Raw genomic sequence first — 177,404 nt, 5'->3', positions numbered from 1 at the left:
ATCGAGGCGGGGATCGAGGAGATCATCTTCGTCACCGGGCGCGGCAAGGGTGCGCTGGAGGACCATTTCGACATCTCGTTCGAACTGGAAACCACGATGCGCGAGCGCGGCAAGTCGCTCGCCCCGATCGAGAAGACCCGCATGACGCCGGGTTCGCCCATGTATGTGCGTCAGCAGCAGCCGCTCGGGCTTGGCCATGCCGTCTGGTGCGCGCGGCATATCGTCGGCGACGAACCGTTTGCGGTGCTGCTGCCCGATGAGCTGATGGTCGGCACGCCGGGGTTCCTGAAACAGATGGCCGATGCCTATTACGAGCTTGGCGGCAATGTCATCGGCGCGCTCGAAGTGTCGGACGAGGACACGCGCAAATACGGCATCATCACCCCGGGAGAGCGCAAGGGCCGCGCGACCGAAGTCAAAGCGCTGGTTGAAAAGCCAGAACCCGGCACTGCGCCCTCCAACCTGATGATCCCGGGCCGCTACATCCTGCAGCCTGAGGTCATGACCATCCTGTCGGATCAGGAAAAGGGTGCAGGCGGCGAGATCCAGCTGACCGACGCCATGGCAAAGCTGATCGGGCAGCAGCCGTTCCACGGCTTTACCTTTGACGGCGAACGCTTCGACTGCGGCGACAAGTTCGGCTTCATCCTCGCCAATCTCAGCCTCGGCCTAAACCATCCCGAGATCGGCAGCGCACTCAAATCCGCCGCCGAAGCACGGATCGGCCAATAATCGCGGCAGGCGGGCACGACCACGTCGCGCCCGCCTGGCTACGCCTCAGGAGAAACCGCCATTTCGCTCCGTTCGCTCCGGCTGGCGCTGCGCGCCGCATCCTATGTCCCGCCCGCAGCTTTGCTTCGCCATGTGCGGCGACGGGTGCGCAGCAAGGCGATCCCGAAAATCAGCGAACGCTATCTGGCCGGAATCGAACGGCAGGCCGACCGCCTGCCCCGGACACGCACGAGGCACAACGCCCCGGCGCGTGACGCAGCGGCAGTGGCGGCGATGTTTTTCGAGGCAAAGCACGCCAAGAATGTGCCGCAATGCTTTGCCGGGCGGTTCACTTTCCTCAACCGCACGCATGATTTCGGCGGTGCCGAAAAGATCGACTGGCGGGTCGATATGGACGGCGGCAGCTATCAGCTCTGGCGCGCCAATCTTGCCTTTATGGGCTGGCTGTCACCCGCCTTCGACAGCGATCCGGAGCGCGCGCTTGGCTTTGCCGAAACGGTAATCGCCGGGTTTCGCGAACAGGCGCGGTTTCAGCGCTCGTCGGACTTTGCCGATGTGTGGAATTCCTATCCCGTCGCCCAGCGCATCCTGACGTTCAGCGCGATCCTGATCCGCCTTCCCGAACGCTATTCGGCGCGGAGCGAACGCGCAACGATCGACGCGTTTCTGCGGCTGAACGTCGCCTATCTGCTCGGCAATCTCGAAACCGAGCTTGGCTTCAACCATCTTGAGCGCAACCTGTCGGCGCTGGCGCTCTATGCGCTCGCCGCAGGAACCGTGCCGCCCGCGATCGAAGCCGCGCTGCACCGTCATTTCCCGCATGTCGTCGGCGAAACCTTCGGCGAGGACGGCGCGCAACTCGAACGATCGGCTATGTATCAGGCGCTGTGTATTCAGAGCCTGCGCATCCTGTCTGCGCTGGACATCTGGTCGGATGCGCAGGCGGCGCTTCTGCATCGCCGCCTGACCGGCGCTGAGGCTGCGCTTGCCGCGCTGACATTGGGCGATGATCGGCCCATCATGATGAACGATGCCTGGTTCGACGAAACACCGCGCACGTCCGCTGTGCTGAACGGCGCACCGACACCGGGCTTTGTCGCGCTGGAAGATGCCGGCTATGTCCGGCTGGCTGATGGCGATGTGGCGATGGTGTTTGACGCAGGGCCGATCGGTCCTGACGCCAATCCCGGCCATGGCCATGCCGATTTCCTGAGCGTTGAGCTATCGCTGGGCGCTGACCGGCTGATCGTCGACCCCGGCACGACCCATTATGCGCCCGACCGCCAGCGCGATACCGAACGCAGCTGGCATGCCCATAACGGCCCCACCATCGCCGACGGACGGCCGGTCGAATATCTGGGCTCGTTCAAGGTCGGGCGGCGCACCGCGGCGACGCTCGACGGCCATGGCGAGAACGGTGCCGGGCAATGGGCCGAGGGCAGCCTGTCGTTCGACGGAGCAACGGTCCGCCGCCGCGTGTCGCTTAGCAATGATTGCACGATCACGCTGCGTGACAGCTGGCACGGCGGTGCGGGATGGCAAAGCCGGTTGCTGGTCCCGGACGACTGGCAGGTCGAAGCATCCGATACCACGCAGATCCGCTTCATACGCGGCGATCGAACCGTCGTCTTCAGCGTGGAGGGCGGTTCGCTGTCGCTTGCACCGGCAAGCTGGACCTGCCGCTACAACGCCACATCTGCGGCGCATGCGGTGACGCTCACCCCGGCCGGCGATTCTGCCGCATTAATCATCCGCACCCGGTGACGCCCGGCGATCAGCCGCCCGATGCAGCGAGCATGGTCAGATCGCCGCCCAGCTCGTTATTCACCAGCGGCCTCTCCTTCGCAATCGCCGCCTGTGCTGACGCGCGGCCCGGAAACGCGCGGATATAGAATTCGAACCAGGCGACATATTGCTGGCCCAAAGCGGTATCGAGATCGAACATATCCTGCGGCGTCCCGGTCATCGCAGCGATCTTGTCGGTGGATACGACATTGTCGGTCGCGAACTTCACGAGCCGGTGCAGCGCGCCTCCGTCATCAGCATACAGATCGACGCCCGTATTTTTCACGATCGCGGCGGTCATCACCAGCGGCGCGGCAGCATATAGATGGTAGTGCGCAGCGCGCGTCTTGCGGGCGAGTTCAAGCGGCAGCGAACCGTCCGGACCGATTTGTGAAATGCCGATACGTGCCGATTCGACACCCCATCGGGTAAGCCCCTCATTGCCGACGTCCATCGCGACCGCAACCGCCGCGAGCCCGGCCCAATAGCGATGATTGTTCCGCACTGTATTGCCCGTCAGGCTGTCGGCATGGCTGCGCATATCGTTCGCCAGGCCGGTCAGCCACGCCCTGATCGCCGGATCGGGCGCATTGCTTTGCACCTTGAGATTTTTGACCTGTGCATAGGCGATTGCCCAGGCCGACAGTTGGACGCTGCGGATAAACTGCGTTTCGTTATCCACCATTTGTTGCATCGCCCCAGCGCGCGCCCAGTTGTCGAGCCATGCCAGCGCACACGCACCTGATTTCACATCGGCACCGCCGCTTGCGACATATTTGTTGGCATAGCGCGAAACGCCGTATGTGAATCTGTGGATCGGTTTCAATATGGCTTCGCGTTCCGCCTGCTTCGTCGCATCGATCTGCGAAAAGCTGTTATCGCCCGTGACGTACATGGACGGCAGCGACAGGCGCACGACCGCTTCCGGCGGGGCCGGGCAGTCCGGCACCGAGGCGATGTTCGCCGTTGGCTGCGCGAACGGCGCGCTATAGCCCGCAGGCTGCGGCGACGGAGTCGGAGTCGGGGCGGGAACTGGTGTCGGCGCCGGTGCCACGATCACAGGACTGGATTCCTGCGGAACTGCCGTCTTGCCGTCCGGGGAACCTCCGCCCCCGCATCCGCCAAGCGACAGCGCAAGCGCTATGCCCCCCGAGAGCATCGCTCCGCCTTTGAACCTTTCGGCAAGCGATCGCACCGGAAAGCGCCGTATGGGCAGAGCAACAAGAGAGACGGCCGAGCGGCGATGTGCTGCAGCCACAGGATAAGCCATGTGCGGTACCAGTGCTCAAACTATCAGAACACCGGCATAAAACCAGAAATAGCTTAATAAATATAAAACTCTGGGCCGTAAATATTCGTTAATACCTGTTAATTACGCATTAACTAAGTTGCATAACCCCGGATATTGCCATTTTTTTGTGAAACTACACTACCAACCGAGGCCAAAATATATTTGTAGTCGCATTATATAGTTTCGTAAGCATTGAACGACGTCGAAATAACTGGACGCGCTTTATGATTACATACGACATCGCGATGATGCCGGAATCGACCTCTCATTGCCGGTTCAGCGATTCCACTGTTCCGCCAAGCAGCCGTTCGAACATGCTTCCCTTATATCCCTTGCGGTAATTGATCGTTGCCTGTGCCACTTCCGGCAGCGGTTCGATCGGGTCGAACGTAGTCGTGGGGATGCAGGTCGTGCCATTCTCCCCTGCCCGCTGGATCAGCAAGGTCAGTTCGTTGACGTGCATCAGAAAATCGGGGCTGAGCGGTTGCGGGCGCTGCTCGACGATGGCGCGGACCATCTCTGCAATGCCCAGAAACTTGTCCTGAGCATAGATTTCGCGGCGACGAATGGCACTGACCAGACGCTGCTTCGCGCTAAGCTTCGTCCCCCGCTCGGCCTCGACCGAGTGACTCTTCCACTGGCGGAGCAGTTTAAGCGGCTGCCCGCCAATGCCGAACCGCCGCCCGAGGAGGGGCTGTTCGCGCATCGTATAGGCCTTGCGCGCGTTCAGGCTTACCGTGGAGAAGCGTTCGAGGAACACGGGCGACTGATAATGGCGATAGCTGTCGCCGGTCAGTTCTCCCTCCTCTCCGATGATCCGCATGCGATGGTCGCGCGGCGCGACGAAGCTGCACGTCACCCGCGCTGCCACACCATTGGCGAAGTTGAGGCAGGCAACGGAGAAATCGGGCGTGTCGGCCGGGTCGAGCGGCTTATCGGTGCGGTTCTGAACGAGCAGTTTCGAAAAAGCGGTTACCGAAATTGCCGGGCCGAACATCGCGCAGATCCAGACGAGATGATAGCCGACATGTTCAAAGGTGCACCCTTCCTGCAACTCTTCGACCAGCGGCCATGGCGCGCCGGTGGGGCTGCGCACATTTTCCGTGTTCATCAGATGGACCGGATTATCGTCCAGTTCGGCATAGACCAGCACAGGCTTGCCGATTGCGCCGTCGCGAACCGCCTTCCACATCGTGCTGACCGAATCGGAAAAGACGTTGCAGGGGGCGCCGGTGAAGACCAGCCCCTTCTCCGCCGCCAAAGCGAATAATTCACGCGACTGCTCTACCTCGGTCGTCAGCGGCTTTTCGGAATAAACGTGCTTGCCTGCCTGAAGCGCCCGCTTCGTGACTTCATAATGCGCATGGATATTGGTCAGGTTGACGACAATATCGACGCGCGGATCGGCGAGCAGACTTTCATAATCGGGATAGATGTTGAGGTCATAGTGGCGTCCCACCGTCGCAGCGCGCTTCGCATCGATGTCGAACACGCCGCAAATCTCGATCTCCGGATGCGCCCAGCGGGTGCGCATATAGATATCGAAAACAAAGCCCACCCCGACAAATGCGATGCGCACACAATCCCCCTTCACATGCGGATCGGCGCGTCTGCGCCCGACCGATATCGTAAATCCGTTAGCCCGTCAGTTCGACGCGGCGAGCATCGTAAGATCGCCGCCAAGTTCATTGTTACGTAGGGGGCGAACGCGTAAGATCGCTTTTTGCTCAGGCGCGCGGTTCGGAAAATCGCGTGCGTAAAATTCGAACCACGCAAGATTCTGCTGCGCTATAGAGCTGTTCAGGTTGAATACGTCCTGTCTCGCATGGGCGAGCGCTTCGATGCGACCGGGCCAAATCACCGCCTCGGTCGCGAAACGGACAAGCCGGTGTAGCGCGCCGTGCTGTTCGGCATAAAGATCTATGCCATTCGCGCGCGCGATCGCCGCCGTCATCACCAAAGGGGCGGCGGCATAAAGATGATAATGCGCCGCGCGGCTCTTCCGGTCGAGTTCCAACGGCAGGACCCCGTCCGAGGTCACCTGCGCAATGCCAACACGCGCCGATTCCAGCCCGAATGCGCCAAGAGATACGTCGCCTGTGTCCATCGAAACCGCGATCGCGGCCAACCCGGCCCAATAGCGATGATTGTTGCGCGCCGTGTTGTTGGTTACCCCGTTGACATGACTTCGCATGTCTTCCGCCGTCGAGCGGAGCCATTGGCGAATGGCATAATGCGGGGAATTGCGCTGCACTTGGAGATAGCGAACCTGACTATAAGCGAGCGCCCACCCAGACAGGTTCACGCTTCGGACGAACTGAGATTCATGTTCGGCCATATTCCGCATCGCCCCGGCGCGCGCCCAGTCGTTTAGCCAGACCAGTGCACAGCCGCCCGAATAAGTGTCCTTCCCCCCGCTTGCGACATATCTGTTCGCAAAGCGCGAAACGCCAGCGGTAAACTCACGAATGGGCGCAAGGCTTTCCGCACGCGCCATTTTTTGCGCCGCCACCACCTTCGAATAGCTCTCGTCGCCATCGGCATACATGGAACCAATCGTTAGTTTTATGGGCGCTTTTGGAGGAGGTGGACAACTTGGCAAATCAGCAATTGTCTTGTTAGGCCTCGCGAACGGCGCTTTCCAAAAACTCAGTTGGTCGCTGTTCTCAGTCGCGCGCGCAGCGATTGGACAGAGCAGAATGCCAGCGGCTCCAAATGCAGCTAAGAGCGTGCGCAAATAGGCGGGTGCCAAAAAGACCTTAACCACGTTCCAGCCTCGCTCGAACATCAACTATGGCGGGCTGCCCGCCCGAAAGTCCAACTGGCTCTGCACGCCCTCTCGCCAAATCTAGCACATTCCCAAAGGTTGTCCAACGCGGCCGCCCCCTAACCGATATCAGCGAGCACAGCATCATAATATAAAAATTATTAATAGGTACAAGGAAAGAGCCATTGAGAAAGAGATACTGCATCAACATCATCCAAGAGATAATGAATGGTACGCCACTTCCGAAAATACAGTAAATGAAAAATATGTAAAAGATCACGTATACAATAAGACCATACTCATATGCCACTTTCGCAACCGGCGTGTACATAGTATGAAGCTGGCGAAGCATCACGCCAGAACCGTATCCGACCAAGGCTCGATGAGTGGTCCCCTCGAACATACCCTCAACCACAAGAAGTTGCTGGGTAAATCGCATGTTCCCGCTACTTCCTTTCTCATTCAGTTCATCGGAACGCATCTCAATGTTTTGAAGCAAACCGGCTTGAAGCGCGACCACAGCGGCCACTGGAGTAACGATCAGAATTATCGGGATCAGCTTTGCTCTAAAGTAAAATAACATCACAGGCGCACATAAGATGACGCAAAGCATCCCCGTGCCACCAAAAGTAAGCAACAACGCCGATCCGAAAGCACCCATCCAAAGTAACCGTCTAAAAAAACAGAACTCAATAATTAGCCCAAATGCCATAAATTGGCTAATATAAGAGGCTTCTAGGAAAAATATTCCATTTGGCTTCATGTATTTAGCCCCCCACTCCAGAGGCTGGACATACACGTAATTGAACATGATTAGATTTTCTGGAATTATATGATCGAGGTTAGGCATTCCAATACCTGCGATCTGCAAAACCCAATCAAGAAAGACACAAAATGCCGCTACCAAAGCACCCTTCTGGAAATAAGATAAATATTTTACGTAACTCTCCGGCGAGATAGATACATTAAATATGTAAAAGAAGTAGATTACGAAAACGAACAAGAACGATGGAAGCTGAGAAGCCGGTCCAGACAGAATATTAGCAATGCCGCCGGCTACAATAAACGCTATGTATAAAAACACGCGGTTAAGATTGATCTTCAGGTCGCCCCATATCATCAAGCCCGCAATGAGCGCCGCCATAATAATTAACGTAAACTGAATAGCAGTACCCATCATATGGGCGCCTATTTTCATCGTCACGACGGCAAAGAAGAATGTACCTATCAACACTGTGACGAGCGTTTTTTCGGACATCTTCCTTGCATCAGTGGAGGCCGCTCCGTGAAAAGGAGCTTCCGGCGGGCCAGATTGTAAACGGCCAATCATAACAACCTCAATCCCAATGTCTGATGTGTAGTAAAGTCCTGAGGGCGCACTATGCGCCTTCTTGCCCGCTCAACTTCTGAACTGTTCATGGTGGCGTGGTAGAGCGCAACCATCAGCAGCGCCAGCGCGCGGAACACTCGAATAAAGGTTAGCCTGCAACTCAGAGCGTGTTGGCGCTTCTCGAACGCACTTAAAATCTCTTTGAGATCAATATCGCCGTTCTTCATCGAGCGTCGACCGCTACAGCATCAAAAATTCGAGCGATATCGCCATCATAATGAAAACGACTATCCATTATCGCCAGCGCCCGGGCTTTTACCGAAGGATACTCACCCCTTATGTTTCTTAAAAGTTCGATGATTTCGTCGGTATCGGCGCGCACGGTCCAGCCGGTTCCCATTTCTTCCACCTGATCGCCGGTTTCCGAGCCCGCTTCGGCAAGATTCGGAACGCCGAAATAGCCGCCCTCATACAGGCGGTTAGGAAGCAGCCACCCTCCGCTGGTACCATGTTTCGACAAATCGAAATCCCAATTGAGGTCGATCGTTCGATACACATCGTAAAGACCGGTAGGATACCAATATTCGCCGGTATAGATGATGTTCGGGATGCCTTCGAACGTGCGGAGAAAGGCTTCGGTCGAACAATAGGTGGCCTTGCCCGAAATCTGTACGGTAAGCCAGGGCAGTGCCTGAGCAATCCGGGCCAGCATTTCCGCCGATCGGGCGCAGCGCAACGCCCCTACCCAGCCGAGCACGAACCGGTCAGGGTCAAGTGACGTACGCGCGCGCGCCGGCGATCGCCATGCGGCACGGACTTCCGGGTCTTCCGGAAGAATATCCAGATCAACCTTGTTTTCTAAAAAGAGGCTTGGACCCTGATAACCAAGATACGGCTCGAAATAATTGCGCAAAAAGCCAGGCGAGGTAACGACAAGCAGCGCGCAGCGCCGCAGCATCGCGCGTTCCGCGGTGCGCATCGACCGCGCCGGTATCGAACTTTTCAGCAGGACACTGCGAACATCAAAGACATCATAAACGATGGGCGCATCGAATACGCCGCGCGCGCGCGCCATCAGCGCCAGCGCCAGAAGGTCCAGATTCCTGGCAATCACCAGCTCGACATCGCGCAACTTACTGCCGGCAGCGGCGATCTTGCCATAGGATTTCGCCATCACCCCCAGACGCTCGAGATAATGACCGTCCCGGAGCAGGCCGAGATCGACATTATCCCATTCGGGAACATAGGAGCTGTTATATCGCGTGCGACGGAAAGTCAGACCGACCAGCTCGGTAACTTCAGAAATTTGCCGCATGCGACGACGTACCGATGTGTGAGCCGCATCGAATCCGAAATAAGCGACCTTTTTCGGAACCCAGCCGCCGGTCTCTTTTTGTCCGCTAAGGATCATATCGTTTTTGCTCATGTCTCTCACCCGGATACCCTTTTCAGATCCGGCCCTTTTGCGGTGCGACGGCGGCATCCATCAGCGGCCTGCCCTTTCAAGATCGGGAGCCGGCGCTGCCGCCTCCGCAAGAGGCGCATTTTCCGCCTGTTCGCGATCCCGTGGTGTCGATTTCAGCCAGCGGCGTCCGCTGATCGTCTCGGCAATCCGCAGATCGGCGAGGTTGATCACATGGGTGGCGAGCAGCGCGACACACGCGCCCATCAGGCCGAACGGCGATGCGATCCAGAGGCTGAACAGCGCAACGCCCGCCGCGACAATCCGCGTCAGCAGCAGGATTTTGCTTTCCCGCAGGACGATCAGGAATGTCTCCGACGGCTGGTTGAGGCACATCAGGAAGAAAGCGAGCGCGAGCACCCGAATCTCTGCGACCGCATGGTCATAGGCATTGCTGAACGCGAAGCGCAGGATGGGGCCTGCGAAAATGGCGAGCAGGCCAAGATAGCCGCCGGTGATCAGAATCAGCAGCCGCCGGGTGCGCCCGACCGAATGGCGCAGTCCGGCAAGCCCGTCTTTCGCCAGCGCACGTGCCGCGCGCGGTTTGTCGAGCGAATCGACGGCGGTCACCATGCTCATCGCCGGGTTGGTCAGCGTCCGCGCGGCGGTATAGGCGGCAGCAGCGGTTGCGCCGCCGAAAATCCCCACCGCGACCACGACCGAACTGTTATACACCGCATAAGGAAGATTGGTCAGCGCCTGCCAGAAGGCGAAGCTGCGATTGCTCCACCAGATCGCAACCCCTTCGCCCACGCGCGGCCTGCCCGGATGTGCCGCGATCGTCGCGACAATCCCGCCGCCGACGCCCGCCACGACCCAGGAAAGCGACGCGATCGCCGCGCTGGTCGAGGTACGGGTAACCATATAGGCGGTCCCGAGCAGCAGAAGCATATAGACCAGCGAGGCGACGAACGCGGTCAGCGGCAGGTGCCGCTGATACAATACGCGCCGCCCGAATTCGAAGAACAGCAACGCGGGCGTCACGATGACCGTATGCGCCAGCCCCTGCACGAACCACAGCGCCGAAGGGCTGGTCAAAAGTGCCTTTGCCAGAAGGCTGCCCCCTGCCAGCACCGCAGCGATCACGCCGAGCGAGAGCAGGTTCAGCCACCACCAGCGCCCTTCCGCAGCGCGTTCGGCAGCCTCATCGCCGGTCGAATCAAGGATGAAGGGAAGGACGATCGCGGTGCGGTGCATCCCCAGCACGAAGAAGTGGATGCCGATCATCGTGCCGATCGACGCGAACCCTTCATGCGACAGGTTACGCGCCAGAATGACGTTTACGATGACATTCGCAACGCCCTGAATCCCCTGCTCCGCAAAGGAAGCCAGACGATTTTGCAGCTTTGCCAGCCGCTCCCCGAACGGCAGCATATGGGCCAGCCGGGTAACCAGTTCATCGATGCTGGCCATTCGCTTGTATCGACTCCGGCTACTGGCGCGTTTCTGCGGTAGCACTTAGCAAGTGCAGCATTACGCCCGCAAGTAGAGCAGCGCCGCCCAAAGCCGGAGATTATCGGCGCAAAGGCCCGATTTTGTACCAGAATGATGCGCCCCGCCGCCGGGGCGGGGCGCATAAAGGTCAGCCGGGAAGCGTATATCCGGCATCATGATGGAACGACCATTGGTCCGGCGTCAGCGCGGCGCCATAAACATGGATCGTTTCGACCTGATCGCCGTCATGGATATACAGATCATGGCCCTGTAGCGTGGCATAGGCTCCCTCGCCATATCCGACCAGGCGGATCGTATCGCCTGCTTCGAAGTCCATGATCTTGTCACCGGCAGCTTCACCGGCGCGGAAGACGAACATATCCTTGCCGGTGCCCCCATATAGTTGATCCGCACCGGCGCCGCCGTCGATGGTATCATTGCCCCCGCCGGCCCAGAGGCGGTTCGACCCCGCGTTTCCGACCATGATATTGTCGGCCCGGTTGCCGTTGCCGATCAGGTCGGCAGTTCCGACGAGCCGCAGATTTTCAAGGGTCGTGAAGAGCGTATAGTCGACCGAACTGACGACAGTATCGTTTCCGCCCCTGCCGTAATTGTCCCATTCGACGATGGTGTCGCCGGCATTATCGACATGATAGACATCGTTGCCGTCGCCGCCGCGCATCACATCCGCGCCCGCGCCGCCATCCATTGTGTCATTGCCCCAGCCGCCTTCGAGCGTATCGTTGCCCTTGCCGCCGATCAGCGTGTCATCACCCGACATGCCGTTGGCGTAGCCGCCCGCATCGTTGAGACGAATGACGTTGTCGCCGTGGTTACCGATCGCACGGTGCGAACCGTCGCCTGACTGGGTGAGGTTTTCGACATTGATCGGCAATGTATAGTCGATCGACGCGATCACCGTATCGTTTCCGCCCCTGCCGTAATTGTCCCATTCGACGACGGTGTCGCCGGCATTGTCGACATGATAGACATCATTGCCGTCGCCGCCGCGCATCACATCCGCGCCCGCGCCGCCATCCATTGTGTCATTGCCCCAGCCGCCTTCGAGCGTATCGTTACCCTTGCCCCCGATCAGCAGGTCGTCGCCGGACATGCCGTTGGCATAGCTGCCCGCATCGTTCAGCCGGATGACATTGTCATGGTAATTGCCGATTGCGCGATGCGACGCCGTGCCGGACAGCGTCAGATTTTCGACATTGAGGGGGAGCGTGTAATCGATCGAGCTGATGATCGTATCGATGCCGCCATTGCCGCCATTGGCCCATTCGACGACCTTGTCGCCTGCATTATCGACATAATAGGTGTCATTGCCGTTGCCGCCGACAAGCGTGTCGGCGCCGCGACCGCCATCGAGGATATCATTCCCCTCGCCGCCGCGAATTTCATTGCGCCCGTCATTGCCGACCAGCACATTGTCATGGCCATTGCCCCACAAATCCTGATTATAACCACCGGTAAGTGCTTTCGCGACTTCATCCGCGGCCAGCATGACGCTGGTCACTTCGGTGGTGCCGAACGCCTCAACAAAGGCGGCGCTGGCGGAAGGATATTGTCCCGAGCTCAGCTTGCCCTGAAATGCAGCGTCGGAGTTCCAGTAATTCTGGTACACCATATCGTGATCCAGCGCCCATTTGGCGACCAGCTTCACGAATTCGGCATTGTCGGCATTCAGACCCCATTCGGCAATCGCCGTGGGTTTGCCATGCTTTGCCGCGAAATCCTGCTGCCATTGCAGACCCCAGGGTTCACGCACGAACCAGTCGAACGCGCTCGCCGCGTCCTTTGGCGCCCATTCGACATTATAATAAAAGTCGATCCCGATAACGTCGACATAATCATCACCGGGATAAAATGCTTCCGAGCTCATGCCGGTATTGATGTTCGGCGTCCATTCGAACACGAACCGATCGGACACGCCGCGAAACTGATCGACGAAATGCTGATACGCGCCGACATAATTGTCGGGCTGACCGGCAGCACCCCATGGATTCCAGCCCTTGCTGTTCATTTCCCAGCCAAGGCGGATGTAAATCGGGCCATCGCCCGAAGAAAGACCGACCATCGTCTTTGCCAGCGCCGAATATTTGTCGTCGTAGCTTCCGGCAGCTGCGTCCTTCAGGTTTGCGCCCCAAGGGATAAGGCCGAGTGACCACATTTTTGGCGTATCGACGTCATGGAGTTGTTTGTTGACCCAGGAAACCGAGCTGAGCCAGTCACTCCAGCTGGCAACACCCTGATGAAGCTGAACGGCATCAAGCGGTTTTCCGAGCCATGACTCAGCGTCGGCAATCTCACCGCGACTATTCAGGATATAAACCGAGTTTGCAGTACCATCGGTGTTAAAGAAATTCTGTTCCAGCCAATTTTTCATGATGTCGCCGGCCATCGCGATACTCCCAACTGTTAGGATGTCCGACTTTCATGTAGCATCCGGTTACTTTTCAGCGCGCTAAGGGAGATGCTGAATTCCGGTTAACCGTAAAAAGGCGTTAATCGGCCGGAAACGAAAAAACGCTGTCCTACACGAACCTATTTGGTTATGCTCTTCTCGAATCATTGTTCGAAGGAGAACCGGATATGGAAGGACCGATGAAAATTCTGAACCCGTCGGGATATATCACGCAACATGGACTGGCGTTCGCCGATGCGACGGGTGCGGCGATTCCGGTCAGCGATGACCATCCCCTTCCCGTGTCGATTTCGCTGCCTTCCGCCCGTCCCTCACCGCTTTCGGGGACAACGAACCAGTCGATCCTGAGCAGCGGATTCGCGCCGGTGACGGACCGCCCGATCTGGCTGACGCTGAGCGGTATCTGGACCGGAACTGTCAGCGTCCGGCGGTCTTCAGGCCCGAAGGCACCGGCAGCGCCGCTGACGATCGGTGGAAAACCGTGGGGCATATTCGATCGCAATGCGATGGAGCCGATCGGCGAAGAGAGCATTCCGGGCGCCGTCTGGTATCTCGATATCGCGCTCGCCGGCGGCACGCTGACCTATGAGGTGCGCCAATGAGCATCGATATCGTGGCGCGCGCACTGGCGGCAAAGGCGCGGCCGGTGGATAGCTATCCCGGTCAGGTCGCAACCCGGTGCTACACCAACAATTTCGCCTCTCCCAGAAAACAGGCAAATGCCAATTCGATGCATATCGCGCGCGAGGCGATGTTTACCATGCCGCAAATCGCCTTTGCCAACTGGTATGTATCGACCGCCAGCTATGCCGAAACGGGCAGCGGCGGAACCGCGAGCTTTCAGGCGAAGATCCAGTATCCCATCGGATCGAAGTGGCAAACGGTGCGCTGGAACGGTGAGGACGGATCGCCGGTCGTAGCCGATGGAGCGACCTCGCCGCTCAGCGATGCCGGCGTTCCATTGGCGACGCCGATTCCCGATGGCGCGGCGTTTCTGATTCATGTCCACGCCGAGGGCGAGGTCGCGACCGTCCTTACATATTCCAGCGCGATCGATCGGCGGACGGCATATGACCGGATGACGCTTGCGACGTCCGGACTGGCGGACAGCACCAGCATCGACAATGTGCAGGACGGGGCGCTGATCACCCCTTGCGCGATCCTATATCCTACCCGCAAGCCGACCGTGCTGATCTGCGGCGACAGTCGCGGCTTCGGGTTCGGGGATATGATGGACGGATCGGGCGATCTGGGCGAGATGGCGCGAAGCATCGGCCCACGCTTAGGCTATATCAATGCCTGTCTGTACGGCGACCGGCTGGACATGTTCATGGCGGGCCATGCGCAGCGAGCCGCGCTTTCCGATTATTGTTCGCACATTCTGTGCAATTACGGCATCAATGACATGCAATCCCTGCCGCAACGCACCGCCGATCAGATCGAAGCGGATATTCAGGGATTTTGCGCGGTATTTGCCGATAAGCGCGTGTTCTGGAACACACTCACCCCTGCTTCGGACGGCAAGGACTGGCGCAGTCTGGCCGATCAGACGCCCCAGTCCGTGTCGCAGGGACAGCGTATCGCGCTCAACGACCATCTGCGGCGCAATGTCCGCGGGTCGAACGGAGCGCCGCTCGGCCTGACCGGCACGTTCGACAGCGCCTCGGTCGTCGAAAGCAGCCTGAACAGCGGCAAATTCGCGATCGGCAATGGCGGGCAGGCGATCACTGCGGACGGCCTGCACCTGAACTATATCGGCTATGCGATGATCGCCAATGCGACGGCGCTCGACACGGCGCGCATCGCACGCTGAACGGTCACTGGTCTGATGAGGGGGCGGCGGGTGAGGTCTTCGCCGCCCCGCTACCGCCGCCGCCCGGGGCGGACGACGGAGCAGAAAAGATCACGCGGCGCTCCTCCGGCGCGACATAGCTCGCGGCAGGTCCGTCAGCGGCGCTTCGCAACGACTGGGAATCGTTCATCGGCAGCAGCGGACGCCGGGCGGGCATTACGGAATCGGGGGCCTGCACCGGAGCCTGACCATCGGCAGGCGCGTCCATCCCGGTCCCGATCGGTGCGCCGCCAAAGCCGTTGCGCCAGTCGATCGCCGGTTCGCCGCCATGATAGCCGCGACCAAAGGCACCCGGCTGGCCCCAGCTGCCGGGCCAGCGCAGAAAGATATGGTGGCCGAGCACGGCAAGCTTCACCAGGTGCGGCGACCATAAAGGCAAAACATAATCGGCGTGATAATGGGTGGCGAGACCGACATCGGGTTCGACCCGCCCCTGAAGCGCAGCCGCCGCGAGTCCCTGCGCCAGTCGCCAGCCACCGGCCATCGGCGGATGCGCCAGCGAACCGTCGCAGGCAAAGGAAAACTGGCACCCGGTGCGCCGCTCCGCCCCCTGAAACACGACGCCGCACACCGTGTTGGGATAGGCGGGATGGCGGACGCGGTTGAGGACTACCTGAGCGACACCGCGCTGCCCGCTGATCGGTTCCCCCGCCGCTTCGTAATAAATAGCGGCGGTCAGGCAGTCGAGCGCGCGGGCGAAATCGAGATTGCCGGCGCGGCCCATGTTGAATGCGCGCGCGGTCCGCAACGCCCCCGGCTGAACCGGAATTTCGGCATTGCGCGCAACCGCGGTTTCAGCAGTCAGCGGGGCGAGTTCCGCCGGATCGGTCGCGACCGTATTTTCGGGCGCGATGGCGCCGGTCGGACGATCGGCGCTTGCGACGACCTGATCCGAAACGGCAACGTCGCGCGAATCCATACCGCGCATCACCATCATCGCCGATACCGCAGCGGCCACGAACATCGCCAGCAGGATCAGCGCAGGCACAAGGCCCGGCATCGGACGGCGAAACATCGCCGGATTGTGACCAGACATTGCTTTCAAAAGATACTCGTTCCCACCAATGGTGTATGCACTAGCTTGGTCCGTCAGCCACTTTGCGCTACGGGCCGGCGGGTTCGGGCTATAAAGGGTTTTTCGAATGAAAGCGGCGCTCATCATCGCAGCATTTGCGCTGCCTTTGTTTCAGGACGGTACAGCAGCAGCGCAGCAGACCCGGTCGGCACCATCGCAAAATCCGCAATCGGCTCCGGTCGCCGACCGACCGCTCGCCACCGCCCGGACCAGCGAGAATGCGGGATTTCTGACCGGCAATCAGCTGTATAGTCGCTGCACCGAGACATCGCCGACCAGCAGCTCGTTTTGCTTCGCCTTCATCGCCGGGGTGCATGACACGGTGCGCGCGTATGAAACCTGGCTGAAGATCCGCGAATTCTGTCCGCCCGCCGATGTGGCGCAATCTGATATGCGCAACAGCTTCATGGCATATGCGAAGCAACGGCCAGCCAGCCTGTCGGGACAGGCCGCGTCGGTCGTGGTGGCTGCGCTGAAAGCGAAATATCCCTGCCCGGTCCAATGAGCCCGGCCGCAAAGCGCTGAACTGATTTCCCCGGCTGAACGCCGCGCGCGTCATGCCCTCGACTGAGCGGGCGTCCAGGTCTGATAGGTCGCACCCTTCCACGAATCGGCGATTCCGAAGAACGTGGCGATCACTGCCACCAGAATTTGCAGGCCGACTGAGAAAGGCGACACGCCGAGCGTTCCCAGCAGCACGCAAATGCCGCCAAACAGCGCGCCACCGGCGAGGACGGCAAACTGACCCGAGAGGATCAGTGCAAGCGACAGCGACACCAGAAACACGGCAAGCGGGATCAGTCCGAACCAGCGCAGCAATTTGTGCGAGATATATTTATACATCTCGACGGTGCTGAACCGCTCGCGAATCTTCGGCCACAAATAGCGATGGGTGTTGAATGCGCGGCAGGCAATGCGGCGCTTGCGGCGAAATTCATCGGACGCGGCCGTGGCGTTCTTTTCATAGGCAATGACGTCGGGCACGAAAATCAGCCGCTTTTCGCGAATCGGCACGGTCATCGATACGGTCATATCGTCGAGCAGGTGCGGCGGGACCACCGGATACAATTCCCGGCGCGTCGCAAAGATCGATCCGTCGGCACCCATGATCGAACCGCAGCGTGATTCGAGGTTCTTGACCATTTCCTCGAGCCGCCAGTACAGGCCGCCGGCGCGCGCGGTCGCGCTGGCATCATCATTGGTGTAATGCAGCGATCCGGCCAGACCGCCCACCGAAGGATCGCTGAAATAGCGCCGCAGCGGCGGGATCGACGCCGGGTCGAGAATGACGTTCGCATCGGTAAAGATCACGACGTCCCGGTCGAGCTGGGCGACCATGTGTGCCATCCCCGTCGCCTTGCCCGTACGCTGCGTCGCAGCAATCGTTTCGACCACGTCTGACGCTTCGCGAAGAATATCGAGCGTGCGATCCGACGAAAGATCGCAATAGGCCATGATCCGCAGATCCGGATGCTCCGCTTTCAGGGCGCGAAGATTGTCGATCTTCGCCGGAAGCGACCGCTCTTCATTATAAGCCGCGAATACCAGCGCCAGCGACGGCGGCGTAGCGGCAGGATCGAGCCGCAGGATTCGTTCACGGAACAGCTTCAGCGTCAGCGGATAGAAAATATAGGGGTGAAGGAACACCGCCAAAGCGATTGTAGCAATGACAAACAGCATTCCCACCATCACCGGATTCCTTCTTTCCTGCCGCACCCGAAAAGAAATGCTGCACCGCGACAAAGCATTTCCGGAATCGGCCTATCCCAGCTTTCGCAGAACAGGCAAGGAGCGCAATCCCGAAATGGTCAATTTTTCGTTGAATCACTGTTCGTGAAGTGACGAGTTGAGCGACTGAAACAAAGGTTCCAGCCAATAACCAAGGCTGCTGCGCGATCGGACGGAAATCGAAACATTGGCAGGTGTACCGGGACGGAACAGTTTTCCGACACCCGACTTCGCCATCGTCTCCGGCGAAATCGATACATCCATTCGATAATAGCTTCGTCCGGTGCGTTCGTCCGTGACGGTATCCGCGGCGATCGACGATACCTGGCCTTCCATCACGGGCGCTGTTCGCCCCTGCGGCGTGGACAGGCGCAGCCGAACCTTCTGGCCCGGCCGCACCGACGTTCCCTCACCCGGCGCGACGCGCGCTTCGACGATCAGCGAGCGGTCGAACGGCACAACGTCGAACAGCGGTTCGCCTTCGCGGACCACCGCTCCGGGCGCGGAGATGCGGTTTGCGACGACTTCGCCCGACACGGGCGCGCGGACGACGCCGCGTTCGACCTGTTCGCGCGCCTTCTTCCATTGCGGCATCAGCCCGGCCAGCTCGGCGCGAGCATCGCTCAGCCGCTGGGCGATCGTCTGCGCATCATCGGCGCGTGCCTGAACGATCTGAAGCCGCGCCTCCCCCTCTCCGACGCGCAGCCGGTCGCGTTCTGCCGCCATCGCTTCTGCCGAGCCGGTCAGCCCCGCCTCATCGCGGCGCGCCTGAAGCAGGCGCATCCGGCTCGCATAGCCCTTGCTCGCAAGCGTTTCGACTGCCGCGCGCTCTTCGCTCATCAGGTCGCGCTGGGTTTCCAGCGAGCGCTGGCGCGACGCGCTTTCACGCCGCTGCTCCGACATTTGCGCAACCCGTTCACGAAGCACGGCATCGCGCGCCGCGCTGGCATGGCGTTCGGTATCCAGCGTGGCCTGCTCCACCTTCAGGGCGCGTTCGGCGAGCGCGCCATCCTCCCCCGAATAGCCAGAAAGCGCGGCACCCGGCGCAATCCGGGCAGCGCCCGACTGCTGGGCCTCAAGCCGCGCGATTTCGGCCTGAAGCGATATGACCCGCTCGGCCAGCGCGCGTTCGACGGCGCGCGCCTGCGCCAGGTCAAAGCGCAGCAATATCTGCCCCGCGCGCACCTTGCTGCCATCCCGGACCGTGACGGCCGCGACGGTGCCGTCGATATTGCTTTGCAGCGAACGCCGCTCGCCGCTGACCTTCACCACACCCGGCGCGGTCACGGCAGCATCAAGCGGGATCAGCAGCCCCGCGGCGAGCAGGCCGCCTCCGAACAGCCCGGCGAGAATAAGCCCGATCCGGATTTCCGGCGCTCGCCCTATCAATTCGACACCAGCGTGCCGTAAATCCTGCGGCGCGAGCGCACGGGGCGAAGCCATTTGCAACGATAGAGTCATCTCATGTCACCTTCGACGCATCGGCGTTGCGGACCTGCAACCGGCCATTGGGCGGCGGCGCGAAGCTGGTCATCGCTCCCGCCTTCAGCACCAGCAACTTGTCGAGCGAGGCCAGCACCTCGCCGCTATGGCTGCCGAGCAATACGGTCACGCGCTCGCCCCGCAGGCTGCTGAGCAGGCGGATCAGGCGATAACATGCCTCGGAATCGAGATTGGCGGTCGGCTCGTCGAGGATAAGGATGCGCGGGCCGCGATACATGGCGCGCGCCAGCGCGACGCGCTGGATCTGGCCCGCCGACAGGCCGGGTTCGCCGGTTCCGATCATCGTGTCATAGCCATCGGGCAACCGCACGATCATATCGTGCGCGCCGGTACGCATCGCTGCGGCAACCACATCGGCGTCGATCTTCTCAGCAGTGCGCTCACTCGATTCGGCCTCGAAACGGGCGATATTGTCCTTCACCGTACCGGGAAACAAAACGGCATTCTGCGGAAGAAAGCCGATGGCGCGGTTCAGCTGATGCGTCGGCCAGTGATCGAAGGCGAGCCCGTCGATCCGAACCGTGCCGCGCACCGCGGGCAGTGCGCCCGCCATGGCGCGCAGCAGCGTCGACTTGCCCGCACCGCTCAGGCCGACAACGCCGATCTGTTCACCGGGATTTACCGAGAATTCGACATTGGCGATCGCGATACGATCCGAACCGGGGGCAAGGACGGTCAGCCGCTCCGCCTGAAGCGCGCCTTCCGGTTCGGGCATCGTCGTGCCGGTCTGGATAGGAGCATCGGCCAGCAACTGTTTGAGATACGCATGTGAATCGCGCGCGTTACCAAGCGCCTGCCACCCCCCGACGATCTGATCGATCGGAGCCAGCACCCGACCGAGCAACAGGCTGGATGCAATCACCGCACCGCCCGAGATAAAACCGTCAATGGCGAGCAACCCGCCAAGGCCGAGCGCGCCGGACTGAATCGTCATGCGCAAAAATCGGGTCGCGCCGCTATAGCCGCCCGCCAAGAATGCAGCGCGCGCTTCGCTGTCGCGCCCTGCCGCCCGGCGATCGAGATATCGTTCGAGCAGACCCGGTGCGATTCCGCCGGCACGCAGATCATCCGCATGTGCCGCCAGATGCCCCAGCGCCACCTGCGCTGCCTCTGCCTGCGCCAGCGAATGGGTGCGCGGCGCATGCGAAGAACGCTGTCCGAGAATCGCAATGACCAGCAACAGCGCAGCCGAAGCAAGCCCCAGCACGCCGATCGACCAGTGCAGGAGGAAGGATGCCGCGACATATAACGGCATCAGCGGCAGATCGAAATAAACGGTGGCCAGCGGGCTGGCGATCACCTGACGCACCGTGTCCAGTCGGCGCAGCCCCGCCCCCCGGTCGGCGGCCACCGCCTGTGTCTTCGTGACGAGGCGCGCAGCAACGGCGGGTGCCAGCATCGCGTCGAACGCCCGACCCGCGCGCACCAATATCCGCGCGCGCAACCAGTCGAACAACGCCATCATCGCGAGGCTGGCCAGCGCAATAAGGCTAAGCAATGCCAGCGTTCCGACGTGACCCGATGCGACCGCCCGGTCATAGACCTGCATCATATAGAGGGTCGGCGTTAGCGCGAGCAGGTTCACGATGACGCTGAACAGCCCGACGATGAGCAGTGCGGGTCGCAACGCGCGCCAGGCAGCGCGCAAGGCCGTGGATGGCGGGGCCGTTATTTGGGGTTTCATAATGTGGACTCACCGCAACGCTGTACGAACGGTCCGCTTATGCGCCTCACAGGATTAAAAAGTCGTTATCCTTCAGCGGGTTCTTTGCCCGGGACTATTAATAGTTAACGCCGGGTTAACGTAGTTTCCTAAGTCAGGCTTAAATCGACGCAAGTACCCTGTTCGTCATTGTAGATGAGCGGACAGGTGCCGGTATGGGCGTGCGCGATTTTTTTTCGACGATTATGCTGGGAATTACGTGTGCACCGGCGCTCGCAACTGCCGCCGAATCGCCGCCACCTTCGATCCCTGCAGTATCGGTCGCCGAACCGCCCGCCGGCTATACGCAAATGTGTCGTCGCGACCCTGCGATATGCGAGGCCGCAAATTTTGCTGCAGTGCATGATAAAAATTGGACCGCAAAGTCCCTTATCGGCACATTGAAGCACGTGAACCGATCCGTGAACAGCGCGATTCGCTTCCGCGAAGACCGCAGCGAAAAATGGAATGCGGTACCGCTCACAAAGGGCGCGAGCGGCGATTGTGAGGACTATGCGATCACCAAAAGGATGCAGCTCCTTGCGCTCGGCTTCCCGGCGAATAAGCTTTATTATTCAGTCGCTTACGTGCCTCGCGCGGGGCTACATACGGTGCTGATCGCTAATGTCGACGGCACCGATCTGGTGCTCGACAGCCGCACGCCGTGGATCGAACGATGGTCCGACACACCCTATGTCTGGCTGTTGAAACAATCTGCGTCCGACCCTTCGATCTGGTACAGTACATTCCCCGAAACGGACGACTCTAATACGATTGCACTTGCAGCATTGGCGAGTTAACCGAATCCCCGGATTTTCGTATCGCGAGATATTTGGGGATTGCGTGTGAAGTACTGGCTCGTCCTGATCTGTTTGTTTGTGTCGGCGTGCGTCGGCAATCAGGCCTATCCGACCGCAGCGCCCGGCGCGGCTGCAGAGGATTCCGCCGCGGTTATCGCTGATTATCAGCTTGCCCCTTCGGACAAGGTCCGAATCGCGGTGTTCAACGAACCGACGCTGAGCGGCGAATATGTCGTCGGTCCGAACGGCAGCATCTCGTTCCCGCTGGTCGGCGAAGTCGAGGCGCAGGGCCTGACGGCGGCAAAGCTGGGCGCGACGATCCAGTCGAAACTGGCCAACGGCTTCATCAAAGATCCCAATGTTTCGGTGGAAGTCGTGTCGTTCCGGCCGATCTACGTGCTTGGCGAAGTCAATAAGGCAGGGCAATATCCCTATTCGGCGGGCCTTACCGTGCTCAACGCCATCTCCTCGGCCGAAGGCTTCACCTATCGCGCCCAGAAAAAATACGTTTTCATAACGCGGTCGGGAGCGTCGAAAGAGGTGCGGATGGAGGTCACTCCGTCGCTACGTGTCTATCCGGGGGACACTATCCGAGTCGCGGAGCGCTATTTCTGATATATTCGCGGTTCGCTTCGACCCGCCCCCGGCTTATAGAATCCACGCCTAAGTCACTGAACTTAAGGTGCTGGGAGTACATACATGAAGAAAGTCACTAAGGCTCTGACGCCTGCAGCGCTGCTGTTCGCTATGAGCGGCACGGTGGTGACCACCGCGACGGCACAGACCGTTCCCGCGCAACGGCGCACTGACACTATCGCGGTACAGAGCGACGCGCTCGTCCGACAGATATTGCAGAGCATCGCGCTGACGCCGAACGCCGATGCCGGGACGTTCGAAGCAAGGTTTGCGCTGATCGCGGATCGGTCGCCCTATGACTGCCTCGTCGTGCAGCGTGCGGTCCGGGATGCCGAAGCGGGGACCGAGAATGAAGAAGCAAAAAGGGCTTTGATCGCGCTGCGTTCCACCCTGTCGGCATGTCCGACTGGCACGGGCGCAGGCGGATCGGGGTATTTCGGTCCGAACGTCGCGCGCGCTGAGCTGCCCGACATTCAGACCGGCGGGGGGAGCGATTATCTGCCATGACGAATATGATTTCATCGCGTAGCCGGATGCGGCGGCTGGGAATGCGCAGCCTGGCCGGGTGCATCGCGCTTTGCGGCGTACCGGCTGCGGCGTTGGCGCAACAGGTCGAAAATTACGGGCCGTTTCTTGCCAGTCCGATCCCCTTCAGCGCGGATCGCGGTCGCAATGTGAGCGTGCTTGATCGCGAACGTCCGGAATATGAACCGACGGGGATTCCAGTCGGCGGGTTCATTGCCTTTCCCGAGGTGGTTACCGGCGTCGGATATTCGGACAATGTTCTGGGATCGGGCACCAATCGTCAGTCGGACGGTTTCGTCGCCTTCGATCCCTCCATCCGGCTGGAAAGCAACTGGGGGACCAATTCGCTTTCGATCGATGGCGGCGGAGTGTTCCGGCGCTTCTTCGACGTGACGAGCCGCAACGAAAACGGATATTTCGCCGATATCACGGGCCGCCTCGATGGCGAGCGCGGCACGTATCTGCTCGGTTCGGCCGGCGTTCGGCGGGCCTATCAGTCGCAATATGCAAGCGACATTCCCGCCAATACGCTGGGCAATATTTCCTATGTCCGTTCGCAGGTCCTGCTGCGCGGTCAGCATGAAATGGGCCGGTTTCGCATTTTGGGCGCTGCCAATGTCGTCGGTCTGAACTTCAGCGACGTGCGTTCGCTGGGCGGCGCGGTGATCGATCAGGATTTTCGGGACCGCACCTCGGCCATCGGCGCCGCGCGACTGGAATATGCCGTGACCCCCGATTTCTCCGTATTCGGCGAGGGCGATTATACCCATATCGCACATACCCGGAAAATGATCGGGACTCTTCCCAACCGCGATGGTGAGGAGTTCAGGCTGCTCGGCGGTGTCAGCTTCGATCTGACGGCGCTTATCCGCGCGCATATCGGCGCCGGCTATATTCAGCGCGACTTCCAGTCCGATGCGCAGTATCCGCGCATTAGCGGGCTCGCTTATGACACGCGCATCGAATATTTCCCGTCGGGCCTGTCGACCGTCACGCTGATCGCCAAGCGCGATATCGAGGAAGCCGTCACCTTAGGGATCAGCGGTTATTTCGCCAATACTGCTGCAATACGCGTCGATCATGAGCTGATGCGCAATCTTCTGCTCTACATCGACGGCCAGTATCAGCGTAACAATTTCAAGGACATCGACCGCATCGATAAGATTGCCCTGTTCGAAGGCGGAGCCAATTTTCTGGTGTCCCCCGACTGGGCCATCGGCGGCGGTGTCAATTATTCCAAACGAAAGAGTTCGGGCGCGCTTTCGGGTCCCGAATTCGATGAATGGCGTGCGACCTTGTCGCTCACATTCCGGCGCTAGTATTTTCAGGAGCTAAGTACGCCTATGAACAGCCAGGTCCCTGCGCCCGAATATCCACATCGCAGCTATCCGGCCAGTGAGGTCGGGGCGGGCGAGATTGGGTTGGTGGCGCTGCTCGATATCATCGCGCGGCGTTGGCTGCTCATCGTCGCTGTCGCGGCGGCCATCACGGTCGCTTCGATAGCGGTGTCGTTTGTAATGACGCCGCTCTATCAGGCCACGACACAGATCAAGATCGATCCTGCCGCGCGGTCGGTGACCGACGAACCGTCGCGTCAGACTTCGCCGCAGGCCGATCAGTCGCGTATTGATACGGAAGTAGCGATCATCCGTTCGCGCGAAATTGCCGCGCGCGTGGTTCGCGATATGAATCTCGTAAACGACCCCGAATTCCGGCCGGATTCGGAAACGGCTGCAAATGACAGTGCGGATACGTTCGACCGGGTTGTCGCCAATTTCCTGGAACATCTCGACGTCACGCGGGAATCCGACAATTACATTGTGACGGTTCACTTCCGGTCGAAAGATGCCGGGAAAGCTGCCAAAATCGCAAATGAGGTAGCGCAAACCTATGTGGCGAGCACGGTCGAAGATCGCACGAAAAACGCTTCCGAACAGGCGAAATTCCTTAGCCAGCGTTTGAATACGCTCGGAAAGGAAGTCGAAAGTTCGGAAAACCAGCTTGCGCAATATCGCTCGCGCGCCGGGATCGTTGAAGGCACGACTCAGGGCACGATCGCCGATCAGCAGGTAGGTCCGGTTGCCGTTCAGCTTGCCCAGGCCGAAAGCGAAGCCGCCGCTGCCACCGCAGACCTCAACGCTGCAAAAGCGCAGATTGCGAAGGGGCAGCTCGCAGCCGTTTCCAACGTGCTGGATTCGCCGGTCATCGCTGAGTTGCGCAGCCAGCGCGCACAGGCGGCACGCGAGCTCGCACAGGTTGAGGCGCGCTATGGCCCTCGCCACCCCGAATATGCGCGGGTGAAGAGCCAGATCGACGAAATCGATCGCGGACTTCGCGATGAAGCCGCGCGTATCGTGTCGGGTCTGCAATCGCGCGCTCAGGCCGCACGTGCACGCGCTGCCAGCCTTCGCGCCAGCATGAATCAGGTTCGTGGCGAGCAGGCGTCGAACACCCGCGCTGCAGTGACTGCCGATGCGCTGGAACGCGAAGTAAAGGCCAAGCAGCAATCCTATGACGAGATTGCGCAGACGCTTCAGCAGGTGACTCAGCAGCAGCGCGATCTGTTGCCGACCGCAGTCATCACGCAGGTGGCAACTCCGCCGCTCGATCCGTATTCGCCCAACCGTATCCTGTTCGCATCGATCGGGCTGATGATGGGCCTGCTGATCGGGTTCGGTTCGGCAGTGCTGCTGGAGCTTCTGTCACGGCGCATCCGCACTTCAACCGATCTTGAGCGTGAGGTCGGCGCACCCTTCCTCGCATCGATCCCGCGTCTGACCTCGCGTCAGCTGCGCATCGACGGCGAGAAGGTTTCGCCGGAGCAGTTCACCACGCTGCGCCCCATGTCGAGCTATGTCGAGGCGTTCCGGATCATCCGCAACTCCATCGTGCTCAGCGCGCACACGCCGCCCAAGACGATTGCGGTGCTTTCCGCCCTTCCCGGCGAAGGCAAATCGACCTCCTCGCTGTCGCTGGCCCGCGTCATGGCGCTTAGCGGCGACCGGGCGATCCTGATCGATTGCGATCTTCGTCGCGGTCGGCTCGGCGAGATGGTCGGTGCTCCCGACCGGCCGGGCCTCGTCGAAGTGCTTACCGGACAAGCGCAGCTTGCCGATGCGATCGTTCGCGACTCGCAGTCGAATCTGGACGTGCTGCCGCTTCGCGGTAAGAATTTCACGCCGGTCGATCTGTTCAGCGGCCAGAATATGCGCTCGCTGCTCGCGCAGCTTCGCGATCGTTACGACTTTGTGATCCTCGACACCGCACCGGTGCTGGCGGTTGCCGATTCGCGCATCGTGGCGTCGCTTTGCGATACGTCGATCTTCATCGCGAAGTCGGAAAGCACCCCGCCGCGTGCCGCGCGGGCCGCGGTCGATCTGATCCGCCATGACGGCACGATGATCGGCGGGACTGCATTGTCGATGGTGTCGCTGCGTAGTGGCCGGATGTCGGCTTCCGACCCGGCTTATTATCAGGCGAAATATCGCCAGTATCGCGAGGCGTGAGCCGACCGGCGATATTCGGACGTACAAAGCGGGCCGGAGGACGCGATTCCGATCGCAGCCTTCGGCCCGATCGCTTTGTGCTGATTGCAAGGATTGTCCTTGCCCTCGCCATGCTCGCCGCAGCGGTCATCACGGTGCGCGAATGGCATATTTCGCATATGGCGAAGCTTGCGCGATCCGCGCGCGATCAGCCGACCGAGAGCCGGCGGCGCGAACTTGCCGACCGCCTTTCCGGCTGCGCGACGGCGAATTCGGAACGCGTGCTCAGCGCCTGTATCACCGGCTTTGCCGCCCTCACCGAACAGGCGGCCTCCCCGGAAGAGGCATCCTCCTATATCGCGGCAGCGCTTCGTGCCGATACGCGGTTGCAGGGCCGCGCGCCTGATAATGGCGAGGTGCGCATTCTCCACGCGCTCGCCGCAGCCAATGCGCGCCATATGGGAGAGGCGGTAGCAGCGCTTGGCCAAAGCTATGCAATGCAGCGCTTCTCCCCGTCCGCCGGCATGTGGCGAATCTGGTGGGGCACGCATCACTGGAGCCGGCTCGACCCCGCGCTCCGCATTGCCGTCGACCAGGAAGCATTATGGTATGCCAGTCAGGGCCAGTCGCAACGCGAAGACGTTATCAATGCGGTAGCGGATACGCCTGCGTATACGGCGATTGCGCTTCGCCTTCCCGGTCGCGGGCTCGCCAATCGACCATTCGGGTCCGCGCCCGAATAGCCCGCGACAGCGCAATACCGCCAAGCCATGCGACAAAGGCCAGCATGGCGGGCACGTCGAGCGCGATATCAATCAGCCCCGCCGCTATTCCGATGACGACCGCCGTGCACAGCGCGACCATACGGACGTCATAGGCGACGCGATCGCGCAGGCTAAAAATCGGGATCGCCGCGGTCACGACGCCTGCCGCTGCGAACAGCGCATAGGGCCAGCCCCCTTCGATCGCCGCGTTCAGCAGGACGTTATGCGCAGCGCCGAAATTCCACCGGTGCAGGGCATCTTCCGGGGTCAGCGACGAAAGATTGGCCAGCCCGAAATTACCGAGGCCGACGCCGAACCACGGCTTTTGCAAGCTGAGCGCAACGAAATTCGCCATGTCCGTTACCCGCAGGTTGAAATCGCCCGCAAGCCCGTGAAATTTTCGAAGGACACTCCCGCCCAGCAGGAGCAGCAGAAGCATCGGCGGAACGATCAGAACGCCCAGCGCAGGGAGCGCGACAATCGCCCCGTGCCGCCATAGCTGGCCACCGCGTCGGGCTACCAGAACCAGCACCCCCAACCCCGCCAGCACCAACGCCATTCGCGATCCCGTAATCGCAATGGCGCCCGCACAGGCGCTGAATGCGGCCAGCGTGAGGGCAAGTTTCAGTGCAGCGTGCCGGTCGGCAGTGTGCATCGGATCGCCGAAGCGGATGGCGAGCGCCAGAAACTCGCCACAGGCAAGGACGCTGAGCATGGCGAGAATCGTGCCCGCAGTGTTCGCGTTGCGCAGCGTCAGCGCAAAGTGCGAATATTGCGAAACCGGCCCCCACAGGGCGACATAGGAAATACCGGCCGCTCGTAACGCGACCGAGATCGCCATCCACAGCAATCCCAGAATAACGATCAGGCGCACCGCGGATCGCCCAACCCCGGGCCGGGCCCCCATCGCAGCACCACCCGCAAACCATGCGACGGCCGCCGCCTGTCCGATCCATCGCGGCGCTATCGAATCGGTCGCCAGCCGGTCGGCAGGAAACATGTCGAAGGGGATTATAACGGGAAGCGCCGCCCAGATCAGCGCCAGAGCGAAGAATGAAAGCGGGAGGCGCAGCGCACGCCATATATTCGCCTCAGGCGGCGAAAGGGTCAGTATCGCCAGAACCGCAGCGAACGATGCCAGCCCGAAGGCCCCCGCGAGGAAATTGGTATTCGCGCCGAGAACGAACCAGCCGCCGACAAGCGTTAACGGCGCGATAAGTGCAAGGACGGCCGACCGTTCCTGTGTCAAATTGGGCATGCCTGTTCTGTTTCCTCTTCGGATTTTCGCCCGCTAACTATCTTAACCGGCGCATAAATTGCGCAAAACGGCCAGTTCGCAGTCTGGTGCGACGATCCGCCATGCGAAAGCAACCGGATCGGAAGCTCTGGTGTTAAGTATTTTCTTCATTCTAAAATCGTTATCGGATCGATAAGGACGATTAGCACGATGCCAAGACGTATTTCGACGATTCACGTCGGGATATCACCACGGCGCAGTGGCAAGCGTACGACAAGTGGAGGTTAATCGGTGTTCGCAGTAATTCTGGGCATTATCGCTGCGATTTTCCTCCTCATCGCAGTACATCCGTTCGCGACATATCCCATCTCGCTCCACCTGTTCGCGAAACGGCGCGATCGCCGGTTCGCCGATTTCGCAGGCCCTCGTCCGTCCTGCGCGATCTGTATGTCCGCATATAATGAAGAAGATGTGATCGTGGCGAAGGTCGAGCAGCTGATCGCTACGGCCGAAAAATACGGTCCGGCGACCGTCCATATCTATGTCGACGGATCGAGCGATCGCACTGCGGAACTTCTGGAACCCTATAAAGACCGGGCGGATATCGTCGTTTCGCAGGAACGCAATGGCAAGACCTATGGCCTGAACGTTCTGATCGAGCGTTCGCAAAGCGATCTGCTGATGTTCACTGACGCCAATGTCGAGGGCGATGAAGACACGCTTACCGGCCTCGCCCGCCCATTCCAGGATCCGAAGATCGGGTGCACCACGGCGCGGCTGGTCTATACCAATCCCGGCGAATCGGCGACCAGCTTTCTGGGCGCGCTGTACTGGCGAATCGAGGAATCGATCAAACAGATCGAAAGCGACACGCTGGGCGTCGTCGGGGTCGACGGTGCGAGCTTTCTTGTCCGGCGCAAGCTGTATCACGCCGCCCCCGCCGACCTGATCGATGATCTGTATGTCACGCTGAACGTCCTGACATCGGGCGCGACGGTCATTCGTGTTCCCGAAGTGGTGGTGCGCGAACGCAGCGCGGTGAAAGCGAAGGAAGAGTTTCGGCGCAAAATGCGCATCGCCTGTCAGGCGATGAACGTGCATCGCGCGCTCGCGCCCGCTCTTCGCAAACAATCGTTCCTCGTGCGCTATGGTTATGTCTCGCACCGGCTGATCAAATGGCTGATGCCGTATTGCCTGCTGATTTCCGCCCTTTGCCTGCTTGCCGCCATCTTTGTCGGTTTCGGCTGGATCGCCGGATGTGCCGTGCTCGCCGCCGGGGTGCTTGCGCTATTCGGCGGATCGAAGGGCGTTCCCGGCCTGTCGGTTCTGTATTCCGCCGTCCTTTCGCTTACCGGGGTCGGCATGGGCGTTGCGCAGTCTTTGCTCGGCAGGCAGCGCTATCGCACCTGGGAGCCCGCCGCTACGATCCGTAACGCTCAGGGTGCGCCGATGGACGCCCGGGGCGGAAATTGATCTTCCCGTTCGGTTGGGGAGGACGGCGCCGCCGCCCCCGAACCGGCAAGGGCGAACGGATCTACGCCATTGGCGACATACACGGATGCTACCGTCAGCTGCGCCGCCTGCTCGGCCGGATCGAAGCGCATCATGAGGCTTTGCCCCCGCCCGCGAGCCTGCGGGTCGTCCTGCTGGGCGACCTGATCGATCGGGGGCCCGATTCCGCACGCGTGTTGCGCTTCGCCGGTCAATTGTCGAACCGCACGCCCAATCTGGTTACCCTGATGGGCAATCATGAAGAACTGATGCTCGGCGCGCTCGCCGGGGATCGTGCTGCGCTCGACCTGTGGCGCGAACATGGCGGACGCGCAACGCTCGCAAGCTTCGGCTTCGACCCTGCGCGTCTCGACAGCGAACGGAACATTCGACTGCTCAGCGGGCAGATGCGTCTGGCGGTTTCGCAACCGATCATCGAATGGGTCCGGCGCCTGCCGCTATGGACCCGGTCGGGCGATTATCTGTTCGTCCATGCAGGCGTGCGCCCGCGCATCCCGCTTTCCCGGCAACAACCGGACGATCTGCTGTGGATTCGCGATGATTTTCTGCAATGGAGCGGGTCGTTCGGCGGTGCCACGATCGTCCATGGCCATAGTATCGACGAAGCGCCCCAATTGAGCGAACATCGCATCGGTATCGACACCGGTGCCTATCGGACCGGCGTTCTCACCGCGCTTTACCTCGAGGACGATCGGCAGGAATTTCTGTCGACCGCTTCCGACTGATCGCTCAACGCACGCTCGCGCGGCTTTCCTCAGCGATCCGGGCGGCAAGACGCAGCGTCAGTGCGATCAGCGTCAGGGTCGGATTGGCGAAGCTCGACGTGCTGAACGCCGCCGCCCCCGCAATATAGACGCCGCGCGTTCCGAACAGTTCGCAATTGGCATCGCAAACGCCGATCGCGTCGGTTTCGCCCATGCGCGCGGTGCCGATATGGTGGCCGCCAACCGGGACTTTGCGCTGCATCGCGATCTCATAATCGGCATCGCTGAAGCGGACCGACGCGGTATCACCGGCATTGAACGCATCGGCAACGAGCCGCAGCCCCTTTACCAGCCGCTGATGATCGCCTTCGGTCGTTCGCCAGTCGACCGATATGCGCGGGACGCCGTGCGCATCCTTGCTGTCGCCCAGCATGATGCGGCTGTCGGGATTGGGCTCCTGCTCGGCGTTGATGTCGAGCGGGTACAGATTGCGCGGATCGCGCAGCACCACTGAGGGCAATTTACGCTTCGCAAAGGTCCGCCGCCGGGCAAAGTCCAGCGTGAAGGCAGCCAGTTTCGGCCCGCCCAGCACCATATTGCGCAGATGCGCGCCCCAGAATGCGGCCGCACTGCCCCCCCGCTCCAGCCGCTTCTGATCCTCCAGCGAGGTAAGCTTGCGCGCATATTCGGGCACGATCCGGCTTTTCACCAGATACATTGCCGACAATACGGGGTGGCGATGGTCGGGATCGACGATATTGGCGTGATTGGGCCGAAGCACCAGCCCGGCAAGCTGATGCCGTCGCTGCGCTTCGGGCGACAGCCAGATATAGCGACGGCAGTAAATGCCTTGCGGGGAACGCTGATAGTCCATCCGCACCTGATCGACGGACTTTTCAAACCGGATTTCGCCCAGCTCGCCCTCGAAATGACACTGGTAAAAGCGCCCGACCAGATCGCGCTCATTGCCGAGGCCGCATGATTTGATCTCGTTCGAAATCAGCAGCAGGCGCGCGGTTTCAATGCCCCCGGCCGCGATGACGACGCGCGGCGAGGCAATTTCGGCCAGCGAGCCGTCAGGGCCGCGCACCCGCACGCCGCGAGCTGCAGATGCGTTGTCATTCGTGAGGATCTGCACGACCGGCGCGTTCAAAAGCACCGTGATCCGCGAGGATGCACGCAGCCTTTCGCGATAATGATCGCCGAAATGCAGCGGATTGCTGAACCGTTCGATCCGGTCGAGGACGACATCGTCGGATTCGATCCCCGGCACCATCGGCGCGGGCTCGCCGGGCAGCGCTTCGCCGGCAAGGAACGCAGCCGGTCCGGCCTGCGCATAGTCGAGCGCGCGCGGATAATGGCGCGCGACATCGTCATACCCGATCGGCCAGCGACCATGCGCCATCCAGGGGCGATCTTCGAAATCGATCGGGTCGAACGGAATACACCGCCCCCCCCAGACCGAGGTCGAGCCGCCAAAAACCCGGCGCCGAAACATGTCGACCGTGCCGTGGCTGGCAGGTTCGACCGCATGCGCGCGATAAAATTCCTGACTCGCCGTGCTGAACGCCCGGCCACCCGCCTCCAGCAGGATCACCGCCAGCCCCGCATCGGCGAGTTCGAGTGCCATGGTGATTCCCGCCGCGCCCGCACCGATGATCGTCACATCGGCCTTCAGATCCGCCGGAATCGATCCCTTTTGCGTATCGAAGATCATGCAGCGTGACCAGCCGGCGCAGCGGCGGAAAGCGCCTCAAGATGGGCTATCGACGTCGTTCCCACCAGCGCGTTGGACACGAGCGGGTGTTGCACGGCATTGCGTACCGCATCGACCGCGGTGACACCCGGCTGGGTCCGGATGACCTCGCGTGCGAACACAATATGTCCGCGTTCGCGGATGATCGCAGCGTCCGCATCGCGCATCCCGATAATGACATCCCAGGGAAGCTGAAGCAGGGTCAGCCCCTCCATCGTCAGCGCGGCCGACAGTCCCTCGGCATCATCGCATGAAACGCCGAAATGCCGGACCTTGCCCGCCTGCTTCAGCGCAGCGAGCGCCGCGCCCGCCGCCGGATCGGCCGCGACCGAGGCGGGCGGGCTGTGCAGCAGAAAGCCATCGACATAATCGGTCCGCAGGCGTCGCAGCGACGCATCCAGACTGCCCGCGAAGGACGATGGCGACCAGTCGAAGCGCATCGATTCTTCGCGCCGCGCGGTAACCGCATTGCCGCCGCCCGACCCGCCCTGGTTCCGGCGCGCGGCGAGCAGCGGACGAAGCAACGGCTTTAACGGACGCAGAGCGCGCATTTTCGCCGAAAAGCCGCGTCCCGTCTTCGTGACCACAAACGCTTTGTCGCGCTTGCCCCGAAGCACGGCGCCGATCGTCCGTTCGCTGTCGCCCTGTCCATAGATGTTCGACGTATCGAGCGCAGTAATCCCGATTTCGAGCGCGCGCTCGACCAGCGCACGGCTTTCGGCCATCGATCGCGGATTGTTGAACGACCCGATCCGGGCGCACCCAAGGCCAATCGGCGAAAGCGCCGTATCCAAGCCAGTTTCGATGCGCATCGATCGCTTCCCCTTGCGAGCAGAAATTCGGTTCACCGCCCCCGCGGGCGATGATCGGGGCGAGACTTCCAACCGCGCGCGCGCAACGTCAAGCACAACGACCGACAGGATGCTGCAACGCAGCGCCTTATCTGTCTTTTTTCGGGAAAGCTGCTGCGGTCCGCCTTATCGACCCGGCGTGGCGATCTGAGAATCGGCGGTGGCATAGGCGCTTACCCGATAGATTTTCATCCGCGCGGGGAAGTGCGTCTGCGCATCGGGTGCCCCCGGCCATTTGCCCCCCACTGCAAGGTTTAGCAGCATATAAGTGGGCTGGTGAAAATCCTTGTTGGGAACGCTCCGCTCGGCAATTCCATCGACATACCAGGTGATTCGCGATGGTTCGACCAGCACGCCGTAATCGTGCGGTCGGGTAACGTCATCGACCGGAAGCTCCTGTCCGTTCGGTATCTTCTTGCCGTTCCTGTCCGTATGGACCGTGGCGTGGATCAGGTTCCGCTCGCCGATCGTTTCGAAGACATCGACTTCCTGCTGCGGCTGAACCTTGCGACCGGGCTGAAACGGCGGAAGCAGCCAGAAAGCGGGCCACAGCCCCTTCCCCGCCGGAAGCGCCACGCGCGCCTCGAAATAGCCATAGCGCATCGTGAAGGACCGTTCTGTCGTGATCAGACCGGAGACATAGGAAAGGGATTTGGCCTGGGAATCGGCGGGCGCCACGCCCTTGCGCGCGACAAGGGTCAGGCTACCCGGTTTCCACGCATAGGATTTCCCCTGATCGGCGGGGCTGCCATAATATTGCAGTTCCTGGTTGGGCCGAAGCGTGCGAGTCTCCCAGGCTTTGGGCGACTTCGGCTCCTGCACGCCGAATGCATAATTGGTTTTCCAGCGCCCGGTCGGATTGCTGACCGGATCATAGAAATCGGGGCGCGCTGCGAACCGCTCCTCGAACACGAGGCGCATCGCGCTTTTGTCGATTCGCGCGGGGGCGGACGCCGTGTCGGGAGCATTGCCGACGCCAAGCGATGCAAGACCCGCGATTGCGACCATGAGCTGACGAATCATCGGATTTTCCTGTGCATTTAAGATGCGTGGGCAGTTCGCCGTTCGATAGTGCCGGCGATATTAACAACGGCTTTCACGCGCCCCCCCGACAACCATCGAAAACGTCAGGAAGGGGCGCAATTCGCCGCCTTTCCCAAACATCATGGCGCATCGCCCTATCGCCAGAGCGAGCCGCCACATTCGCGAATATAGGCCTGCGCCGCCGCCGATAGCGGCTTTCGCTTCGGCCGGTCGTCGCGGCGCAGCCAGGACAGGAAACGCATCGCCGCTTTCCCCACGCTTACCTCGCCTTTCACGCGGTAGAAAAGATACGGGGTGAACAGCACATAATTCAGCACATTTTCCGGAAACGGCATGTGCATCCATGTCATGATATATTTGTTCGAAAGCCGGTCGGTCTGGCTCTGCCGCTTCGGCTTGCGCCCTGCCGGATGTTCCAGCTCCTCGACACGGATATCGGGGACATAGCGGATTTTCCATCCGCCGTCGATGATGCGGAACGCCAGCTCGATCTCTTCGATCCCATAGAAGAATTCGGGATAGAAACCACCAACCTGATGCAGCGTTTCGCGCCGAAATCCGACGCAACCACCGACAAAGCGGAAGGTCAGGAAACTGTCTTCGAGATCGACATCCTTGCGCGTATGCGGAATGAGATCGACCCGCCTGCGCGTCTCGCCGCGCACGCGTTTGCGCGTCGATATGCAGCCGAGCTTCGGCTCCGCTTCGAAATAGCGCTCGAACCGGGTGAGGTAATCCGGCGTTTCCATCAGGACGTCATCGTCGACGACGAGGACATAGTCGCCCCGTGCGGCATCGATACCGATATTCCGCGCCGAAACGCCCCGATTTATCCCATCGCCGAAATATCGCGCTGACGGGAACTGGTCGAGCAGCCGCTGTCGGTCCGCCGCGTCCACATTGTTGTCGACCAGCAGCACTTCATAATCCTGACGCCCGCCATCATGGTCTTTCAACCGGCCGAGCACCTCCTCCAGAAGAAAGTCGCGGGCATAGGTAAGCACGACGATCGAAAAACGCGGCGCGCCGGCCATTGCACTGTTTTCGCTATTATTCTGGCCGCTGAGCACCAATTTACGATCCTTTGTGTCGCACCCGTTCGCATCGCTATCGTAAAAATACGACATTTGCCTTTCGGCAGGAACCGGTTCATGTTTGCAATGGTTAAATCTTCAGTAACCCTGCCAGTCTATAGAGCGGGGTACGCCGAGAGGAGTGGTTGTCATGAACAACGTTTTGAAAAGCCTGATTTCCGTCGACGGAGCCAATGGTTCGGCGGGTACAGCGCGTATCGGAACGCCCGGCCGGGGCAAGACGCGGCATGTCTATAATGTCTATCGCCACCCTGCTGACTCCGCGATGCCGAACCATAGCGGCAGCCTCAGTTCCACCGTTGCGCGTATGAGCATCGCAGTAGCATTCGGCCTGCTATGCTGGGCGTTGCTCGCGGGAATTGCGATCACGCTGTTCGGTTAATCGCGCGCAATCGCGAGCATTGATCGCCTGCGCGATCAATAGGACCCCTTGGCAAAAACGACGCTCGGCACAGTGACTGCCAGAATCTTCAGATTCATGGAGGTCGAACATTTGCGGCTATAGGCGACATCCATCGCAACACGGCGGCGATACGTCGTGTCGTTGCGGCCGCTCACCTGCCACAGGCCGGTAATGCCGGGACGGACGGCGCAATATTCGCTGAGATAGCGGCCATAGCGTTCCGCCTCGGCCTGAACGATCGGGCGCGGACCGACCAGGCTCATATCGCCGCGCAGCACATTGAACAGCTGGGGCAGTTCATCAAGGCTACTCTTGCGCAGAAAGCGACCGATGCCGGTGATTCGCGGATCGTTGCGCAGCTTGTGATCGCGCGCCCATTCGTCCCGCGCGGCTGCATCAACCGCAAGCAGTTCGCGCAGCCGTGCATCGGCATCGACCGCCATCGAGCGAAACTTCAGGCAATAGAAATCCTTGCCGCCGCGTCCGATCCGGCGATGGGCGAAGAGGATCGGCCCCGGATCCCCGACAAAAACCAGCGCAGCGATGACGATCATCAGCGGCGCGAAGAAAAACAGTGCAACGCTGGCCACCATAATATCGACAGCGCGCATCATGACCCGGTCAGCCCGATTCGAACGCGACGTAATGGCGGGTACAAAGACCGGTACTGCGTTCAGCTTCCCATGCATCACATTTCTCCAGCGCCCCTGTGCGCTTCCATGCAGTGCAGCAATACACCGAACCGAATAACATTTTAAGACAGGGGACGGCATTGAATCCAGACCGGCCCAAAACGAGACAAAACGGCCCCGCGTCAACTATTAACCGTTCAACGGTTGTTCGCGCGCGACAAACATGGCCCGCTTTGCCGTAATTGCCGCATTGCACCGTAGAATAGTGTTTCGACCAGAACGCGATACCGGGCGAAACGCGCCTCCGGTTTTCGGACCCTGTCGGATACCGTCGCATGTAAATGGGACTGAGGCGCGCGTGGACATTCAAACTTCAGCTTTGCCGCCCCCAATATTTCGGCCTTTTGCGGAAATGGACGGCGTCGCTACCTGTAGCATTCCCGACGACGAGCGGCATCTTCCTGCCGCCGATATGTAGCAATCAGGGCGGCGCCATATGCCGCGTTTCGCCCGGAAAGGAGCGACGATCCGTGTCCGGACCCGCGCGTACCAAACTCAGCCATCTCGACCGGCTGGAGGCGGAAAGCATTCATATTTTACGCGAGGTCGTTGCAGAGACCGAACGCCCGGTGATGCTCTATTCGGTGGGCAAGGATTCGGCGGTGATGCTGCACCTCGCCAAAAAGGCCTTTTATCCGGCACCCCCGCCCTTCCCGCTGCTCCATGTCGATACGACGTGGAAGTTTCAGGCGATGTACGAACTGCGCGACCGCGCGGCGCGTGAGGCGGGCATGGAATTGCTCGTCCATCAGAATCCTGAGGCGAAGGAAAAGGGGATCAACCCGTTCGACCATGGCGGTCTGCACACCGATATGTGGAAGACCGAGGGGCTGAAACAGGCGCTCGACAAATATGGCTTCGACGCAGCCTTCGGCGGCGCACGCCGCGATGAGGAAAAGAGCCGGGCCAAGGAGCGCGTCTTCAGCTTTCGCAGCGCCTCGCATGGCTGGGACCCCAAGAACCAGCGCCCCGAATTGTGGCACCTCTATAATGCGCGCAAGGCGAAGGGAGAGAGCATCCGCGTCTTCCCGCTTAGCAACTGGACCGAGCTCGATATCTGGCAATATATCATGGCCGAGGGGATCGAGATCGTGCCGCTCTATTTCGCCGCGCCGCGCCCGACGGTGGAGCGCGACGGCCTGATCCTGATGGTCGATGACGACCGTTTCCGCTTCCGCGAGGGCGAGCAGGTGGTCGAACGTTCAATCCGCTTCCGCACGCTTGGCTGTTACCCGCTGACCGGCGCAGTCGAAAGCGACGCGACCGACCTGTCGCAGGTCGTGCAGGAAATGCTGCTCACCACCACCTCCGAACGGCAGGGACGCGCGATCGATCATGATCAGGCAGCGTCGATGGAGAAGAAGAAGCAGGAGGGCTATTTCTGATGACGGTGCATGATTCCAGCTATCGCGTCGATTCGATGATCGCCGAGGATATCGACGCCTATCTCGACCTGCATCGCAACAAGTCGCTGCTGCGCTTCATCACCTGTGGCAGCGTGGACGACGGCAAATCGACGCTGATCGGCCGGCTGCTCTATGACTCAAAGATGATCTTCGAAGATCAGCTCGCCAGTCTGGAAGCGGATTCGAAGCGGGTCGGCACGCAGGGACAGAATATCGATTTCGCACTGCTCGTCGATGGGCTTGCCGCCGAGCGTGAACAGGGCATCACCATCGATGTCGCCTATCGCTTCTTCGCGACCGAAAAGCGCAAATTCATCGTCGCCGACACGCCGGGCCACGAACAATATACGCGCAACATGGTAACGGGCGCGTCGACCGCCGACCTTGCCGTGATCCTGATCGATGCGCGCAAGGGCGTGCTGACCCAGACCAGACGGCACAGCTATCTCGCGCACATGCTCGGCATCCGGCACATCGTGCTGGCGGTGAACAAGATGGACCTGATCGGCTATTCGCGCGAGCGGTTCGACGCGATCGTCGCGGACTATCGCGCCTTTGCCGGGTCGATCGGCATCGAGGATTTCACCGCCATTCCGATTTCGGGGCTGGCGGGCGACAATATCGCGAGCAAATCGTCTGACACTCCCTGGTATTCCGGCCCGACGCTGATCGAGCATCTGGAAAATGTCGAACTCGATGTGACGCTCGATCGGGACAAACCGTTTCGGATGAGCGTGCAATGGGTCAATCGCCCGCATCTCGATTTTCGCGGCTTTACCGGCATGATCGCCAGTGGGACGGTGCGCCCCGGCGATGCGGTGCGGATCGTGCCCTCCGGCCGCACCTCAACCGTTGCACGCATCGTGACGTTCGACGGAGATCTGGATGTCGCGGTTGCGGGCCAGTCGGTGACTCTGGTGCTCGCTGACGAGGTCGATTGTTCGCGCGGGGACGTCATCGCCGCTGCCGATGCGCCGCCGCAGTCCGCCGACCAGTTTCAGGCGCGGATCGTGTGGATGGATGCCGATGCGCTGCTTCCGGGCCGCGCGCACTGGATGAAGATCGGCACGCGCACGATCAGCGCAACGATCCAGCCGCCCAAATATGTTGTCGACGTCAACACCATGGCCGAATTGTCAGCAAAGACGCTCAGCCTCAACGATATCGGCATTTGCGAGGTCTATACCGACCGCCCGGTCGCGTTCGAACCCTATGCCGACAATCACGACCTTGGCGGCTTTATCCTGATCGACAAGGTAACCAATGCCACGGTCGGCGCCGGGATGATCGACTATGCGCTGCGCCGCAGCCAGAATGTCCACTGGCAGGCGATCGATGTGACCCGCGACGCCCGCGCCGGGCAGAAGAATCAGCGTGCCCGCCTGCTCTGGTTCACCGGGCTTTCGGGGTCGGGCAAATCGACCATTGCGAATCTGGTCGAAAAGAAGCTGCACGCGCTGGGCAAGCACACCTTCCTTCTGGACGGCGACAATGTCCGCCATGGGCTGAACCGCGATCTTGGCTTTACCGATACCGACCGGGTGGAGAACATCCGCCGCGTGGGCGAAGTCGCGCGGCTGATGAGCGATGCCGGGCTGATCGTGCTGACTGCGTTCATCAGCCCCTTCCGCGCCGAACGCGCGATGGTGCGCGACATGATGCCCGACGGTGAGTTCATCGAAATCTTCGTGAACACGCCGCTGGAAGTCGCTGAAGCGCGCGATGTGAAGGGCCTGTATCGCAAGGCACGTGAGGGCACGCTGAAGAACTTCACCGGTATCGACAGCCCCTATGAAGCGCCGCGCGACCCCGAAATCACGGTGGATACGGTGACCATGTCGGCGGAAGAGGCCGCCGATCTGATCGTCGAACGGGTGATCGGGATATGAGCGACACCAACGCCGATTCGCTGCTCGCCCGCCGGATAGCCGAAGCGGCGGGCAAGCTGCTGCTGACGCTGCGCGACAGCGGCATGTTCAGCGGCAAGGCGCTGGGCGATGCGGGGGACCAGATCGCCAATGCGATGATCCTGCGCGCTCTGGCACAGGAACGCCCCGGCGAGGCGGTATTGTCGGAGGAAAGCGCCGATTGCTCCGACCGGCTCAATTGCAGCCGGGTATGGATCGTCGATCCGCTCGACGGCACGCGCGAATATTCCGAAGGGCGCGACGACTGGGCGGTGCATATCGCGCTGGCGATCGATGGCCAGCCAGCGGTGGGCGCGGTTGCGCTTCCCGAAATGGGCATCACGCTGGCGACGGACACACCGCCTGCCCTGCCGCGCACCAACGATCCGGTTCGCATGGTGGTCAGCCGCACCCGCCCCGCCCCCGAAGCGGTCGCTATTGCCGAGCAAACCGGCGCGGAGCTGGTCCCGATGGGGTCAGCGGGCGCAAAAGCGATGGCGGTGGTGCGCGGAGAGGCCGACATCTATCTCCATTCGGGCGGCCAATATGAATGGGACAGCTGCGCCCCGATCGCGGTGGCGCGCGCGGCAGGGCTGCACGTCTCGCGCATCGACGGCAGTCCGATGGTTTATAACATGGCCGAAGTCTGGCTTCCCGACCTGCTGATCTGCCGCAAAGAGGCTGCCCCCGCCCTGCTCGCCTCGGTCCGCGACTTCGCGCAGGGAGCGAGATAGCCGCACGCGGTGCAGACCATTACCGGGCTTGAGGGTCGATGACGAGGTTCATGGTCACCCCCTCTCCGCCACGCGCACCGGCGTAAGCGGCACTTTCCGGGCAGCGCGGGGGCGATCGTCGGCACGACCATCGCCCCCGGTTGCTCCTACCAGTTCCAGATCGTCCCGTCGTTCAGGCGGGCGACGGGCAGATATGCCGGCTTGTAAGGATATTTCGCCGCCAGTGCCTCGTCGATATCCACACCGTGCCCCGGGCTTTCGCCGCAGATCAGATAGCCATCGTCAAACCGGTAATCATGCGGGAAAACAGCGTCGGTTTCCTCGGCATGGCGCATATATTCCTGAATACCGAAATTGGGGACCCAGCTGTCGAAATGCAGCGCACAGCCCATGGTAACCGGCGAAAGGTCGGTCGCGCCATGGCAGCCGGTGCGTATCTGATACAGGCTGGCGAGATCGGCAATCCGGCGAAGATGGGTCAGCCCGCCCGCGCCCACCACGGTCGCCCGGATATAATCGATCAGCTGGTTTTCGATCAGGTCCTTGGCATCCCAGATGGTATTGAAGATCTCTCCGACGGCAAGCGGCGTAACCGTATGCTGACGCACCAGCCGGAACGCCTCCTGATTCTCCGCCGGGGTGCAATCCTCCAGCCAGAACAGCTGATAAGGCTCCAGCATCCTGCCCAGATTGGCGGCCTCTTGCGGCGTATAGCGATGATGGCCGTCGTGCAGCAGATGATAGTCGAACCCATAGGTTTCGCGCAGCTTATCGAACAATTTGGGGATATGGTTCAGCGCCTTGCGCGTATCCCAGCCGGTCTCGCTGGGCAGCGCTGCATCGGCGGGCTCATAAAAAAGCGTGCCGCGCCCGACGCCATAGGCGTCCTTGATGCCGGGAATCCCGGTCTGCGCCCGGATCGCCTTATAGCCCATATCGATATACTGGCCGACCGCGTCGACGGTTTCAGCGATATCCCTGCCATTGGCATGACCATAGACCATGACGCGATCGCGGCTCTTGCCGCCCAGCAGATCATATAGCGGCATGCCGGCCATTTTCGCCTTGATGTCCCACAGCGCCATATCGACCGCTGCGATCGCGCGCATCGTCACCGGCCCCCGCCGCCAATAGGCGCCGCGATACAGATATTGCCAGATATCCTCGATCCGCCGCGGATCGCGCCCGATCAGGCACGGCACCACATGATCTTCCAGATAAGAAACGACCGCCAGTTCGCGCCCGTTCAGCGTCGCATCGCCGATGCCGTAGACGCCCTGATCGGTTTCGATCTTCAACGTGACGAAGTTGCGCCCCGGACATGTGACGATCACTTTCGCGCGGGTGATTTTCAAGCGATTCCCTTCCCAATTGACCCTAATATTGGACAGACAATTACAGTTTAGTTTGGTAAGGCCACATACCGCAAGTGCGATTGCGTAATTGTGACGAATTCCACGGCCGTGGTCGTCGCCGATACGATCGGGCCGGAGAACGCGAAACACTGTCGGGGCGAAACACCTGACGATGAGTTTCAATGTGGCCGGTTCGGGGTCAACAATATCTTCGATCGCATGCCGCCGATCGTGCCTGACAGCCGCAACGAGTTCAGCCGCCTGTCACGCAGCAACACGACGCCGGAACGGTATGATCCGCTCGGCCGCTATGTGAATATCGGGGTGAATGTGAACTTCTGATCGGACGCGGCGGGGGGCAATGCCCATCTCCGGTATCGGTGCAGCAGCAACCGGGTACGCCTCAGGGGGCTGGACCCGCCATCCTGTATCGCAAATATTCCTATACAGCCTTCCGCCCCGAAACGTGCTTTCGGGGCGGAATTTTGTTCAGCGAAAGCAGGCGCACCGTCTCCCCGCCCGTGTTGCGGCAATCCCATGCCATGCTGTTCCCGATCGCCGCCCCGGCTCCATGGCGGAACAATCCGGCGCACAGGCACCGCCTGCAATATGACCTTCGTCAGGCCATTCACCGTAAAGATGAAGGCAGGTCTGGCCCCGGTATGGAGCGGGTTCATATGGTATCGCGGCTCGCCCCCGGACGACGGCGCGGACCATCGGGCAACGCTTACTATCTTATCCGTAGTTCGCCCAGTCGCGAGCATATGAAAATGTCGATATGACAATAGCTTCAAACGGGAGGAAGTGAGACAATGCAGGCCGATTTTCGGATAATAGCGGATTGCTCGAACAACCTTATCGATTTGCAGATCTGCGGCTTCTATTCGCAGGCGGATGTCATACGGTTCTCCGCCGCCTATGATGATGCTCTCACCAGGCTCGATTGCGGTCCCAACGAACATCTCACCCTGGTGGACATGCGCGGAATGCAGATCCAGCCGCAAACCAGTGTCGGTGCATTTCGGGACATCTTGTCGGATCCGCACAAGCGATCCAGACGTCTTGCCTTTGTGGTGGCGACATCGCTTTCGCGGATGCAGATCAAGCGCGCCGCAGAGGGGCGCGATGCGCGTTATTTCACTGAGATCGAGGCCGCGCGTGCCTGGCTTCTGGACGAGGATGAAAGCGAGGTTCCGACCTGATTACGAGATCGGCCATCCTCGCTACATAATATGGCGAAGGATCAAAGCCTTGCCGATAAAGCGGCTGTATCGCGCCAAAAGCATGTTCGACATTTTGGAACGAATATGAAAGTACAAGCGCTCTGTGCCGGTCCCAATACGGCATATTGAGCGGGAACTGGAGGCCTTCCTCCCGTCAGAGCTGTGTTGCCACGATATTTGACGAGGTAGAATGAACGATCCGATCCTGAAAGAACCCGGAGAAGCACGGCAAGGACGCAGGATCGCAGTCAATCCTCCGGTTTTTTATATTTCGGCGGGACTGATCATCGCATTCGCCGCATTCGGCGCGATCTTTTCAAAACAGGCCGAAGGGCTTTTCACGACGTTGCAGTCAACGATCGTTGCGGATTTCGGGTGGTTCTATATCGCTTCCGTGGCGGGCTTTCTCGTCTTCGTGCTGTTCCTGATGTTCAGCCGCTATGGTGATATCAAGCTCGGCCCCGATGAGAGCGAGCCGGACTATAGCTATATCTCATGGTTTGCGATGCTGTTCAGCGCGGGCATGGGAATCGGCCTCATCTTTTTCGGCGTGGCCGAACCGATCGACCATTATGCCCTGCCGCCGGTGGGCGATGCGCGTACGATCGATTCCGCGCGTCAGGCGATGGTGCTGACCTTTTTCCACTGGGGGCTGCACGCCTGGGCGATCTATATCGTGGTCGGGCTGGCGCTTGCCTATTTCTCGTTTCGGCGGGGTCTGCCGCTCACCATCCGGTCGGCGCTGTACCCGCTGATTGGCAAGCGGATTTACGGGCCGATCGGCGATGCGGTCGATATTTTCGCGGTGTTCGGCACGATGTTCGGCGTCGCCACCTCGCTGGGCCTTGGCGTGTTGCAGGTCAATGCAGGCTTTGCGCACCTGTTCGGCATGCCGGTGAATGAAGGCGTTCAGCTGATCCTGATCGCGGTCATCACGCTGATGGCGACGCTGTCGGCGGGGCTGGGTCTGGACAAGGGCGTCAAGCGGCTGTCCGAAATCAATATCGTCCTTGCCGGCGCACTGCTGCTCTTCGTGCTGGTCGCAGGATCGACGGTATTCCTGCTGCAGGCTTTCGTGCAGAATCTGGGCGCATATCTCAGTTCGGTGGTCAGCCGTACGTTCCGCATGTACGCCTATGAACCCAATCCCTGGCTCGGCAAATGGACGTTGTTTTACTGGGGCTGGTGGATCGCGTGGTCGCCGTTCGTCGGCATGTTCATCGCACGGATTTCGCGCGGCCGCACGATCCGCGAATTCGTCACCGGCGTATTGCTGGTCCCGACGCTCTTCACCTTTTTGTGGATGACGGTGTTCGGAAACACGGCCATCGCGCTTGACCTTTCGGGCGCGGCTCCGATCGCGAAGACGGTTGAGAACAATCTGCCGGTCGCGCTGTTCACCGTGCTCGAACAATTGCCGCTGTCGGCAATCTCATCGGGCCTTGCGACCCTGCTCGTCGTCACTTTCTTCGTGACCTCGGCCGATTCAGGCGCGCTGGTGATGGATCTCATCACCTCGGGTGGAGCGGAGGACCCGCCGGTATGGCAGCGGGTATTCTGGGCGGTGCTCGCGGGGGCGGTCGCTGCGGTGCTGCTGGTAGCGGGCGGACTCGATGCGCTGCAGACCGCGGCGATCGCCAGCGCGCTGCCCTTTGCGATCATCATGGTGTTCATCTGCTACGGCCTGTTGCGCGCGCTTCAGATGGAGGGGCGTGAAACGATGATCGACCTCGCCATCGCGACTGAGGACGCCGCCAGCGATTCGACGATCAGCTGGCAGCAGCGCCTCTCGACGATCACCCGCAACCATAGCCGGGGCGAAGTCGCGGCGTTCCTTTCCGACACCGCGCGGCAGGCGCTGGATGCCATTGCCGCGCAGCTTCGCGAGAACGGACTGGAGCCCGAACTGGAGGTCGCGGAAGATAAAATCTCGCTCGTCGTACCGCATGGCGAACAGGGCAGGTTCAGCTATACCGTAAGGCTGCGCGGATTCCGTTCACCGAGCTTCGCCTGGGCGGAGACGCGCGCCAGCAAATCGGACGATCGCCAGCATTATCGTGCCATGGCGCGGACATCGGAAGGCGATCAGCCGCATGATGTGACCGGATATCGGCAGGAACAGCTGATCGACGATCTGCTGAAACGCTATGCCCATTTCCGCCATGCACGTCGGCTTGCCTGATACCACGAAGCGACGAGGACGACTCATCGCTTCGTGGTCAAGCCCGCGCGGCGCCTGAGCGAAACCAAAGCGCGATGCGTCAGCATCACAGCGCTTTGGTGTGAGAGGGCGAGCGATCAGACCCGGTGACCTTTGCGGCGCGGCGCGGTAAAGGGGCACCATGTCCCGATCCGATGTTCCATCCGACGCGCCGATCCGCGTCGCCGCGCTGTACCGTTTCGCGCGCTTTCCCGATCCCGCCGCCCTGCGCGCGCCGCTGTTGCAACTCTGCCTCGACCGGGGCGTGCGCGGCACGCTGCTGCTCGCGGGCGAAGGGATTAACGGCACGATCGCCGGGGCACCGGATGCCATCGACGCCGTCATCGCGCATATCCGCGCGCTGCCCGATTGCGCCGATCTCGACGTCAAATATTCGGGTGCGGAGGCGATGCCGTTCGACCGGATGAAGGTCCGGCTGAAGCGTGAAATCGTGACCATGGGCGAACCCGATATCGATCCGCTCCATACCGTCGGGACTTATGTCGATCCCAAGGACTGGAATGCGCTGATTTCCGATCCCGACACGATCCTGATCGACACTCGCAACGATTATGAAGTGGCAATCGGCGCGTTCGAGGGCGCGATCGATCCGAAGACCGAGAAGTTTCGCGACTTCCCCGCATGGTTTCGCGAACGGCGCGACGAACTGCTGGGATCGGGCAAGCAGCCGAAAGTCGCGATGTATTGCACCGGCGGCATACGCTGCGAAAAATCCACCGCTTTCCTGAAACAGGAAGGCGTGGATGAGGTATTCCATCTGAAGGGCGGCATCCTCAACTATCTCGAAACCGTGCCCGAGACGCAAAGCATGTGGGAGGGCGAATGCTTCGTCTTCGATCAGCGTGTGGCGATTCGTCACGGCCTTGCCACCGGAACGCATAGCGCCTGCGCAGCCTGTGGCCGCCCGGTGAGCGAGGCCGACCGCGCCTCCCCGCTCTATGTCGAAGGGGAAAGCTGCCCCGCCTGCTATGGCGCGAAAGCGGAGGATCGGGGAGCAGCGGCATGAGCGCGCTGCCGATCCTCTACAGCTTTCGCCGCTGCCCCTATGCGATGCGCGCAAGGATGGGCATCGCGATGAGCGGAATGCCATGCGAATTGCGCGAGGTGAAGCTCGCCGACAAGCCGCAGGCGATGCTCGCCGCCTCGCCCAAGGGGACGGTGCCGGTGCTGGTGCTGAACGATGGGCGGGTGATCGATGAGAGCATCGACATATTGCGCCACGCGCTCGACCTGAGCGATCCCGAGGGCTGGTTAGAACGCGACGATGCCGACCTGATCGCCGCCAATGACGGCCAGTTCAAGCACGATCTCGACCGCTACAAATATCCCGACCGCCATGACAGCGACCCGCACCACCATCGCGAAGCGGGGATGGCGTTTTTGCGTCACCTCGATACGCGGCTGGCCGAAAGCTCGAACCTGTGCGGCGACCAGCGCGGGCTTGCCGATGCGGCGATCATGCCGTTCGTCCGGCAATTTGCGGGCGTCGACCGCGACTGGTTCGATGCGCAGCCGATCCCCCATGTCCATGCATGGCTGGAGCGGCACCTGGCTTCCCCCCTCTTCGCGCAAATCATGCTGCGCGTGCCGCAATGGCAGCCCGATCAGGAACCGGTTCTGTTCGGCAAACATAGCTAGGGCATTTCGCCCACTTGGCGAAGGCACCAAGCGGCCCTAGTCAGAAGGCCATGGGGCTTGGCGCATATCGATCCGGCATGATGCGGGCGGCATGGATGGCCGCTGCCTGGCTTGCGCTCGTCTATGCCGTGCTCGTGCCGCAGGGCTTCATGACGGTGCGAGGCGCCGATGGCGGCGTGCAGATCGTGCTATGTTCGGGAAGCGGCCCGCTGTCGCTGGCGCAATCGACTGCGCACCATGGCGGCGCGATGATGCATGGCGGCCACCACGGCGGCGGAAAGCAGCATGACGGCGCGCAGCACGACCGGCGCTGCCCCTTTGCGGGTCATGCCGCCCCCGCCACGCCGGGCGAACCCGATCTTGCGCTTGCCCCGCCGGTAGCGGCCTATGCAGCGCTCCCTTCCCCGCCCATCGCCGATCTGGTTCCGGGACGCGGCATGCCCGCGCCGCCGCCTCCCAGCCGCGCGCCGCCGATGATCCTCGTTTGACCATGTAGCAGCGCAGCCGGCCGTGATGCCGGTTGCCGCCCCTTTCCCCTGATCCGGCAAATATCCGGATCGGACAAATGACGAGCATCAGCCTTATGACATCCCGCTTTTCCGGGCGCATCAACGCGCGCCATAGCCTCTCCCTGATCGGCGCGAGGCTGATCGCCCTTTCCGCCCCCTATGCCCATGCGCAGCAGGCGACAGCGCTCCCCGACATGGACGTAGGCTCCGACGCGCTGCCGCCCGCCGTGCCGCCGACCGACGCCACAATCACCCGCGACACGCTGAAACAGGCGGCTTCGCGCAGCAGCGACACCGCCGACATTCTCACCCGTCTGCCGGGCGTCAGCGCATTCGGCGCGGGCGGCTTTTCCAGCCTCCCCGTCATTCGCGGCCTCGACAATGGCCGGGTGGGCATCTTGGTGGACGGCGTGAAGATCGACGACGCCTGCCCCAATAATATGAACCCGCCGCTTTCCTATGCCGATCCGCAGACGATCGAGGCAATCACGGTCATTACCGGTGTCTCCCCGGTAAGCATGGGCGGCGACACGATCGGCGGCGCTATCCTGATCGATACCGGCGATCCGCGCTTCGCCAAGCAGGACGAGACCATCCTGACCGGCAGCCTGTCGGGCTTTTACCGGTCGAACGGCGACGGGTTCGGCGGCGCTGCGCAAGTCACGGCGGCAAACGACAAATTCAACCTGACCTATGCCGGTTCGTACACCCAGTCCGATAACTATGACGGCGGCGGCAAGGACGGCGTGGTCCGTTCGACCGAATATGCCAAGACCGACCATTCGCTTGCCCTCGCGGCCCAGACCGGCATCGGACTGTTTCAGGTAAAGGGCGGCACCCAGCGCTCCCCCTATGAGGGCTTTCCCAATCAGCGCATGGACATGACCGACAACAAGTCATGGTTCCTCAACGGTCGCTGGCAGAACTGGTTCGCATGGGGCGATGTCGACCTTCGCGTCCATTATCGTGACACCGACCATCGCATGAACTTCCTTGCCGACAAGGGCGGCACCGAAGACGGCGGCATGCCGATGAACACCGAAGTCCACAGCGCGGGCTATACGCTGAAAGTCAGCCTGCCCGTATCGCAGCGCGATACCGTGCGCTTCGGCAGCGAACTGCACCATGAATGGCTCAACGATTACTGGCCGCCGGTTGCGGGCAGCATGATGATGGGGCCGAACGAATTTGTGAACGTGAACGCCGCACATCGCGACCGGCTGGGCACCTATGCCGAATGGGAAGCGAACTGGACGGGCGACCTCACCACCACGCTCGGCATCCGCAACGATCAGGTCTGGATGAACACCGGCGATGTTCAGCCCTATGGCAATTCGATGATGCAGATGGCGGACATACAGGCGGCAGCAGCGTTCAACGCCGCCGACCATTCCGCGCATGACAGCAACTGGAGCGGCAGCGCGCTCATTCATTATCAGGCGGCAAAGGGTATCGCGCTCGACCTTGGCTATGCGCACAAGGTCCGCTCGCCCAATATCTATGAACGCTATACATGGGGCCGTGGTGCGATGGCGAGCACGATGATCGGCTGGTTCGGCGACGGCAACGGCTATGTCGGCAATCTGAACCTGAAACCCGAGCGTGCCGATACGGTGAGCGGCGCGGTGACGTTCAGCGGCGCGGGAGACACGCCGTGGACGCTGCGCATCGCCCCCTATCTCACTCATGTCGCCGATTATATCGATGTGGTGAAGCTGGGCGATCTGACTGATATGATGGGTATGCCCAACGGTTTCGTTCAGCTGCAATTCGCCAATCGCGAGGCGCGGTTCTATGGGGTCGATGTGTCGGGCGATGCGACGCTCTGGACCGATGCAGACGGCGGGAGCGCGCGCATCGGGCTGACGGCAAGCTGGCTGCACGGCCAGAATCTGACCGATGATGATCCGCTATATCACCAGATGCCGTTCAACGCCGGGCTGCATTTCGACTATACCGCGCCGCGCTGGGATGCGCATGCCGAATTGCACGCAGTGACCGACAAGGATCGCGTCGATCCGACCCGCAACGAACCGCGCACCAATGCCTATGCGCTGGTCAATCTGGGCGCGGGCTATACCTTGAAAGGGGTAAGGCTGGGCGTGGATATCAGCAACCTGTTCGACACCGCCTATGCCCCGCTGCTGGGGGGGCAGTCGCTCGGCGATTTTGTCGCGACCGGTGTGCTGCGCCCCGTGCCGGGCCGGGGTCGCAGCTTCAACCTGTCGCTCGGCACGAAGTTCTGACGCCCGTGGCGGCAGCTTCGGCCAGCCGCTATGCGGCGCCGCCCCGGACACGGCTCCGGGGCGGGCTGGCGGCGTTTGGCCTTGTCACGGGGCTTGGCTTGTTCGCAGGCCTTATGCCCGCCCGGCATGCGGCAAAGCAGCAGGAACAGGCGAAGCTGACGCTGTTCGACGTGCCGAAGGAGCGAAAGGAGGCGCCGCCCCCGCCGGTCCCCATTCAGCGACAGGCGGATCGGCAAAGTCAGTCTGCCGCTCCGCGGGCCGGCGCTACGCCACGGGCCATTGCGCCCACGCCTGCAAAACCGGCGCCTGCCCCGACGGCGAACATCCAGGCGATGCGCCTGTCCGTGCCGACCGGCGCACTTCGCCCGGCCGAACCGCCGCCGCCCCCTGCACCACCCGCTCCGCCGAAAAGTGACCGGGCGGCGCTGAGGGCCGATTATGCAGCGACTCTATGGGCGCATATCCGCATATATCGGCCGCGCGGCGTGCATATTCCGGGGACGGCGCGCATTGCCTTCACCGTTCGGGCCGACGGCACACTGGACGATGTGACGCTCGCGCTGTCGAGCGGCAGCGCCATGCTCGACCGGCTGGCGCTGCGCACGGTGCGGCGCGCATCGCCCGCGCCGCGCCCACCCGCTCAGCTCGCCGCAGATGCGTCCTTCACGCTGGATTTCAAATTCGATTGAGCGGTCAGCTCATCAGTCCGGCGGAACGCAAAGCGCGTTCGATAATCGCCGCGACGCCGTTGCCGCTCGTCTTCCGATCCGCTTCCTGTCGCCCGACCCTGCCAGCCGCGTTCGGCTTGGGACGCGCCGCAATTCCCCAGAAATCGGCGATATGGTGTGTCGAGGATATTCCGACCTCCAGCATATAGGGCGCGGCCTGACCCAGCGCCTCCTCGCCCCTGGTCGAAAGCGGGGTGCCGTGCCCCATATTCGTGATCGAATATTCCTCGATCACCGCACGCCCCTTGGCGTCGGTCCAGATGCGGTGCGGATAGCCGTCAACGCTATCCTCCTGCGCCGGACGATCGGCCACGCCATGCAGCGTGCGCCACTGCGACAGGATCGCTTCGGCATTGGCGGGAACCACGGTGGTATCGGCGGTACCATGCCACAGAGAAATACGCGGCCAGACGCCGCGATGCGAAGAAGCGTCGCGCACCAGATCGGGCAGCGCGTCCCTATCGGGGCCGCCCTGTCCCTTCATCCGGTCGAGCGCCTGCTGAACGCCCAGCGCAGTGCCATAGGGCAGTCCTGCGATAATCGCGCCACCGGCGAACAGTTCGGGATAGGTGGCGAGCATCACCGACGTCATCGCGCCGCCTGCCGACAGGCCGGTCACGAAAATGCGCGTTGTATCGATTGCATGGCGAACGACCATCGCATCGACCATCTGGCGGATCGACAGCGCTTCGCCCGAGTCGCGCTTCGTGTCGGAGCGGGTGAACCAGTTGAAACATCGATTGGGATTATTGGCCGCCCGCTGCTGGGGGAAGAGCAGCGCAAAGCCCGCCCGATCGGCGAGCGCCGACCAGCCCGATGCGCTGTCATATCCGGCTGCGTTCTGGCCGCATCCGTGCAAAACGACCACCAGCGGCGAAGCGGGCGGCAGATCGGCCGGAATATAGCAAAACGCATCGAGATCGCCGGGATTGGACCCGAAATCGGACAGGCTGGTCAGCCGCCCGTGATCGCCGAGAAGCGCGTCGAACCCGTCGCGCATCGCATTAAAATCGCGGATCGTTTGCGAGATCGAACCCATTGCGTCAGACTCCGTTTACTGTCGCACGGCTCCGGTCGCGGAGTCTTGCTGCGCTGCACAATATGGGGTGTGCGCTACGGCTGGCAAGAGCGATCGCGGGTTCGACCGCGGATTAGCTGCGCCCGCCCTTGCCCAGCGCGGTCTGCATCAATGCGGTGTTCTTACGATAAAGACTAGTCATCGTGGCGAAATCGGCCTGGACTTCGCCCATGCGCAAAAGCTGATCTTCCAGCGTGACATTATTGCCGTCAGGCTTGGTCTCGCTGGTCGACGAATCGAGGAAGATGTTGCTGCCGGCCAGCGGCGGCCGGGCGCCCAGCGCCGACATTCCGGGCGTGATGGCAACATGCGGCCGCGCCACCCGCGCCGCGCCGCTCGTGCGCACAAAGTCCGAAAAGTCAGGCGCAGCGACGTCACGCGCCTTATACGCCGGGGTTTCGCTGTTCGCGACGTTTTCAGCGATCACCCGCTGGCGATCGGCGAGGAAATGCATACGCTTTCCGATGCCGGCAAGAATGTCGGTCATGGTCAGAATCCCAGAATGGAGGTTGATGCGGAACTGCTGCTGAGCCGGTCGAGCGCGGCCTGATAATTGGCGAGCTGCGCATTTTCGCGTGCTGAACCGCCGCCGGCTGCGAAATTTTGCGGCTCGACGCGCGCTGCTTTCAGATCGTCCCAGTAAAGCGAGCGATACCCGGTCTGGCTGACCGAGATCGCGCTGTTAATCGCATCCAGCGCCTCGGCAGCGCTTTTCATGTCCTTGAGCGACAAGGTCATGTTGAGTTTCAGGCCGAAGGTACCGCCGGGGCGGACGGCCGGGGCCTTGGGATCGATAATATCATAGCCCTGAACGCGCGCAGTGGGCAGGCCGAGCTTTTTCAGGCCGTCGCGCCCTTCCGGTCCGGCGACAAATTCGATGTCCACGCCGGATTTGGGGCTGATCGTAAGCTTCGCACCGCCATCGCCGCGCGGCGTCGTGACCGTGCCCTTTCGGCCGACGATCCGCTGCACCTTGCCCATCAGGGTAGAGAGCGTCTCATCGTCATCGATCGTGATCGTGCGCAGCGCTCCGCCATCGACCCGCATCTGGAACGAATCCCCGCCGCGAAGGCTGGTTGCGGTGGTGAGCTTCATCGACGTTCCCGGCGTGATGGCACCGCGGCCAAAGCCCAGTTCGCCGACGCTGTTGGTTCCGCCCGACGACATGACGAGCCGTACCGGCTCGGTGCGCTGCCCCGGCGTGCCGAACTGCGTGATCTTGCCAATCGCGCCGCTGGTAGCATCCAGCCGCGCGACAAAGCCGTCGACGGGGCCGCTTTTTTCGGCGCCGATCGTTCCGTTGGTGCGTCCGCCGACATATAGCGTGTTGCCGCTATACACCAGGCTGTCGACCTGATCGGTGCCCTCGGTGCCGAGATAGGTCACGGCGAGCCCGCTGCCATCGCCGGCAACGCGCGCGACGAAGCCGTCGCCCGAACCGCTCAGCCCGTTGATCTGTGTACCGCCCAGCGCGGAAACGGTCGTCCCGCCGATCGCGATATTGCCCGATGCATCCACCGCAAGCGCGCGCGCGTCCGCCGTGCCGAGATCGACGCGTCCGGTCTCGCTCGAAAGATCACTGGTGTCGAGGAACCGCAGGCTGGAATTTTCGCCCTCGCGCGTCAGCGCGAGCAGCTTTCCGTCCGCACCCATCGCAAGCGATGTGATCTTCTCACTGGTGCCGGTATCGTAGCTCTGGCGCGCCGCGATATGGCCGGCCGAATCCACCTTCACGACATAGGCATCCCCGCCGTCCTCGCTCGATGCCTGTCCGCCGACATAGACTGAACCGTCAGCGGCGGCGACCACGCTGGTCGCGGTTTCGGTGCCGACCTTGCGGATCAGGGTCGCGAATTTCTCGTTCCCGCCGCCGTCATAGCGCGCGACCAGCATGTCGCCGTCGCTGTTCGTACCTTCGAACGCGCCGCGTACATTGCCCGCGACGACGACATCGCCATTATCGGCAATCGAAAGCGCCGCGCCGCTCGCGCTGCCTGCGGCGCCCAGGCTATGCTGCCAGACGACATTGCCGAGGCTGTCCATCTTGGTCAGATACAGGTCCTGATCGCCCGCCAGCCGCTGCGAGCCGAGATCGCCCGATGTCGTTCCCAGCACATAGCCGAACCCGTCAGCATCGGTGACCATCGCATCGGCCGTGGTCTTCACCGTCTCTTCGGGCTTCAGCCGGTCGTTGGCTGCGATCGTCGCCAGTGTCTTGCGGCTCATATCGCCCGACGGATCGTCGATCCGCATCACACGCGTCGATGTCGCGGTTTCCAGCCCGGTCATGCCGGTCGCGACCAGCACCGCATCGGGAGCGTCGATCTGATCCACTGAAACCTGTTCAATCGACTGGCGATTCGCCTTCAGCGTCCAGCCTTCCTCGACCTTGGTCGGTTCGAAACTCACCTTCCATTTGGGTTCGGTCGTGCCGTCTGCCTGCGTGACGGTATTGCCGTTCTCGTCGCGATAGGGAATCGCGGCGATCGCGTTGTTGATGAGCGTCGAGACGTTATCGAGCGTCGGCGGGTCGGTAAGCTGCGAAAGATCGACCGTGATCGTATCGCTGGCCGAACCGCGCGACAGCTTGACCTGAAACTTTTCAGTGCCGGTCAGGCCGCTCAGCACATCGGAGCGTTCCTTGGTCACTTTCTTGCCGATAAAGCTCGGCGAATAATTGCCCGTCCCGCCGTCGACGGTCGCGCTCTGCGCCCGCCGCACCGGCTGATCGAAGGCAAGGCTGAGCTTGTCGCTGGGCGCGGTCGACAGGAAATTCTCCAGATCGACCAGACCTTTCGAAAAAGCCTTGTCGTAATCAGCGCGATTGCTCTCGCCCGCCCCGGGCTTCGCCGCGAGTTCGGCGAGCGCGCGCAGCCGGTCGAGCGCTTTGTACGCTGTGAAGGCGGTCTGAACATCGTCGGGAAGCGTTCGCGCGCCGCCGGCCGGTTTGTCGATTACCGTGCGCATCCGCATAACGTCTTCGACCTGGGTGTAGAGCGACTTGGTGGCAGTCGCCATTTTCCAGGGCGGGGTGGTTTCAGGCAGGGTGAACTGTTCGCGCGCGTTGCGAACCGCCCGCGATTCGATCTTCAGACCGCCGCTCAGACCTCCCGAGCCGAAGGAGAACAGGCTGGAATTGCCGCCTAGCAAGGCAAGTCCCGCAAGCCCCGAATTGATGTTCATCATTACTGCTCCCTGCGACCGACCACCCGATCACCCCTCCATAATAGACGGGCACGCACGGGTTCCGACGCAGGTGGTCAGGAAAAACCCGTTCTCAGGGGAAAAAAGATCAACATGGCAACGCAGCTTATCGAACCGCCCGAACTGAAACGTTTCGACCCTCGCCAGCGCGCGGCCGCGCTGATGCTGGCGCTTGGGCAGAAATACGGTTCGCCGATATGGGACCAGCTTTCGACCGAAGAGATGAAAGAGCTGTCGAGTTCGATGGCGATGCTCGGCCGCGTCCCCGCCGCCGTGGTCGAACATCTGCTGGCGCAATTCGCCCATGACATGACCGCGATGGAAACCTGTCACGGCTCGTTCGAAACCACCGAACGCCTGCTCGCCGGTATCATGCCGCCGGACAAGGTGAAGGAAATCATGGAAGATATCCGTGGTCCTTCCGGCCGGACGATGTGGGACAAGCTGTCCAATGTCAGCGAAAGCGTCCTCGCCGGCTATCTGAAGAACGAATATCCGCAGACCATCGCGGTCATTCTCTCCAAGCTGAAGTCGGACCATGCGGCACGCGTTCTCGGCGTATTGCCGCGCGAAATCTCGGTCGATGTGGTACAGCGGATGCTGCGCATGGACACGGTTCAGAAGGAAGTGCTCACTCAGGTCGAAGCCACGCTGAAGACCGAGTTCATGGCCAATTTCGCGCGCGCCCAGCGCCGCGATCCGCACGAAACCATGGCAGAGATTTTCAACGCGATGGATCGTTCCACCGAAGAGACCATGCTCGGCGCGCTCGATCAGAAGGCGCCGGAATCGGCCGAACGCATCCGCGCGCTGATGTTCACGTTCGAGGATCTCGCCAATCTGATGCCGAGCGCAATCGCAGTGATCGCGCGTCAGGCCGACAAGCGCCAGATGGCACTCGCGCTGAAGGGCGCGCCGGAGGAGATCAAGAGCCTGTTCTTCTCCACCATGACCGAACGTTCGGCCAAGCTGCTGCGCGAGGATATGGCCGGCATGGGGCCGGTGCGCGCACGCGATTGCGAGGAAGCGCAAAGCGACCTTGTACGCCTTGCCAAAACGCTCGCGGATACCGGCGAGATCGTACTCGTCGATCCGAAGAGCGACGATACCATGATCATGTAAGGATCAATTCGATATGGAAATGTCCTTTCACACCCGCCCCTTCGCCTTTGACCGGGTCTTTGTCGACGCGCCCGCCGCACGTCCGGCCGAAGCGCCCGAAGCGATGTCGATCGAAATCGAAACGCTCCGCGCGGAACTCAGCCGGATGCGCGAAGATCATCATACCGAACTCGCCCGCGCCCGTGTCGACGGGTTCGAGGCAGGGCTGGCACAGGCACGCAATGAGCGCGAAGCAGCGCTGCTTTCAGCGGTGGATGCGATTCAGGCCGATCTGGAATCGATCGGCGGAACGCTCGACACCACCCGCGCCGAGCTGACCCGCGATGCAGCAGAGCTGGCGCTCGCTGCGGCGGGTCATATCGCAGGACGGGCGATCACCGATCAGCCTGTAAATGCGATCGACGATGCGATCGGCCGCGCGCTGGCGCAGGTCGCGCGCGGCACCGAACTTACGATCCGCATCCATCCCGATCTGGAGACGGATATTGCCGAGCGTATCGCCCGCCGACAGGCCGGTGATCGCCGGCGGCTCAACCTGCACGTCACGCCCGATCCGTCGCTTTCGCCCGGCGATGCGCGGATCGAATGGGATGAGGGCGGCCTGATGGTCGATCGCGCCGCGCGCGAAGCGGCGGTTCGCGAAGAGCTGGAAGGGCTGATGATGGCGGCACCCGGCCGCCCGAACTGATCCTTATTGCCTGATGCAACGTGCCGCCCCGGCTTCGGGGCGGCAAATTTTTCCTACCGGCAAAACCTGCCTCCTGCACTCCCTTCTATAGTTCATACACAGGGGACGCCACGCGCCGTCCCGAGTTTGAACCAGGGATCGCGATTTTGGAGCAGCTACGCAATCTTGTCGCCCAGTTGGGGCCCAAGCGGCTGATGATCATGGGCGGGGTGGCGGCAGTCCTTCTGCTGGCACTGGCCGCCGTCGCACTGCGCGGCGAAGACACCACCATGGGGTATCTATACACCGATCTCGACCCCGGATCGGCCGCATCCATCACCGAAAAGCTGAAGGCGCAGAACGTTCCGTTCGAACTGTCCGCCGACGGCACCGCCATCATGGCGCCGCAGGACAAGCTGGCCGAACTTCGCATGGCGATGGCCGGCGAACAGCTCGGCGGAAAGATCGGATATGAGGTGCTGGACGAGGAGCAGCCGTTCGGCGTTTCCTCCAGCCGCGCCAAGCTCAACGAAACCCGCGCAATCGAGGGCGAGCTGGTCAAATCGATCCAGAGCCTCGATCAGATATCGGCCGCACGCGTCCATCTGGTGATGCCCGAACGCGCCATCTTCGCGTCCGAAGAACGACCGGCAAGTGCGTCGGTGACAGTGAAGACGCGCGGACGCCTGCCGTCCGAAACGGTGAATGCGATCCGCTATCTCGTATCCTCCGCCGTTCCCGATCTTTCGCCTGACTCGGTGTCGATCGTCGATCAGAGCGGTGCGCTGCTCGCCCGTGCCGGTGAAGCCGGAACGGCGGGAAGCAGCGATGCCGATGAACGCCAGCTGCAGGTCGAAGGCAAGCTTCGCGACCAGATCGTCGCGCTGCTCGAACCGATCGTCGGTCAGGGCAAGGTCCGCGCCGAAGTCGCCGCGCAGATCGATCGCGACCGTACGCGGGAGGAAAGCAATGTCTATGACCCCGATACGCAGGTCATCGCGCATCAGGTGACGGTCGAAAGCAACAATCAGAGCAACGAACAGCAGGCGAACCAGACCGTCAGCGTCGGCAACGAGCTTCCCGAAACGCAGGATCAGCCCCCGGTGCCGGGCGACAAGAGCCAGTCGGCGCAGAACGAAACGTCCGAAGACACCACGTTCGCCAATTCGCTGAAGCACAGCATCGTCGATCGCGGCCCGGGCAAGGTTACGCGCCTCAGCGTCGCGGTGATGGTCGATGGCGGCGAAAAGGGTCTGCCTGAGGCAAAGATTCAGCGGCTTACCCGACTGGTCGAGAATGCCGTGGGCGCCGATGCGGAGCGCGGCGACAGCGTCGTGATCGAAAGCATGCCGTTCAGCGCGCCCGCCGACCTTGTCGACCCGAGCGAGGCATGGTGGGCCTTCCTCACCAGCGATCAGGTGACGGGCGTCATCAAGCTGCTGATCGTCGCCGCGGTCGGACTGGTGGCGCTGCGGATGCTGAAGCCGCGCCTGATGCCGGGCGAAGCACAGGCCGAACCGACGCCGGAGCTGCTCTCAGCGGACGAACAGGCCGAAATGCTGGCACTCGCCGATCAGGCGGCCGAAGGTGATCCCGAGGCGCTGCAACAGCTGGAAGCCCGCCAGAATGGCGATGTGCCGATGCTGGACCACGATATCGCCCTCGCCCAGGTCGACGGCCGGATCAAGGCATCCGCAATCAAACGGATCGGCGACATGGTCACCAACAGTCCCCCTGAAGCCGCAGCAGTGCTGCGCCAATGGATGAACGCATAATGGAGAGCCCGATGGACATCTCGAGCGAAACCCCCGGTTTCTCGCCGGAACCCGAAGCAGATGCCACCCAGTCCCAACCCCAGACCGACGAGCATATGGCGATGGTCGCGAACGAAGCCCCTTCTTTTGAGGAATTCGGCAATCCCGCAACGGATACGCCGGGCGACGCGCCCGGTGCGCTGGCCGCCGTGCATGACGTACCGGTAAAGGTTCAGGCGGTGCTTGGCCGCGCGAAAATGCCGGTCGGCGATCTGCTTCGCCTGCATTCGGGCATGGTGGTCGAACTCGACCGCCGCGTCGGCGAACCCGTCGATGTGTTCGTCAACAACCGGCTGGTGGCACGCGGCGAAGTGGTCATGATTGACCAGGCGCTGGGCGTGACGCTCACCGAAATCGTTCGGCCGGATCGTTGAGAATGAACGGCACCATCGTCAGGATGTTGCTCGTCGGGCCAAAGGGCGGCCCGTTCCGCGAAGCAGCCGAAATGGCGCGCGGGGCGGGTGCCGAGGTTCGCCTTGCCGACACCCCCGCTGATGCGCTGTGCGCGCTGCGTGACAGCGGCGCAGGCATGGTCATGATCGACGTCGAAACCGACGTTCCGGGCTTTCTGGCCGATCTGACTCAGGAACGCTTCGGCGTGCCCGTGCTTGCCTGCGGCATAGATGCATCGGCCGAACGCGCGGTCGCAGCGATCCGGGCCGGTGCCGTCGACTATGTCCCCCTTCCCCCCGACCGCGAACTGATCGCTGCAGCGATCCGCCAGATCGCGGTGCTGCCCGAAGTCACACTGATCGGCGAAGCGCAGAATTTCACCCGCGCGCTTTCCTTTGCCCGTGCCATGGGACCGGCGCATGCCCCGATCCTGATTTCGGGCGAACGCGGAACCGGCAAGCAGAGCGTGGCGCATATGGTCCATGCCGCATCCAATGGCGGCTGCTTCCACAGCGTCGAATGCGGCGGCGTTGCGCCTGACATTCTCGCCTCCGAACTGTTCGGCCATGAGGCGGGGGATTTTCCCGGCGCGCGTGCGGACCGACGGGGGGCCTTCACCACGGCGCGCGGCGGGACGCTGTTCCTTCGCGACATCGATCAGCTTCCGCCCTTGCTCCAGCACCGGGTGCTCAGCGCGATCGATGAGCCGGGTGCACCGCGCCTGATCGCCAGCAATTCGCGCGACCTCGGCGCGCTGGTCGAGGCCGGACGCTTCCGCGCCGATCTGCTCGCCCGCTTCGCGCTGGCCAGCATCACCATCCCGCCGCTGCGCGATCGCGGCAACGATATCGCACTGCTCGCCGAAACCTTCGTCGCCCGCTTTGCCGCGATGGAAAGCCGTGCGGTTCCCGCAATCGCCCCCGAAGCGCTGCGGCTGATTCAGGGCTATGAATGGCCGGGCAATGTGGCGGAGCTTCAGGAAGCAATGCACCGCGCCGTGCTGCTCGCGCACAACGGAGGCATCGATGCGGAGTCGATCGTGCTTGCCGACGGATCACGCATCCGGTCGGTGGAAGGCAATTCCGAAGCGACCGTCGAAGCGCTGGTAGGTCGCACGGTCGAGGAAGTCGAACGCGCGCTGATCCTCCAGACTCTGGAGCGGTGCAACGGCAACCGCACCTCTGCCTCGCAGATCCTCGGCATTTCGGTGCGCACCATGCGCAACAAGCTGAAGGCCTTTGTCGAAGCCGGTATTTCCACCATTCCTGCGGCGTAAAACATGGAAAAGCTGACTCAAATCCTCGGTCGCATCGGCGACAATCGCGACATGGCGCTGGCGATCGGCGTGATCGGCATCATCGCGATGCTGATCCTGCCGATGCCGGCATGGATGCTGGACCTTGGCCTTGCCCTGTCCATCACCTTTTCGGTGATGATCCTGATGACCGCATTGTTCATCGAAAAGCCGCTTCAGCTTTCCGCCTTTCCGACGATTCTGCTCGTCGCGACCATGCTTCGCCTCGGCCTCAACCTCGCCTCAACCCGACTTATCCTCGGCCACGGGCACGAGGGGCCGGAGGCAGCGGGCGGCGTTATCGGTGCGTTCGGCGAATTTCTGATCGGCGGTCAGACGGTGATCGGTCTTACGATCTTCGCAATTCTGGTGGTCATCAACTTCGTCGTCATCACCAAGGGTGCCGGCCGTATCGCCGAAGTCGCCGCGCGCTTCAGCCTTGACTCCATGCCCGGCAAGCAGATGGCAATCGACGCCGATCTGTCGGCGGGCATGATCAACGAGCAACAGGCAAAGGAACGCCGTCAGGAGGTCGAGGCCGAAAGCGGCTTTTACGGCGCGATGGACGGTGCGTCCAAGTTCGTGAAGGGCGATGCGGTCGCTGGCCTGCTCATCACCGCGATCAACGTCATTGTCGGCCTGATCATGGGCGTCGCCATTCACGGCGTGCCCTTCGGTCAGGCGTTTCAGAGCTATACGCTGCTGACCGTCGGCGACGGTCTGGTCAGCCAGATCCCGGCGCTGATCGTGTCGACCGCAGCGGGCCTGCTGGTGTCGAAGGGCAGCGTCGCGGGCAAGGCGGGCACGGCGCTCGGCGAACAGCTGTTCCGCTTCCCCAAGGCGTTCGGCATGGTCGCGGTGCTGATGGGCGCGCTGGCGCTGATGCCCGGCCTTCCCTTCATTCCCTTCGCCGCCTTTGCAGGAGCCTCGGGCTATGCCGCCTGGAAGCTCTCCAAGCTGAACGCAGAACGCGAACAGCGCGAACGCCGCGCAGCGCAGACCGCAGAGGCCGAAGCCGCCGAAAATGCAGAGGAACCGATCTCGCGCACGCTCGCCATCGACGCGGTGCGGATCGAGATCGGCTATGGCCTCCTCCCGATCATCAACGATTCGAGCCGCGAACCGCGCCTCGACGATCAGGTGCGTGCGCTGCGCCGTCAGATGGCGACCGAATATGGCTTCGTCCTGCCCTCGGTCCGCATCCTCGACAATATGGCGCTGAAGGCGAACGAATATATCATTTCGATCAAGGAGACCGAGGCGGCACGCGGCGAAATCCGCCTTGACCGGCTGATGGTCATCAATCCCGGCGGCGGCCCGGTCGGCATTCCGGGCGAAGCGACGCGCGAACCCGTGTTCAACCTGCCCGCTTTGTGGATTGATCGCGAGCTGCGCGAGGAAGCGAGCTTCCGGGGCCTCACCGTGGTCGATGCGGGCACGATCATCACCACGCATCTCACCGAACTGGTGAAGGACAATATCGCGGACATGCTGAGCTATACCGAGGTTCAGAAGCTGCTGAACGAAGTGCATACCGACTCGGCGAAACTGGTCGGCGATATCATCCCGTCGCGCATTTCGATTTCGGGCGTTCAGCGCATTCTGCAGAACCTGCTGGCCGAGGGCGTTTCGATCCGCGATATCCCGACGATCCTCGAAGGCATTGCCGAAGCTTCGCCCGTCACGCAGAATCTGACGCAGATCACCGAACATGTCCGCGCGCGGCTTGCCCGCCAGATTTCGGCGCAGCAGGCGCGCGAAGGATCGATCCCGATCGTTACTTTGTCGACCGAATGGGACACCGCCTTTGCCGAAAGCATTATCGGCCAGGGCGATGACCGGCAGCTTGCGATGGCGCCGTCCGCGCTTCAGGGGTTCATCAGCTCGGTGCGCGACACCTATGACCGGCTGGCGGGCGAAGGCGAAATTCCCTGCCTGCTGACCAATCCGACGATCCGCCCCTTTGTCCGTTCGGTCATCGAACGTGTCCGTCCGGCCACGGTGGTGTTGTCACAGAATGAAATCCATTCGCGCGCCCGGGTGCGCGCGCTGGGTTCGATAGGATAAGGAGCGCGACCGGATGGCCCCAAAGCCGCCTATCATGCATAATATGCAGCCTATTTCGCTCGTCGGCGCCCAAGGTGCGCCCGCCGCAAGCACCGGTTCCGCCGCCCCGACAAGCGGCGACGATGCCGGATTCGCAGCCCTGCTCGGCGGTACGGCGCTTACCCCGCCGGGTATAGCTACGGCCGGAACAGGAGCTCAGGCCGGAGGACAGGCATCCGCACAGGCCGGTCCGGTGCTGTCGATGCTGATCGGCCAGCCGCTCACCGACGCCGCCGCAATGTCCGGCACGGTGCAGGCCGCAGCGCCGCAAAACGCCGTGCCGCAGACGGTTTCGGCGGATGCCGGGACGACTACCCCTGCGGGCACCGCCGAAACCGAAGCCGTATCTCCAGCCGCGCCCGAAGCGGCGCTGCCGGACATGCCGATCGCCGCTGCTCCGCAAACCGCAGAGGGGGCCGTAACACCGCCCGCCGCTGCGCCGGGCAAACCGGGGAAGCCGAAGCTCGCCGAAACGACCGATGCGCCGATGCCGGCAAAGGTCCTGCCCGCAGATATGCAGGCGCAGGCGGCTGCGCAGAACGCGGCGAAAGCGAACGACGACGCTGCCGTTCCGGCAGCGCCGGTCGTCGCATCCAGGCCGAATGCCGAAACCGAGACCGCCAGACGCGACACGAAGTCGGCCAAAGCGGAAGATGCACCGATCCTTGCCGCCGTTGCTCCCGTTCAGCCGATGGTCGCGACCGTAGTGGCCGCAGCGGGTGTAAACACGCCCGCAGCCGCAAGCGACGGCAAATCGGCCGATAAGGCGCCGAAAGCCACAGCGGCGGTCGCACCTTCGCTCGTGGTGCGCACGGGCGATGGCGAACCCGCAGCCGTCGAACCCGGCACGAAGCAGGACGATACTGTCGGGAAATCCTTCGAAAAGCTTGCCTCCTCGACGAAGGTGGAAGGCAAGGACGCCGCCCCCAACGACAAGACTGCATCCGCCCAGCGCGACGCGGCGACTCCGCGCGATTTTTCGGCGGCGCTCGATCTTGCCCGCGCTCCGAACGGTCCCGATGCGCCGCGCCCGGCCGATATGAAGACCGCCGCCCAGCCCGTCCCCGCTCAGCCGCAGGATCAGGTGGTGCGCGCATCCTCGCTCGGGCAGGATATGGGCATCGCTTTATCGCGCCACGCCAATGACAAGGGCGATCAGGTCGTGACGCTGCGGCTCGATCCCGGTCATCTCGGCAAGATCGAGGTGCGGCTGGCGATGGATGACAAGGGCATGATGACTGCGCGCATTTCCGCCGACCATCATCACACGCTCGACCTGATCCGCCGCGACACTGACACGCTGGTCCGTACGCTGAACGATGCGGGCGTGCGCACCGATGCGCAGGGCTTCCGCTTCGACGGCGGCGGCGCATTCTCGGGCGGCCAGCAAAATGCCGCATGGGGCGGACAACAGGGCAGCGGACAGGGTCGCCACACCCCGTTCCACAGCGCCGGAACCGCATCCGACGATATCAATGATCCGCTCCTCGCCTCGCAGATGCAATCGCTCGGCATCGCTTCGGGCAGGGTCGACCTGCTCGCATAAGGAAGCACTATGACCACTGTTACCAGCACCACGCCGACCCCCACGGCGACCGACACGAAGAGCAATGCGTCGATGGACAAGCTGTTGTCCGACAAGACCATGTTCCTGAAGCTGCTGACCACCCAGATGCAGAATCAGGATCCGCTCAATCCGATGGACACGTCGCAATATACGCAGCAGCTGGTGCAATTTTCTCAGGTCGAACAATCGATCCAGCAAACCGGCGCGCTGAACGACATTCTGGCCAAAATGACCGGTCAGGATCTGGTTTCGGCATCTTCGCTGGTCGGCAAGACCGGTGCCTTCGATAGTGAAATCGCAGGATTTTCCGACGGCGCCCCGGCGAGCTGGAGCTATGCGGCCACGGGCGCACCCACCGAAATGGTCGCAACCGTGCTGGACGCAAAGGGCAACGCAGTCGCTGCCTGGCCTCTGGACAAGGCGAGCGGGACGATCCAATGGGATGGGAAACTTGCCGATGGCGGCACCGCAGCTGAGGGGTTGTACATGCTTTCCGTAAAGGCGACCGATAATTCGGGCGGCTCGGTCCCGGTCAGCGTCCATGCAAATGCGCGCATCGACGAAGCGATGCTCGACGGCAAATCGGTGATGCTAAAGGGCGCCGCCGGTGCAACCTATCCGTTCGGTTCGCTTATCGGCACCATGATCAAAGATTGACTATGGGTGCGCGACCGTCCGCATCGGTTCCGCCCTATGATGGTAATGGATCGGAGCCGATGGTCTGTGCCCCCTGTTTACCCCCGGCTCCGGTCCAACCCGACAATAACGATCGTCACGCCGCAGCCCTCGATTCAGCGCCAGACCTGAACGGGCATTACACGCTTGCCGAAGCGCAATTACAGCATCTTACCCGGCAATTGCCGTGGGGGTATCTGCTGCTGTGCGCCAGCACCACCGCGCTTGCGCTGATCTTCCACGGCAGCGCGCCCGCGCTGCTTACCTATCTGATACCCCTGCTCATCGTCGGTATCGCGCTCTCGCGCGCCATCTACTGGTTCAGCGCGTCCGGACAGAATGAGCAGGGTGAAGCCGGAGCAATCCGCCAGCTGCGACGCATCACCTGGCTCGCGCCGGTAGTCGGTGGCGTATCGGAACTCTGGGCATTGTCGCTCAGCGCATTCAGCAGCCATCCGCATCACGCATATGTGCTGGTTTTTTCGGGACTGTCGCTGCTCGGCATCCTGTTTTGCCTGATGCATGTGCCGCGCGCCGCGGTCGCCATCACGCTCAGCGTACTTATTCCGCTGATTGTGAACGGCCTGTGGCATCGCGATCTCACCCAGATCGCAATGACGATCAATATCGTGCTGATCGCGGCACTGGTGCTTCGCATGATGTTCGATTCGCATCGCACCTTCGTCGCGCTGATCCGTTCGCGGCGAGCGCTTGCGACCGAACGCCAGGAAGCAGAGCGGCTGAACCGCGAGAATCTTCGCCTCGCCCATACCGATCTGCTTACCGGCCTGCCCAACCGCCGCTCCTTCCTCGCCCGGCTCGAATCGCTGATCGAAGAACGCGAACGCGATAATCGGGCGCCGCTTTGCATCGCAAAACTGGATCTGGACAGTCTCCAGCCGGTCAACGACGCCTATGGCCATGAAGCCGGCGATCGCGTGCTGACAGAGGCCGGGCGCCGCCTGATGGAATATCAGCACAAAGGCGTTTTCGTCGCGCGACTGGGCGGCGACGAATTCGGCGTGATCTGCGACCGGTCGCAGACGGAGGGCGAGCATATGCTGCGCCAGATCACCACCCGCCTCACCCAGCCGGTGAATCTCGATGATATTCAACTCAGGATCGGCTGTTCGAGCGGCATTGCCGTCTATCCCGATCACGGCACGTCGGCGAACGATCTGTTCGCCCGCTCGGCGCATGCGCTGTACCATGTCAAAACCAATCGGCGCGGTGAATGCGCGGTGTTCAATGCCGTACATGAGGTACAGGTTCGCGATGCGCAGCGGATCGAAAATCTGCTCCATACCGCCGACCTTGCGCGCGAACTGACGGTCCAATTCCAGCCGATCTATGACTGTCGATCGATGACAGTCTCCAGTGTCGAGGCCCTTGCGCGCTGGCATTCGCCGCTTATGGGCGATATTCCCGCCGATAAGCTTATCGCCGCCGCCGAACGATCGGGCAGGATTCAGCAGGTAACGCTCCATCTGTTCGAAAAGGCGCTGGCCGCGCTTGCCATGCTGCCTTCGACAATCGATCTGTCGTTCAATCTGTCGAGCGAGGACATCGCCTCGCACGGCACCATGCGCGAGCTGATCTCGATGGTTCTCGCGACCCGTCAGCCGCCGAAACGGTTCATCTTCGAAGTTACGGAAACTTCGCTGGGTCGCGACCTCGATCTTGCGCGCGACGTTCTGGGGCGGCTGCGCGTACTCGGTATGCGCGTCGCGCTCGACGATTTCGGCACCGGCTATTCCACGCTCGCCACATTGCAGGACCTGCCGCTCGATATCGTGAAGGTCGATAAAAGCTTCGCTCGCGGTCTCGATTCTTCATCAGGAAAGCAGATTACCGGCGCGATCCGCAATCTTGCCCAGTCGCTGGGGCTGGAATGCACGATCGAGGGTGTCGAGAATGCGGCACAGCTTTCAGAGGCCATTGCGATGGGATATCGCTACGCACAGGGCTATAAGCTCGGTCAGCCGATGACGCTGGAAGCGTTGCTCAGTTCCCTGCCGGGCACGCTGGGCGCTCCCGTCCCGGGCACGCTGGCACGCGCCATTCGCTGACCGGACTGCGCGCACGTTGCCGGACGATCGCCTCGCATCACGCCGCTCCGCGCGACCATAGCATCACACGCCATCGGCCCCGGCCTCCGCCGGGGCGACGATTGTGGAAATGTACAAAGGCGCTAACACCATGCGTCGCCCCGGCGCAGGCCGGGGCCGGGGGCGTCTGCTCCCCAACCCAAGCCCGCCCTTCCGAGTAGCGCAGCCACGAAGCGATCCAGTGATGGCGCATACCGCTCTGGATTGCCGCGCCCTGTCGGGGCTCGCGGGTGACGTTGGTATGATAGCCTGGGATCGAAGCAGGTAGGTATCAGTCGGCCCGCCGATGCAGGTCGAATGGGGTGCACTGCCGATGGCGCTTTCGCCCCGCCTCGTTCAATGGACGGTGATCGGCGTGGAGGAGGCGATTGCCCGGCCATGTGCCGATACAATGCATAGTTCAGCAAACAGGCGATCCCACAGGCTTACCGGAATAGCCACCGGATCGACGGCATCCGCCTGTGCGATCTCGATCCGCCGCGCGTCACCCTGAAAGGCACTGAACGTGGCCGAATACGGCCCCCATGCCTTTTCTGCGGCAAGGCCTTCATTGCCCGCCAGCCGTGCCGCCATGACGAACCCGCAAAGCAGTTCGGCGCCATAATTGTCCAGCTTGACCATAGTCGGCGATTCAAGATCGCAGCGTTCCAGCGCGATTTGCATTCCCGTCGGACCATTTTCGATCCCCAGACGCAGGCGAACCCCGCTTGTGTCGACAAGCTCGCGGATCCGGATGAAATAATGGCGATTCATAGATGAATTATAGGCCCTGAACCGGCCTTCCGGGCCGCTTTTCGGCATGGAAGCGTAATAGTTCGCATGAGCGACAGACGCCGCCGGCGAGACAAAAAAAGACCGGGACGGATTGCTCCGCCCCGGTCCAGATTGCGATCTCGGTCATGCGACCGGAACCGCCTATACGCCTTAACGGAACAGCGACGTGATCGTCTGCGGAGCCTGGTTGGCGATCGACAGAGCCTGCACGCCAAGCTGCTGCTTGACCTGAAGCGCCTGAAGACGTGCCGACTCCTTGGCGAGATCGGCATCAACGAGGTTGCCGACGCCGCTTTCGATAACGTCCGACAGCTTGCTGATGAAGGACTGCTGACCTTCGATCTTACGACCGGCGGCACCCAGCGTGCTGAGCTTGCCGTTGATTGCCTTCGCCTGAGTTTCGAGCGTGCCGACCATCGTCTTCGCCGTTGCGGCGTCGCTGAAGGTCGTGCCGATCGCGGTCACGATTGCCGAGAAGTCCTGGTTGGCGACGTCGAGCGTCGAAGCAGTCGTATCGGTCGACTGCAGCGCGTTGACGGTGCCGCCCGAAGCCTTCAGCAGGTTCGTGCCGTTGAATTCCGACGAATCGATGATCGTGCTGATCTGCGATTTCAGAGCGTCGAAATCCTTACCCAGTGCAGTACGGCTGTCAGCGTCCAGACCCGCGTCCGAAGCTTCGGTTGCCTTCGCCTTCATCTGATTGACGAGGTCCGAAATCTGCTCGGCACCGGCAGTCGCAACGTCAACCGTGCTCTTGGCGCGGCTGAGCGACGAGTTGACGGCGGTCAGACCACCCAGATCGCCGCGAAGCGTCTGAGCAACCGTGTAAGCAGCCGAATCGTCCTTGGTCGAAGCAACCGAGAGACCGGTGTTGATGCGGCTCTGAGTCGTAGCAAGGCCCTTGTTGGTCGCGTTGAGGCTCTGAAGAGCGGCCATCGCGCCGACATTGGTGTTTACCGAAAAGCCCATGATAATATCCTTCTTGGAAGTAATGGCCGCTTCTGCAGCCATGGACCGAAGCGGCGGTCCGCCGACAACCTGCAGAAGTGAGGTCGCACTTCCATTTTGGGCGAATTATCGTTTTCCCGGTCGGGCCCGATGAATTTTTAATGGTTGCCGGTGTGTTAACGAAAAAGGGGCCGGCATTTCTGCCGACCCCTTCGTCTTTCTGCCGTGACGCGCCCGTCAGAACGGGAACAATGCGTCGTAGATTTGCTGTCCCCAGCGCGCCTGCTGCGCCTCTGAAAGCTGGCCGCGTCCGCCGTAGCTGATCCGTGCCTCGGCGATCTGCGAATGCAGGATCGAATTGTCGCGGGAGATATCCTGCGGCCGGACGATGCCGGTCACCACCAGTTCGCGCAGCTCGTAATTCACCCGCACTTCCTGACGCCCGCGAATGGCGAGATTGCCGTTAGGAAATACGCCGGTAACGATCGCCGACATCGTCATGTTGATCGTTTCCGAACGGCTGATATTGCCGCCGCCGCTCGATTTGGACGAGGAATCGGTCGAAGCGAGATTGCTGGGATCGATGCTGGAAGGCAGCAGTTTCTGCAGCCCCAGCAGCGAAGCGACGCTGGCGCTTTCCGAACCTGCACGCTGCCGCGTGGTAGTATTACCCACTTCGGCCTTATCCTGAATCTGAATGCGGATCGTCAGGATGTCGCCGACCTGGCTTGCGCGCTGGTCGCCCAGAAAGCTCCCGGCGCCCGGACGGAACAGCGATGCGCTGCTCGTACCGGCTGGCGGCGGCACCATCGGGGCGGTGACGACCCCGCCCGGTCCGATCACGACGCCGCCCTGCCCTTCGGCGTAATTGAGGCTGGGCATGCCGAGCGAAGGCTGGGTCGCGGGCATAACCACCGGTTCAGCGGCCGTCATTGCCGGCGCACGGCCCATCCGGCCCAGCGCGTCCATTGATGCACAGCCCGGCAACAGCGCGGCAAGCGCGACGATACCAATTACTTTTCGCATGGAATCTTCCTTATCCGCCGATCAGCACCGAACCGTCGGGTGCGACGACACCATCGAGCGTGCGATTGGTCGAATCCGTGACCACACGCACCATCTCTCCCTCGCCCGCGCTGGCAAGCGCCCGGCCCCGGCCGGTAATGACCAGACCGGCGCTCTTCACCACGATGAGCACCGGCTCACCGCGACGCACCAGCCGGGGGGTGATGACATCCATCACCCGGATCACCGAACCCGGTGCGATCGTACGCTTCGCCTCCATACCGCTGGCCGACTTCACATCGAGCGCGCCGCGCGCCAGCGATGCGGGCCGTTCTTCCAGCACGAAATCGCCGGCGTTCAGCACATCGCCGCGCATGACCGGATGCGCCAGGACCGCGACCTCGACCGTTTCCGGCGCCGCAATAGCGGGCGCGGCAACGGCCGGGACAAGGGCAAGCGCGAGGAGAAGCGCGCGGATCATCGCATCTGGCTCGTCGTGGACAGCATTTCGTCGACCGTCTTCACGACGCGGCTGTTCATTTCATAGGCGCGCTGCGCGGTGATGAGCGCGGTGATTTCGGCGACCGGATTTACGTTCGACGCTTCGATAAAGCCCTGCTGGATCGTGCCGAAGCCCGGATCGCCCGGCGTCGCGACGGTCGGCTGACCCGATGCGGCGGTTTCGAGGAACAGATTACCGCCCTGCGCTTCCAGCCCCGCTTCGTTCATGAAGGTCGACAGCTGAAGCTGGCCGACATTCTGAAGGTCCGGCTGACCAGCGACCTTTACCTGCACCTGGCCGGTTTTCGACACGGTAACGTCGATCGCGTCCTGCGGAATATTAATGCCGGGCTGAACGATCAGACCGTCCTGCGTCACCAGCTCGCCCTGATCCGACACCTGAAACGACCCGTCGCGGGTGTAGCCGGTTTCGCCCGAGGGCAGCGTGACCTGAAAAAAGCCGCGACCCTGAATGGCGAGGTCATAGCGATTGTCGGTCTGGCTCAGCGATCCCTGTTCGCTGATCCGATACACGCCGCCGGTACGCACACCGGTACCGATCTGAATGCCGCTGGGGATTCGGTTATCGGGACCGGACTGGGCACCGGGGCGCGACACCTGCTGGTACAACAGGTCCTGAAACTCGGCCCGCTGCCGCTTGAACGCGGTGGTGTTCATGTTCGCGATATTGTTCGAAATCACATCGACATTGGTCTGCTGGGCAAGCATCCCGGTGCCGGCGGTGAAAAGTGCACGCATTTCGAATTCTCCTTATCAGCCGAAGCGGCCGAGCTTGTCGATGGCGGATTTGCGCATGTCGCCCAGCGTTTCCGCCATCCGCATGCTGGATTGATACGCGCGCAGGATCGCGACCATATTGGTGGTCTCGACGATCGGCTGGACATTGGACCCTTCGATCCCGCCGCTGCGCAATTTGGTCTGTTCGGCGGTCAGTTCGCGGCCGCCGGTGCCGGTAAAAGTGCCGTCGCCACGCGGATCGACGCTGCCTTCATTGTCGAACACGGTGACCGCGATCCGGCCGATATCGCCGTCCGGCCCGCGGATCGTGCCGTCATCGCCGATGGTCAGGCGACTCGCCTGTTCGGGCGGAACGGTGATCGGACGCCCCCGCTCGCCCAGCACGCGCATCCCTGCGGCGTTGGTCAGCGACCCGTCCTGTTCGACCTTCAGATAGCCCGCGCGCGTATAGGCAGTGCCGCCGTCGGGCGTCTGAACGCTCAGATAGCCCGGCCCCTCGATCATCACGTCGAGCGGATTGTCGGTCACCTGAAACGTGCCCGCGCTGGTATCGTGAACAGTGCCGTAATCGAGCACCATCGACGTCGTGCGCGTCGCCGCGTCCGGCCCGCCGCTTTTTTCGACATATTCGTGGAAAAGCGGGTCTTCCCGCTTGAATCCGGCCGTCGAAAGGTTGGCCATATTATTGGACACAATGTCCATCCGGCGGCGCAACGCCTGTTCGTGGCTCAGCAATACATAGGATGTGACGTCCAAGGCAGCGGCCTTTCAAAAATCTGATCAGTTTTTTGCGACTAGGCAAAATTTGCCTGCTCACTCTCCTATAATAGGACCAAACTGCCGGTCCGGTCGCGGACCCGCGCAAAAGGAAACGGGAAATGAGCGAGGACACAGCAGAGGTTTCGAACCAGCCTGCCGAAGCAGTCGAGCCGCCGAAAAAGGGTAAGAAAAAGCTGATCATTGCCGCCGTGGGTGCGGTCGCGCTTCTGGGCGGCGGCGGCGGCGCTGCTTATGCCTTTCTCAGCAGCAGCAAAGCCGAACCGTTGACCGACGAGAGCTATGCGACCGAGCCGACCGACCATTCGGTCACCACGCATGGCGAGGAAACCTTTGTCGACGTACCCGCGATGATGGTGAACCTGCGCAGCACGGACGGCAGCGCCCGCTTCCTCAAAGTGCATTTCATGCTGGTGCCGGGGCCGCACACCACGTCCGATACGCTGAAGGCGAAGCTGCCCCTGCTGATGGATGCATATCAGCCGTTTCTGCGCGAATTGCGGCCTGAGGATCTGAACGGATCGGCAGCGGTGTTCCGCGTGAAGGAAGAGTTGCTGGTTCGCGCCGATCAGGTGCTTGGCCACGATCAGGTGAAAGACGTTCTTATTCAGGATCTTATTCAGCAATGAGTGACGATTTCGAAGATTTCCTGCCCGATCCGCCGAGCGGCGATTTCGATCCTGACATTCCGCTGGATCAGGCGGGCATTGACGCCCTGTTCGGCGATGTCGGTACGCCGGTAGAACCGAAACAGGGGCTGCGCGCGCTGATCGAATCCGACGTGGTCAGCCATGAACGGCTGCCCATGCTTGAGGTGGTGTTCGACCGCATGGTGCGCATCTTCGCGACATCGATGCGCAACCTTACCTCTGACGCGATCGACGTGAATCTGGAAGAAGTCTCTTCGGTCCGCTTCGGCGATTTCATGGGCCATGTCATGCTGCCTGCGATGATCGGCGTGTTCCGGGTCGAGGAATGGGAGAATTACGGCCTCATCACCGTCGAATCCGGGCTGATCTATTCGGTGGTCGACGCACTTCTGGGCGGCCGTCGCGGCGGCGATTCGATGATGATCGACGGGCGCGGGTTCACGACCATCGAAACCGATCTTGTCGGACGGATGCTTCGTCATGCGCTTGCCGATATGTCGAGCTCAATGGCGCCGATCACACCGACCACCGTGTCGCTGGAGCGGATTGAGACCAGCCCGCGCTTCGCCACGATCGCCGGGTCGACCAATATCTGCGCGGTCGCAACCTTCCGCGTCGATATGGACGAACGCGGCGGGCGGTTCAGCATCCTGCTTCCCTATGCCAGCATCGAACCGGTGCGCCACCTGCTGGGCCAGCGGTTCATGGGCGAGAAGCTGGGCCATGATAATATCTGGGAATCGCACATGGCGAACGAAATCCGCAAGACCGAGGTCACGCTCGACGTGGTGCTGGGCGAACGGATGCTGCCGCTGGCGCAGGTGCGCGATTTCGATGTGGGGCAGACGATTTCGCTGTTCCACGGTCCCGATGAGCCGCTGGAATTGCAATGCGGCGGGATTCCGCTGGGCCGGGCGCAAATCGGCCAACGATCCAACAACGTCGCGGTGCGACTGGTTTCCGACATCGCAAAGGGAGTGCAACCATGACCTTCACCCTGATCGCCAATATCGCAACGATCCTGTTGTGCGCCGCCGTCACGGTTCAGAGCGTGCGGATGATGCGCAGCCTGAACGCGGTGAAGCGCGGCGACCTGGCCCAGGTGGTCAGCGCGCTCGATCAGGCGACCATGCAGGCGCGGATCGTGATGTCGGAAATGAAGGGCACGCTGAAGCGCTGTTCGGATTCGAGCGATGCCCTGATGCGCGCGGAAGCGATTGCCGAGGAACTTCGCATGATGACCGAGCTTGCCGATGCAAGCGCCGAACGCCTGTCGCAGGTGCGCGACAGCGCACCCGCCAAGCCGCTTGTGAAGCCCAAAGGCGCAGCAAAGCCGCGCCGTGACACCGGCGATGCCGGAACCAAAGAAGCTGCGGCAAAGACCGCTGCGACGGAAAAGGAAGCCGCATGATCCGCCTTCCGCTGCTACCCCTGACGGCGGCGGTCAGCGCGCTTGCCGTCGTCGCCAATGGCGCGGCGGTTGCCGGTGACGCCGTCGGTCAGCCGCAGGAAACGCGTCTCGGTAACGAGATCCGGTCCGATATGAAGGCGCAGCAGAGCCGCGAGGCGCAGCGCCAGCGTGCGCTCGACCTTCGCGAACAGGCGCTGAAGGCCGCGCAGGCGCGCATGAAGCGCCAGCTTGACGAAGGTCAGGCAGCAACGGCACCCGCCGATGGTGCCGGCGGTGCGGCCGGAGGCGACAATCCGAGCGAGCAGCGTTTTGCCGATCTCGCCCGCATCTATCAGGCGATGAAACCGGCCAAGGCAGCGCTCGTTCTCGAAAAGCTCGACCCCGATGTCCAGCTGCGCATCGCCCAGCATATGCGGGAGCGCAATGCAGGATTGATCATGGCGGCGATGACACCGCAGGGCGCGGCTGCACTCAGCATGGGTCTGGCACGCGGTATTCCGGTCCGCGCAGAGCCTATGAAAAAGGCGGTGGATTGAGCGAGACTAAGAACATCACCACAGATTAGGCAATGTTACCGTATTTTTACGGGGGTGGCGTCTCACCCGAAAAGAGAAGATAGTCGGCGGTGCAGTAAAGGACACTATCCCTTCAGGACGCTTCAATTGGGGTCTGGTTTGCCCGCTTCTGATGACCCACGATCGCGGTCGCTGCGGCAGGCCGCGATTCTCGCGTCGGGCTTGATGTTGCTACGTGGCGATCCGGTGCTGCAGGAACGCATCCATATATTGATGGAGCGCACCGGCGCATCCATGGCCGGGGTCACGGTGATCGATCACGACACCTGCTGGCTGCCGATCTGCCACAGCGCGTCGCTGGAATCGATTTCCGTGTCGGAATCGCTCTGTGCGACCGTGGTTTCGCAGAACAAACTGTCGCTTATCGCCGACCTCACGACCGATCCCGTATTGGGGACCCATCCTGCCGTTGTCGGGCCGATGAAAGTCCGCGCTTATGCGGGCGTGCCGTTAAAAGGAATATTGGGCAGCGCGATAGGCAGTGTCTTTGTCGCTGATACCAAAGCCCGGTCGGATTTCGATGATCGGGTGATCGCCCTGCTGCATGTCGAAGCGGAATATATTCAGGACGAGATAAAGCTGGAACGGCGTCGCTACCGCACGCGCCATACCGTGGTGCCGCCGATGATGGAGCTTATCCGCGAGGCGATGCGCGCAGGCGACGACGAACTGGTCACCATGCTCGACAAGATCCTGCAGAGCGTCGATCCCGCCGCCGGTCGGTAAGCGACTTCCGATTAGCCTGCAGGCGTAGTGCGCACTTCGATCAGCAACACGCGCGCGGCAGCGGGATCGGCGTCATGCGCGGCCTTGTCCAGAATATGCGATAGTTTGGACGCATCGACCGGCAGCCGCGTGGATACGTTCAGCCGCGCGAACTCCGCTGCCGCCGCGTACAGCGCCGCGCGTACCACCGGCGCGGCGAAGGTCATCGGTGCCTTGGGATCGGGTTCGACCAGCAATACCAGATCGAGCCTGCCGACCATGCGGCTGCCGTCCACGATCGGCACTGACAGCGGCTGCGTCTCCAGCGCAGCCGCGCCCCCGCCGGCGCCACCGCTTTCGCCGCCGGACGCAGCCACCGGGGGCGCCAGCACGAGCAGCGGGATGAGCGGAAACAGGCGAAGCAGACGAACCAAGAATGAGCACTCCTATCGGGGTGTGCACAACCGGCAGCGTCCCCACGCTCCTATAATAGGATGAAAATCGAGCCACCGGGTGAAGCATGAGTCATGACCAAAAGCCGACACGCGTTCGCGTCGTCGGTTCCAGCACCGCGAACGCGCCGACCAACGCCGCAGGAAAGCTCCAGACGGGAGCGACCGCGAATGCTGCCGACGGGGCCGCACAGGCTGAGCAGACCGCATCGCGCGGTGGACGTATCGGCCTGATCCTGTTGTTCGTCATCGCCGCCGCTCTGGGCGGCGTGCTTCAGGCGTGGTTCCTGCGATGAAAGGGCGGCGCGCGCTTCTCATCACCGCGCTGCTGGCATCGGCGGCAAATGCCCCTGCGACTCAAGACCATGCAGTGGGTGAAGATCATGCGGTCAATTCGACCGCAGGCGACAATGCACCGGATGCCGCCGCAGTCACCGCGATCGACAAGCCCTCGCTCCGGTTCGCCGCCGAACTGGCCCAGATGCCGCTGGACGACAGCGACCAGCCGGTGCCGACGATCGACGCTGCCTGGCGCACCCTTGCACAGGCAAGCGATTCGGGGCGGCAGGCGGCGCGCTGGAACCTCGCCCGCTCGCTTGCCCGTTATGGCAGCCCTGCCGAGGAACTGGGCGTCCTGTCGGTGATGCAGATGGACGATCCCGATCTGTCGCTGGTATCGGCATGGCGTCTTGCCAATGGTGTCGCGCTTGCGCGGATCGGCCGCACCTCGGATGCGCTGGCCTCACTTTCCGATCCCGGCCTCACCATGACCGGAACGGCCTGTGCCTGGCGGATGCGCCTTCTCGCCCGGATGCATGACTGGGAAGCGGCGGGCAAGCAGTTCCGCTGCGCCGCCCCCGCGATGGATGCTATGCCGGCATGGAGCCAGCACGATTTCCGGATCGCCGCCGCCCAGACCGCAATCGGCATCATGGCACCGGAAAATGCGATGACCCTGCTCGCACCGCTGGCTGAAAGCGATACGGATGCGAATCTGGTGCGCGGCAAGGCGCTGCTCGCGCTGGGGAAATATGATGAAGGCCTGCTGAAACTGCGCCGGGTCGCACTTGCCGGATCGCCGCAGCAGCGCGCCGCCGCCCAGCTTGCGATCATCGAAACCGGCATTGCCTCAAAAAGCCTGTCCGCAAAGGACGCCGCCGATCAGCTCGACGCGCTCCTCTATCACTGGCGCGGCGATGATACCGAGCGCGAGGCGCTGAAGGTTCGCTGGAAACTCGCTGAAACCATGGGCGACAAACGCGGCGCGCTGGATGCCGGCGCACGCCTGTTTCGCTATTTCGACCTCGGCCCGAAAACCAGGCCGGTTCTGGAAAAGCTGCAGGGCATGTTGTCAAACCTGCTCAACGACCAGCAATTGCCGTTATCGCAGGCGGCGGGCGTTTATTGGGAATATCGCGACCTTGCCCCGACCGGCGGTGCCGGCGATGCCGTTGCTTCGAATCTGGCCGACCGGCTGGCCGATGCCCGGCTGTTCGGACGGGCGGCAGAACTGCTGCGCTATCAGATGGACAATCGCGCCACCGACATCGCCAAGGGGCCACTGTCGGTCCGCATCGCGGAACTGCAACTGCTTGACGGCAATCCGGAAGGTGCGCTGGAGGTGATCCGCGCGAGCGACGGACCGCCTTATCCCGAAACCATGCTGACCGATCGCCGCCGGATGAGCGCTGTCGCGCTGTTCCGGCTCGGCAAGAAGAACGAAGCGATGGCGATGCTCGACCTGGTGCCGGATTCAGCGCCGCTAAAGGCGGAAATGCTCTGGCATCAGCGCGACTGGTCCGGTTTCGTCAAAGCGAACGGCCGCGCGCTGCCCGCTCCGGCGGGGCTCAACGCTGCTGCCGAAACTGCGGTGTTGCGCCAGGCCGTCGCGCTGGCAATGCAGGGCAATGAAGCGGGGCTTTCCGACCTGAAACGACGCTATGGTCCGGCGATGAGCAAGCGACCGAGCGGCAAGGCGCTAGCGCTGCTTACCGACCGTCCCGATCAGGTCGATCCCGGCGCGATCGAGGCAGCGCTCGCCGCCATGCCGGGCGCGGCATCGGCAGGCCCGCTCACCGGGCTGATCGAGGGGGATGCGGGCTGAGGCCCTTTCCTTCGCGCAGATAACCGCCTGTGGAACAGGAAAGGCCCGGCTGCCGACGAGGTGCGCCGGGCCTTTTGCTGTTCTGGTAACACCACGCAGGAAAAAGGGGCTGCGCGGCACATCCGCACAGCCCCGATCGGATATTCGGATCGCGTTGCCGGAGCGGCTGCCCCGGCGCGCTCGTCACCGCAGATAATCCACCAGCGACATGCTGTTGAGCTGGGAAAAGACCGAATAGCTGGCGCGCAGCATCGTCTGCTGCTGGGCAAGATCCATCGCCACCTGACCGAGATCGGCATCTTCGTTGCGCGCGATCACATCATTGAGCACCAACGATCGTTCATCGGCGCGGGTGACGAGCGTTTCCGCCTGCGCCTGACGCCGGCCGTTATCCGCGTTATATTTGCGAACGGTGGTGATACCGGTTTCCAGTTCGGCCTGCGCCGATTTCAGCGCCGCGCTCTGCGCATCGGTCAGCTTCTGATCGAACGGCCCGATCGCAGCGAGTGACTGAAACGCCTTCACCATATCGGTGCCGACTTCATTGGCCAGCACGCCATATTGGACATCGAGCCGGTCGCCCACCCGGGCGCTGGCGCGCGCCGTGCCGTTGGTGAACGCATCGGCAGGATCGATGCCGATCAGGTCGGCGATCTTTTCCGGCTTGAACGGCGGCTGGCTCGAACCGCCGCCGAACAGGGGAACGCCCCCCTCCTGCCCGTTCAGTGCGCTGCGCATCAGGGAAAAGGCAGAATCGATCGCTTCGTTCAGTCCTGCGGCATCCCCGCTGCCGATGGCAGTGAGGATACGCTTGCTCAGACTCATCCCCTCATCTTCGATCGTGCTGATATTCGCATCATATAGCGACAGGGTGGTGCCCAGTCGCTTCGCGGTATCGCCCTGCGCTTCCTGCCGGGCGAGCATCGAGTGCGCGGACAGGGTCCGCACCGCTTCGGTGCCCAGCGACGCGATGTCAGGCGCCTTTTTTCCGGTGGAAAGCTGCGCCTGTGTGTCGGCAAGCGCTTCCTGACTACGCCGAATGGCGTCCATGGTGGTTTTTTGCAAAGGTATCGTGGCGACGCGCATTACCGGTCCTTTCAGCCAATCATCGCTATCAGCGTCTGGTACATTTCGCTGGCGGTAGTCATTACCCGCGCGGCCGCGGAATAGGAGTTTTGCAGCACGACCATCTGCGACAATTCCTCGTCGATATTGACGCCGGCAAAGCTGTCGCGGCGATTGACTGCGTCGTCGCGCCGCGCAGTGGCATCGGCCAGCCGGTCCTTCGCGCGCGAAGCCTCTGTGCCCGCACCGCCGATCAGCTGGTTCGAAAAGCGCTCCAGCGACATCACGCCGTCCTTGCCCAGGTCGATCGGGCTGGTCAGCGAATCGGCATAGCCCTGCGCTCCGCGCGTGTCGGCAGTGCCGAGGGCAAAGCTGCCCACCGTGGCGCTGGTATCGAACAGCGCGATGGGAAGCCGCCGTGTATCGTTGCGGATGTCATCGCGCACCTCACCCACGCCAAGCCCGGCGGCAAAGCCGCTCAGCCCGGAAATCATCGCAAAGGACGCGCCGGTTCCGTTGCGATCGGTCGAATCGACCGGGATCGACAGCTTGGCCCCGGCATAGGCGGAGGCCGGTTCGAACCGGAACCGTCCGACATCGTCCATGCTGAAGCTGCCATAAGCGGCGAGCGGGCCCGAATTCATGTCGTTGACCAGATCGCCCATCGTGCCGCCCGTGGTCGGCGTCAGAGTCATCTGCGCCAGCACGCGACCGCTGCCGTCGCGAATTTCGATACCGGTCGTCTGGCCGGTGGTGAAACCATGCGGATCGGCGGGCGCAAGCCCGGTCGGGGCCAGAACGCCTTCATCGCTTCGGATCAGATCGTTCATGCCGAAAAACTGGGAAAAGCCGACACCTGCGCGCTTTCCGGGATCGGCCGGATCATCGGCAATGACCACGCCCTGCCCCGATCCGGTCGCGCGGATCGACAGACGGCCGTTCGCGAAGCTTGCCGTCGCTGCACTGCCAAGCCCTGCATTGATCGCGGCGACGGCATCATCGATGCTCGCACCTGCGCCCAGTGCGTCGAAATCCACATTGGTTTTTGCGACCAGCTTGCCCGAGGAATCGGTCACCGCGAATATCGTATTGCCGGTGAAGCCGAGCCGGTCGGTCCCGGCGAGCGAGGTACGCGCGCCGACCAGTTCGGAAGGTGCAGGAACTGCGCTGGCGGCATTCGATGCCTGATTCATCGTCCGGGCAAGTCCGGCGAACAGCGAGCCGATCTGTTCGCGCACGCCCGGAAGCGTCCGGTCACGAAGGTCGAGCAGACCGCCCAGCTTTCCGCCTGCCGCAGAGGATTCGATCCGGTCGCCGGTGGGCGTCGAAATATTGCCGTCGGCATCGGTCATACGGATATCGATACCGGGGCGAACCGGCGCACTGCTTCCCGCGCCGCCATTGGGGTAGGAAAGCAGCCGCAGCCTGCCGTCGATCAGCGGCGCTCCGCCGGCGGTGTCGATATTGACCCGCCCATTGGGCTGCAACCGGACATTGACCGCTATCAGGCCGCTCAGTTCCTCGACAGCGGCGTTGCGCTGATCGACCGAGCCCGCCGATGTCTTGCCCAGCCCGTCGAGCCGGGAAACGGTCGCGTTGAGATCGTAGATTCGCGACAACAGGCTGTTGATTCGTTCGACCGTGAAGCCGACTTCCTGATCCGCATCGCGGGTCAACGCATCGACATCGGAGTCGAGCTGTTGCATCGCCGAGATCGAATCGCTCGCTTTCGAAACGAAATTCGCCTGATTCTGATCGCCGCCCAGCGAACCGGTCATCGTGATCGCGGCGGACGAAATCGCGTCCAGCCGCGCGGGCAGACCCGATTCCGCGCCCGGCGTGCCGAGCAGCGCCTGCATCCGGTCGAGATAGGAGGACCGCGCGTCGCTCATGCCGACTTCGGTGGCGCGCTGGTAAGCGGTCGCCTCCAGAAACCGGTCGGCGACGCGTTCGGCCTGGCTCACGACCACACCGCTCACCCGTCCGGCGGTAACCCCGGCCGATTGCGACACGCGTTCGCGCGCATAGCCGGGGGTGCCGACATTGGCGATGTTGGTCGAAACCGTTCTGAGACCCGCCTGCGAGGCGCCCAGGCCGGACAGTGCCGATCCCAATATGTCGTTCAGCGACACTGTCCGTACTCCCTGTACCGAAAGAGGTGCATCAACGCTTCAGGTTGCTGACTTCCTGAAGCATGTCATCAACGGTGGTGATGATCTTCGAAGAGGCGCTGTATGCCCGCTGGAAGCGAATCATGTTGCTGAACTCTTCGGCCAGATCGACCGTTGATGCTTCCAGCGTGCTGGAACGGATATCACCCGCACCCAGCGCACCCGGCTTGTTGATCGCGACATTGCCGGAGTCGTTCGATGCGATATACGCATTGCCCGACAAACGGGTCAGACCGTCGGGATTGGAGAAGGTCGCGATCGGAAGCTGGAACACATCGCGGGTGACGCCGTTCGCGAACGCTGCGCTGACGACGCCGGTATCCGATACCTGCACCGACGAGATGCTGCCCAGCATACCGCCATCGACGGTCGACGTAATCATCGCCGAATCGCCGACCGACTGACGCAGGCCGCTCAGCGTGCCGTTGGTGCCGAGGCCCAGATTGATCTTCTGCGAGGAAGAACCATTGGTCCAGTTGATCGTCGGCATGTCGAACATTTCCGACGTATAGACCGCCGGGTCCTTAATCAGGCTGCCGTCCGCATTGAACTGGATAGGGCCGCTGGCGAGAACGCCACCCGGCGCGGTCATTTCGGTCGGATCGCCATAGACTTCCGCCTGCCACTGGTTCGTGCCGGTACGGACAAAGCCCATGGTCAGCCGGTGCATGCCGCCCTGCGAATCATAGACGTCGAACGAGCGCTTGAACGTCGGGGGCACCGTACCGTTCGCCATGTCGCCGCGATTATAAGTGCCGGTGAACGGCGTCGAGGTCGACTGAAGATTGGCGCTGATATCGATCTTGGTCGTCGATGCGACCGAACCGGTAAGGTCGCTGACGCGAACCGGTTCCAGCGCGTTCAGGCTGCCGGTATTGGTGAAACCGCCGCTGGCATCAAGACGCCAGCCCATCAGGTACAGGCCCGAGGCGTTGCGCAGATAGCCCGAATTATCCGGCTTGAACGAACCGGCGCGGGTATAAGCGACATCCGAATTGGCCTCCAGGCCGCCACGGGTCACGAAAAAGCCATTGCCTTCGATACCAAGGTCGGTCGAACTGCCCGACGCCTGCAACATGCCCTGTTTCGAAATCAGCGATTGCGGCGCAGCGGCGACGCCGCCTGCCGAATAGCTGCTCTTCACACCGCCATCCGTAACGAGCGTGCGGAACTGGGTCGTGGTCCCCTTATATCCTACCGTGTTGATGTTGGTGATATTGTCAGCGACGGCGGCCATCGCAAAGGATTCCGCGCTAAGGCCGGAAACGCCGGCATAGAGGGCCGAATAAAGGCTCAAGAGGGATCTCCCGTCATTCGCGCCCCAAAATCGGCGCTTCGCCCCCATGATAGAGGCAGACGCGAACGTCCGGTCCCATTGCGGGTGCAAAAAATTCCACCCGGCAATTTTTTCCGCCCCCCGCGTCGGGACACGCGCACATGCTTCTATAATTTGCACAATCACCCATTTGGGAGGCAGCGATGCTTCGAATTACTCTGCGCGACGGCGAAGCGCTTATCATCAACGGCGCGCTGCTGCGCGCATCGGGCCGCACCGAACTGAAGGTCGAAAATCAGGCATGCCTGCTGCGCGGGCGTGAGATCATGACGCCGGAAGAGGCCGACACCCCCGCCAAGCGGCTCTATTATGCGTGCATGATGGCCTATATCGGTGAAGACAGCGACAAGCATCGCGATGAAATCATCGATGCGCTGCGCCAGCTGATGCCGACGCTGGAAGATATCGAGGCGAAGGCAGCCTGTGTCGCCTTCGCCAACCGTGTCGCGGTGTGCGATTATTATAAGGGCCTGATTCAGTGCCGCGCGCTCATCGCGCACGAACAGGCGATGACGAGCGACGTCGCTGCTGCCTGAGCGCCACAGCCATGCACAATCTCCTCTCTGCCGCGCGCGCCATCGAGTCGCTGCCGATCGACCGCCGCCATGGCCGGGTCGTGTCGGTTCGCGGCGCGCTGATTGAGGTGGAAGGCCTTGCCGGCGCCGCGCAGATCGGATCGCGCATGTCGATCGAAACCAATGTCGGCGTGCTCGCGGCGGAAGTCACCGGCTTCGAATCGGGCCTTGCCCAGTGCCTGCCGTTCAGCGACCCGCAAGGGCTGATGGTCGGCACCGCTGCATGGCTGGAAGCCAGCAGCTTCGCGGTACGCCCGTGCGATGACTGGCTGGGCCGCATGGTCGACGGGCTGGGCCGTCCGATCGACGGCAAAGCGCCGCTGGTGCGCGGGGCCGAGCCGCAGCCGATCAAGGCATCGCCGCCCGCCGCCGCTGTGCGCGCACGCGTGGGACGCCGGATCGAAACCGGCGTGCGCGCGCTCGACCTGTTCGTGCCGCTGTGCCGGGGTCAGCGCCTCGGGCTGTTCGCAGGGTCCGGCGTCGGCAAATCGGTGCTGCTGTCGATGCTGGCGCGCTGGACCGAATGCGATGTCGCGGTCATCGGACTGATCGGTGAGCGCGGCCGCGAAGTGCAGGAATTTGTCGAGGACGATCTCGGCCCCGAAGGGCTTGCGCGCAGCGTCGTCGTCGTCGCCACGTCGGACGAACCGGCGCTGATGCGGCGTCAGGCAGCGTGGACCACCATGGCGATCGCCGAACATTTTCGCGATCGCGGGCTCAATGTCCTGTGCCTGATGGATTCGGTCACCCGCTTCGCCATGGCGCAGCGCGAAATCGGCCTTGCCAGTGGCGAACCGCCCGCGACCAAAGGCTATACCCCGACCGTTTTCGCCGAACTGCCGCGCCTGCTCGAACGCGCCGGACCCGGCCTTCCGGGTCAGGGGTCGATCACCGGCCTGTTCACCGTGCTGGTCGATGGCGACGATCATAACGAACCGGTCGCCGACGCAGTGCGCGGCATTCTGGACGGCCATGTCGTCATTACCCGGCGCATTGCGGAGCGCGGCCGCTATCCGGCGATCGATCTGCTGAAATCGGTGTCGCGCACCCTGCCCCATTGCCTCGAACCGGAGCAGAATGAAACGCGCCTTGCCGCGCGGCGGGTGCTTTCGACCTATGCCGATATGGAAGATATCGTTCGCCTCGGCGCCTATAAGGCCGGGTCGAACCCGGAGGTCGACCGCGCGGTCGCGATCGCGCCGGGGATCGAATCGCTGCTGACCCAGGGGAAGACCGATCGCGGCGATATGCTGCAATCGTTCGAGAAACTGGGCGAAATGGTGAAGACGGTCGATGAAAACGCCGTATGACGCCGCGCTGCGCGCGCTCGATCAGGAGATGGACGAGCTGAAGCGCGTCATCCGCGATGCGATGGAGCGCCTCACCACGATCGAGGCCGAGCGTAAGGCGATCGGAAAGAGGATCGTCGAGGAGCAGCAGCTTTCGACCGAAAACCATATTCTCTTCGCCGATGCCTATCTCGCCCGGGCACGGCAGCAACGCGCCTCGCTGGACGATGCGCAGCGCACCGCCGAGCAGGAACTTTCGGTGTTGCGCGAAAAAGCGGCGGAGCAATTCGCCTCGATGCGCGCGATCGGCAATGCCGCCGATCAATATCGCCAGAATGTCGAACGCGAGCGCGAACGCGCCGAACAACAACTTGTCGATGATGTGGTGGCTGCGCGCTTTGTGCGCACGATGCGCCATGCACGGGACAGAAAGCGTCAGTCATGATCGAATCCATGGACTTTTCCCGCCTGTCGCCCGCAAGGCGCGCCGATATGATCCATCGCACCGCCATGGCCGATGTTCAGCAACGACTGTGGCAGGCAGCGCTGGGACAGAGCGACGACATGCCCGACGCGAGCGAAAGCGTCGGCGGTATGCGCGGCGGCATGGACTTTGCCAGCATGGTCGCGCTCGTCTCGGGCAATCGGCCCGACATGGTCGCGCGGCCCCGGATGCAACCTGCGATCGCTGTGACCACCATGGAGTCGGCGAACAGCATTGCGTCGAACGGTATCCTGAACCTCGGCGTGAATAATGAGCATTCCGGATCGCTCGAAGCGGCGGCGCGGCGCACCGGCGTTCCCGAAAGCGCGCTTGCCGCGATCGTCGATGCCGAAGCGGCGAAGGACTCCTCGGGCCGCTGGAACGCCTTTTCGCGCAATCCCCGCTCCAGCGCGGCAGGTCTGGGCCAGTTTCTGAGCGGTACATGGCAGGATATGGCGAAAAAGCCCGGTACCTGGCTCAACAAGGTGGCCGCCGATCATGGCTGGCTCGACCAGAACGGCAATGTCCGGTCCGCAGCGCGCGCCGACCTGTTACGCCTGCGCTATGATCCGACGGCCTCGATTCAGACGATTGCCGATTATGCCAGCCGCAATCTGGACTTTCTCGAACGCAAGGGGGTGAATGTCGGCAGCGATGCGACCAGCATCGCCCGGACTGCCTATCTCGCCCATCATCTGGGGCCGGGCGATGCGGTGACCTTCATGACCACCGGTCTGTCGGATCAGCGCGCCGCCACGCTTCTCGCCGCGCAGATCGGCAGCGGCCGCGCCCAAAAAGCGATCGCGGCCGCCGGAGACGCCAGTGCGGCACATCGCGCATGGCTGCGCGGCTATGTGGCAAATAGCGTGCAACCACAACGCTATACCTGATTTATACAGTACCCGCCCGCATATCCGGTTGCTGACTATAAATACAATATCAGCAATTTATAAAAGAGGATATGACGCATGGGAGTGAGCAACGAGATCGTTGATCGCCTTGCGTATGTCGGTTTCACCGACGAGATGCGCGACCAGCTTGCCGCTTTTCTCCCGACGCTTGAGAGCGCATTGCCGGCAATGGTCGATGCCTTCTATGCCAACCTGAATCGCTGGCCGAATCTGTCGGGCAAATTCAGCGGCAGCGGCGCAATGTCGCGCGCGGGCAGCGCGCAGATCAGCCATTGGAAAAAGCTGTTTTCGGGTAAGTTCGACGACGAATATGTCGCATCGGTTCGCCAGATCGGCATGGTCCACAGCCGGATCGGGCTGGAACCGCAATGGTATCTCGGCGGCTATTCCTTCCTGCTGCGCCATATCTTCGAACATGTCGGCAAGGTGACCGGCAGGAAAGGCCTCGGCACCGGTCAGAGCGTCAAGGCGACGAAGCTGTGCGCCGCCATCAACATGGCCGCGCTGATCGACATGGATCTCGCCATTTCCGGCTATATTTTTGAAAACAAAGCGAGCTACGATGCCAAGCTGAGCGGGCTGGCAAGCGAGTTCGAGGCGAATGTCGGGTCTCTCGTCGAACGGCTGGCCTCTTCCTCCAACGAACTGGAGGGCACCGCCCGGTCGATGACCGAAAGCAGCGATCAGACCAACAAGCGCGCCATGACCGTCGCCGCCGCCGCAGAACAGGCAAGCGCGGGCGTGCAGACCGTTGCCTCGGCCGCCGAAGAACTCGCCGCGTCGATCCAGCTCATCGCGCAGCAGATGGGCGAATCGAGCCGCACCACCGACCGCGCCGTCGCCGATGCCCGGCGCACCGACGAAATCGTGCGCACGCTTGCCACCGGTGCCGAACAGATCGGCAATGTGATCGGCATGATCGGCCAGATCGCAGGCAAGACGAACATGCTCGCCCTCAACGCATCGATCGAGGCGGCGCGTGCGGGCGAAGCCGGCAAGGCGTTCGAGGTCGTTGCCGCGGAAGTTAAGACTCTCGCCAGCCAGACCGAACGCATGACCGAAGAGGTCGAGCTTCAGGTGCGCGCGATTCAGGTATCGACTCGCGAAGCGGTATCGGCGCTGGAAACAATTTCGGGCACCATCGCCCAGGTCGCCGAAATCGCCGGCACGATCAACAATGCGGTCAATCAGCAGAACAGCGCAACCGCAGAAATCAGCCGAAATATTCAGCAGACAGCCGCCGCGACTCAGGAGGTTTCGACCAACATCGTGAGCGTCAGCCAGGCATCCGAAGTGTCCGGCGCCGCCGCGTCACAGGTTTACACTTCTGCCGGAGACCTTTCCGAACGTGCAAATTCGCTGTCGGGCGAAGTCGGTCAATTCCTCGCAAAAGTGCGGGCTGCGTAACAGAAACATTGTGGAAATACGTAGGTAGGGTCGTGTTTTCCCATAAGGCAGAAGTTTACGGCTATTAATCCCTCCAAGGCATTCTCTCTCCTACCGGCAGGCCGCAGCGCGACCTGCCGGACCAGATCAGGGGAATGTTAATGTCGAAAATCACCGCCGCTCTCGAAGCCGCAGTCGCAGAGGTCATCGCGAACCTGCCGAAGGACGGAGAGAAGCAGACCAATCGCCAGCGCGTCTATGGAGACCGGGCTTTCGCCAGGGTCCTGGATCTCGTCGCTCCGCGTATCCGCCATTTCATCCGCCAGTACGGCCTGGTCGCCCATTGGGAAGATGCCGAGCAGTGCTGTGCCATCGGCGTACACCGCGCCATTCAGGCTTATGACCCCAGCAAAGCGCAGTTCACCACCTTTGTGAACTGGCAGCTTCGCGGCGAGCTTCAGAGCCTTCGCTTCCGCCTCATGACCGATCAGCGCCCCTCGGCGAAGAAGGTCGAGGCGACCACGGTTTCGCTGCACGCCACCGCCATGGCCGCCGATGGCGAAGCCACTTCGCTGGAAAGCATGATCGAGGACGAGGATGCGCTGGAGCGCACCGAGGCCTGCGCTGCAGAACATCTCGCCGACAATACTCGCGAAGCGCTGCTCGACGCCTATGTCGCGCATCTGCGCGAAGTCGGTATCGATCAGCTCCGCCGCCGTGCCCGCACCCAGCGTTCGCGCCAGAATGACGACACCTCGCTTCCTCGCTTCCGGGCCCGGGGCGCGATCGATGCCGATGAACTGGCCGAGCTGGAAGAGCGTCTCGCAAGCCAGCGCGAAATCGTCGCGCACCGCCTGAACGACGATCTTTCGGATATGACCGACGATCCGCAGGAGCGCGAACGCCTCCGTCAGGTCGCCAAGCGCGCTGCCAAGACCATCGCGAAAATCGCGCAGACCGACGAACGCTTCGGCGGCATGTTCGAACGCCGCAAGCCCGAGCCGCGCCGTCGCGCGACCGATCGCGTCGAGGTCGAGCAGTCGCTGCTTCCCATGCCGAACCCGGGCGAAACCCGCGTTCTCGTGATCGAAGCGCAAGACATGAACGGTATGCCCGTCATGCTGCCGATCGCTCATGAAGCCCAAGCGCGTCGTTCGCGACTGAACTGATCTGTACGAACAGTCCGGCTCTGCAAGGCCGCCCGTTCCGCCTCCCCTGGCCGGAACGGGCGGCCTTTGCTTTTGGTGCAGGTTCCGATCCTCCAGCAGCAAAAGGTGCGCCGCCCTGCCGCGTCGCTTACCTTCATCCGATCGGCCGGAATCGCTGCGCGATAAAATATCTTGACGAGTCAAAGATATAGCTGTTCCTCTGCCGAATAAGAATGTTCCTCGGCAAAGGATATTGTTGACGATGCACGATTTTTTTTGGCCGTCATGCGGGTATCAGATAGGTAACGGTAAACGACACTGAAAAACCGGCTGAATGCAAGCGCACCCGATATCGGCGGCCCCCCGTCAGGCAACGACAATATGCTATCTGGCTGTGGCTGCGATGGCAGTGGTCGTATTGCAGTTTCTGAGTTCGCTGCTTTTCCCGTACGTTGCCTTTTTCACCGCTTCGTCTTCACTCGAAGTCGCCGCAGTCGCCTATACTGCTGTCGGCGCGCTGGCGCTGGCGCTGCTCGGCAGCGGGCTCGGATGGTCGCGGTCGGCGATAGGGTTGCTGTGCGGCATCGCACTGGTGATCGCGCTGGCCAATACTGCGGCAGTGATCTCTTATGATCATGGCGATATGTATCGGTTGCTGTTCGCGCTGATTGTCGGCCCGCTCAGCATCGGCACATTGCTGCTGACCCGCAAATCGCCGCTCACCATGGGCGCGGCGGCGCTGTGCGCGACGATTGCGGCGGGGCCGATCACCGTTTCGCTGTTCAAGATCGCTGATCGGCGGCTCTTTTCCTCGACATCCTATGAGCCGCTCCTTCCCGGCCATGCAATTGCACTGGCACTGATTGCAATCGGACTCCTGATCAGCGCATCGCGACGCACAGCGGATTATCAGGAACAAAGCAGCGGGCGCGGCTTTAAAACACCCCATGCGCTTTTTCTGCTGCTCGCTGCCCCCTGTTTTATCGGCGCGTTTGACATTGTGATCCTGGCGTTCGAGCCGTCGGAGTGGATCGTGCTCGTCACCCTGACCGCGCAGGCGACCGTGATCGGCGTGATGATGCTCTGGGTGTTCCGGATGCTGTATGCCGAGCGTTCGACCGCGCGTATCTTTTCCCGGGTCGCCGATCTGATGCCGATCGCGCTCGTCGATAGCCAGGGCAAGATCATCTACTGGTCGCGCGGCTGCGAAACGCTTTACGGCTGGTCCGCCAGAGAGGTGATCGGCAAGGTCAAGTCAGTCCTGCTCAACTCCCGCGAACCGGCGAATGATTATACACTGCGGGGTGCGGAAGGTTCGAGCGAATATCAGCTGATCGAATCGCACAAGGACGGCAGCACTATCCATATTCTTGAACGCCGGCTGGTAACCGATGAAAAGGAAGCCGGGTCGGTCACGGTGCTTTCGATGACCGATATCGGAAAGCGCGTCGCGATCGAACAGGCGCTGCGCGACAGCGACGAACGGCTGGCGCTCGCTGCCGAGGCGCATGCGATCGGGATTTTCGAATGGCGGGTGGGCGATAACAACGTCCAGTGGATCAGCGACACCGAAACGCAGCTGGGCCTGCCGCCCGGAACCCTGAGCGATTTCCATCGCTGGGCACGGCTGGTGCTTCCCGAAGATCTGGAAACGATCCGAAAACGGCTCGAAGCAACGGTCTGGGCAAAGGCCGAGCGCTTCTCCTTTTTCTACCGGATGCGACTCCCGTCCGGCGAAGTGCGTGCGATCGAAGGGTCGGCGCGCTGCTTTTACGACGAACAGGGCATGCTGATCCGGACGATCGGGGTGAATATCGACGTCACCGCGCGGGTCGACCGCGAAGCGCAACTGGCCGCCCGCGAAGCGCAACTGCGCTCGATCCTGGACACCGTACCCAGCGCGATGATCGTGGTGGATGAAGATGGCGTCATCCTAACCTTCAGCAAGGCAGCCGAGCGCATGTTCGGCTATTCTGCGGCGGTCGCGATCGGCCGCAGGATACAGATGCTGATGGAGGATTTCCGTATCGACATCGATCAGGAAAATCCCGTTCGCATCGGCGAGGCCGGGGACCGGCGACCGGGCGGTGCGCAACATTTGCTAAGCGCGCTTCACGCCGATGGCCGCAAGATACCCGTGGAACTGCGCCTTGGCGAGGCGCGATACAATAACACCCGCGTCTTCACTGCATTTGTGCAGGATATTTCCGAACGACTGGAAAGTGAGGAGCGGCTCGATACGCTGAGAAGCGAGCTCAACCATGTCGGCCGGTTGAACGCGATGGGCGAACTCGCGGCGGGACTGGCCCATGAAATCAATCAGCCGCTCTCTGCCATCGCCAATTATATGGCAATCGCCGAAATCATGCTGGATGATGACCGGGTGAACCACGCCAAGCTGCGCGCGCAACTGGCCGCGGTTCGCCAGCAATCGCTGCGCGCCGGGCAGATCATCCGGCGCATGCGTGACTTCGCATCGAAACACGAAACCGATAGCCGGGTCGAATCGGTACATTCGGTGATCGAGGAAGCGACATCGCTCGTCCTGACCGGTTATGACCGTTTGGGAATCGACATACGATATCAATTGTCCGACGATGCGCTTTATATGTTCGGCGATCGGATTCAGGTGCAGCAGGTGCTGGTAAATCTCTTGCGTAACAGCATGGATGCGCTGGCAGCTGTGCCGCGTGAGGATCGGAAAATCGTTATTTGGTCACGCACGCTGAACGACGATATGCTGGAACTGAGTGTCAGTGATACTGGCCCCGGGCTCTCCAGCGATATACTCGAACAGATTTATATGCCGTTTAAGACCACAAAGGGGGAAGGTGGTATGGGAATTGGCCTTTCTATTTGCCGACGCATTGTCGAAGCACATGGGGGCACGCTAAGCGGCGAAAATATGCCGGAGGGCGGCGCCCGCTTCAGGTTTACCCTGCCCCGCGTCAATAAGCAGGAGGTGTCGGCATGATGCGCAGCGTGTATATCGTCGATGATGATGATGCCGTCCGCAGCTCGCTTCAGGGGCTGCTTGCCGAGCGGCCCGGCCATCAGATCCGCGTCTTCCGTTCGGGCGACGATTTTCTGGAAAGCGTCGAGGCAGAGGATGGCGGCGTGCTGCTGCTCGATTACCACATGCCCGGCAGCAATGGCCTCGATGTGCTGCGCGCCTTGGGCGATCAGCGGGTGCGCTTCGCTGCCGTGATGCTGACCGGCCAGGGCGATGTATCCGTGGCGGTTCAGGCGATGAAGGCGGGGGCGGTCGACTTTCTCGAAAAGCCCTATGACCCCTATCACCTGCTTCGCGTGGTCGAAGCGGCGTTCAAGCGGTTCGAAAGCGAAACCGGCCATCAGGAGCGGTTAAAGGCCGCGACCGACCGGATCGACAAGCTCAGCCCGCGCGAGCGCGATGTGCTGATGGGGCTGATCGAGGGGCGTGCGAACAAGGTAATCGCGCACGATCTCGACTTGTCCCCGCGAACCGTCGAAATCTATCGCGCCAATATGATGGAGAAGCTGGGCGTGGGCAGCCTGTCGGAAGCCCTGCGCGTCGCCTTTGCCGCCGGTCTGGTCCAGGTTCCCTGACGGAACCGGCCAGATCCGCGCGTCACAGGCGTCAGGCCGCGAGAACCGTGTCTGCAAGCCCTTCGAGAATCGATCGGTTGACCTCGATCAGCGGTTCGATCGAATCGCGTCCTGCAATGACCTCGCTCGTATACCGGTCGACCCACAGGCCGATCGATACGAGTGAGGCGCGCAATTCATTGGGAAGTTCGTTCCCCGGCCCGCCGCACAATGCAGCGAACATGTTCCACATCTCGCGATTGCGGTGAAGCGCGGGCATTAACCCCGAACCGCTAATTCCTGCTTCGTGCAGGGCAATCATTTGCCCCGTAATCTGACCGATCAGACGGCGCTCCATAGCGCGCGGCGTTTCGGCAAGGGTGCGAACCTGCTGGTAGGCGTTGAGCGACATATACCTTCCTCTTTGGCCTCAGCGCCCATTTTAGAGGATAAGCTGCCCGCCCGGTCAGGCTTTTAACGGATTTGCCGAAAGCAGTTGTTCGGCATCTTTTATTGATTCACCAAAAGCACCGATCCGCGTCCGACCGACCGCGCTGCATCCTATAATCCCAGAAATCGACGCTTATCGGCGTAGCACGAAGGGATTGTTCGACATCATGCTAAACGGCGTAGGCTTTATCGTCATCCTCGCCTGCGTTTTCGGCAGCTTCATCTGGGCTGGCGGCAAGATGGGCGTGGTGTTGCACGCATTGCCGCACGAAATGCTGGCGATCGGAGGTGCCTCGATCGGCGCCTTTCTCGTTTCCAATCCGATGTCGGTGGTGAAAGCCGCGGGCAAAGGCATCGTGCGCTCCTTCAAGGGCGGCCGGTGGAACAACAGCGACTATCAGGATGTCCTGACGCTGATGTACGCCCTGCTGTCGACGTTCAAGAAGGGCGGTGCGGTCGCGATCGAACCGCATCTCGACGCGCCGGAGGAAAGCGAACTTTTCAAACGCTATCCGCGCCTTCTGGCCGATCATCATCTGATCGAATTCGTCTGCGATTATCTGCGCATGATGACGGTCAGCTTCGAAGATCCGCACCAGATCGCCGAAGCGATGGAAAATGATATCGAAGCGCATCTTCACCACGAGCTGGCACCGCAACATGCGCTTCAGCAAATGGCCGAGGGGCTGCCCGCCATCGGTATCGTCGCGGCGGTTCTGGGCGTCATCAAGACGATGGGATCGATCGACCAGCCTGTCGAAATCCTGGGCGGAATGATCGGCGGCGCGCTGGTCGGGACGTTCCTGGGCGTGCTGCTCTCCTACTGCTTTGTCGGGCCGCTGGCGCTGAAACTGCAGCAGGTGATCGACAATGACGTGAAACCATTTTTTATCATCAAGACCGCTATCGTCGCCCATGCCCAGGGCATGCCGACCCAGGTGGCGGTGGAGATCGCCCGGCGCGCGACGCCCAGCGACCATGCCCCCACCTTCCAGCAACTGGAAACCGCGCTCGAGGAGGCGAAGAATGACCTTGCTGCCCAACCTGTCTGACGTTCCTGCCACCGCGATCGAAACGATCATGCTGCCCGTCAACGGCACCACCGTCACCGCGGAAGAACTGAAGGTCCGTCTCGTTCTCGCCGCAGATCTGGGCGGAGAGATGATTATCGATGCCAGCCAGGTCGAAAGCGTCGGTCAGGCCATGGTCCAGTTGCTGCTGGCCGGTCGGGCGGAGGCGCAGGCCAATGACCATCCCTTTACCATCATCAATGCCAGCCCGGCCTTCAGAGCCAGGATCGAGGCGCTTGGGCTTGCCGGCCCGCTGGGTCTCGTCACCGAAGAGGAAACCAAATCGTGAGCAAGCTGATCCTGACTGTCGACGATTCCGCGAGCATGCGGATGCTGTTGAAGGCCACCCTCACCTCTCAGGGATATCGTATCGAGACCGCGAATGACGGCAAGCACGGTCTGGAGCGGATGCACGAAGTGCGCCCAGACCTGCTCATCACCGACATCAACATGCCGGAGATGGACGGTTTCGAACTGATCGAAGCGGTGCGCGGCATCGGCGATTTCCGCGGCACGCCCATCCTCGTCCTTTCCACCGAATTTTCGGACGAGAAAAAGGCGCGCGCCCGCTCGGCCGGTGCGACCGGATGGATCACCAAGCCTTTTGAACCGACCAAGCTGGGAGCGGCCGTGCGCCGGGTGTGCCCATGAGCGACGAACTCGACGAAATCCAGGCGATCTTCTTCGAAGAATGCGCCGAAGGTCTGACTGCCGCTGAAACCGGCCTGTCGGCAATGCGCGACGGCGATACCTCGGCCGGAACGATCGCGGCGGTGTTCCGCGCGGTCCATTCGATCAAGGGCGGCGCAGGTGCGTTCGGCCATACCGCGCTGACCGCCTTCGCCCATCGCTTCGAAAATCTGCTCGACGAAGTTCGCGCGGAACGGATCGAACCCACCGCACCTACCGTCGCCGTCATGCTGACCGCGCTCGACGTGCTGGCGGATCATGTCGCTGCTGCGCAAGGGACGATGGACCTTCCCGATGACAGCGCTTCGCTGGCCGCGCTCGACGCGATCCTGAAAGGCGAATCGGCTGCTGCCGCGCCCGCCGCCGCCGAAGCGCCCGCGCCCGCAGCGCCGGCACCGGCAGCGCCCGCCGCTGAGGATGACGATCCGTTCGGCTTCGAACCCGTCACGGTCGCCATCACCGATCTCGATTCCTTCGATCTGGAGCTCGACGATCAGCAAAGCGAGAGCAGCCCGGCACCGGTCGCCGCCGGATGGCGTGTGATGTTCGGTCCCTCGCACGAAGCGATGGCAAACGGCGCCGAACCGATGCTGGTCATCCGCGAGCTGGAAGAGATGGGCGGCCGGGTGGTCGGCTATGATGCGGACAACCTCCCGGCGCTTCGCGATCTCGATCCCGAACAGGGTTATGTCACCTGGTCGCTCGACCTGCCCGAATGGTGCGAGGAATCGCGCATTCGCGAAGCCTTCGATTTCGTGGCGCCCGATGCGCTGATCACGGTCGAACGGCAGGAGGCGAACGCGCCTGCGGCCTTCGAAGCACCTGCCGAGGCACCCGCACCGGTCGAAGCCGAAGCTCCGATGCAGGACAATACCCCGCCCGCGACCGGAACGACGGCAGCGCCGGCGGCGGCGGCACCAAAGCCTGCAAAGCCCGCTCCGCTGTCGGATGCACGTGCGGCCGACCACGGTTCGCAGACGATCCGTGTCGACCTGACCAAGCTCGACATGCTGCTGAACCTTGTCGGCGAACTGGTGATCCGCAACTCGATCCTGTCCGACCGGCTGGATTCGGAAGATCAGGAACGCGTCGAACTGCCCGAGCTGGCGCGTCTGACCCGCGAGATTCAGGACAATGTCATGAGCCTGCGCGCCCAGCCGATCCGGCAGGCGTTCAGCCGCGTTCCCCGGATGCTGCGCGACCTTCATGCCGAAACCGGCAAGATCGTCGAGCTGGTCACCCATGGCGAGACGACCGAAGTCGACAAGGGCGTGATCGAGAAGATCGGCGATCCGCTGACCCATCTCATCCGCAATGCGGTCGATCATGGTCTGGAATCGCCGGAAGAGCGCATCCGCGCCGGAAAACCCGAAGCCGGTACCGTCACCCTGTCGGCCGAGCAGAAGGGCGCGCGGATCATCGTCACCGTTTCGGATGACGGGCGCGGCATCGACCGGGCCCGCGTACGTAACAAGGCGATCGAACGCGGCCTGATTTCGGCCGATGCCAATCTGACTGACGAGGAAATCGATCAGCTGATCTGTGCCCCCGGCTTTTCGACTGCGGAAACCATTTCGAACATTTCCGGCCGCGGCGTCGGCATGGATGTGGTGCGGTCGAATGTCGAGGCACTGGGCGGCCGGGTGGACATCAGCTCCACACCGGGCAAGGGAACGACGTTCACGCTGGTCCTGCCGCTGACTCTCGCCATTCTCGACGGCATGGTCGTCCGGCTGGGCGGACAGCGTTTCGTCCTGCCGCTCGCTACCGTGGTCGAAACCCTGCAGCCCGAACCGAATCAGGTGCGTTCCACCACGCCCGACAGCGAAGTCATCGAAGTACGCGGCCAGTATATTCCGATCCGCCGCCTGCCCCGCATGTTCGGGCTGGAACGCGGCGAACGCCGTCCGATCGAGGACAGCCTGATCATCGTGGTCGAAAACGACTCCTCGGGTCAGGTCGGTCTGATGGTCGATACCGTCGATGACCGCCGCGAGGTGGTGATCAAGAGCCTTGAAGAAAATCTCTACCCGATCCGCGGACTGGGCGGCGCAACGATCCTTGGTGACGGGTCGATCGCGCTCATCCTCGACGTGGATGCCCTTACTGCCCCCAACCTGCACCAAAACCGTACGCAAATGAGAGGAATTGCGGCATGAACGACCTGACCCTCGCTTCCGAAAACAAGACCATCGCAAGCATTGACGAGGCGGGCGAAATGAAGATCGTCACCTTCGCCCTGGGCGATCAGGTGTTCGGCATCGACATGCGCTCGCTCATCGAAATCCGCGAATGGGCGTCCCCCACCCCGCTGCCCAGCGTTCCGAACTATATTCTGGGCGTCAGCAATCTGCGTGGCACCGTGATCCCGATCGTCGGCCTTGCCGAACGGCTCGGCTGGGAACCCAGCGTCATCCATCCGCGCTCCTGCGTGCTGGTCGTCGCGATTTCGGGCAAGCAGGCCGGCTTTCTGGTCGATGAAGTCAACGACATCGTCGTCATTCAGCAGAATGCCATCCAGCCCGCTCCCGATGTCGAGATCCAGGAAGCGAACGTTATCTCCGGCCTCGTCCAGGTGCCGAACCGTACCAAGGAAGGCGGCGAGGATTCGCATTCGATGGTGCTTCTGCTCGATCTCGATGCGCTGGCGATCACCCGCCATCTCGATCTGGCTGCCTGATCCATGGCGACGCTCGCCCCCGGCACGTCCGCATCACCGCTTCCCGAGGGCGCACCCGTCCTCGGGGACGCCGAATTCGGTCGGGTCGCCCGGATCATGCAGGACGATGCGCGCATTCACCTGACCGAGGTGAAGAAGACGCTGGTCCATTCCAGGCTCAGCCGGCGGCTGCGCCTGCATGGGCTGGCGAGCTTCAAGGCGTATCTCGACCTGGTCGAAAGCAATACCGAAGAACGGCGCCAGATGGTTACTGCGCTGACCACCAACCACACGCATTTTTTCCGTGAAGATCATCATTTCGACCATCTTCGCGAACATCTGCTGCCCCGGCTGAAGTCCGATCCGAACCGTTCGCCGGTGCGGATCTGGTCCTCGGCATGTTCCAGCGGCGAGGAAGTCTACACGATCGCCATGTGCCTGCTCGGCGACGATCGTTCCAAGGCGCAATGGATGAACGGTCGCGATGTAAAATTGCTCGCGACTGATCTGTCCGAACCGGTCGTGAACGCGACGCGGGAAGCGCTGTACGCCGAATCGACCGTGGCACCGGTGCCGGCGGCATATCGCGATCTGTGGATGCGGCGCGAAGAGGGCGGGTATCGGATGGTGGAGGCGGCACGAGCACTCGTCACCGCGCGGGTACTCAACCTGTTCCATGAATGGCCGATGCGCATGCGCTACGATGCCATCTTCTGCCGCAACGTGATGATCTATTTTGACGACACGGCCAAGGCCGAACTGGAAGCAAAACTGGTGAACATGCTCAAACCCGAAGGTTTCCTGTATATCGGCCATTCGGAACGCCTGATCGGCCCCGCTGCCGAGAAGATGGTTTCGTGCGGGAACACTATCTATCGTCTCGCGGACGGTCGCTGATGCAGACCGTACGCACCCTGATCGTGGACGACAGCCCGTCGATCCGCGCAACCCTCGCCCATATCTTCAAATCCGATCCGGAGATTGAGGTCGTCGGCATGGCACCCGAGCCGCATACGGCGCGCGCCATGATCAAGGATCTCAATCCCGACGTCATTACGCTGGACGTGGAAATGCCGGGAATGGACGGCCTGTCCTTTCTCGAACGCATCATGCGTCTGCGCCCCATGCCGGTGGTCATGTGCTCCTCGCTCACTGCAGCGGGCGCCGAGGTCACGATCGAGGCGCTGCGTCTGGGCGCGGTGGATTGCATCGCCAAACCCGTGGGCGGCCCGGCGGAGCTCGCGGCAAGTGCGGCGCTGCTTTGCCGTACCGTCAAGAATGCCGCGCGTTCAAGCGCCCGGCCCCGGGTCACGACGACGCCGCCAATGGCCTCCGGTGAAAGCAGAAATACCCGCTTTCATGACATGGTGATCGCGATCGGCGCATCGACGGGCGGTGTGGAGGCACTGTTCCATGTGCTCTCCTCCTTTCCGGAGAACTGCCCGCCGACGCTGATCGTCCAGCATATGCCCGCGGCCTTCACCGCGAGCTTTGCCGACCGGCTGGATCGCAGCTGCCCGCCGAAAATCGTCGAAGCGAAACATGGTCAGCCGATCGCGCCCGGAACCGTCTATATTGCACCGGGAGGCACACATCACATGACGCTTCAGGGTGGCTATAACGGCCGTATCCGACTGATCGAGAGCGATCCGATCGGCGGTCATCGCCCTTCGGTGGATGCGCTGTTCCATTCCGTCGCGCAAAGCGGCGCGGCGTCGGTCGGCGCCATCCTGACCGGGATGGGTGCTGACGGAGCAGAGGGTCTGCTGGCGTTGCGTCAGGCGGGTGCCACAACCTTCGGCCAGTCACGCGAAAGCTGCGTGGTCTGGGGAATGCCACGCGCAGCTGCAGAGCTGGGCGGGGTACAACAAGAAATCAGCCTGTCCAGCATGGCTTCGACAATATTGTCGGCATGCCGCGGCGAGCATCGGGAGCGTTAAATGCCTGCTGCCTCTCAAATCAAGGTGATGGTCGTGGACGACCAGGCCAGTATGCGTGCGATGATCCGTCGCGCGCTCCAGGATTTCGGTTTCAAGGACGTGCGTGACAAGCCCACGGCCACCGAAGCCCTGCCCGCGATCAAGTCCGATCGCGTCCATCTGGTCATTTCCGACTATAACATGCCGGAAATGGACGGCCTCGCCTTCCTGGAAGCGGTCCGCAAGGACGAGGTCCTCGCCAAGACCGTATTCATCATGCTCACCGGTTCGTCCGACCGCGAGGTCGTTCAGAAGGCGGCTGCGCTGGGCGTGAACAACTATCTGGTCAAACCCTTCGCGCCTGCCGCGCTGAAGGAAAAGATCGAGCGCGTGTTCGGCGCCCTTACCTGAAGGAGGCCCAGTCGTTGCGTACCATTCCGATCATTCAGGGCGAACATGCCGTCGTTAACGAGGAGGGAGTCGTCATCTCGACGTTGCTGGGTTCCTGCATCGCGGTGTGCCTGCATGATGCGGAAAAGCGCATCGGCGGGATGAACCACTTCCTTCTGGGCGAACCCGGCCCCGATCAGAAGCTGAATGCATCGGAACTGCAGCGCTATGGCCTGCACGCGATGGAACTGCTCATCAACGCCACGATGAAGGCGGGCGCGCAGCGTCAGAATCTGCGCGCTCACCTGTATGGCGGCGCGAACATCATCGCCGGACTTGGCGGGATCGGCACAGCCAACGCCGCTTTCGCCAAGCGCTTCCTCGAAACCGAAGGGATCGCGATCGGCCATGTGGATACCGGCGGCAACCGCGCCCGAAAGGTCGAGTTCCGCCCCTATGATGGCAAGGTGCGTTCGCGCTGCGTCGCTGACGTCCCGCCGCCGCCGGTGCCTGAACGCAAGCCCGAGCATTGCGGCGAAATCGAGCTTTTCTGAGGGAAATTTTATCATGTCACAATCCTCCCCTCCCGACTGCGCCACCGGGCACCCCGAAGCGACCGACCGGCTGATCAGCGTTCTGCACAATGCGATCGCCGAAGAATTGCGTCATGCGCGGCTGATGATCGAGGAACTGGCAGCGCTGCTGATTACCGACGAGCATTTCGTGATGCGCTATGTCGACAAGCTGCAGACCTTCGATCTGCTCGCGCAATATGCCGAGGAAAATGCCGCTATTCTGGAACGGCTCGCCAATGGCCTGCCGTCGCAGGAAGCCATCGCCCCCGTGCGCCTAAGCGTGGTTCAGGATCGGCTGCGCGCGGCGCTTGCCCAGGGCAATTAAGGCATGGCCAGCCGCACACCCAATGAACGCCCGATCGTCATCCGTAAGGTCAAAAAGATTTCCGGAGGTCATCATGGCGGCGCGTGGAAGGTCGCATATGCCGACTTTGTGACGGCCATGATGGCGTTTTTCATGCTGCTCTGGCTGATCAGCAATCCGGACAAGGAAGTGCTGAAAGGGCTGGCCGAATATTTCACCCCGGTCACAGCGTCCGGCGACGGCGTGGGTACGGGCGGCTTTGCACGCGAATCCGATGCCGATGATGCGCGGCCGACCGGCGTTCCGGCAATGGAAGCGCAAAGCGCAGGCGTATCGCGCGGCGGCAGCGCAACGGTGCCCGATGCCTCGCTGCGCGTTCTCGCGCAGGAATTGCGCATCGTCCTCGACGCCCAGCCGACCAATCCGACGAACAAGACGAGCAAGATCGAGACCGATGACGATGCGCTGCGCATCACCCTGATGGACGGTCCGAAACTGCCGATGTTCAAACCCGCAACGGCACAGCTCAACGATTTCGCCTATCAGCGGCTGAAGCTGGTGGGAGAAAAACTCGCCAAATCCGGTGCGCGCCTGACGATCGAGGGACATACCGACGGGGTCGGCGGCGACAGCGCCGCGAACTGGGCATTGTCGGGCCAGCGTGCGCTTGCCGCGCGGCAGGCATTGCTCGACGGCGGGCTCACCCCCGATCGCATCGCAGGTGCAGTGGCGATGGGCGGCAGCCAGCCGCTCTATCCCGATCAGCCGAACCGTGCGGAAAACCGCCGGATCACCATTATCGTGAAGGGCGAGGCCCCTTCGCTTCCCACCGATGCGAGCTTTCGGTTCTGACGCCATGAAGAAATTCCTCCTCCCCTTGGCCCTCATCATCGCAGGGATCGGCGTCGGTGCAGGCAGCGGCTATGGTGCCGGTCTGGTGCTGGGCAGTCCCGACGATGCGCATGGGGCGCAAGAAGCGGTGAAGACCAGCTTCGTCCCCGTGCCCCATATGGTCGCGCCACTCGTCCTGCCCGACGGCCGCCTTTCGGGCTATATGGCGTTTGAGGTGCAGCTGGAGGTCCCCGAGAAGGATGTCGACAGCGTGACGCAGCGCATCCCCTTTGTGCAGCATGCGATCAACCTGCGCACGTATCGCACGCCGCTTGCCGCCGGTGTCGACGGGACGATCCCCGACATCGAAAAATTCCGGCAGGTTGTGGCCGATGCCGCAAAGGAAGCGCTTGGACAGGGCGTGGTCCAACGTGTAGCGGTGACCAAGGCAGTACCGGATTAAGGAGCGGCTACCATGTCGGTTGAACCTTTCAGTCCCCAGCCTTCCGAAGCGGCGAGCTTTTCTGTCGATCGGCGCGCGCCCGAAACGAAGCGGCTGGTCACCACGCTGCTCGTCGGACGGCTGCTGTTCGCCGGGACCGACGGGCTGTGCCGCGTACGCAATATTTCGACAGGTGGCGCGCGTATCGAAACGCCCGCAACGCTTGCTCCCGGCGATCCGGTACAGGTGGAACTGCGCGGCGACATCGTGCTCGCCGGACATGTCCGCTGGACCGGGCCGGGTGTGGTCGGCATGGAGTTTGTCCAGCCGATCGATACCGATGCGGTGCTGCACGGCGCGCAAAGCGATACCGACTGGCATCAGCGGATGCCGCGGATCACTACCCAGTGTCCGGTCACCGTCCGCCAGCACGGGCGGATCGTGCATGCCGATATGCTCGACATCAACCCGCGCGGCGCGCGGCTTGCCAATCTGCAATGGCCGCTGGCCGAGGGGTTGTTCACGCTGAACATCCCGCAGCTCGAGCCGGTCGAGGGCACAATACGCTGGTGCGATAACGACATGGCCGGAATACAATTCACCAAACCGATCCTGTATTCGGCGCTGGCGGAATGGCTGCAATCTTCTCCCACCCGCTTTGCCCTGCGATAAAATAAAGGCCCGGTGAGCATATCCCACCGGGCCTTTACCGAGGCGAAGCCGAGGAAAGAGATCAGCCGGTTCCGAAACTTCGGATCAGGCTGCCCGCAACCAGCGCCCAGCCGTCGACCAGCACGAAAAAGATGATCTTGCACGGCATGGATATCGTTGCCGGCGGCAGCATCATCATGCCCATCGCCATCAGCACTGCGGAAACGGCAAGATCGATCACCAGAAACGGCAGCAGCAGCAGGAAGCCGATTTCGAACGCACGGCGCAGTTCGGAAACCATGAAGGCGGGAACCAGAGTGCCGAGCGAAATGCTCTGCCGATCCTTTGCAGGCTTTTGCGCCAGATCGTTGAACATTTTGAGGTCATCCTCGCGCACTTGCTTCAGCATGAACTGTTTGAAAGGCGCGGAAGTGCGGTCGAACGCCACGCTCTCGTCAATCTGGCCCTGCGTATAGGGCTTCACGCCGGTGTCCCAGGCCTGTTGAAAGGTCGGGGCCATGACGAACAGCGACAGGAACATGGCAAGGCTGATGATGACCGGGTTCGGCGGGACGCCCTGCGCGCCGAGACCGGTACGCAGCAGCGACAGCGCGACGACGATCCGGGTAAAGGACGTCACCGTCATCAAAATGCCGGGCGCAAGGCTCAGCACCGTCAGCATCGCGACCAGACCGATCGCGCGGCTGCTCATCGATCCTTCGCCGCCGCCGCCCAGCGAAAGCGAGGCTTCCTGCGCCATCGCGACATGCGGGACCAGCAACCAGACGGTGCCGAGCACGCCAGCAAAAATGCGTTTCATCTATTTTCAGCCCAATGCAGGTTCGGCGCTCTCGGCGCGCGGCAGCAAATCGGAAAAGGCGCGGTGGCCATTAGGGTTGGCGGCGCTTTCGACCACCATATTGCCCTCAGGTGCCAGCAGGATCAGATGTTCGGCACCATCGCGACGGATAAGCGCCACCGCGCGCTTCTGATCGATCGGCAGCCGTTCGATCAGTTCGAGCCGGCGGCTGGCACGGTCGCCGCCACCCATATGCAACGGCAGCTTCAGATCATAGCGGCGAACCGCCCAGAGCGCGCCGGCAAGCCCGCCCAGTACCAGCGCCAGCGCGCCGAACATGCGGACAAGGTCAAGAAAACTCATATTGCCATCCCCTTGGGAAGGACTTCGGTGATTTCCACCGACATGCGCTCGCCCTCGACTAGAACCCGGCCTTTGGCGACCAGCGTGCCGTTGACGAAAATCTGCGTGGGGTCGTCCTGACCGCTGTCGAACGCGATCATCGCGCCGCGGCTCATCTTCAGGATCTGCCGGATCGGAAGCTGGGTCGAACCCAGTACGATCGACATATCGACCGATATATTTTCAAGTACGGACATGGCTGCACCTCCCTCTTGCGCAAATTTATAGGAGGAATTTTCCCATCTCCGGTCCGGGGTAGGAAAAACTTGCCTATGATTGTGGTGTCGGCGGCAATCCCTGCCCGCCGAAAAGGGGATGACGCATTCATGGACCTGAAAACCTCAGTTTCCGTTTCCGCGACAGGCTTGCGCGCTCAGGCGCTTCGCATGCGCGTGATCGCGGAAAATCTGGCGAACCAGGATTCCGTCGCCGATACGCCGGGCGGCACGCCCTATCGGCGCAAGGTCGCGACCTTCCACGCAGAACTCGACCGGGCGACCGGCGGGACCGGGGTGGAAGTGAAGAACGTGACCACTGACCGTTCGGACTTCACGCGTGTCTATCAGCCCGGCAACCCGGCTGCGGATGAAAAGGGCTATGTGCTGAAGCCGAATGTCAACGGTCTGGTCGAAGCCGCCGATATGCGGGCCGCGCAGCGTGCCTATGAAGCCAATCTGAGCGCCATCGAAGCTGCCAAGGGCATGACGATGCGCACCATTGATCTGTTGAAATAAGGAACCACCCAATGTCGATTGGAGCTTTGGACGCGGCCGGTGCGTACGGCCGTGCGGTCGGTCTTGCGCCTGTTTCGGGCGGCACCGGCGGTATCGCCGACAGCGGCAAGACCGAAGGGGCCGGCGGGTTCGGCCAGATGGTCGAATCCATGGTCGGCGACGCGGCGAGCAGCCTGAAAGGCGCGGAAGCCGCCTCGTCGAAGCAGGTTGCCGGCAAGGGCGACCTGATCGATGTCGTAACCGCGATGGGTGCGGCGGAACTGGCGCTGGACAAGGTGGTTGCGGTACGCGACCGCGTCGTCAACGCCTATTCCGAAATCATGCGCATGCAGATTTAGTCGGGCGATCGCATCATGGAAGCTGCAACCGCCATCGAACTGGCCCGCGCCGCGCTGGTCCTGACGCTCACCGTTGCCGGGCCGATGCTGTTCGGCGCGCTGATCACCGGCGTCGTGATCGGGTTGATGCAGGCGCTGACCCAGATTCAGGAACAGACGCTGACCTTCGTTCCCAAAATTCTGGTGATGGGCACGGTATTGCTCCTGTCGCTGCCGATGATCGGCAGCGCGCTGGGGCAGTTCATGACGCTGGTCAGCGACCATATCATTTCCGGACGCTGAGTTTTTCATCGCGATGACCGATTTCCCGATCTATGTGACCGCATTCCTCCTGCTGTTCGCGCGGGTGGGATCGGTCATCGCGCTGCTGCCGGTCTTTTCCGAAGACGGCATTCCGACGCAGATCCGCCTGCTTGCAGCGGGCGCGATGACGCTGGCGCTATGGGCGCTGCTTTCCGATCATGTGATGCCGATCGCGCGGCAGGGCGACGACGCCTTTATCGGCGCATTGTTCGCCGAGCTGATGGTCGGCCTGTCGCTCGGCCTCGTCATGCGGCTGATGTTTCAGGCGATCGCAATCGCCGGGTCGATCATCAGCCTGAATATCGGGCTTTCCATGGCGATGATGTTCGACCCCGCGCAATCGAGCCAGTCGGCGATCCTCTCACGCTTCGTCAGTGTCGCCGCCGCGGTGGTGTGCATGGCGATGCACGTCCATCATCTTTGGATCGGCGGCCTCATCAAATCCTATGGCATGTTCCCGGTCGGCATGCTGCCGAACGCAGCGGACTTCGCGCAGCTCGCCATCCGCGTGTCGGGCGATGCGCTGCTCCTCGGCCTGTCGCTCGCTGCGCCGGTGCTGGTCTATGCCATCGTGTTCAACGTGGTGCTGGGCCTTGCCGCACGCATCTCGCCCGCCATTCAGGTCTTTTTCATTGCCCAGCCGCTCAACCTGCTGCTCGGCATCACCATCATTGCCGGCGTGCTCGGCACCGTGTTGATCGCCTTTGCCAATGCCCAGGCGGCGTGGCTGAACGGCGCGTGGGGCTAAGCCGATGGCCGAAGAACCCGATAAGGACCAGAAAACAGAAGCCCCGACCGAAAAGCGGCTGGAGGATGCGCGCAAGAAGGGCGATATTGCGTCCGCGCCGGAGGTCCGCCACGCCGCGATGTTCACCGGGCTGCTGGTGTCGATCGGCTGGCTGGCGGTATATCTGTTCAATAATCTGGCGCAGAAGATGGCAGCTCTGTGGGACAATGCCGAGACTTTCTCGCTGACCCCCGACACCGCGCAGTCGGTAATGACCCTGCTTTTCTCGACGATTGCGATGACGCTGCTGCCGCTGTTGGCGACGATGGTCGCATTCGCGATCGTCGGCGGCCTGTTGCAGGGGCGTCCTGCTTTGTCCTGGTCGCGACTGGCGCCGAAATGGTCCAAACTCTCGCCCGTATCGGGCGCGAAACGCATCTTCGGCATGCGCGCCTTTGTCGAATTCGGCAAGACGCTGGCCAAGCTGATCGCGGTCGTGACCGTGGGCTATATCGTGGTCATCCCGTTCGTCCCGGGTTTCAGCGCGATGGTCGGACTCGATCCGGTCGGCATTGCCGCGCTGACCCATCGGATCATCATCACCGTATTTCGCGCGGTCGCGCTGCTGGTCGGCGCAATCGCGATATTCGACCTTTTCTATCAACGACACAGCTGGCTGAAAAAGCTGCGCATGTCGCGTCAGGAAGTGAAGGACGAGTTCAAGGATCAGGAAGGCGATCCGCATATCAAGGCGAAGATCCGTCAGATCGGCATGCAGCGCTCGCGCCGCCGGATGATGGCCGCTGTGCCGCAGGCCAGCGTGGTCATCACCAATCCGACGCACTTCGCCGTCGCGCTGAAATATGACCATGGCACCATGGCAGCGCCGGTGGTGGTGGCGAAGGGAACCGATGAGGTGGCACTGCGCATCCGTTCGGTCGCGACCGATGCAGGCGTACCGCTGGTCGAAAACCGCCCGCTTGCCCGCGCGCTGCATGCCAGCGCAGAAATCGACCGGCCGATCCCGGTCGAACATTATGCCGCGGTCGCGGAAATCATCAGCTATGTGATGAAGCTGGCGCGCGAAAACTGATCGCGCGGCAGGTGCGATGAGCAGGCGCATCGTCGGCCCGTCCCTCCACACCCCGTAAAATACTCAGACGAAGCGTTCGTGCCGTGCGAGTTCGACCTTCACGCGCAGTTCGACGTCGCGGGCAAGCGACTGCAATTGCGGGCTGTCGGGCAGGCTGAACTCCTCCGCCCATTGCGCCAGCTCCTCCAGCACCTGCGGTTCGGGCGGACCGCCAAGGCTCGCCTGATGCAGCCGTTCCAGAAGCGATACGCCGCGATCGACTCGCTTTGCCTCGCGCTTGCGGATCTGCTGCGGCGTTTCGTTCAGCGCGGCAGCTGCGATCATCACCTGTACCGATGTCGCCGCCTGAAGCGAGGGCGCGGGCGGCGGTGTTGCGGCGACGTCCATACGCGGTGCCGCACCGCCGGGAAGGCGAAAGGATGCGTCCGGTTTCGACAGTGCGTTCAGCACCGTCTGTATCGGCAACGGCAGTCCTTCGATCCGCATATGCTCTATCTTCCTTTGACCGGCAGGACCGCAGGCCTCTCCATCTCTCTATAAGACAAAAGAATAGTTATCGGAGCGTTGCAGAGGGGTTTATGCGCCGGATACTCACATTACTGGCGATCGGAGCGATCGGGCTGACACCGCTCAGCGCGCTCGCCCGCCCTGCCAGCCATCGTATCAAGGATATTGTCGATATCGAGAATGTCCGGTCGAACCAGCTGGTCGGCTATGGTCTCGTGGTCGGCCTTGCCGGTACCGGCGACCGTATCCGCAATGCGCCCTTCACCGAGGAATCGATGCAGGCCATGCTCGAACGCATGGGCGTCAACGTTCGCGGCACGCAGATGAAGACGCAGAATGTCGCTGCCGTTTCGATCACCGCCACCATGCCCGCCTTTGCGCGGGCCGGTTCGCGTATTGACGTGACAGTATCGGCGCTGGGCGATTCCACCAGCCTGCAGGGCGGAACGCTGATCGCTTCCTCGCTCCGCGCGCTGGACGGACAGATTTACGCCGTGGCGCAGGGCCCGCTCGCCGTGTCGGGATTTCAGGCACGCGGCGCGGCGGCCAGCATCACACGCGGCGTATCCACCTCGGGCCGGATCGCCGACGGCGCGATCATCGAACGCGAAGTGCCCTATGCGCTTCGTTCCGCCCAGACGCTGAAGCTCGCGCTGAAAAACCCCGATTTCACCACCGCCAACATGATCGCCGCCGCGATCAACGGCCGGTTCACCGGCACCGCGAAGGTGCTCGACCCGGCAACGGTCGAAATCGGGCCGGGCAGCGGTTTTCAGGGGTCGGTCGTCGACCTGATGGCGATGGTCGAAAATCTCCCCGTTTCGGTCGATCAGCCTGCGCGCATCGTCATCAACGAAGCATCGGGCACCGTCGTGATGGGCGCCGATGTCCGCATCAGCCCGGTCGCGATCGCGCAAGGGGGCCTGACGATCAGCGTCACCGAAACGCCGATGGTTTCGCAGCCCGGCCCCTTTTCGAACGGTCAGACGACCACCGTGCCGCGTACGTCGATCGGCGTGGATGACGGCAGCGGTGCCTCGCTGGGCACGCTGGGCGGCGAAACCTCGCTTGCCTCGCTCGTCACCGGGCTCAACGCGCTGGGGGTAAGCCCGCGCGATCTCATCACCATCCTTCAGGCGATCAAGAGCGCCGGCGCGCTCCAGGCCGATATCGAGGTACAATGACCGATCCCGTCACATCGCTAAGCGCCGCCGCGCTTCCCGCGCGGCAGGCGCCCAACCCCAGGGATGCGAAGACCGCACGCGATTTCGAAGCAGTGTTCGTCGGCCAGATGACGAAACTGATGATGGAAAGCGTTCAGCAAGGCGATTTTTCCGGCGGTCATGCCGAGGAAATGTTCCGCGGCGTGCTGGCCGAGAAAATGGGTGAAGCGATCACCGATCGCGGCGGACTGGGCCTTGCCCCCGCCGTGCTGGATCAGATTATCAGGATGCAGGGAGGTTCCTCAAATGGCCGCTGAGTTGCTCGACCTGATGCAGGCAATGGCGCGCATCACCGAACAGGAAACCGAACTTCTGTACGAACATGCGCCGCGCGCGGAGATTGAGGAGGTCGTGCGCGACAAAATCCGCCTCGCCGCCGCGCTCGACGCGCAGCTTGCGCGGATGGAACGCGAAAATCCCAAGTGGCGGGCCGAGATCGATCCGGAACTGCGCGTCGAACTGGCCGAGGCCGCCGAGCGCATGGCGAACAGCGCCAAAGCGAACGGCATCGCGCTGGAACGCAAGATCGCCTTTGCCGAGGACCTGATCCTCGCCATCGAACAGGATACGCGTCGGCGGCGCGGGTCGACATCTGCGTCGTACGGCGCGGGGGGCATGATGCAGCGCGCCGATCTTCCCAGCCCGATCGCCATCAATACCCAGCTATGATCGCGTTTCACCCCCGAAACGACCCTTTTTGGCCGATGAACCGTGCGCGAAGCGCGCCGTATCGGGGAACCGTTCGGTGATTTTCGCGCACGATCTGCTATAAGCAGGGGTAACGAAAAAGGGGGACAAAGTCGGGGGACATTGTCCATGAATACAGAAAATATCGATGCGCGCTCGCGGCGGGCATTTCTTCGTTCGGGGTTGACGCTTGGTTCCGCCATGGTGCTGGGAAGCTGCGCGCGCTCCGTGATGACCGAACAGAGCGCGGCCACCGGGCCTGCGATCGATCCGCATTTTCCCAAAGCGCCCGCGCCGGCCGCAGTGGAACCGGTCGTCGCAAAGGCGCCGGTCGCGCCTGCCGGGGTTCGCCCCGAACTGTTCCAGCGCGCGCTCGCTTCGCTCGACCGTCATGGCAGCGCGATCGCGAAGCGCGACGTCATCGCAATCGCCGATTTCACGCCCTTTTCGGCCAAGCCGCGGCTTCAGGTCATCAATCTGGAAGACGGATCGATGCATGAAGTGCTGGTGTCGCACGGCAGCGGGTCCGACCCGTCGCACAGCGGTTATCTGCACCGCTTTTCGAACGTGCCCAATTCGAACTCGACCAGTGAGGGGGCCTATGTCACCTCAAACTATTATGTCGGCAAGCACGGCAAGTCGCAGCGGCTCGACGGGCTCGACCCGACGAACAACAATGCCCGTGCGCGTGCCATCGTCATTCACGGCGCATGGTATGCCAACGCCGATATGATCGAAAAGCACGGCATGCTGGGCCGCAGCCAAGGCTGTTTCGCGGTGGGTGAGACGCATCGCGATCCCCTGTTCGCGATGCTCGGCGAAGGCCGGATGCTGTTCGCGGGCAAGGTCTGATCGAAGTTGTTGCGGGGGCCGCCGAGCCCCCTATTTTCGGGGCATGACTGAAACGCTCAGCCCCGCAATTCCCGATTCCATCGAACGCGCCGCGCATGATGTGCTGGAAGCCGCATGTGACAAGGACCTGACGCTCGCCGTCGCGGAAAGCTGCACCGGCGGGCTGCTCGCCTCGCTGCTGACCGATGTCGAAGGGGTCAGCCACGCCTTTGAACGCGGCTTCGTCGTGTATAGCAAGGCGGCGAAATGCGAATTGCTCAACATCGCCCCCGAACAGATCGACCGCTGCGGCGCGGTGAGCGCTGCGGTGGCAAAGGCAATGGCGGACGGCGCGCTGGCCGCATCAGGCGCGGATATCGCGCTCGCCGTGACCGGCTTTGCCGGGCCAGGCGGTCCCGAGGATGAACCCGGTCTCGTCTATCTCGGCTGTGCGCGGTCGGGCGCGGAAACCGTGACGCGCGAAGAACATTATGGAGATATCGGTCGCGGTCCGACCCGAATACGCGCTATCGGCACTGCACTGGAAATGCTGAGACAGGCGATCGGATGACCAACCACCCCTTTTTCGCTGCGCATACTCACGGTTTCGTGCGGGTCGGCGCCTGTACGCCGGTCGCGACGGTCGGCGACACCATCGCCAATGCCGATGCCGCGATCGCGCTGGCGAAACAGGGGGACGAAGCGGGGGCGGACCTGCTGGTCTTTCCCGAACTCAACCTGTCTTCCTATGCGATCGACGATCTCCATCTGCAGGACGCGCTGTGCGATGCGAGCGAGGCAGCGCTGGCCCGGGTGGCGGAGGCGAGCGAGACGCTCTCCCCGGCCCTGCTGATGGGCGTGGCGCTCCGCCGCAACGGACGACTGTATAATTGCGCGGTGGCGATTTCGCGCGGGCGGGTTCTCGGCGTGGTGCCGAAAAGCCACCTCCCCAATTATCGCGAATATTATGAAAAACGCTGGTTCGCGCCCGGCGCCGGGCTGACCGGGCTGGAGATCGAGGTGGCGGGCCAGCGCGCGCCGTTCGGCACCGACCTGATCTTCGCGGCGAGCGACCTGCCCGATTTCGCCTTCCATGCCGAGATTTGCGAGGATTATTGGGCAGCGATCCCGCCCTCGACCTATGGCGCGCTGGCCGGCGCGACGATCCTCACCAATCTTTCCGCTTCCAATATCGTGATCGGCAAGGGTCGCGACCGGACGATGCTTGCCGCCGCGCATTCGGCGCGCGCCGTCGCCGCCTATGTCTATTCCGCCGCCGGGCCGGGGGAGAGCACGACCGACCTTGCCTGGGACGGTCAGGGGATGATCCACGAGCTGGGCGAACCGCTTGCCATGTCAGGCCGGTTCGACCTTGCGAGCGAAATCGTGCTGGCCGATGTCGATGTCGCGCGCATCCGGCTTGAACGGATGCGGATGGGGACGTTCAACGATGCCGCCGTCGCCGCGGGCCATCCGGAAACGCGCTTTCGCCGGGTGCCGTTCGAACACCGTCCTGCGCGGAGCGATATGGGCCTGATGCGCGCCGTCCGCCGCTTCCCCTTCGTTCCCAACACGCCCGAAAAGCTCGACGAGGATTGCTACGAAGCCTTTAACATCCAGGTCGAGGGGCTGCGCAAGCGGATCGTCGCGTCGGGCGTGAAGCGGATCGTGATCGGCGTGTCCGGCGGCCTTGATTCCACCCATGCGCTGATCGTCGCGGCAAAGGCGTTCGACCGGATGGGCCGGAACAGGAAGGACATATTGGGCTTCACCATGCCGGGCTTCGCGACCAGCGATGCGACAAAGGACAATGCCTGGGCGCTGATGAACGCGCTGGGCGTTACCGGCGCAGAAATCGACATCCGCCCCGCCGCGACGCGAATGCTCGAGGATATGGGACACCCCTTCGCTTCAGGCGAACCCGTGCATGACGTGACGTTCGAAAATGTTCAGGCGGGGCTGCGCACCGATTATCTCTTCCGCCTCGCCAATCAGCGCGAAGCCATGGTGCTCGGTACCGGCGACCTTTCGGAGCTGGCGCTCGGATGGTGCACCTATGGCGTCGGCGACCAGATGAGCCATTATGCGGTCAATAGCGGCGTTCCCAAGACGCTGATCCAGTTTCTTATCGGCTGGTGTATCGCATCGGGCCAGTATGACGATGCGACGCACGATATTCTGCGCGCGATCCTGAATACCGACATTTCCCCCGAACTGGTGCCTGCCGGGGAGGATGGCGAGATTCAGAAGACCGAGGAGAAGATCGGCCCCTATGCGCTGAACGATTTCTTCGCGCATCACATCATCCGTTTCGGGATGAAGCCGTCAAAGGTCGCGTTCCTTGCCTGGCATGCCTGGCACGATGCGGAGGCGGGCCGCTGGCCCGTGGATTTTCCCGATCATCTGCGCCGCGCATATGCGCTGGAAGAAATCGCGAAATGGCTGCGCTCCTTTTTGTGGCGCTTCTTTCAGACGAGCCAGTTCAAACGCTCGGCCCTACCCAACGGGCCGAAGGTGTCGGGCGGCGGTGCGCTCTCCCCGCGCGGCGACTGGCGCGCGCCGTCGGACGGCACCGCGCGGGTGTGGATCGACGAGCTGGAAGCAGCGCTGCCGGAAGCGTGAGCTGCGTCACCCCCGGCGGGGGCCGGGATTGAACAGGCGGCCGTCATCGCGAGAAGCGAAGCGACGAAGCGATCCACCGATCCACGCGCCGCTATGGATTGCCGCGCCCCTACGGGGCTCGCAATGACGATGGTTAGCTCAGCGCCCGCTATTCCTTGCCCAGCACCTGTTTCAGCTTGTTCGTCCATTCGGTGCTTTCAATCTCACGCAGCAGCGACTGGTTGATCGGTTCGCGGATCGCACTGTCCTGCGGCAGGGCAAAGGCATAATCCTGCCGCCCGAACGTGCCGGGCACCAGCCGCAGCCCCTTACCCGCTGCGCCCTCGCGCATCAGATAGGCGAGCAGCGGGCGGTCATAGACGAACGCGTCGATCCGGCCGTCGCGCACCGCGTTCAGACCATCCGCGATCGACTTTTCATTTTCGAAACCCAGCCCGCGATCGTCGAGCCATTCCTCCGCCGCCGATCCCCGGATCGACCCGATCGTAGCGCCTGTCAGGTCGTCGGGGCCGGTGATCCGCCCGGCCAGCCGCCCTTCGGTCAGCGAGGATGCGATCATGCCGGTGAAGGTCGAAATGATGATGATCGCGCCGAACATCCATACCAGCGCCAGGATCTTGCCCGCCGCGCTGCGCGGTGCCTTGTCGCCATAGCCGACCGTGGTCATCGTAACGGCGGAAAACCACATGCCCGATGCGATGCCCTTTGCGGTGCCGCCGCCGAACTCCGCTTCATTGTGCCGCCGCTCAGCCAGCCAGAAGAGCAGGCCGATCACCGCCAGCAGGCCGAGCAGCGCGAGCACTGCCTGCAAAAAGCTCCAGGTGAAGAAGTTGCGCAGCAGCAGGAACCAGCTGGGCGGCGCCTTTCCCACCACGATCCCGAAGCCGGTGCTCTGAAACGGATGGGTGAAATCAACCTTCGCCTCACGCTGCGGCGTTACGGTCAGTGCGCCGACGCTCATGTCGTAGCGGCCATCGGCGACGCCATCGACCATGCCCTTCAGATCGGTTTCGACCAGCCGGTATTCGATGTCGCGATCGCGCGCGATATCGCGCCACAGATCGATGGCGAGGCCGTGCCACTGCCCGTCATCGCCCTTGATGACGAAGGGCGGCGCGGGACGGGTCGCGACGGTCATAACCTTTTGTTGCGGCGCGGGCTGCTGCGCCTGAACCGGGAAGGCCGCCACAGCGGTGAGGAGAACGAGCGCCGACAGAAACAGCCGACGGAGCGGGCGAGTGAGCCTTTCCATCATGGCGGCGAGTATCACGTCCCGCCGCGCCGCTGTAAAGCCGTGCAGGATCAGGTGCTTGCGCTGAATTCCGCCACCAGCTCATAGCGGTTGCCGGGATAGAGCTGACGCAAGCGCGCCACCGCCTGACCCGCACGCCAGGTCGATCGCTCCATCGACAGACAGGCGGTATAGAGCGGCACGTCGAGCAGGGCGACATCGTCGACATCGGCCTCCACTGCGCGAATGCGGTGCCGGGCATCGGTCCAGGGAATTCGCTCATGCAACCAGTCGGCGGGTGAAATCCGCTGAAACGGCGCGCTTAGCGCATGCGGAACCGTGGCAAGCGACACGGTAAGATATTCGAGTGCGAGCGGCACATCGTTGCTCAGATGCACCCCGGTGACGAACAGCACCATGCCCGGCATATCGCCCGCGCCGCGCATCTTGCGCATACGCACCAGTTTCCAGCGATAGCGCTCGCCGCGTTCGGCGGCGATCTTCGCAGGGTCGGGCACGTCGAGCGCGGCGGATTGCTCCTGCTGCCGCGCGACGAACGATCCTGCCCGGCGGCGGCGGTGGATCAGCCCGGCATGCGCGAGCTTCTCCATCGCCTTGCTGACCGTCGCCCGCGCGCAGCCATATTGCCGCACGAGTTCATGTTCGAACGGAATGCGCGTCCCCGGCGGCCATTCGCCCGAACGAATGCGCGCTTCGATATCGCCGCGTATGCGCTGGTCCAGCGTCAGATCGTCGTCCATGCGCGTATCGGCCCCTGTTTGCGGAACCGCCTGACACGCCGGGGCTGGTGCCCCGTTCGGCAGGCGGATATGTGTCGCAACATCTGCCGGTCATTATGACTAGACATAATCGAATTACAAGATTGCGAAGCACATGGATCTGAAACTGCTGACCCTCACCCCCGGCAAGGTCGGGCTTGCCGACTGGCGCGCAATCTATCGCGGCGCCCGTGCACGGCTCGATCCTGCCTGCGACGCGGCAGTAGCAAGGGGTGCGGAGGCGATCGAGCGCATCCTTGCGCGGGGCGAGCCGGTTTACGGCATCAATACCGGCTTCGGAAAACTGGCGAGCGTGCGCATTGCCGATGACGAACTCGCGGTGCTTCAGCGCAATATCGTGCTTAGCCATGCCGCCGGGGTAGGCGAACCCATGCCGGGTGCGATCGTGCGGCTGATGATGGCGCTGAAGCTGGTGAGCCTTGGCCGCGGCGCGTCGGGCATCCGGCCGGACACGCTGGCGCTGCTCGGCGCGATGCTGGAACAGGGATTGCTGCCCGTCATCCCGGCGCAGGGGTCGGTCGGCGCGAGCGGCGATCTTGCTCCGTTAAGCCATATGGCCGCCGCGATGATCGGCACGGGCGAGATCATGGTCGGGGGCAAGATCATGCCCGCGGCCGAGGCATTGCAGAGCGCAGGCCTGTCTCCTGTCGAGCTTGGCCCGAAGGAAGGGCTGGCGCTGCTTAACGGCACGCAATTTTCGACCGCCTACGCGCTCGCCGGACTGTTCGAGGCGGAAACCGCCTTCCGCGCAGCACTCGTCACCGGCGCGCTGTCGACCGAAGCGGCGAAGGGCACCGATGCGCCGTTCGATCCGCGCATCCATGCGCTGCGCCCGCATCCCGGCCAGATCGCGGTCGCCGATGCGCTGCGCACGCTGATGAACGGATCAGCGATCCGCGCCAGCCACCGCGTCGATGATCCGCGCGTGCAGGACCCCTATTGCCTGCGCTGCCAGCCGCAGGTCATGGGCGCTGCCTTCGATGTGCTCACCAATGCCGCACGTACGCTGGAGATTGAGGCGGACAGCGTGTCCGACAATCCGCTGATCTTCGCCGATACGCTGGAGGCGCTGTCGGGCGGCAATTTCCATGCTGAGCCGGTCGCCTTTGCCGCCGATATGATCGCGATGGCGATCTGCGAGATCGGGTCGATTGCCGAACGCCGCGTGGCGATGCTGGTCGATCCGGCTTTGTCCAACCTGCCCGCGTTTCTCACGCCCCGCCCCGGCCTCAATTCAGGCTTCATGATCCCGCAGGTCACGGCAGCGGCGCTGGTTTCCGAGAATAAGCAGCTCGCCCATCCGGCAAGCGTCGATTCCATCCCGACCTCCGCCAATCAGGAAGATCATGTATCGATGGCGGCGCATGGCGCGCGGCGGCTGGGGCGGATGGCGGAGAATCTGCATTCGGTGCTCAGCATCGAATTGCTCGCGGCGGCGCAGGGGTGCGATTTCCATGCGCCGCTGACCTCGTCCGAAGCGCTGGAGGCAGTGCGGGCGCAACTGCGCGCGCTGGTGCCGACGCTGAAAGACGACCGCCATTTCCACCCTGACATCGCGGTGGCGGCCGGACTTGTCCGGTCGGGTGCGCTCGGCGAAGCGGTACAGGTGACGCTGCCCGCGCTCGCCTGACCCGGTCAGCGCTTGCGCGGCGGTGCGGTGGATTCGCGCTCGATCAGCCCGGCGGGTACCACTGCCGTCCGGTCGAGCGTCTCCTTCGTTTTACGATCCTCGATAATCGCTTCGACCGCGCGCGCGGTCACTTCGGCGATCGGCTGCGCCACGGCGGTGAGCGCGGGCGTGCCGAAGCGGACCAGCGGCGTATCGTCGAAGCTGATCAGCGACAAGTCATCGGGGATCGACACCCCCTGTTCGCGTGCGACCGCCATCACGCCAAGCGCGGTCTGCTCATTGCTCGCGATGATCGCGGTTACCGGGTCCGGCGCTCCCAGCAGCGCCAGCGCCGCCCGCCGCCCGGATTCGAAACTGAAATCGCTGTCCTCGCACAATCCGGCGTCCGACAGTCCGGCCGCACGCATCGCGCTGCGCCAGCCATCGACGCGCCATGCGCTCAGTTCATATTCGGGCGATCCGGCGATGAAGCCGATCCGGCGATGCCCCAGCCCGATCAGATGCTCGCTCGCCAGCCGCGCGGCGCGTTCGTCATCCATCGTGAAGCGCAGTCCCGGACCACCGCTAAGCGAGCCGATCCGCGCCACGCTGATCCCATGATCGTGAAGCAGTTCGATCACCCGCTGATTCTGCGAATGCGGCGGGGTGAGAATAACGCCGTCGGGTTGCAGCGCGGCGATCGCGCCAAGCAATTCGCGCTCGATATGGTCGCTATGCGTGTCGATCAGCTCGACGATCAGGCGATAGCCATGTTCGGCGCAGGTCAGCATACCGCCCAGCAGCATCTGATCGACCCAGTCCGTACCCTCGCGCTTGCGCCAGTCGGCGATGGTACGCTCACGATCGTTGAGCGCCATGATAAGATAGGAGCGCGACCCGCTCATCCGCTGCGCAGCGATCGAGGGAACATAGCCCAGCTTCTCGATCGACGCCTGCACCCGCTCGCGCATGGCGGGGCGGACATTCGGCTCCTTGTTGATCACCCGACTGACCGTTTGCAGCGACACGCCCGCATCGGCGGCGACATGTTTGATCGTCACGGTTTGTTTGCGGCGCGCCATGGTATCGATCAGGCGGTAGTATCAGCCGCGCAATAACGCGCGATATAATCGGTATGCGAAGGCAGCGAGGCCACGGTTCGTGCCACATCCTGACGCAGGCCCGACAGCAACCGGTCCAGTTCGGCCTCGCCCAGTTTCGCGGCGATCGGATGATAGCGCTGCGGCACGATCCCCTGCCCCATCATCACCTGCACCCAGCTGTTTTCCGCGAACAACTCCTCGTTGCGGCGGAAAACCCGCCCGGTTTCTCGGAAGAGTTCGATTTTTTGGGCAAGGCTGTCGGGAATCTCCATCGCCGCGCAATGCCGCCAGAACGCGCTGTCGCGCCGCTCGGTCGCTTTATAGTGCAGGATCAGAAAGTCGCGGATCTGCTCCATATCGAGCAATTGCTGATCGTTGAATTCGGCAATGTCGCGCTCGCTGATGACGCCGCCGGCGGGCATCATTCGAATGAGCCGCAGGATCGCGCGCTGGATCAGATGGATGCTGGTCGATTCCAGCGGCTCCATGAACCCGCCCGACAGGCCGATTGCGACGCAATTACGATGCCATTGCCGCCGCCGCGCGCCGGTGGTGAAGCGCAGGAAATTGGGCGAGGTGATCGCCGCGCCCTCCAGATTGCCCTCGATCCGCGCGAGCGCGTCGTCGCGCGACAGATAGCGGCTGCAATAAACCAGCCCGTTTCCCGTGCGGTGCTGCAACGGAATGCGCCATTGCCAGCCCGCATCATGCGCCATGGCGCGGGTAAAAGGCGGCGCGGGCCGGCCGCTTTCAGTCTGAATCGCGATTGCAGAGTCGCACGGCAGCCAGTGCGTCCAGTCCTCGAACCCGGCATGGAGCGCGCCGTCGATCAGCAGCGCGCGAAACCCCGTGCAATCGATGAACAGATCGCCCTCGATCCGCTCGCCCGATTCGAGCTTCAGCGCTGCGATATCGCCGCTCGCCCCGTCTAGCTCGACCTCGGCGATCCTGCCCTCGACCCGGCGCGCGCCATTCTGTTCGGCAAGGCGGCGCAGGAAGCGGCCATAAGCAGTCGCATCGAGCTGAAAGGCATAGTTCAGCCGATTATCGGGCAGATGCGCGAATTTCTCTTCGCGCGCGGCGACCAGTTCGAGGCAGTAATCGTCATAGGGCTGGTGATGCCCCTTTTCGCGGCCATGCAGCCAGAAATGCTGAAACCCGGCCGTCCAGTGATCGCGCCCGGTAATCCCGAAGGAATGGAAATAGCGGTCGTCCGCCGCTCCCGTTCGCCAGCCTTCGAACCAGATGCCCAGTTTGAACGTGGCATTGGTCGCGGCCATGAAATCGGCCTCTTTGACGCCGATCACGCGGTTGAAGGTGGCAAGCGGCGGGATGGTCGATTCTCCCACGCCCACCGTGCCGATTGCATCCGATTCGACGAGCGTCAGATCGACCGTCTCGCCCATATTATGCGCGATGGCCGCCGCCGCCATCCAGCCCGCAGTGCCGCCGCCCGCGATCACGATCCGCTGCACCGGCTTCACTGGTTGAGCTGCCGAAGGAGGAAGCCGCGAATATGTTCGGCGCTTTGCGGGGTCAGCGGCGCGAGCACGCTGCGCGCGTCTTCGGGGATATGGGCGAAGTCCTCGTCACGGTTGCGGAACACATAATGGTCGAACAGATCACGCCAATGCTCCTTCTCCGCCTGAGGCAGGTCGCGGATCGCCATCAGTGCGAGGTTGAGCGCGTTCTGCGGCTGTCCCAGCCAGCGAGGCGTGTCGCGCCACCAGAAATTGACGAGGATGTTGAAGCGCGACAGCCCCTCGACATGGTGCCACCACATGGAGGGAATATGGAGCGCATCGCCCGGCTCCATCTCCGCCACCAGCGCATGATCGAGCGCCTCGCGGAATTTTGGAAAGCGCTCGAAATCCGGTGCATGGAAATCCACCATGCTGATTGCGCGGCCTGCGGGCGTATTGTCGATCGGGCCGGGATAGAGGTTGCGGAACTGATCGGGCGGGAAGAGCGTGAAGCGCCGCTGCCCCGCCGCCACACACGCCAGATTGTCGGGAAAATCATTATGCGCGGCGATGCGTGTCGGGGTGCCGATCCAGATGCCGTCGAGCGTCTTTCGCCCCGCAAGGTCGATGCTGTTCGCCTCAGCCAGTCCTTCAAAGAAGCGGTGCATATCGGTCGAGGCGATATAAAGCGGATGCGCATCGGGCTTCCCCTCCTCCGCCTCCATCCGCGCGAAGATTTCGGGAAGCTTTGCGCGCAGCGTGCGGAAGTTCATCCCCATCGCCTCGTCATAAAACATCCGCCCGTTCGATCCCGACTCTCCGGTCGAAACGGTGAAGTCCATGTCTCGGGCATGATCGAGCAGATAGCGCCGTGCTTCGCCCGGCGACCGGTTGGCAGCTGCAACGAGCGGCCAGTCGGAAACCAGATCGCGAACGACGAACGGCCGGTCAGCCTCACGAAGCGCAGCGTCAAGTTCGCTCGCGTCGGCGACCTGCCGTTCCTCTACCGGCTGAAGCGCGGCGAAGATACCGGGGTCTGCCTCAGCCACCGCCCTGCCTGGCATTTTTGCGCCGGATCAGATCGTCGAAATTGGACATGGACGCGATCGCCATGAAGATCGGCATCAAATGGCCCGCGCCATGCAGATCGCCCAGCGCGGCGGCATCGAGCGCCTGTACCCGATCCTCATTGATCGTGTGGAATCCGATCAGGCGATTGGTCGAACCGTCACTGAGCGGGATTTCCACCGCCAGCGGTTCGAGCAGATCATAGCGGCGCAGCGCAGCGATGAAGTCGCCCATGCGCGCATAGCCGGTATCGAGCTGTCCCAGTTGCTCGATCACCCGCTCCAGATAGGCAGTCGGCTGGTTCGCATCGTCGAAGATCGCGATGCCCTCCGGTCCCGACGCAATGCGCGGGCTCGCCATGTCGATATGTACCTGCCGCTCCTCAGATTCCGGCGACGGGCGTCCGATCAGGAACGGCTGAATATCCATCGCCAGCGGGCGATAGCGCGCTTCCCACCGATCACCGTTCAGGAACAGATTTTCACCGTCCTGAAACCCGAACAATGCCATGGCGGCAAAGCTGTCGCGCTCCGGATTCAGGCGAAACAGGATCGGATATTCATTCTGCACCCGGCGGAATTCCTCCGCCACGGTGACGCAGCACATCACCGCATCGCCAAATACGGCACCCCGACCGGCATGCACCTTCAGTTTGCCGTGCGATTGGGGAGTGACTGGCTGATGATCGGACATGAACTACGCGTTGACCCTTTTGAAAAGTAAACCCGCCAGGCCATGGCGCGTCAAGCCATGTCCTTGGCCTCGGCGAAGGTGCCGAAAGGGGATATGGTCACGCATAGCATACCCCCTTTCGTTCTTTGATCGGCGATGCCGCAATCAGAAGGCGTATCGAACACCCGCCGAATAGCGCGCAAAGCCGGGGGAGATGAAGGTCACATAAGCATCCGACCGGGTATGACCGCGACGGCTCGCGCCGGTCAGGTTGATTGCCTCTCCGAACACGGTGAGGCCGGGCATGAACTCATAGCTCGCGCTGGCATCGACCTGACCATAGGCTTCGATATAGGTCGGGTTAGGCCCGCTTCCCTGCAGGAATTTGTCACGCCAGTTATAGGCAACGCGCGCCTGAATCGGCCCCTTGTCATAGAACGCCACCGCATTGGCACTGTCGCTGAGCCCGGTCAGCGCGAACTGGGTAACGCTCGCAGGCTGCGTATTGTCGTACACCGCATCGCCGTTGACGATCGTGTAGTTCAGGATCACGCCGAAGCCGGTATCCCAGAAGCTGTGCTGAACCGCGAATTCCCAGCCGTGCAGCGCTGCGGTCTGGTCGCTGTTGACCGGCTGCGTGATCTGGAAGTTCAGCGGATCGTCTTCAGGCAGGCCCTGAATGATCAGCTGGCCCTGATCGTTGGTGAACACGCCTTCGGTGAAGTTCGCGGCGATATAATTGCGGATATCCGTGGAAGTCGCCGTCGGCCCCAGCGCTGCCCGCGCAGCATCAGCACGCGGCCCCTGCCCCGGATTCGTCAGACCGAAAGCGGTCGTATCGAACCGGTCGGACCCGATGAAGTTCGACACGTCCTTATGGAAATAGCCGACCGACACATAGCTTGACGGCCCGTAATACCACTCGGCCGACAGATCGATATTCTTCGACTTATAGGGCAGCAGGCCCGGATTACCCTGACCACCGGTTCCGTTCGCGATACGGAAAAGCTGGTCGAGCGTCCGCCCGCCCTGAAGGCTTCCATAATCCGCGCGGGTGATGGTGTGGCTGTACGAAGCGCGCAGCTTTACATCGCGCATCGGCTCGATATCGAAATCGACCGCAGGCAGCCAGTTCTGATAGCTGCCCTTGAACCGGGTAAACTGCCCGGCCCCTGCGAATTGAATATTGAATTCGTTCGCCGAAACCCATTGCGTTCCGACAGGGGTCGGCACCAGCGCAGAGGAATCCACGGTGGTTTCTTCGTACCGTAGGCCTGCAATCAGATGCGCAGACCGGTTTGCGATGTCGAATTTGGTCGCCACCTGAACGAAGGGGGCGATCGTCTTTTCGCGAATACGCCGGTCGGTATTATACGGCGCGAGGCAGTCTCCGTCACCGCCGCAAATCCCGAATTGCTGATCGAGCAGCGGCACGAGACGATCGAAATCAAACGTATAGAACTGGTTGATCATCCCGTCGGCCCCGACGCCCTTCAGGCCCGGAAATTTGTCCGAAATGGTTTCCAGCGAGAATATATCGTCGGGAATCAGCTCGTTGCCATCGGGACCGCCGAGGCCGCCCCAGGTATCGTTCTGGATATAACCATAGGCCGAGCGGACCTTGTTATCGACATAGGACACGCCCCAGTCGAGGCTATCAAGGAAATCGCCCTGATGGTCGTAATGACCGGCTAGCTGAACCTGATTGATCCGATCCTTGAAATAGGAATTGCGGAACACATTGCCGGTCGCATGGATCAGCGATGCATCGAGCGGATCGATACCGGGGTAGAACGATGCCGAAATGATCGGAAATTCATTCTGGAAATTGATCGACTGATCTTCGACTCCGAAAATCGCAGTGCCGACCGACTGGCTATTGCCATACTTGCTTCCCGGCTTCGATTCCGCCGTCGAATGATGCGCATCCAGCGTGATCGTCACGCCTCCCGGCGCATCCCATTGCAGATTGCCGCCAAGCGACTTGTTCTCATTCTTCACCTTGGTCAGCGCGCCCGAATAGGAAAGGTCCTTATTTTCCTGCGGCTGGAAATGTTCGGAATAGAAGATCGGATCGGCGATCGGCCCGTCGCCCCATGCGCTGCTGGTATCGGCATGGTTGTAATAGATACCGACATTGCTGTTGTGCGTTTCCAGCTCAAAGCGCGAATAGGTGTAATCGATCGTCGCGGTCAGGCTGTCGATCGGCCGGAATTGCAACACCGCCTGACCGTTGATCCGCTCACGATCGATATCGTTGAGATTGTACGACGCGCTTTGCGGCACCTGATAGACATCGTTCGGACCCGGGCGATTGGTGATATTGGCATAGCGCGGGTCGCCCTCGGTCGGAAGCGATCCCCAACCATTTTCGCTGCCCAGATAGCCGTCGCGCCATTCCCCGATATTGGCGGAATTGGTGCTCGCTTTACGACGCGAATAGTTGCCGACCAGCAATATGCCGATGCGTTCATCGGCGAACGTATCGCTGATAATGCCGGACACTTCCGGCGTGATCGGATCCTTGCCGTTGCGCGACGTATCCAAAATTCCTTTTACCGCAACGCTGCCGCGCAGGCCGGGCTTGTCGAACGGACGCGGGGTGAGGATGTTGATCGTCGAACCGATACCGCCGGTTTCAACTGTGGCACGGCCCGATTTATAGACTTCCAGCGCCTTAACGCCTTCCGAGGCAAGATTCGCGAAATCGAACGAGCGTGACGCAGGCGCACCGAAGCCACTGCCGATATCGGAAGTGGGCATCTGGCGGCCGTTGAGCAGGACCAGATTGAACTCAGGACCGAAACCACGAACCGTTACCTTCGACCCTTCGCCATTGTTGCGGTCGATCGAAACGCCGGTGATGCGCTGAAGCGATTCGGCGAGGTTCGTGTCGGGGAATTTGCCGATATCCTCCGCCGAAATCGCATCGACGATACCCTGCGCCTCGCGCTTAATATTCATCGATTCGCGAAGGCTCGCGCGGATGCCGGTAACGACGATGTCCTGCGCCGCATCCGCGGCTTGCGTCGCACCTGCCGCCTGAACCGGCTGAGTCGTTACTGTCGTATCGGTTTCGGCCTGACCATCGTTCTGGATTGCCGAATCACCCGGCTGACCCATGGTCGAGGATGTGGGCGTTTCCTGGGCCTGTGCGGCGAACGGCACCGTCGCAAGCGCCAGCGTGGAAGCACCGAGAATCAAACGCGAAAAAGTGCGCGCGTGTACGCTACGCATATCATTCCTCCCCATGTAAACGGCGCGGTATATTCCGCGTCTCGAAATTGATAACGTTCACTTGCGCAGTTTCTTCGGCGCTGTCAAGTAACCGTATTCACCGGCAATAGCCGGGCAGTTTCAACAAGGTGAGCAAGGGCCTGAACATGGGAAAATCGATGAGGCTGGCATTTGCCGCATCCTGGGTAATCGCGGTTGCCGCACCTGCCGTGCTGCACGCTGAGGAACCCGCGGAAAACGCGCAACAGGCGCGGGCGCGTGCCGACGCGCTCGTCGCTAAGATGACGCTGGAGGAGAAGCTTTCGCTGGTCCACGGCCTGTTTCCGCCGATGGCGGCAGGCAAGACCGATCAGGAACTGATCCCCTCAGCGGGCCATATCGACGGCATCCCGCGCCTCGGCATTCCTACCGTGCGAGAGAGCGATGCCTCGCTCGGCGTCGCCAATCAGGTTGAGCAGCGCAAAGGCGATGTCGCGACCGCCCTTCCCTCCGGCCTTGCCACCGCCGCCAGCTTCGATCCTGAAATCGCCCATGCCGGCGGCGCGATGATCGGTGCGGAAGCGCGCGCCAAGCGGTTCAACGTGCTGCTCGCTGGCGGCGTCAACCTGACGCGCGATCCGTGGAACGGGCGCAATTTCGAATATCTGGGCGAAGATCCGCTGCTCGCCGGCGAAATGGCGGGCGCCGCAATTTCGGGCGTTCAGAGCAACCATATCGTCTCCACGATCAAGCATTTCGCGCTCAATTCGCAGGAAACCGGGCGCATGGTGCTCGATGCCCGGATCGACGAAGCTGCGCTGCGGATGAGCGACCTGCTCGCCTTTGAAATCGGTATCGAGCGCGGCAATCCCGCTTCGGTGATGTGCGCTTATAATCAGGTGAACGGCGATTATGCCTGCGAAAGCAAGCATTTGCTCACCGATATTCTGAAAACCGACTGGGGCTATCCGGGCTGGGTGATGAGCGACTGGGGCGCAGTGCATTCAACCGTAAAGGCCGCCAATGCCGGACTCGATCAGGAATCGGGACAGGAGCTCGACAAGCAAATCTATTTCGGTGCACCGCTGAAAGCGGCGGTCGCCGACGGCAAGGTCCGTGAGGCGCGGCTCGACGATATGGTCGCGCGCTATCTGACCGGCCTGATTTCCTCCGGCGCATTCGACCATCCGGTCCCCGCCAAGGCGCAAAAAATCGACTACGCCGCGCACGCCGAAGTTGCGCGGCGCGCTGCGGAAGCGGGCATCGTTCTGCTCAAGAATGAGGGCGATCTGCTGCCCCTGTCAGGCGTCAAAAAAATCGCTGTGATCGGCGGCCATGCGGATGTCGGCGTCCTTTCGGGCGGCGGGTCGAGTCAGGTGCGCTCGGTCGGCGGTGCTCCCATCGAAATCCCGCTGGGATCGGGCGCGGCATCGTCCTTCGCCCGGATCACCTATCACGCTTCCTCTCCGCTGGACGCGCTGCGCAAGGCGATGCCCGGCATCCAGATCACCTTTGTCGATCAGCGCGATGTAGAGGGCGCGAAAAAGGCTGCGGCCGAAGCCGATGTCGCCATCGTTTTCGCGGTGCAATGGACGACCGAGGCGCAGGATGCAGTCAATCTGTCGCTGCCTTATCATCAGGACGACCTGATCTCGGCAGTCGCTGCGGCGCAGCCCCACACGATCGCCGTGCTCGAAACCGGTGGTCCGGTCACCATGCCATGGATCGACAAGGTGCCCGCCGTGGTCGAGGCATGGTATCCCGGCCAGCGCGGCGGTGAGGCAATTGCCGACATTCTGACGGGCAAGGCCAACCCCTCGGGTCGCCTGCCGATCACCTTCCCCGTTTCGGCATCGCAGGCACCGCGCCCCGAACCGGTCGGGCTCGACAAGCTCAACAGCCTTGAGGCGCAGGCAGCGGCCAACCCGGCCGACGCTTCCGACTATCAGCTCAAAAGCTATCCGGTCGACTATGTCGAGGGGGCGAATGTCGGCTATCGCTGGTATGAACAGCAGCGCGAAAAGCCGCTTTTCCCCTTCGGCCATGGTTTGAGCTATACCAGCTTCGCCTATCGCAATGCGCAGGCGAGCGGCGGCAAGGTCCCGTCGGTGACATTCGACGTCGTGAACACCGGCAAGCGCAAAGGCGCGGTGGTGCCGCAGCTTTATGTGAAGCGCGACGGATCGGATTCGCCGATGCGGCTCGCCGCCTTTCAGCGCGTGACGCTGAAGCCGGGCGAGACGCGCAAGGTCACGCTGACCGCCGAACCGCGCATCGTCGCCGATTATGACACCGCCCTGCCCGGCTGGCGGATCGCGGGCGGCACTTACACGCTCGCGTTGGCCAATGATGCCGAGGATCGCAGCCGGACCTTTACCGTGACGCTGGAGTCCGCGACAATGAAGCCGTGATGGCGATACGGCATAATTGAGCGTGGACAACGCGTTGTCCGCGAATACAGGGCCGGCCCCGAGCGGTCGGCCCATCGAAAAGCGATCCGCGGCATTCCTGCTGCTGTTCGCGCTTGCCCATCTGGGCGGGGTGTTCGGTTATCTGCCGCTCCTCTCGCTGCTGCTGCCGATCAAGGTGCAGGCGATGGCGGGCGATGCGCGGCTGGGGCTGTTCACGCTGTGCATGGTGACGGGCGGCATAGCGTCGAGCGCGTCGAACATTCTCTTCGGCTGGCTGAGCGACCGGTCGGTGCGACAGGGCAATGGCCGGCGCCGATGGATCGCGGCCGGGATCGTGGCCAGCGCCGCTGCATTGTTCGCGGTGGCAGAGGCTGCTCGCCCGATCCCGCTCGTCCTGTCGGTCATGGCGGTACAGATCGCGGTGAACCTGCTGCTCGCGCCGCTGATCGCGATTATGGCGGATGAAATCCCCGATTCGCAAAAGGGACTGACCGGCGCATTGCTGTCGCTCGCCTTTCCGTTGGCGGCTGGGGGCGCTGCCCTGATGATGGACCTCACCAGCCTGAACGGCGCGACCCGGCTCGCTGTCGCGGCGCTCGCGCTTGCGATCTGCACTGCGCCGTTTCTGGCTACCCGCTCGCGCAAAACCAGCGACGCGCTTCCCCCGATCGAGGAACGCGCGATGCTTCGTCGCGACCTCGGCGTGGCATGGGCGTCGCGCATCCTGATGCAGGTCGCGAACAATGTGCTTTCGACCTATCTCTTTTATTATTTCGAAAGCGTCGCGAGCAGCGCTTCGCCCGAACAACTCGCCGCGCGGGTGGGCCATGTCCTGACCATCGCCTTTCTGCTTCCCGTGCCCGTCACGCTGCTGATCGGGCGGCTGTCCGACCGGATGCACCGCCGAAAGCCGTTTCTGCTCGCCATGGCGGCGCTTGCGGTCGCGGGGCTGGTGGTCATGGCGCTGGCAGAGGATCCGCGCATCGGGGCGGTCGCTTATTTCACCTATTCGATCGGGTCACAGGCGTTTCTGGCGCTGCACGGCGCCTTTGCAATGCAGCTTCTGCCCAGTCCGGAGCATCGCGGTCGCGATCTGGGACTGCTCAACCTCACCAACACCCTGCCCGCCTTATTGGGGCCGGTGCTGACCTGGCAACTGGCGAGCCCGCATAATTTCACCGCCGCGCTGCTCGCGCTGGCGGGGCTTGCCGCTCTGGGCGGGCTGCTGGTGCTGGGGGTGCGCGGGCGCCGTTAAAAAGTTTTGCGGGGCAGGCATGAGCCCGCCCCGCCGGTCGCCAAAGTCTTGTCAGAAGCGGAAGCTCGTCCAGAGCGCCACATAGTTGGAATCGGTATAGTTCAGCCGGGTGAGCAGATCGCCCGCAGCGAAATATTCGTACCGGCCGGTGATCGAAAGGCGCGGGCTGATCTTCCACGACGCCTGTGCCCGAAACGCCTGACCGATATCGCTACCCGAAAGATTCTGCGTACCCGCATACGGCTTTCCATTTGCGCGATAGACCGCATCCTGCGAATTCGCCCGCCAGATCTTGTTATAGGCAAGCGTCAGCTTCACATCTTTGACCGGGGTTACCGTCACGTTCGGCGCGACCATGAACAGGTTCGTGATGGTGAGCGCACCCTGATAGCTATATTCGATGTTGCCACCGACCGGGGTTGCCGCCGTTTTCAGCGTGCCGCCCTCATAGGTTCCGCCGCCGCTGCCATAATCGAAATGGATACCCACTTCGGGCTTCATTCCGCCAAGACCGAGATCATAGGTCTGAGCGAGGAAGAAGTTCCATGCATCGATGTCACGATTGCCGAAGCTTCCGCTCTGATGGTCGATCGTCCAGTCGATATTGACCGGCCCCATATCGCCCCAAAGACGCGCGCCGGTATATAGCCGCTCTTCGCGTGCGGTAACGCCCGCCCAGGTTTCTGCATCCAGCCGCTCGCGCCAGACGAACGGATCGAAAAACAGCTGCCCTTCCATGACCTTGGGCAGCATGATGCCCATCGTCACACCAGAAAAGCGGGTGGCGTCGTTCGATTTGTCATCGCTGATGCCGTGCGGGCCGAACCGGATATATTCGAAATCGAATACATCGAAGCGAACGCGGCTGCCCATCGCCCAGCCCCGGAAACCGTCGAGCGACGTACGGATCGTGTTGTTGTCGAGCGCGCCGACCAGCAGCGGCGGACCGTCGGTGAACTCCTGACGACCATAGCGTACGCCAAGGTCGACATTGTCGAGCCTGCCGCTGAATTCACCGAACGCCTGCTGCAGGATCAGATCGTTGCGCGCCTTTGCCGAAGGCGTGCCGATATTATGGCCGCTGATACCGCCATGGCCCAGCTCGCCGTAGAATCGCAGATGATCGCCCAGATGCAGATCGGCGCCGCCGATCAACCGCAGCATATCCTCGCGCCGATGCTCGCTTTCCACGATACCGGGATTGCCGATATAATTGCTGCGCAGGCGCACCTCGCCGGACAAGGTCAGATAGATGTCGCCGGCATCGTTGAACGGCAGATATTTCAGCCGGTCGAGCGGATCGTTCCGCTTTTTGGGGTCCGCCATCAACCGCCAGTCTTCGGCCCAGCGTGACCCGTTATAGCCGCCGCGCTTTATACCAATGCCATCCGCGTCAGCAGGATATGGGCGGATGGCGGGGTTGGCGACTTCCCGCGGCTGTACCGCTTCGGCCGGCGGCACCTGCGGATCGGCGGGCGGCACCCGCTGTTGTCTGCCCCCGATCACCATCACATCGGCAGAACGCTCGTTATTGGCGACAGCGGTCTGCGCGGTTGCGGAACCGGCCCATGCCGAACCGAGGATCGCAAGCCCGATCAGCGGCAGGTCATGGACGGTACGACGAACAAACTTGGTCATTCTATATCTCTCTTAATCGTTGCGCTCTTTTCTCGGCGCAGATCGGATTTCGCCGCACGTGCCCCCCGGCGCTGGCGGTCGAAATGGGAGAATCCGGCGGACCGGAATGCCGCCCGGCACGACACCGGGCTGCGTTGCGTCAGAAGCTCTCCCAGTCGCTGTCTGACGTGATCGAACTGTTGCGGATGACTGGATTTGCCGGTTCAAAATGCTTCGGCGCGATAATCGGCTGGGCTGTTCTGACGGACGGAGCCTTTGTCTTTGCAGGTGCAGGTGCAGGTGCAGGTGCCGCCGGGCGCCGGGCAGCCTGCCCACCAGCAACGGTGAAGCGCGACGACTGGCTGGTCAGGCTCATCACTTCGCTCGCAAGATTGCGGGCGGCCGCCGAAGTCTGTTCGACCATCGCGGCATTTTGCTGCGTCGACTGGTCCATGCTGTTCATCGCGGTGGCGATCTCCCCGATCGTCATCGCCTGAGCCCGGTTATCCTCCGCCATGGTCCCGACGAACTGATGCACCTGACGGACGCTGTCAGTGATATTGGCAAGCGCTGTGTCGACATTCTTCACCGCCCCCACTGCGATGCCGATATCGGCCTGAGTCGCGGTGAGCTGTTCGCGGGCGCGCTTCGATTCTTCCTCGGCGCGCATGGCGAGCGCGGAGACAAGATCGGCAACCACCGCGAATCCGCGCCCCGCCTCACCCGCACGCCCTGCCTCAACAGCAGCGTTCATGGCGAGGACGCGGGTCTGAAACGCAATCTTGTCGAGTCCCTCGATCACGTCATCGATGCCGCGCGCGCTTTCGCCGACCCGGTCCATCGCCTCGGTCGCCTTATCGGCGGTCGAGCGGCCGGTATCGACCATGCCGATCGCGCCCTGCGTACATTCGACCGTCCGTTCGGCGGCCTGAGCGCTTGATTTCAACCGGTCGTTCATCTGCGCCAGCGCAGCGGACGTCTCCTCCAGGCTCGCGGCATTGCTTTCGGTCCGGCGGGCAAGATCATCCGACGCTGCGGCGATTTCGGTCGACCCGGTCTCGATGCTGTGCGACGCTTCGGCAAGCGCGCCGATGAGTTCGGACAGATTCGCGATCGCAGTGTTGAAATTGGTTTTCAGCGCCGCATAGGATTCGGGAACATTTTCGTCGATCTTGCTCGTCAGATCGCCCTCGGACAGCTTTTCCAGCTTGTTCGACACCAGCGACACAATCATTTTCTGATCGGCATCGGCCCTTGCCTTCGCCGCTTCGGCCTGTTCCTTGGCGATCGCCTGATCGCGGAAAATCTGAAGCGCGCCTGCCATCTCGCCCAGCTCGTCCCTGCGATCGACGCCGGGAATGGCTTCGGAGACATTGCCGTCGGCAAGGGTGCGCATCCGCTGCGTCATCGCCTGAAGCGGCAGCGTGATCGAGCGGCTGATGATCCAGATCAGACCGGTAATGCCCAGCAGCACCAGAATGACCATCTTGGCGAGGTTCATCATCGCCCGGTGTACCGCTGCGTCGATCTCGTCATTGAAAACGCCGGTCGCGATCACCCAGCCCCAGGGCTTGAACCCGCGTGCATAGGAAAGCTTTTGCTTCACGCCCTTCCCGCCGGGCATTTCATAATCATATTGGACGAACCCGCCGCCGGCGGGCGAAACAGCGGCATCGCGCATCGCGCGGAAATGCAGCTGGCCGCTGGCGTCGGTCTTTTCAGCCACGCTGGTGCCGACGAGTTCGGGCTTCACGGGATGCCCGATCATTTTCAGATCGTCGTTAAAGGTGAAGAAATAGTTTTTTTCGCCGAAGCGCAGCGAATCGATGCTGCGAAGCGCCGCCGCCTGCGCCTGTTCGCGGGTCATGCGACCGGCCTGTTCCTCGGCATGATACCGCTCAAGCTGGCTGTACGCGACCTCCAGCGTCTGTTTGGTCCGGGTTTCAAAGCTTCGGGTAAGCGACGTGCGCAACTGCCCCATAGCGAGCGCGGTGACGAGCAGAAGGCCGATAAAAGCCGCTGCTCCCACGATGAATATGCGTTTGCTGATTCTCAGCCGCGCCAAAAACTGCGCGCCAATTTCTCCGAAATGAATGTTTTCGGATCAATTTTAGGACGACTTCAGTCGGAACCATCGGAAGAGACAGGAAAAATGCACCGCACGGATGCAGCAACGCATACCGGCCCGCGCGGTGGGCATAGCTTTACGCGGCGCAGCGACCGCGCAACATTCAGAAAAAACGCTTAAGAAAAATGGCGGAGAGGGTGGGATTCGAACCCACGGTACCCGTGAAGGCACGCCGCATTTCGAGTGCGGTACATTCGACCACTCTGCCACCTCTCCGCAGATTTTCGCACCCTGTTTCCCGTCGTCGGGAATCACGGTGCCGGTCGTGAGGGCGCGGCCTTAACGTAACAAATACGATGATACAAGCACCTGCTTGTGCAGCGCGGTGAAAACGCTAAATTAGTCGGTATGCAGCGTAGCCAAGCAATCAGAAATCCGCTGGAGTCCGGCGTATCGGCCCCCGCGGTCGCCCATGCACGGTTCAATCTCGGCGATGTCGTGCGCCACCGGCTGTACGATTTTCGCGGTGTCATCTTCGATGTCGATCCCGTCTTCGCCAATAGCGAGGAATGGTATGATTCGATTCCCGAAGAGGCCCGTCCGGCCAAGGACCAGCCTTTTTACCATATTCTCGCCGAAAATGCCGATTCGAGCTATGTCGCGTATGTCAGTCAGCAGAATCTGATGAGCGATAATAGCGACGAACCGGTGGATCATCCGGCAATTACGGGGTTGTTCGACAGCTATTCGCCGGGGCGATACACGCTTCGCCGCGAACACCGGCACTAGGTCTATTGTAACGGCGGGCGGGTTTTCGTTCGCGAAAGGTTGACAAGGCGTGTCGCTTCGCATAGCTCGCGCCTTCATTTCCGCGTGGATAGCTGTCCATGCGGACACACGCATTTGAAGAAGTGATGAGGGCCATGTTCGCAGTCGTGCGCACGGGCGGCAAGCAGTATCGCGTTGCCGCAGGAGACAAGATTGTCGTCGAGAAGATCGGCGGCGAAGCAGGTGATTCGGTTACGCTGGACGATGTGCTCCTGGCGGGCGAAGGCAGCGAGCTGAAGCCGACCGACGGCCTGACCGTCTCTGCCGAGATTATCGCGCAGGCGAAGGGCGAAAAGGTCATCGTTTTCAAGAAGCGTCGCCGGCATAACTACCGCCGCCGCAACGGCCATCGTCAGCAGCACACGATCCTGAAGATCGTCGCTGTCGGCGATGACAAGAAGGCCAAGAAGGCGCCCGCCAAAAAGGCGGAAGCGACCGACGGCGACAGCGCCGCCGCATAAGGCCGGTTACGAGATTCGAGGAGTAGACTCACATGGCACATAAAAAAGCAGGCGGCTCTTCGCGTAACGGTCGCGATTCAGCAGGCCGTCGCCTTGGCGTGAAGAAGTTCGGTGGTCAGGAAGTGATCGCCGGCAACATCATCGTGCGTCAGCGCGGCACCAAATTCTACCCGGGCGAAAATGTCGGCATGGGTAAAGACCACACGCTTTTTGCACTTACCGACGGTCGCGTTGCGTTCCGCGAAGGTAAGCTTGGCCGCAAATACGCGTCGGTACAGATTATGGCGGAAGCCGCCGAATAACGGGTAACCGGCCGGGTTGCCCACCAGGGTGACCCGGGTTCCAGCCAGGAACCAGCAAAAAAGGGAGACGGGTCACCCCGGCTCCCTTTTTTCTTGCTCCCTCCCCCGCATGGTCGCCGCGCTGTCATCGAACAGTGCGACAGGGCCGTGCAATGACGAGGAGAGTTGCTGTGTTCGTCCGTACCAAGCGGTTGACCTTACGGCCCGGCTGGATCGAAGATGCCCCCGAACTTGCCCGCGCGATCGGGCAATGGGATGTGGTGAAGAATCTGTCGCGCGCGCCCTGGCCCTATACACTGGGCCATGCCGAGCAGTTTCTCAGCTCTGAACGCGTACCCAGCGAAGGGCTGATGATCGTCGCGCCGCAGGATGAGGGCGCGCGGATCGTCGGTTGCGTCGGCCTGCGCCCCATTGCCGGGTCAGGCTGGGAACTGGTATACTGGATCGTCCCAGACTGCCATGGGCGTGGCTATGCGACCGAAGCGGCGGGCGGACTGATCGAATTCGCACGCGAAGTGCTGCGTCTGCCGCAGATCGAGGCGGGCTTTCATGTCGAAAACCCGGCTTCAGGCCGGGTGCTGCAAAAGCTCGGCTTTGAACCGACCGGGGAACGCCGGATATCGCCCTGCCTTGCGCGCGGCGAACCCGTCGAAACGATCCGACTGCGCAAGGTGCTGAAGGACGAGGCGGCGCCCGGCCCCTGCTCCATTCGCATAGCGGCATGAGCGGCCGCGCCCCGTTTCAGACCACGGGGCGCGGCAAGGCGTATCAGGCCGGCTGCGGCGATGCGCCCGATTTCGGCTTCGGCAGGCGGGCATCTTTATAATCGCTGTCGGCCAGCGCGATCAGCGCGCGATCGTCATGCTTCCAGGGATGAAAGCCGGGAAGGAAGAACGACGCCCATGCGCCCGCGATCTTGCGCGCCATGCCGGGCCGCAGAAACGCATAGCGGAACAGCCGCCATTTGACGCGCGCCCCTGTGAGCCCGTCCTGCGCCAGCAGATCGAGCATCCCCTGCGTTCGCCCCTTGGTAAAACGCACCGTTACCAGCAGCATCACCGTCGCGCGCACGCGCCACCGGGTCCAACGGCTCCAGTTCTTCGTTGCGTGCAGCCAGGTGTCATAGGCAACGCCCTTATGCTCGATCTCCTCGATCGCGTGCCAGCGCCACAGATCGGCCGCCGCCTGATCGGCACCGGCAAGATGCCGCGGATCGGCGATCAGTTCATGCGCCATGATCGCGGTGAAATGTTCAAGGCACATGGTCGCGACCAGACTGGCGATCGGCGGTCGCCCCTTTGTCAGCGCGATTTCATCGTCGACGCGCTGTTCGAGGCGGCTGATATCATAACCCTGATCGGTAACATGCCGGTTGAAGGCGACATGTTCGCGGGTGTGCATCACCTCCTGCTGGGTGAAGGCGCGAATCTCCGCAGTAAGCCGGGGCGATGCGCCGTCGCGGAACTGACGGACCGAATCGATGAAAAACCCCTCGCCCTTCGGAAAGGTTACCGACATCGCGTTGTAAAAAGCGGTCGCATAGGGGTCGTCGTTCAGCCACCAGCGGCGATATTGCCCATCGCGCCCGAACCGGCGGTCGCGCGGCGTAATCGTCAGATTCGCGGGAGTTTTTGCCTTCGTCATCATTTTCCTCCAGAAAGAGGGTTGCCGCCTCCTTACATCCTTGTAGATAGCCTTACTTACAACAATGTCAATAATCCGAAAACGCCTTACCCCGGCCGAATCCCGGCTTGCCGCGCTGGATGCCGCGCGCGAATTGCTGATCGAGGACGGACCTCAGGCAGTGACGTTGAAGGCGGTGGCGGCGCGGATCGGGCGGACGCATGCGAATCTGCTCCACCATTTCGGTTCGGCGGCCGGGCTGCAGACCGCGCTGATCGAAACCATGGCGGAGAGCATTACGGCCAAGATCGGCGAGGCGGCGCTGAAGGCGCGCACCTCGCATCGCGACCCGCGCGAAGTGATCGACCTGACCTTCGATGCGTTCGGCGTCGAAGGCGCGGGGCAGCTGGCGAGCTGGATGATCCTCACCGGCAATCGCGACGCGCTCAACCCGATTCTCGAGGCGATCCACCGGCTCGTCGACGATCTTTCCATGCGCGCACCCGATGCGCCAGGAGAGCGCTCGATTCGCGAGGAGACGCTGCAACTCGTGCTGCTCGCGCTGGGCGATGCCCTGCTCGGCGCTCCTATGGCGCGCGCGCTCGGCCTGCCGCGCGACAAGGCGCGCGATCTCGCATGCGCTGCCCTGCTTCCCCAGCATCGCGAAAATGTCTGAACCGGCCCACGCCGCTTCTATCCCCTTCCCCACTGGCGAAATCCGGCGTGATCGCTAGATAGCGGTCATGCATTTTCTGGATCAGGCCAAGATTTACGTTCGTTCGGGCACCGGCGGCCCCGGCGCGGTAAGTTTCCGGCGCGAAAAATATATCGAATATGGCGGCCCCGACGGCGGCGACGGCGGCAAGGGCGGCGACATTGTGTTCGAAGCGGTGGCCGGCCTCAATACGCTGATCGACTTTCGCTATACCCAGCATTTCCGGGCGCAGCGCGGCAAAGGCGGCGCGGGAGCGAACCGCACCGGCGGCGGCGGCAATGATCTGGTGATCAAGGTCCCGGTCGGTACGCAGGTGCTGAGCGAGGACAAGGAACATGTCCTGATGGACTTCACCAAAGTCGGCGAGCGCAAGGTGTTCCTGCGCGGCGGCGATGGCGGGCGCGGCAATCTGAGCTATAAAAGCTCGACCAATCGCGCGCCACGTCAGCACGGCACGGGCTGGCCCGGCGAAGAGGCATGGGTGTGGCTGCGGCTGAAGCTGCTCGCCGATGCGGGGCTGGTCGGCCTTCCCAACGCGGGCAAATCGACCTTCATCAATTCCGTGACCAATGCCAAGGCGAAGGTCGGCGACTATGCCTTCACCACCACCCGCCCCCAATTGGGCGTCGTGCGGCACAAGAATCGCGAATTCGTGATCGCAGATATCCCCGGCCTGATCGAAGGCGCTGCCGACGGCGCAGGCATCGGCGACCGCTTTCTCGGCCATATCGAACGCTGTCAGGTGCTGCTCCATCTGGTCGATGCGCATGGCGACGATCCGGCCGCGGCCTATCGCACGGTGCGCAACGAACTGATCGCGTATGGCGCGGATCTGGAGAGCAAGCGCGAAGTGATCGCGCTGAACAAGGCCGATCTGCTCGATGAGGAACTCACCGAGGCGCTCAGCGCTGAACTGGCCGAGGAAAGTGGCGCTGAGGTGCTGCCGCTGTCGGGTGCCACCGGGCAGGGGGTTGAGGCGGTGCTCGACCGGCTGATCGACGCGATCGAACCCGTGTCCGAAATCGACGAAAACGGCGATGACGAGGAACCTGTTGAATGGTCGCCCGTCTGAACCGCATATTGCGACTGAAGTTAATCAAAGGAGGCCCTGCTTGAACGAAGCGGACCGATTTTCGCCCGAACGTTGTCCCCGGCTGATCGTCAAGGTCGGCTCCGCGCTGATCGTCGATCAGGACGGCGAGGTGCGTGAGGACTGGCTGAGAACCCTTGTTCAGGACATTGCTGAACGCAGAAAACAGGGTCAGGAAATCACCGTCGTCAGTTCGGGCGCGATCGCGCTGGGCGCGCGGCGGCTCGGCCTGCCCGGCGGCGGACGCAACAGCCTGGAAGACGCGCAGGCATCGGCCGCGCGCGGCCAGATCGCACTGGCGCAGGTCTGGGCAGGTCTGCTCGACGAACAGAATCTTCAGGCGGCGCAGGTGCTCGTCACGCTGGGCGATCTGGAGGATCGGCGGCGCTATCTGAACGCGGCGGCAACGCTGTCGCGGCTGCTCTCGCTCGACGTCATCCCGATCGTGAACGAGAATGACACGGTCGCGACCGAGCGGATTCGCTTCGGCGATAACGACCGGCTCGCCGCGCGCGTTGCGCAGGCGGCGAACGGCGACGGCGTCATCCTGCTGTCGGATGTCGACGGGCTGTACGACAAGAATCCGACGCATCATGACGATGCCAAGTTCATCCCGGTCATCCGCAATATCGACGATATCGAAGGCATGGCGGACGGCCGCTCTGCCTCCGGCATGGGATCGGGCGGGATGGTGTCGAAGATCGAGGCAGCGCGAATCGCCACCACGGTCGGGGCCGACCTTGCCATCGTATCGGGTCACCCCGATCACGCGCTGCGGGTCTTTGCCGAAACCGGACGCGGCAGCGTTTTCGTCGGCGAAGGCACTGCGGGCGCGCGCAAGGCGTGGCTGGCGGGCGGGCTGACCGATGAGGGCGTCGTCATCATCGATCAGGGCGCGGTCGACGCGCTGCGCAACGGCAACAGCCTGCTTCCCGCAGGTGCGATCCGGATCGAGGGCAAGTTCCAGCGCGGTGACCTCGTCACCATCGTGGATTCCAAGCATAACAAGATCGCGCGCGGGCTGGTCGAATATGACTATGTCGATGCGGCGCGCATCATCGGGCGGCGCAGCGAGGATATTCCTCGGATTCTCGGCTATGCTCCGCGCTCGGCGCTGGTCCATCGCAGCCATATGGCGGTGCTTTGATAGAGTATCTGAAAACCGTTGGTCCTGAGCCTGTCAGTGCGAACGGAATTCCGGCGTGACCGCGCTCGCCATCCCCGCAAGACCCGTTCGGGCTGAGCCTGTCGAAGCCCGGTCGTTTTCCCTTTCACGCAATGCAAAGAAGAACGACCCTTCGACGAGCTCAGGATCAACGGAGCGGGTAGCGTGACCACCCTCGCGATCACCGGCGGCACCGGCTTTGTCGGCGGGCATCTGATCGCGATGGCGGTAGAGCGCGGGCATCAGGTCCGCGCCCTCACCCGCCGCGATCAGCCGGAGCGTGCGGGCGTGACGTGGATACGCGGCGCGTTGGACGATACCGCCTCGCTGGCCGAGCTGGTCACGGGTGCCGATGCGGTGATCCATGTCGCGGGTGTGGTGAATGCACCCGACCGCGCGGGCTTTGCCGACGGGAATATCGAGGGCACGCGCGCGATGCTGAATGCCGCACAGGCAGCGGGTGTTCGGCGGTTCGTGCATGTCTCCTCACTCGCCGCGCGCGAACCCGAGCTTTCCGACTATGGCTGGTCGAAGGCACAGGCTGATAAACTGGTGAAAGCGTCGCCGTTCCACTGGTCGATCGTCCGCCCGCCTGCAATCTACGGACCGGGCGATTTCGAGATGCTCGAACTGTTTCGTCTTGCCAAATACCATCTCGCGCTGCTGCCCCCCGGCGGGCGGCTGTCGGTGCTGCATGCAAATGATCTGTGCCGCCTGTTGCTGGCCCTGACCGACAGCGACGAGGCGCGGCTGGTCTTCGATCCCGATGACGGCGCGCTCAACGGCTGGAGCCATGCCGATTTTGCCCGCGCGATCGGCAAGGCGGTGGGCAAGCGGGTGCTGACCCTCTCCTGCCCTCGCTCCGCAGTCATGGCAGGCGCGCGGATCGACCGGCTGCTGCGCGGCGACAAGGCGAAGCTCACCCCCGACCGCGCGGCCTATTTCTGCCATCCCGACTGGGTTTCCAACCCCGCGCACCGGCCCCCGGCGAAGCTTTGGCAGCCGCAAATCCCGACGGCGCAGGGGCTTGCCGACACCGCCCAATGGTATAGGGCGCAGGGCCTGTTATAAATCCGCCGAAATGGCGCCGCATTTGCCTGCCAACGGCAAAAGCGAATATTCGAATTTGAGCAAGGACAGCATATGAGCGACCGGCAGCAGGTTTTCGAAACGGTCACCGGCCTGATCGAACCGTTCAACAAAAAGGGCGTCGCCCTTACCGAAGACACGACCTTCGCAGGCGACCTTGAATGGGACAGCCTGACCGTGATGGATTTCGTTGCGGCAATCGAGGATGAATTCGACATCATCATCACGATGAACATGCAGGCGGAGATCGAAACCGTCGGCCAGCTGGTCGATGCGGTCGAGAAACTGAAGCAGGACTGATCCGCCTCCCCCGTTCGAAAGCGATTATTATGACCGAATCCGCAGCAGCCGCGCACCAGCGCCCGGACCATGCAGAGGCCGTGGCGCCTGAAACCGACCTGATGAGCAAGTTCGATTCCCTCATCGCAGAGCGTCAGAAACTGCTCGATTCGGGCGTCACCGATCCCTTTGCGATCGTCATGGAACAGGTGAAGTCGCCGACCGAGGCAGTGATTGCGGGTAAGGACACCATCCTGCTCGGCACCTATAATTATATGGGCATGACCTTTGACCCCGATGTGGTGCAGGCGGGCAAGGATGCGCTCGACCAGTTCGGTTCGGGCACGAACGGCAGCCGGATGCTCAACGGCACGTTCCGCGACCATATGGCGGTCGAACAGGCACTGCGCGATTTTTACGGCATGTCGGGGGCGATCGTGTTTTCGACCGGGTACATGGCCAATCTCGGCATGATCTCGACGCTGGCGGGCAAGGGCGAATATGTCATTCTCGACGCCGACAGCCATGCATCGATCTATGACGGGTGCCAGCAGGGCAATGCCGAAATCGTGCGCTTCCGCCACAATTCGGTCGAGGATCTCGACAAGCGTCTCGGTCGCCTGCCAAAAGAGCCGGGCAAGCTCGTCGTGCTCGAAGGCGTCTATTCGATGCTCGGCGATATCGCGCCGCTGAAAGAAATGGTCGCGGTGGCCAAGAAACACGGCGCGATGGTGCTGGTCGACGAAGCGCATTCGATGGGCTTTTTCGGCCCCAATGGCCGCGGTGTGTACGAGGATCAGGGCCTGACCGATCAGGTCGATTTCATCGTCGGCACTTTTTCAAAATCGGTGGGTACGGTCGGCGGCTTCTGCGTGTCGAACCATCCGAAGTTCGAGGCGATCCGCCTCGCCTGCCGCCCCTATATCTTTACCGCCAGCCTGCCGCCCAGCGTGGTTGCGACTGCCGAGGCGTCGATCCGCAAGCTGATGACCGCGCATGAAAAGCGTGCACGGTTGTGGTCGAGCGCGAAGAAGCTGCATGGCGGGCTGAAAGCCATGGGCTTCCGCCTTGGCACTGAAAACCCGGACAGCGCGATCGTCGCGGTGATGCTCGACGATCAGGAACAGGCAGTCGCGATGTGGCAGGCGCTGCTCGACAACGGCCTGTACGTGAACATGGCGCGCCCGCCCGCGACACCGGCAGGCACCTATTTGCTGCGCTGTTCGATCTGCGCCGAACATAGTGACGAACAGATTGAGCGCGTGCTCGGCCTGTTCCGCCAGACCGGTACCGCGCTGGGCGTCATCGCTTGATGCTGCGGGCATGCGCTTGCCCTCACGGGGGTGACGCGCCCGCACGCCGCGTCTATAGCGGGCAAAATCCGCTTTCGGGCAATATCTTGCGAAGGGCGCCTCACCGCAAATCCGCATGAAGTCGATCGACCGCTATATGGCACGGCTGATTGCGGTGCCGCTATTCTCCACGCTGATCATCGCGGCGATGCTGCTGGTGCTCGACCGCATGCTGCGCCTGTTCGATTTCGTGGCGAGCGAAGGCGGGCCGGTGACGGTCGTGTGGAAGATGCTTGCCAATCTGATGCCCGAATATCTGGGCCTCGGCATTCCCATCGGGCTGATGCTCGGCACGCTGCTCGCCTTCCGCAAGCTGGCGACGACGTCCGAGCTCGACGTGCTGCGCGCGGTCGGCATGGGTTATGGCCGGTTGATGCGCATGCCCTATGTCTATGCCATGGCGCTCGCGCTGCTCAATCTCGGCATTGTCGGCTTTGTTCAGCCCTGGGCGCGGTATAATTATGAAGAGCTGCGCTTCGACCTTCGTTCGGGCGCGCTGGGCGCTGCGATCAAGATCGGCGAATTCACCAAATTCGGTGACAAGATGACACTGCGCATCGAACAGAGCCGCGACAATGGCGCGCATCTGTCGGGCATTTTCGTCAATACGATCCAGAAGGACGGGAGCTGGGTCGCGGTCACCGCCGATTCGGGTCAGTTCCTTGCCACCGACGATCCCGATACGATCATCTTTCGCCTGACCAGGGGCACGCTGGTCAACAAATCGCCCAGTTTCGGCAATCCGCGCGTGCTGACCTTCACCCAGCACGACCTGCCGATCCCGCTCCCCGAAATGGGCAGTTTCCGCGCGCGCGGTGACGATAATCGGGAACTTACCCTGCCCCAGCTCTGGCGGGTCGGCCATGATCCCAAAACCGCGCCCGAATTGCGCAACGCCTCGCTCGCCGATTTCCATTTCCGGCTGGTCGAGGCGATGACGATGTTCCTGCTGCCGATGCTCGCGGTCGCGCTGGGCGTGCCGCCCAAACGATCGACCTCGGCGCTTGGCGTCTTCCTGTCAATCGTGATGATCGTGACCTATCATAAGATCAACGAATATGCGCAGGACTTCGGCAGCCTCGGCCGGGTGAACCCGTTCTTCGCCTTGTGGGGCCCGTTCGCGCTGTTCAGCGCGCTGGTCGGCTGGATGTACCATGTCGTCGCGCATGTTCCGGGGGGACAGCCGATCGGCGCTCTCGAAAAATGGTTCGGCAAGGCCGCGAAAGGCTTTATGCGCTTGCTGCCGGGCCGCAAGAAGGCGTCGGCATGAGCCAGAACAGCATGTTCCCCTCGCGCGTCGTCGCACTGTACATGGCGCGGCTGATGCTGGTGCGGACCTTCGCCATTCTGGCCGGGCTGGTGCTGGTGCTTCAGACGCTCGATCTGCTCAGCGAATCCGCCTCGATCCTTGCCTATCCCGGCAACGGCCAGGAACAGATATGGCATTATATCGGCCTGCGCACGCCGCAGATCATCGCGCAATTCCTGCCCTTTGCCGTACTGCTCGGCACGATCATTACGCTGTCGACGCTCAATCAGAATGGCGAGATCGTCGCGCTGAAATCGGCGGGGCTGTCGGCGCATCAGGTGCTGGCGCCGCTGCTGCTCGCCGCGCTCGGCGTTGCGGTCGTTTCCTTTGCGTTTAACGACCATGTCGTCGCGCGCGCCACCGCTACGCTCGATCAGTGGCAGGATGTCGATTACGGGCCGATGCCCAAACAGCGCAACCAGCGAAGCAATGTGTGGGTGAAGGACGGCGATAATCTGGTCCGCGCCTTTGGCGTCAACGGACGGGGACAGGATACCCGGCTGGTCGGCGTGACGCTGTTCCGGCGCGTGGGCGGCTCGCTCACCGAAATCGTGACCGCACCCACGGGCGAGCGCCGCGACAATGTCTGGATACTCAACAACGCCGTTCGCTTCGATATCGCGACGCGAACGCTCACCCGGCTGGGCGATGCCACGTTCGGGCCGAATATCCGGCCCGACCAGTTCACGCTGGGCGATATCAATGCCGACGGCATGTCGTTCGGCGCGCTGAAGACCGCAATCAACGATCTGGAGCGGGCAGGCAGGCCCACCAACGCGCTGCGCGGGGCACTATGGCATAAATTGTCGAGCCCGCTTTCTTCGATCCTGATGCCGCTGCTGGGCGCCGTGGCGGGGTTCGGGCTCGCCCGGTCGGGCAAGATGTTCGTTCGCGCGGTGATCGGTATGGCGCTTGGCTTTGCCTATTTCGTTGCGGACAATTTCGCGTTGGCAATGGGCAATATCGGGGCATATCCGCCGTTTCTCGCCGCATGGGCGCCGTTCCTGCTATTCCTGCTGGTCGGCGAAGCGGTGCTGTTCCGGACCGAGGAATAGCAGGCCCGATACCGACCTGCGTTGATCCGAACCTGTTGTACCACCGTCAGGCAATCCGGAGCGCCGCACCGCCCGCAGCCTCATCACGTCGCTCCGCGCAACCATAGCGCCACACACCGCCGGCCCCGGCCTCTCGCCGGGGCTACGCATGGTGTCCGCGGCTTATATGGTCCTTCGATTTCCACAATCGTCGCCCCGGCGAAGGCCGGGGCCGCAAGCGTCTGCCCCAACGCTAACCCAAACCGCGCCCCATCGTCGCCCCGGCGAGAGGCCGGGGCCGCCATTGTCTGCCACCACCCCGACCCAAACCGCTCGTGCGAAGTGCACTGCTATTGTGAGCTCCGAAGGGCGCGGCAATCCGGCAGCTGCGCGTGGATCGCTTCGTCACTGAGCTTCTCGCGATGACGATCGGTCCGTAAGCAGGCTTACTCCAACCTGATATTAGCGACCGCTGCGCAGCGTGCTGACGATCAGGCGGCGGAGCAGGACCGGCAGGCCGCTATGGCTCGATTTATGGTAGGGTGAGCTCTGATCCAGTTCCGCCGACAAGCGGCGATGCACTTCGCCCAGCGAATGGTACGGCACCCCCGGCAGCAAATGATGGAGCGCATGGTAGCGAAGCCCCACCGGCGCCCATAGCATCGGCAGCATTGCGGGCGGCGGCACGTTTACCGAATCAAGATATTGCGCCGTCACGCTCATCGCCTCGCCCTCATTCTCCCACAAATGAGCGACCAGCGTGCGGACCTGATTGATCACCGCGACCCCCGAGACCACGCCGATCATCACCAGAAAGGCATGCAGCGGCAGAATCCCGGTACACACAGCGGTGACGAGGCCGATCGCCCACAGCGTACACGCCGCCTCCAGCCGATGCCACCAGCGACGAAAATCGCCCTCGGGTTCGCGCCGGCGGTAATGCGGGTTGATCGACAGCGCCGAATAGCGTTCCACCACCGGCTTGCGCAGGGCCGGAAACAGCGCCGACAAAGGCGACAGGATGCCGAACCGGATCAGGAACCCGACCGGAGCGAGCGCAGCGACCAGAACGAACGTCGGCAGCGTCCACGGCTTCATCAGCGCGAGCGGCAGATATTCGGGATCGTCCGCCGTGCCATAGCGCGTGCGGGCATGATGCTGATTATGCACCTCTTCATACATGAAAGAGGGGGTGAGCATCGGAATGCCGACGATCAGGTTCCAGCCGAGATGAAATCCGGGCAGGCGACTCGGACGAATATGCGTCAGTTCGTGAATGAAGCTGATCGCGCGATACAGCGCCAGAACGGCGATGATGCCGGCGACGATCGCCACGCCCGTCTGCTGCTGCGTCGCGGCGACATACAGCGCGCCATAGCCGATGACCGCAGAGGCGATCAGGTCTGTCCAGTAGATCATGGCGCGCGGCGTATTGACGTCGCGCGACAATTCCGCCGCCTTACGCAGCAGCGCCCGGTCATCGGGCACATGCGTGGTCGAAGGCCGTACTACGGCTTCGCGCGCGGTCGAAACCGGTCCGCGGCCGTCAAGACGAATTGAGCTTTCCATAGCGGTCATATCTGCCCCAAGATAGTGGCGATACCGAGGCATTTACAGGCCGCTATCGCGACGGGACGCAAAGCCCGCCCGAATTGTGCCGCAACGCCGCTCTACATCCGCTTGACACCATCGTACGCGGCGAAGAGTGGAATCGCCAAACTTTCTGCGCCAAATTTTCTTCCGGGGACGAGCAGCGTGACCAGCCAGATTTCCATTCGACCCGTCATCACCAAAGCGGATCGCAAGACCTTTATCGACCTGCCCTTTCGCATCTATCGCGATGATCCGCACTGGGTACCGCCGCTGAAAGGCGAAGCGCTCGGCCTCATCACCCCGGAGAAAAACGGCTGGTTCAGCCATGCAGAGGCACAGCTTTATCTTGCCGAGCGCGGCGGGCGAGTCGTCGGACGTATCTCCGCCCATCTCGATACGCTGGCGCTCACCATGCCGGGCGAACAGGGTTTCGGTCCCGGCGTCGGTTTTTGGGGCCTGTTCGAGGCGGAGGATGCCGCCACCGCCGCGCTGCTGATCGAAACTGCTGAAGGATGGTTGCGCGACAAGGGCATGGTCCGCGCTGTGGGACCGATGAGCATGTCGGTATGGGAAGAGCCCGGCCTGCTGATCAAGGGCCATGACCATTCGCCGACCGTGATGATGGGCCATCACCGCGCCGAATATCAGGACTGGATCGAGGCGGCGGGCTATGCGCCGGTCAAGCAGCTCCTGACCTATGAGCTCGATATCACCCAGGAATTTCCGCCGATCGTGCAGCGGATCATCAAATCCGGCGAACGCAACGACCGTATCCGCATTCGCCCGGTCGACAAATCGAAATTCGATGCGGAAGCGGCGATCATCCTCGCCATTCTGAACGATGCCTGGGCCGATAACTGGGGCTTTGTGCCACTGACCCAGCCCGAGATCGACGATGTTGGCAAGAAGCTGAAGCCGATCGTGTTCAACGATCTGATCATGATCGCAGAACTGGACGACGAACCCGTCGCCTTCATGATCACGCTTCCCGACCTTAACGAAGCGATCAAGCCGCTAAACGGCTCGCTCTTTCCCTTCGGCTGGGCAAAGCTGCTCTGGTGGCTGCGCAAGCCCAGGGTACGCACCATGCGGGTGCCGCTGATGGGCGTGGTCAAGCGGCTGCAATCCTCGCGCATGGCGAGCCAGCTCGCTTTCATGATGATCGAATATATCCGCCGCGCCTCGGTCGAACATTATGGCGCGTCGCGCGGCGAAATCGGGTGGATCCTCGACGATAATCAGGGGATGGTGGCGATTGCGGAAACGATCGAAAGCCGGGTCAACCGCATCTATCAGGTGTATGAAAAGCCGCTCTGACCGGGCGGCTGATCTTCGGTAAGCGCCACGCGTGGATCTTAAAGGATCAGCGCGCCCTCCCCCCCTTTTTCGGCCAGCACGGCACCGATCGTTTCGAACAAAGCGTCCATAGCAACGGGTTTGAACAATACTTCATCCGCGCCGGTCTCGAGACAGCGTTCGCGAAGGTCGAGCGCGGTATCGGCAGTGACGACGATGATCGGCAGATTGCGTTTCGCATCCTGCCGCGCGCGAATCCGGCGGATCGCTTCGAACCCGTCCATGCCGGGCATGCGCAGATCGACCAGGATCACGTCGAAATCCTCCGCATCGATCTTGGCCAGACCGATATCGGCAAGCTCCGCCTCGGTCATATGCGCTCCCGCGACGTCGAGCATGTCGCGAACGACGCGGCGGTTCATCGGGTCGTCTTCGATGAAAAGAACGTTCACCGTTTCTGCGCTCCGGCATAGGTGTGTTTACAGATTACCACACCGGTATCGCCTTATGTGGCGCGCGATACAAGAGGTTGAATTTCAGGCTGTTCATCCGATTCTCCGAAGAGCCGGCGAACGAGCGCCGGTCCTGCGATCGGTTTGTCGATGATGTCATCAATCCCCGCCTCCATCATCCGCGCGCGCGCCGATGCGTTCGGCACCTTCCATAATAGCGTGATCGATACCCCGATCCTATGCGCCGCATGAGAAATTTCTTCAATAGTCTCAAATAGCTGCCCTTCATCATCGGCCAGACTTCCCGCGTCGAGCAGCACCTGCGCAGGCGGGCGCGCAGCGATCTGGGCAAGCATCTCGCCGGCGCAGCCGGCAAAGCGCAGATGCATGCCATGCCCCTCCAGCAGCTTGCGTAACATCCCGCGCGCGATCGGGTTGCGCTCCAGAATCAACAAAGTTCCGCAATCCGCCTCCCCCGTGTCCGTAACGTCCGGAGCCTCGGCAAGGACGAGCGGCAGGGTGACGATGAAGCGCGAGCCCGCCCCCGCTTCGCTTTCCACCCCGATCGTGCCGCCCAGCGCCGTGGCGAGATTACGACAGATCGATAGGCCTAGCCCGGTGCCGCCGAATTTCCGCGTGGTGCCGCCATCGACCTGTTTGAAGGATTCGAAAATATCCTCGCATTTATCCGCCGGAATGCCGATGCCCGTATCGGTCACCGTGATACGCAGATAGTCGAATCCGCCGATCCCGATCGCCTGTGCGGCCAGCGCTACCTTGCCCTGTTCGGTGAATTTGATCGCATTGGCGAGCAGGTTGAACAGGATCTGCCGCAACCGCCCGCTATCGCCCGTGATCCAGCGCGGCGTGTCGCCGATATCGAGGGCGAAGGCGAGGCCCCGGCTTCGCGCCTGATCGTGCCACACGGCCGCCACTTCGCGAAGCGCGGCGTGAAGGTCCATCGGTCGATGTTCGATGGTAAGCTTGCCGGTCTCCATCTTGGCGACGTCCAGAATGTCATCGACCAGCGCGCGCATGGTAATTCCCGCGCCGTGAATGACGCCCACCCGATCGCGCAGTTCGCCGGGAAGATGGCGATCAGCGAGCATCACCTGCGTCATGCCCAATATGCCGTTGAGCGGAGTGCGGATTTCGTGGCTTGTCGTCGCCAGAAATTCGGTCTTCGCCGCCAGCGCTTTTTCGAGCGCCGCATTGGTGTCGGCAAGTTCCAGCTTCGCTTCACGGTTGCGATTGCGGCTACGGCCGATCGTGACGAGACTGAACGACAGGACGATAATCAGAACCAGCGTGGCGCCGCCGATACTGGCGAACAACGTGCGCTGAAACCGCGCCGTCGACCGTTCGAACGCCACATTTCGGCGAAGTTCCTCGGCCTTCAGCTTGGCGATCCGCAATTCCTGATTCTGGAAATCGAACCGTGCCGCCGCCAGCGCCGCGTTGGTTGAACTCGCCACCTGCGTCGCTTCGTCGTTCAGCCGTTTTGCGATCTGAAGATGGCGGAGCGCGTCGGTATCGTCGCCGACAGCTGCATAAACCTGATAGGCGACGAACTGCTCATAATAGGAATCGACCTCGCCGGGTGGACGGTTGCCAAATATCCGGCCGATCACTTGCTTCGCCTGTTGCTTGCGACCCTGACTGAGCAACAGCCGCGCGCGTGTTGCCAGCATGGGATCGGACACCGTCGGTGCGACCGCAAAAGCGCGATTGAGATAGGCAGAGGCTTTTGCGAGATTGCCCGATTCGAGACCAGTGCGCGCGAGATTGTCGTAGATCGAGGCAATAAGCGATTGGCTCTTCAGCGTACGAGCCCCTTTCAGGGCACGAAGATATTGTGTCTCGGCATCGCTATAGCGTTCGAGTTGAAGAAGCACATTGGCGCGGTTATTGTGGAGATAGGTCGACAGGAGCACATCGGAGTCATAGATACTGCCCGCCTGCTCATAATAGCGCTCCGCTTTCTCGTTATCATTTGCCTCGGTGTACAGCGCGGCAATATTCTGAAGCGCAACCGACTGGCCGCGCCGATCGCCCAGTCTGCGGTAAATGTCATACGCAGAATGAAATTGCTCGAGCGCACCTGCCGGGTCTCCCCGGCTCATCAGCAGCGAACCTTGGGATATCTTTACATCAGCGCTTACTTTGACCGTTCTGGATAAGCCGGAAATTTCAGCCTCGGATCTACGCAGAAATGCTTCAGCCGTTTCCAGATTTCCGATCCGGATGTTTGCATCGCCATCAACCCAGAGGGTTTCAGCGATAATCATCTGCCTGATATCGCTTTCATCTCTTCGTTCCACGCTCTCGCGGAATCGCTGAGACTGCTGCAAAGCCTTTTTCGGGTTTTGCATGAGCGTCGAACGTAGTTCCGTGAGCTTCGCGCGATCTTTTGCCGACATTTCAGCAGCCGGAGCTCGCTCTTGTCCTTCGGCACTGACTGTCGTGCCGATGGTGGCCGCAACAACCAGCAAGCAAAAAACGCAGATCGATTGAATTCCAGCTCGCAAAAAGTGCCGGAAGCGGGTCACGCCAGTGCGCGCTTCCAGAAATCGCCGCCATTGCGCAGATTGGGCAGGCCGACCGGAGCGATCTTTCGATGCGCTTCTTCCTCGACATAAGCCAGAAAGGCATCGCGTCCCAACGGCCTGCTGATCAGATATCCCTGAACAAGATCGCAACCCATAACACTGAGCAGTGCCAGCGCGGCAGGTGTTTCGACACCTTCCGCCGTTACTTCCATTTCCATGGCATGGGCGAGGTCGATAGTGGATCGAACGATCAGCGGGTCCCGGTTGCTGCTGGTCAGTTGCGTGATGAACATCTTGTCGATCTTCAGTTCGGAAGCCGGCAACTGCTTGAGATAGGCCAGCGAAGACAGGCCAGCGCCATAATCGTCGATCGCCACCGGAACGCCGATATCGGCAAATTGCTGCAAATGCTTCAATGCGATCGCAGGATCGCGAATGACGGCGGTTTCGGTGATTTCAAAGCCGATTTTTGCCGAACTGCCCTCCAGCAATGCGCAAACCTGAGCGACGAATTCTGAATCGGCGAGCAGAACGCCCGAAATATTGACGAACACGGGAATGTCGTAACCGCGTTCGGCGAATATACGCTGGTCGTGAATGACCTGCTTTATGCACCACAAAGTGAGCGCGCAGATGCTGCCCGCTGCTTCTGCCGCGCTGATAAATTCGCCGGGCAGGATCAGTCCGCGGGTCGGATGATCCCAGCGGACCAGCGCCTCTGCGCTCGCAATCTCCTGACGCCGGACGTGAACTTTGGGCTGATATTGCATGAACAATTCGCCCGCCGCGATCGCCCGGGGCAGTTCGCGAACCAGCGCCGGGCGGTGCGACTGCAATTCCTCACGTGAGAGATCGAGCAGTACCGCCCTGTTCTCCTCGCGCGCCTGATCGAGCGCTGTTTCGGCTGCCTCGACCAGCCGTATATCGTCGCCTTCAAAAGCGGGGCACAATCCGCCTCCGATCGAAAGGCTCAGCAGATAGCGTTCTTCATCAAGCGCGAAGGGTGCTCTGAAATGATCTTCGAGCGACTGAACAACCTCTTCTGCTTCATGCGCGGTCGAACAATCGAATCTGATTTCGATCAGATTGCGTCCCGCCACCTCCACATCGGCAAATGAAAAACATTCCCTGATCGCTGCCTTTACCGCGCGAGCCAGTCCCGCAGCACGGCCCTGACCCAGGTGGCGTCGCAGCGAAGCAAAATTCGAAATTTCGGCAAGAATCAGGATGCGCCAGAAGCCCATGCCCGCCCGCTCGTCACGGCTATGCCCAAGCCGACTTACCCGCCCTGCGCCGTCTTTACGGACCGGCCTTCCCGGAACAGCGTCCACGGATACATGCTTCCCTCCACCTTGTTCGGTGGATTGCTCAACGCCCCTTTGGGGGTCAGCCGATTGCCGGCGGCCCGGCGGGACAGGTTGACGCGGCTTAATCATTTCTTTCCGCGCATAACTCCGGAGGGCTGAAAAAAAAGTTAATTTCCTTTGAACCCGCTCGCTCACGAATGCGCAATCAGAAAATTAATCTTGATTCAATGTTAACACATTGTTAACCTTTGCATGTGGGTGATTCGCCCCGATAGGGAGAAGTTTGATGTTCTCGATCCTGTTCAAGGACGGCTTGGGCGGCGAAATTCTTCGTCCGGTCTGAACCATTTTGCGTCGGGCGCGGCGCTGATCGCTTTGGTTCGCGCTGCCCCGACGTGTCTCCCTCGTTACTAATGAAATATTTGTAACGCCTGCGATCCTGTCTCGCGCGGCTGACGCCAAGCAGGCTTCAGCGTGCCGGACATGCCACCGGACGCAGCTTACGCCCTCAGGCAGCGCCTGCCGGCGCTCCCGTACCGCCTTTTTCCGTTTGCGCGTCCGCAGCGCTGGACTGTCCGGTCGCTACGGGGCAGAGCATCGGCGTCATGGCCGGGCGCGAACCACCTCCCGGCCGCCCCAATGTTCAGGGAGATTATTATGGCCGCAATCATGCTCGACACCCATCGCGTCGCAAAACCCTGGGGGCGTCATCGGCTCTGGCCGGGGTTCGAAAATCCCGCCGAAAAGGATGATCCGATCGGCGAGGTCTGGTTTCAGACGCCGCAGGGCGTTTCCGACGAGCTGCTGATCAAATATCTGTTCACGAGCGAAAAATTGTCGGTGCAGGTGCATCCCAATGACGCGGATGCGCAACAGGCGGGCTATAAGCGCGGAAAGGATGAGGCCTGGCTGATCCTCGATGCCGAACCCGATTCGACGATCGCGCTCGGTACGCTCGAACCGCTTAGCGCCGAGCAACTTCGCGCCGCGTCGCTCGACGGATCGATCGAGCATATGCTCGACTGGAAGCCGGTAAAGGCGGGCGATTATTTCTATTCGCAGGCGGGCACCGTGCATGCCATCGGCGCAGGCATCACGCTGATCGAAGTGCAGCAGAATGTCGACCTGACCTATCGCCTGTACGATTATGGGCGTCCGCGCGAACTGCATCTGGATGAAGGCGTGGCGGTATCGGCAGCAGCGCCGTTCGAACCGCTGCCGGTTCCCCCCTCGCCCGCGCCGAACCGGGGTTTGCTCGCGCAGGGACCGAAATTCGTGCTGGAGCGCTGGAGCGCAGGCGACTTCCATGCCCGGCTGGGTGCGGATCAGACCGCCTGGCTCGTTCCTGTCACCGGATCGGGCAGCGCGGACGATGTGGCATTTGCGGCGGGCCAGTGCCTTGCGATCACAGGCGAAAGCCGGATCACGGTTGCGGATGGCGGCGATGTTCTGTTCGCTTATCCGGGCGATCGTCTCGCAGCGATCGATTGATACGATACCGGGCGGCGTTTTGCGCGCCGCCCGGTCGGGTTTTAAAATTCCAGAACGATCTTGCCGAAATGCCTGCCAGACTCTTCGTGGCGGAACGCATCGGCGATGTCGTCGAGGGCGAAGCTTCGGTCGATAATCGGACGAAAGTCCATCACCTCCAGCGCGCGCACCATATCGCGCTGCTCGCGCCGGTTGCCGACGATCAGCCCGTGCAGCCGCACCTGCTTGCCCATCATCTTCGCGGTCGGCACTTCGCCGCTGCCGCCGGTCAGGACGCCGATCAGCGCGATATGCCCGCCGATCCGCACGGCATCGATCGATTGCGGCAGGGTGCCCGGGCCGCCGACCTCAACCACATGGTCGACACCGCGCCCGTCGGTGAGTTCACGCACCTTCGCGCCCCATTCGGGAGTGTCTTTGTAATTGAGCACATGTTCCGCGCCCATTTCGGTGAGCCGCTTCAGCTTTTCGTCGGACGAGGAGGTCGCGATCACCCGCGCGCCCATCGCCCGCGCCATCTGCACGGCAAAGATCGACACGCCGCCGGTGCCCAGCGCCAGCACCGTATCACCCGCCTTGATCCCGCCATTGACCACCAGCGCGCGCCAGGCGGTCAGCCCGGCGGTGGTCAGCGTCGCCGCTTCGGCATGGCTCCACCCTTTGGGCGCATGGGTGAAATAGCTCGACGGACGCACCACCAGCTCGCGGGCATAACCATCCACGCCATCGCCCGGCGTGGTGGAGAAATCGCCGATCACCGGCTCGCCATCTTCCCATAACGGGAAGAAAGTCGACACCACATGGTCGCCTGCCGCAAATTCCTCGACGCCCTCGCCCACTGCCTCGACGACACCCGCGCCATCGGCCATCGGGATGCGCCCGGCTTCGGAGGGCATTCGCCCCGATACGATCCCGAAATCATGATAGTTGAGCGAACTGGCATGGATACGAACGCGGACTTCACCCGCGCCGGGCCGGCCCGGATCGTCGGCCTGACCGACGCGCAGACTGTCGAGGCTCGCCGGATCGCCGATGCGCACTATTTTCATGAGAATGTCTCCTGGAAGGAATGGTCGCGGCTCAACCGCGCATCCCCGCCGCGAAGTTCCCGCCTCACTCCACCGTGACACTCTTGGCAAGGTTGCGCGGCTGATCGACATCGGTGCCCTTCGCCACCGCGACATGATAGGCGAGCAGTTGCACCGGCACGGCATAAACCAGCGGCGCGATCAGCGGATGGACGCGCGGCATTTCGATCGTCGCGACCGCATCCTCTCCGGCCGAAGCAATGCCGTCGGAATCGGAGATCAGCACCACCTGCGCCCCGCGCGCCTGCGCCTCCTTCATATTGCTGACCGTCTTGTCGAACAGCGGTCCCGACGGTGCCAGCACGATCAGCGGCACGCGGTCGTCGATCAGCGCGATCGGTCCGTGCTTCATCTCGCCGCTGGCATAGCCCTCGGCATGGATATAGCTGATTTCCTTGAGCTTCAGCGCACCTTCCAGCGCCAGCGGATAGTCCGGTCCGCGCCCCAGATAGAGCACGTCTCGCGCCGCCGCGACCGTATGCGCCATCGCTTCGATTTCGCCATCATGGCTCAGCGCCTCGTTGAGCGCGGCGGGCGATTCGATCAGCTGACGGACGATATCGGCCTCTTCTTCCGCCGATATCTTGCCCTTTGCACGGGCAAGATTGACCGACAGCGCCGCCATCACCGCCAGCTGGCAAGTGAACGCCTTGGTCGAAGCAACGCCGATTTCCGGCCCGGCATGGGTGGGGAGCAGCAGATCGACCTCGCGCGCCATGCTGCTGGTCGGCACGTTGATGATCCCGGCCGTGACCACGCCCGCCTCTTTCATATGGCGAAGCGCCGCGAGCGTGTCCGCCGTCTCGCCCGATTGCGATACGACCACGCCCAGCGTGCCGGGCAGCAATACGGGATCGCGATAGCGATATTCCGAGGCGACATCGACCTCGACCGGCAGGCGGGCAAATTGCTCGATCCAATATTTGCCGATCATGCCGACATAGCTTGCCGTGCCGCATGCGATGATCACGACCCGCTCGATATTGCCAAGGTCGAACGTCATATCGGGCAGCGCCACCTGCTCTTCGAGCGGGCGGAGATAGGAACGTAGCGTCTGAGCGACGACCATCGGCTGTTCGTAAATCTCTTTCTGCATGAAATGGCGGTGATTGCCTTTATCGACCAGAGCCGCCGAAGCGCCCGAATGGACGATGGGCCGCTCGACCGGCTGATTGTCGCGGTCATAGATCTGCACGCGGTCACGCTCGACCACCGCCCAGTCGCCTTCGTCCAGATACGCGATCCGCTGGGTCAGCGACGCAAGCGCATGCGCGTCGGAGCCGAGATAATTCTCCCCCTCGCCATAGCCGACCGTGAGCGGCGCTCCCTGCCGCGCGCCGATCAGCAGATCGGGATGGTCGGGGAAGAGCAGCGACAGGGCAAAGGCACCGTGCAGCCGGGGAAGCACTTCCGCCACCGCCTCGCGCGGCGATTTGCCCGCCTCGATCTGTTCGCTCACCAGATGCGCGACGACTTCGCTGTCGGTTTCGCTGGCGAAAACCCGGCCCCGCGCCTCAAGCTCCTGCCGAAGCGGACGGAAATTTTCGATGATGCCGTTATGTACGATCGCGACGCGGTCGGTGGCGTGCGGATGCGCATTGCTGGTCGTCGGCGCGCCATGCGTTGCCCAGCGGGTATGCGCGATGCCGATCGTCCCGGGCAGCGGCGCTTCCTGAAGCTCCCGTCCCAGATTGACAAGCTTGCCCTGCGCGCGCCGCCGCTCGATCCTGCCATTGACGATGGTGGCGATGCCTGCAGAGTCATAGCCGCGATATTCGAGCCGCTTCAGCCCTTCGAAAAGACGCTCCGCAACCGCTTCGCGCCCGATAATCCCGACAATCCCGCACATAGCTGCAATACCACTCCTGAACTTCGTTATCCGCGCCTATGCCATGGGGCGCACGTGTAGAGACAATTTAACCGCCGCGCTTCTTCGCGGCCATGATTGCCCGGAATTTTGCCGCCCAGCCGGGCTTCGCCTCCTGCGTCCCGCGCGCAAGCACCAGCGCATCCGCTTCGACATCGCGCGTCACGACCGACCCTGCCGCGACGATCGCACCGTCACCGATCGTCACCGGCGCGACCAGCGCGCTGTTCGACCCGATAAACGCCCCTGCCCCGACCACCGTGCGATATTTCAGGAAGCCGTCATAATTGCAGGTGATCGTGCCCGCGCCGATATTCGCCTCCGCGCCCACCTCGGCATCGCCGAGATAGGTGAGATGGCTCGCTTTGGCACCCTTGCCCAGCCGTGCATTCTTCACCTCGACGAAATTGCCGACCTTGGAATCCGCTTCCAGCACCGCGCCGGGGCGAAGCCGTGCGAACGGGCCGACATTGGCCCCGCCTGAGACACTGGCGCCCTCGACATGGCTGAAGGCATGGATCACCGCACCGTCGGCAATCTTCGCGCCGGGGCCGAACACCACATGGGGTTCGATCACCACGTCCCGCCCGACCTCGGTATCATACGCGAACCAGACCGTTTCAGGCGCGATCAGCGTCGCGCCGTCCGCCATTGCCCGCGCGCGGCGGCTCTGCTGCCACGCACCCTCCACCATGGCGAGTTCGGCGCGCGAATTGACGCCGGCGACTTCGCTCGCATCGGTCTCGATCACGGCGGAAGCGCGCCCGTCGGCCGCGGCCAGCATCACGATATCGGGCAGATAATATTCGCCTGCCGCATTGTCATTACCGACCCTGTCGAGCAGCGCAAACAGATCGCGCGAGCGCACCGCCATCAATCCTGAATTGCAGAGCGTTTCGGCGCGCTCCGCCGCATTTGCGTCCTTGAATTCGACCATTTTGGCGATCCGGTCGCTGCCCGGTTCGACGATCACCCGGCCATAAGCGCCGGGATCGGCGGGGCGGAACCCCAGCACCACGACCGCCGGAGAATCCGCGCCATGCAGCCGCCCGGTCAGCCGCTGCATCGTCTCAGCGCTCACCAGCGGCACATCACCATAGAGGATCAGGACATCGCCGTCGAAATCGCCAAGCGCATCCTTGGCCTGCTGTACCGCATGACCGGTGCCGAGCTGCTCCACCTGATGCGCGGTTGCGACACCATGGGGCGCCGCCGCGCGCTCCACCTGATCGCGTCCGGCACCGACCACCACCACCGTCTTTTCCGGGTTCAGCGTTTTCACATTGTCGATCAGGTGCAGCAGCATCGGCCGTCCGGCGATCGGGTGCAGCACCTTGTGCAGGTCCGATTTCATCCGCGTGCCCTTGCCTGCGGCAAGGATGATGGCTGCGATCGTGGAATTGCTCACTTCACTGTCCCTGGTGCCTGATGCGTCGCCACCGCTCCTGCCATGCAAGCCTTGCCTTTGCCATAGCGCTACGGGCAATGAACGGCGCATGAGCGATTTTCCCTTCGACCTTGTCGGCTTCGATCTTGACGGCACCTTGCTGGATACCAGCGGCGACCTTGCAGCCGCAGTCAATCATGCGCTGCAACTGGCGGGACGCGAACCGCTTACCGTCGCGCAGATCCGGCCGAAGATCGGCGGGGGCGCGAAAAACATGCTTCGCATGGCGCTGGATGATAGCGGCGGGTGCGACGAGGAGCGCTTCGCCGAGCTGCACCGCGAGTTGCTGCGCTATTACGAGGCGCATATCGCGGTGCATTCGCACGCCTTTGACGGGCTGCTCACCACGCTCGACGCGCTGCATGGCCGGGACGTCAAAACCGCGATCGTCACCAATAAATTCGAATCGCTCGCCGAAAAGCTGATGCGCGAAATCGGGCTGCGCAATCGCTTCGCCTGCCTGATCGGCGGCGACACGATGGGCAAGGGGCTCGCCAAACCGAACCGCGCGCCGATCGATGAGATGATCCGGCGTTGCGGCGGCGGACGCACTGCGTTTGTCGGCGATTCGATCTATGATGTTCAGGCGGCGAAAAATGCCGGTGTCCCCGTGGTCGCGGTCAGCTTCGGCTTCGTTACCGGCAGGATCGAAGACCTCGGCGCCGATGCAGTGATCGATCATTATGCCGAACTGATTCCCGCGCTCGAAAGCCTCGCTTAACCGACCGGGCGATAGCCCTTGCGCCATTTGGTCCATAGATGCCGCGCCAGCATCACCGGGGGCATGCGCAGCCAGTGGCCGCGCAGATAAAAGACATGCTCGACCCATTTGGGCCGTACCCGACCCCAGCCGTCGCGCGCCAGCAGGCGGTGGACGAACAGCGCATCGCTGACCGCCCTGCCCCGCCACGCGTCCGGCACATCGGTCCCGTATAAGCGATGCGACAGCCGCACCGCGCGGCGCACCGGCGCGGACAGCCCATGAAGCCGCGACCGTTCGGCCAGCTCCCCGGTGCCGAATTCCTCCAGCAGGCAATGAATGTCCCACAGATTGCGCATACCCCCGGCCAGTTCGCCATCGGCGAACAGGTGCGCGGCAGCATGGCACAGCAGGTCGTTAGGGCAAGGAACATAGAGCCCGTTGTTCAGCGCCCCGGCATCGGCGATCATCGCGGCGGGATCGGGGGTGATCCGCGCGGTCAGCGGCAGGATGGTATGGTGCACGTCGATCATCCGGTCGCGCTCGCGATGGATCAGCGGCGGCAGCTCATGCATCCATTGCCGGTAATAGGCATCGTCATAGGGATCGGGCTTCACCCATTCCCACCCGGCATCGAGCAATGCCGCCTCGACCGCGTCCAGCGAACCGCGCGGCACCAATATGTCGAGATCGCCGATCGCGCGCCCCACCCCCGCTTTCAGTCCCGCCGCGACGAATGCCGTGCCCTTTAGCAGCAGGACGGGCACGCCCAGCGGTGCCAGCGCGCGGCGGGCAGCCTCTGCCTCCCATAAAGCAAGCGTTCGCCCGTTTTCCGCCGAACACCGCGCATCTTCCATAATTTGCGCGACCGGTTCCGGCAGGGTCAGCCCCGTAAGACGATAAGCGAGCGTTCCGGCAAGCTGCTCCGCCCGCGCCGCCGCGATCAGCGCGTTCCACTGATCGCTGCTATAGGCTCCGCACCGCGCCGGATCGCGCAAGCTCTCGACCACCAGCCGCCCGGTCATGCAAGCGTCTCCCAGAGCCGGTCGACCAGCGCGATTGCGCCTGGCGTATCGGGATAATCGATCGCCCGGACGGGCACGCTATTCACCAGATGCGAAAGCGCGGTGAAACCGCTCTCGCCAAGCAAAACGAAATTGGTCGAAGCCTGAGTCAGCCGGACGAAGGTCTCGGCCCGGCCGACAGGGCGCTCGGCAAGCGCATGGCCGAATGCAGGGAACAGCAGCAGCGCAGGGGTCGCGGGGCGCATCATCGCCTCGATCGCTCGGGCGTCGGGCACCAGATGGCGCAGATCGCCCTTGGGCGTATCGGCCAGCATCGGCCCGACCCGGCCCCCGGGCAGCGCAGAGTGCACTTCGTCGATCGCCCGGTTCTTCAGACTGATCAGGCGGGGAAAGGCATGAACCAGTCCGGTTTCGGGGTCGATCAGCGCGAATTCGTCACCCATCAGCCGCCATCCCCGCGCCGTCAGCAATGCGGCGAGCGTCGATTTCCCCGCGCCCGACATGCCGGTCATCAGCAGGGCGCGACCATCGCGCTCGACCGCCGAGGCATGGACCAGCAGATAGCGCCGGTGCCCCAGCGCCATTTGCAGGTTCATGCCCATCTCAGCGGCAAGCAATCCCATCGACAATGGCAGCGGCGCGGCATCGGGAATCGTGTAATCGCCGCCGATCATCACTGACGGGCGGAGGAACCGCCGCCACCAGCGCGCCGCGAAAAGCCGAACGGTGAAATCGGCGATATCCGAATCGGGCCGCGGATAATCGCGATACAGATCGTCCAGCGCCGCGATCGGCGCGCGCCAGTCCGACCCGATGCGAAACCCCACCGGGCCGATCTTCAACAGCGTCCGATATCTCATGCCCGGCGGATCAGCCCCACCGATTCCAGCTCGGCAAGCCGTGCGGCAAGCGCCTGCGGATCGGCATCGTCGAGCGCGTAGCGGCGCTGAAGCGCATCGAGCAATTGCTGGGTATCCATCGCTTCCTCGCCCAGCGCGTCCAGAATTTCGGGCACCGGCGATCCCACCAGATGCGTCCGCGCCGACGGGCGATGATAGAGCGCGATCAGCTCACCCAGATCGACCGGCACAATCGCATCCCTCGCTTCGGCCCGATACCGCAAAAGCGCCACCAGCGATCAGCGGTTCGGCATCTGCATCGATGCGAAACAGGTAAAGCCGCTGGTCCCGCGCTGAAGCCTGCGGATATACTGCATATAGGCGCGATTGCTGTAAAAATTGGTGCCGGGCAACCATCCGCCGCGCATCGCCTGCTTCACTTCTTCCCCGGTAAACGGTCGACCCGGCGGCGGTACGGCGAAGGGCGTGTTACGCGGGACTACCGTCCCGTCCAGCGCGATATAATTGCCTGCCCGTCCCGGATCGGGGACCGGAATTTCGCAGTTCGACACCGACGCCGCCGTCTGGGCGAGCGCTGGGCGAATGGAAATCACCGCGCTTGCACCGACCGCACCCAGCATCAGTGCACGCCGGCCGCGATCCATTCCTGCATCATGGTCATCGGAGCCGGTTTCGGGAGGAACATCGCTCATGCCCCCCATCATCCCGCGACGGCGCGCGTTTCGCAATGGGGAAAGATCGTTAAAAACGCCTTCGCTCCGCTATTCTCTCGCGCGACAAATGCGCTATGCCGGTTGCATGGAAGGGGTATCCGCGCCACGCACTGTTATCGCACTGTTTTTGGCAGTGGTCACCGCTTCTGCCGGACTTGCGCTCGGTGCCGATATCAATGCGATCCTGATCGCACTGGTCGGTTCGATCGCCGCCGTCCTGATTGCGGCGTCGGGCGGGGAGGAAGAATCGCCGCCTCCGCCCCCGCCTAGCCGCGACATGAGTCGCGAATCTGACGTTGCCGCTGCGGAGGTGCTCGAAGCGGTCGTCGAACCGGTGCTGATCGTTGCTGACAACCGCGTGGTTCGCGCGAACAAAGCGGCACACGCGCTGCTCGGCAACCATATCATCGGCGAGGATGTTCGCCTTGCCATCCGCCATCCTGCGGCGGCCGAAAAGCTGATCCATGACCGGGGGGAGGACAGTTCGGCGGCGATCCATCTGGTCGGTCTGGGCACGCGCGATCAGCGCTGGGAAATGCGGGTGCGCCGGGTCGGCAAATCGGTGCGCATCGTTCACCTGGTCGATCGCACGGGCAGCTATGCGACCGAGCGCATCCGCGTCGATTTCGTCGCCAATGCCAGCCACGAGCTGCGCACCCCGCTTGCGTCGATCATCGGCTTTATCGAAACGCTGGGCGAGGAAGCGGGCGAAGACCCCGCCGTGCGCAAGCGCTTCCTGAACGTGATGTTCAACGAGGCGGTGCGGATGCAGCGGCTGGTCGACGACCTGATGAGCCTGTCCCGAATCGAAGCGGAAAAATATCGCGAGCCCGATACAGCGGTCGATCTGGCACGCCTGACGCGCGAGGTATGCGCCGAAATCGCCTCGGCACAGCATGATCGGGCCGAGCATCTGATCCTCGACATTCAGGATATCCGGCCCATCCGGGGCGATCGGGCGCAATTGTCGCAATTGCTGCACAATATTATCGGCAATGCCCTGAAATACGGTCATTCGCACACGCCGGTGCAGATCCGGCTGGCGACGAGCGGCACGCGTATGGCCGAATTGCGCGTCACCGATCAGGGCGAGGGCGTCGCGCCAGAACAGCTCCCCCGGCTGACCGAGCGTTTCTATCGCGTCGATTCGGGTCGCAGCCGCGCGATGGGCGGCACCGGCCTCGGCCTTGCCATCGTCAAACATATTGTCGAGCGCCATCGCGGGCGGCTGGATATCAGCAGCGTTCAGGGCAAGGGAACGAGCGTCGTCGTGCTGCTGCCGATGGTGCAACCGCAACCGTGAGATAACGCGGTTGTCATCGTATCGTAACGCGTTTCGCACATGGGCGTCCCTGTACCGCGCTAAGCCAGTCTGATGAGACCTCTCGGCAGCGCTGAAATTTCGACACCCAGCGGGGGAACATAATGTACGGCAGGCTAACCGTCATCGCCGCGACCGCGATCGCACTTACCGGCTGCAGCCAGGATTCGTCGCGCGATTACATGAAGATCGTCGGCTCTTCGACGGTCTATCCCTTTTCGACCGCGGTGGCCGAAGCGATGGTGAACACCAACCCCGCGCTGAAGACGCCGGTCATCGAATCGACCGGTACGGGCGGCGGGATGAAGCTGTTCTGCGGCGGTGTCGGCGTGCAGCATCCTGATGTTGAAGATGCCTCGCGCCGGATGACGCCGAACGAATTCGCGGCCTGCACGCAGAACGGCGTCAACGGCATCATGGAAATTCAGGTGGGCATGGACGGCGTTGCGCTCGCCGAATCGAAAAAGGGGCCGAAGCTCGAACTGACCCGCGCTGATATCTACAAAGCGCTGGCCGCCAATCCGATGGGCAAGCCGCAGACCGCGAAATTCTGGAGCGACGTGAACCCGTCGTTGCCGCACACCCCGATTCAGGTGTTCGGCCCGCCCTCGACCAGCGGAACGCGCGACGCGCTGGCCGAGCTGATCCTCGCCAAGGGCTGCAAGGAAGTCGATCCGCAGGCGGCAAAGCTCGAAGAAACCGACAAGGACGCGTTCAAGGAACGCTGCCAGCGCATTCGCGAGGACGGCGCCTATGTCGATAAGGGTGAGAACGACAATATCATCGTTCAGAACCTGACCGTCAGCCCCAATGCGGTCGGCATTTTCGGCTATAGCTATCTTGAGGAAAATCGCGACCGGCTGAACGGCGTGCCGATCAACGGGGTGGCAGCGACCTATGAAAATATCGCCGACCGTTCCTATCCCGGCGCGCGTCCCTTGTTCATCTATGTCAAGAAACAGCATCTGAACGCAGTGCCGGGAATGAAGCAGTTCCTGAACCAGTATAGCCAGATGTGGGGTCCCGACGGCCCGCTGGTCGCCAAAGGCATGATCGCCGCCCCCGCCGATGTCCGCGCCAACAGCGAAAAGATTATCGAACAGGGCATCACGATCACCGCAGACACGCTCAAAGACGATGAGCTGCATTGATTGCGTTGCGCAACGGAGCGCGGGAGGCGCATGGACGCCATGCTTCTCCTCCTCCCCGCCGCCGCCGCCGGGCACTGGCTTCCTTGAAATGACGGTCGACACGTGAATTCCTTCGCTCTTCTCTTTCTGGTTCTGGGGCTCGGCCTGATCGGCTGGCTGACCGGGCGTGCGCGTGCCGGTCGGCTGATCCGCGCCGCACCGAAGCGCAGCCATTCGCGCCCCGGTCAGCATGCCGCTTATGTCGCGATGTGGACCGCGCTGCCCGCTCTGCTGTTCCTCACTGTCTGGTCGGCGATTTCGCCTGCGCTGGTGCGCGATGCGGTGCTGGAAACGCCCGCCGCCGCATCGCTGCCGAGCTTCGGGTTTCAGCGCGATTCGATCCTCGGCGAAGCACGCATGCTCGCCGACAATCCCGAGGCGGGCGCGTTCAACGAGGAAGCCCGCGCCATCGCGCCGGTCTATGGCGCCGCAGAACGTCGCTATAGCTGGATCGGCTCCGCAGCGACGATCCTGCTTGCCTTTGCCGGATTCGCCTTTGCCTATTCGCGGGTCACCCCGACCTTCCGCGCCCGGACGCGGGTGGAACGAACGGTGATGCTTGTCCTGCTGATCGCCTCGCTGATCGCGATCCTGACGACGCTCAGTATCTTCGTATCGTTGCTGATCGAATCGGCGCGCTTCTTCGCGGTCGTACCGATCACCGATTTCCTGTTCGGCACGCACTGGAGCCCGCAGGTCATCAGTTCGACCGATCCGGGCGAATCGCTCGGCGCGGTACCGCTCTTCTGGGGCACGTTCTTCATCGGCGCGGTGATCGCGATGATCGTCGCCATCCCGTTCGGCCTGATGAGCGCGATCTATCTTACCCAATATGCCGCCCCGCGCGTGCGCAGATGGATGAAGCCGATCCTTGAGGTGCTGGCAGGGGTTCCGACGGTCGTATACGGCTATTTCGCGGCGCTGACCGTCGCCCCCGCCATCCGCGATTTCGCGGTGATGCTGGGCTTTCAATATGCCAGTTCGGAAAGCGCGCTTGCCGCCGGGCTGGTGATGGGGGTGATGATCATCCCCTTCGTCTCGTCCATGGCGGATGATTCGATCGCCGCAGTGCCCACCGCGATGCGCGACGGTTCGTTCGCGATGGGGGCGACGCGATCGGAAACGATCCGCCGCGTGCTGATCCCCGCGTCGCTGCCCGGCGTGGTGGCGGGCATGCTGCTCGCGGTCAGCCGCGCGATCGGGGAAACCATGATCGTCGTCATGGCAGCGTCGGGCGCAGCAACCATCACGCTCAACCCGTTTGAAAGCGCCACCACTGTTACCAAGCAGATCGTCGACCTGCTGACCGGTGAGGCGGAGTTCGACAGCCCTAAGACGCTTGCCGCCTTCGCACTGGGTCTGACGCTGTTCGTCATCACCTTCCTGCTCAACATCGTCGCGCTGCGCGTCGTGAAGAAATATCGCGAAGCCTATGAATAATCCCGTCACCCCCGCCGGTGAAGTGCGCCGCCCCACCGACTGGCGCGGAGCTGCGATGCAGAAACGCATCCGGCGCCGCTATGCCGCCGAACGCCGGTTCAAATTCATGGGACTGGCAGCTGTGGTTCTGTCGGCAGGATTCCTCGCCTTTCTGCTGGTCACCATGTTGTCGAACGGCCTTGCCGGATTCAGCCGGACAGAGGTCGCGCTGCCGATCGACTTTCCGGCCGCAAAGCTCGACGTGACCGCCAAGCAGTTGCAGAATCGCGGGGCCGATCTGGCGCTGGCCGGTGCCGGGCTGGACGAAGTCGTCGACAAAGCGGCGACTGCTGCTTTTGGCGAGCAGGGCATCGATATCATTTCCGACCGTGCCTGGACCGAAGTGCGCGAGGCGCTGAAATCCGATCCGACCCTGCTCAGCCGCAAGGCGCGGATCGACGTTCCCGTGTCGCAGGACGTGCAAAACGCGCTGGACGGCGGCGGCAAGCCCGCGATGCGCGCGATCGTTTCAGGGATGCAGGCAAAGGGCCTGTTCAGCAACAAATTCGATTTCGGCTTCCTCACCTCCGCCGATTCGACTGATCCGACCAATGTCGGCATCTGGGGCGCGCTGAAGGGGTCGCTGTTCACCATGCTGGTGACGCTGCTGATCGCCTTTCCGATCGGTGTGCTGTCGGCAGTCTATCTGGAAGAATATGCGCCGCGCAATCGCTGGACCGACCTGATCGAAGTGTCGATCAACAATCTGGCGGCGGTGCCCTCGATCATCTTCGGTCTGCTCGGCCTCGCGGTGTTTCTGAGCTTCCTCAATCTCCCGCGCTCGGCTTCGCTGGTCGGCGGACTTACGCTTGCGCTGATGATCATGCCGGTGATCGTCATCGCCAGCCGCAACGCGATCAAGGCAGTGCCGCCCTCGATCCGCGACGCGGCGCTGGGCGTGGGAGCAAGCAAGGTGCAGGTGATCTTTCACCATGTCCTGCCGCTCGCTCTGCCCGGCATCCTGACCGGCACGATCATCGGCATGGCGCGCGCGCTGGGCGAGACTGCGCCGCTGCTGATGATCGGCATGCGCGCCTTTATCGCGCAGCCGCCCGAAGGGCTGACCGATCCCGCCACCGTGCTGCCGGTGCAGATTTTTCTCTGGTCCGATCAGGTCAGCCGGGGATTTGTTGAGCGCACCTCCGCGGCGATTATCGTGCTATTGGTCTTCCTGCTCGCGATGAACGCCCTCGCAATCTATCTTCGCAACCGTTTCGAGACCCGCTGGTAATGACAGATATTCAGGCCCCCGCCGTCCGCACCAATCAGACCGACCCGGCGGTCGCTGCCCCGGCGCAGATCAAGATGACCGCGCGCGACGTGAACGTGTTTTACGGCGCCAACCACGCGATCAAGGACGTGTCGATCGATGTCGACATGGAAAATGTCACTGCGTTCATCGGTCCGTCGGGCTGCGGCAAATCGACCTTCCTGCGCACGCTCAACCGAATGAACGACACGATTTCGATCGCGAAGGTGACGGGCGACATCACGCTGGATGGCGAGGACATTTATTCCTCCGACATGGATGTGGTGCAGCTGCGCGCCCGGGTCGGCATGGTGTTTCAAAAGCCGAATCCCTTTCCCAAGTCGATCTACGAAAATGTCGCATATGGCCCGCGCATTCACGGCCTTGCTCCGGCACGGCGCGACATGGACCAGATCGTCGAAAGCGCGCTTCGCCGCGCGGGGCTGTGGGAAGAGGTTAAGGACCGGCTGAGCGACAGCGGAACGGCGCTGTCCGGCGGTCAGCAGCAGCGCCTGTGTATCGCACGCGCCATCGCGGTCGATCCCGAGGTCATCCTGATGGACGAACCCTGTTCGGCGCTCGACCCGATCGCCACGGCAAAGATCGAGGAACTGATCCACGCGCTGCGCGGTAAATATGCGATCGTGATCGTCACGCATAATATGCAGCAGGCAGCGCGCGTGTCGCAGAAAACGGCATTTTTCCATCTCGGCCATCTGGTCGAATATGGCGAAACGTCGGAAATCTTCACCAATCCGCGGCAAGAACGGACCAAGGATTACATCACCGGCCGCTACGGCTGATCCGGACGGACAAAGCGATGAACGAGCATACGGTAAAGGCGTTTGACGAAGATATCGGCGAACTGCGCGGACTGATCGCCCAGATGGGCGGGCTGGCCGAATCGGCGATCGACGCGTCGATGGTCGCGCTCAAGCGCCATGATCTTGAGGCTGCGGCCCGGATCATCGAGGGCGACAAGGAAATCGACATTCTCGAAACCGAGGTGGAGCGCCTCGCCGTCCGCCTGATCGCGCTGCGTGCACCGATGGCCGACGATCTGCGCGAAGTCGTCGCCGCGCTGAAAATCGCCGGCGTGGTCGAGCGGATCGGCGATTATGCGAAGAATATCGCGCGGCGCGTTCCCGCCATTCGCGGCGACGGCCATATCGAGCCGCTATCGCTGCTTCCTGCCATGGCGGGGATGGCAACCGATATGGTCCGCGATGTGCTCGACGCCTTTGCCGCGCGCGATCCCGAAGCGGCGCAGCGGGTATGCGAGCGCGACCGGGCGGTCGATGATTTCTACAATTCGATCTTTCGCACGCTGGTCACCTTCATGATGGAAAACCCGTCGAGCATCAGCCAGGCAGCGCATATGCTGTTCATTGCCAAGAATCTGGAACGGGTCGGCGACCATGCGACCAATGTGGCCGAAATGGTGTATTACGCCGCGACGGGCAGGCATATGGGCGAGCGGGATCAGGGCGATGCCGTGCCGTTGAACGGGAATGCAGAATGAGCCGTGCTGACATGCTGCTGGTCGAGGATGACGCAGCCCTCGCCGAATTGCTGAGCTATCATTTCAGTCGGGAGGATTTCGAGGTCCGCCATACGGTGGATGGTGAGGAAGCATTGCTGCTGGCGCGCGAAGCGACACCCGATATCGTCCTGCTCGACTGGATGGTCGAAGGGTTGTCGGGGATCGAAGTGTGCCGCCGCCTGCGCCGCATGTCGGAAACCGCGAATGTGCCGATCATCATGCTGACCGCGCGCGGTGAGGAAGAGGATCGGGTACGCGGCCTGGAAACCGGCGCCGATGATTATGTCACAAAACCCTTTTCGCCGCGCGAGCTGATCGCCCGGGTGAATGCGGTGCTGCGCCGGGTGCGCCCCGCGCTTGCCGGCGAACAGCTTACCTATGCCGATATCGAGATGGACACGGTCGGGCATAAGGTGCGGCGCGGCGGCGAAGTGGTACCGCTTGGCCCCACCGAATTCCGCCTGCTCAAACATTTCCTCGAACATCCCGGCTGGGTGTTTTCGCGCGAACGGTTGCTTGATGCGGTCTGGGGCCATGATTCGGACATCGAATCGCGCACCGTCGATGTGCATATCCGGCGGCTGCGCAAGGCAATCAACGAAGGCGGCCGCCCCGATATCATCCGCACGGTCCGCTCGGCGGGCTATGCGCTCGATTCGGGAGCGTGACAAAAACCGTCGCGTGCCACGGATAGAATCCCGTTTCGGCTCGTTTGTGAGGCAGCGCATGAAATGGCGCTGACGAAGATTCTGGAGAGTCGTTATGAAACTGATTCTGATGACAGCCGCGCTGGTGATGGGCGCCCCCGCGCTTGCCCATGCACCGCAGGACATGTCGACCACGACCGCGCAATCGGCCAGCGGTGACGCCGCGATGCCGGGCGGATATGAACCCAGCCAGCCACCGATGCCTATGCAACCGGAGCCGGGCCAGAAGGTTATTTTCCAGCCTTCCCCGCCGGTTTCCCAAGCCTTTCCGCCCCCTGCGCCCAAGGCCGAATATCCCGTCTGCAAACGCGGCGAGACCGACGGCTGCCGTCAGCGCGGCGGCTGATCGCCCACCGCACCGGATCGGGCGCTGCGGTTGCAGCGCCCGTCATCCTGTTAAGCCCGCAATTTCTATATTATGGCAGCTTCCGACATTCTCGGGAGCTTTTTCATGTCTATCCGTTTCGATGATCGCGTCGCAATCGTAACCGGCGCAGGCGGCGGGCTTGGTCGCGCATATGCGCTCGACCTTGCCCGGCTGGGCGCGCATGTCGTGGTGAACGATCTGGGCAGCGCCCGCGACGGCACCGGCCATTCGGACGCGGCGGCGAAGGTCGTCGAGGAAATCGAAGCAGCAGGCGGCAGCGCCATGGCCAATGGCGGCAGCGTCACGGATTTTGCCCAGATGGCGGAAATGGTTGCGCGCGCGAAGGAAAAATGGGGCGGCGTCCATATCCTGATCAACAATGCGGGCGTTTTGCGCGACAAGAGCTTCGCGAAGATGACGCCCGAGGATTTCCGCTTCGTTGTCGATGTGCACCTCAACGGTTCGGCCAATTGCACCAAGGCGGTGTGGGAAACCATGCGTGACCAGAATTACGGCCGCATCCTGATGACCGCATCCTCGACCGGGCTGTTCGGCAATTTCGGTCAGGCGAATTACGGCGCGGCGAAGCTCGGCCTCGCCGGGCTGACGCGCACGCTCTATCTGGAGGGCGCGAAATATAATGTCCGGGTCAATACGATTGCGCCGACCGCAGGCACGCGGATGACCGAAGATATTTTCCCCGAAGCGGCCTTCGATGCCTTTGCGCCCGAAAAGGTGGCGCCGGCGGCCCTGTATCTCGTATCCGAAGATGCGCCGAGCAATGCGATCGTGGGCGCAGGTGCCGGCGTGTTCCAGGCATGTTACATCACCCTGACCCCCGGCGCGCTGCTGGAGGGCGACGATCTCAGCCCCGACGGCATCGCCGCGCATTGGGACCGGATCACTGACCGCACCGGCGAGATCGTTCCGCAATCGGGCAATGAACAGGCGATGGCGATCTTTGCCCAGCTTCAGAAGCAGCGCGGATAATACCAGGCTGCATGGATGGCGCCCCTCCCCCGCCGTCATGCCGGTGCCAGCCGGCGTCTCCTCAAGCCCGGGAGACCGGCTTTCGCTGGGGCGACGACTGGTGGCAAGGATCGCAATACGCAGATAGGTCCACCTAAACGCAGCTCGGTATAACCCGGCTTGCAACCGTATTGCCCGAATAACACACAACTGTTATAGTCGGGCAATACAGGGAGGAAGCAATGTATAGCGAAATCGAAATCGACAATGCGGTGAAGGCGGGGGCATTGTCTCCGCAAGCCGCCGAAGCGTTTCGGAACCATGTCGCGGCGCAGCGCGCGCTTCCGGCGGTGGATGAGGAGCATTTCCGGCTGCTGTCGGGGTTCAACGATATTTTCGTCGGAATCGCCATTGCGCTGATGCTGGTCGCGGTGGCGCAGATCGGCGCGGTCATTGCGTCCTGGCTGGGCGGCGCGGCGGTGGCGGTCACCGCATGGCTGCTCGCCGAATTTTTCACGCTGAAGCGGCGGATGGCGCTGCCCAGCATCCTGTTGCTGATCGCCTTTGTCGGCGGCGTTGCGGGCATGCTGGTAGCCGCCATGGCCGCGATCGACCCTGACGTTTCCCAACAGGCCAATATGGCGATCATCGCGGGGATCGGCCTGATCGCGACCGGCGCGGCGTGGCTGCACTGGCGGCGCTTCGGCGTTCCGATCACCATCGCAGCGGGGGCATTGGGGATTGCTGCAATGTTCGTGAGCATCGGCATCGCGCTATATCCCCCGCTGGACGACTATGTCTGGCCGCTGCTGCTGGTCAGCGGGGTCGCGATCTTCCTGCTCGCCATGCGCTGGGACATCAGCGATCCGCTGCGCCAGACGCGCCGCGCCGATGTCGCTTTCTGGTTGCACCTCACCGCCGCACCGCTGATCGCGCATTCGGTGTTCCGCATGCTGGGCGTGTTCAATTCGGATATCGGGCCGGGTGTCGCGGCAATCGTACTCGCGCTATACCTCGCCTTCGGCTTTGTGGCGCTGGCAGTCGACCGTCGCGCGCTGCTGGTCTCCAGCCTCGCTTATGTCCTCTACGCACTGTACGCGGTGATCGCAAAAGCTGGCGCGGTGGAGCTTAGCGCTGCGCTCGCGGCGCTGGTGATCGGGTCGGCGCTGCTCACGCTTTCGATCTTCTGGCACCCGATGCGGCGTCAGGCCGTGGCGATGCTGGGCACGCTGGGCCGGAAGCTGCCGCCGGTGGCAATGCCGGCCGCTGCCTGATTATTCGGGTCGCAGGACGCATGGCTCGGGGGCCGGATCGTCATCGCGAGGCGCGTAGCAACGAAGCGATCCAGAGCGACAGGCCCGCCGCTCTGGATTGCCGCGCCCCTTTCGGGGCTCGCAATGACGATTGTGCGGCAGGGTGAGGTCTATGACGCGATCAGTCGCCGACCAGCTTCACCAGCCGCCGTTCGACGGGCGCAAGCACCGGCCCCAGCTCGTGCCCGCGCTTCAGCACCATGCCGGTTTCGTTGAGCAGCGCCCACATCCCCTGCCGGTTGCGCAGCGCGGGGCGTTTTTCGATCCGATATTCCGGCCGCTCGGCGGTTCGGCGAAAGGCCGAGAAGCTCGCCGCGTCCCGGTCGAAATTCATCGCATAGTCGCGCCAGTGCCCCGCCGCGACCATGCGGCCATACAGATCGAGGATTCGCATCAATTCAGTGCGTTCGAAACCGACCTGTCCGTCGCGGCGGCCCGGCCCCGGAAATGGTGTAATCGTTCCCATCAGGCGCGGTCGCGGCGCTCCTCCTGCTCGGCAAGCAGCGCGTCGAGCCGCTTGCGCATCACCTCCAGTTCGCAGCGCAGGATTTCCACCTGCTGCGTGGCGGGATCGAACACCTCGCTGCACGGCGTCCCATAAGGAACGAAGCTCGGCCGCGTCGCGCCGCCATCGACCATGGTCGGGCGCGCCGGGATGCCGACCATCGTCGCGCCTTCGGGAACGTCGCGAGTCACCACCGCATTCGCCCCCACCCGCGCGCGCCGCCCGACCGTCACCGGCCCGAGCACCTGCGCGCCCGACCCCAGAATCGCACCGTCGAGAATCGTCGGATGCCGCTTGCCCGCAACGCCGTTATCTGGGCTGGTGCCTCCCAGCGTCACATGCTGATAGATGGTGACATTATCCATGATCTCGGCCGTTTCGCCGATCACCGACCAGCCATGATCGATGAAGAAATTGCGCCCGATCCTGGCGCCGGGGTGAATGTCATTGCCGGTCAGGAAGCGCGAAAGATGATTCACCGCGCGCGCCAGAAAGAACAGGCGCGCATTGAAAAGCCGATGCGCGATGCGATGAAAGAATAGCGACCAGACGCCCGGATAGAGCAGGATTTCCGCACGCGAACGCGGTGCCGGGTCGCGTGCGCGGATCGAATCGAGATAAGCGTTCAGCCGCCGGAACATGCCATGGTCCCCTTTCCAGCCGGGCAATTTAAGGCGTGTGGCGCGTGATTTCCAGCGCTACCCCGTCCGGCCATCGCGACGCTAAAGCCTATCTATCTTGTAGGAATTCAAAAACCATGTCCTGATCCGCTTCCGCGCCAATCATCGCGCGACAGGAGAACGGATATGGATTTTTCCGCTCTGGACTATCAGGCGCTGGCGCTGTTCATCGGGGTCGGATTCGTCGCGCAGATGGTCGACGGCGCGCTCGGCATGGCGTTCGGCGTGATTTCGAACACGCTGCTGCTCAGCATCGGCGTTCCCCCCGCAGCTGCATCGGCCGGCGTGCATACCGTCGAAAGCTTCACCACCATGGTTTCGGGGATCAGCCATGCGCTGCACCGCAATGTGAACTGGCGGCTGTTCCTGCGGCTTGCCGTGCCGGGCATGATCGGCGGCGCGCTGGGCGCTTATGTGCTCTCCAATATCGATGCAGCGGCGGCAAAGCCGTTCATCCTCGCTTATCTGACCGCCATCGGCATATATCTGATCTATCGCGGCTGGCGATTCCCGCCGCAGGAGCGCGCGCCGAAGATCGTCGAACCGCTGGGGCTTGCCGGCGGGTTTCTCGACGCTGCGGGGGGCGGCGGATGGGGACCGGTGGTCACCTCCAACCTGCTGGTGCAGGGGGCAAGCCCGCGCACCACGATCGGAACGGTGAACACGGCGGAATTCTTCGTCACGGTCACGATTTCGGCGACCTTCCTCACCCAGCTCGGCCTTGCGGCCTTCACACTGGCGACGGTTGGCCTGCTGATCGGCGGAATCGTAGCGGCACCGTTTGGCGCACTTCTGGCACGGCGCGTGGTGCCGAAAAAGCTGTTGCTGCTGGTAGGCATGATCCTGACCGCCACCAGCATTTTCGGACTGGTGCGGGCGCTGAGCTAAAGGTGGAACGCAACCCGCGCTCGTTCGATTGTAACGGCAAAGGATGATCGATTTTATCGATTACAACGAACGAGGCTTCCCATTTGGAAGCGCACGAATCGTACCCTATATCCCGCATTGCAACACGGGTTCACACCAACCAAAGAGGACGCACAATATGGCTAAGATCGGTGACACGCTGAAGCCCTTCACGACCCAGGCCTATAAGCAGGGCAAATTCGTTGAGGTCAGCGAGGCTGAAGCCAAGGGCAAATGGTCGATCTTCTTTTTCTATCCGGCGGATTTCACCTTTGTGTGCCCGACCGAACTGGAAGACCTTGCCGGCATTTATCCCAAGCTGCAGGACATGGGCGTCGAAGTGTTCTCGGTCTCGACCGACACGCATTTCAGCCACAAGGCATGGCATGACAGCTCGCCCGCAATCGGCAAGATCGACTTCTTCATGCTGGGCGACCAGAACCACAGCATCGCGAACAATTTCGATGTGCTTCGCGAAGGTCAGGGCCTTGCCGACCGCGGTACGTTCGTCGTCGATCCCGATGGCGTCATCCAGCTGATCGAAATCACCTCGGAAGGCGTCGGCCGCAATGCGACCGAGCTGCTGCGCAAGGTGAAGGCGGCGCAATATATCCGCAACAATCCCGGCGAAGTCTGCCCCGCCAAGTGGGAAGAAGGCGAAAAGACGCTTGCACCTTCGCTCGACCTCGTCGGCAAGATCTAAAATCTACCCAGCCCCCTTGGGTAAGAACGGCGGCCCGGGGCGGAATCCCACCGTCCCGGGCCGTTTTGTATCTGGAATACATGGAGTTTCACATGCTCGACGACACTATGAAGCAGCAGCTCAGGGCGTATCTTGAAAAGATTCAGCAGCCGATCGAGCTCGTCGCCAGCCTCGGCGACGATGCCAAGTCGGTCGAGCTGGAGGAGCTTCTGAACGACATTGCCGCGCTGTCGGACAAGGTTTCGATGACGCGCGAAGACGATGCGCGCAAACCCAGCTTCCTTATCCGCCGCACCGGCACTGATATTTCGGTGCGTTTTGCCGGCATTCCGATGGGGCATGAATTCACCTCGCTGGTGCTTGCCCTGCTTCAGGTCGGCGGCCATCCGTCGAAGGAAAGCCATGAACTGCTCGAAACGATCAAGGGCATTGAGGGCGATTACGAGTTTGAGACCTATTTCTCGCTCTCCTGCCAGAACTGCCCCGATGTGGTTCAGGCGCTGAACCTGATGGCGGTGCTCAACCCCAATATCCGCCATACCGCGATCGACGGCGCCTTGTTCAAGGATGAGGTCGATGGCCGCAAGGTCATGGCGGTGCCGTCGGTGTTCCTGAACGGAGAACCCTTTGGTCAGGGCAGGATGGAGCTGGAGCAGATCGTGTCGAAGCTCGACAGCGGTGCCGATGCAAAGGCCGCTGAGAAGATTTCGAAGAAAGACCCGTTCGACGTGCTGATCGTCGGTGGCGGTCCTGCCGGGGCTGCCTCAGCCGTCTATGCGGCGCGTAAGGGCATTCGCGTCGGCGTCGCGGCCGAGCGGTTCGGCGGTCAGGTGCTCGATACGATGGGCATCGAGAACTTCATCTCGATTCCCTATACCGAAGGGCCGAAACTTGCCGCGCAGCTGGAACAGCACGTCAAGGACAATGAAGTCGATGTGATGAACCTGCAAACCGCCGAGAAGCTGATCCCGGCGGCGAACGAAGGTGGCCTGCACGAAGTCCGCCTCGCCAATGGAGGTTCGCTCAAGGCGCGCACGATCATCCTTTCGACCGGTGCCCGCTGGCGCAAGATCAACGTGCCGGGCGAGGACGAATATCGCAACAAGGGCGTTGCCTATTGCCCGCATTGCGACGGCCCGCTGTTCAAAGGCAAGCGCGTCGCGGTGATCGGCGGCGGCAATTCGGGCGTCGAGGCGGCGATCGACCTTGCCGGTATCGTCGCGCATGTCACGCTGATCGAATATGCCAGCGAACTTCGCGCCGATGCGGTGCTTCAGCGTAAGCTCGCCAGCCTGCCCAATGTGAAGATCATCACCTCCGCCATGACCACCGAAGTGCGCGGCGATGGCGAAAAGGTTGTCGGCCTGACGTATAAGGACCGCAACCATGGCGATCTGCACGAGGTCGCGCTGGAGGGCATTTTCGTCCAGATCGGGCTGGTGCCGAACACCGAATGGCTGAAAAATGCGGTGGCGCTTACCACCCATGGCGAGATCGAGATCGACGCGCGCGGCGAAACGTCGCAGCCGGGGATCTTCGCTGCGGGCGATGCAACCACGGTGCCGTACAAGCAGATCGTCGTTGCGATGGGCGCAGGATCGATCGCGGCGCTGTCCGCCTTCGATTATCTGATCCGCCTGCCCGCCGATGCGGCGCGCGAGGTTGAAATCGCCTGACCCTGCTCCCTGCCCCATCCGCGCTGCGTTCGGCGCGGATGGGGTCTTTGCCTTGGCGGGCGGCAAGCCCTAGATAGGGGCGCGACGAACGGAGACGATCGCTGACCACCTATCTTCCCACGATCAAGCAGCTGCAATATCTGGTCGCCCTGCATGAAGCGGGGCATTTCGGCCGTGCAGCCGATGCCTGTTATGTGACTCAATCGACGCTGTCCGCGGGTATTCGCGAGCTCGAAACGCTGATCGGCGTGACGCTGGTCGAACGCACCCGGCGCGTGGTGCGCTTCACCCCGCTGGGCGAGCGGATCGTGGACAAGGCGCGGCGTGTGCTGCGCGAGACCGAGGATTTGGGCGATATCGCCCGCGCCGCCGGAAAGCCGATGTCGGGCGAGTTGCGGATGAGCGTCATCCCCACCATCGCGCCGTTCCTCCTGCCGCGCATCCTGCCCCGGCTGCGCAAGGATTATCCCGACCTGAAACTGTTCCTGCGCGAGGAAACGAGCGCGGCGGCGTGCGACGGCCTGCATCAGGGACGAAGCGACTGCGTGCTTCTGGCGCTGCCCTATGTCTGCGGCGATGTGGAGATCGAACCGTTGTTCGACGACCGCCTGTTCGTCGCTTTTCCCGATGGCGAAAGCGAGCGGGTCGATTCGCCGGTACTCGCCGAGGATATCGACGATACCCGTCTTTTGCTGCTGGAGGACGGGCATTGCCTGAAAGACCATGCGCTTGCCGCGTGCAACAATCCCGACCTTCGCGGGCAGGCAACGATGATGGGCACCTCGCTCCACACCATCGTGCAGATGGTCGATAACGGGCTTGGCGTCACCATGTTACCCGAAATGGCAGTGAAATCGGGGATATTGGAAGGCACCAATATCGTGGTCCGCGCGATCGAAGCCGAGCGCGCTTCACGTAAAATCGCGCTGATCTGGCGAAAGGCGAGCCCGCGCGAGCGCGATTTCAGGCTATTGGCGCAGGCACTGGCCGCAGCACATTGATCGATTAATATTGCCCTTGCGCAACCATTTCGGGGTTGAACCGTAATTTGTCATGCGCACTAATAGCGGTCCGCTATTCCTTTACTGGCAAATGGAGAGATCGATGTTTCGCTCAAAGGGGCTGATTTTCGCGAGCATGGCAGGCGCGGCAGCGCTCGCCGCCTGCACCACGACCACCGATATGAACGGCACCGACAGCGCCGGTTCGACCGCCGCCACCTCGGATACGGTGGCAGCCACACCGACGCCGAAACCCACGCCGACGCCCAAAGCGAAGCCGAACCCGATGGTCGGCGGGGCGAAGATGGACGCCAACAAAACGATCGTCGCCAATGCTTCGGCGGCAAGCAACCTCACCACGCTGGTGGCCGCGATCAAGGCTGCGGGCCTTGCCCAGACGCTGTCGGGTCCGGGTCCGTTCACCGTGTTCGCGCCGACCAACGATGCGTTTAATCGCCTGCCCCCCGGCACGGTCGATACGCTGCTAAAGCCTGAAAATCAGGCGACGCTGAAGAAGATTCTGACCTATCATGTCGTTCCGGGCGATCTGGACGCCAAAGAACTGATGTCGCGGATCGAGGCAGGTGGTGGTTCGGCGACGCTGACCACGGTCGAGGGCGAGCCGATCACGATCACGCTGACCAACGGCAATGTCACGCTGACCGATACGGCAGGCAACAAGGCATATGTCAGCCCCAAAATGCACGATGTGCGTCAATCGAACGGCATAGTCCATGTCATCAACGGCGTGATCGTGCCGACGCTGGGCGGCGGTTCTTCTTCGGATGCATCTGCGCAATAAGCGCTTGTTCGGCGAAGAATGAACGAGGCGTCGGTCCCATGGGGTCGGCGCCTCTTTTCATGGCATATACCGGTCTGCGACGATCCGAAGCTATGGTGCCAACGTCAGGCAATCCAGAGCGCCACACCGCTCGCAGCCTGGCATAACGCTGCTCCATGGTACCATAGCGGTACACGACATCGGCCCCGGCCTCCGCCGGGGCGACGCATGGGGTTGGCGCCTTGCATTTCCAAAATCGTCGCCCCGGCGGAGGCCGGGGCCGCACCCGTCTGCCACAACCCCAACCCAAACCCGCCTTTGCGAGGAGCACAGCAGCATTGCGAGCCCCGAAGAGGCGCGGCAATCCGGCAGCGGCGCATAAATCGCCGCGCCGCTGCGCTACTCGCAGGTGCCGACCTCGCAGTCAGTCCGGATTATTGCAGGCTGCTATTATTCCCGCCAGCGGTCCGCCGCATCATCATCGGCCGCGCGCGCTTCGATCCAGCTCTCGCCGCCTGCGCGATGTTCGCGCTTCCAGAAGGGCGCATCGGTCTTCAGCCGGTCGATCAGGAAATGCATCGCTGCAATCGCTTCGCCGCGATGCGCGGCGGCGGTGCCGACGAACACGATCCGTTCGCCCACGGTCATCGGGCCGACGCGGTGGAGAATGATCGCGGCGGAAAGGTCCCAGCGCCGCGTCGCTTCATCGGCAAGATCGCGCAGCACCCGCTCGGTCATGCCCGGATAATGTTCCAGCTCCAGCGTGGAGACGCCCCCATCCGCACGCACCAGCCCGGTAAACGTGGCGATGCCCCCCGCCCCGCCTTGCTCCAGCGCTCCGGCGGCGGTGGCCGCATCGAAGGGGTCCGGTCCGACCTCGACCCGGATCATCCGCCGGTCACCGGGGGAAAGATCGCCACTTCGCGTGCAGCGCCCAGCTCGCGATCGAGCGGCACGAACTGCTGATCGATCGCCGCGCGCAGCTTTTCGGGTTCGGCAAAGGCGCGGCCATGGCCTTCGCTCTGCTCGCCGAGCCATGCGATCAGATCGGCGACATTGCGCACCGCTTCGGGCGGGGTGACGGCTTCGCCGCTTATGCCCACCGCTTCGCGCACCCATGCGAAATAGAGCATCTCGATTCTCATCATGTATCCATATGGCGCAGGCCGACGCGCAGATAGTCCCAGCCGGTAACCAGCGTCAGCACCGCAGCGCCCCATAAGCACGCCAGCCCGACCGCATCGACCCATGGCCAGTTCGGCAGCGCCCCGCCCAGGATCAGCGCACCCAGCGCCACCAGTTGCAACGTCGTCTTCCATTTGGCGAGCCGCGATACCGGCATCGACACCTGAAGCTGCGCCAGAAATTCGCGAAGGCCCGACACCATGATCTCACGCAGCAAAATGACGAGCGCTGCGATGACGTGCAGGCCCGCAATGTCGTGCGTGCCAACCAGCATCAGGATCACCGCCGCCACCATGATCTTGTCGGCAATGGGATCGAGGAACACGCCCAGTTTCGAGACAGTCCCCTGTGCCCGGGCAAGATAGCCGTCGAAATAATCGGTGATACCCATCAGGCAATATACCGCAAAGGCAATGGCATAGCCCACATGCCATTGCGGCCACCATAGCAAGGCCACGAGCAGCGGCACGGTGAAGATACGCGACAGGGTGAGGATATTGGGCAGAGTCAGCATTGTCCTTCCGCCTTTACGCGCAAGCGGCGGATGCTGCCAGCCCGTGCGCGACCGAATTAGCGATTGTTATCGACATAAGGGAGCGGCTATGGCTGCCCCACCATGCCATTAAGGGCCCATGACTTTCGATGATAAGCGCGCTTGGCTTGCTGAGACAGCGCCGATTTCTGCCACTGTTCGTCACGCAGTTTCTCGGGGCCTTTAACGATAATCTGTTCAAGACCGCGATGGTCCTGTTCGCGACCTATTCGATTTTCGCCGATCCGCATGTCGAATCGAATTTCAACGCGCTTGCGACCGGCCTTTCGCTGATCCCCTTTTTCCTGTTGTCCGCGCTATCGGGGCAGCTCGCCGATACCAATGACAAGGCGAAGATTATCCGAATCGTCAAAACGGCGGAAATCGGGATCATGCTGTTCGGCGCAGGCGGACTGATGGCGGCGAAGGCCGGGTTCACCACCTTCGGCATCGGCATGATGCTGGCCGCCGTCCTGTTCCTCGGCGTGCATTCGACATTTTTCGGGCCGATCAAATATGCGATCCTGCCCCAGCATCTTGAGGAGGATGAGGTGCTGGGCGGCACTGGCCTTGTCGAGGCAGGCACCTATCTGGCGATCCTGCTCGGCACCGTGCTTGCCGGATGGGTTTCGGTCGAGGGCGCGGCGATACTGGTACTGGTGGTCGCCGGTATCGGCTGGCTCACCGGGCGGCAGGTACCGCCCGCGCCGCGCGTCGGGCCGAAGCTGGCGATCAATTACAATCCTTTCACTTCGTCCTGGCGACTGATCAGCGCGACGATGCACATCCCGCGCCTGTTCCTCGCGATTTGCGCGATCAGCTTTTTCTGGGCGATCGGAGCGATGCTGATCGTCGTATTCCCGCCGCTGGTAAAGAATGTGCTGACCGCCGATGAGCGGGTGGCGAGCCTTGCCATCGCCACCTTCTCAGTCGGGGTGGCGATCGGATCGGTGGTTATCAACACGCTGCTGAAAGGGCGGATTTCAGCAAAATATGCGCCTGCGTCGGTCGTCGCGATGGGGGCGTGCGTCTTTGCCTTCTGGATACAGGCGCGCGCGTTCCGTTCGGCACCCGAGGGCGTGCTGTTCACGGTGAGCGAGTTTCTTACCCATCCCCAGTCGCTGCTGGTCATGCTGACGCTGGCTGCCATTGCGATCACCGGCGGGATGTTCGTGGTGCCGCTCTACGCCTTCCTCACCACGACCGTGACCAAGGATCAGACCGCGCGCACCGTTGCCGCGAACAACGTCGTCAATTCAGGCGCGATGGTGATCGGATCGCTGCTCGTGATCGGCCTGTCGCTGCTCGGCGTCGGCAATACCGACATGCTGCTGATGGTGGCGGTGATGTGCCTGATATCGGCGTGGATCGCGCAAAAGCTGCACCGCGCCTGCGACTGATCGGCGATCGATCAGGCGATGAAGGTGTAGAAGCAGATGAAGAACGCGGCGAAACTCAGCAAGAACAATTTCCAGTCCTGATCCTGATCGGTCGCCCGCACCCGCGCCCGAAGCGCATTGCGCCGCTGGCGAATATTCAATTCGGTGCGCAGCGGATGCCCTGTTGAGATCGGGATGGATCGGATTCGGCTCGTCATGACCGAATGGTAAGCAATTCTTAACCAGTGGTCTGAGCCCCTAGATTTCCTCCATTGATAGGTAGAGTCCGGCCTTCGACAAGGAGACGGACGAATGAAGCGATCGAGGTTCAGCGAGGAGC

The 177,404-nt window shown here is 62.2% G+C and carries 172 protein-coding genes and 1 tRNA gene; 108 read left to right on the top strand and 65 right to left on the bottom strand.

All coding sequences use genetic code 11. The features are described 5' to 3' along the window. Together EV664_RS12640 and EV664_RS12635 are read left to right on the top strand one after the other, a co-directional pair. A partial coding sequence (locus tag EV664_RS12640) for a UTP--glucose-1-phosphate uridylyltransferase (protein WP_133496075.1) occupies positions 1-732 on the top strand: 732 nt, incomplete at its 5' end. Positions 733-876: 144 nt separating this feature from the next. After that, positions 877-2,496: a heparinase II/III family protein gene (locus tag EV664_RS12635; RefSeq protein WP_133496074.1), complete on the top strand. Its 1,620-nt coding sequence runs from the start codon at positions 877-879 to the stop codon at positions 2,494-2,496. A 10-nt stretch (positions 2,497-2,506) separates the two neighbouring features. Here EV664_RS12635 and EV664_RS12630 read toward each other — a convergent pair whose 3' ends face one another. From EV664_RS12630 to EV664_RS12595, 8 genes are all read right to left on the bottom strand, one after another. After that, positions 2,507-3,577: an alginate lyase family protein gene (locus EV664_RS12630; RefSeq protein WP_162848847.1), complete on the bottom strand. Its 1,071-nt coding sequence runs from the start codon at positions 3,575-3,577 to the stop codon at positions 2,507-2,509. A 496-nt stretch (positions 3,578-4,073) separates the two neighbouring features. Continuing rightward, a complete protein-coding gene (locus EV664_RS12625) occupies positions 4,074-5,387 on the bottom strand; it encodes a Gfo/Idh/MocA family protein (protein WP_133496072.1) in 1,314 nt (437 codons plus the stop codon). Positions 5,388-5,453: 66 nt separating this feature from the next. Further along, positions 5,454-6,575 (bottom strand): alginate lyase family protein, encoded by a 1,122-nt coding sequence (locus EV664_RS12620; RefSeq protein WP_162848846.1) that lies wholly within the window; start codon positions 6,573-6,575, stop codon positions 5,454-5,456. After that, positions 6,568-7,833: a hypothetical protein gene (locus tag EV664_RS12615; RefSeq protein ID WP_133496070.1), complete on the bottom strand. Its 1,266-nt coding sequence runs from the start codon at positions 7,831-7,833 to the stop codon at positions 6,568-6,570. Before EV664_RS12615 ends, EV664_RS12620 begins: the two co-directional genes overlap by 8 nt. A 68-nt stretch (positions 7,834-7,901) precedes the next feature. Beyond that, positions 7,902-8,132, bottom strand: coding sequence for a hypothetical protein (locus EV664_RS12610; RefSeq protein ID WP_133496069.1), 231 nt, complete (start codon positions 8,130-8,132; stop codon positions 7,902-7,904). Further along, the gene (locus EV664_RS12605; RefSeq protein ID WP_133496068.1) at positions 8,129-9,388 is read right to left on the bottom strand and encodes a glycosyltransferase family protein; all 1,260 of its coding nucleotides are present in this window, start codon (positions 9,386-9,388) and stop codon (positions 8,129-8,131) included. The genes EV664_RS12610 and EV664_RS12605 overlap by 4 nt, the downstream gene beginning before the upstream one ends. A 3-nt stretch (positions 9,389-9,391) precedes the next feature. After that, positions 9,392-10,780 carry a lipopolysaccharide biosynthesis protein gene (locus tag EV664_RS12600; protein ID WP_133496067.1) on the bottom strand — a complete coding sequence of 463 codons (1,389 nt, stop codon included), beginning with the start codon at positions 10,778-10,780 and terminating at the stop codon, positions 9,392-9,394. A 169-nt stretch (positions 10,781-10,949) separates the two neighbouring features. Then, entirely contained in the window at positions 10,950-13,208 is a 2,259-nt protein-coding gene (locus EV664_RS12595) for a glycosyl hydrolase (protein ID WP_133496066.1), read from the bottom strand. Positions 13,209-13,411: 203 nt separating this feature from the next. Here EV664_RS12595 and EV664_RS12590 point away from each other — a divergent pair, with 203 nt between their 5' ends. Together EV664_RS12590 and EV664_RS12585 are read left to right on the top strand one after the other, a co-directional pair. After that, on the top strand, positions 13,412-13,834 hold the full coding sequence (locus EV664_RS12590) for a hypothetical protein (protein WP_188656427.1): 423 nt from the start codon (positions 13,412-13,414) through the stop codon (positions 13,832-13,834). Next, positions 13,831-15,045 (top strand): SGNH/GDSL hydrolase family protein, encoded by a 1,215-nt coding sequence (locus EV664_RS12585; RefSeq protein ID WP_133496064.1) that lies wholly within the window; start codon positions 13,831-13,833, stop codon positions 15,043-15,045. Before EV664_RS12590 ends, EV664_RS12585 begins: the two co-directional genes overlap by 4 nt. Before the next feature lie 4 nt (positions 15,046-15,049). Here the strand turns inward: EV664_RS12585 and EV664_RS12580 are convergent, their stop codons facing one another. Then, positions 15,050-16,099 (bottom strand): cell wall hydrolase, encoded by a 1,050-nt coding sequence (locus tag EV664_RS12580; protein WP_244923133.1) that lies wholly within the window; start codon positions 16,097-16,099, stop codon positions 15,050-15,052. 127 nt (positions 16,100-16,226) lie between these two features. Here EV664_RS12580 and EV664_RS12575 point away from each other — a divergent pair, with 127 nt between their 5' ends. Then, entirely contained in the window at positions 16,227-16,664 is a 438-nt protein-coding gene (locus tag EV664_RS12575) for a Rap1a/Tai family immunity protein (RefSeq protein ID WP_133496063.1), read from the top strand. 50 nt (positions 16,665-16,714) lie between these two features. Here EV664_RS12575 and EV664_RS12570 read toward each other — a convergent pair whose 3' ends face one another. After that, positions 16,715-17,839: a glycosyltransferase gene (locus EV664_RS12570; protein WP_162848844.1), complete on the bottom strand. Its 1,125-nt coding sequence runs from the start codon at positions 17,837-17,839 to the stop codon at positions 16,715-16,717. Between EV664_RS12570 and EV664_RS19270 the strand changes: the two genes are divergently transcribed. Next, a complete protein-coding gene (locus EV664_RS19270; RefSeq protein WP_162848843.1) occupies positions 17,826-17,996 on the top strand; it encodes a hypothetical protein in 171 nt (56 codons plus the stop codon). The genes EV664_RS12570 and EV664_RS19270 overlap by 14 nt on opposite strands. On the opposite strand, the gene EV664_RS12565 is transcribed toward EV664_RS19270, so the two are convergent. Beyond that, the gene (locus EV664_RS12565) at positions 17,984-19,330 is read right to left on the bottom strand and encodes an HlyD family type I secretion periplasmic adaptor subunit (protein ID WP_188656426.1); all 1,347 of its coding nucleotides are present in this window, start codon (positions 19,328-19,330) and stop codon (positions 17,984-17,986) included. The genes EV664_RS19270 and EV664_RS12565 overlap by 13 nt on opposite strands. A 19-nt stretch (positions 19,331-19,349) precedes the next feature. Beyond that, on the bottom strand, positions 19,350-21,074 hold the full coding sequence (locus EV664_RS12560; RefSeq protein ID WP_133496060.1) for a type I secretion system permease/ATPase: 1,725 nt from the start codon (positions 21,072-21,074) through the stop codon (positions 19,350-19,352). A 194-nt stretch (positions 21,075-21,268) separates the two neighbouring features. Between EV664_RS12560 and EV664_RS12555 the strand changes: the two genes are divergently transcribed. From EV664_RS12555 to EV664_RS12530, 6 genes are all read left to right on the top strand, one after another. Then, positions 21,269-21,892: a transglutaminase-like cysteine peptidase gene (locus EV664_RS12555; RefSeq protein ID WP_133496059.1), complete on the top strand. Its 624-nt coding sequence runs from the start codon at positions 21,269-21,271 to the stop codon at positions 21,890-21,892. A 45-nt stretch (positions 21,893-21,937) separates the two neighbouring features. After that, the gene (locus tag EV664_RS12550; protein WP_229668254.1) at positions 21,938-22,507 is read left to right on the top strand and encodes a polysaccharide biosynthesis/export family protein; all 570 of its coding nucleotides are present in this window, start codon (positions 21,938-21,940) and stop codon (positions 22,505-22,507) included. An 84-nt stretch (positions 22,508-22,591) separates the two neighbouring features. Further along, positions 22,592-23,035, top strand: coding sequence for a hypothetical protein (locus EV664_RS12545; RefSeq protein ID WP_133496058.1), 444 nt, complete (start codon positions 22,592-22,594; stop codon positions 23,033-23,035). Then, the gene (locus EV664_RS12540) at positions 23,032-24,372 is read left to right on the top strand and encodes an outer membrane beta-barrel protein (RefSeq protein ID WP_133496057.1); all 1,341 of its coding nucleotides are present in this window, start codon (positions 23,032-23,034) and stop codon (positions 24,370-24,372) included. The genes EV664_RS12545 and EV664_RS12540 overlap by 4 nt, the downstream gene beginning before the upstream one ends. Positions 24,373-24,396: 24 nt before the next feature. After that, a complete protein-coding gene (locus tag EV664_RS12535) occupies positions 24,397-26,559 on the top strand; it encodes a GumC family protein (RefSeq protein WP_133496056.1) in 2,163 nt (720 codons plus the stop codon). A 77-nt stretch (positions 26,560-26,636) separates the two neighbouring features. Continuing rightward, on the top strand, positions 26,637-27,281 hold the full coding sequence (locus tag EV664_RS12530; protein ID WP_133496055.1) for a hypothetical protein: 645 nt from the start codon (positions 26,637-26,639) through the stop codon (positions 27,279-27,281). On the opposite strand, the gene EV664_RS12525 is transcribed toward EV664_RS12530, so the two are convergent. Continuing rightward, entirely contained in the window at positions 27,184-28,560 is a 1,377-nt protein-coding gene (locus tag EV664_RS12525; RefSeq protein ID WP_133496054.1) for an O-antigen ligase family protein, read from the bottom strand. The genes EV664_RS12530 and EV664_RS12525 overlap by 98 nt on opposite strands. A 270-nt stretch (positions 28,561-28,830) precedes the next feature. Between EV664_RS12525 and EV664_RS12520 the strand changes: the two genes are divergently transcribed. Together EV664_RS12520 and EV664_RS12515 are read left to right on the top strand one after the other, a co-directional pair. Next, entirely contained in the window at positions 28,831-30,012 is a 1,182-nt protein-coding gene (locus tag EV664_RS12520) for a glycosyltransferase (RefSeq protein WP_133496053.1), read from the top strand. Further along, positions 30,009-30,776, top strand: coding sequence for a metallophosphoesterase family protein (locus EV664_RS12515; RefSeq protein ID WP_133496052.1), 768 nt, complete (start codon positions 30,009-30,011; stop codon positions 30,774-30,776). The genes EV664_RS12520 and EV664_RS12515 overlap by 4 nt, the downstream gene beginning before the upstream one ends. Positions 30,777-30,780: 4 nt before the next feature. Here EV664_RS12515 and EV664_RS12510 read toward each other — a convergent pair whose 3' ends face one another. From EV664_RS12510 to EV664_RS12495, 4 genes are all read right to left on the bottom strand, one after another. Then, positions 30,781-32,472 carry an FAD-dependent oxidoreductase gene (locus tag EV664_RS12510; RefSeq protein WP_133496051.1) on the bottom strand — a complete coding sequence of 564 codons (1,692 nt, stop codon included), beginning with the start codon at positions 32,470-32,472 and terminating at the stop codon, positions 30,781-30,783. Further along, positions 32,469-33,323 carry an aldo/keto reductase gene (locus EV664_RS12505; RefSeq protein WP_133496050.1) on the bottom strand — a complete coding sequence of 285 codons (855 nt, stop codon included), beginning with the start codon at positions 33,321-33,323 and terminating at the stop codon, positions 32,469-32,471. The genes EV664_RS12510 and EV664_RS12505 overlap by 4 nt, the downstream gene beginning before the upstream one ends. A 165-nt stretch (positions 33,324-33,488) precedes the next feature. Further along, the gene (locus EV664_RS12500; RefSeq protein WP_133496049.1) at positions 33,489-34,385 is read right to left on the bottom strand and encodes a glycoside hydrolase family 16 protein; all 897 of its coding nucleotides are present in this window, start codon (positions 34,383-34,385) and stop codon (positions 33,489-33,491) included. Between the two features lie 155 nt (positions 34,386-34,540). Beyond that, on the bottom strand, positions 34,541-35,533 hold the full coding sequence (locus EV664_RS12495; protein ID WP_133496048.1) for a glycosyltransferase family 2 protein: 993 nt from the start codon (positions 35,531-35,533) through the stop codon (positions 34,541-34,543). Between the two features lie 97 nt (positions 35,534-35,630). Between EV664_RS12495 and EV664_RS12490 the strand changes: the two genes are divergently transcribed. Next, a complete protein-coding gene (locus EV664_RS12490) occupies positions 35,631-35,882 on the top strand; it encodes a hypothetical protein (protein WP_133496047.1) in 252 nt (83 codons plus the stop codon). A gap of 35 nt (positions 35,883-35,917) precedes the next feature. On the opposite strand, the gene EV664_RS12485 is transcribed toward EV664_RS12490, so the two are convergent. Next, positions 35,918-36,592: a sugar transferase gene (locus tag EV664_RS12485; protein ID WP_342353535.1), complete on the bottom strand. Its 675-nt coding sequence runs from the start codon at positions 36,590-36,592 to the stop codon at positions 35,918-35,920. Positions 36,593-37,065: 473 nt separating this feature from the next. On the opposite strand from EV664_RS12485, the gene cysD reads away from it, so the two are divergent. From cysD to EV664_RS12470, 3 genes are read left to right on the top strand one after another with little or no spacing between them, the layout of a single operon-like run. After that, a complete protein-coding gene (cysD, locus tag EV664_RS12480) occupies positions 37,066-37,980 on the top strand; it encodes a sulfate adenylyltransferase subunit CysD (RefSeq protein WP_133496046.1) in 915 nt (304 codons plus the stop codon). Then, complete coding sequence (gene cysN, locus EV664_RS12475; RefSeq protein ID WP_133496045.1) at positions 37,980-39,890, top strand: sulfate adenylyltransferase subunit CysN; 1,911 nt, start codon at positions 37,980-37,982, stop codon at positions 39,888-39,890. The genes cysD and cysN overlap by 1 nt, the downstream gene beginning before the upstream one ends. After that, positions 39,887-40,642 carry a 3'(2'),5'-bisphosphate nucleotidase CysQ gene (locus EV664_RS12470; protein WP_133496044.1) on the top strand — a complete coding sequence of 252 codons (756 nt, stop codon included), beginning with the start codon at positions 39,887-39,889 and terminating at the stop codon, positions 40,640-40,642. The genes cysN and EV664_RS12470 overlap by 4 nt, the downstream gene beginning before the upstream one ends. 146 nt (positions 40,643-40,788) lie before the next feature. Here EV664_RS12470 and manD read toward each other — a convergent pair whose 3' ends face one another. Continuing rightward, entirely contained in the window at positions 40,789-41,997 is a 1,209-nt protein-coding gene (gene manD / locus EV664_RS12465) for a D-mannonate dehydratase ManD (RefSeq protein ID WP_133496043.1), read from the bottom strand. A gap of 90 nt (positions 41,998-42,087) precedes the next feature. Here manD and EV664_RS12460 point away from each other — a divergent pair, with 90 nt between their 5' ends. From EV664_RS12460 to EV664_RS19530, 8 genes are all read left to right on the top strand, one after another. After that, positions 42,088-42,339, top strand: coding sequence for a hypothetical protein (locus EV664_RS12460; protein ID WP_133496042.1), 252 nt, complete (start codon positions 42,088-42,090; stop codon positions 42,337-42,339). A gap of 470 nt (positions 42,340-42,809) precedes the next feature. Then, on the top strand, positions 42,810-43,199 hold the full coding sequence (locus EV664_RS12455) for a SpoIIAA family protein (RefSeq protein ID WP_133496041.1): 390 nt from the start codon (positions 42,810-42,812) through the stop codon (positions 43,197-43,199). Between the two features lie 211 nt (positions 43,200-43,410). Then, the gene (locus EV664_RS12450; RefSeq protein WP_133496040.1) at positions 43,411-45,402 is read left to right on the top strand and encodes a BCCT family transporter; all 1,992 of its coding nucleotides are present in this window, start codon (positions 43,411-43,413) and stop codon (positions 45,400-45,402) included. 160 nt (positions 45,403-45,562) lie between these two features. Continuing rightward, complete coding sequence (gene trhO / locus EV664_RS12445; RefSeq protein ID WP_133496039.1) at positions 45,563-46,447, top strand: oxygen-dependent tRNA uridine(34) hydroxylase TrhO; 885 nt, start codon at positions 45,563-45,565, stop codon at positions 46,445-46,447. Then, positions 46,444-47,079, top strand: coding sequence for a glutathione S-transferase (locus EV664_RS12440; protein ID WP_133496038.1), 636 nt, complete (start codon positions 46,444-46,446; stop codon positions 47,077-47,079). The genes trhO and EV664_RS12440 overlap by 4 nt, the downstream gene beginning before the upstream one ends. Before the next feature lie 77 nt (positions 47,080-47,156). Beyond that, positions 47,157-47,567 carry a DUF2946 family protein gene (locus EV664_RS12435; protein ID WP_188656425.1) on the top strand — a complete coding sequence of 137 codons (411 nt, stop codon included), beginning with the start codon at positions 47,157-47,159 and terminating at the stop codon, positions 47,565-47,567. Between the two features lie 77 nt (positions 47,568-47,644). Beyond that, positions 47,645-49,834, top strand: a complete 2,190-nt coding sequence (locus EV664_RS12430) for a TonB-dependent receptor (RefSeq protein WP_244923132.1) — start codon at positions 47,645-47,647, stop codon at positions 49,832-49,834. A 98-nt stretch (positions 49,835-49,932) separates the two neighbouring features. Beyond that, a complete protein-coding gene (locus tag EV664_RS19530) occupies positions 49,933-50,523 on the top strand; it encodes an energy transducer TonB family protein (RefSeq protein ID WP_229668252.1) in 591 nt (196 codons plus the stop codon). A gap of 4 nt (positions 50,524-50,527) precedes the next feature. Here the strand turns inward: EV664_RS19530 and EV664_RS12420 are convergent, their stop codons facing one another. The 3 genes from EV664_RS12420 to EV664_RS12410 form a co-directional block, all read right to left on the bottom strand. After that, a complete protein-coding gene (locus tag EV664_RS12420; protein ID WP_133496035.1) occupies positions 50,528-51,601 on the bottom strand; it encodes an extracellular catalytic domain type 1 short-chain-length polyhydroxyalkanoate depolymerase in 1,074 nt (357 codons plus the stop codon). A 112-nt stretch (positions 51,602-51,713) separates the two neighbouring features. Beyond that, entirely contained in the window at positions 51,714-52,127 is a 414-nt protein-coding gene (locus tag EV664_RS12415; RefSeq protein ID WP_133496034.1) for a flagellar biosynthesis protein FlgB, read from the bottom strand. A gap of 2 nt (positions 52,128-52,129) precedes the next feature. Then, complete coding sequence (locus tag EV664_RS12410) at positions 52,130-54,826, bottom strand: NHL repeat-containing protein (protein WP_133496033.1); 2,697 nt, start codon at positions 54,824-54,826, stop codon at positions 52,130-52,132. 111 nt (positions 54,827-54,937) lie between these two features. Here EV664_RS12410 and EV664_RS12405 point away from each other — a divergent pair, with 111 nt between their 5' ends. The 9 genes from EV664_RS12405 to EV664_RS12365 all read left to right on the top strand — a co-directional run bounded on the left by EV664_RS12405 (position 54,938) and on the right by EV664_RS12365 (position 66,551). Further along, a complete protein-coding gene (locus EV664_RS12405) occupies positions 54,938-55,966 on the top strand; it encodes a flagellar motor switch protein FliG (protein WP_133496032.1) in 1,029 nt (342 codons plus the stop codon). A 19-nt stretch (positions 55,967-55,985) separates the two neighbouring features. Further along, complete coding sequence (locus EV664_RS12400) at positions 55,986-56,654, top strand: FliH/SctL family protein (protein WP_133496091.1); 669 nt, start codon at positions 55,986-55,988, stop codon at positions 56,652-56,654. Positions 56,655-56,800: 146 nt separating this feature from the next. Next, entirely contained in the window at positions 56,801-58,408 is a 1,608-nt protein-coding gene (gene fliF, locus EV664_RS12395; protein ID WP_133496031.1) for a flagellar basal-body MS-ring/collar protein FliF, read from the top strand. 101 nt (positions 58,409-58,509) lie between these two features. Continuing rightward, positions 58,510-58,821 (top strand): flagellar motor switch protein FliN, encoded by a 312-nt coding sequence (gene fliN, locus EV664_RS12390; RefSeq protein ID WP_373287517.1) that lies wholly within the window; start codon positions 58,510-58,512, stop codon positions 58,819-58,821. A gap of 2 nt (positions 58,822-58,823) precedes the next feature. Further along, positions 58,824-60,116 carry a sigma-54-dependent transcriptional regulator gene (locus EV664_RS12385; RefSeq protein ID WP_133496030.1) on the top strand — a complete coding sequence of 431 codons (1,293 nt, stop codon included), beginning with the start codon at positions 58,824-58,826 and terminating at the stop codon, positions 60,114-60,116. Positions 60,117-60,119: 3 nt separating this feature from the next. Then, positions 60,120-62,201: a flagellar biosynthesis protein FlhA gene (gene flhA, locus EV664_RS12380; protein ID WP_133496029.1), complete on the top strand. Its 2,082-nt coding sequence runs from the start codon at positions 60,120-60,122 to the stop codon at positions 62,199-62,201. Between the two features lie 43 nt (positions 62,202-62,244). Then, positions 62,245-63,786 (top strand): flagellar hook-length control protein FliK, encoded by a 1,542-nt coding sequence (locus EV664_RS12375; RefSeq protein ID WP_162848841.1) that lies wholly within the window; start codon positions 62,245-62,247, stop codon positions 63,784-63,786. A gap of 9 nt (positions 63,787-63,795) precedes the next feature. Next, entirely contained in the window at positions 63,796-64,464 is a 669-nt protein-coding gene (locus EV664_RS12370) for a flagellar hook assembly protein FlgD (protein WP_133496027.1), read from the top strand. Positions 64,465-64,466: 2 nt separating this feature from the next. Beyond that, positions 64,467-66,551, top strand: coding sequence for a putative bifunctional diguanylate cyclase/phosphodiesterase (locus EV664_RS12365; protein WP_133496026.1), 2,085 nt, complete (start codon positions 64,467-64,469; stop codon positions 66,549-66,551). Positions 66,552-66,926: 375 nt separating this feature from the next. Here the strand turns inward: EV664_RS12365 and EV664_RS12360 are convergent, their stop codons facing one another. The 6 genes from EV664_RS12360 to EV664_RS12335 form a co-directional block, all read right to left on the bottom strand. Then, a complete protein-coding gene (locus EV664_RS12360; protein WP_133496025.1) occupies positions 66,927-67,343 on the bottom strand; it encodes a hypothetical protein in 417 nt (138 codons plus the stop codon). Between the two features lie 171 nt (positions 67,344-67,514). Then, positions 67,515-68,333, bottom strand: a complete 819-nt coding sequence (locus EV664_RS12355; RefSeq protein WP_133496024.1) for a flagellin — start codon at positions 68,331-68,333, stop codon at positions 67,515-67,517. Positions 68,334-68,549: 216 nt separating this feature from the next. Further along, positions 68,550-69,338: a flagellar basal body L-ring protein FlgH gene (flgH, locus tag EV664_RS12350; RefSeq protein ID WP_133496023.1), complete on the bottom strand. Its 789-nt coding sequence runs from the start codon at positions 69,336-69,338 to the stop codon at positions 68,550-68,552. A gap of 10 nt (positions 69,339-69,348) precedes the next feature. Then, positions 69,349-69,798, bottom strand: a complete 450-nt coding sequence (gene flgA, locus EV664_RS12345) for a flagellar basal body P-ring formation chaperone FlgA (RefSeq protein WP_133496022.1) — start codon at positions 69,796-69,798, stop codon at positions 69,349-69,351. Further along, entirely contained in the window at positions 69,795-70,577 is a 783-nt protein-coding gene (gene flgG / locus EV664_RS12340; protein WP_133496021.1) for a flagellar basal-body rod protein FlgG, read from the bottom strand. Before flgG ends, flgA begins: the two co-directional genes overlap by 4 nt. A gap of 15 nt (positions 70,578-70,592) precedes the next feature. Beyond that, positions 70,593-71,333, bottom strand: coding sequence for a flagellar hook basal-body protein (locus EV664_RS12335; RefSeq protein WP_133496020.1), 741 nt, complete (start codon positions 71,331-71,333; stop codon positions 70,593-70,595). Between the two features lie 122 nt (positions 71,334-71,455). Between EV664_RS12335 and EV664_RS12330 the strand changes: the two genes are divergently transcribed. The 5 genes from EV664_RS12330 to EV664_RS12310 all read left to right on the top strand — a co-directional run bounded on the left by EV664_RS12330 (position 71,456) and on the right by EV664_RS12310 (position 74,716). Continuing rightward, positions 71,456-71,983, top strand: a complete 528-nt coding sequence (locus EV664_RS12330) for a flagellar basal body-associated FliL family protein (protein WP_133496019.1) — start codon at positions 71,456-71,458, stop codon at positions 71,981-71,983. Next, positions 71,980-72,993 (top strand): flagellar motor switch protein FliM, encoded by a 1,014-nt coding sequence (gene fliM, locus EV664_RS12325; RefSeq protein ID WP_133496018.1) that lies wholly within the window; start codon positions 71,980-71,982, stop codon positions 72,991-72,993. The genes EV664_RS12330 and fliM overlap by 4 nt, the downstream gene beginning before the upstream one ends. Then, positions 72,990-73,415, top strand: coding sequence for a DUF6468 domain-containing protein (locus EV664_RS12320; RefSeq protein WP_188656423.1), 426 nt, complete (start codon positions 72,990-72,992; stop codon positions 73,413-73,415). The genes fliM and EV664_RS12320 overlap by 4 nt, the downstream gene beginning before the upstream one ends. After that, entirely contained in the window at positions 73,412-73,951 is a 540-nt protein-coding gene (locus EV664_RS12315; RefSeq protein WP_229668249.1) for a MotE family protein, read from the top strand. Before EV664_RS12320 ends, EV664_RS12315 begins: the two co-directional genes overlap by 4 nt. Before the next feature lie 204 nt (positions 73,952-74,155). Next, a complete protein-coding gene (locus EV664_RS12310) occupies positions 74,156-74,716 on the top strand; it encodes a GAF domain-containing protein (protein WP_229668258.1) in 561 nt (186 codons plus the stop codon). Positions 74,717-74,727: 11 nt separating this feature from the next. On the opposite strand, the gene EV664_RS12305 is transcribed toward EV664_RS12310, so the two are convergent. Next, a complete protein-coding gene (locus EV664_RS12305; protein ID WP_133496016.1) occupies positions 74,728-75,129 on the bottom strand; it encodes a hypothetical protein in 402 nt (133 codons plus the stop codon). An 86-nt stretch (positions 75,130-75,215) separates the two neighbouring features. Between EV664_RS12305 and EV664_RS12300 the strand changes: the two genes are divergently transcribed. Together EV664_RS12300 and EV664_RS12295 are read left to right on the top strand one after the other, a co-directional pair. After that, positions 75,216-75,443 carry a hypothetical protein gene (locus EV664_RS12300; RefSeq protein ID WP_133496015.1) on the top strand — a complete coding sequence of 76 codons (228 nt, stop codon included), beginning with the start codon at positions 75,216-75,218 and terminating at the stop codon, positions 75,441-75,443. Continuing rightward, positions 75,440-77,251 carry a hypothetical protein gene (locus tag EV664_RS12295; protein ID WP_133496014.1) on the top strand — a complete coding sequence of 604 codons (1,812 nt, stop codon included), beginning with the start codon at positions 75,440-75,442 and terminating at the stop codon, positions 77,249-77,251. The genes EV664_RS12300 and EV664_RS12295 overlap by 4 nt, the downstream gene beginning before the upstream one ends. Before the next feature lie 183 nt (positions 77,252-77,434). On the opposite strand, the gene EV664_RS12290 is transcribed toward EV664_RS12295, so the two are convergent. The 3 genes from EV664_RS12290 to EV664_RS12280 are packed head-to-tail and all read right to left on the bottom strand — an operon-like array spanning position 77,435 to position 81,784. Continuing rightward, positions 77,435-78,301 carry a flagellin gene (locus tag EV664_RS12290; protein WP_229668248.1) on the bottom strand — a complete coding sequence of 289 codons (867 nt, stop codon included), beginning with the start codon at positions 78,299-78,301 and terminating at the stop codon, positions 77,435-77,437. Between the two features lie 47 nt (positions 78,302-78,348). Further along, complete coding sequence (locus tag EV664_RS12285) at positions 78,349-80,448, bottom strand: flagellar hook-associated protein FlgK (RefSeq protein WP_133496012.1); 2,100 nt, start codon at positions 80,446-80,448, stop codon at positions 78,349-78,351. A gap of 31 nt (positions 80,449-80,479) precedes the next feature. Next, complete coding sequence (locus EV664_RS12280; RefSeq protein WP_229668247.1) at positions 80,480-81,784, bottom strand: flagellar hook protein FlgE; 1,305 nt, start codon at positions 81,782-81,784, stop codon at positions 80,480-80,482. Between the two features lie 182 nt (positions 81,785-81,966). Here EV664_RS12280 and EV664_RS12275 point away from each other — a divergent pair, with 182 nt between their 5' ends. The 8 genes from EV664_RS12275 (at position 81,967) to EV664_RS12240 (ending at position 91,204) form a co-directional block, all read left to right on the top strand. After that, on the top strand, positions 81,967-82,359 hold the full coding sequence (locus tag EV664_RS12275) for a flagellar biosynthesis repressor FlbT (protein ID WP_133496010.1): 393 nt from the start codon (positions 81,967-81,969) through the stop codon (positions 82,357-82,359). 11 nt (positions 82,360-82,370) lie between these two features. Continuing rightward, complete coding sequence (gene fliI / locus EV664_RS12270; RefSeq protein WP_133496009.1) at positions 82,371-83,708, top strand: flagellar protein export ATPase FliI; 1,338 nt, start codon at positions 82,371-82,373, stop codon at positions 83,706-83,708. Then, positions 83,692-84,132 carry a hypothetical protein gene (locus EV664_RS12265; protein ID WP_133496008.1) on the top strand — a complete coding sequence of 147 codons (441 nt, stop codon included), beginning with the start codon at positions 83,692-83,694 and terminating at the stop codon, positions 84,130-84,132. Before fliI ends, EV664_RS12265 begins: the two co-directional genes overlap by 17 nt. Then, positions 84,129-85,061, top strand: a complete 933-nt coding sequence (locus tag EV664_RS12260) for a peptidoglycan-binding protein (RefSeq protein ID WP_133496007.1) — start codon at positions 84,129-84,131, stop codon at positions 85,059-85,061. Before EV664_RS12265 ends, EV664_RS12260 begins: the two co-directional genes overlap by 4 nt. A gap of 78 nt (positions 85,062-85,139) precedes the next feature. After that, positions 85,140-86,489 (top strand): globin-coupled sensor protein, encoded by a 1,350-nt coding sequence (locus EV664_RS12255; RefSeq protein ID WP_133496006.1) that lies wholly within the window; start codon positions 85,140-85,142, stop codon positions 86,487-86,489. Positions 86,490-86,629: 140 nt separating this feature from the next. Beyond that, positions 86,630-87,637 (top strand): sigma-70 family RNA polymerase sigma factor, encoded by a 1,008-nt coding sequence (locus tag EV664_RS12250; RefSeq protein ID WP_188656422.1) that lies wholly within the window; start codon positions 86,630-86,632, stop codon positions 87,635-87,637. 382 nt (positions 87,638-88,019) lie between these two features. Further along, complete coding sequence (locus tag EV664_RS12245; protein ID WP_188656421.1) at positions 88,020-90,590, top strand: PAS domain S-box protein; 2,571 nt, start codon at positions 88,020-88,022, stop codon at positions 90,588-90,590. Continuing rightward, positions 90,587-91,204: a response regulator transcription factor gene (locus EV664_RS12240; protein WP_133496004.1), complete on the top strand. Its 618-nt coding sequence runs from the start codon at positions 90,587-90,589 to the stop codon at positions 91,202-91,204. Before EV664_RS12245 ends, EV664_RS12240 begins: the two co-directional genes overlap by 4 nt. A gap of 31 nt (positions 91,205-91,235) precedes the next feature. On the opposite strand, the gene flaF is transcribed toward EV664_RS12240, so the two are convergent. Beyond that, the gene (gene flaF, locus EV664_RS12235) at positions 91,236-91,595 is read right to left on the bottom strand and encodes a flagellar biosynthesis regulator FlaF (RefSeq protein WP_133496003.1); all 360 of its coding nucleotides are present in this window, start codon (positions 91,593-91,595) and stop codon (positions 91,236-91,238) included. Positions 91,596-91,800: 205 nt separating this feature from the next. Between flaF and motA the strand changes: the two genes are divergently transcribed. From motA to EV664_RS12170, 13 genes are read left to right on the top strand one after another with little or no spacing between them, the layout of a single operon-like run. Continuing rightward, positions 91,801-92,685: a flagellar motor stator protein MotA gene (motA, locus tag EV664_RS12230; RefSeq protein WP_133496002.1), complete on the top strand. Its 885-nt coding sequence runs from the start codon at positions 91,801-91,803 to the stop codon at positions 92,683-92,685. Next, complete coding sequence (locus tag EV664_RS12225; protein WP_133496001.1) at positions 92,660-92,992, top strand: STAS domain-containing protein; 333 nt, start codon at positions 92,660-92,662, stop codon at positions 92,990-92,992. Before motA ends, EV664_RS12225 begins: the two co-directional genes overlap by 26 nt. Then, a complete protein-coding gene (locus EV664_RS12220; RefSeq protein WP_133496000.1) occupies positions 92,989-93,354 on the top strand; it encodes a response regulator in 366 nt (121 codons plus the stop codon). Before EV664_RS12225 ends, EV664_RS12220 begins: the two co-directional genes overlap by 4 nt. Next, positions 93,351-95,552, top strand: coding sequence for a chemotaxis protein CheA (locus EV664_RS12215; protein WP_133495999.1), 2,202 nt, complete (start codon positions 93,351-93,353; stop codon positions 95,550-95,552). Before EV664_RS12220 ends, EV664_RS12215 begins: the two co-directional genes overlap by 4 nt. Further along, positions 95,549-96,073 (top strand): chemotaxis protein CheW, encoded by a 525-nt coding sequence (locus EV664_RS12210; RefSeq protein ID WP_373287512.1) that lies wholly within the window; start codon positions 95,549-95,551, stop codon positions 96,071-96,073. Before EV664_RS12215 ends, EV664_RS12210 begins: the two co-directional genes overlap by 4 nt. Positions 96,074-96,076: 3 nt before the next feature. Then, positions 96,077-96,949, top strand: a complete 873-nt coding sequence (locus EV664_RS12205; protein ID WP_133495998.1) for a CheR family methyltransferase — start codon at positions 96,077-96,079, stop codon at positions 96,947-96,949. Further along, the gene (locus EV664_RS12200) at positions 96,949-97,992 is read left to right on the top strand and encodes a protein-glutamate methylesterase/protein-glutamine glutaminase (protein WP_133495997.1); all 1,044 of its coding nucleotides are present in this window, start codon (positions 96,949-96,951) and stop codon (positions 97,990-97,992) included. Before EV664_RS12205 ends, EV664_RS12200 begins: the two co-directional genes overlap by 1 nt. Continuing rightward, complete coding sequence (locus EV664_RS12195; protein WP_188656420.1) at positions 97,993-98,382, top strand: response regulator; 390 nt, start codon at positions 97,993-97,995, stop codon at positions 98,380-98,382. A gap of 14 nt (positions 98,383-98,396) precedes the next feature. Further along, positions 98,397-98,915 carry a chemotaxis protein CheD gene (locus EV664_RS12190; RefSeq protein ID WP_133495996.1) on the top strand — a complete coding sequence of 173 codons (519 nt, stop codon included), beginning with the start codon at positions 98,397-98,399 and terminating at the stop codon, positions 98,913-98,915. Positions 98,916-98,928: 13 nt separating this feature from the next. Beyond that, positions 98,929-99,261, top strand: coding sequence for a hypothetical protein (locus tag EV664_RS12185; RefSeq protein WP_229668246.1), 333 nt, complete (start codon positions 98,929-98,931; stop codon positions 99,259-99,261). Between the two features lie 3 nt (positions 99,262-99,264). Continuing rightward, on the top strand, positions 99,265-100,092 hold the full coding sequence (locus EV664_RS12180) for a flagellar motor protein MotB (RefSeq protein WP_133495995.1): 828 nt from the start codon (positions 99,265-99,267) through the stop codon (positions 100,090-100,092). 25 nt (positions 100,093-100,117) lie between these two features. Next, complete coding sequence (locus EV664_RS12175) at positions 100,118-100,534, top strand: hypothetical protein (protein ID WP_244923131.1); 417 nt, start codon at positions 100,118-100,120, stop codon at positions 100,532-100,534. 12 nt (positions 100,535-100,546) lie between these two features. Next, entirely contained in the window at positions 100,547-101,185 is a 639-nt protein-coding gene (locus EV664_RS12170; RefSeq protein WP_133495993.1) for a PilZ domain-containing protein, read from the top strand. Between the two features lie 61 nt (positions 101,186-101,246). Here EV664_RS12170 and fliP read toward each other — a convergent pair whose 3' ends face one another. From fliP to EV664_RS12155, 3 genes are read right to left on the bottom strand one after another with little or no spacing between them, the layout of a single operon-like run. Then, positions 101,247-101,984, bottom strand: a complete 738-nt coding sequence (gene fliP / locus EV664_RS12165; protein ID WP_133495992.1) for a flagellar type III secretion system pore protein FliP — start codon at positions 101,982-101,984, stop codon at positions 101,247-101,249. Positions 101,985-101,990: 6 nt separating this feature from the next. Then, positions 101,991-102,326, bottom strand: a complete 336-nt coding sequence (locus EV664_RS12160) for a FliO/MopB family protein (protein ID WP_133495991.1) — start codon at positions 102,324-102,326, stop codon at positions 101,991-101,993. Then, a complete protein-coding gene (locus EV664_RS12155; RefSeq protein ID WP_133495990.1) occupies positions 102,323-102,562 on the bottom strand; it encodes a FliM/FliN family flagellar motor switch protein in 240 nt (79 codons plus the stop codon). The genes EV664_RS12160 and EV664_RS12155 overlap by 4 nt, the downstream gene beginning before the upstream one ends. A gap of 129 nt (positions 102,563-102,691) precedes the next feature. On the opposite strand from EV664_RS12155, the gene flgC reads away from it, so the two are divergent. The 5 genes from flgC to flhB are packed head-to-tail and all read left to right on the top strand — an operon-like array spanning position 102,692 to position 105,560. After that, a complete protein-coding gene (gene flgC, locus EV664_RS12150; protein ID WP_133495989.1) occupies positions 102,692-103,099 on the top strand; it encodes a flagellar basal body rod protein FlgC in 408 nt (135 codons plus the stop codon). Between the two features lie 11 nt (positions 103,100-103,110). Then, positions 103,111-103,437 (top strand): flagellar hook-basal body complex protein FliE, encoded by a 327-nt coding sequence (gene fliE, locus EV664_RS12145; RefSeq protein WP_133495988.1) that lies wholly within the window; start codon positions 103,111-103,113, stop codon positions 103,435-103,437. Between the two features lie 15 nt (positions 103,438-103,452). Then, positions 103,453-103,719, top strand: coding sequence for a flagellar biosynthetic protein FliQ (locus EV664_RS12140; RefSeq protein WP_133495987.1), 267 nt, complete (start codon positions 103,453-103,455; stop codon positions 103,717-103,719). Between the two features lie 13 nt (positions 103,720-103,732). Then, on the top strand, positions 103,733-104,488 hold the full coding sequence (gene fliR / locus EV664_RS12135) for a flagellar biosynthetic protein FliR (RefSeq protein ID WP_133495986.1): 756 nt from the start codon (positions 103,733-103,735) through the stop codon (positions 104,486-104,488). Between the two features lie 4 nt (positions 104,489-104,492). Further along, positions 104,493-105,560, top strand: a complete 1,068-nt coding sequence (gene flhB / locus EV664_RS12130; protein ID WP_133495985.1) for a flagellar biosynthesis protein FlhB — start codon at positions 104,493-104,495, stop codon at positions 105,558-105,560. Between the two features lie 63 nt (positions 105,561-105,623). On the opposite strand, the gene EV664_RS12125 is transcribed toward flhB, so the two are convergent. Next, on the bottom strand, positions 105,624-106,046 hold the full coding sequence (locus tag EV664_RS12125; protein WP_133495984.1) for a flagellar assembly protein FliX: 423 nt from the start codon (positions 106,044-106,046) through the stop codon (positions 105,624-105,626). 92 nt (positions 106,047-106,138) lie between these two features. Between EV664_RS12125 and EV664_RS12120 the strand changes: the two genes are divergently transcribed. The 6 genes from EV664_RS12120 to EV664_RS12095 all read left to right on the top strand — a co-directional run bounded on the left by EV664_RS12120 (position 106,139) and on the right by EV664_RS12095 (position 111,430). Next, entirely contained in the window at positions 106,139-107,251 is a 1,113-nt protein-coding gene (locus EV664_RS12120; RefSeq protein ID WP_133495983.1) for a flagellar basal body P-ring protein FlgI, read from the top strand. Beyond that, a complete protein-coding gene (locus EV664_RS12115; protein WP_133495982.1) occupies positions 107,248-107,547 on the top strand; it encodes a rod-binding protein in 300 nt (99 codons plus the stop codon). The genes EV664_RS12120 and EV664_RS12115 overlap by 4 nt, the downstream gene beginning before the upstream one ends. After that, positions 107,537-107,959 (top strand): hypothetical protein, encoded by a 423-nt coding sequence (locus EV664_RS12110; protein WP_133495981.1) that lies wholly within the window; start codon positions 107,537-107,539, stop codon positions 107,957-107,959. Before EV664_RS12115 ends, EV664_RS12110 begins: the two co-directional genes overlap by 11 nt. Before the next feature lie 147 nt (positions 107,960-108,106). Continuing rightward, entirely contained in the window at positions 108,107-108,829 is a 723-nt protein-coding gene (locus EV664_RS12105; protein ID WP_133495980.1) for a murein L,D-transpeptidase catalytic domain family protein, read from the top strand. Positions 108,830-108,872: 43 nt separating this feature from the next. Then, positions 108,873-109,379: a CinA family protein gene (locus tag EV664_RS12100; protein WP_133495979.1), complete on the top strand. Its 507-nt coding sequence runs from the start codon at positions 108,873-108,875 to the stop codon at positions 109,377-109,379. Beyond that, entirely contained in the window at positions 109,376-111,430 is a 2,055-nt protein-coding gene (locus tag EV664_RS12095) for an NAD(+) synthase (RefSeq protein WP_133495978.1), read from the top strand. The genes EV664_RS12100 and EV664_RS12095 overlap by 4 nt, the downstream gene beginning before the upstream one ends. 148 nt (positions 111,431-111,578) lie before the next feature. Here EV664_RS12095 and EV664_RS12090 read toward each other — a convergent pair whose 3' ends face one another. Both EV664_RS12090 and EV664_RS12085 read right to left on the bottom strand, forming a co-directional pair. Then, positions 111,579-112,685 (bottom strand): transporter substrate-binding domain-containing protein, encoded by a 1,107-nt coding sequence (locus tag EV664_RS12090; RefSeq protein ID WP_133495977.1) that lies wholly within the window; start codon positions 112,683-112,685, stop codon positions 111,579-111,581. 47 nt (positions 112,686-112,732) lie between these two features. Continuing rightward, on the bottom strand, positions 112,733-113,422 hold the full coding sequence (locus EV664_RS12085; protein ID WP_211338504.1) for a histidine utilization transcriptional repressor HutC: 690 nt from the start codon (positions 113,420-113,422) through the stop codon (positions 112,733-112,735). Between the two features lie 133 nt (positions 113,423-113,555). On the opposite strand from EV664_RS12085, the gene hutH reads away from it, so the two are divergent. Continuing rightward, entirely contained in the window at positions 113,556-115,091 is a 1,536-nt protein-coding gene (hutH, locus tag EV664_RS12080) for a histidine ammonia-lyase (RefSeq protein WP_133495976.1), read from the top strand. A 5-nt stretch (positions 115,092-115,096) separates the two neighbouring features. On the opposite strand, the gene EV664_RS12075 is transcribed toward hutH, so the two are convergent. The 5 genes from EV664_RS12075 to EV664_RS12055 all read right to left on the bottom strand — a co-directional run bounded on the left by EV664_RS12075 (position 115,097) and on the right by EV664_RS12055 (position 122,613). Next, entirely contained in the window at positions 115,097-116,152 is a 1,056-nt protein-coding gene (locus EV664_RS12075; RefSeq protein ID WP_133495975.1) for a LacI family DNA-binding transcriptional regulator, read from the bottom strand. Positions 116,153-116,160: 8 nt separating this feature from the next. Then, a complete protein-coding gene (locus EV664_RS12070) occupies positions 116,161-117,606 on the bottom strand; it encodes a tryptophan halogenase family protein (RefSeq protein ID WP_229668257.1) in 1,446 nt (481 codons plus the stop codon). Between the two features lie 47 nt (positions 117,607-117,653). Continuing rightward, positions 117,654-118,685, bottom strand: coding sequence for a cupin-like domain-containing protein (locus tag EV664_RS12065; RefSeq protein WP_133495973.1), 1,032 nt, complete (start codon positions 118,683-118,685; stop codon positions 117,654-117,656). Continuing rightward, positions 118,678-119,397 (bottom strand): SapC family protein, encoded by a 720-nt coding sequence (locus EV664_RS12060; RefSeq protein WP_133495972.1) that lies wholly within the window; start codon positions 119,395-119,397, stop codon positions 118,678-118,680. The genes EV664_RS12065 and EV664_RS12060 overlap by 8 nt, the downstream gene beginning before the upstream one ends. 144 nt (positions 119,398-119,541) lie before the next feature. Further along, positions 119,542-122,613 carry a TonB-dependent receptor gene (locus EV664_RS12055; protein ID WP_133495971.1) on the bottom strand — a complete coding sequence of 1,024 codons (3,072 nt, stop codon included), beginning with the start codon at positions 122,611-122,613 and terminating at the stop codon, positions 119,542-119,544. Between the two features lie 158 nt (positions 122,614-122,771). On the opposite strand from EV664_RS12055, the gene EV664_RS12050 reads away from it, so the two are divergent. Next, on the top strand, positions 122,772-125,003 hold the full coding sequence (locus EV664_RS12050; RefSeq protein WP_229668244.1) for a beta-glucosidase family protein: 2,232 nt from the start codon (positions 122,772-122,774) through the stop codon (positions 125,001-125,003). Between the two features lie 34 nt (positions 125,004-125,037). Beyond that, a complete protein-coding gene (locus EV664_RS12045) occupies positions 125,038-126,258 on the top strand; it encodes an MFS transporter (RefSeq protein ID WP_229668243.1) in 1,221 nt (406 codons plus the stop codon). A gap of 51 nt (positions 126,259-126,309) precedes the next feature. Here EV664_RS12045 and EV664_RS12040 read toward each other — a convergent pair whose 3' ends face one another. From EV664_RS12040 to EV664_RS12030, 3 genes are all read right to left on the bottom strand, one after another. Further along, positions 126,310-127,896 (bottom strand): alginate export family protein, encoded by a 1,587-nt coding sequence (locus EV664_RS12040; protein ID WP_229668242.1) that lies wholly within the window; start codon positions 127,894-127,896, stop codon positions 126,310-126,312. 139 nt (positions 127,897-128,035) lie between these two features. Further along, positions 128,036-129,904: a cache domain-containing protein gene (locus tag EV664_RS12035; RefSeq protein ID WP_229668241.1), complete on the bottom strand. Its 1,869-nt coding sequence runs from the start codon at positions 129,902-129,904 to the stop codon at positions 128,036-128,038. Between the two features lie 225 nt (positions 129,905-130,129). Beyond that, positions 130,130-130,219: transfer RNA gene (locus EV664_RS12030), tRNA-Ser, on the bottom strand. A gap of 132 nt (positions 130,220-130,351) precedes the next feature. Here EV664_RS12030 and hspQ point away from each other — a divergent pair. The 4 genes from hspQ to EV664_RS12010 all read left to right on the top strand — a co-directional run bounded on the left by hspQ (position 130,352) and on the right by EV664_RS12010 (position 132,259). Then, positions 130,352-130,732, top strand: a complete 381-nt coding sequence (gene hspQ, locus EV664_RS12025; protein WP_133495969.1) for a heat shock protein HspQ — start codon at positions 130,352-130,354, stop codon at positions 130,730-130,732. Between the two features lie 134 nt (positions 130,733-130,866). Further along, entirely contained in the window at positions 130,867-131,232 is a 366-nt protein-coding gene (gene rplU, locus EV664_RS12020) for a 50S ribosomal protein L21 (protein ID WP_133496081.1), read from the top strand. A 32-nt stretch (positions 131,233-131,264) separates the two neighbouring features. Then, the gene (gene rpmA, locus EV664_RS12015) at positions 131,265-131,534 is read left to right on the top strand and encodes a 50S ribosomal protein L27 (RefSeq protein WP_133495968.1); all 270 of its coding nucleotides are present in this window, start codon (positions 131,265-131,267) and stop codon (positions 131,532-131,534) included. A 170-nt stretch (positions 131,535-131,704) separates the two neighbouring features. Then, entirely contained in the window at positions 131,705-132,259 is a 555-nt protein-coding gene (locus EV664_RS12010; protein ID WP_162848839.1) for a GNAT family N-acetyltransferase, read from the top strand. A 43-nt stretch (positions 132,260-132,302) separates the two neighbouring features. Here EV664_RS12010 and EV664_RS12005 read toward each other — a convergent pair whose 3' ends face one another. Continuing rightward, positions 132,303-133,178, bottom strand: a complete 876-nt coding sequence (locus EV664_RS12005) for a metal-dependent hydrolase (protein WP_133495966.1) — start codon at positions 133,176-133,178, stop codon at positions 132,303-132,305. 64 nt (positions 133,179-133,242) lie between these two features. Here EV664_RS12005 and EV664_RS12000 point away from each other — a divergent pair, with 64 nt between their 5' ends. The 8 genes from EV664_RS12000 (at position 133,243) to lptG (ending at position 141,211) form a co-directional block, all read left to right on the top strand. Continuing rightward, complete coding sequence (locus EV664_RS12000) at positions 133,243-133,833, top strand: TetR/AcrR family transcriptional regulator (RefSeq protein WP_133495965.1); 591 nt, start codon at positions 133,243-133,245, stop codon at positions 133,831-133,833. 67 nt (positions 133,834-133,900) lie between these two features. Further along, complete coding sequence (gene obgE, locus EV664_RS11995) at positions 133,901-134,944, top strand: GTPase ObgE (RefSeq protein ID WP_133495964.1); 1,044 nt, start codon at positions 133,901-133,903, stop codon at positions 134,942-134,944. A gap of 40 nt (positions 134,945-134,984) precedes the next feature. Then, on the top strand, positions 134,985-136,109 hold the full coding sequence (gene proB / locus EV664_RS11990) for a glutamate 5-kinase (RefSeq protein ID WP_229668240.1): 1,125 nt from the start codon (positions 134,985-134,987) through the stop codon (positions 136,107-136,109). Positions 136,110-136,292: 183 nt separating this feature from the next. Continuing rightward, positions 136,293-137,198 carry an NAD-dependent epimerase/dehydratase family protein gene (locus EV664_RS11985; protein WP_133495962.1) on the top strand — a complete coding sequence of 302 codons (906 nt, stop codon included), beginning with the start codon at positions 136,293-136,295 and terminating at the stop codon, positions 137,196-137,198. A 72-nt stretch (positions 137,199-137,270) separates the two neighbouring features. Next, positions 137,271-137,516, top strand: a complete 246-nt coding sequence (locus tag EV664_RS11980; RefSeq protein WP_133495961.1) for an acyl carrier protein — start codon at positions 137,271-137,273, stop codon at positions 137,514-137,516. Between the two features lie 29 nt (positions 137,517-137,545). Beyond that, entirely contained in the window at positions 137,546-138,808 is a 1,263-nt protein-coding gene (spt, locus tag EV664_RS11975; protein ID WP_133495960.1) for a serine palmitoyltransferase, read from the top strand. A 115-nt stretch (positions 138,809-138,923) separates the two neighbouring features. After that, positions 138,924-140,117: an LPS export ABC transporter permease LptF gene (lptF, locus tag EV664_RS11970; RefSeq protein ID WP_188656419.1), complete on the top strand. Its 1,194-nt coding sequence runs from the start codon at positions 138,924-138,926 to the stop codon at positions 140,115-140,117. Continuing rightward, positions 140,114-141,211, top strand: coding sequence for an LPS export ABC transporter permease LptG (lptG, locus tag EV664_RS11965; protein ID WP_133495959.1), 1,098 nt, complete (start codon positions 140,114-140,116; stop codon positions 141,209-141,211). Before lptF ends, lptG begins: the two co-directional genes overlap by 4 nt. 441 nt (positions 141,212-141,652) lie before the next feature. Here the strand turns inward: lptG and EV664_RS11960 are convergent, their stop codons facing one another. Beyond that, positions 141,653-142,759 (bottom strand): fatty acid desaturase family protein, encoded by a 1,107-nt coding sequence (locus EV664_RS11960; protein WP_373287516.1) that lies wholly within the window; start codon positions 142,757-142,759, stop codon positions 141,653-141,655. Positions 142,760-142,945: 186 nt separating this feature from the next. Between EV664_RS11960 and EV664_RS11955 the strand changes: the two genes are divergently transcribed. Next, positions 142,946-144,100: an N-acetyltransferase gene (locus EV664_RS11955; RefSeq protein WP_133495957.1), complete on the top strand. Its 1,155-nt coding sequence runs from the start codon at positions 142,946-142,948 to the stop codon at positions 144,098-144,100. 38 nt (positions 144,101-144,138) lie between these two features. Here EV664_RS11955 and EV664_RS11950 read toward each other — a convergent pair whose 3' ends face one another. The 3 genes from EV664_RS11950 to EV664_RS11940 all read right to left on the bottom strand — a co-directional run bounded on the left by EV664_RS11950 (position 144,139) and on the right by EV664_RS11940 (position 148,411). After that, positions 144,139-144,531: a response regulator gene (locus tag EV664_RS11950; protein WP_133495956.1), complete on the bottom strand. Its 393-nt coding sequence runs from the start codon at positions 144,529-144,531 to the stop codon at positions 144,139-144,141. 53 nt (positions 144,532-144,584) lie between these two features. Further along, complete coding sequence (locus EV664_RS11945; RefSeq protein WP_162848838.1) at positions 144,585-146,819, bottom strand: ATP-binding protein; 2,235 nt, start codon at positions 146,817-146,819, stop codon at positions 144,585-144,587. A 257-nt stretch (positions 146,820-147,076) separates the two neighbouring features. Then, positions 147,077-148,411, bottom strand: coding sequence for a GGDEF domain-containing phosphodiesterase (locus EV664_RS11940; protein WP_229668238.1), 1,335 nt, complete (start codon positions 148,409-148,411; stop codon positions 147,077-147,079). Positions 148,412-149,044: 633 nt separating this feature from the next. Between EV664_RS11940 and EV664_RS11935 the strand changes: the two genes are divergently transcribed. Then, positions 149,045-149,878, top strand: coding sequence for a class I mannose-6-phosphate isomerase (locus EV664_RS11935; RefSeq protein ID WP_133495954.1), 834 nt, complete (start codon positions 149,045-149,047; stop codon positions 149,876-149,878). A gap of 41 nt (positions 149,879-149,919) precedes the next feature. Here EV664_RS11935 and EV664_RS11930 read toward each other — a convergent pair whose 3' ends face one another. The 3 genes from EV664_RS11930 to glmU form a co-directional block, all read right to left on the bottom strand. Next, positions 149,920-150,927, bottom strand: a complete 1,008-nt coding sequence (locus EV664_RS11930; RefSeq protein WP_133495953.1) for a zinc-dependent alcohol dehydrogenase family protein — start codon at positions 150,925-150,927, stop codon at positions 149,920-149,922. Positions 150,928-150,991: 64 nt separating this feature from the next. Continuing rightward, positions 150,992-152,815 carry a glutamine--fructose-6-phosphate transaminase (isomerizing) gene (gene glmS, locus EV664_RS11925; protein WP_133495952.1) on the bottom strand — a complete coding sequence of 608 codons (1,824 nt, stop codon included), beginning with the start codon at positions 152,813-152,815 and terminating at the stop codon, positions 150,992-150,994. 67 nt (positions 152,816-152,882) lie between these two features. After that, complete coding sequence (gene glmU / locus EV664_RS11920; RefSeq protein ID WP_373287514.1) at positions 152,883-154,187, bottom strand: bifunctional UDP-N-acetylglucosamine diphosphorylase/glucosamine-1-phosphate N-acetyltransferase GlmU; 1,305 nt, start codon at positions 154,185-154,187, stop codon at positions 152,883-152,885. A 142-nt stretch (positions 154,188-154,329) separates the two neighbouring features. On the opposite strand from glmU, the gene EV664_RS11915 reads away from it, so the two are divergent. Beyond that, the gene (locus EV664_RS11915) at positions 154,330-155,001 is read left to right on the top strand and encodes an HAD-IA family hydrolase (RefSeq protein WP_133495950.1); all 672 of its coding nucleotides are present in this window, start codon (positions 154,330-154,332) and stop codon (positions 154,999-155,001) included. On the opposite strand, the gene EV664_RS11910 is transcribed toward EV664_RS11915, so the two are convergent. The 4 genes from EV664_RS11910 to EV664_RS11895 are packed head-to-tail and all read right to left on the bottom strand — an operon-like array spanning position 154,998 to position 157,557. After that, positions 154,998-156,005, bottom strand: coding sequence for a nucleotidyltransferase domain-containing protein (locus EV664_RS11910; RefSeq protein WP_133495949.1), 1,008 nt, complete (start codon positions 156,003-156,005; stop codon positions 154,998-155,000). The two genes, EV664_RS11915 and EV664_RS11910, sit on opposite strands and share 4 nt — an antisense overlap. Beyond that, complete coding sequence (locus EV664_RS11905; protein WP_133495948.1) at positions 156,002-156,865, bottom strand: HprK-related kinase A; 864 nt, start codon at positions 156,863-156,865, stop codon at positions 156,002-156,004. Before EV664_RS11905 ends, EV664_RS11910 begins: the two co-directional genes overlap by 4 nt. Next, the gene (locus EV664_RS11900; RefSeq protein WP_188656417.1) at positions 156,862-157,095 is read right to left on the bottom strand and encodes an HPr-rel-A system PqqD family peptide chaperone; all 234 of its coding nucleotides are present in this window, start codon (positions 157,093-157,095) and stop codon (positions 156,862-156,864) included. The genes EV664_RS11905 and EV664_RS11900 overlap by 4 nt, the downstream gene beginning before the upstream one ends. A 48-nt stretch (positions 157,096-157,143) precedes the next feature. After that, positions 157,144-157,557: a hypothetical protein gene (locus EV664_RS11895; protein WP_133495946.1), complete on the bottom strand. Its 414-nt coding sequence runs from the start codon at positions 157,555-157,557 to the stop codon at positions 157,144-157,146. A gap of 106 nt (positions 157,558-157,663) precedes the next feature. Here EV664_RS11895 and EV664_RS11890 point away from each other — a divergent pair, with 106 nt between their 5' ends. The 10 genes from EV664_RS11890 (at position 157,664) to EV664_RS11845 (ending at position 167,677) form a co-directional block, all read left to right on the top strand. Continuing rightward, a complete protein-coding gene (locus tag EV664_RS11890; RefSeq protein WP_133495945.1) occupies positions 157,664-158,881 on the top strand; it encodes an ATP-binding protein in 1,218 nt (405 codons plus the stop codon). 122 nt (positions 158,882-159,003) lie between these two features. Further along, positions 159,004-160,050 (top strand): substrate-binding domain-containing protein, encoded by a 1,047-nt coding sequence (locus EV664_RS11885; RefSeq protein WP_133495944.1) that lies wholly within the window; start codon positions 159,004-159,006, stop codon positions 160,048-160,050. Positions 160,051-160,152: 102 nt separating this feature from the next. Continuing rightward, complete coding sequence (gene pstC, locus EV664_RS11880) at positions 160,153-161,529, top strand: phosphate ABC transporter permease subunit PstC (RefSeq protein ID WP_133495943.1); 1,377 nt, start codon at positions 160,153-160,155, stop codon at positions 161,527-161,529. Next, on the top strand, positions 161,522-162,799 hold the full coding sequence (gene pstA, locus EV664_RS11875) for a phosphate ABC transporter permease PstA (protein ID WP_229668237.1): 1,278 nt from the start codon (positions 161,522-161,524) through the stop codon (positions 162,797-162,799). Before pstC ends, pstA begins: the two co-directional genes overlap by 8 nt. Before the next feature lie 74 nt (positions 162,800-162,873). Continuing rightward, positions 162,874-163,620, top strand: coding sequence for a phosphate ABC transporter ATP-binding protein PstB (gene pstB / locus EV664_RS11870; protein WP_373287513.1), 747 nt, complete (start codon positions 162,874-162,876; stop codon positions 163,618-163,620). Between the two features lie 17 nt (positions 163,621-163,637). After that, the gene (gene phoU, locus EV664_RS11865; RefSeq protein ID WP_133495941.1) at positions 163,638-164,339 is read left to right on the top strand and encodes a phosphate signaling complex protein PhoU; all 702 of its coding nucleotides are present in this window, start codon (positions 163,638-163,640) and stop codon (positions 164,337-164,339) included. After that, positions 164,336-165,028, top strand: a complete 693-nt coding sequence (gene phoB / locus EV664_RS11860; protein ID WP_133495940.1) for a phosphate regulon transcriptional regulator PhoB — start codon at positions 164,336-164,338, stop codon at positions 165,026-165,028. The genes phoU and phoB overlap by 4 nt, the downstream gene beginning before the upstream one ends. A 94-nt stretch (positions 165,029-165,122) precedes the next feature. Next, entirely contained in the window at positions 165,123-165,413 is a 291-nt protein-coding gene (locus EV664_RS11855) for a hypothetical protein (RefSeq protein ID WP_133495939.1), read from the top strand. A 105-nt stretch (positions 165,414-165,518) separates the two neighbouring features. Continuing rightward, complete coding sequence (locus EV664_RS11850; RefSeq protein ID WP_133495938.1) at positions 165,519-166,424, top strand: SDR family NAD(P)-dependent oxidoreductase; 906 nt, start codon at positions 165,519-165,521, stop codon at positions 166,422-166,424. A gap of 221 nt (positions 166,425-166,645) precedes the next feature. Next, positions 166,646-167,677 carry a hypothetical protein gene (locus tag EV664_RS11845; protein ID WP_133495937.1) on the top strand — a complete coding sequence of 344 codons (1,032 nt, stop codon included), beginning with the start codon at positions 166,646-166,648 and terminating at the stop codon, positions 167,675-167,677. Between the two features lie 160 nt (positions 167,678-167,837). On the opposite strand, the gene EV664_RS11840 is transcribed toward EV664_RS11845, so the two are convergent. After that, positions 167,838-168,182 carry a DUF2794 domain-containing protein gene (locus EV664_RS11840; protein WP_133495936.1) on the bottom strand — a complete coding sequence of 115 codons (345 nt, stop codon included), beginning with the start codon at positions 168,180-168,182 and terminating at the stop codon, positions 167,838-167,840. Further along, the gene (gene epsC, locus EV664_RS11835; protein WP_133495935.1) at positions 168,182-168,862 is read right to left on the bottom strand and encodes a serine O-acetyltransferase EpsC; all 681 of its coding nucleotides are present in this window, start codon (positions 168,860-168,862) and stop codon (positions 168,182-168,184) included. The genes EV664_RS11840 and epsC overlap by 1 nt, the downstream gene beginning before the upstream one ends. Before the next feature lie 165 nt (positions 168,863-169,027). On the opposite strand from epsC, the gene EV664_RS11830 reads away from it, so the two are divergent. The 5 genes from EV664_RS11830 to EV664_RS11810 all read left to right on the top strand — a co-directional run bounded on the left by EV664_RS11830 (position 169,028) and on the right by EV664_RS11810 (position 173,989). Then, positions 169,028-169,789, top strand: coding sequence for a sulfite exporter TauE/SafE family protein (locus EV664_RS11830; protein WP_133495934.1), 762 nt, complete (start codon positions 169,028-169,030; stop codon positions 169,787-169,789). A gap of 157 nt (positions 169,790-169,946) precedes the next feature. Further along, complete coding sequence (gene ahpC / locus EV664_RS11825; protein WP_133495933.1) at positions 169,947-170,510, top strand: alkyl hydroperoxide reductase subunit C; 564 nt, start codon at positions 169,947-169,949, stop codon at positions 170,508-170,510. A gap of 92 nt (positions 170,511-170,602) precedes the next feature. Continuing rightward, a complete protein-coding gene (gene ahpF / locus EV664_RS11820; RefSeq protein ID WP_133495932.1) occupies positions 170,603-172,186 on the top strand; it encodes an alkyl hydroperoxide reductase subunit F in 1,584 nt (527 codons plus the stop codon). Between the two features lie 101 nt (positions 172,187-172,287). Next, positions 172,288-173,187, top strand: coding sequence for a hydrogen peroxide-inducible genes activator (locus EV664_RS11815; protein WP_133495931.1), 900 nt, complete (start codon positions 172,288-172,290; stop codon positions 173,185-173,187). A 103-nt stretch (positions 173,188-173,290) separates the two neighbouring features. Continuing rightward, positions 173,291-173,989, top strand: coding sequence for a fasciclin domain-containing protein (locus EV664_RS11810; RefSeq protein WP_373287511.1), 699 nt, complete (start codon positions 173,291-173,293; stop codon positions 173,987-173,989). Positions 173,990-174,418: 429 nt separating this feature from the next. On the opposite strand, the gene EV664_RS11805 is transcribed toward EV664_RS11810, so the two are convergent. From EV664_RS11805 to pgsA, 3 genes are read right to left on the bottom strand one after another with little or no spacing between them, the layout of a single operon-like run. Beyond that, entirely contained in the window at positions 174,419-174,859 is a 441-nt protein-coding gene (locus tag EV664_RS11805) for a molybdenum cofactor biosynthesis protein MoaE (protein WP_133495930.1), read from the bottom strand. After that, complete coding sequence (locus tag EV664_RS11800) at positions 174,856-175,113, bottom strand: MoaD/ThiS family protein (RefSeq protein ID WP_133496076.1); 258 nt, start codon at positions 175,111-175,113, stop codon at positions 174,856-174,858. The genes EV664_RS11805 and EV664_RS11800 overlap by 4 nt, the downstream gene beginning before the upstream one ends. Continuing rightward, complete coding sequence (gene pgsA, locus EV664_RS11795) at positions 175,113-175,667, bottom strand: CDP-diacylglycerol--glycerol-3-phosphate 3-phosphatidyltransferase (protein WP_133495929.1); 555 nt, start codon at positions 175,665-175,667, stop codon at positions 175,113-175,115. The genes EV664_RS11800 and pgsA overlap by 1 nt, the downstream gene beginning before the upstream one ends. A 128-nt stretch (positions 175,668-175,795) precedes the next feature. Here pgsA and EV664_RS11790 point away from each other — a divergent pair, with 128 nt between their 5' ends. Then, positions 175,796-177,085 (top strand): MFS transporter, encoded by a 1,290-nt coding sequence (locus EV664_RS11790; RefSeq protein ID WP_133495928.1) that lies wholly within the window; start codon positions 175,796-175,798, stop codon positions 177,083-177,085. A gap of 11 nt (positions 177,086-177,096) precedes the next feature. On the opposite strand, the gene EV664_RS19425 is transcribed toward EV664_RS11790, so the two are convergent. Continuing rightward, positions 177,097-177,404: hypothetical protein (locus tag EV664_RS19425; protein ID WP_211338508.1), on the bottom strand; the 308-nt coding region annotated here is incomplete at its 5' end.

Source organism: Stakelama pacifica (assembly GCF_004361835.1).
GTDB classification, from domain to species: domain Bacteria; phylum Pseudomonadota; class Alphaproteobacteria; order Sphingomonadales; family Sphingomonadaceae; genus Sphingomonas; species Sphingomonas pacifica.
Note: the sequence above shows the minus strand (reverse complement) of the source record. Positions and strands in the feature narration are given on the sequence as shown.

Coding starts and splice junctions, on each gene's coding strand:
- flgC (WP_133495989.1), top strand. CDS start 102,692: ATGGACCTGAAAACCTCAGTTTCCGTTTCCGCGACAGGCTTGCGCGCT.
- glmU (WP_373287514.1), bottom strand. CDS start 154,187: ATGAAATCGGACCTGCACAAGGTGCTGCACCCGATCGCCGGACGGCCG.
- EV664_RS12560 (WP_133496060.1), bottom strand. CDS start 21,074: ATGAAACCCCAAATAACGGCCCCGCCATCCACGGCCTTGCGCGCTGCC.
- EV664_RS12495 (WP_133496048.1), bottom strand. CDS start 35,533: ATGTCGTATTTTTACGATAGCGATGCGAACGGGTGCGACACAAAGGAT.
- EV664_RS11805 (WP_133495930.1), bottom strand. CDS start 174,859: ATGATCCGGGTCGAGGTCGGACCGGACCCCTTCGATGCGGCCACCGCC.
- EV664_RS11960 (WP_373287516.1), bottom strand. CDS start 142,759: ATGGAAAGCTCAATTCGTCTTGACGGCCGCGGACCGGTTTCGACCGCG.
- EV664_RS11915 (WP_133495950.1), top strand. CDS start 154,330: ATGAGCGATTTTCCCTTCGACCTTGTCGGCTTCGATCTTGACGGCACC.
- EV664_RS11935 (WP_133495954.1), top strand. CDS start 149,045: ATGGCCGCAATCATGCTCGACACCCATCGCGTCGCAAAACCCTGGGGG.
- hutH (WP_133495976.1), top strand. CDS start 113,556: ATGGATCTGAAACTGCTGACCCTCACCCCCGGCAAGGTCGGGCTTGCC.
- ahpC (WP_133495933.1), top strand. CDS start 169,947: ATGGCTAAGATCGGTGACACGCTGAAGCCCTTCACGACCCAGGCCTAT.
- EV664_RS12195 (WP_188656420.1), top strand. CDS start 97,993: ATGCCTGCTGCCTCTCAAATCAAGGTGATGGTCGTGGACGACCAGGCC.
- EV664_RS12245 (WP_188656421.1), top strand. CDS start 88,020: ATGGCAGTGGTCGTATTGCAGTTTCTGAGTTCGCTGCTTTTCCCGTAC.
- hspQ (WP_133495969.1), top strand. CDS start 130,352: ATGCAGCGTAGCCAAGCAATCAGAAATCCGCTGGAGTCCGGCGTATCG.
- EV664_RS12320 (WP_188656423.1), top strand. CDS start 72,990: ATGACCTTCACCCTGATCGCCAATATCGCAACGATCCTGTTGTGCGCC.
- EV664_RS12125 (WP_133495984.1), bottom strand. CDS start 106,046: ATGCGGATCGAAGGACTGCCGTTGCCGATACAGACGGTGCTGAACGCA.
- EV664_RS12275 (WP_133496010.1), top strand. CDS start 81,967: ATGCTTCGAATTACTCTGCGCGACGGCGAAGCGCTTATCATCAACGGC.
- flhB (WP_133495985.1), top strand. CDS start 104,493: ATGGCCGAAGAACCCGATAAGGACCAGAAAACAGAAGCCCCGACCGAA.
- EV664_RS12250 (WP_188656422.1), top strand. CDS start 86,630: ATGTCGAAAATCACCGCCGCTCTCGAAGCCGCAGTCGCAGAGGTCATC.
- EV664_RS12375 (WP_162848841.1), top strand. CDS start 62,245: ATGCAGCCTATTTCGCTCGTCGGCGCCCAAGGTGCGCCCGCCGCAAGC.
- spt (WP_133495960.1), top strand. CDS start 137,546: ATGACCGAATCCGCAGCAGCCGCGCACCAGCGCCCGGACCATGCAGAG.
- EV664_RS12115 (WP_133495982.1), top strand. CDS start 107,248: ATGACCGATCCCGTCACATCGCTAAGCGCCGCCGCGCTTCCCGCGCGG.
- EV664_RS12160 (WP_133495991.1), bottom strand. CDS start 102,326: ATGAGTTTTCTTGACCTTGTCCGCATGTTCGGCGCGCTGGCGCTGGTA.
- EV664_RS12505 (WP_133496050.1), bottom strand. CDS start 33,323: ATGCGCATCGAAACTGGCTTGGATACGGCGCTTTCGCCGATTGGCCTT.
- EV664_RS11840 (WP_133495936.1), bottom strand. CDS start 168,182: ATGGGAACGATTACACCATTTCCGGGGCCGGGCCGCCGCGACGGACAG.
- pstB (WP_373287513.1), top strand. CDS start 162,874: ATGACCGCGCGCGACGTGAACGTGTTTTACGGCGCCAACCACGCGATC.
- EV664_RS12060 (WP_133495972.1), bottom strand. CDS start 119,397: ATGTCCGATCATCAGCCAGTCACTCCCCAATCGCACGGCAAACTGAAG.
- EV664_RS12610 (WP_133496069.1), bottom strand. CDS start 8,132: ATGAAGAACGGCGATATTGATCTCAAAGAGATTTTAAGTGCGTTCGAG.
- EV664_RS11905 (WP_133495948.1), bottom strand. CDS start 156,865: ATGAGATATCGGACGCTGTTGAAGATCGGCCCGGTGGGGTTTCGCATC.
- fliE (WP_133495988.1), top strand. CDS start 103,111: ATGTCGATTGGAGCTTTGGACGCGGCCGGTGCGTACGGCCGTGCGGTC.
- EV664_RS12225 (WP_133496001.1), top strand. CDS start 92,660: ATGACCTTGCTGCCCAACCTGTCTGACGTTCCTGCCACCGCGATCGAA.
- EV664_RS12420 (WP_133496035.1), bottom strand. CDS start 51,601: ATGGGTTCGATCTCGCAAACGATCCGCGATTTTAATGCGATGCGCGAC.
- EV664_RS12265 (WP_133496008.1), top strand. CDS start 83,692: ATGAAAACGCCGTATGACGCCGCGCTGCGCGCGCTCGATCAGGAGATG.
- EV664_RS12600 (WP_133496067.1), bottom strand. CDS start 10,780: ATGGCCAGCATCGATGAACTGGTTACCCGGCTGGCCCATATGCTGCCG.
- EV664_RS12565 (WP_188656426.1), bottom strand. CDS start 19,330: ATGGCTTCGCCCCGTGCGCTCGCGCCGCAGGATTTACGGCACGCTGGT.
- EV664_RS12525 (WP_133496054.1), bottom strand. CDS start 28,560: ATGCCCAATTTGACACAGGAACGGTCGGCCGTCCTTGCACTTATCGCG.
- motA (WP_133496002.1), top strand. CDS start 91,801: ATGCTAAACGGCGTAGGCTTTATCGTCATCCTCGCCTGCGTTTTCGGC.
- flgA (WP_133496022.1), bottom strand. CDS start 69,798: ATGATCCGCGCGCTTCTCCTCGCGCTTGCCCTTGTCCCGGCCGTTGCC.
- EV664_RS12570 (WP_162848844.1), bottom strand. CDS start 17,839: ATGCTGTTTGTCATTGCTACAATCGCTTTGGCGGTGTTCCTTCACCCC.
- EV664_RS12055 (WP_133495971.1), bottom strand. CDS start 122,613: ATGCGTAGCGTACACGCGCGCACTTTTTCGCGTTTGATTCTCGGTGCT.
- EV664_RS11810 (WP_373287511.1), top strand. CDS start 173,291: ATGTTTCGCTCAAAGGGGCTGATTTTCGCGAGCATGGCAGGCGCGGCA.
- EV664_RS12575 (WP_133496063.1), top strand. CDS start 16,227: ATGAAAGCGGCGCTCATCATCGCAGCATTTGCGCTGCCTTTGTTTCAG.
- EV664_RS12585 (WP_133496064.1), top strand. CDS start 13,831: ATGAGCATCGATATCGTGGCGCGCGCACTGGCGGCAAAGGCGCGGCCG.
- flaF (WP_133496003.1), bottom strand. CDS start 91,595: ATGTCGCTCAACGCCTACCAGCAGGTTCGCACCCTTGCCGAAACGCCG.
- EV664_RS12140 (WP_133495987.1), top strand. CDS start 103,453: ATGGAAGCTGCAACCGCCATCGAACTGGCCCGCGCCGCGCTGGTCCTG.
- ahpF (WP_133495932.1), top strand. CDS start 170,603: ATGCTCGACGACACTATGAAGCAGCAGCTCAGGGCGTATCTTGAAAAG.
- fliN (WP_373287517.1), top strand. CDS start 58,510: ATGGTCGCGAACGAAGCCCCTTCTTTTGAGGAATTCGGCAATCCCGCA.
- EV664_RS12310 (WP_229668258.1), top strand. CDS start 74,156: ATGTTGCTACGTGGCGATCCGGTGCTGCAGGAACGCATCCATATATTG.
- EV664_RS12440 (WP_133496038.1), top strand. CDS start 46,444: ATGAGCGCGCTGCCGATCCTCTACAGCTTTCGCCGCTGCCCCTATGCG.
- EV664_RS12595 (WP_133496066.1), bottom strand. CDS start 13,208: ATGGCCGGCGACATCATGAAAAATTGGCTGGAACAGAATTTCTTTAAC.
- EV664_RS12205 (WP_133495998.1), top strand. CDS start 96,077: ATGGCGACGCTCGCCCCCGGCACGTCCGCATCACCGCTTCCCGAGGGC.
- EV664_RS12485 (WP_342353535.1), bottom strand. CDS start 36,592: ATGCATGGGAAGCTGAACGCAGTACCGGTCTTTGTACCCGCCATTACG.
- EV664_RS12535 (WP_133496056.1), top strand. CDS start 24,397: ATGAACAGCCAGGTCCCTGCGCCCGAATATCCACATCGCAGCTATCCG.
- EV664_RS11910 (WP_133495949.1), bottom strand. CDS start 156,005: ATGACCGGGCGGCTGGTGGTCGAGAGCTTGCGCGATCCGGCGCGGTGC.
- EV664_RS12365 (WP_133496026.1), top strand. CDS start 64,467: ATGGGTGCGCGACCGTCCGCATCGGTTCCGCCCTATGATGGTAATGGA.
- EV664_RS12240 (WP_133496004.1), top strand. CDS start 90,587: ATGATGCGCAGCGTGTATATCGTCGATGATGATGATGCCGTCCGCAGC.
- EV664_RS19270 (WP_162848843.1), top strand. CDS start 17,826: ATGACAAACAGCATTCCCACCATCACCGGATTCCTTCTTTCCTGCCGC.
- EV664_RS12360 (WP_133496025.1), bottom strand. CDS start 67,343: ATGAATCGCCATTATTTCATCCGGATCCGCGAGCTTGTCGACACAAGC.
- EV664_RS11790 (WP_133495928.1), top strand. CDS start 175,796: ATGATAAGCGCGCTTGGCTTGCTGAGACAGCGCCGATTTCTGCCACTG.
- EV664_RS12455 (WP_133496041.1), top strand. CDS start 42,810: ATGCAGGCCGATTTTCGGATAATAGCGGATTGCTCGAACAACCTTATC.
- EV664_RS12100 (WP_133495979.1), top strand. CDS start 108,873: ATGACTGAAACGCTCAGCCCCGCAATTCCCGATTCCATCGAACGCGCC.
- lptG (WP_133495959.1), top strand. CDS start 140,114: ATGAGCCAGAACAGCATGTTCCCCTCGCGCGTCGTCGCACTGTACATG.
- EV664_RS12450 (WP_133496040.1), top strand. CDS start 43,411: ATGAACGATCCGATCCTGAAAGAACCCGGAGAAGCACGGCAAGGACGC.
- EV664_RS11850 (WP_133495938.1), top strand. CDS start 165,519: ATGTCTATCCGTTTCGATGATCGCGTCGCAATCGTAACCGGCGCAGGC.
- EV664_RS12005 (WP_133495966.1), bottom strand. CDS start 133,178: ATGACGAAGGCAAAAACTCCCGCGAATCTGACGATTACGCCGCGCGAC.
- EV664_RS12605 (WP_133496068.1), bottom strand. CDS start 9,388: ATGCCGCCGTCGCACCGCAAAAGGGCCGGATCTGAAAAGGGTATCCGG.
- EV664_RS12255 (WP_133496006.1), top strand. CDS start 85,140: ATGGGAGTGAGCAACGAGATCGTTGATCGCCTTGCGTATGTCGGTTTC.
- EV664_RS11895 (WP_133495946.1), bottom strand. CDS start 157,557: ATGAGCGATGTTCCTCCCGAAACCGGCTCCGATGACCATGATGCAGGA.
- EV664_RS12180 (WP_133495995.1), top strand. CDS start 99,265: ATGGCCAGCCGCACACCCAATGAACGCCCGATCGTCATCCGTAAGGTC.
- EV664_RS12385 (WP_133496030.1), top strand. CDS start 58,824: ATGAACGGCACCATCGTCAGGATGTTGCTCGTCGGGCCAAAGGGCGGC.
- EV664_RS12155 (WP_133495990.1), bottom strand. CDS start 102,562: ATGTCCGTACTTGAAAATATATCGGTCGATATGTCGATCGTACTGGGT.
- EV664_RS12355 (WP_133496024.1), bottom strand. CDS start 68,333: ATGGGCTTTTCGGTAAACACCAATGTCGGCGCGATGGCCGCTCTTCAG.
- rpmA (WP_133495968.1), top strand. CDS start 131,265: ATGGCACATAAAAAAGCAGGCGGCTCTTCGCGTAACGGTCGCGATTCA.
- EV664_RS12415 (WP_133496034.1), bottom strand. CDS start 52,127: ATGACCGACATTCTTGCCGGCATCGGAAAGCGTATGCATTTCCTCGCC.
- EV664_RS12215 (WP_133495999.1), top strand. CDS start 93,351: ATGAGCGACGAACTCGACGAAATCCAGGCGATCTTCTTCGAAGAATGC.
- EV664_RS12545 (WP_133496058.1), top strand. CDS start 22,592: ATGAAGAAAGTCACTAAGGCTCTGACGCCTGCAGCGCTGCTGTTCGCT.
- pgsA (WP_133495929.1), bottom strand. CDS start 175,667: ATGCTGACTCTGCCCAATATCCTCACCCTGTCGCGTATCTTCACCGTG.
- EV664_RS12590 (WP_188656427.1), top strand. CDS start 13,412: ATGAAAATTCTGAACCCGTCGGGATATATCACGCAACATGGACTGGCG.
- EV664_RS12075 (WP_133495975.1), bottom strand. CDS start 116,152: ATGGCGCGCCGCAAACAAACCGTGACGATCAAACATGTCGCCGCCGAT.
- EV664_RS12430 (WP_244923132.1), top strand. CDS start 47,645: ATGACGAGCATCAGCCTTATGACATCCCGCTTTTCCGGGCGCATCAAC.
- glmS (WP_133495952.1), bottom strand. CDS start 152,815: ATGTGCGGGATTGTCGGGATTATCGGGCGCGAAGCGGTTGCGGAGCGT.
- lptF (WP_188656419.1), top strand. CDS start 138,924: ATGAAGTCGATCGACCGCTATATGGCACGGCTGATTGCGGTGCCGCTA.
- EV664_RS12295 (WP_133496014.1), top strand. CDS start 75,440: ATGAAAGGGCGGCGCGCGCTTCTCATCACCGCGCTGCTGGCATCGGCG.
- EV664_RS12580 (WP_244923133.1), bottom strand. CDS start 16,099: ATGTTTCGCCGTCCGATGCCGGGCCTTGTGCCTGCGCTGATCCTGCTG.
- EV664_RS12185 (WP_229668246.1), top strand. CDS start 98,929: ATGTCACAATCCTCCCCTCCCGACTGCGCCACCGGGCACCCCGAAGCG.
- EV664_RS11855 (WP_133495939.1), top strand. CDS start 165,123: ATGAAACTGATTCTGATGACAGCCGCGCTGGTGATGGGCGCCCCCGCG.
- EV664_RS12405 (WP_133496032.1), top strand. CDS start 54,938: ATGGCAACGCAGCTTATCGAACCGCCCGAACTGAAACGTTTCGACCCT.
- EV664_RS12095 (WP_133495978.1), top strand. CDS start 109,376: ATGACCAACCACCCCTTTTTCGCTGCGCATACTCACGGTTTCGTGCGG.
- EV664_RS11890 (WP_133495945.1), top strand. CDS start 157,664: ATGGAAGGGGTATCCGCGCCACGCACTGTTATCGCACTGTTTTTGGCA.
- EV664_RS12540 (WP_133496057.1), top strand. CDS start 23,032: ATGACGAATATGATTTCATCGCGTAGCCGGATGCGGCGGCTGGGAATG.
- EV664_RS12490 (WP_133496047.1), top strand. CDS start 35,631: ATGAACAACGTTTTGAAAAGCCTGATTTCCGTCGACGGAGCCAATGGT.
- EV664_RS12410 (WP_133496033.1), bottom strand. CDS start 54,826: ATGATGAACATCAATTCGGGGCTTGCGGGACTTGCCTTGCTAGGCGGC.
- EV664_RS12435 (WP_188656425.1), top strand. CDS start 47,157: ATGATGCGGGCGGCATGGATGGCCGCTGCCTGGCTTGCGCTCGTCTAT.
- EV664_RS12400 (WP_133496091.1), top strand. CDS start 55,986: ATGTCCTTTCACACCCGCCCCTTCGCCTTTGACCGGGTCTTTGTCGAC.
- phoU (WP_133495941.1), top strand. CDS start 163,638: ATGAACGAGCATACGGTAAAGGCGTTTGACGAAGATATCGGCGAACTG.
- EV664_RS11945 (WP_162848838.1), bottom strand. CDS start 146,819: ATGATTATCGCTGAAACCCTCTGGGTTGATGGCGATGCAAACATCCGG.
- EV664_RS12120 (WP_133495983.1), top strand. CDS start 106,139: ATGCGCCGGATACTCACATTACTGGCGATCGGAGCGATCGGGCTGACA.
- EV664_RS12200 (WP_133495997.1), top strand. CDS start 96,949: ATGCAGACCGTACGCACCCTGATCGTGGACGACAGCCCGTCGATCCGC.
- EV664_RS12105 (WP_133495980.1), top strand. CDS start 108,107: ATGAATACAGAAAATATCGATGCGCGCTCGCGGCGGGCATTTCTTCGT.
- EV664_RS11830 (WP_133495934.1), top strand. CDS start 169,028: ATGGATTTTTCCGCTCTGGACTATCAGGCGCTGGCGCTGTTCATCGGG.
- EV664_RS12000 (WP_133495965.1), top strand. CDS start 133,243: ATGTCAATAATCCGAAAACGCCTTACCCCGGCCGAATCCCGGCTTGCC.
- EV664_RS11930 (WP_133495953.1), bottom strand. CDS start 150,927: ATGAAAATAGTGCGCATCGGCGATCCGGCGAGCCTCGACAGTCTGCGC.
- EV664_RS12370 (WP_133496027.1), top strand. CDS start 63,796: ATGACCACTGTTACCAGCACCACGCCGACCCCCACGGCGACCGACACG.
- epsC (WP_133495935.1), bottom strand. CDS start 168,862: ATGTTCCGGCGGCTGAACGCTTATCTCGATTCGATCCGCGCACGCGAC.
- EV664_RS11845 (WP_133495937.1), top strand. CDS start 166,646: ATGTATAGCGAAATCGAAATCGACAATGCGGTGAAGGCGGGGGCATTG.
- EV664_RS12110 (WP_133495981.1), top strand. CDS start 107,537: ATGGCCGCTGAGTTGCTCGACCTGATGCAGGCAATGGCGCGCATCACC.
- phoB (WP_133495940.1), top strand. CDS start 164,336: ATGAGCCGTGCTGACATGCTGCTGGTCGAGGATGACGCAGCCCTCGCC.
- EV664_RS12170 (WP_133495993.1), top strand. CDS start 100,547: ATGTCGGTTGAACCTTTCAGTCCCCAGCCTTCCGAAGCGGCGAGCTTT.
- rplU (WP_133496081.1), top strand. CDS start 130,867: ATGTTCGCAGTCGTGCGCACGGGCGGCAAGCAGTATCGCGTTGCCGCA.
- fliM (WP_133496018.1), top strand. CDS start 71,980: ATGAGTGACGATTTCGAAGATTTCCTGCCCGATCCGCCGAGCGGCGAT.
- flhA (WP_133496029.1), top strand. CDS start 60,120: ATGGAAAAGCTGACTCAAATCCTCGGTCGCATCGGCGACAATCGCGAC.
- EV664_RS11980 (WP_133495961.1), top strand. CDS start 137,271: ATGAGCGACCGGCAGCAGGTTTTCGAAACGGTCACCGGCCTGATCGAA.
- EV664_RS11885 (WP_133495944.1), top strand. CDS start 159,004: ATGTACGGCAGGCTAACCGTCATCGCCGCGACCGCGATCGCACTTACC.
- EV664_RS12330 (WP_133496019.1), top strand. CDS start 71,456: ATGAGCGAGGACACAGCAGAGGTTTCGAACCAGCCTGCCGAAGCAGTC.
- flgH (WP_133496023.1), bottom strand. CDS start 69,338: ATGCGAAAAGTAATTGGTATCGTCGCGCTTGCCGCGCTGTTGCCGGGC.
- EV664_RS12040 (WP_229668242.1), bottom strand. CDS start 127,896: ATGACCAAGTTTGTTCGTCGTACCGTCCATGACCTGCCGCTGATCGGG.
- fliP (WP_133495992.1), bottom strand. CDS start 101,984: ATGAAACGCATTTTTGCTGGCGTGCTCGGCACCGTCTGGTTGCTGGTC.
- pstA (WP_229668237.1), top strand. CDS start 161,522: ATGAATAATCCCGTCACCCCCGCCGGTGAAGTGCGCCGCCCCACCGAC.
- EV664_RS12510 (WP_133496051.1), bottom strand. CDS start 32,472: ATGATCTTCGATACGCAAAAGGGATCGATTCCGGCGGATCTGAAGGCC.
- EV664_RS12050 (WP_229668244.1), top strand. CDS start 122,772: ATGAGGCTGGCATTTGCCGCATCCTGGGTAATCGCGGTTGCCGCACCT.
- EV664_RS12470 (WP_133496044.1), top strand. CDS start 39,887: ATGAGCGACACCAACGCCGATTCGCTGCTCGCCCGCCGGATAGCCGAA.
- EV664_RS12070 (WP_229668257.1), bottom strand. CDS start 117,606: ATGGCGGCGGCGGCCATCGCGCATAATATGGGCGAGACGGTCGATCTG.
- EV664_RS12260 (WP_133496007.1), top strand. CDS start 84,129: ATGATCGAATCCATGGACTTTTCCCGCCTGTCGCCCGCAAGGCGCGCC.
- EV664_RS12300 (WP_133496015.1), top strand. CDS start 75,216: ATGAGTCATGACCAAAAGCCGACACGCGTTCGCGTCGTCGGTTCCAGC.
- EV664_RS12555 (WP_133496059.1), top strand. CDS start 21,269: ATGGGCGTGCGCGATTTTTTTTCGACGATTATGCTGGGAATTACGTGT.
- fliR (WP_133495986.1), top strand. CDS start 103,733: ATGACCGATTTCCCGATCTATGTGACCGCATTCCTCCTGCTGTTCGCG.
- EV664_RS11800 (WP_133496076.1), bottom strand. CDS start 175,113: ATGAGAATCGAGATGCTCTATTTCGCATGGGTGCGCGAAGCGGTGGGC.
- flgG (WP_133496021.1), bottom strand. CDS start 70,577: ATGCGTGCACTTTTCACCGCCGGCACCGGGATGCTTGCCCAGCAGACC.
- EV664_RS12290 (WP_229668248.1), bottom strand. CDS start 78,301: ATGGACGCCATTCGGCGTAGTCAGGAAGCGCTTGCCGACACACAGGCG.
- fliI (WP_133496009.1), top strand. CDS start 82,371: ATGCACAATCTCCTCTCTGCCGCGCGCGCCATCGAGTCGCTGCCGATC.
- EV664_RS12090 (WP_133495977.1), bottom strand. CDS start 112,685: ATGATGGAAAGGCTCACTCGCCCGCTCCGTCGGCTGTTTCTGTCGGCG.
- EV664_RS12210 (WP_373287512.1), top strand. CDS start 95,549: ATGAACGACCTGACCCTCGCTTCCGAAAACAAGACCATCGCAAGCATT.
- trhO (WP_133496039.1), top strand. CDS start 45,563: ATGTCCCGATCCGATGTTCCATCCGACGCGCCGATCCGCGTCGCCGCG.
- obgE (WP_133495964.1), top strand. CDS start 133,901: ATGCATTTTCTGGATCAGGCCAAGATTTACGTTCGTTCGGGCACCGGC.
- EV664_RS12085 (WP_211338504.1), bottom strand. CDS start 113,422: ATGGACGACGATCTGACGCTGGACCAGCGCATACGCGGCGATATCGAA.
- cysN (WP_133496045.1), top strand. CDS start 37,980: ATGACGGTGCATGATTCCAGCTATCGCGTCGATTCGATGATCGCCGAG.
- EV664_RS12315 (WP_229668249.1), top strand. CDS start 73,412: ATGATCCGCCTTCCGCTGCTACCCCTGACGGCGGCGGTCAGCGCGCTT.
- EV664_RS12500 (WP_133496049.1), bottom strand. CDS start 34,385: ATGATTCGTCAGCTCATGGTCGCAATCGCGGGTCTTGCATCGCTTGGC.
- EV664_RS12615 (WP_133496070.1), bottom strand. CDS start 7,833: ATGTCCGAAAAAACGCTCGTCACAGTGTTGATAGGTACATTCTTCTTT.